General features: G+C 60.6%; 216 protein-coding genes, 3 tRNA genes and 6 pseudogenes (2 of these 225 running past the window's edge). 121 read left to right on the forward strand and 104 right to left on the reverse strand.

The genetic code is table 11. The features are described 5' to 3' along the window. Window positions 1-4 carry the final stretch of a transcriptional regulator FeaR gene (feaR, locus tag AC515T_RS13495; RefSeq protein WP_496532888.1) on the forward strand. Its footprint begins 959 nt before the window's first position, so the window shows 4 of its 963 coding nt (coding positions 960-963); its start codon lies off the left edge, out of view; the stop codon is at window positions 2-4. A 162-nt stretch (window positions 5-166) separates the two neighbouring features. Here the strand turns inward: feaR and AC515T_RS13500 are convergent, their stop codons facing one another. The 6 genes and pseudogenes from AC515T_RS13500 to AC515T_RS13525 form a co-directional block, all read right to left on the reverse strand. After that, complete coding sequence (locus AC515T_RS13500) at window positions 167-934, reverse strand: SDR family oxidoreductase (protein ID WP_496532889.1); 768 nt, start codon at window positions 932-934, stop codon at window positions 167-169. Beyond that, window positions 927-1727: an SDR family NAD(P)-dependent oxidoreductase gene (locus tag AC515T_RS13505; RefSeq protein WP_496532890.1), complete on the reverse strand. Its 801-nt coding sequence runs from the start codon at window positions 1725-1727 to the stop codon at window positions 927-929. Before AC515T_RS13505 ends, AC515T_RS13500 begins: the two co-directional genes overlap by 8 nt. After that, window positions 1720-2541, reverse strand: a complete 822-nt coding sequence (locus AC515T_RS13510; RefSeq protein WP_496532891.1) for a molybdenum cofactor biosynthesis F family protein — start codon at window positions 2539-2541, stop codon at window positions 1720-1722. The genes AC515T_RS13505 and AC515T_RS13510 overlap by 8 nt, the downstream gene beginning before the upstream one ends. 79 nt (window positions 2542-2620) lie before the next feature. Next, a complete protein-coding gene (locus AC515T_RS13515; RefSeq protein ID WP_496532892.1) occupies window positions 2621-3280 on the reverse strand; it encodes a helix-turn-helix transcriptional regulator in 660 nt (219 codons plus the stop codon). A 51-nt stretch (window positions 3281-3331) separates the two neighbouring features. Next, the gene (locus tag AC515T_RS13520; protein ID WP_053122428.1) at window positions 3332-3697 is read right to left on the reverse strand and encodes a cupin domain-containing protein; all 366 of its coding nucleotides are present in this window, start codon (window positions 3695-3697) and stop codon (window positions 3332-3334) included. 195 nt (window positions 3698-3892) lie between these two features. Further along, a pseudogene (locus AC515T_RS13525) lies at window positions 3893-5191 on the reverse strand (NAD(P)/FAD-dependent oxidoreductase). Window positions 5192-5502: 311 nt separating this feature from the next. Here AC515T_RS13525 and AC515T_RS13530 point away from each other — a divergent pair. From AC515T_RS13530 to hpaR (AC515T_RS13540), 3 genes are all read left to right on the forward strand, one after another. Further along, on the forward strand, window positions 5503-6672 hold the full coding sequence (locus AC515T_RS13530) for a p-hydroxyphenylacetate 3-hydroxylase oxygenase component (RefSeq protein WP_496532893.1): 1170 nt from the start codon (window positions 5503-5505) through the stop codon (window positions 6670-6672). A gap of 65 nt (window positions 6673-6737) precedes the next feature. Continuing rightward, window positions 6738-7679 (forward strand): p-hydroxyphenylacetate 3-hydroxylase reductase component, encoded by a 942-nt coding sequence (locus AC515T_RS13535; RefSeq protein WP_496532894.1) that lies wholly within the window; start codon window positions 6738-6740, stop codon window positions 7677-7679. 303 nt (window positions 7680-7982) lie between these two features. Continuing rightward, window positions 7983-8405, forward strand: a complete 423-nt coding sequence (gene hpaR / locus AC515T_RS13540; protein ID WP_496532895.1) for a homoprotocatechuate degradation operon regulator HpaR — start codon at window positions 7983-7985, stop codon at window positions 8403-8405. Between the two features lie 156 nt (window positions 8406-8561). On the opposite strand, the gene hpaI is transcribed toward hpaR (AC515T_RS13540), so the two are convergent. From hpaI to AC515T_RS13580, 8 genes are all read right to left on the reverse strand, one after another. Then, complete coding sequence (gene hpaI / locus AC515T_RS13545) at window positions 8562-9359, reverse strand: 4-hydroxy-2-oxoheptanedioate aldolase (protein WP_496532896.1); 798 nt, start codon at window positions 9357-9359, stop codon at window positions 8562-8564. Window positions 9360-9373: 14 nt separating this feature from the next. Beyond that, window positions 9374-10177, reverse strand: coding sequence for a 2-oxo-hept-4-ene-1,7-dioate hydratase (gene hpaH, locus AC515T_RS13550; RefSeq protein WP_496532897.1), 804 nt, complete (start codon window positions 10175-10177; stop codon window positions 9374-9376). A 12-nt stretch (window positions 10178-10189) separates the two neighbouring features. Beyond that, window positions 10190-11494, reverse strand: a complete 1305-nt coding sequence (locus AC515T_RS13555) for an MFS transporter (protein WP_496532898.1) — start codon at window positions 11492-11494, stop codon at window positions 10190-10192. Window positions 11495-11546: 52 nt separating this feature from the next. After that, the gene (locus tag AC515T_RS13560; RefSeq protein ID WP_496532899.1) at window positions 11547-11939 is read right to left on the reverse strand and encodes a 5-carboxymethyl-2-hydroxymuconate Delta-isomerase; all 393 of its coding nucleotides are present in this window, start codon (window positions 11937-11939) and stop codon (window positions 11547-11549) included. Between the two features lie 59 nt (window positions 11940-11998). Further along, window positions 11999-12856: a 3,4-dihydroxyphenylacetate 2,3-dioxygenase gene (hpaD, locus tag AC515T_RS13565; RefSeq protein WP_496532900.1), complete on the reverse strand. Its 858-nt coding sequence runs from the start codon at window positions 12854-12856 to the stop codon at window positions 11999-12001. Window positions 12857-13095: 239 nt separating this feature from the next. Beyond that, window positions 13096-14556 (reverse strand): 5-carboxymethyl-2-hydroxymuconate semialdehyde dehydrogenase, encoded by a 1461-nt coding sequence (gene hpaE / locus AC515T_RS13570; RefSeq protein WP_496532901.1) that lies wholly within the window; start codon window positions 14554-14556, stop codon window positions 13096-13098. A 5-nt stretch (window positions 14557-14561) separates the two neighbouring features. Next, window positions 14562-15332: a fumarylacetoacetate hydrolase family protein gene (locus AC515T_RS13575; RefSeq protein WP_496532902.1), complete on the reverse strand. Its 771-nt coding sequence runs from the start codon at window positions 15330-15332 to the stop codon at window positions 14562-14564. Beyond that, a complete protein-coding gene (locus AC515T_RS13580) occupies window positions 15329-16006 on the reverse strand; it encodes a fumarylacetoacetate hydrolase family protein (RefSeq protein WP_496532903.1) in 678 nt (225 codons plus the stop codon). The genes AC515T_RS13575 and AC515T_RS13580 overlap by 4 nt, the downstream gene beginning before the upstream one ends. Before the next feature lie 186 nt (window positions 16007-16192). Here AC515T_RS13580 and hpaA point away from each other — a divergent pair, with 186 nt between their 5' ends. Both hpaA and hpaR (AC515T_RS13590) read left to right on the forward strand, forming a co-directional pair. Next, window positions 16193-17098 (forward strand): 4-hydroxyphenylacetate catabolism regulatory protein HpaA, encoded by a 906-nt coding sequence (gene hpaA, locus AC515T_RS13585; RefSeq protein ID WP_496532904.1) that lies wholly within the window; start codon window positions 16193-16195, stop codon window positions 17096-17098. Between the two features lie 124 nt (window positions 17099-17222). Continuing rightward, the gene (gene hpaR, locus AC515T_RS13590) at window positions 17223-17645 is read left to right on the forward strand and encodes a homoprotocatechuate degradation operon regulator HpaR (RefSeq protein WP_060742174.1); all 423 of its coding nucleotides are present in this window, start codon (window positions 17223-17225) and stop codon (window positions 17643-17645) included. Window positions 17646-17801: 156 nt separating this feature from the next. Here hpaR (AC515T_RS13590) and AC515T_RS13595 read toward each other — a convergent pair whose 3' ends face one another. The 6 genes from AC515T_RS13595 to wecB form a co-directional block, all read right to left on the reverse strand. After that, window positions 17802-18011 carry a phage infection protein gene (locus tag AC515T_RS13595; RefSeq protein WP_496532905.1) on the reverse strand — a complete coding sequence of 70 codons (210 nt, stop codon included), beginning with the start codon at window positions 18009-18011 and terminating at the stop codon, window positions 17802-17804. 190 nt (window positions 18012-18201) lie between these two features. Further along, a complete protein-coding gene (locus tag AC515T_RS13600) occupies window positions 18202-18987 on the reverse strand; it encodes an alpha-amylase family protein (protein WP_496533134.1) in 786 nt (261 codons plus the stop codon). Between the two features lie 175 nt (window positions 18988-19162). After that, window positions 19163-21166, reverse strand: coding sequence for a bacteriophage N4 adsorption protein A (locus AC515T_RS13605; protein WP_496532906.1), 2004 nt, complete (start codon window positions 21164-21166; stop codon window positions 19163-19165). Continuing rightward, window positions 21163-23277 (reverse strand): glycosyl transferase family protein, encoded by a 2115-nt coding sequence (locus AC515T_RS13610; protein WP_496532907.1) that lies wholly within the window; start codon window positions 23275-23277, stop codon window positions 21163-21165. Before AC515T_RS13610 ends, AC515T_RS13605 begins: the two co-directional genes overlap by 4 nt. A gap of 12 nt (window positions 23278-23289) precedes the next feature. Further along, window positions 23290-25503 carry a hypothetical protein gene (locus AC515T_RS13615; RefSeq protein ID WP_496532908.1) on the reverse strand — a complete coding sequence of 738 codons (2214 nt, stop codon included), beginning with the start codon at window positions 25501-25503 and terminating at the stop codon, window positions 23290-23292. Window positions 25504-25542: 39 nt separating this feature from the next. Further along, on the reverse strand, window positions 25543-26772 hold the full coding sequence (gene wecB / locus AC515T_RS13620; protein WP_496533135.1) for a non-hydrolyzing UDP-N-acetylglucosamine 2-epimerase: 1230 nt from the start codon (window positions 26770-26772) through the stop codon (window positions 25543-25545). 921 nt (window positions 26773-27693) lie between these two features. Here wecB and AC515T_RS13625 point away from each other — a divergent pair. The 3 genes from AC515T_RS13625 to AC515T_RS13635 are packed head-to-tail and all read left to right on the forward strand — an operon-like array spanning window position 27694 to window position 30586. Beyond that, on the forward strand, window positions 27694-28239 hold the full coding sequence (locus AC515T_RS13625) for a TRAP transporter small permease (protein WP_496532909.1): 546 nt from the start codon (window positions 27694-27696) through the stop codon (window positions 28237-28239). After that, complete coding sequence (locus tag AC515T_RS13630; protein ID WP_496532910.1) at window positions 28236-29516, forward strand: TRAP transporter large permease subunit; 1281 nt, start codon at window positions 28236-28238, stop codon at window positions 29514-29516. Before AC515T_RS13625 ends, AC515T_RS13630 begins: the two co-directional genes overlap by 4 nt. A 50-nt stretch (window positions 29517-29566) precedes the next feature. Further along, window positions 29567-30586: a TRAP transporter substrate-binding protein gene (locus AC515T_RS13635; RefSeq protein ID WP_496532911.1), complete on the forward strand. Its 1020-nt coding sequence runs from the start codon at window positions 29567-29569 to the stop codon at window positions 30584-30586. A gap of 148 nt (window positions 30587-30734) precedes the next feature. On the opposite strand, the gene AC515T_RS13640 is transcribed toward AC515T_RS13635, so the two are convergent. The 4 genes and pseudogenes from AC515T_RS13640 to AC515T_RS13655 form a co-directional block, all read right to left on the reverse strand. Beyond that, window positions 30735-31526, reverse strand: coding sequence for a transporter substrate-binding domain-containing protein (locus AC515T_RS13640; protein WP_496532912.1), 792 nt, complete (start codon window positions 31524-31526; stop codon window positions 30735-30737). 92 nt (window positions 31527-31618) lie between these two features. Then, window positions 31619-31759, reverse strand: a pseudogene (locus AC515T_RS13645) (TetR/AcrR family transcriptional regulator); the annotation flags it as partial. A 70-nt stretch (window positions 31760-31829) separates the two neighbouring features. Next, window positions 31830-32462, reverse strand: a complete 633-nt coding sequence (locus AC515T_RS13650; RefSeq protein WP_496532913.1) for a response regulator — start codon at window positions 32460-32462, stop codon at window positions 31830-31832. A gap of 31 nt (window positions 32463-32493) precedes the next feature. Further along, window positions 32494-33855, reverse strand: coding sequence for a cache domain-containing protein (locus AC515T_RS13655; protein WP_496532914.1), 1362 nt, complete (start codon window positions 33853-33855; stop codon window positions 32494-32496). A gap of 314 nt (window positions 33856-34169) precedes the next feature. On the opposite strand from AC515T_RS13655, the gene AC515T_RS13660 reads away from it, so the two are divergent. Beyond that, complete coding sequence (locus AC515T_RS13660) at window positions 34170-36230, forward strand: carbon starvation CstA family protein (RefSeq protein ID WP_045156376.1); 2061 nt, start codon at window positions 34170-34172, stop codon at window positions 36228-36230. Window positions 36231-36245: 15 nt separating this feature from the next. Then, the gene (locus AC515T_RS13665; protein WP_053187442.1) at window positions 36246-36443 is read left to right on the forward strand and encodes a YbdD/YjiX family protein; all 198 of its coding nucleotides are present in this window, start codon (window positions 36246-36248) and stop codon (window positions 36441-36443) included. A 308-nt stretch (window positions 36444-36751) separates the two neighbouring features. Here the strand turns inward: AC515T_RS13665 and AC515T_RS13670 are convergent, their stop codons facing one another. Beyond that, the gene (locus AC515T_RS13670; RefSeq protein ID WP_496532915.1) at window positions 36752-38548 is read right to left on the reverse strand and encodes a methyl-accepting chemotaxis protein; all 1797 of its coding nucleotides are present in this window, start codon (window positions 38546-38548) and stop codon (window positions 36752-36754) included. A 247-nt stretch (window positions 38549-38795) separates the two neighbouring features. Between AC515T_RS13670 and AC515T_RS13675 the strand changes: the two genes are divergently transcribed. From AC515T_RS13675 to AC515T_RS13685, 3 genes are all read left to right on the forward strand, one after another. Beyond that, a complete protein-coding gene (locus tag AC515T_RS13675; protein WP_496532916.1) occupies window positions 38796-39062 on the forward strand; it encodes a DUF4212 domain-containing protein in 267 nt (88 codons plus the stop codon). Window positions 39063-39073: 11 nt separating this feature from the next. Then, a complete protein-coding gene (locus AC515T_RS13680) occupies window positions 39074-40843 on the forward strand; it encodes a sodium:solute symporter family protein (protein WP_496532917.1) in 1770 nt (589 codons plus the stop codon). Between the two features lie 240 nt (window positions 40844-41083). Next, window positions 41084-43132, forward strand: coding sequence for a TonB-dependent siderophore receptor (locus tag AC515T_RS13685; RefSeq protein ID WP_496532918.1), 2049 nt, complete (start codon window positions 41084-41086; stop codon window positions 43130-43132). Between the two features lie 68 nt (window positions 43133-43200). On the opposite strand, the gene AC515T_RS13690 is transcribed toward AC515T_RS13685, so the two are convergent. The 8 genes from AC515T_RS13690 to ribBA all read right to left on the reverse strand — a co-directional run bounded on the left by AC515T_RS13690 (window position 43201) and on the right by ribBA (window position 51358). After that, a complete protein-coding gene (locus AC515T_RS13690; RefSeq protein ID WP_496532919.1) occupies window positions 43201-44208 on the reverse strand; it encodes an acyltransferase family protein in 1008 nt (335 codons plus the stop codon). Between the two features lie 166 nt (window positions 44209-44374). Then, window positions 44375-45418, reverse strand: a complete 1044-nt coding sequence (locus AC515T_RS13695; RefSeq protein ID WP_496532920.1) for an LLM class flavin-dependent oxidoreductase — start codon at window positions 45416-45418, stop codon at window positions 44375-44377. Window positions 45419-45448: 30 nt separating this feature from the next. Continuing rightward, window positions 45449-45934, reverse strand: coding sequence for a flavin reductase family protein (locus tag AC515T_RS13700; protein ID WP_496532921.1), 486 nt, complete (start codon window positions 45932-45934; stop codon window positions 45449-45451). A 44-nt stretch (window positions 45935-45978) separates the two neighbouring features. Next, entirely contained in the window at window positions 45979-47130 is a 1152-nt protein-coding gene (locus AC515T_RS13705) for an ABC transporter ATP-binding protein (protein WP_496532922.1), read from the reverse strand. A gap of 17 nt (window positions 47131-47147) precedes the next feature. Further along, window positions 47148-47957 carry an ABC transporter permease gene (locus tag AC515T_RS13710; RefSeq protein ID WP_496532923.1) on the reverse strand — a complete coding sequence of 270 codons (810 nt, stop codon included), beginning with the start codon at window positions 47955-47957 and terminating at the stop codon, window positions 47148-47150. Between the two features lie 6 nt (window positions 47958-47963). Beyond that, entirely contained in the window at window positions 47964-48893 is a 930-nt protein-coding gene (locus AC515T_RS13715) for an ABC transporter permease (RefSeq protein ID WP_496532924.1), read from the reverse strand. Beyond that, window positions 48890-49915 (reverse strand): ABC transporter substrate-binding protein, encoded by a 1026-nt coding sequence (locus AC515T_RS13720; RefSeq protein ID WP_496532925.1) that lies wholly within the window; start codon window positions 49913-49915, stop codon window positions 48890-48892. The genes AC515T_RS13715 and AC515T_RS13720 overlap by 4 nt, the downstream gene beginning before the upstream one ends. 333 nt (window positions 49916-50248) lie before the next feature. Continuing rightward, a complete protein-coding gene (ribBA, locus tag AC515T_RS13725) occupies window positions 50249-51358 on the reverse strand; it encodes a bifunctional 3,4-dihydroxy-2-butanone-4-phosphate synthase/GTP cyclohydrolase II (protein WP_496532926.1) in 1110 nt (369 codons plus the stop codon). 82 nt (window positions 51359-51440) lie between these two features. On the opposite strand from ribBA, the gene AC515T_RS13730 reads away from it, so the two are divergent. Next, window positions 51441-51734 (forward strand): DUF1330 domain-containing protein, encoded by a 294-nt coding sequence (locus tag AC515T_RS13730; RefSeq protein ID WP_496532927.1) that lies wholly within the window; start codon window positions 51441-51443, stop codon window positions 51732-51734. Between the two features lie 6 nt (window positions 51735-51740). On the opposite strand, the gene AC515T_RS13735 is transcribed toward AC515T_RS13730, so the two are convergent. From AC515T_RS13735 to AC515T_RS13765, 7 genes are all read right to left on the reverse strand, one after another. Then, on the reverse strand, window positions 51741-52304 hold the full coding sequence (locus tag AC515T_RS13735; protein ID WP_496532928.1) for an NUDIX hydrolase: 564 nt from the start codon (window positions 52302-52304) through the stop codon (window positions 51741-51743). Window positions 52305-52306: 2 nt separating this feature from the next. Then, window positions 52307-53059: a GntR family transcriptional regulator gene (locus tag AC515T_RS13740; protein WP_103309674.1), complete on the reverse strand. Its 753-nt coding sequence runs from the start codon at window positions 53057-53059 to the stop codon at window positions 52307-52309. Window positions 53060-53119: 60 nt separating this feature from the next. Beyond that, a complete protein-coding gene (locus AC515T_RS13745) occupies window positions 53120-53524 on the reverse strand; it encodes a carboxymuconolactone decarboxylase family protein (RefSeq protein WP_283553254.1) in 405 nt (134 codons plus the stop codon). Window positions 53525-53657: 133 nt separating this feature from the next. Next, window positions 53658-54143, reverse strand: a complete 486-nt coding sequence (locus AC515T_RS13750) for a flavin reductase family protein (RefSeq protein ID WP_496532929.1) — start codon at window positions 54141-54143, stop codon at window positions 53658-53660. Window positions 54144-54155: 12 nt separating this feature from the next. Further along, window positions 54156-55637, reverse strand: coding sequence for an aldehyde dehydrogenase (locus AC515T_RS13755; RefSeq protein WP_496532930.1), 1482 nt, complete (start codon window positions 55635-55637; stop codon window positions 54156-54158). Further along, a complete protein-coding gene (locus AC515T_RS13760) occupies window positions 55634-56467 on the reverse strand; it encodes an alpha/beta fold hydrolase (protein WP_496532931.1) in 834 nt (277 codons plus the stop codon). Before AC515T_RS13760 ends, AC515T_RS13755 begins: the two co-directional genes overlap by 4 nt. A gap of 45 nt (window positions 56468-56512) precedes the next feature. Continuing rightward, window positions 56513-57103, reverse strand: a complete 591-nt coding sequence (locus tag AC515T_RS13765; protein ID WP_496532932.1) for an amino acid synthesis family protein — start codon at window positions 57101-57103, stop codon at window positions 56513-56515. Between the two features lie 594 nt (window positions 57104-57697). Between AC515T_RS13765 and AC515T_RS13770 the strand changes: the two genes are divergently transcribed. The 14 genes from AC515T_RS13770 (at window position 57698) to AC515T_RS13835 (ending at window position 72583) form a co-directional block, all read left to right on the forward strand. Continuing rightward, window positions 57698-59107, forward strand: coding sequence for a circularly permuted type 2 ATP-grasp protein (locus AC515T_RS13770; protein ID WP_072347172.1), 1410 nt, complete (start codon window positions 57698-57700; stop codon window positions 59105-59107). Window positions 59108-59110: 3 nt separating this feature from the next. Beyond that, window positions 59111-60061, forward strand: coding sequence for an alpha-E domain-containing protein (locus AC515T_RS13775; protein ID WP_003201699.1), 951 nt, complete (start codon window positions 59111-59113; stop codon window positions 60059-60061). Continuing rightward, window positions 60058-60855, forward strand: a complete 798-nt coding sequence (locus tag AC515T_RS13780) for a transglutaminase family protein (RefSeq protein WP_496532933.1) — start codon at window positions 60058-60060, stop codon at window positions 60853-60855. Before AC515T_RS13775 ends, AC515T_RS13780 begins: the two co-directional genes overlap by 4 nt. Window positions 60856-61545: 690 nt before the next feature. After that, the gene (locus tag AC515T_RS13785; protein WP_053125533.1) at window positions 61546-62148 is read left to right on the forward strand and encodes a transposase; all 603 of its coding nucleotides are present in this window, start codon (window positions 61546-61548) and stop codon (window positions 62146-62148) included. A gap of 68 nt (window positions 62149-62216) precedes the next feature. Further along, on the forward strand, window positions 62217-63779 hold the full coding sequence (locus tag AC515T_RS13790) for a ShlB/FhaC/HecB family hemolysin secretion/activation protein (RefSeq protein ID WP_496533136.1): 1563 nt from the start codon (window positions 62217-62219) through the stop codon (window positions 63777-63779). A gap of 17 nt (window positions 63780-63796) precedes the next feature. Further along, window positions 63797-65596 (forward strand): DUF2341 domain-containing protein, encoded by a 1800-nt coding sequence (locus AC515T_RS13795; RefSeq protein WP_496532934.1) that lies wholly within the window; start codon window positions 63797-63799, stop codon window positions 65594-65596. 10 nt (window positions 65597-65606) lie between these two features. Continuing rightward, entirely contained in the window at window positions 65607-66032 is a 426-nt protein-coding gene (locus tag AC515T_RS13800; RefSeq protein WP_003201710.1) for an ExbD/TolR family protein, read from the forward strand. A gap of 2 nt (window positions 66033-66034) precedes the next feature. After that, on the forward strand, window positions 66035-66739 hold the full coding sequence (locus AC515T_RS13805) for an energy transducer TonB family protein (RefSeq protein ID WP_063321357.1): 705 nt from the start codon (window positions 66035-66037) through the stop codon (window positions 66737-66739). 38 nt (window positions 66740-66777) lie between these two features. Beyond that, window positions 66778-68469 carry a putative porin gene (locus tag AC515T_RS13810; RefSeq protein ID WP_496532935.1) on the forward strand — a complete coding sequence of 564 codons (1692 nt, stop codon included), beginning with the start codon at window positions 66778-66780 and terminating at the stop codon, window positions 68467-68469. Between the two features lie 15 nt (window positions 68470-68484). Continuing rightward, complete coding sequence (locus AC515T_RS13815) at window positions 68485-69132, forward strand: DNA repair protein (protein WP_496532936.1); 648 nt, start codon at window positions 68485-68487, stop codon at window positions 69130-69132. Between the two features lie 22 nt (window positions 69133-69154). After that, window positions 69155-69634, forward strand: coding sequence for a YbjN domain-containing protein (locus AC515T_RS13820; protein WP_496532937.1), 480 nt, complete (start codon window positions 69155-69157; stop codon window positions 69632-69634). Then, complete coding sequence (locus AC515T_RS13825) at window positions 69631-70575, forward strand: peptidylprolyl isomerase (protein WP_496532938.1); 945 nt, start codon at window positions 69631-69633, stop codon at window positions 70573-70575. The genes AC515T_RS13820 and AC515T_RS13825 overlap by 4 nt, the downstream gene beginning before the upstream one ends. 243 nt (window positions 70576-70818) lie before the next feature. Further along, window positions 70819-71799, forward strand: coding sequence for a LysR substrate-binding domain-containing protein (locus tag AC515T_RS13830; RefSeq protein ID WP_496532939.1), 981 nt, complete (start codon window positions 70819-70821; stop codon window positions 71797-71799). A 286-nt stretch (window positions 71800-72085) separates the two neighbouring features. Continuing rightward, window positions 72086-72583 carry a GNAT family N-acetyltransferase gene (locus tag AC515T_RS13835; RefSeq protein ID WP_496532940.1) on the forward strand — a complete coding sequence of 166 codons (498 nt, stop codon included), beginning with the start codon at window positions 72086-72088 and terminating at the stop codon, window positions 72581-72583. Between the two features lie 21 nt (window positions 72584-72604). On the opposite strand, the gene AC515T_RS13840 is transcribed toward AC515T_RS13835, so the two are convergent. The 3 genes from AC515T_RS13840 to AC515T_RS13850 form a co-directional block, all read right to left on the reverse strand. After that, window positions 72605-73600, reverse strand: coding sequence for a halovibrin HvnC (locus tag AC515T_RS13840; RefSeq protein WP_496532941.1), 996 nt, complete (start codon window positions 73598-73600; stop codon window positions 72605-72607). Beyond that, window positions 73597-74520 (reverse strand): halovibrin HvnC, encoded by a 924-nt coding sequence (locus tag AC515T_RS13845; protein ID WP_496532942.1) that lies wholly within the window; start codon window positions 74518-74520, stop codon window positions 73597-73599. Before AC515T_RS13845 ends, AC515T_RS13840 begins: the two co-directional genes overlap by 4 nt. 71 nt (window positions 74521-74591) lie before the next feature. After that, entirely contained in the window at window positions 74592-75977 is a 1386-nt protein-coding gene (locus AC515T_RS13850; RefSeq protein WP_496532943.1) for a hypothetical protein, read from the reverse strand. Between the two features lie 264 nt (window positions 75978-76241). Here AC515T_RS13850 and AC515T_RS13855 point away from each other — a divergent pair, with 264 nt between their 5' ends. The 8 genes from AC515T_RS13855 (at window position 76242) to nudC (ending at window position 88759) form a co-directional block, all read left to right on the forward strand. Then, window positions 76242-76913 carry a DUF3313 domain-containing protein gene (locus tag AC515T_RS13855; RefSeq protein WP_496532944.1) on the forward strand — a complete coding sequence of 224 codons (672 nt, stop codon included), beginning with the start codon at window positions 76242-76244 and terminating at the stop codon, window positions 76911-76913. A 121-nt stretch (window positions 76914-77034) separates the two neighbouring features. Further along, entirely contained in the window at window positions 77035-77535 is a 501-nt protein-coding gene (gene tpx / locus AC515T_RS13860; protein WP_018602018.1) for a thiol peroxidase, read from the forward strand. Window positions 77536-77726: 191 nt separating this feature from the next. Then, window positions 77727-79043: an MdtA/MuxA family multidrug efflux RND transporter periplasmic adaptor subunit gene (locus AC515T_RS13865; RefSeq protein WP_496532945.1), complete on the forward strand. Its 1317-nt coding sequence runs from the start codon at window positions 77727-77729 to the stop codon at window positions 79041-79043. Beyond that, entirely contained in the window at window positions 79040-82135 is a 3096-nt protein-coding gene (locus AC515T_RS13870; protein WP_496532946.1) for an MdtB/MuxB family multidrug efflux RND transporter permease subunit, read from the forward strand. Before AC515T_RS13865 ends, AC515T_RS13870 begins: the two co-directional genes overlap by 4 nt. Before the next feature lie 178 nt (window positions 82136-82313). Beyond that, a complete protein-coding gene (locus AC515T_RS13875; RefSeq protein ID WP_496532947.1) occupies window positions 82314-85418 on the forward strand; it encodes an efflux RND transporter permease subunit in 3105 nt (1034 codons plus the stop codon). Then, on the forward strand, window positions 85415-86890 hold the full coding sequence (locus AC515T_RS13880) for an efflux transporter outer membrane subunit (RefSeq protein ID WP_496532948.1): 1476 nt from the start codon (window positions 85415-85417) through the stop codon (window positions 86888-86890). The genes AC515T_RS13875 and AC515T_RS13880 overlap by 4 nt, the downstream gene beginning before the upstream one ends. Window positions 86891-87109: 219 nt before the next feature. Then, window positions 87110-87922 (forward strand): crotonase/enoyl-CoA hydratase family protein, encoded by an 813-nt coding sequence (locus AC515T_RS13885; protein ID WP_496532949.1) that lies wholly within the window; start codon window positions 87110-87112, stop codon window positions 87920-87922. Window positions 87923-87928: 6 nt separating this feature from the next. Continuing rightward, complete coding sequence (gene nudC, locus AC515T_RS13890) at window positions 87929-88759, forward strand: NAD(+) diphosphatase (protein ID WP_496532950.1); 831 nt, start codon at window positions 87929-87931, stop codon at window positions 88757-88759. Here the strand turns inward: nudC and AC515T_RS13895 are convergent. The 3 genes from AC515T_RS13895 to AC515T_RS13905 all read right to left on the reverse strand — a co-directional run bounded on the left by AC515T_RS13895 (window position 88727) and on the right by AC515T_RS13905 (window position 91726). Further along, the gene (locus tag AC515T_RS13895; RefSeq protein WP_496532951.1) at window positions 88727-89506 is read right to left on the reverse strand and encodes a TSUP family transporter; all 780 of its coding nucleotides are present in this window, start codon (window positions 89504-89506) and stop codon (window positions 88727-88729) included. The genes nudC and AC515T_RS13895 overlap by 33 nt on opposite strands. A 226-nt stretch (window positions 89507-89732) precedes the next feature. Further along, window positions 89733-90905: a zinc-dependent alcohol dehydrogenase gene (locus AC515T_RS13900; RefSeq protein ID WP_496532952.1), complete on the reverse strand. Its 1173-nt coding sequence runs from the start codon at window positions 90903-90905 to the stop codon at window positions 89733-89735. After that, window positions 90905-91726, reverse strand: coding sequence for an SRPBCC family protein (locus AC515T_RS13905; protein ID WP_496532953.1), 822 nt, complete (start codon window positions 91724-91726; stop codon window positions 90905-90907). The genes AC515T_RS13900 and AC515T_RS13905 overlap by 1 nt, the downstream gene beginning before the upstream one ends. 364 nt (window positions 91727-92090) lie before the next feature. On the opposite strand from AC515T_RS13905, the gene AC515T_RS13910 reads away from it, so the two are divergent. The 3 genes from AC515T_RS13910 (at window position 92091) to AC515T_RS13920 (ending at window position 93685) form a co-directional block, all read left to right on the forward strand. Beyond that, window positions 92091-92164 (forward strand) — tRNA-Cys (locus AC515T_RS13910). 224 nt (window positions 92165-92388) lie between these two features. Then, window positions 92389-92646, forward strand: a complete 258-nt coding sequence (locus AC515T_RS13915) for a hypothetical protein (RefSeq protein ID WP_496532954.1) — start codon at window positions 92389-92391, stop codon at window positions 92644-92646. Then, window positions 92636-93685, forward strand: a complete 1050-nt coding sequence (locus AC515T_RS13920; RefSeq protein ID WP_496532955.1) for an LPO_1073/Vpar_1526 family protein — start codon at window positions 92636-92638, stop codon at window positions 93683-93685. The genes AC515T_RS13915 and AC515T_RS13920 overlap by 11 nt, the downstream gene beginning before the upstream one ends. A 21-nt stretch (window positions 93686-93706) precedes the next feature. Here the strand turns inward: AC515T_RS13920 and AC515T_RS13925 are convergent, their stop codons facing one another. The 11 genes from AC515T_RS13925 to AC515T_RS13975 all read right to left on the reverse strand — a co-directional run bounded on the left by AC515T_RS13925 (window position 93707) and on the right by AC515T_RS13975 (window position 99633). Continuing rightward, entirely contained in the window at window positions 93707-94774 is a 1068-nt protein-coding gene (locus tag AC515T_RS13925; protein ID WP_496532956.1) for a tyrosine-type recombinase/integrase, read from the reverse strand. Window positions 94775-94776: 2 nt separating this feature from the next. Continuing rightward, complete coding sequence (locus tag AC515T_RS13930) at window positions 94777-95013, reverse strand: DUF4224 domain-containing protein (protein ID WP_042956657.1); 237 nt, start codon at window positions 95011-95013, stop codon at window positions 94777-94779. 48 nt (window positions 95014-95061) lie between these two features. Continuing rightward, the gene (locus AC515T_RS13935; protein ID WP_496532957.1) at window positions 95062-95877 is read right to left on the reverse strand and encodes a DUF2786 domain-containing protein; all 816 of its coding nucleotides are present in this window, start codon (window positions 95875-95877) and stop codon (window positions 95062-95064) included. Continuing rightward, on the reverse strand, window positions 95874-96419 hold the full coding sequence (locus AC515T_RS13940; RefSeq protein WP_496532958.1) for a phosphohydrolase: 546 nt from the start codon (window positions 96417-96419) through the stop codon (window positions 95874-95876). Before AC515T_RS13940 ends, AC515T_RS13935 begins: the two co-directional genes overlap by 4 nt. Next, the gene (locus AC515T_RS13945) at window positions 96416-96835 is read right to left on the reverse strand and encodes a hypothetical protein (protein ID WP_496532959.1); all 420 of its coding nucleotides are present in this window, start codon (window positions 96833-96835) and stop codon (window positions 96416-96418) included. Before AC515T_RS13945 ends, AC515T_RS13940 begins: the two co-directional genes overlap by 4 nt. Before the next feature lie 77 nt (window positions 96836-96912). Beyond that, entirely contained in the window at window positions 96913-97047 is a 135-nt protein-coding gene (locus AC515T_RS13950) for a hypothetical protein (RefSeq protein ID WP_496532960.1), read from the reverse strand. Between the two features lie 57 nt (window positions 97048-97104). Further along, window positions 97105-97347 carry a pyocin activator PrtN family protein gene (locus AC515T_RS13955; RefSeq protein WP_432780490.1) on the reverse strand — a complete coding sequence of 81 codons (243 nt, stop codon included), beginning with the start codon at window positions 97345-97347 and terminating at the stop codon, window positions 97105-97107. Then, a complete protein-coding gene (locus tag AC515T_RS13960; RefSeq protein ID WP_496532961.1) occupies window positions 97344-97718 on the reverse strand; it encodes a hypothetical protein in 375 nt (124 codons plus the stop codon). The genes AC515T_RS13955 and AC515T_RS13960 overlap by 4 nt, the downstream gene beginning before the upstream one ends. Next, window positions 97715-97990, reverse strand: a complete 276-nt coding sequence (locus AC515T_RS13965; RefSeq protein WP_496532962.1) for a hypothetical protein — start codon at window positions 97988-97990, stop codon at window positions 97715-97717. The genes AC515T_RS13960 and AC515T_RS13965 overlap by 4 nt, the downstream gene beginning before the upstream one ends. Before the next feature lie 10 nt (window positions 97991-98000). After that, window positions 98001-98570: a deoxynucleotide monophosphate kinase family protein gene (locus AC515T_RS13970; RefSeq protein WP_496532963.1), complete on the reverse strand. Its 570-nt coding sequence runs from the start codon at window positions 98568-98570 to the stop codon at window positions 98001-98003. 337 nt (window positions 98571-98907) lie between these two features. Continuing rightward, complete coding sequence (locus AC515T_RS13975; protein WP_496532964.1) at window positions 98908-99633, reverse strand: S24 family peptidase; 726 nt, start codon at window positions 99631-99633, stop codon at window positions 98908-98910. Window positions 99634-99769: 136 nt separating this feature from the next. On the opposite strand from AC515T_RS13975, the gene AC515T_RS13980 reads away from it, so the two are divergent. From AC515T_RS13980 to AC515T_RS14145, 34 genes are all read left to right on the forward strand, one after another. After that, window positions 99770-100018, forward strand: coding sequence for a YdaS family helix-turn-helix protein (locus tag AC515T_RS13980; protein ID WP_217861813.1), 249 nt, complete (start codon window positions 99770-99772; stop codon window positions 100016-100018). Between the two features lie 141 nt (window positions 100019-100159). Next, the gene (locus AC515T_RS13985; RefSeq protein ID WP_042956599.1) at window positions 100160-100648 is read left to right on the forward strand and encodes a phage regulatory CII family protein; all 489 of its coding nucleotides are present in this window, start codon (window positions 100160-100162) and stop codon (window positions 100646-100648) included. Next, window positions 100641-100847 carry a TraR/DksA family transcriptional regulator gene (locus AC515T_RS13990; protein WP_496532965.1) on the forward strand — a complete coding sequence of 69 codons (207 nt, stop codon included), beginning with the start codon at window positions 100641-100643 and terminating at the stop codon, window positions 100845-100847. Before AC515T_RS13985 ends, AC515T_RS13990 begins: the two co-directional genes overlap by 8 nt. After that, on the forward strand, window positions 100844-103543 hold the full coding sequence (locus AC515T_RS13995) for a bifunctional DNA primase/polymerase (RefSeq protein WP_496532966.1): 2700 nt from the start codon (window positions 100844-100846) through the stop codon (window positions 103541-103543). The genes AC515T_RS13990 and AC515T_RS13995 overlap by 4 nt, the downstream gene beginning before the upstream one ends. Window positions 103544-103871: 328 nt before the next feature. Further along, window positions 103872-104339 carry a hypothetical protein gene (locus AC515T_RS14000; RefSeq protein ID WP_496532967.1) on the forward strand — a complete coding sequence of 156 codons (468 nt, stop codon included), beginning with the start codon at window positions 103872-103874 and terminating at the stop codon, window positions 104337-104339. Window positions 104340-104543: 204 nt separating this feature from the next. Beyond that, window positions 104544-104897: a putative holin gene (locus AC515T_RS14005; RefSeq protein WP_496532968.1), complete on the forward strand. Its 354-nt coding sequence runs from the start codon at window positions 104544-104546 to the stop codon at window positions 104895-104897. Then, window positions 104890-105180: a phage holin family protein gene (locus tag AC515T_RS14010; protein WP_432780497.1), complete on the forward strand. Its 291-nt coding sequence runs from the start codon at window positions 104890-104892 to the stop codon at window positions 105178-105180. The genes AC515T_RS14005 and AC515T_RS14010 overlap by 8 nt, the downstream gene beginning before the upstream one ends. Before the next feature lie 783 nt (window positions 105181-105963). After that, entirely contained in the window at window positions 105964-106497 is a 534-nt protein-coding gene (locus AC515T_RS14015; protein ID WP_496532969.1) for a phage terminase small subunit P27 family, read from the forward strand. Next, window positions 106460-108283 (forward strand): terminase large subunit, encoded by a 1824-nt coding sequence (locus tag AC515T_RS14020; RefSeq protein ID WP_496532970.1) that lies wholly within the window; start codon window positions 106460-106462, stop codon window positions 108281-108283. The genes AC515T_RS14015 and AC515T_RS14020 overlap by 38 nt, the downstream gene beginning before the upstream one ends. Continuing rightward, window positions 108280-108459 carry a hypothetical protein gene (locus AC515T_RS14025; RefSeq protein ID WP_496532971.1) on the forward strand — a complete coding sequence of 60 codons (180 nt, stop codon included), beginning with the start codon at window positions 108280-108282 and terminating at the stop codon, window positions 108457-108459. The genes AC515T_RS14020 and AC515T_RS14025 overlap by 4 nt, the downstream gene beginning before the upstream one ends. A gap of 2 nt (window positions 108460-108461) precedes the next feature. Then, the gene (locus AC515T_RS14030) at window positions 108462-109730 is read left to right on the forward strand and encodes a phage portal protein (protein WP_496532972.1); all 1269 of its coding nucleotides are present in this window, start codon (window positions 108462-108464) and stop codon (window positions 109728-109730) included. Beyond that, window positions 109727-110671: a S49 family peptidase gene (locus tag AC515T_RS14035; protein ID WP_496532973.1), complete on the forward strand. Its 945-nt coding sequence runs from the start codon at window positions 109727-109729 to the stop codon at window positions 110669-110671. The genes AC515T_RS14030 and AC515T_RS14035 overlap by 4 nt, the downstream gene beginning before the upstream one ends. 61 nt (window positions 110672-110732) lie before the next feature. Further along, a complete protein-coding gene (locus AC515T_RS14040) occupies window positions 110733-112043 on the forward strand; it encodes a phage major capsid protein (RefSeq protein WP_496532974.1) in 1311 nt (436 codons plus the stop codon). Window positions 112044-112091: 48 nt separating this feature from the next. Next, the gene (locus AC515T_RS14045; RefSeq protein WP_496532975.1) at window positions 112092-112424 is read left to right on the forward strand and encodes a hypothetical protein; all 333 of its coding nucleotides are present in this window, start codon (window positions 112092-112094) and stop codon (window positions 112422-112424) included. A 3-nt stretch (window positions 112425-112427) separates the two neighbouring features. Next, window positions 112428-112979, forward strand: coding sequence for a hypothetical protein (locus tag AC515T_RS14050; protein WP_496532976.1), 552 nt, complete (start codon window positions 112428-112430; stop codon window positions 112977-112979). Window positions 112980-112981: 2 nt separating this feature from the next. Further along, complete coding sequence (locus AC515T_RS14055; protein WP_496532977.1) at window positions 112982-113362, forward strand: phage head closure protein; 381 nt, start codon at window positions 112982-112984, stop codon at window positions 113360-113362. Beyond that, the gene (locus AC515T_RS14060; RefSeq protein ID WP_496532978.1) at window positions 113355-113876 is read left to right on the forward strand and encodes a hypothetical protein; all 522 of its coding nucleotides are present in this window, start codon (window positions 113355-113357) and stop codon (window positions 113874-113876) included. The genes AC515T_RS14055 and AC515T_RS14060 overlap by 8 nt, the downstream gene beginning before the upstream one ends. Window positions 113877-113929: 53 nt before the next feature. Further along, a complete protein-coding gene (locus AC515T_RS14065) occupies window positions 113930-114325 on the forward strand; it encodes a hypothetical protein (RefSeq protein WP_496532979.1) in 396 nt (131 codons plus the stop codon). Between the two features lie 54 nt (window positions 114326-114379). Then, window positions 114380-114970, forward strand: a complete 591-nt coding sequence (locus AC515T_RS14070) for a phage tail terminator protein (protein ID WP_496532980.1) — start codon at window positions 114380-114382, stop codon at window positions 114968-114970. Further along, a complete protein-coding gene (locus AC515T_RS14075) occupies window positions 114967-115173 on the forward strand; it encodes a DUF2635 domain-containing protein (RefSeq protein ID WP_496532981.1) in 207 nt (68 codons plus the stop codon). Before AC515T_RS14070 ends, AC515T_RS14075 begins: the two co-directional genes overlap by 4 nt. Next, window positions 115173-116669, forward strand: coding sequence for a phage tail sheath subtilisin-like domain-containing protein (locus AC515T_RS14080; protein ID WP_496532982.1), 1497 nt, complete (start codon window positions 115173-115175; stop codon window positions 116667-116669). Before AC515T_RS14075 ends, AC515T_RS14080 begins: the two co-directional genes overlap by 1 nt. Window positions 116670-116729: 60 nt before the next feature. Then, entirely contained in the window at window positions 116730-117077 is a 348-nt protein-coding gene (locus AC515T_RS14085) for a phage tail tube protein (RefSeq protein WP_434626194.1), read from the forward strand. After that, on the forward strand, window positions 117074-117370 hold the full coding sequence (locus AC515T_RS14090; RefSeq protein ID WP_496532983.1) for a phage tail assembly protein: 297 nt from the start codon (window positions 117074-117076) through the stop codon (window positions 117368-117370). Before AC515T_RS14085 ends, AC515T_RS14090 begins: the two co-directional genes overlap by 4 nt. Window positions 117371-117500: 130 nt before the next feature. Continuing rightward, entirely contained in the window at window positions 117501-119516 is a 2016-nt protein-coding gene (locus AC515T_RS14095) for a phage tail tape measure protein (RefSeq protein WP_496532984.1), read from the forward strand. A 3-nt stretch (window positions 119517-119519) separates the two neighbouring features. Beyond that, the gene (locus tag AC515T_RS14100; RefSeq protein WP_496532985.1) at window positions 119520-120776 is read left to right on the forward strand and encodes a DNA circularization protein; all 1257 of its coding nucleotides are present in this window, start codon (window positions 119520-119522) and stop codon (window positions 120774-120776) included. 3 nt (window positions 120777-120779) lie between these two features. Further along, complete coding sequence (locus AC515T_RS14105) at window positions 120780-121895, forward strand: phage baseplate assembly protein (protein WP_496532986.1); 1116 nt, start codon at window positions 120780-120782, stop codon at window positions 121893-121895. Then, window positions 121892-122398 (forward strand): phage baseplate assembly protein V, encoded by a 507-nt coding sequence (locus AC515T_RS14110; RefSeq protein ID WP_496532987.1) that lies wholly within the window; start codon window positions 121892-121894, stop codon window positions 122396-122398. The genes AC515T_RS14105 and AC515T_RS14110 overlap by 4 nt, the downstream gene beginning before the upstream one ends. Continuing rightward, a complete protein-coding gene (locus AC515T_RS14115; RefSeq protein ID WP_496533137.1) occupies window positions 122398-122796 on the forward strand; it encodes a phage GP46 family protein in 399 nt (132 codons plus the stop codon). The genes AC515T_RS14110 and AC515T_RS14115 overlap by 1 nt, the downstream gene beginning before the upstream one ends. Further along, window positions 122786-123823 carry a baseplate J/gp47 family protein gene (locus AC515T_RS14120; protein WP_496532988.1) on the forward strand — a complete coding sequence of 346 codons (1038 nt, stop codon included), beginning with the start codon at window positions 122786-122788 and terminating at the stop codon, window positions 123821-123823. The genes AC515T_RS14115 and AC515T_RS14120 overlap by 11 nt, the downstream gene beginning before the upstream one ends. After that, a complete protein-coding gene (locus AC515T_RS14125; RefSeq protein WP_496532989.1) occupies window positions 123814-124413 on the forward strand; it encodes a YmfQ family protein in 600 nt (199 codons plus the stop codon). Before AC515T_RS14120 ends, AC515T_RS14125 begins: the two co-directional genes overlap by 10 nt. 11 nt (window positions 124414-124424) lie before the next feature. Further along, window positions 124425-125708 carry a hypothetical protein gene (locus tag AC515T_RS14130; protein WP_496532990.1) on the forward strand — a complete coding sequence of 428 codons (1284 nt, stop codon included), beginning with the start codon at window positions 124425-124427 and terminating at the stop codon, window positions 125706-125708. After that, complete coding sequence (locus AC515T_RS14135) at window positions 125705-126085, forward strand: tail fiber assembly protein (RefSeq protein ID WP_496532991.1); 381 nt, start codon at window positions 125705-125707, stop codon at window positions 126083-126085. The genes AC515T_RS14130 and AC515T_RS14135 overlap by 4 nt, the downstream gene beginning before the upstream one ends. Window positions 126086-126152: 67 nt before the next feature. After that, window positions 126153-126686 (forward strand): glycoside hydrolase family 19 protein, encoded by a 534-nt coding sequence (locus tag AC515T_RS14140; RefSeq protein WP_496532992.1) that lies wholly within the window; start codon window positions 126153-126155, stop codon window positions 126684-126686. Continuing rightward, window positions 126683-127192, forward strand: a complete 510-nt coding sequence (locus AC515T_RS14145) for a lysis system spanin subunit (RefSeq protein WP_496532993.1) — start codon at window positions 126683-126685, stop codon at window positions 127190-127192. The genes AC515T_RS14140 and AC515T_RS14145 overlap by 4 nt, the downstream gene beginning before the upstream one ends. Here AC515T_RS14145 and AC515T_RS14150 read toward each other — a convergent pair. Both AC515T_RS14150 and AC515T_RS14155 read right to left on the reverse strand, forming a co-directional pair. Continuing rightward, on the reverse strand, window positions 127173-127631 hold the full coding sequence (locus tag AC515T_RS14150; protein WP_496532994.1) for a hypothetical protein: 459 nt from the start codon (window positions 127629-127631) through the stop codon (window positions 127173-127175). The genes AC515T_RS14145 and AC515T_RS14150 overlap by 20 nt on opposite strands. Beyond that, window positions 127609-128394, reverse strand: coding sequence for a hypothetical protein (locus tag AC515T_RS14155; RefSeq protein WP_496532995.1), 786 nt, complete (start codon window positions 128392-128394; stop codon window positions 127609-127611). Before AC515T_RS14155 ends, AC515T_RS14150 begins: the two co-directional genes overlap by 23 nt. 354 nt (window positions 128395-128748) lie before the next feature. Here AC515T_RS14155 and AC515T_RS14160 point away from each other — a divergent pair, with 354 nt between their 5' ends. After that, window positions 128749-130662: an ATP-binding protein gene (locus AC515T_RS14160; protein ID WP_496532996.1), complete on the forward strand. Its 1914-nt coding sequence runs from the start codon at window positions 128749-128751 to the stop codon at window positions 130660-130662. A gap of 457 nt (window positions 130663-131119) precedes the next feature. Here the strand turns inward: AC515T_RS14160 and AC515T_RS14165 are convergent, their stop codons facing one another. After that, entirely contained in the window at window positions 131120-132214 is a 1095-nt protein-coding gene (locus tag AC515T_RS14165; protein ID WP_496532997.1) for an acyltransferase family protein, read from the reverse strand. Between the two features lie 649 nt (window positions 132215-132863). Here AC515T_RS14165 and AC515T_RS14170 point away from each other — a divergent pair. Beyond that, window positions 132864-132950, forward strand: a tRNA-Leu gene (locus tag AC515T_RS14170). 315 nt (window positions 132951-133265) lie between these two features. Here the strand turns inward: AC515T_RS14170 and AC515T_RS14175 are convergent. From AC515T_RS14175 to AC515T_RS14190, 4 genes are all read right to left on the reverse strand, one after another. Further along, entirely contained in the window at window positions 133266-134378 is a 1113-nt protein-coding gene (locus AC515T_RS14175; RefSeq protein WP_496532998.1) for an alkene reductase, read from the reverse strand. 170 nt (window positions 134379-134548) lie between these two features. Then, window positions 134549-136783: a xanthine dehydrogenase family protein molybdopterin-binding subunit gene (locus tag AC515T_RS14180; protein ID WP_496532999.1), complete on the reverse strand. Its 2235-nt coding sequence runs from the start codon at window positions 136781-136783 to the stop codon at window positions 134549-134551. Further along, entirely contained in the window at window positions 136780-137253 is a 474-nt protein-coding gene (locus tag AC515T_RS14185) for a (2Fe-2S)-binding protein (RefSeq protein WP_496533000.1), read from the reverse strand. Before AC515T_RS14185 ends, AC515T_RS14180 begins: the two co-directional genes overlap by 4 nt. Next, window positions 137250-138530: a cytochrome c gene (locus tag AC515T_RS14190; protein WP_496533001.1), complete on the reverse strand. Its 1281-nt coding sequence runs from the start codon at window positions 138528-138530 to the stop codon at window positions 137250-137252. Before AC515T_RS14190 ends, AC515T_RS14185 begins: the two co-directional genes overlap by 4 nt. 295 nt (window positions 138531-138825) lie before the next feature. Between AC515T_RS14190 and AC515T_RS14195 the strand changes: the two genes are divergently transcribed. Beyond that, a complete protein-coding gene (locus tag AC515T_RS14195; RefSeq protein WP_496533002.1) occupies window positions 138826-140025 on the forward strand; it encodes an MFS transporter in 1200 nt (399 codons plus the stop codon). A 94-nt stretch (window positions 140026-140119) separates the two neighbouring features. Next, window positions 140120-141034, forward strand: a complete 915-nt coding sequence (locus AC515T_RS14200; protein WP_496533003.1) for a LysR family transcriptional regulator — start codon at window positions 140120-140122, stop codon at window positions 141032-141034. Window positions 141035-141167: 133 nt separating this feature from the next. On the opposite strand, the gene AC515T_RS14205 is transcribed toward AC515T_RS14200, so the two are convergent. Then, complete coding sequence (locus AC515T_RS14205) at window positions 141168-141530, reverse strand: NUDIX hydrolase (RefSeq protein WP_496533004.1); 363 nt, start codon at window positions 141528-141530, stop codon at window positions 141168-141170. 125 nt (window positions 141531-141655) lie between these two features. On the opposite strand from AC515T_RS14205, the gene AC515T_RS14210 reads away from it, so the two are divergent. Both AC515T_RS14210 and AC515T_RS14215 read left to right on the forward strand, forming a co-directional pair. Continuing rightward, complete coding sequence (locus AC515T_RS14210) at window positions 141656-142000, forward strand: hypothetical protein (protein ID WP_496533005.1); 345 nt, start codon at window positions 141656-141658, stop codon at window positions 141998-142000. Between the two features lie 86 nt (window positions 142001-142086). Next, window positions 142087-142314 carry a PLD nuclease N-terminal domain-containing protein gene (locus AC515T_RS14215; protein ID WP_014338117.1) on the forward strand — a complete coding sequence of 76 codons (228 nt, stop codon included), beginning with the start codon at window positions 142087-142089 and terminating at the stop codon, window positions 142312-142314. Window positions 142315-142347: 33 nt separating this feature from the next. Here the strand turns inward: AC515T_RS14215 and AC515T_RS14220 are convergent, their stop codons facing one another. From AC515T_RS14220 to AC515T_RS14230, 3 genes are all read right to left on the reverse strand, one after another. After that, window positions 142348-142773, reverse strand: a complete 426-nt coding sequence (locus AC515T_RS14220) for a hypothetical protein (RefSeq protein ID WP_496533006.1) — start codon at window positions 142771-142773, stop codon at window positions 142348-142350. Window positions 142774-142894: 121 nt separating this feature from the next. Next, entirely contained in the window at window positions 142895-143125 is a 231-nt protein-coding gene (locus AC515T_RS14225; protein ID WP_063321315.1) for a hypothetical protein, read from the reverse strand. A 152-nt stretch (window positions 143126-143277) separates the two neighbouring features. Then, complete coding sequence (locus AC515T_RS14230; protein ID WP_496533007.1) at window positions 143278-143532, reverse strand: DUF6555 family protein; 255 nt, start codon at window positions 143530-143532, stop codon at window positions 143278-143280. Window positions 143533-143772: 240 nt separating this feature from the next. Here AC515T_RS14230 and AC515T_RS14235 point away from each other — a divergent pair, with 240 nt between their 5' ends. Further along, window positions 143773-144672 (forward strand): polysaccharide deacetylase family protein, encoded by a 900-nt coding sequence (locus AC515T_RS14235; RefSeq protein ID WP_496533008.1) that lies wholly within the window; start codon window positions 143773-143775, stop codon window positions 144670-144672. A gap of 101 nt (window positions 144673-144773) precedes the next feature. After that, on the forward strand, window positions 144774-144965 hold the full coding sequence (locus AC515T_RS14240) for a DUF2188 domain-containing protein (protein WP_122564624.1): 192 nt from the start codon (window positions 144774-144776) through the stop codon (window positions 144963-144965). A gap of 140 nt (window positions 144966-145105) precedes the next feature. Here the strand turns inward: AC515T_RS14240 and AC515T_RS14245 are convergent, their stop codons facing one another. From AC515T_RS14245 to AC515T_RS14255, 3 genes are all read right to left on the reverse strand, one after another. Then, a complete protein-coding gene (locus tag AC515T_RS14245) occupies window positions 145106-146902 on the reverse strand; it encodes a DAHL domain-containing sensor histidine kinase (protein WP_496533009.1) in 1797 nt (598 codons plus the stop codon). Window positions 146903-147166: 264 nt separating this feature from the next. After that, window positions 147167-148021: an SPFH domain-containing protein gene (locus AC515T_RS14250; protein WP_496533010.1), complete on the reverse strand. Its 855-nt coding sequence runs from the start codon at window positions 148019-148021 to the stop codon at window positions 147167-147169. A 124-nt stretch (window positions 148022-148145) separates the two neighbouring features. Then, window positions 148146-148233: transfer RNA gene (locus AC515T_RS14255), tRNA-Ser, on the reverse strand. Window positions 148234-148357: 124 nt separating this feature from the next. Between AC515T_RS14255 and AC515T_RS14260 the strand changes: the two genes are divergently transcribed. After that, complete coding sequence (locus AC515T_RS14260; RefSeq protein WP_122564621.1) at window positions 148358-149029, forward strand: Bax inhibitor-1/YccA family protein; 672 nt, start codon at window positions 148358-148360, stop codon at window positions 149027-149029. Window positions 149030-149421: 392 nt separating this feature from the next. On the opposite strand, the pseudogene AC515T_RS14265 reads toward AC515T_RS14260, so the two are convergent. Beyond that, window positions 149422-153566, reverse strand: a pseudogene (locus AC515T_RS14265) (CheR family methyltransferase). Window positions 153567-153704: 138 nt separating this feature from the next. Beyond that, window positions 153705-154316 (reverse strand): Yip1 family protein, encoded by a 612-nt coding sequence (locus tag AC515T_RS14270; protein ID WP_496533011.1) that lies wholly within the window; start codon window positions 154314-154316, stop codon window positions 153705-153707. A gap of 181 nt (window positions 154317-154497) precedes the next feature. Between AC515T_RS14270 and AC515T_RS14275 the strand changes: the two genes are divergently transcribed. Genes AC515T_RS14275 through AC515T_RS14285 form a run of 3 tightly spaced genes read left to right on the forward strand, consistent with a single transcriptional unit; the run spans window position 154498 to window position 155978 of the window. Then, window positions 154498-154998, forward strand: coding sequence for a CinA family protein (locus AC515T_RS14275; protein ID WP_496533012.1), 501 nt, complete (start codon window positions 154498-154500; stop codon window positions 154996-154998). Between the two features lie 10 nt (window positions 154999-155008). After that, window positions 155009-155527 (forward strand): hypothetical protein, encoded by a 519-nt coding sequence (locus AC515T_RS14280; protein WP_496533013.1) that lies wholly within the window; start codon window positions 155009-155011, stop codon window positions 155525-155527. A 7-nt stretch (window positions 155528-155534) separates the two neighbouring features. Further along, complete coding sequence (locus AC515T_RS14285; RefSeq protein WP_496533014.1) at window positions 155535-155978, forward strand: DUF421 domain-containing protein; 444 nt, start codon at window positions 155535-155537, stop codon at window positions 155976-155978. Between the two features lie 76 nt (window positions 155979-156054). Here the strand turns inward: AC515T_RS14285 and AC515T_RS14290 are convergent, their stop codons facing one another. Then, complete coding sequence (locus AC515T_RS14290; RefSeq protein ID WP_496533015.1) at window positions 156055-156912, reverse strand: SDR family oxidoreductase; 858 nt, start codon at window positions 156910-156912, stop codon at window positions 156055-156057. Window positions 156913-157104: 192 nt separating this feature from the next. Between AC515T_RS14290 and AC515T_RS14295 the strand changes: the two genes are divergently transcribed. Continuing rightward, window positions 157105-157509, forward strand: coding sequence for a VOC family protein (locus tag AC515T_RS14295; protein WP_496533016.1), 405 nt, complete (start codon window positions 157105-157107; stop codon window positions 157507-157509). A 171-nt stretch (window positions 157510-157680) separates the two neighbouring features. Here AC515T_RS14295 and AC515T_RS14300 read toward each other — a convergent pair whose 3' ends face one another. After that, a complete protein-coding gene (locus AC515T_RS14300) occupies window positions 157681-158829 on the reverse strand; it encodes a MalY/PatB family protein (RefSeq protein WP_496533017.1) in 1149 nt (382 codons plus the stop codon). A 181-nt stretch (window positions 158830-159010) separates the two neighbouring features. Between AC515T_RS14300 and AC515T_RS14305 the strand changes: the two genes are divergently transcribed. After that, complete coding sequence (locus tag AC515T_RS14305) at window positions 159011-160522, forward strand: methyl-accepting chemotaxis protein (RefSeq protein ID WP_496533018.1); 1512 nt, start codon at window positions 159011-159013, stop codon at window positions 160520-160522. A gap of 87 nt (window positions 160523-160609) precedes the next feature. Here AC515T_RS14305 and AC515T_RS14310 read toward each other — a convergent pair whose 3' ends face one another. Together AC515T_RS14310 and AC515T_RS14315 are read right to left on the reverse strand one after the other, a co-directional pair. Beyond that, window positions 160610-161209, reverse strand: a complete 600-nt coding sequence (locus AC515T_RS14310; RefSeq protein WP_496533019.1) for a hypothetical protein — start codon at window positions 161207-161209, stop codon at window positions 160610-160612. Between the two features lie 47 nt (window positions 161210-161256). Continuing rightward, complete coding sequence (locus AC515T_RS14315) at window positions 161257-161433, reverse strand: hypothetical protein (RefSeq protein WP_496533020.1); 177 nt, start codon at window positions 161431-161433, stop codon at window positions 161257-161259. A 109-nt stretch (window positions 161434-161542) separates the two neighbouring features. Between AC515T_RS14315 and AC515T_RS14320 the strand changes: the two genes are divergently transcribed. The 3 genes from AC515T_RS14320 to AC515T_RS14330 all read left to right on the forward strand — a co-directional run bounded on the left by AC515T_RS14320 (window position 161543) and on the right by AC515T_RS14330 (window position 164738). Then, window positions 161543-162610, forward strand: coding sequence for an alpha/beta fold hydrolase (locus AC515T_RS14320; protein WP_496533021.1), 1068 nt, complete (start codon window positions 161543-161545; stop codon window positions 162608-162610). A gap of 228 nt (window positions 162611-162838) precedes the next feature. Next, a complete protein-coding gene (locus AC515T_RS14325) occupies window positions 162839-163585 on the forward strand; it encodes a YkgJ family cysteine cluster protein (protein WP_496533022.1) in 747 nt (248 codons plus the stop codon). A gap of 244 nt (window positions 163586-163829) precedes the next feature. After that, window positions 163830-164738, forward strand: a complete 909-nt coding sequence (locus AC515T_RS14330) for an AraC family transcriptional regulator (RefSeq protein WP_496533023.1) — start codon at window positions 163830-163832, stop codon at window positions 164736-164738. A 46-nt stretch (window positions 164739-164784) separates the two neighbouring features. Here AC515T_RS14330 and AC515T_RS14335 read toward each other — a convergent pair whose 3' ends face one another. The 10 genes from AC515T_RS14335 to AC515T_RS14380 all read right to left on the reverse strand — a co-directional run bounded on the left by AC515T_RS14335 (window position 164785) and on the right by AC515T_RS14380 (window position 176108). Continuing rightward, window positions 164785-167025: a xanthine dehydrogenase family protein molybdopterin-binding subunit gene (locus AC515T_RS14335; RefSeq protein WP_496533024.1), complete on the reverse strand. Its 2241-nt coding sequence runs from the start codon at window positions 167023-167025 to the stop codon at window positions 164785-164787. 12 nt (window positions 167026-167037) lie between these two features. Continuing rightward, the gene (locus AC515T_RS14340; RefSeq protein ID WP_122566892.1) at window positions 167038-167511 is read right to left on the reverse strand and encodes a (2Fe-2S)-binding protein; all 474 of its coding nucleotides are present in this window, start codon (window positions 167509-167511) and stop codon (window positions 167038-167040) included. A 200-nt stretch (window positions 167512-167711) separates the two neighbouring features. Continuing rightward, window positions 167712-169031 (reverse strand): OprD family porin, encoded by a 1320-nt coding sequence (locus AC515T_RS14345; protein ID WP_496533025.1) that lies wholly within the window; start codon window positions 169029-169031, stop codon window positions 167712-167714. Window positions 169032-169209: 178 nt separating this feature from the next. Further along, window positions 169210-170040: a phosphodiesterase gene (locus AC515T_RS14350; protein WP_496533026.1), complete on the reverse strand. Its 831-nt coding sequence runs from the start codon at window positions 170038-170040 to the stop codon at window positions 169210-169212. 25 nt (window positions 170041-170065) lie between these two features. Then, window positions 170066-171097, reverse strand: coding sequence for an ABC transporter ATP-binding protein (locus tag AC515T_RS14355; protein ID WP_496533027.1), 1032 nt, complete (start codon window positions 171095-171097; stop codon window positions 170066-170068). Beyond that, a complete protein-coding gene (locus AC515T_RS14360) occupies window positions 171094-171888 on the reverse strand; it encodes an ABC transporter permease (RefSeq protein ID WP_122566889.1) in 795 nt (264 codons plus the stop codon). Before AC515T_RS14360 ends, AC515T_RS14355 begins: the two co-directional genes overlap by 4 nt. Then, entirely contained in the window at window positions 171885-172703 is an 819-nt protein-coding gene (locus AC515T_RS14365; protein ID WP_496533138.1) for an ABC transporter permease, read from the reverse strand. Before AC515T_RS14365 ends, AC515T_RS14360 begins: the two co-directional genes overlap by 4 nt. 51 nt (window positions 172704-172754) lie before the next feature. After that, complete coding sequence (locus AC515T_RS14370; RefSeq protein WP_496533028.1) at window positions 172755-173759, reverse strand: ABC transporter substrate-binding protein; 1005 nt, start codon at window positions 173757-173759, stop codon at window positions 172755-172757. Next, on the reverse strand, window positions 173743-174762 hold the full coding sequence (locus tag AC515T_RS14375) for a LacI family DNA-binding transcriptional regulator (RefSeq protein ID WP_496533029.1): 1020 nt from the start codon (window positions 174760-174762) through the stop codon (window positions 173743-173745). Before AC515T_RS14375 ends, AC515T_RS14370 begins: the two co-directional genes overlap by 17 nt. A 137-nt stretch (window positions 174763-174899) precedes the next feature. Next, window positions 174900-176108, reverse strand: a complete 1209-nt coding sequence (locus AC515T_RS14380; RefSeq protein WP_496533030.1) for an MFS transporter — start codon at window positions 176106-176108, stop codon at window positions 174900-174902. A 153-nt stretch (window positions 176109-176261) separates the two neighbouring features. Between AC515T_RS14380 and AC515T_RS14385 the strand changes: the two genes are divergently transcribed. Beyond that, window positions 176262-177143 (forward strand): LysR family transcriptional regulator, encoded by an 882-nt coding sequence (locus AC515T_RS14385; protein ID WP_496533031.1) that lies wholly within the window; start codon window positions 176262-176264, stop codon window positions 177141-177143. A 205-nt stretch (window positions 177144-177348) separates the two neighbouring features. Here the strand turns inward: AC515T_RS14385 and AC515T_RS14390 are convergent, their stop codons facing one another. From AC515T_RS14390 to AC515T_RS14430, 9 genes are all read right to left on the reverse strand, one after another. Beyond that, complete coding sequence (locus tag AC515T_RS14390) at window positions 177349-178263, reverse strand: alcohol dehydrogenase catalytic domain-containing protein (RefSeq protein ID WP_496533032.1); 915 nt, start codon at window positions 178261-178263, stop codon at window positions 177349-177351. 179 nt (window positions 178264-178442) lie between these two features. Then, window positions 178443-179222: an SDR family NAD(P)-dependent oxidoreductase gene (locus tag AC515T_RS14395; protein ID WP_496533033.1), complete on the reverse strand. Its 780-nt coding sequence runs from the start codon at window positions 179220-179222 to the stop codon at window positions 178443-178445. A 59-nt stretch (window positions 179223-179281) separates the two neighbouring features. Next, window positions 179282-180538 carry a TIGR02270 family protein gene (locus AC515T_RS14400; protein ID WP_496533034.1) on the reverse strand — a complete coding sequence of 419 codons (1257 nt, stop codon included), beginning with the start codon at window positions 180536-180538 and terminating at the stop codon, window positions 179282-179284. Window positions 180539-180584: 46 nt separating this feature from the next. Beyond that, window positions 180585-181481 carry a WD40/YVTN/BNR-like repeat-containing protein gene (locus AC515T_RS14405; RefSeq protein WP_496533035.1) on the reverse strand — a complete coding sequence of 299 codons (897 nt, stop codon included), beginning with the start codon at window positions 181479-181481 and terminating at the stop codon, window positions 180585-180587. A 24-nt stretch (window positions 181482-181505) separates the two neighbouring features. After that, the gene (locus AC515T_RS14410) at window positions 181506-182585 is read right to left on the reverse strand and encodes an HNH/endonuclease VII fold toxin-2 domain-containing protein (protein ID WP_496533036.1); all 1080 of its coding nucleotides are present in this window, start codon (window positions 182583-182585) and stop codon (window positions 181506-181508) included. Continuing rightward, complete coding sequence (locus AC515T_RS14415) at window positions 182585-183622, reverse strand: hypothetical protein (RefSeq protein ID WP_496533037.1); 1038 nt, start codon at window positions 183620-183622, stop codon at window positions 182585-182587. Before AC515T_RS14415 ends, AC515T_RS14410 begins: the two co-directional genes overlap by 1 nt. Continuing rightward, complete coding sequence (locus AC515T_RS14420; protein ID WP_496533038.1) at window positions 183619-184734, reverse strand: DUF2169 family type VI secretion system accessory protein; 1116 nt, start codon at window positions 184732-184734, stop codon at window positions 183619-183621. The genes AC515T_RS14415 and AC515T_RS14420 overlap by 4 nt, the downstream gene beginning before the upstream one ends. Window positions 184735-184749: 15 nt before the next feature. Next, window positions 184750-185208, reverse strand: a complete 459-nt coding sequence (locus tag AC515T_RS14425; RefSeq protein WP_496533039.1) for a DUF6484 domain-containing protein — start codon at window positions 185206-185208, stop codon at window positions 184750-184752. 16 nt (window positions 185209-185224) lie between these two features. Then, on the reverse strand, window positions 185225-187450 hold the full coding sequence (locus AC515T_RS14430; RefSeq protein WP_496533040.1) for a type VI secretion system Vgr family protein: 2226 nt from the start codon (window positions 187448-187450) through the stop codon (window positions 185225-185227). A 519-nt stretch (window positions 187451-187969) separates the two neighbouring features. Here AC515T_RS14430 and AC515T_RS14435 point away from each other — a divergent pair. After that, window positions 187970-188242: a CopG family ribbon-helix-helix protein gene (locus AC515T_RS14435; protein WP_496533041.1), complete on the forward strand. Its 273-nt coding sequence runs from the start codon at window positions 187970-187972 to the stop codon at window positions 188240-188242. Beyond that, a complete protein-coding gene (locus tag AC515T_RS14440; protein ID WP_496533042.1) occupies window positions 188230-188523 on the forward strand; it encodes a type II toxin-antitoxin system RelE/ParE family toxin in 294 nt (97 codons plus the stop codon). The genes AC515T_RS14435 and AC515T_RS14440 overlap by 13 nt, the downstream gene beginning before the upstream one ends. Here AC515T_RS14440 and AC515T_RS14445 read toward each other — a convergent pair. Then, window positions 188517-189032, reverse strand: a pseudogene (locus AC515T_RS14445) (dihydroxy-acid dehydratase domain-containing protein). The gene AC515T_RS14440 and the pseudogene AC515T_RS14445 sit on opposite strands and share 7 nt — an antisense overlap. 107 nt (window positions 189033-189139) lie before the next feature. On the opposite strand from AC515T_RS14445, the gene AC515T_RS14450 reads away from it, so the two are divergent. From AC515T_RS14450 to AC515T_RS14475, 6 genes are all read left to right on the forward strand, one after another. Then, window positions 189140-189844 carry a heavy metal response regulator transcription factor gene (locus AC515T_RS14450; RefSeq protein ID WP_496533043.1) on the forward strand — a complete coding sequence of 235 codons (705 nt, stop codon included), beginning with the start codon at window positions 189140-189142 and terminating at the stop codon, window positions 189842-189844. Continuing rightward, on the forward strand, window positions 189844-191217 hold the full coding sequence (locus AC515T_RS14455; RefSeq protein WP_496533044.1) for a heavy metal sensor histidine kinase: 1374 nt from the start codon (window positions 189844-189846) through the stop codon (window positions 191215-191217). Before AC515T_RS14450 ends, AC515T_RS14455 begins: the two co-directional genes overlap by 1 nt. Window positions 191218-191347: 130 nt before the next feature. Then, window positions 191348-191608, forward strand: a complete 261-nt coding sequence (locus AC515T_RS14460) for a DUF2790 domain-containing protein (protein ID WP_496533045.1) — start codon at window positions 191348-191350, stop codon at window positions 191606-191608. A gap of 45 nt (window positions 191609-191653) precedes the next feature. Continuing rightward, window positions 191654-192709, forward strand: coding sequence for an oxidoreductase (locus tag AC515T_RS14465; RefSeq protein ID WP_496533046.1), 1056 nt, complete (start codon window positions 191654-191656; stop codon window positions 192707-192709). A gap of 69 nt (window positions 192710-192778) precedes the next feature. Continuing rightward, complete coding sequence (locus AC515T_RS14470; protein WP_496533047.1) at window positions 192779-194167, forward strand: NTP/NDP exchange transporter; 1389 nt, start codon at window positions 192779-192781, stop codon at window positions 194165-194167. 5 nt (window positions 194168-194172) lie between these two features. After that, window positions 194173-194673: a lipocalin-like domain-containing protein gene (locus AC515T_RS14475; RefSeq protein ID WP_496533048.1), complete on the forward strand. Its 501-nt coding sequence runs from the start codon at window positions 194173-194175 to the stop codon at window positions 194671-194673. Between the two features lie 78 nt (window positions 194674-194751). Here AC515T_RS14475 and AC515T_RS14480 read toward each other — a convergent pair whose 3' ends face one another. The 3 genes and pseudogenes from AC515T_RS14480 to AC515T_RS14490 all read right to left on the reverse strand — a co-directional run bounded on the left by AC515T_RS14480 (window position 194752) and on the right by AC515T_RS14490 (window position 197913). Beyond that, window positions 194752-196233 carry an aldehyde dehydrogenase family protein gene (locus tag AC515T_RS14480; protein WP_496533049.1) on the reverse strand — a complete coding sequence of 494 codons (1482 nt, stop codon included), beginning with the start codon at window positions 196231-196233 and terminating at the stop codon, window positions 194752-194754. A 156-nt stretch (window positions 196234-196389) separates the two neighbouring features. Next, window positions 196390-196788, reverse strand: a complete 399-nt coding sequence (locus AC515T_RS14485; RefSeq protein WP_496533050.1) for a RidA family protein — start codon at window positions 196786-196788, stop codon at window positions 196390-196392. Further along, window positions 196778-197913, reverse strand: a pseudogene (locus AC515T_RS14490) (DSD1 family PLP-dependent enzyme). Before AC515T_RS14490 ends, AC515T_RS14485 begins: the two are co-directional and overlap by 11 nt. A gap of 96 nt (window positions 197914-198009) precedes the next feature. On the opposite strand from AC515T_RS14490, the gene AC515T_RS14495 reads away from it, so the two are divergent. The 11 genes from AC515T_RS14495 to AC515T_RS14545 all read left to right on the forward strand — a co-directional run bounded on the left by AC515T_RS14495 (window position 198010) and on the right by AC515T_RS14545 (window position 213182). Further along, entirely contained in the window at window positions 198010-198894 is an 885-nt protein-coding gene (locus AC515T_RS14495) for a LysR family transcriptional regulator (RefSeq protein ID WP_496533051.1), read from the forward strand. Between the two features lie 1166 nt (window positions 198895-200060). Next, window positions 200061-201386, forward strand: coding sequence for an NAD(P)/FAD-dependent oxidoreductase (locus AC515T_RS14500; RefSeq protein ID WP_496533052.1), 1326 nt, complete (start codon window positions 200061-200063; stop codon window positions 201384-201386). A gap of 357 nt (window positions 201387-201743) precedes the next feature. Continuing rightward, a complete protein-coding gene (locus tag AC515T_RS14505) occupies window positions 201744-202412 on the forward strand; it encodes a haloacid dehalogenase type II (protein WP_496533053.1) in 669 nt (222 codons plus the stop codon). Between the two features lie 36 nt (window positions 202413-202448). Beyond that, window positions 202449-203723, forward strand: a complete 1275-nt coding sequence (locus AC515T_RS14510) for an NAD(P)/FAD-dependent oxidoreductase (protein ID WP_496533054.1) — start codon at window positions 202449-202451, stop codon at window positions 203721-203723. 84 nt (window positions 203724-203807) lie between these two features. Next, window positions 203808-205454 carry an ABC transporter substrate-binding protein gene (locus AC515T_RS14515; protein ID WP_496533055.1) on the forward strand — a complete coding sequence of 549 codons (1647 nt, stop codon included), beginning with the start codon at window positions 203808-203810 and terminating at the stop codon, window positions 205452-205454. Window positions 205455-205494: 40 nt separating this feature from the next. Next, window positions 205495-206451 carry an ABC transporter permease gene (locus tag AC515T_RS14520; protein ID WP_053121373.1) on the forward strand — a complete coding sequence of 319 codons (957 nt, stop codon included), beginning with the start codon at window positions 205495-205497 and terminating at the stop codon, window positions 206449-206451. After that, the gene (locus AC515T_RS14525) at window positions 206448-207323 is read left to right on the forward strand and encodes an ABC transporter permease (protein WP_053121195.1); all 876 of its coding nucleotides are present in this window, start codon (window positions 206448-206450) and stop codon (window positions 207321-207323) included. The genes AC515T_RS14520 and AC515T_RS14525 overlap by 4 nt, the downstream gene beginning before the upstream one ends. 1 nt (window position 207324) lies before the next feature. Further along, on the forward strand, window positions 207325-209166 hold the full coding sequence (locus tag AC515T_RS14530; protein ID WP_496533056.1) for an ABC transporter ATP-binding protein: 1842 nt from the start codon (window positions 207325-207327) through the stop codon (window positions 209164-209166). Between the two features lie 70 nt (window positions 209167-209236). Continuing rightward, window positions 209237-210394, forward strand: coding sequence for an acetylornithine deacetylase (argE, locus tag AC515T_RS14535; protein WP_496533057.1), 1158 nt, complete (start codon window positions 209237-209239; stop codon window positions 210392-210394). A gap of 216 nt (window positions 210395-210610) precedes the next feature. Continuing rightward, complete coding sequence (locus AC515T_RS14540; RefSeq protein WP_496533058.1) at window positions 210611-212068, forward strand: NAD-dependent succinate-semialdehyde dehydrogenase; 1458 nt, start codon at window positions 210611-210613, stop codon at window positions 212066-212068. Between the two features lie 34 nt (window positions 212069-212102). Continuing rightward, window positions 212103-213182, forward strand: a complete 1080-nt coding sequence (locus AC515T_RS14545; RefSeq protein ID WP_496528856.1) for a tartrate dehydrogenase — start codon at window positions 212103-212105, stop codon at window positions 213180-213182. An 892-nt stretch (window positions 213183-214074) separates the two neighbouring features. Here AC515T_RS14545 and AC515T_RS14550 read toward each other — a convergent pair. From AC515T_RS14550 to AC515T_RS14565, 4 genes and pseudogenes are all read right to left on the reverse strand, one after another. Further along, window positions 214075-214143: pseudogene (locus tag AC515T_RS14550) on the reverse strand (nucleoid-structuring protein H-NS); the annotation flags it as partial. Between the two features lie 189 nt (window positions 214144-214332). Continuing rightward, complete coding sequence (locus AC515T_RS14555; RefSeq protein ID WP_496528857.1) at window positions 214333-215040, reverse strand: cupin domain-containing protein; 708 nt, start codon at window positions 215038-215040, stop codon at window positions 214333-214335. 35 nt (window positions 215041-215075) lie between these two features. Further along, entirely contained in the window at window positions 215076-215933 is an 858-nt protein-coding gene (locus tag AC515T_RS14560; RefSeq protein WP_496528858.1) for a GNAT family N-acetyltransferase, read from the reverse strand. Window positions 215934-216157: 224 nt separating this feature from the next. Next, the gene (locus tag AC515T_RS14565) at window positions 216158-217084 is read right to left on the reverse strand and encodes a 2-hydroxyacid dehydrogenase (RefSeq protein WP_496528859.1); all 927 of its coding nucleotides are present in this window, start codon (window positions 217082-217084) and stop codon (window positions 216158-216160) included. A 287-nt stretch (window positions 217085-217371) separates the two neighbouring features. Here AC515T_RS14565 and gabT point away from each other — a divergent pair, with 287 nt between their 5' ends. From gabT to AC515T_RS14615, 10 genes are all read left to right on the forward strand, one after another. Beyond that, complete coding sequence (gene gabT / locus AC515T_RS14570) at window positions 217372-218664, forward strand: 4-aminobutyrate--2-oxoglutarate transaminase (RefSeq protein WP_496528860.1); 1293 nt, start codon at window positions 217372-217374, stop codon at window positions 218662-218664. A 92-nt stretch (window positions 218665-218756) separates the two neighbouring features. Beyond that, entirely contained in the window at window positions 218757-219413 is a 657-nt protein-coding gene (locus AC515T_RS14575; protein WP_496528861.1) for an HAD family hydrolase, read from the forward strand. A 45-nt stretch (window positions 219414-219458) separates the two neighbouring features. Further along, entirely contained in the window at window positions 219459-219947 is a 489-nt protein-coding gene (locus tag AC515T_RS14580) for an Lrp/AsnC family transcriptional regulator (RefSeq protein WP_008146530.1), read from the forward strand. Window positions 219948-220201: 254 nt separating this feature from the next. Further along, window positions 220202-221506: an ABC transporter substrate-binding protein gene (locus tag AC515T_RS14585; protein ID WP_496528862.1), complete on the forward strand. Its 1305-nt coding sequence runs from the start codon at window positions 220202-220204 to the stop codon at window positions 221504-221506. A gap of 187 nt (window positions 221507-221693) precedes the next feature. Then, a complete protein-coding gene (pstS, locus tag AC515T_RS14590; RefSeq protein ID WP_496528863.1) occupies window positions 221694-222725 on the forward strand; it encodes a phosphate ABC transporter substrate-binding protein PstS in 1032 nt (343 codons plus the stop codon). A gap of 71 nt (window positions 222726-222796) precedes the next feature. Then, window positions 222797-223762 (forward strand): phosphate ABC transporter permease subunit PstC, encoded by a 966-nt coding sequence (pstC, locus tag AC515T_RS14595; protein WP_053121235.1) that lies wholly within the window; start codon window positions 222797-222799, stop codon window positions 223760-223762. Then, window positions 223762-224673, forward strand: coding sequence for a phosphate ABC transporter permease PstA (pstA, locus tag AC515T_RS14600; protein WP_053121236.1), 912 nt, complete (start codon window positions 223762-223764; stop codon window positions 224671-224673). Before pstC ends, pstA begins: the two co-directional genes overlap by 1 nt. Before the next feature lie 75 nt (window positions 224674-224748). Further along, window positions 224749-225510, forward strand: a complete 762-nt coding sequence (gene pstB, locus AC515T_RS14605; protein WP_025214260.1) for a phosphate ABC transporter ATP-binding protein PstB — start codon at window positions 224749-224751, stop codon at window positions 225508-225510. Window positions 225511-225602: 92 nt separating this feature from the next. Next, the gene (locus tag AC515T_RS14610; RefSeq protein ID WP_496528864.1) at window positions 225603-226301 is read left to right on the forward strand and encodes a hypothetical protein; all 699 of its coding nucleotides are present in this window, start codon (window positions 225603-225605) and stop codon (window positions 226299-226301) included. Further along, window positions 226301-226610 carry the 5' end (the start) of a hypothetical protein gene (locus tag AC515T_RS14615; protein ID WP_496528865.1) on the forward strand. It continues 317 nt past the right edge of the window, so only the first 310 of its 627 coding nucleotides appear in the window; the start codon lies at window positions 226301-226303; the stop codon falls past the right edge of the window. The genes AC515T_RS14610 and AC515T_RS14615 overlap by 1 nt, the downstream gene beginning before the upstream one ends.

Consider the following 226610-nt stretch of genomic DNA (forward strand, 5'->3'; position numbering starts at 1 on the left):
TTGAGGGAGGACTTGTCCGAGATCATCGCAGGTTGAACCACCGTCATCGCGAGCAGGCTCGCTCCCACAGGGGCCTTAGGTAAGCAGGATAAATGTGGGAGCGAGCCTGCTCGCGATGGCGTCGGTACATTCACCACCATCGCGAACTGACCGGCTGCTCCCCTTGTTACACCTCCGGCAAGGTCGCCCCCCCATCGACCACCAACGTCTGCCCGGTCACATAATTGGCCAGGCTCGACGCCAGGAACAGCATGGCGCCGGCGATGTCGCTCGGTTGGCCCAATCGACCCAGCGGCACCCGGCGGGCGATGTCCTGATTGACTTCATCGTCGCCCAGGTTGGCCATGGCCGGTGTCGCGATCATGCCCGGTTCGACCCCGTTGACGCGGACATTCTCGGCTGCCAGTTCCAGCGCGGCGTTGCGAATGAAGCCATTGACCCCAGCCTTGGAGGCCGCGTAGTGGCTGAGCCCCGGATACGCCACCCGCGGGCCGGTGACCGAGGAGGTCACCAGCACGCAGCCTCGGCCCTGGCGCCGGAACATCGGCAACGCCGCCTGGGTCAGCCAGAACAGCGCTGACAGGTTCACCGCCAGCGTTCGTTCAAGTATCGCCGGGGTGATCTCGGCGAACGGCGTCAGCGGAAAATACCCGGCGTTGTGCACCAGGATATCCAGTCTCCCCAAGCGTTGCTCCAGCGCGGTCATCGTGTCGAAAATCGCCGTCGCGTCGGCCAGGTCAACCCCCACGGCTTGCACCTGACAGCCCACGGCGGCCAATTCGTCGGCCACTGCCTCGGCCCGGGTCAGGCTCAGGTCGGCGATGACCACCTGGGCCCCGCGCAGGGCAAACGCTTCGACGATGCCCCGACCAATACCTTGTGCACCACCCGTGACCAGCACGGTCTGGCCGCTGAAGTCCAGATCGTCAGACATCGCTGGCCTCCATCCGGCTGAAGGCCAATGTCGGCACGTCGACGATGCTGGAGCCTCCATCGGCCACCAGCGTCGCCCCAGTGATGATCGACGCTTCAGGCGAGGCCAGGAAACGGCAGACGTTGGCGATTTCCGCCGCACTGGCCGGTCTGCGCAATGGCACGTCGGCGCAGACCCGGTCATACGCCTGTTGCAACGTTTCGCCATGGAGCTGCATCAACACCTGCATCTCTTCATCGGCCATGGGCGTGCGAACCCAACCTGGGCAGACCGCATTGACCCGCACGCCGTGAGGGCCGTAATCCCTGGCCAGGGAGCGGTTGAGGCCCAGCAGCGCATGTTTGGCGGTGGTGTAGCCGCACACGTGAGGGCCCGCCGCCAATGACGCGATGGAGGCGATCAACACAATGTTGCCGGCGCTTTCCCGCAGCAGGGGCAGGCACGCCCGGGCGCTGTAGAAGGCGCTGTCGAGATTGCTGCGCAGGGCCGCTTCCCAGGCCGACGGCTGAGTTTCGGTGGCACTGCCCATCCCCAAGCCACCGGCACAGGCCAGCAGCACGTCGAGTCGGCCATAGCGCGTACGAATCTGCTCGACGAAGCCGTTCCAGGTGTTGGGGCAGGCCGCATCGCCCACCAGCACCAGGCCGCCGATGTCCTCGGCGAGTGTTTCCAGGGGCTCGCGGCGCCGGCCGATCAGCACCAGGTTGGCGCCTTCGGCGGCATACAGGCGGGCGCAGGCCGCACCGATGCCGGTGCCGGCACCGGTGATCACCACGGTGCGTGATTCAGGCATCGGGGTACTCCGTCTGATTGAGCACCTGGCAGTAGGAACTGACCGGGAAGTTGGAAAACTCATCGAAGGATTCACCGACGTAGCCGAAGATCTTGCCGTCGCTGCGGTGCTGTTGCAGGTCGATCAGCACCAGGCCCAGGGTCGGGATGATCTTTTCCCGCCACACGAACAGGTACAACTGATCGGCGATCTTGTAGGTGTCGCAGCGATCGGTGTCGCACAGGCCTTGCTCAACGCCCTTGAGGCACTGCCACGAGTAGAACTGGTCGTTGAGGTAAATGTGTTCGTAGACTTCGCTCGGGCTGTAGCGATACAGGTTGCGCAGCCCCACCAGCTCGGTGGTCGGTGCGTGCGGGCACAGGCCAGGCTGCCAGGGACGGTCGAGACTACCGTGCAGGAACTGCGCTTGAACCGAGGTCAGGGGCTTGCCGGCCAATGCGCGGTGGTAGAGGCCTTCGCCGGTTTCCTGCTGGCTTGGCATGCGGCCGATCACCGCGGTGAAGGCGGCGCTGGCGGTATCGAGCACCAGGCTGATCGACGAGGTCAGCTCGCCTTCGCGCTTGATGAAGTCCACCAGGTACAGGCCTGGGCGCACGGATGTGGCCCGGTAGGTTGCGGTGCCGCTGGAATGCCCATCGGCGGCGTTCCAGGTCAGCGTTTCCTGTTCGAAACGATGCTCGATCTGCCAGCCGTTGGCGAAATGCAGGGTGAAGGTCTTGCCGTCCAGGTCGGCCAGGTTGGGCAGGATGAAAGCTTCGGGGGCAAAGCCATCGGCCAGGGCGCCGACGGTGATCCAGTCTGTAGAGGTGCTCATTTGCAAGGCTCCGGTGGTTGAATTAGCCACTCGGATCATGGGGGGCCGGACCACAGCGGCCTATCAACCGAATGGTTGATCAGAGAAACAGTGCGCTGACCAATTCGGTGCGACTGCTCACACCGACTTTGCGGAACAGGTGGATCAGGTGAGTCTTGATGGTCGGCAGGCCCACGTCCAGTTCCCGGGCCAATTCCTTGTTGCTGACGCCTTGGCGTAGCAGCCAGGCAATCTGGCGCTCCTTGGGTGTCAGGTCGGCCAGTGCATCTTCATGGGCTGGCAAATGGGCCACGGCCAGTTGCAGCAAAGCCTGCAACGCATTGAGTTGGCTCAACTGCTGAGGGGTGAAGGCGCCTTGCTCGGCGGTGCGCAGCAACGAAATCGCGGCTTGGGGCTGACCGTCGCGATGGGCGAAGACTTCCACCACGTCCACCACGCCGTAGCGTTGCAGGAAGTCACGATAACGATGGTTGTCACGCAGCGGTTGGCGGGCCATCGCCAGGCCCAACGGCACCACGGCCAGCTCGCTGGACGCGCAGCGGCGCGGGTGCAGCGGGTCGAATTGGCGGTAGTTGTCCAGGTAGTCGCGGTGCATCTCGCCGCTCATCCCATGGAGGCTGAAGTCGTGGACTTGCAGGTGCCGATCCACGCAGTAGAACGCCGCCCGGCTGACGGGAACCAGTTGGGTGAAGGCGTGCAGGCACTGGCCGGCGATGTCCTGGGTCGGGATGGCGTTCATGGTCGCAACCTTCGCAAGCGGGCCGCCGGTGGTGCCGGCAGCCCTGTGCGGTCAGACTACCGCGAAGTAGTGTTTGACGAAACTTTCGCTGACCACTTCCCACAGCACCGGGGTGCCCTTGGTCACGAACCAGCTGTCGCCGGCCTTGTAGCGGGTGCTCTGGCCGGTGGCCTCGTCGGTGAGGACCACTTCGCCGGTGACCACGGTGGCTTGTTCGGCGAAGGGGTAGACCATCCGGAACTTGCCTTGGGTGGTGCCGAAGTAGGCGCTGCTGACCGGGTCGGTGGGGGCGCCGAAGGTCATCTTGCCGAAGGCTTTGACTTCGCCTTCGAGAATCTGCGAGCCGAGATCGGCGACGGTGCCCCAGGCGTCCAGGTCGGACAGCTGGATGTCTTTTTCGAGTGTGATGAGGGGCATGGCAGTGACTCCTGGTGATTGAAAAAACAAAGGTGAGGTGTGTCCAGTGCCAGTCCGTTAAACCTCGGCCCCTGTGGGAGCGAGCTTGCTCGCGATAGCGGTGGGTCAGGCAGTATTGAGGTTGACTGTTGCGCCTTCTTCGCGAGCAAGCTCGCTCCCACAGGGGTTTCGCTTATTTGACTGGCATCATGACCATCAGCGGCGGCCGTTCCAGTAGCCCGACAGTTGGTGCCAGGACTTGCCGGCAGTCAGCAGCAATGGGCGAATGGCGTCTTTGCCGATGATGGTCGGGCGGTGGATCGAGCTGACCAGGTCGTAGCGCGCCGAGCCTTCGCTCATGCCTTCGGCCAGTACCTTGCAGATGATGTGGCTCGGGGTGACGCCAAAGCCTGAGTAACCCTGGACGAAAAACGCGTTGCTGCGGCCGGGCAGGGTGCCGATCTGCGGGAACAGGTTCGGGCTACAGGCCATCGGGCCGCCCCAGGCCAGGTCGATCTTCACGTCCTTGAGGTACGGGAAGATCTTCAGCATCAGGCGCCGGTTCCAGGCCTTGAGATCCTGGGGGATGTGCTCCACCAACGGCGTAGCGGCGCCGAACAGCAGGCGATTTTCGTTGGTGACGCGGTAGTAGTCGATCACTGGGCGAATATCGCTGTAGGCACCGCGAATCGGGCTGATGCGCTGGATCAGTTCGTCCGACAACGGCTCGGTCATCATCTGGAAGGCGTAGGTGTTGATGGTCGAGCGGTGCAGTTCCGGCTCCAGCTTGTTGAGGAAACTGTCGCAGGCCCAGAGCAGCTTGCTGGCCCTGACCGAGCCGCGTCCGGTGCGCACGGTGATACGCTCGCCATAGCTGACTTCCAGGGCCGGGCTGTTCTCGAAAATCCGCACGCCGTGGCTGACCACCGCCTTGGCTTCACCCAGCAGCAGGTTCAGCGAGTGCACATGCCCGCCGCCCATGTGCAGCAATGCGCTGCCGTAGGCCTTGGAACCGATGATCTGCTGCACGTCGGCGCCGCCGAGAAAGCGGATCTCGTGCTTGCTGTTGATCGACTTGAAGTCTTTTTCCCAGGCCCGCAGGGTCTTTTCCTGGCGGGCGTTGAAACCCATGTAGCCGTAACCGTGGCAGAAATCGGCATCGATCGCGTACTTGGCGATACGGTCCTTGATGATGTCGGCGCCTAGGTCGCTGATCTCGAAGACCTGGCGCAGGCCATCTTAACCCACGTCCTTCTTGATCTTTTCCAGGTCATGACCGATGCCAGCCATGATTTGCCCGCCATTGCGCCCGGTGCCGCCAAACCCAAGATAACGCGCCTCCAGCACCACGATGTTGGTGATGCCTTTTTCGGCGAGCTCCAGCGCGGTATTGATGCCGGAGAAACCACCGCCAATGACCACGACGTCGGCGTCCACGTCCTGTTCCAGCGTAGGGAAGCTGAGGTTGTATTTCTTGGTGGCCGTGTAATAGGTGGGCGTTTCGATATTGATCATGACGCAACCTGACAAAGTGAAAGGAAACTCCGTTGCCACGCCTACGCAAGGCGTTGCAGGGAATGGCCCTATTAAGAGCCCTGGCAGGGCGCTTGTCTTGATCATCCGTGCCGGGGTACTTGACCGAGCGCGCCATGGGGCCGAAACCTGCCCCATGAAAAGTACAATCTTGGATCTGGAAGGTGCATTTTTCACTTGCCCGCGATTGCCCATACTGGACCGGCCTTAATCACTGATCCCGCCGTTTGTGCAACCTCAGGTTGCTGGGCAAAGGCGGGATCGGCAGATGCCAATAATAAAAGAGCCCGTCCATGAAAAAGCCAAACCCGCTGCTCGAAGACCTCAAGCCCCTCCTGCCGTCCATTGCCGCCAACGCCTTCCAGGCGGAGAAAGACCGTAGCGTGCCCGCCGAGAATATCGCCTTGCTCAAAAGCATCGGCATGCACCGGGCCTTCCAGCCGAAACCGTATGGTGGCCTGGAGATTTCCCTGCCGCAGTTCGCCGATTGCATCGCGCTGCTGGCCGGTGCCTGTGCCAGCACGGCCTGGGCCATGAGCCTGTTGTGCACCCACAGCCATCAGTTGGCGATGTTTCCGGCCAAGACCCAGCAGGAAATCTGGGGCGATGACCCGGATGCCACCGCCAGCAGCAGCATCGCCCCGTTTGGCCGCACCGAGGAGGTCGACGGTGGTGTGATGTTCAGCGGTGAAATGGGCTGGAGCAGTGGCTGCGATCATGCCGAATGGGCGATCGTGGGGTTTCGCCGGAAAAACGCCGAAGGCACCCAGGACTATTGCTTTGCGGTGCTGCCGCGCAGCGACTATCAGATTCGCGATGACTGGTTCGCGGTGGGCATGCGTGGCAGTGGCAGCAAGACCTTGATTATCGACAACGCGTTCGTGCCGGAACACCGGATCCAGAAAGCCAAGGACATGATGGAAGGCAAGTCCGGTGGATTCGGCCTGTATTCTGATAGCAAGATTTTCTACTCGCCGTACCGGCCGTACTTCGCCAGTGGTTTCTCCACGGTCAGCCTGGGCGTGGCCGAGCGCATGCTGGAGGTCTTTCGCGAGAAAACCCGCAACCGCGTGCGGGCCTACACCGGCGCGGCTGTCGGTGCCGCCACCCCGGCGTTGATGCGCCTGGCCGAGTCGACCCATCAGGTGGCGGCGGCCCGTGCCTTCCTCGAGAAAACCTGGCAGGAGCACGCCGAACACGGCGAGCGTCACGAGTACCCCAGCCGCGAAACCCTGGCGTTCTGGCGGACCAACCAGGGTTACGCCACCAAGATGTGCATCCAGGCCGTCGACCGCTTGATGGAGGCAGCCGGCGGCGGCGCGTGGTTCGAGAACAACGAGTTGCAACGGCTGTTCCGCGACGCCCACTTGACCGGCGCCCATGCCTACACCGACTACGACGTCTGCGCGCAGATCCTCGGTCGTGAACTGATGGGGCTCGAGCCCGATCCGTCCATGGTTTGACCGCCTGTTCGCTGAACCCTAGAACAATAATCGAGGCCGTCCCTTGAGGCGGCCGGGAGTCTTGCATGTCCAGTCTTTGTGATACCGCTTTCGACACCCGCGCGTTCCGCCGGGCCCTGGGCAACTTCGCCACCGGCGTGACCGTGGTCACTGCCGCCACTGAAGATGGCCGCAAGGTCGGTGTGACGGCCAACAGTTTCAACTCGGTGTCCCTGGACCCGCCGCTGATTTTGTGGAGCATCGACAAGCGCTCCAGCAGCCACGAAGTGTTCGAAGCCGCCAGCCATTTCGCGGTGAACGTGCTGGCCGCCGACCAGATCGACCTGTCGAACAACTTCGCCCGACCCAAGGAAGATCGCTTCGCACAAATCCAGTTCGAGACCGGCGAGGGTGGCGCCCCGGTGTTTGTCGATTGCTCGGCGCGTTTTCATTGTGAAAAATTCCAGCAGGTAGACGGTGGCGATCACTGGATCATGATCGGCAAGGTCGTGGCCTTTGACGATTTCGGGCGCTCGCCCTTGCTCTATCACCAGGGCGCCTACTCGATGGTGCTGCCCCACACTCGCATGACCAAACGGGAAGAGGGCCAATCCCCCAGCAGTCACTTCCAGGGACGCTTGAGCCACAACCTGTATTACCTGATGACCCAGGCGCTGCGGGCCTACCAGGCCAGCTACCAGCCGCGCCAGTTGTCCACTGGGTTGCGTACCAGCGAAGCGCGGATGTTGATGGTGCTGGAGAACGACGCCGGGCTGAACCTGTGCGACCTGCAACGGGAAGTGGCGATGCCGGTGCGCGAGATCGAAGAAGCCGTGGCCAACCTCAAGCGCAAGGGCCTGGTGAGCGATGAGGGCGAGCGGGTACGCCTGACCGTCAAGGGCATTGATGAGACCGAAGCGCTCTGGGCGATTGCCAAGGAGCAGCAGGACAAGGTCTTCGGCCAGTTCAGCGAGGAACAGGTCGAGCATTTCAAGCAAGTGCTCAAGGGGGTGATCAAGGGCGCTTGAGCGATATGACTGGCATCCGCCCCTGGTCAGGCTGGTGCATTCCTGTGGGAGCGAGCTTGCGCGCGATGGCGGTGGGCCAGTCGATGTTGATGTTGACTGACAGGGCCCTATCGCGAGCAAGCTCGCTCCCACAGGGTTATGGCGGCTGACCCAGGGGCTGCTGCGCAGCCCAGCGGGAGCAGGCTCCCTCGCCACAGGGGAACAGCGCCTGGTCCGGATTCTGTGGATGGATAGTCCGGCATGGGTTGGAAGCTGTTAAGATTTAGTTAACTCATTAACTAAATCTCTCTCGCGAACATACTCATGCCCAAGCCGCGCCCATCCTTGACCCTGACCCTGCTACAGGCCCGCGAAGCGGCCATGGGGTTTTTCCGGCCTTCTCTCAATCAACACGGCTTGACCGAGCAGCAATGGCGGGTCATCCGTATCCTTAGCCAGCACGACGAGCTGGAGATCAATCGCCTGGCCGAACTGGCCTGCATCCTCAAGCCCAGCATGACCGGCGTGTTGGTGCGCATGGAAGCGGCGGGCATGGTGGTGCGGCGCAAGGCCGAACAGGACCAGCGGCGGGTGCTGGTGCGCCTGGCGCCGCAAGGGCAGGCGAGCTTCGATTCGATGAGCCAGAGCATGGAAGAGAATTACCAGCGTTTGCAGGACAAGTTGGGGCAGGAAAAGCTGCAGACGTTGTTGGGGTTGCTCAATGACCTGAAGGCGATCAGGCGCTGAAGTCCGCGGCAGGCATAGGGCTTTTGTGGCGAGGGAGCTTGCTCCCGCTGGGTCGCGAAGCGACCCCTGGATGCACGAGTGAACTCAAGATTTTTTGGGTCTGCTGCGCAGCCCAGCGGGAGCAAGCTCCCTCGCCACAGAGAAGTGTGGTGTCGTTCAGTACACGCCGCCAGCCGCAGGCTTCGGTGTGTCTTTGAATGTCGCCGCCAGTGTCTGCAAGCCTCGCATCAACACCGTCGTATCCACACCCACGGCGACAAACGCCGCGCCGAGTTCGATGTAACGGCGGGCCAGTTTCTCATCGGCGCTGAGGATCCCGGCGGCCTTGCCGGCCTGGCGGATGCGGGCGATGGCGTCTTCGATGGCCGCTTGCACCTGTGGGTGGCCGGGGTTGCCGCGAAAACCCATGGACGCGCTCAGGTCCGCCGGGCCGACAAAGACTCCGTCCACGCCTTCCACCGCGGCAATGGCATCCAGGTTGGCCAGGCCTTCGCGGCTCTCGATCTGCACCAACAGGCACATCTGCTCGTCGGCCTTGTCGAGGTAACCGGGGATGCTGTTCCAGCGTGACGCCCGGGCCAGTGCACTGCCGACACCGCGGACCCCGTGGGGTGGGTAGTGGATGGCGCGCACCAGCTCGCGCGCCTGATCGGCACTTTCCACCATCGGCACCAGCAAGGTTTGCACGCCGATATCGAGCACTTGCTTGATCAGCGCCGTGTCGCCGATCACCGGGCGTATCACCGGTTGGCTGGGGTAGGGCGCCACGGCCTGGAGCTGGCCGAGCAGGGTGCGCAAATCGTTGGGCGCGTGTTCACCGTCGATCAGCAGCCAGTCGAAGCCGGCATTGGCCGCCAGTTCCGCACAGTAGGCATCGGCCAAACCCAGCCACAGGCCGATCTGCGCTTCGCCGCTGCGCAGGCGTTGCTTGAAAGTATTGATGGGCATGTCCATGAGGCGGTCTCCGATCAGACGAAACGGCAGGCGATGGAACCAAGCATGTCGTAATCGACATGGAAGGTATCGCCGGGGTTGGCGGCCACGGGGCGGGTGAAGGAACCACCGAGGATGATCTGTCCCGGTTGCAGGGTGACGTCATAGGCTGCCAGCTTGTTCGCCAGCCAGGCCACGCCTTTGGCCGGGTGATTGAGCACCGCCGCCGAGACGCCGGACTCTTCGATCACGCCGTTGCGGTAGAGCACCGCCGGTACCTTGCGCAGGTCGATCTCGGTCGGGCGTACGGCGCGACCGCCCATGACCACCCCAGCGTTGGCCGCGTTGTCGGAAATGGTGTCGAATACCTTGCGGGTCGCCTTGGTCTGCGGGTCGATCTGCTGGATGCGCGCGTCGATGATTTCCAGCGCCGGGATCACCCATTCGGTGGCGTCGAGCACGTCGAACACGGTCACGTTCGGGCCTTTCAACGGCTTGCCGAGAATGAACGCCAGCTCCACTTCCACCCGTGGCACGATAAAGCGTTCGAACGGGATGTCGGTGCCTTCATCGAAAAACATGTCGTCCAGCAGCGCGCCGTAGTCCGGCTCGGTGATGTTCGACGACACCTGCATGGCCCGGGAGGTCAGGCCGATCTTGTGGCCGACCAGCTTGCGCCCGTCCTTGATCTTTTGCGCGACCCAGGCACGCTGGATGGCGTAGGCATCTTCAATAGTGATGTCCGGGTGGTCGAGGGAAAACTGCCGCACCTGCTCGCGGGAGCGTTCGGCCTGGTCGAGGCGGGCGGCGGCTTGCTGGATGAAGGTCTGGTCAAGCATGGCAAGGGTCTCTTATTGAGGATTGACGATGGCAGCCCGGGTGCGCAGCACCAGCAAGCCGCCAAGGGCGATGAGCAGGGCCAGTACATACAGGGCGAGGCTGGCGCTCTGGGTGGTGTCGCGCATCCAGCCGATCAGGTAGGGCGCGAAGAATGAGGCGATGCTGCCGAAGGAGCTGATCAGCGCGATGCCGGCGGCCTGGGTACCGTTGGACAGGAAGGCCGGCGGCAATTGCCAGAACATCGGCAGCGCCGCACTGGCGCCCATGCCGGCGACGATCAGGCCACTCAGCACCAGGGTCGAGTTGCCAGGTGAGAGCCCGGCAATCGCAATGCCCAGTGCCGCCATCAACAGCGGCACGCACAGGTGCCAGCGGCGTTCGCGATGGCGATCGGACGAGCGCCCGCAACCGATCATGAAAAAGCAGCCGGCCAGGTAGGGTACCGCGCTGAGCAGCCCGACCTTGCCGTCGCTGCCGATGCCGGCGCCGTGGATCAGGGTCGGCATCCAGAAGGCCAGGGTGTTCACCGCCAGCATCACGGCGAAGTACACCGCCACCAACAACCAGACTTGTGGGTTGTTGAGGATCGCCGAGAACGAGGTGATGGATTTGCGCTGTTCTTCAAGGCTCAGTTGTTCACGCAGTTGTTGCTTGGCGTGCGGCGTGAGCCACTTGACCGTCTCGAAACTGTCCGGCAGGCACTTGAGCACCACGAGGCCGAGCAGGATCACCGGCAGCCCTTCGATGACGAACATCCACTGCCAGCCGCGCAGGCCGCCCAGGTCATGGAAATGCTCGAGAATGCCGCCGGACAATGGCCCGCCAATCACCCCGGCCATCGGCACGGCGATGGCAAACAAGGCGGTCACCTGGGCTCGGCGACGGGCCGGATACCAGCGGTTGAGAAAGACCAGGATCCCGGGGAAGAAACCCGCCTCGGCCACGCCAAGCAAAAAGCGCAACACGTAGAAACCGGCGGCGCTTTCGATGAGGAACATGCCAGTGGACAAGGCGCCCCAGACCACCATCAGCGTGGCGATCCAGCGCCGCGGGCCGACCCGGTCCAGGGCCATGTTGCTGGGCACGCCAAACAGCGCATAGGCGATGAAGAACAGGCCGGCGCCGAAGCCGTAGACCGTGTCGCTGAACTGCAGGTCGGCGCTCATCTGCATCTTCGCGAAACCGATGTTGATGCGATCCAGGTGGGCGAACAGGTAACAGACCAGCAACAGCGGCATCAGCCGCCAGGTGATGGTGGCATGGGTGCGGTCGTGGGCGATGGTGCCGGCAGTGTCGGCGGTATTGGCTGTGCTCATGATCTTGTACTTTTTGTCAGAGAGGCCGATGGGGAGTGCGGGGCAGGCGATTTCAGGTGGTCTGGGCGCTGAGAAAGGCGTGGACGTTGTTGGCCTTGAAGTTGAGTTGCTCGTGCAGTTCGATCATCTCGAAGGACAGGGCCAGCAGGCGTTGGGCCTGGAGTTCGGCGAAGTGCGCGGTGATCACCTCGAAGAGTTTTTCCGCGACGTTCTGGCGGGTGGCCAGGTCGCGACCATGGCCGACTTTCAAGGTCATGTGCACGAAGGCGTAGTCGTGCTTGCCGTCGGCCATGCGCCAGGTGTCCAGGCGTACGCCACGGCTGCGGATGCCGCCCAGGGGGAACACGCCACTGTCGCCCAGCCAGGCGTGGACCTTTTCAAACAGGCCGGGCAGGTCGGCTTGTTGTTCGATGTTGTCGGTGTATTCAGCGATGAAATGCGGCATGGGGCCTCCTGCGTCGGCAGTTGCCAGCTACAAGCGCTCGACTTGCAGCTGGTAGCTCATCAAATGGGGAAAATGGCATTGATCTGTCCGGTGCCGGAGCTGCCGAAAGGCTCGGTGATGATTTCGGCGGGCTTGTCGTAGTCCGGCCCGCCGAGCAACCCCAGCAGCATCGCCGTGTCATGCATCTTGCCTTCGCCGAAGCAGTGTTCGGCATAGTCCGGGAGCATGGCGCAGAACTCTTTCCAGCGGCCCTGGCGCCACATTTCGACGACGTGCAAGTCGACCTGCTTGTCGAATTCCCGCGTCCAGTTGTGGATGTTGGCTTCGGCGTTGCGATCATCGGAAAAGCGGTGGGACAACGAGCCGGACGCCAGCACCAATACCTTGCGATCACTTTTCTCGATGGCCCGGCGCACGGCGGCGCCGAAGGCGAAGCTGTCTTGCAGGCGATGCCAGGCGCACCAGGCGGCAATCGACACGACGTTGAATTTCTGGTCCTGCGGGACGTCCATGTGCATGTAGCGCATAGGCACCAGCGTGCCGTATTCCAGTTCAAGGCTAGGGATGTTGTGGGCCAGGGTGCGCACATCGACGGCATTGGCCTCGGCGGCGATCAGTTCGCCCAGTTCCGGGGCACCCGCGTATTCGTACTCCATGTTCTTGATGAAGTGCGGCAGCTCGTTGCTGGTGTAGATGCCCTTGAAGTGCGCGCCGCTGTTGACGTGGTAGGCGCTGTTGACCAGCCAGTGCACGTCGAACACCACGGCGGTATCGGCCCCCAGCTCACGGGCGCGACGACCGATTTCCTTGTGGCCGGCAATCGCGGCGGCGCGGCAACCGTGGTGCTTGCCGGGCAGCTCCGACAGGTACATCGAGGGAACGTGGCAGATTTTCGCAGCCAGGACGACTTCGCCCATGATGTTTCTCCTGAAAAATTGTTCTTGTTGAGTCTCGGGACAGCGGGTGAATCAAGTCTTGATGCTTTGGATGGATCACCGCTCTTGTGGCGAGGGAGCTTGCTCCCGCTCGATTGCGCAGCAATCGCCAGGAAAAGCCGGGGCCGCTTCGCAGCCCAGCGGGAGCAAGCTCCCTCGCCACAGGGTGTTTCACTTGCCACAGATGCGTGAGCTGCCACAGGGGTATCACTCGGCCTGGGTCATACCCCCCAACGCGGTATGTGATGACTGCCCATGGAGATGCAAACGTTCTTGATCTCGGCAAACACTTCAAAGCTGTACTGTCCGCCTTCGCGGCCGGTTCCGGAACCCTTTACGCCGCCGAAAGGCTGGCGCAGGTCGCGTACGTTCTGGCTGTTGATGAACACCATGCCGGCCTCGATGCCATGGGCCAGTCGATGAGCCTTGCCGATGTCCTGGGTCCAGATGTAGGAAGCCAGGCCGTATTCGGTGTCGTTGGCCAGTTGCAAGGCTTGGGCTTCATCCTTGAACGGGATCAGGCACACCACCGGACCGAAGATTTCTTCCTGGGCGATGCGCATCTTGTTGTTGACGTCGGCGAACACTGTCGGCTGGATGAACTGGCCGCGGCTCAAGTGCGCCGGCAGGTTGGCCGGGCGTTCCAGGCCACCGGCCAGGAGGGTGGCGCCTTCTTCGAGGCCGATCTTGATGTAGCCGGTGACCTTGTCGTAGTGGGCCTGAGTGATCATCGAACCGACCTGGGTTTTCGGGTCCTGCGGATCACCGACGATCAGGCGTTTGGCGCGGGCGGCGAATTCGGCGACGAATTGTGGGTAGACGCTCTCCTGAATGAAGATCCGGCTGCCGGCGGTGCAGCGTTCGCCATTGAGGGAAAAAATGGTGAACAACGCGGCATCGAGGGCCCGCTCGAGGTCGGCGTCTTCGAAAATCAGCACCGGCGACTTGCCGCCCAGTTCCATCGAGTATTTCTTCAACCCGGCGGTCTGCATGATTTTCTTGCCGGTGGCGGTGCCGCCGGTGAAGGAGATCGCCCGCACATCCGGGTGGCGCACCAATGCATCGCCAGCGGTGGCGCCATAACCCTGGATCACGTTCAACACGCCGTTGGGAATGCCGGCTTCGACCGCCAGGCGACCCAGCTCGTTGGCGGTCAGCGGCGACAGCTCGGACATCTTCAGTACGGCCGTGTTGCCCAGCGCCAGGCACGGCGCGGTCTTCCAGGTCGCGGTCATGAACGGCACGTTCCAGGGCGAGACCAGCGCGCAGACACCCACCGGTTGGTACAGGGTGTAGTTAAGCATCTGGTCGTCGACCGGGTAGGTGTGGCCGTCCATCCGCGTGCAGACTTCAGCAAAGAAATCGAAGTTGTGGGAGGCGCGCGGGATCAGCACGTTCTTGGTCTGGTGGATCGGCAAACCGGTGTCGAGGGTTTCCAGTTCGGCCAGCTTCGGCACGTTCTGCTCGATCAGTTCACCGAGCTTGCGCATCAGCCGGGCGCGTTCCTTGGCCGGGGTGTTGGCCCATTTCGGAAACGCTTCCTTGGCCGCTGCAACCGCTTGGGCCACTTCCTCGGTGCCGCCGCTGGCGACTTCGCCGATGGCCTCCCCGGTGGCCGGGTTGTAGTTGACGAAGACGTCTTTGCTTTCGACCTCACGGCCATCGATCCAGTGTTTGATCATGCTGCTCACGCCTCTTTACGGGATGCGAAGAACTCGGCTTCGCTGACAATTTGGTTGACCAGGCGACCGACGCCTTCCACTTCCACCACCACTTCATCACCGGGCACCACGTCCGCCAGGCCTTCCGGCGTACCGGTGGCGATCATGTCGCCGGGTTGCAGGGTCATGAAGCTGGACAGGTATTCGATCAGGTAGGGGATGTCGAAAATCATGTCCTTGGTGCTGCCTTCCTGGCGCAGCTCGCCGTTGATCCAGGTGCGCAGTTTCAGGTCGCTGGGGTCTGGCACATCGGCCGCATCGACGATCCATGGGCCGACGGGCGTCGTCGCGTCACGGTTCTTCACCCGCAGGTTGGGGCGGTAGTAGTTTTCCAGGAAGTCGCGGATCGCGTAGTCGTTGCACACGGTGTAGCCGGCCAGGTAGTCCAGTGCATCCTCGCGCTTGACGTTGCGTGCGGCTTTGCCGATGACCGCCACCAGCTCGCACTCGTAATGCATGTAGGCGACGTTGTCGGGACGCCAGGTTGTCTGGTTGTGGCCGGTGTAGGTGCCGGGCGATTTGATGAACGCCAGGGGTTCGGTCGGTGGCTTGAACGCCAGTTCGGCGGCGTGATCGGCGTAGTTCAGGCCCAGGGCGAACATGCTGCCGGTGGCCGGTGGCAGCCACTGGACCTGGTCCTCGGCCAGCAGGCGACCGTCGGCCAGGCGTACGGCGTTGTGGGCTTCGACGGTGACGGCGTGATCCTGGCCTTCAAAACGAATGCGCGCGTGCTTCATGAACCTGCTCCTGTTTCCTCGGCCACGATGGTGTTGACGAGACGACCCACACCGCTGATGTCCACTTCGACGAGATCGCCGGGGAGCACATCGACCCGACCCTCAGGCGTGCCAGTGATCAGCACGTCGCCGGCGTGCAGGGTCATGAATTCGCTGATCTCGGCGATCAGTTGGGGGACGTTGCGAACGAAGTTGGCCGTGCTGTTTTGCTGGCGAACCGCGCCGTTGACGTACAGCGTGATCGCCAGGCTGTGGGGGTCGGCCACCTGGGCGCTCGGCACCAGTTCCGGGCCGATGGCGCAGAAGCCGTCCCGGCACTTGGCCTTGACGGCGGGGCGGTAATAGCTGTCTTCCGGCAGGCTGAATTCATTGACGACGGTGAAGCCGGCCACGTAGTCCAGGGCTTCGGCGGCGCTGACGCGGCTGGCCGACTTGCCCATCACCACGCCAAGGGCCGGGCCTGGTTGCAGCCGTTCGCCGTGACCGGGATGAACCACGTCGGCGTCGTGCCGGTTGCGGGTATTGGGCGTCTTGATGAACAGCACGGGCTTGAGCGGCGGCTTCTGGTAGGGCGGTTGCTCGAACTCGGCGAGGCGCTGTTTCAGCAGCCCCTGGTAGTTCAGCGCGACCCCGAACAGGGTGCCGGTCGCGACGTCATGCAGGGCACGGCTCATGCTTGTCTCCTGGCGATGGCAGAGTGATGAGGGCTCTGCGGTTATTGTTAATGTGTTAACAGTTATAATTAAGATGTTAACTATCGTCAAGCGTGACAGAATGATCGGCACTGGTTGCCTTGCCGGATTCGGCGCAGGATGAGAGCGGCAGGTGCCTGAATCAGAATAAAAACGAGCAATCGCGTGATGACCGACCGCCAACCGATCCCGAACATCAACATTGGTCAGGTGTATGACCAGCGCTACAGCGACGCCGAAGTGCATTACGACCGGCTCGCCAACCTGGCGGGTTTTTTCGGCCGCAACATGCCGGTGCACCGCCACGACCGGTTCTTCCAGGTGCACTACGTCAAGAGCGGCACCGTGCGCGTGTACCTCGATGATCAGCAGTACGTCGAATCCGGCCCGATGTTCTTCCTCACCCCGCCGACCATTCCCCATGCCTTCGTGACCGAAGCCGACAGTGACGGGCATGTGCTGACGGTGCGCCAGCAATTGGTGTGGCAGCTGATCGATGCCGACCCGAGCCTGGCGCCGGCCGGCGTGCAAATGCCGGCCGCCTGCGTGGCCTTGGCGCAATTGGGGCCTGGGCAGGCGGGGGAGGCGCGGCGGCTGGAATTCTTGTTCGAGGAATTGAGCGAGGAGGTGGCGGCGGGGCATCCGGGGCGCAGTGCGGCGCTGGATGGGTTGACGCGGTTGATCATGATCAGTCTGTTACGGCTGTGCTCCAACTCCCTGGAAGCCAGGCCTGCGCGGCATGAAGACCTGAAGATATTCCACCGCTTCAACGAGCTGATCGAGGCCCACTACCTGCAACATTGGCCGCTGTCGCGCTACGCCGAGGGCATCGGCGTGACCGAGGCGCGCCTCAACGATGTGTGCCGACGTATCGCAGACCTGCCGTCCAAGCGCCTGATCATGGAGCGGCTGATGCAGGAGGCCAAGCGACTGCTGTTGTTCACCGGCAGCTCGGCCAATGAAATCTGCTACCAGCTCGGCTTCAAGGACCCGGCGTATTTCAGCCGGTTTTTCCAGCGTTACGCCCAACTCACGCCGGGGGAGTATCGCCAGCGGCAATCGGGGCTGCGCTGAAACAACGCAGCCGTACCTTATGCAGAGGGCTCCCTCGCCACAGAAGCGGTGGCACCGTCATGCTTCTTGCAGCCGCCTGGCGACGACACTAAGCTGCCGACTCGCCTATTCATACAGTTCGAACATGGCCAACCCCAGACCTTCTTTGACCCTGACGCTGTTGCAAGCCCGCGAAGCCGCTATGGCTTTTTTCCGCCCGGCGCTGAACCAGCATGACCTCACGGAACAGCAGTGGCGAGTGATCCGCATCCTCCATCAGCAAGGTGAGTTGGAAAGCCACCAGCTCGCCCATCAGGCCTGCATTCTCAAGCCGAGCATGACCGGCGTGCTCAGTCGCCTGGAGCGTGACGGCTTGGTGCGCCGGCAGAAGTCCAGCCAGGACCAGCGGCGGGTCTTCGTGGGCCTGACCGAGCGCGGCCAGCAGTGTTTCGTGTCTATGAGCGAGGGCATGGAAGGCAACTACCGGCGGATCGAAGAACAGTTCGGCGAGGAAAAGATGCAGCAACTGCTCGCCTTGCTCAATGAGCTGAAGAACATCAAGCCTTGAAGCTTGAAGCTTGAAGCTTGAAGCTTGAAGCCTGAGCCCTGAGCCCTGAGCCCTGAGCTTTTGTGGCGAGGGAGCTTGCTCCCGCTGGGCTGCGCAGCAGCCCCCCTGAACCCTCCATGCGGTCGAGCGAGAGCAATCCCAGGCCAAAAAATCGCTTCAAACCGCGCTGCGTTCACGCAACTCCTGCAACCGATCGGCCCCGCCTTCGGCCACGCGATTCTCGATCAAGCGATCAGACCCGCCTTCAGCCAGTTGATGCGCAGCCTGGGCCGGGGCGTTTTTTGCCGAGGCAGCGTTCGCCAGGCCGACGCCGCCAACCAGTGTCAGGGCGATTGCCAAGGACGAGAGTTTCGAGAAGTTGAACATGGTGATTCTCCTTGCGTTTAGTTGAGTAGGCCGGGTGCTGCTATCCGGTGATCACAGTTAAACGCGCGGATGTATCGACGATGTGTGCCAGGAGGGGGCGAAATCCGGCATTTCGTATCAGTCCGCATTTTATATACAGACCGATACAAACTCAGTCAGCGCGGGCGGGCGGATAGCTTCAAGTGCCTGGTCAGGGCTGGGCGAGTGCTTGCTTCAGCTGGTCCACCAATGCCGGGGACATGTAGTGCGGCCCATCGAACAGGTAGAGCGGGTAGCCTGCATAGGCCGCCAGTTGTGGCTTGAGCTCGGCGACGGTGGCGGAGCGGAAACCACCGCCGTATTGGGGGCGGAAGGCTTCGACGATGATCCGCACGCGATCCTTGCCAAGCCGATCGCGCAGGGCATCGGCGTAGTTTCGGGCCACCGGGGCGGTGCGGGCGTAGACGCCGACGCCGTCCTGGAAAAACACCCCGATGTCGTTCGGCAGCCATTGCTTGAGCCAGTCTGCGGTGGCAGCGGGGCCGATGTTGGCGCCGTCGTAGACACTGATCCACAGCGGTCGCGGCAGCTTGGCGAGCAAGGCCGGCAACTCCGTGGCGCGAGACCAACTGGGGTCGACTTCAGCCGGAAAATACCAACCGGTGACATGCAATGGCGTCGGCAAACCGGCGACGCGCTCCGACAGCGCCGCCAGTTGCTCGATATTGTCCCGAGAGCGGTTTTCGCTGAAATAACCGGCCAGCCCGAGGATGACATCCTGGGCCCAGGGCGCCTTGGCGATGCGCGCCCAATCCGGCAGTACCGGTACGCTGGTCAGGCCGGTGCCGGGCACGAAAGCCTGGTCGTCCACCACCGTCCATTGCACCAACAGCTCGTGCACCCCCAGTTTTTCCCAATGGCCGCTGATGCCGACGGTCTGGTTGTCCGGCTGCCAGACGATGCCGACGATGTTCGGTGCAGCAGTGATCGTGCTCATGTAGTACGTCCCTGTACCTGCGCCGAGGAGCGCGGCCAGCAACAGCGCCGCGACGGTCTTGCGATGGACGAACGTTGTGAAGCTTTTCAAACAAGTTCCTTCTGGATGCAGTGTAGTCGCGGCTCGACAAGGCGAGTCGCTTTGTGCCGGCGGAGCGACTGCCACACCCACCGGCTCAATAGGAGTAGGTCAGGCGTGCGAACACGCCTTTGGCGCGATCCTCGCCGAATACCCTGGCTCGATATTGCAGGGAAAAATCCACATAGGAGCGTGGCGCGTTGTAGGCGTCTTCCCGGAACCAATAACGTACGTTGTTTCCTATCCCGATACCCCCGGCGTCGCCGGAAGAAAAGTCGCCACCGGCTTCGCTCTTCATCTTGGAATCGTAGTCGATCGCCGCGACGACATGGGGGAAGGTCACCCAGCGCGAGCCGGTCCCGCCGATGGCGTAGCTGCGGCCCACTTGCCACTCGCTGTTGAAGTAATTGCGCGAGGCGTTGAGGTAATGACCGACCTCGGCATACAGCTGCGAGGTCCACCAGCTCGGCACATCGACCCGCAGGTCGGTACCGATGCTCGAACCGTAGCCCAGCCGCACCAGCCAGTCGCCGTCGGCATTGGAAGAACCGAGCGGGAAGGTCCGTTCAAAGGCGGCCATGATGTTGACCGAACTGAAGGGCTTGACCCGCACCCCGAGCGCGCCTTGCAAGGCATCGGCGCCGGTGTCCGAATCGCTGTTCTTGCTCCACAGGGTGTCGGTGATGCGCCCGTAGAGTTCGACGAAGCGCCCATTGCGATAGCCCAGCGGACGCCACGACAGCTCGGTGCTGTTTTGCAGCAGGTCATTGCTTTCGCTGCCGCTGCTGCTGGCGCCCGGGGCGGCGCTCAGGCCACTGGAACTGCTGCCACGATAGCTGGTGGTGCTGGTCAGGCCGAGTCTGCGCGATACATCGCCCACGGTGCGACGGGTATCGAACAGCTGTTGCGCGGACAGGGGCGACTCAGCGGTTTTTTGCCCATCGATGACACGCTTGAAGTACGCCACGGCTTCGTCGTCTTCATGGACTCGCATGGCGTTGTAGGCGGCGTCCTGGGCGGGTGCCGGTGCCAGTGGAGCGGTGGCGTCCGCCTTGCGGAACGCGGCATGGGCGGCTTCGTCGTCGCCGGCCCGAATCCGATTGTAAGCAAGCTGCAGATCACTCACCTGCGCCTGCTCGCCGGTGTTACCCGGCGAGATGGCGCAGGTCAGACCGTAGGTGCTTTCCTGACACAGCAGCACAGGTGGTGAGGATTGGGCCTGGGCGGAGCGGATGTCACGGGCTTCCCTCGCCGACAGGCCCGCAAGGCTCTGGGCCTGGTTCAGATCGTCCTGGGCCGCCTGCGACTGGCCCTGGCGGTTACGGGCATAGCTGCGCAAGACCCAAGGGGCGGTTTGACGGTCGTCCACCGCCAGTGCGGCAGACGCGGCCTGTTCGGCTGCGGGGTAATCCTTCGCCGCGAGCAGGGCACTGATGAGCAGTTGCTGGTTGGCGACAATCTCTGGAGCCCAGGCCACGGCTTTGCGCGCCTGGTCCACGGCTCGGGTTGTGTTGCCTTGCTCCAGGGCGCGATAGCCCTGGGTCGCAAGCGGTACGGCCAGTTGGCGGCGAATGGCTTTGCGGCGCAGCAACAACGTGTTGTCGTTGGCAAAGACGCCAAGGGCCTCGGTGGTGGCCCGGTCGGCGTCTTCCAGGTGTTGTTGGCGTTGCAGCGAATCGATCAGCAACAGGCGATATTCGCGGCGCCGGGGTGCCTGGCTGATGGCTTTGCGAGCCGATTGCTCGGCCAGGCCGAATTGTTCGCGGTCATAGGCCTTGAACCCCTGGGACGCCGCGACGAAACCCGGTGCAGCTGGCGCCGCGCGCGAAGATGCAGCGGTCCGAGGTTGGTCGCGCAGCTTTTTGTCCCGTTCGGCCAATTCAATCAACGTGTTCAGGCGCGTCACATCGGCACGCAGGCGCAGGGCCTCGCGTGCCTTGGCGATGGCCAGGTCGTAGTCCTTGCGCTCGTAGGCGCTGTAGGCTTCGTTGGCGGCGGTATAGGCCGGGCCGGTCAGTGGCAGTGGCAACGTTTCGGCGGGTGCAAGCACCGGGATCAAGCTCAGCCCCGTGGCCAAGAGCGTCAAGAAGGGGCGGTTCATGCCGGAAGCTCCATTGGGTAAAGGCTGTGCTGGCGTGCCACCACTTGTTCGATAGTCGCCCGGGGCAGCACGCCGCTGTCCACCAGGTAATCGCCGATCCGGCCGTGGTGCTGCGGCCGATATTGCAACATGGCACGGCTGAACTGATCACGGTCGAGCAGGCCCATTTCGATCAGCAAGTCACCCAGCAGCGGGGCGCTGGCATTCGGTACGGCGTGGCCGTTGCGTTCGGGCAACTGGCGCAACAGTGCGAGAATTTCACTTTCCCTGGCGATCAGTTGCACCGGTTCGCTGCCCAATTCGGCGCTGACCTGTTGCAAGCCTTCGTCGGAAAGCGGGTTGGCGACGGCGATCTGCTCCCGGCCTTCGCCATTGGGCCCTAGGGGAATGGTCCGCCAGCGCAACGCAAACTCGCTGGTCAGTGACGAGGTCGAGGCCGCGGTTTTTTCGGCCACGTCGAAGACCCGGGGCAGGTCATTCTGGAACGCGATGGCTTCGGCCAGGGTTTCATCGTCCAGCCAGCCGTTATTCAGCAAAATCCGTCCTAGCGGTACATTGCGCGACTGTTGTTCATCCAGGGCGCTTTGCAGGTGGGTGTCGGTAATAGCCTGCCAGGACAACAGCACGCTGCCCAAGCGGCGCGGCGCAATGGCGACCAGGTCGGTGGAAGGGAAGTCATGCATGGTCTTGTCCCAGACCAGCTTGCGGTTCATCACCTTGCCCACCAGGAACATGCGCCAGGCCCGGGCGGCGGCCATGAAGTTGACGAAGTTGCCCACCAACATGCGTGGGATCGACAGCAAGCCGTGCTGCCAGCCGTACAACACCGTGGTGAAGTAGTAGCGGTGCAGGATTCGCCAGGCCAGGGCAACGCCGTTGGCCAGCAACAGGTATTTGATCACGCTGCTGGTTTCAAAAGGCGTTGGGAAACTGACGTCCCACAAACCGCTGTTGCGCAGGATGATCAGGCCCAGCAGTTGCACCAGGATTGCGTAGGCAATGATGCTGATGAACGCTGTCACTACCCCCTTGCGGTCGCGAAACAGCAGGTATCGGTTGGCCAGCGAACCATTCCAGCCCATCTGCTCCCAGCCTTGCAAACCAATGCCCAGGGTCCAGCGGGCCTTTTGCCGGAAAGCGGTGCGGAACGTGTCCGGGAAAAATTCGCGCACGCACAGCGGCATCGTCAGGGTCGATTCGTAGGGTTTGCGGAACCAGGATTTGCGCAGCACCCGGAACTGCACCGGGAAACGCACGAAGATCGCATTCATGCCCACCTTGGCCAAGCGCGCGCCGACGTCGTAGTCCTCGGTGAGGCTGTCGGTGTTGAACGGTTGGTTTTCGGTTTCACCGGCCAGCACTCGCAGGGCGCGATGGGAAAAACAGGTGCCGACGCCGGCGGAGGGCACGGTGTCGGTCATGCTTTCCCGCACCACCAGGTCCTTGCCGTGCCATTCGGCGAACTCGTCCATGTAGACGCCCGCCACCCATTCGTACCAGTTGCGTTCCAGCGAGACCACTGGCAACTGGATCATGTCCTTGCGCGGCAACAGATAATTGAACAAACGTAATTCAAGCGGATGCAGCACGTCCTCGCTGTCGTGCAGGACGACGCCGGCGAAGGTCATGCCATGGGTTTTCTCATGGAGGAAAATCGCCTGGATCACCCAGTTCAAGCAGTCGGCCTTGCAGGTCGGCCCGGCATGGGGCACTTCCACGCGGTGCAGTTGTTTGTAACGCCGGCGCATCCGCTCGACTTCGTCGATGGTGCGCTGGTCGTTGATGTACGTACCAACGAAGACCACGTAGTTCTGGTAGTCGAGTGTCGACACCATGTTCTCGATCATCGGTGCGATGACGTCGTATTCCAGCCAGGCCGGGACCATGATCGCCAGGGACTGTTCGTCCCGGGCCAACAATTGCTCGACGGTCAGCGGCCGGTAGCGGCGGTCCACGGTGAACTTGCGGTACAGGCGACGAGACCAGTACCACAGGTCAATGATCAGATCGTCCAGGCTGGAGATCAGGATCAGTACCGCGACCACGATGGTCGCGGCCTCCAGGTAGTTGTAGTAATGGGCCAGCCAATAGGGCCAATAAAGCGACGTCATCGAAGGGTACCGTTACTGGCGATTGCGACGGGCGCTACGGCCTGCCAGCAACAAGAGGAGGAACAGGATAATGGCGCCTGGAATCAGCCAGAGCAGCGACGGTTTGCGCCAGGCGTCCAGCCCCTTGGGTTCTTCGCGACCGATCAACAGGCTACCGCTTGGGTCCTGGGTGTCGAAGACCGCAACGGTGCCGTTGTCGCCGAGAATCGCCACGTCGCCACGGGTCAGCACGATCGGCGTGGCCAGGCTCGGCGGCTGGTTGCCCAGGGCCCGGTAGACCAGGCCATGCTGGCCCGCGGTCTGCACCACTTGCAGCGAGGCCAATTGGTTGAGGGGGTGTACGTCCAGCAGCACTTGGTCCTTGTGGTTGATGCGCAGGCGACCCTGCTCGTCGACCTGGACCGATTCCTGGCTGTCCTTGAGCGGCAACTCGAAGGCCAGGAAGGCTTTGTCCGGGCTGACGACGGCTTTAGGATCAGCGCTCACCTTGAGCTGCGCTCGCAGCGGCGATACACCGCTGGCATCGGCCACCGCAATGACCCGCGCCAGGCTGCTGGCCGGTTGGTCGAGGTAGGCCTGGGGCACCAGGATCTGGGTGTCGGCGGCGAAGCGTGCGGCCAGGCCGGAGAAATCGTCGTCCAGCGAGGTTTTTTCCACGACGATATGGCTGGTCGGCAGGACCGACACCGGGAAGGCTTGCGGCGTTTCCAGGCAGCGGTCGCTGACCGGCTGGCGCTGGAACGAGACGCGCAAGACGTTTTTCGAACCCAGGGCGTAGCGAGGGATATGGGCCTGGATGCGCTGCGACTCACCGTTGGTGGTCAGTTGCTGTGCACCGATCAGGAAATCATTGAAAAACAGCGAGGCCACCGGTGCTGTCGCGGAGGCCCCCGGGGCGGTGGAGACGTCCACCACGGCCGTGACGGGCAGGCGACCGTCGTAAGCGACACTGCCCAGGGGGAACGAAGTGCTCCAGTCGAAGCGCGAGGCCACGTCGAAATGGCCGGGAGCGCCGCCCAGTCGCGACAGGGCCACGCGGCCGTCCTCGCTCAACGGCGTTTGCGCTTCGCTCACGGTCAATTGGCGACTTCGCGCCAGTTTGCTCCAGGCCGTACCAAGCAGCGACAAGGCTTTGCCGGTGGATTCTGGGGCGATCATCAGCACCGGGCGAGTGCCCAGCAGGGCCAGGCGTACGTTGTCGGTGCCAGCACCCGCCAGTGCGGCATTGACGTGCTGTTCGCGCCAGAGGGTCAGTGCGCTGGCGGCCGTCGCGTCGAGGCCCTGGACCTGGCTTTGCAGGGCGTCCAGGGATTGGTTGATGGCCTTGAGCAACTCCGGGTCGTTGATCGCTAGGTCAGCCTGGACGTTCGGGGTCTGGCCCAACACCAGCAGTGCGCCGATTTCGGCCGGGTTGGCCAAGGTGTGCGGGCCTATGCCGTTGAGGCTGGCGAAGGCCGGAATGCTCAAGAGCTCGGCAGGGATGCGCAGGCTGCCCAGGTCCACGCTGTCTTGCACGGCGGGGAAGGGCAGGATGCGACTGTGTTTGCCGATGCGCTCCAGTGCCACGCCCAGGCGCCAGGCCGAATCGTAGCTGACGGCGGACAACGAACCCGGTGCGACGAGGATGCCGGGCTCGCCGGGCAGGGCGGCCCAGGCCGCACCGACGTCGCGCAACTGGCTGGCGTCGTAGCTGTAGTTCAGGCGCGTTTCAGGTTGGATGCGCAGCACATTACCAATGACCCGATCGTCTTCGCACAGTGGCCTCGACACTATCGAGGACCAGGCAATGCCCAGGCGCACCAGGCCGTTGTTACGTGCGGCCTTGTCGACGCCGAGCGTCGCGCTGGCATCGCCTTGGGCCTCGCTGAGCCCTTCGGCACGCACCGGGTAGCCGTCGAGGGACAGCAGCAGGGTGTTGCGGCCGCCTTCGCCATTGAGGTAGCTGGCATCCAGTTGCAGCGTCGCGTCTTCGAGGGTAACGCCGGCGGGGACCGGCAGGTAAAGCTCGCGGCGGGCGTCGCTGGCGCTCAAGAGGATCGGCGCCGTGATGCCCAGGTCGCTCAAGCGGACCTCACGTGTCTGGCGGGTATCAGCGTTGAGTCGATGAATAGCCTGGGTCAGCGGGCTGTCCGCGGCCAGGGCAAAGGTCGGCATGAGCGCGAGCAGGCTCAAGCCACAGGCAAGGGCGCTGAGCGCACCCGTAGGGATGGCAACGGAAGGCTTCATTCAGGCAAGTCTCGATCTGATAAGGGGAATAGCAGTTGTTCAGTTGAAATCGGCGAGCAGCTCGCGTGGCTCGGACAGCGACCGATAGACGGGCTGCCGTTGTGCAGGCAGCGGGGCCACGACGAAGTCGTCGACCGGGCGGCCCATCAAGGTATCGACGATGCGTTGGCTGGCCTTGCCGTCGCCATAAGGATTGGCCGCTTGTGAGGCGCGGCGCCATGACGCGTCATCGTCGAACAGCGCATCCACGCCGGCGATGATCGATGCCGGCGAGGTGCCGACCAGGCGCACCGTGCCCGCCGCCACTGCTTCCGGGCGTTCGGTGACGTCGCGCATCACCAGCACCGGTTTGCCCAGGGACGGCGCTTCTTCCTGCACGCCACCGGAGTCGGTGAGGATGACATGGGCGTGTTGCATCAGGCGCACGAACGTCAGGTAGTCCAGCGGCTTGATCAAATGCACATTGAGCAACTCGCCCAGTTGTTCGGTCACCGGGCCCAGTACGTTGGGATTGAGGTGCACCGGATAGACGATCTGGATATCCGGGCGCTGGGCCAGGTGGCGCAGGGCCTTGCAGATGTCCAGGAAGCCCTCGCCGAAGTTTTCCCGGCGGTGGCCGGTCACCAGCAGCAGTTTGCGTCCGGTCTGTAGGAACGGGAATTGTTGGTCCAGTTCGCTACGCAACCGGGCATCGTCGTTGATGCGCCGGGCCGTCAGTTGCAGCGCGTCGATCACGGTATTGCCGGTCACCAGGCAACGGCCTTGCAGGCGTTCACCCAGCAAGTTATCGCGGGACTGTCCGGTGGGGGCGAATAGCAGATCGGCGCCGAGGTCGATGCACCGTCGGTTCATTTCTTCCGGCCAAGGGCTGTAGATGTCTCCGGTGCGCAGGCCGGCTTCCACGTGGCCGACGGGGATACGTCGATGGAAGGCGGCCATCGAAGCCACCATGGCCGAAGTGGTGTCGCCGTGAACCAGCACCCGATCCGGCCGGGTCTGTTCCAGCACCGGGTCGATGGCCGCATACAACGCGGCGGTCAGGGAGTTGAGTGTCTGGTGCGGGGTCATCACGTCGAGGGTGAAATCGGCCTTGAGGTCGAACAGGTCCAGTACCTGCTTGAGCATGCTCTGATGCTGGCCGGTGACGCAGATCAGCGACTCGATGCCCGGTTCGGCGGCGAGGGCCTTGACCAAGGGCGCCATCTTGATGGCTTCCGGACGGGTACCGAAGATCGAGAGGATCCTGATGCGTGGATGATGAGTTGCGATGACGCCCTTCCTCGCGCAGTTTGCTGCGCCGCACAACAGCCCGCCCGGACGCGATGGGGGCGTTCGAGCAAACAAGCGATTTAAGTTAAGTTAGCCCGGTGTCAGACAGCGGCTTGACGTGCACAGGAAGTGACGTAGTGGCATCTTGAAGTTCGGGGCGGAGAATTAATAGCACCAAAGATCGTGAGCGCAAAGGTTTATATGAATAAGTTGATTAATAATTTTTTAGAGGAGTTTTAGTGGTGGGGCGAAGGGGAGCCTTCGAAGATCTTTTAACTTCAATTAGTAGTTGATATTAAAGGTCTTTTTTGTCTTTTTGTGCCTGCTTAATACTCGATCTACACTAAAGAGCGGGGTGCCGTGATTTTTTTGGCGCCTTATTTTACGCTGGTCCAAGATAAGGCGTGCCATTGGAATGGCGCCTGTAAATCGTCGTAATAGCGGCTTTAAGAATTAATGAATTGAGCGCGAACTTTGTTCTTTGTAGAAAGTTCAATTTATTTTGAGTTTTTATATTAAATAACGTGGATCCATTGCAATTGCAAAATCCCACTAGGCACCGTCGTTACTTGCAATAAGGAAGTTACGTCGATTCGATTGCTCCTAAGCCAGGTACCCGTTAGTCGTCGAAGCATCCCGACCGATAATCGCACGCTTTGTGTGGTGCGCCTGCTTGGGTTATTGACCAAACTAACCGGGTGGTACATTTTAGCGGCATCTGTCTTGCCCACCGTGGCAAAGACCATAATAAAAATAGAGGAAACCCCATGCCCATCCGAGCGCCCTACGCTTTCTCCTTGATCCATCCTTCTAACGCATTTTCCAGCCTTCCAGGTTCGATCCGATAGCGGCCCAGTGCTGTTGTGGTCTTTATCGCGCCATTGGGATGTGGGCGCTCGACAAGCCTCGGAGGTCTTCAAAATGACAAAAGTCGTGGATCTGTATTTCAAGCTGCTCAAGCTGCTGATTGTGTTGTGCATGGTTGCGATGATCGTGCTGGTGTTCGGCAATGTGGTGCTGCGCTATGCCTTCAACTCGGGCATCAGTGTGTCGGAGGAGCTGTCGCGCTGGTTCTTCGTCTGGATGATTTTTCTCGGCGCCCTGGTGGCGCTCAAGGACCGTGCCCACCTGGGCATGGACAGCCTGGTCAAGCGCTTGCCACCGGCAGGCAAGCGCATCTGCCTGGTCATTGGCCATCTGCTGATGCTGTACATCTGCTGGCTGATCTTCAGTGGCAGTTGGCAACAGGCGGCGATCAACCTGAATGTAGTCGCCCCGGCGTCAGGGTTGTCCATGGCGCTGTTCTATGGAGCCGGCCTGGTGTTCGGCGCCAGTGCCGCACCGATCCTGCTCTACGAGCTCTACCTGGCGCTGTTCGGCAAGCTGGGGGATGACGAGCTGGTGATGGTCAAGGATAGCGACGCCGAGGTGATCACACATAACGCCACCAAGAGTACCCACCCATGACACTGGTTATTTTCCTCGGGTCCTTGATGGGCAGCATGGCGTTGGGCATGCCCATCGCGTTTGCCTTGCTGGTTGTCAGCGTGGCGTTGATGGTTTACCTGGATCTGTTCGATGCGCAAATCATTGCCCAGAACCTGCTCAACGGCGCGGACAGTTTTCCGCTGATGGCGGTACCGTTCTTCATGTTGGCCGGCGAAATCATGAACGTCGGTGGCCTGTCCAAACGCATCGTCAACATTGCCATGGCGCTGGTAGGGCACAAGCGCGGTGGCCTCGGTTACGTGGCCATCATTGCTTCCTGCCTGTTGGCGTCGCTGTCTGGTTCGGCCGTGGCCGACGCGGCGGCCCTGGCGGCGTTGCTGGTGCCGATGATGGTGTTGGCCGGGCATAACCGCGGGCGCTCGGCCGGCCTGATCGCCGCCGGCAGCATCATCGCGCCGGTCATTCCGCCGAGCATTGGCTTCATCGTTTTTGGCGTGGCATCCGGGGTATCGATTTCCAAGCTGTTCCTGGCCGGTATCGTGCCGGGGCTGATGCTTGGGGCTTCACTGGCCGTGGCCTGGTGGTACATCTCTCGCAGCGAGAACGTCGAGACACCGCCCAAGCGTTCCCGTGCCGAAGTGCTGCGCACGTTGCTCGACGGCAGTTGGGCCATGGGCCTGCCCTTGATCATCATCCTGGGCCTCAAATTCGGCATCTTCACACCCACGGAAGCAGCGGTGGTCGCGGCGGTTTATTCGCTGTTCGTGTCCCTGGTGATCTACCGCGAAATGAAAGTCAGCCAGTTGTACGAAGTGATCCTGTCTTCGGCCAAGACCACCTCGGTGGTGATGCTGCTGGTGGCGGCGGCCATGGTTTCATCGTGGCTGGTGACCATTGCCGACCTGCCGGGCCAACTGGCGGAGCTGCTGGCGCCGTTCATGGACAACCAGACCTTTCTGCTGCTGGTAATGATGGTGTTGATCATCCTGGTGGGCACGGTGATGGACATGACTCCGACCATCCTCATCCTCACCCCGGTGCTGATGCCAGCCGTCATCCAGGCGGGGATCGATCCGGTGTACTTCGGCGTGCTGTTCCTGATCAACACGGCCATCGGCCTGATCACGCCGCCGGTGGGCACTGTGCTCAATGTGGTTTGCGGGGTGGCCAAGCTGGATTTCGAGGAGATCGTGCGTGGGGTGTGGCCGTTCATGCTTGCGCAGTTTGTCGTGTTGTTCCTGTTGGTCCTGTTCCCGCAGTTGGTCCTGGGGCCATTGAAATTTTTTACCGGATAACACCGGTGCTGTTAGCTCGACCTTAAAAACAATAACGATCGGAGAGTGACATGGGAAAACTGATGAAAACCCTGCTGGCCGGGGCGTGCGCGACGGGCTTGCTGTTAACCGGCGCGGCCAGCCACGCGGACGAGATCCGCGAACGAACCTTGCGATTCGCCTTCCAGAACGTCAAGGAACACCCCCAGGGCCAGGGCGCGCAGAAGTTCGCCGACCTGCTCAGCGAAAAGAGCGGCGGCAAGATCAAGGTCCGCCTGTTCCCAGGTGGTACGTTGGGCGGTGATGTGCAAACGGTGTCGGCGTTGCAGGGCGGCACACTGGACATCACGGTGCTCAACTCCGGCATCCTGGCCGCCCAGGCACCAGATTACGCCATGCTCGATTTTCCGTTCCTGTTCAATAATGTCGAGGAGGCCCATGCGGTCATCGATGGGCCGGTCGGGCAGAAACTGGCGGCGCAACTGGACAGCAAAGGGCTGGTCGGACTGGGTTATTGGGACCTGGGTTTTCGCAACCTGACCAACAGCAAGCACCCGGTGACCAAGCTTGAAGACATGCAGGGCCTGAAGATTCGCGTCATCCAGTCGCCGATCTACCTGGAGACCTTCTCCGCACTGGGCGCCAACCCCGTGCCGATGGCGTTCCCGGAGGTCTACACGGGCCTGGAGCAACACACCATCGACGGCCAGGAAAACCCTTTCACGGTGATCGAGGGCAACAAGTTCTACGAGGTGCAGAAGTATCTTTCCGTCACGGGGCATATCTTCAACCCGCAGTCGTTGATCATCAGCCAGAAAACCTGGAACCGCCTCAACGACGATGAAAAGGCGATGATTCGCGCGGCCGCGGCCGAGGCGCAAACCTTTCAGCGTGAAGTCACGGCGGCGAGCATGGACAAGGCCAAGGCCACGTTGGCCGCTGCGATGACCGTCAATGAAATCAGCCCAGCCGAGAAAGATCGCCTGCGTGAGCGGGTGAAACCGGTGGTCGACAAGTTCGCCAAATCCCTGGATGGCGACCTGGTGAAGACGATGTACGAGGAAATCGCCAAGGTGCGGGCGGCGCAGTGAGGTGAGTGGGCCTGTCCGGAACAGACCCTGACCTGTGGGAGCGAGCTTGCTCGCGATAGCGGTGTGTCAGCCAACATCAATGCTGCTGACCTGACGCCATCGCGAGCGAGCTCGCTCCCACAGGGTTTTGTGATTTTCTTGCGAACGGTTATTGGGCGGCTGGAACGGCCAGCCATTGCCCAATCACCTTCTGGTAGCTGCCATTGGCCTTGCTCAGGTGCAGCCATTGATCGACGTACATCTTCCAGGTGTTGTCATCCCGTGGCAGCAGGTAGGCCTTCTCGCCATATTGCAGGTAGCGGGTCGGGTTGACGGCGCACAGGCCGGGTTTGAGCTTTTGCTGGTAGAGCGCTTCCGACGCGTCGGTAATCATCACGTCGGCTTTTTTGTCCAGCAGTTGCTGGAAGATGGTCACGTTGTCGTGGAAGCTGAGCTGGCCGTTGGGCAGGAACGCGCGGACGAAGGCTTCGTTGGTGCCGCCCGCCGGCTCGACAAGGCGTACCGAAGGCTGGTTCATCTGCTCGAGAGTCTGGTAACGCTCCTTGTCTTCGCAACGCACCAGCGGGATCTTGCCATCCACGTCCAGGGTGGTACTGAAATAGGCTTTCTTCTGGCGCTCCAGCGTCACCGAAATCCCACCCATGCCAATGTCGCATTTGCCTGCAACCATATCCGGCATCAGGGTTTTCCAAGTGGTCTGCACCCATTGCACCTTGACGCCCAGGCTGGCGGCCAGGGAGCGCGCCATGTCGATATCGATGCCTTCGTATTCGCCTGCTTCGGTTTTAAAGGTGTAGGGCTTGTAGTCGCCGGTGGTGCACACCTTCAGTTCGCCGCGTTGCAGGACCTGGTCCAGCAGCGAGGGGGCCGGCTCGGCCAGGGCGCTGCAGGAGAGCGCCAACAGGCCACAGAACGTCATCGAGCTTGTTATGGTTTTCATAGGGATTGGACGTCTCGTAGCGGAGGGAAACAAGATCGGGGAGTGTAGTAAAAGTGTCGGCAGGCTGTCACTGGCACATTGCTGACGAACCGTCAGCAGAGAGCGGTCTCGAAGGGGCGTCGATGCAAGCTTTCCAAGTAGGCGCAGAACATATCGGCCATGGCGTCGCTATAGGTGGCAACGTCCACGGGCGAGCGGGGCGCCGATGAAAAGCGCTTGCCCACGGCACTGAGCGCAGGATGACCAGAGAAGTGGTCCAGGTCTGTTCGCTGATCTTGAGCAGCCTGGCTATGACACAAGGGCCTAGTGGGAAATGATCCCGTGGTCGATCGCGTATTTCACCAGGGCCGCGGGTTTGTCGATGTTCAGCTTGCGGCGGATGCTCAGGCGATGGGTTTCGACGGTGCGTACGCTGATGTCCAGTTCACGGGCCATTTCCTTGTTGTTCAGGCCCTGGACCATTTTCGCCAGCACTTGGCTCTCCCGTGGCGTCAGCTCGTTGTCGGTATGCGGGTCGGTGGCGAGCCGCTGGGCGATCTCGGCACTGTAGAAGGTGCCGCCGCTGATGATCGCTTCGATGGCCGCGATGATTTCCCGCGATGGCGCGTTCTTGAGCACGTAGCCGCTGGCGCCGGAGCGCACGGATTCGCTGACGTACTCATAATTGTCGTACATGCTGAGGATCAGGATCTTGAGGCTGGGGTATTGTTTGCCCAGCAGCCGGGTCAACTCGAGCCCGTTCTTGTCCTTGAGGCCGATGTCCATCAGCAGCAGGTCCGGTTGGCAGCGACCGACCATTTCGATCGCCTGCGCGCCGTTCTCGGCTTCGCCCACTACGTCCAGTTGCGGCATTACCGAGAGCAGGGCCCTGATGCCGTCGCGGACCAGGGAGTGGTCATCGACCAGTGCGACGCGAATCACGGGGGGCAGGTTCATCGACGAGTGCTCCTGTTGGCGTGGGCGTGCATCAGCTTTCCGTGATCGAGAGGTTCATGGGCAGCAGGATGTCCAGTTCGCTGCGGCCCGGCGCCGACGTCACTTCCAGGTGTCCGCCGAAATGCTCGACCCGCTCGCGGATGTTACGCAGGCCGATGCCGGCATGACCGCGTTCCACTTGCGGGACGTTGAACCCCATCCCGTCGTCGACCACCGTCAGGCGCAAGGACTGGCTGGAGCCGAACAGGGTGATGCCGACACTTTTCGCCCCGGCATGGCGCTCGATATTGGTCAGGGCTTCCTGGGCAATGCGAAACAGCGAGACAGGGGCGCCATTTTCCAGGCGGCAATCGAATTCGTTGCTTCGGTAGGACACTTCCAGCCCGCTGCGCTGTTGGAATTCGGTGGCGAGCTGGCCGATGGCGGCGGGCAGGCCCAAGGTGTCGAGCAGGGACGAGCGCAAGTCGTGGGAGATATTGCGGATCTCGCCGATGGCTTCGCCCAACCGGTCGGTGGCGTTCTTCAGGATGCCCAGTCCGTTTTCCTGGCCATTCTCCAGCACGTGGCTGGCCAGTTCGAACTGGAATTTTATCGACACCAGCAGTTGGCTGATGCCGTCATGCAGCTCGCGCGAAACCCGCGAGCGTTCTTCTTCCTGCAAACTGACGATGCGCTGATTCAAGCGCTGCAGTTTTTTGTCGGCCAGTCGATGTTCGCTGACATTGAGGGTCATGCCGCCGGCAAACACCAGCAGGACCGCCACCAACGCGATCGCGGCGATGGCTTGCATGGTGGTGTGGATGCCATGGGCGACTTCATCACGGGCCTGCTGGGTGGCGCGTTCGACATCCTCCAGGTAGATCCCGGTGCCAAGCGTCCAGCCCCATTTGTCGAGCCTCACGACATAGGCCAGCTTGTCGGTCACCTGGCCGGAGGAGGGCTTGTTCCAGGCGTAGCGCTGGAAACCATCGCCTGACTCGGCGCTTCTGATCAGCGCCTGGATGACCGGCAGGCCGTGGGGGTCCTTCATGTCCCAGAGGTACTGCCCCACCAGTTCCGACTGACGGGCATGCATGAGGCTGCGGCCCTGGTGGTCGTACACGAAGAAGTAGCCGTTGATGCCGAAGCTGAGCTTGCGCAGTTCTTCCAGGACCTGCTGTTGCGCCCGCGCGTCTCCCTGGCCGTTGTCATACAGCGGGGCGATCAGGCTCTGCGCCATCTCGACATAGTTCTTCAACTCGGCGCGCTTGCTCGCCAGGATGCTGTCTTCGATCAGTTGCGCCTGTTGATCGCCCAACTGGCGGTTGAGCGAGATCACCAGGGCGCAGATGACCGCGATGGCCAGGACCAGCGGCAAGATCCCGAGGGCGACGATTTTGTGTTTGAGCAGCATCTGTACTCCTGTCCGGGCTCGGCGGGGAGGCGAATGGCGGCATCATATGCCAAACCCATGGACGAGGCATAAAACCTGTGGCGCAAGACATGTGGGAGCAAAGCTTGCTCGCGATGCAGGCGCCGCCTTGTATGAAAGACCGTATTGACTCTATCGCGGGCAAGCCTTGCTCCCACAGGGGGAATTGGGGTTCTACGTAGTACTACGGATTTATTTATTGACCACTTGCAGGGATATTGGGCCGGCTCCGAATAGCCGGGGCACACTATAAAAACAATCGCCGCAATCCACTGGATATCGGCAGGAGACACGCAATGACAACCCGTCTGGTTAAACACCTCGCCTGGTTTGCCGTGGCTGTTCTGGGAGCTTGTGCGTTGAGTGTCGTGGCCTTGCGCCGCGGCGAACCCATCAACGCCCTCTGGATCGTCGTCGCCGCCGTGGCCATCTACCTGGTCGCCTACCGCTACTACAGCCTCTTCATCGCCAACAACGTGATGCAACTCGATGCGCGCCGGGCCACCCCCGCCGTGCTCAACAACGATGGCCTGGACTACGTCCCGACCAACAAACACATTCTCTTCGGCCACCACTTCGCGGCCATTGCCGGCGCGGGGCCGCTGGTCGGACCGGTGCTGGCGGCGCAGATGGGCTATTTGCCCGGCACGCTCTGGCTGATCGCCGGCGTGGTGCTGGCCGGTGCGGTGCAGGACTTCATGGTCCTGTTCCTCTCCACTCGTCGCAACGGTCGCTCCCTGGGCGACATGGTGCGCGAGGAAATGGGCCGCATCCCCGGTACCATCGCGCTGTTCGGCTGCTTCCTGATCATGATCATCATCCTCGCGGTGCTGGCGCTGATCGTGGTCAAGGCCCTGGCCGAGAGCCCGTGGGGCATCTTCACGGTGATGGCGACCATCCCGATCGCGATGTTCATGGGCATCTACATGCGCTACATCCGCCCGGGCCGCATCGGTGAAATCTCGATCATCGGCGTGCTGTTGCTGCTGGGCTCGATCTGGCTGGGCGGGCAAATCGCCGCCGACCCGGTCTGGGCCAAGGCTTTCACCTTCACCGGGATCCAGATCACCTGGATGCTGATCGGCTACGGTTTCGTCGCGGCGGTACTGCCGGTGTGGCTGATCCTGGCGCCTCGGGACTACCTGTCCACATTCCTCAAGATCGGCACCATCGTCGCCCTGGCGATCGGCATCCTGGTGACCATGCCCGAGCTGAAAATGCCGGCACTGACCCAGTTCACCGACGGCACCGGGCCGGTGTGGAAGGGCGGGCTGTTCCCGTTCCTGTTCATCACCATCGCCTGCGGCGCGGTCTCGGGTTTCCATGCGCTGATTTCCTCGGGCACCACGCCCAAGCTGCTGGATAACGAAACCAACGCTCGCTACATCGGTTATGGCGGCATGCTGATGGAGTCCTTCGTGGCGATCATGGCCATGGTGGCTGCTTCGGTGATCGAGCCGGGCGTGTACTTCGCCATGAACAGCCCGGCGGCGATCGTCGGGACTGACGTGGTGGCCGTGGCCCAGACCGTCAGCAGCTGGGGTTTTGCAATCACCCCCGACGCGCTGCAAGCGGTGGCCAAGGACATCGGCGAGACCACCATCCTGGCCCGTGCCGGCGGTGCGCCGACCCTGGCGGTCGGTATCGCGCAGATCCTGCACTCGGTGCTGCCGGGTGAGAACACCATGGCGTTCTGGTACCACTTCGCGATCCTGTTTGAAGCGCTGTTCATCCTCACGGCTGTGGACGCCGGCACCCGCGCCGGGCGGTTCATGCTCCAGGATCTGCTCGGCTCGTTCGTGCCAGCCCTCAAGCGCACCGAATCCTGGACCGCCAACCTGATCGCCACCGCCGGCTGCGTGGCGCTGTGGGGTTACCTGCTGTACCAGGGCGTGATCGATCCGCTGGGCGGCATCAACACCTTGTGGCCGCTGTTCGGCATCTCCAACCAGATGCTGGCCGGTATCGCCCTGATGCTCGCCACCGTGGTGCTGATCAAGATGAAGCGCCAGCGCTACGTCTGGGTCACGCTGCTGCCGGCGAGCTGGCTACTGATCTGCACCACCACGGCGGGCCTGATCAAGCTGTTCGACGCCAACCCGGCGATCGGCTTCTTGGCCCTGGCGCGCAAATACAACGATGCCCTGGCCGCCGGCCAGATCCTGGCCCCGGCCAAGAGCATCGAGCAGATGCAGCACGTGGTGTTCAACGCCTACACCAACGCGACGCTGACGGTGTTGTTCCTGTTCGTGGTCTTCAGCATCCTGTTCTACGCGCTCAAGGTCGGCATCGCCGCCTGGGGCACGAAAGAACGCACGGACAAAGAAGCGCCATTCCAGGCCCTGCCGGACGCTTGATAGAGGATTGCAACGATGTTCAATGACTTGAGTCGCCTGGGTAAATACCTCGGTCAGGCCGCCCGCCTGATGGTCGGCATGCCCGACTACGACAACTACGTCGAGCACATGCAAACCCAGCACCCGGACAAACCGATGATGGACTACGAGGCGTTCTTTCGCGAACGCCAGGAGGCCCGTTACGGTGGCAAGGGTGGGCCCAAGTGCTGTTGAGTTGAGTTAAACCCAACCCCATGTGGGAGCGGGCTTGCTCGCGAAGGCGTCGTGTCAGTTAACAGATAATGTGGCTGACACACCGCTTTCGCGAGCAAGCCCGCTCCCACAGTTGTTTTGGGTTGGTTTCAGCATTTGCATACGCCACAAATTCTTTGTGGCGAGGGAGCTTGCTCCCGCTGGCGTGCGAAGCAGGCCCCGGGGTTCTTCAGGCCGACCGCATCAGCCGGCTTTGCGACTGCTGCGCAGCCGAGCGGGAGCAAGCTCCCTCGCCACAGGGTAGTTGTCTGGCTTGATTCCGGTGTTGATCACTCCGCCAACAACACCGCCGCATCGAAGCCCACCCGTAAGTTGCCCCAGTGGCGGCCGCCGAAGAAGAACGGTACGTCGATCTCGGTCATGATTTCCCCGGTATCGCGCAGGTAGGTCTGCAGCAGGAAACGCTGGACGTTGCCCGCCGCGCGCAGGCCGATCGGGTCGTTGAAGATTCGCTTGTTGCGGCACACCGGCAGATCCACCGCCCGGTCGCCGGTTGGCGGCTTGGAGACCCAGCTGTTGTTCACCGGGCAGTAACCTTTGCTGTCGACAATGAACGAAACCTTGCCACCCGGCGTGCTGCGGGTGAGTTTGTCGCATTCTTCCTGGCAGACCTGGGCAAAGCGTTCGGTATAGCTGGCCATGTATTGCTGGGGATCGGTGCCGGGAATCAGTTGGTAATTCTGATCGAACAGGTTCAGGCCTTCGCGTTGCAGCGCCTCCAGGCGGACCTGGAGCGTGTCGCGGCACTCGCTGGCGCGGGTGATGGCGGCATCCAGCTTGCCGTGGCCGAGCACGAAACGACCGAGCAGCGCCTGGACCTTTTCGGCCACGCCGGACAGGTCGCGGGTGGCCGTTGCCGAATGCTGCATGCGCTGGTCGATCAACTGGCTGTCGGCATGGATCTGGGTGACCCGGTCGTTGATCCCGGTGTTGCTGTCGGCGAACTCTTGGATATGGGTCGCGATGTCCGCCAGCTTGCCGTTGGTGGATTCGAAATCGCCGATCATGCTTTCGAAATGGCCGGAGGCGCGTTCCACCACTTTCTGGGTTTCCCGGGCGCTGTGGCTGATCTGCGTAGTCTGCTCGTGGGTGGAGCTGACTTCCTCGAGCATGGCGTCGATGTTGCGCGAGATATCGTCGGTGGCCCGGCTGACGTTCTGGGCCAAGGTGCGCACTTCATCGGCCACCACCGCGAAGCCGCGGCCGCTTTCGCCGGCCCGGGCGGCTTCGATGGCGGCATTGAGGGCCAGCAGGTTGGTCTGGGCAGAGATCTGCTGGATCAACCCGACAATCGACTTGATGCTTGAGGACCGCTGGTTCAAGGCGCTCACCAGGGTGGCGAATTCACCGAGGCTGTTGGAGATTTCACTGATGTTGCCGGTCACTTCCAGCAGCTCGGCGTAGGAGTCGCGGGCCATGCTCAGGTTCTGGGCGGTGGTGCTGGAGATGCCCTGGGTTTGGCGCGAGACTTCTTCGATGCGGCCCACGGCGGTGTTGCTCTGGTCCATCACTTCCTTGGCGAATCGGGCCTGGTGGGTGGCGCTGTCGCTGGAGTCGCTGATGTTCTTCAGCGAGCGTGCCGACTCGACGGCGATGTGTACGGTCAGCGCCTGGACGTTGCTGATGATTTCCCGCTGCTTGGCCAGGAAACGGTTGCAAGTGCCGGCCAGCACACGGATCTCGTCGTGGGTCACCAGCGGCAGGTCCTTGGACAGGTCGCCTTCGCCGTTGGCGATCTCTTCCAGGGCCTTGGTCATGGCGGTGACCGGGCGCACGATGAGGTGGCGGAAATACCAGACCATGAAGCTGATCATGCCCAGCGTCAGCACCGCGCCGAAGAGCAGGGCATGGGTCAGGCTATCGAGCCGGTCTTCAATCTGCCCCAACAAGGCGCCGTCCAGTTGCGCGTTGCGCAATAGCAGCAGGATCTCGGCGCGGGCGCTGAGGGCAACCCAATAGAGCAAGCCACTGACCAGCACCAACAGGAAAAGGCTCGAGAGCTTTTTGGTGAGAGTATCGAAAAACTGCATTTCGATAGACTCGTACAAGGCCTTTAACGTCTGCATGCCGCTGCTCCTGGGCAAAAAAATCTCTTAATGGAATACATTCGACCGCGAGCGCCAAAGCTTTAGGGCGGGAGGGCGATTTGATATCACTCCGGCATTTAGATGCTGTTTAACGCTCCCGATGGTGATTAGGCAGGGATGTCAATACTTACTGGCGCGAATTAGACGAAAGTCGTACTAGCGTCATGCCCAGTGACTGCTACGGTTTGAAGTGCAAAACAATAAAAACAAACGGGAGGGCACCTCCATGTCCACTGAAAAGCAACAGGCTGCGCGCGCCTACTGGAAGGAAAACCTACGCTGGATGGTGATATTGCTGGCCATCTGGTTTCTGGTGTCCTTCGGCTTCGGTATTTTGCTGGCTGATGCACTCAACACCGTCAGTTTCTTCGGTACACCCTTGGGGTTCTGGTTTGCCCAGCAGGGTTCCATCTACGTCTTTGTGCTCGAGATCTTCTTCTATGTCTGGAAGATGAATCAGCTCGATCGCAAATATGACGTCCACGAAGACTGAGGGCGGCGCACATGGACACAAAAACCCTGATCTATCTGATCGTAGGCGCCTCCTTCGCCTTGTACATCGCGATTGCAATCTGGACGCGTGCCGGTTCCACCAGCGAATACTACGTCGCCAGCAAGGGCGTGCATCCGGTACTCAACGGCATGGCCACCGGCGCGGACTGGATGTCAGCGGCGTCGTTCATCTCCATGGCCGGGATCATTGCCTTCGCCGGTTACGACGGTTCGGTCTACCTGATGGGCTGGACCGGTGGCTACGTGCTGTTGGCAATGTGCCTGGCGCCGTACCTGCGAAAATTCGGCAAGTTCACCGTACCCGAGTTCGTCGGGGCACGTTATTACTCGCAGACGGCGCGGGTGGTGGCGGTGATCTGCGTGATCTTCATCTCCTTTACCTATGTGGCAGGGCAGATGCGCGGCGTTGGGATCGTCTTTTCCCGTTACCTGGAAGTGGATATCAACGTCGGTGTCATGATCGGCATGGCCATCGTGTTCTTTTATTCGGTATTGGGCGGCATGAAGGGCATCACCTACACCCAAGTGGCGCAGTATTGCGTGATGATCTTTGCCTACATGGTGCCGGCGATTTTCATCTCGATCATGATCACCGGCAACCCGATACCGCAGTTGGGCTTTATCAGCGAGGCCGCCGGCTCGGGGCAGAGCGTGATCGAGCGGCTCAACGGTTTGGGCGCTGAATTGGGCTTCACCGCCTATACCAACGGCACCAAGTCGACCATGGACGTGTTTTTCATCACCATGGCGCTGATGGTCGGCACCGCGGGCCTGCCCCACGTGATCGTGCGGTTCTTTACCACCCCCACCGTTCGGGATGCACGCAAGTCGGCAGGCTACGCATTGCTGTTCATCGCCATCCTTTACACCACCGCGCCGGCCGTGGCGGCATTCGCGCGGACCAATCTGCTGACCTCCATCCCTAATGTCAGTTATGCCACCGCGCCGGCCTGGTTCAAGGCCTGGGAAAACTCCGGGCTGATTGCGTGGGCGGACAAGAACAACGACGGCATCATCCAATACAGCCCGGGTGCGGCCCTGGTCGGAGCGCCGAGTTTTACCGGTGAGCGTGGGGCGCATGAGCAACGATTGCTCACGAACCAGCTCTCGCCGGTGCCCAATGAACTCTATGTCGACAACGACATCATGGTGCTGGCCAACCCCGAGATCGCCGGCCTGCCGGGGTGGGTGATCGCGTTGATCGCGGCGGGTGGCCTGGCGGCGGCGCTTTCGACGGCAGCGGGGCTGTTGCTGGTGATCTCCACCTCGATTTCCCATGACCTGCTCAAAAGCAACATCATGCCCAGGATCAACGAAAAGCAGGAGTTGCTCGCGGCACGTATTGCCGCCGGTGCGGCGGTGCTGATCGCCGGATTGTTCGGCATCTATCCTCCCGCATTCGTCGCCCAGGTGGTTGCGTTCGCCTTCGGCTTGGCGGCGTCTTCGTTCTTCCCGGTGATTGTCATGGGGATCTTCTCCAAGCGCATGAACCGCGAAGGTGCGATCGCGGGGATGATCGTCGGGCTGACCTTCACGTTCACTTACATCGTCTACTTCAAGTTCATCAACCCGACGATGAACACGGCTGAACATTGGTGGCTGGGGGTTTCCCCTGAAGGCATCGGCACGTTGGGCATGCTCTTCAACTTCTTGGCCGCTGTGGTGGTGTCACGTTTTACCGCGCCGCCACCGGAGCACATCCAGCACTTGGTCGAAGACATCCGCGTACCAAGAGGAGCCGGGGCCGCCATCGATCATTGACCGTAGCCCGCCCGAGACTGGGGAGGGAAGCATCAAGGCGCCGGACTCATCATCCGGCGTCCTTTTTTTGGGGCAGAGTCAAGCAGGGAGATGTTAGAAAGATTTACTGGGAATCATTCTCAAAGTATATTCGCTCTCATTCCTATCCCTCTGTGAGTGCGCGTCTTGAATCGTTCCACCCCTCTCGCTTACCGTAATGCTCTCGTCAAATGTGTTTTACCCGCGCTGTCCTGCTGCTTCATGGCAAGCCCCCTGAGGGCACAAGACACTCTGGAGCTGCCCACCACCAACGTGCAGGGCAGTCGGATCATCCAGGACGAAGGCTACACGACGTCGCAAGCCAGTACGGCGAGCAAGAGCGATGTACCGATCAAGGAAGAAGCGCAGTCGATCAACGTGGTGACCCAGCAGACCCTGGCCGACTATCAGGTGCGCTCGCTGAACGACGCGATGAAGTTCGTCAGCGGCGTCAGCCAGGGCAACACGCTGGGCGGCTCGCGGGACTCGCTGGTCAAGCGCGGGTTTGGTACCAACGACGACGGCTCGATCCTGCGCGACGGCGTGCGCTCGAACCTGGGCCACAACTTCAGCGCCACGACTGAGCGCGTCGAAGTGCTCAAGGGCCCGGCCTCGATGCTGTACGGCGCGCTGGAGCCCGGCGGCCTGATCAACGTCATCAGCAAGAAACCGGAATACACCCAAAGCACCACGCTGAGCGGCTCGGCCTACAGCGAAGGCGGCGGCACCATGGCCCTGGACACCACCGGGCCGTTGGGCGATACCGGCCTGGCCTATCGACTGATCGCCGAGCGGGGTCACGAGGATTACTGGCGCAACTACGGGGTCAACGAGAGCACGCTGGTGGCGCCGTCGCTGGCCTGGACGGGTGAGCGGGCTTCGTTGAACCTGAGTTATGAGTACAACGAATATTCCAATCCGTTTGATCGGGGGACGGTGTTCAGGGATGGGCATCCGGCCGATATCGATTATGACAAGCGTCTGGATGAGCCTTGGGCCAAGAGCGTGGGTATTCGCGAAACGGCCACGGCGCGGTTCGAGTATGAGTTGAGCGAGGCGTGGAAGACTCGCGTGACTTATGGTTGGAACAATGATCGGTACAGTCTTTCGATTGCGCAGCCTTTCGAATTGAACGGAAATACGCTGCGTCGGGCTGCCAACGGCGCTCATTATGACGACGAAACGCGCTACGCCAGTTGGGATTTCATGGGTAAGCAGGAGCTGTTCGGCCAACGTCATGACTTGCTGATTGGCGTCGATAATCAGGTGTCTGATCAGTATCGCGGGAAAACCTACCGAGGGATTCAACAAAACGGCTTCGACATCACCGCGCCGGTCTATGGTGGCTTGGCAGAGCCAGGTAGGCTGAATGCTGCGCAAAGCAACTTGAGCAACAAACTGACTTCCAGCTCGGTCTATCTGAAGGATAACTGGCACCTGGATGATCGCTGGATCCTGGTCTTCGGTGGTCGCTACCAGCACTACGATCAGTTCGCCAAGCAAGGGGCGGTCACCAGGGTACCGGTCCGCGACGACAACGGCGATGCCTTCGTCCCGTTCCTGGGCCTGGTCTATAAAGCCACCGAGGAGCTGTCGCTGTATGGCAACTACAGTCGTTCGTTCAAGCCTAACGACACCGTGGACGACAACCTCAGCACCTTCAAGCCGGAGGAGGGCCGTAGCTACGAAATTGGCGCCAAGTACGATCCGCTGCCGGGCCTGAACATTAACCTTGCGCTGTTCGATATCGAGAAGAAAAACGTCGTGACCTCCTCTACAGTCAACGGCGTAACGCTGGCAGAAGCTGCGGGCAAGGTTGGCTCCCAAGGCCTCGAACTCGACATCACCGGCCGCCTGGCGGAACGTTGGGACTTGATCGGGACTTATGCCTATACCCACACTGAAATTCTCGATGACCCGAAAAACGAAGGCCATCGCCTGGCCGATGCCCCCAAGCACACCGCCAGCCTCTACTTGAGCCACCACCTGAACGTGCCTGCCGAATTCGGTGCCTGGCACGCCGGCGCCGGCGCTCGCTACGTCGGTGAGCGCGCCGCCAACAACGCCAATGATTTCTGGCTGAGCAGCTACACCGTCGCCGACGCCTTCCTGCGTTGGGAGTCGCCGGTGTTCGGGCACAAGACCTCGTTGCAACTGAACGTCGACAACCTGTTCGACAAGCAGTACTACCCGTCCTCCACCGGCAGCCAGTTGCAAGTCAACGTCGGCGAGCCGCGTACCGCCAAACTGAGCGCCAGCGTGACGTTCTGATTCTGTTGCGCAGAAACACAAAATGCCCGGGACCTGCGTCCCGGGCATTTTTGTACGGCAGTCGGAGGCTAAGCCACGGTGCTGCCAACGGGAGCCTGCGTAGCAGCGGATTTAACGCTCGCCCTGAGAGCATGACGAAGCTTCAGCGCCGGTCGCTCGACCCCGTAATACGAAACGCCGCTCAGCGCGAACGACAGCACCAGCACCGCCGTGATGATCAGGGCGCTGTATTGCACCGGCCAGAACGCCCGCAACACATACATCACCACAAAGTGGTTGAGGAACACGCCGTAGCTGATATTGCCCAGGAATTCATCGAGCCGGTGGTGCTTTAGTTTTCCGAGCAGAAATACCGCCGGCAGGCCGAGGGCGATGCCCAGAGTCACCTCGGCGTTGAAAGGTCGACGGGGAATGATCCCCACGACAATGGCCAGGAACATCAAGGCGGCAACGAGAAGGGTAAGGAAGACGATCCACAGCCCCTTGGTCTGGGCCCGATACAGGTAGCTGCCGCCGAGGAAAATAAACAAAACACCGGGCAGCAGGCGGTAGCTGTAGATGTCGGTGTCGAGGTAGCCCAGCGAGGCGACCATGAACACCGTCACGGACACCGCAAAGGCCACACCCCGCCTCTTGTAGAGGATCAGGAACGGGATCAACAGGTAAAAACACATTTCCAGTCCCAAGGACCAACCGGGTGGCAGTATCTCGGGCACAGTGATGCCGAACATGTAGAAACCCAACGGCAGGATCGGCAGGCTGGTGGTGATGTTTTCGAAGGTCAGCGCTGCAGCCTGGGGCGTTCCTGGCAGGAGGAAGTGGATCACCCCGCAGGACATGACGAAGTACACCAGGAACTGCGGGTACAGCCTCAACAGTCGATCGGTGTAGAACAGGCCGATTTGGCCTGGGGTGTTGTAGGTCCTTTCGATCAGTGAGGTCATCACGAAACCGCTGATGATCAGGAAGGACACCACGGCAACGACGCCGGGGTTCAACCCCATGAACGTCACGCCCATATGAGAAACCGCCACCAACATGGCCAACAGCAACCGATAAAACCCCACGCGCATCATCCTTAATCAGAGTTGAACCGTCTGCGCGGTACGTTATGTGGCTTCGCGGGCCGTTAACAGTGGTTTGCGGGACGGCGGCGGGGTAGTGGGGGTAATTGTCACTTTTGACACATATGTTTCAGTTGGATGGCCATCGCGAGCCGGCTCGCGATGGCCATGCAGCTGATCACCGAAACGCCGGCACCACCTGCTGGATGAACAACTCCAGGGATTTCTTCTTCTCGGCATGGGGCAGGCTGTTGTCGCACCAGAAGCTGAATTCATCCACCCCCAGCTCCTGGTAATACTTGATCCGCTCGATGATCTGCTGCGGGGTGCCGATCATGGTGTTCTTGCGGATGTTTTCCAGCTGGAATTCCGGGCGCTCGGCGAACTTTTCTTCCGGGCTTGGCGCCAGGAAGCCGTTGACCGGCACTTGCTTGTTGCCGAACCAGGCATCGAAGGTGCGATAGAACTTCGAGATCGCCTGGGCGCCGACCTTCCAGCCTTCGGGGTCATTCACCCCATGGACGTGAGTGTGGCGCAGGACCATCAATTGCGGGCGTGGCACGTCGGGGTTGTTGTCCAAGGCGGCCTGGAACTTGTTCTTCAGGTCCAGGACTTCCTCGTCGCCCTTCATCAACGGCGTGACCATCACGTTGCAGCCATTGGCGACGGCGAAGTTGTGGGAGTCCGGGTCGCGGGCGGCGATCCACATCGGCGGGTGAGGCTTGCGGATTGGTTTGGGTACGCAGGTGGAGGTGGGAAACTTCCAGATCTCGCCATCATGTGCGTAGTCGCCTTGCCACAGGGCGCGCACCACCGGGACCATTTCCCGCAAGGCCTGGCCGCCGGAGGAAGCCGGCATGCCGCCAGCCATGCGGTCGAACTCCACCTGATAGGCGCCCCGGGCCAGGCCGACTTCCATGCGGCCATTGCTGATCACGTCCAGCAGCGCGCATTCGCCGGCCACCCGCAGCGGGTGCCAGAACGGCGCGATGATGGTACCGGCGCCCAGGTGGATGGTGGTGGTCTTGCCGGCCAGGTACGCCAGCAGCGGCATCGGGCTTGGCGAAATGGTGTATTCCATGGCGTGGTGTTCGCCGATCCACACGGTGCTGAAACCGCCGGCCTCGGCCAGCAGGGTGAGCTCGCTCAGGTCTTCGAACAACTGGCGATGGCTGACGCTTTCGTCCCAGCGCTCCATGTGTACGAACAGGGAAAATTTCATGGCGCTTTCTCTTTATTGTTGACGATCGGTTCAGGCGAGGACGGGCAGGGCGCCCATCTTGCCGTGGCAATAAACCAGCGGCCCCGGTGTGTGCTGCGGCACGATCAGGTTCTTCACGGCGCCGACCATGATGGCGTGGTCGCCGCCCTCGTATTCGCGCCACAGTTCGCACTCGATGATGGCGGTGGCATTGTTCAGCAACGGGTTGCCCAATTCGCTCAGGGTCCACTCGATGCCCTGGGCCTTGTCCTTGCCTTTGCGGGCAAAGGCGTAGGCTTCGTTCTGCTGGCCGCCGGAGAGCACGTGGATGGCGAAGCGCTTGTTCTTGATCAGCACCGGGTAGGAGTCGGAGCTGTAGTTGGGACAGAACAGCACCAGCGCCGGGTCCATCGACAAGGAGCTGAAGGCGCTGGCGGTGAGGCCGACGACCTGGCCGTCGTCATCGAGGGTGGTGATCACCGTCACCCCGGACGGGAACGAGCCCATGACTTGTTTGTAGACGCTGGCATCGATCATCGGACGATCCTCGAGTTTTATCGGTTGTGGGCGCTCCATGTTCATCAATGGGCACCCGCGGCCTTGTTCAGGTCGCTCTCGGCCCATTGGGTGTAGACGCAGGCGTCGGCAGTGGCCCAACGCACGCGCACCGGGTCGCCGGCCTTGAGCGGCATGCCGGCGGCGGACAACGCCTTGACGGTCATGGCCGTGCCGCCGGACGTGACGACGCTGCAGGTCTGGCTTTCACCGAGGAACAGCACTTCGACGACCTTGGCCGACACCTCATTCCAACCGGCCGCCAAGGGTTGCTGGGCGGCTTGCTCGACGCTCAGGGCGAGGGCTTTTTCCGGGCGCACCATCAGCAGCACGTCCTGGTCGGTTTGCAGGCCGGCGGTCAGGCGGATCGACAGCGACTGGGCTTCGAAGCTCGCCACGGCGTTGCCCTGGGCCTTGAGCTTGAGGAAGTTGGAGTTGCCCAGGAACGAGGCGACGAAAGCGTTCGGCGGATTCTGGTACAGGTCATAACCGCTGCCCAAACCGACGATCTTGCCGTGGCTGAAAATCGCGATGCGCTGGGACAGGCGCATGGCTTCTTCCTGGTCATGGGTGACGTAGACGATGGTGATGCCCAGCCGGCGGTGCAACTGGCGCAATTCATCCTGCAAGTCTTCACGGAGTTTTTTATCCAGGGCCCCGAGGGGTTCGTCCATCAGCAGGATGCGCGGTTCATAGACCAGCGCCCGAGCAATCGCCACGCGCTGCTGCTGGCCGCCGGACAGTTGCGAAGGGCGGCGATGGGCGAACTCTCCCAGTTGCACCAGCTTGAGCATCGCGTCGACCCGGCGTTCGCGCTCGGCGCTGGCCAGTTTGCGAATCGCCAGGGGAAAGGCGATGTTGTCGCGAACCGACAGGTGCGGGAACAGGGAGTAGCGCTGGAACACCATGCCGATGTCGCGTTTGTGCGGCGGTACGTTGACCAGGGATTTACCGCCCACCAGGATCTCGCCGCTGCTGGGGGTTTCGAACCCGGCCAGCATCGACAGCGTGGTGCTCTTGCCCGAGCCGCTGGAGCCGAGGAAGGTCAGGAATTCGCCATCCTGGATCTCCAGGGAAATATCGTCCACGGCGGCAAAGTCACCGTAGTGCTTGTTCAGGTTGCGCAGGCTGACCAGGGTCTTGTCGTTCTGTTGTGCGGGGTCTTTGACAGCACTCATCGTGTTCTCCTAGGCGCTCAGGCGCTGATTTCATTGCGCCGGCGCAGGGCGGCGGCGATCACCATCACCAGGACCGAGAGGCCGATCAGCAGCGTCGAAGCGACGGCGATCACAGGCGTCAGGTCCTGGCGCAGGGTGGTCCACATCTTGACGGGCAAGGTTTGCAGGGTGGGACTTGCCATCATCACGCTCAGCACCACCTCGTCCCACGACACCAGGAACGCGAACAGGGCACCGGCGACCATGCCCGGGCGAATGGCCGGGAAGGTCACCTTGAACACCGCTTGCAGACGTGAGGCACCGCAGATCACTGCGGCATCCTCGATGGATTGGTCGAACAGCTTGAGCGAGTTGATGATCGAGATGATGGTGAAGGGCAGCGCGACGATGACGTGGCTGACCACAAACGCAAACATCGTCCCGGTGTAGCCGAGCTTGAGGAACAGCGCATACACCGCCACGGCGATGATCACCAGCGGCACGATCATCGGCAGGGTGAACAGGCCGTAGAGCATTTCCCGGCCCGGGAAGCGCCCGCGCACCAGGGCAAACGCTGTCGGCAGGCCCAGCGCCACGGCGCAGACGGTGGTCAGTACCGCGACCTTGAGGCTGGTCAGTGCCGCGTTCATCCAGTCAGGATTGGAAAAGAACTGGCCGTACCATTTGAGCGTCCAGCCCGGCGGCGGGAAGACCAGCCATTGGGACGAGCCGAACGATAGCAGCACGATGAATGCGATGGGCAACAGCAGGAACAGCGCGATCAGGCCGGTGGTGAAATACAGGCCGAAGCGCATGCGCCGGCTCATGGCATTGGGAGTCAGGAGCATGGCGGCTTACCTCGCGTTGCTGGCGCCCACCGGGGATTCCGGCTGGAGCTTCAGGTAGAAGTAGAACAACACCAGGGTGATCGCCACCAACAAGGCGGCGCCGGCACTGGCCAGGCCCCAGTTGAGGAACGACTGCACCTGCTGGATGATGAATTCCGGCAGCATCATGTTCTGCGCGCCGCCCAGCAGTGCCGGGGTCACGTAGTAACCGAGGGACATCACGAACACCATCAGCCCGCCAGAGAACAGCCCCGGCCGGCACAGCGGCAGGAATACCCGGAAGAAGTTGGTCCAGGGACTGGCGCCGCAAATCGAGCCGGCCTGCAGGATCATCGGGTCGATGGCCTGCATGGTCGCCTGCAACGGCAGGACGATGAACGGGATCATGATGTAGCTCATGCCGATCACCACGCCGGTGAGGTTGTGCACCATCTCCAGCGGCTGGTCGATGATGCCCAGCGCCATCAACGCCTTGTTCACCACCCCGGAGGCTTGCAGCAGTACCAGCCAGGAGTAGGTGCGGGCCAGCAGGCTGGTCCACATCGACAGCAGCACGATGTTCAGCATCCAGCGGCCCCAGCCACGGGGCACCAGGGTAATGGCCCAGGCCAGGGGGAAACCCAGCAGCAGACTGAACAGCGTCACCAGCCCGGCCACCGAAAAGGTGTTGAACAGCACTCGGGCATAGGCCGAGTTGGCGAACAATTGCTCGTAGTTGCCTAACCCGGGCACCGGCTCGAGCACGCCGCGCAGCAGCAGGCCGATCAACGGCGCCAGGAAGAACAGGCCGAGGAACAGCAGGGCGGGGAGCAGGTTGCCGGTCCCGCGCCAGCGCTGTGCCAGCGACGGGGTTCGCGTCGCCGCCTTGGTCTGTACCGCACCGGCAGCGCCAATGGCGCTCCCAGTGCGAGGGGTTGTCGTTGCCGACATTTTCATTTGACCAGCCATTCGTTCCACCGTGTCGCGATGTCCTGACCGTTCTTGGCCCAGTACGCGAAATCAAGCGTGATCTGATCCTTGGCGTAGGCAGTCGGCAGGTTGGGGGCGAGCACCGAATCCAGGCGTGCAACGCTGTCGACGTTGACCGGGGCATAGGCGGTCAGGTTGGAAAAGTCGGCCTGGCCCTTGGCGCTGCTGGCGTTGGCCAGGAACTTCATGGCGGCGGCCTTGTTTTTCGAGCCCTTTGGGATGACCAGGATGTCGGCCATGACCAGGTTCTGCTTCCAGCTTACGCCGACCGGAGCGCCGTCCTGTTGCAAGGCGTAGATACGACCGTTCCAGAACTGCCCGATACTGGCTTCGCCGGACGCGAGCAACTGCTGGGACTGAGCGCCGCCGCCCCACCAGACGATGTCTTTCTTGATGGTGTCGAGCTTCTTGAAGGCGCGGTCCAGGTCCAGCGGATAGAGCTTGTCTGCCGCGACGCCGTCGGCCAGCAGCGCCAGCTCGAGCACGCCGGGGCTTGGCCATTTGTACAGGGCGCGTTTGCCGGGGTAGGTCTTGGTGTCGAACAGCGCGGACCAGTCTGTCGGTTTGCCCGCACCGAGCTTGCCTTCGTTGTAGCCGAGCACGAAGGAGAAGTAGAACGAGCCGACGCCATGGTCGGAGACGAAGCGCGGGTCGATCTTGTCGCGTTGGATGACTGAGAAGTCGAGGGGTTCGAGCAGGCCTTCGGCAGCGGCACGTAGGGCAAAGTCCGCCTCGACGTCGACCACGTCCCACTGCACGTTGCCGCTTTCAACCATGGCCTTGAGCTTGCCGTAGTCGGTGGGGCCATCCTGGACCACGGTGATGCCGCTGGCCTTGCTGAACGGGTCGGCCCAGGCCTGTTTCTGCGCGTCCTGGGTGCTGCCGCCCCAACTGACGAAGTTGACGCTTTCAGCGGCCATCGTCGCCTGGCTGGTGACACTCAGCAGGCCGGCAAAAAGCATTGCGGCTGCACTTTTCTTCAACACCATTTTCACGCCCTCATTGTTGTGTTTATTGAGCGGGCTTTTGTCGCCCGCCTATCGGGAGCAGTAGGTCCATCTGGCCTTAAAGACGACCGTGCCAAGGGCTATTGTTTGTGCTGTCCCTGTCGGGGGGCACCTGGCTGAAGCGTTCGGTCTATGGAATATCATATTATGGTATTCCAAACTTTCTGCAAGCATTTTGCCGTACCGGCTATCTGTCCGGGGTAGATTTCCCCTGCCATTCCAGGGACGAGCCCTTTGGGAGCGAGCCTGCTCGCGATAGCGGTGTATCAGAGGTCGATTGCTATCGCGAGCAAGCTCGCTCCCACAGGGGGGCTGTTATCCGGTGAAGGGAATACTCTCCACCACCTCCAAGTCATACCCCGTCAGCCCCGCGTACTTGAGCGGTGGTCCCAGGTGCCGCAATTTACCGACGCCCAGGTCCTGGAGAATCTGCGCACCGGTGCCCACTTCAGAATAGATGCGCGATTGGGAGCGGCTGAATTGTCGTGGCGGCTGGGTCAGTTGCGGTACGCGCTCAAGCAGCGCCTGGGAGGATTCGTGGTTGGCCAGCACGACCACCACGCCGCGACCTTCTTCGGCCACCCGCTGCAGGGCCGCCCACAGTGTCCAGTTGGACGGGCCGTGGTATTCGGCACCCACCAGGTCCCGCAGCGGGTCGATCACATGCACCCGCACCAGGGTCGGTTCTTCCCGTCGAATGTCACCCATCACCATCGCCATGTGCACGCCGCCTTCGATGCGGTCTTCGAAAGTGAACAGGCGGAAGGTGCCGTGTACCGTGGGCAGTTCCCGTTCGCCGATGCGTACCACGGTGTGCTCGGTGCTCAGGCGGTAGTGGATCAGGTCGGCGATGGTGCCGATCTTGATCCCGTGCTTGCGGGCGAAAATCTCCAGGTCCGGTCGGCGGGCCATGGTGCCGTCATCGTTCATCACTTCGACGATCACCGACGCCGGCGTGAAACCTGCCAGGCGTGCCAGGTCGCAACCGGCTTCGGTGTGCCCGGCGCGGGTCAGTACACCGCCTTCCTTGGCCCGCAGCGGGAAGATATGCCCCGGCTGCACAATGTCGTTGGGCCCCGCGTCGGTGGCCACGGCGGCGGCGACGGTACGCGCCCGATCGGCGGCGGAAATACCGGTGGTCACGCCGATGGCGGCCTCGATGGACACCGTGAACGCCGTGCTGAACACGCTGCCGTTGCTCGGCACCATTTGCTCAAGCCCCAGGCGCTGGCAATGTTCGTCAGTCAAGGTCAGGCAGATCAGCCCACGGGCTTCGCGAGCCATGAAGCTGATGGCCTGAGCGTCGCAGCAGTCGGCGGCCAGCAGCAGGTCGCCTTCGTTTTCCCGGTCTTCGTCATCCACCAGCAACACCATCTTGCCCAGGCGGTAGTCTTCGATGATTTCCTGAATGCTGTTAAAGGCCATGTCGGGCTCTCTGTGTTTTGATGAGGGCTTGCTGGAGATATATTGTGGTATACCATAATACAAAATAAACCGAGAGGTCACTATGAAGGCGTACTGGATTGCTCATGTGGATGTCACCGACCCCGATCAATACAGCCAATACACCCAACGGGCGCCGGCGGCGTTTGCCTTGTATGGCGGTCGGATGCTGGCCCGGGGCGGGCGTAGCGAAGCGATGGAGGGCAGGGTCACGCCGCAGCGCAGCGTGGTGATCGAGTTCGACTCTTACGAACAGGCGCTGGCCTGCTATCACTCGGCGCAGTATCAGGAGGCCAAGCATCATCGCGAAGGCGTGGCCCGGGCCGAGGTGATCATTGTCGAGGGCGTGGCGCCCTGAGATCCGTCAGCGGATGAAGTGAATCTTGCCGTTGTCGTCGTTGCCGATGTAGATGCCATAGACCCCGGCCTGGCGTTCCTCGATATAACGTTCGAGGATCTGCCGGATGGCCGGGTAATAGATGCTGTCCCAGGGAATGTCTTCGGGGGCGAAGAACTGGCAGGCGAGGGTTTCCGGGCCGAACTGGCCGGTGATCTCCACCGCGGTGGCGCGGAAGATGATGTACACCTCGCTGATCGTCGGCACGCTGAAGATCGAGTAGGGCGAGACGATTTCAGCGCGTACGCCGGTTTCTTCCCAGACTTCGCGCAGCGCCGCCTGTTCGGTGGTCTCACCGCCTTCCATGAAGCCGGCCGGCAGTGTCCAGGTGCCCGGGCGCGGCGGGATGGCGCGCTGGCACAGCAGGTACTTGCCGTCCTGCTCGATGATGCAGCCGGCAATGATCTTCGGGTTGACGTAGTGGATGTAGCCGCAACCGCCACACATCAGTCGCCTATGGGTATCGCCCGCTGGCAGGCGGTGATCGAGGTCACTGCCGCCGCACTTTGGACAAAAGCTCGGGCTGAACATGGCTAGCGACCTATACGCGGTTCTTTGAGGGCGATGGGCGGGATGATCTCGGGGATTTCTCCGGTCTCTTCCTGTTTGCGCTTGAGGTATTCCAGGGCGACCTTGGCAGCGGCGCGCACGTGGTCGACGCAGGCCTGGTGGGCCGCCAGGGGATCGCCGCTCTTGATCGCCTCGACCATGCGTTCCATCTCCTGGTTGCTGTCGCCGCGACGGTTTTCCTGGGACACCGAGGTCGCCCGCAAATAGCTGATGCGTGCCTGCAACTGGCGCAGTTGGGTGGCGGCGACATGGTTGCCGGAGCCTTCGAGCAACACATCGTAGAAGCCTTGCACCGAATCGATGACTTGTTGCAGTTCGCCTTCCTTGAGGGCCTTGCGGTTTTCCGCGAGGGCTTTTTCCAGGGCCTTGATGTCCTTGGCCTTGGCGCGCAGGGTGAACAGCTGGACGATCAGGCCTTCGAGCACGCAACGCAGCTCATAGATGTCGACAGCGTCGGCCAACGTGATAATGGCGACCCGCGGCCCCTTGGCGTCGGCAAACTCCACCAGGCCTTCGGATTCCAGGTGGCGCAGCGCTTCGCGTACCGATGTACGGCTCACACCCAGGCGATCGCACAGATCGCGTTCGACCAGGCGATCGCCCGGCAGAAGCTGGAAGTTCATGATGGCGCTTCGCAGTTTATCCAGCACGATCTCGCGCAGGGTAACGGGGTTGCGATTGACCTTGAAGCTGTCGTCGAGTGGCAGGCGTTTCATGGGGTCCGCTCTGTAATATGGCTGTCCATGCCAAACGGGCAACATCCGTGCACGTTCAGATCAAACAGCCGAAGGTTGACTGGGGGCCTCGGCATCGGCTTCGGCGAAGGCTTCACGGGCAAGCCGGAAACTGTCCACGGCAGCGGGAACGCCGCAATAGATACCGACCTGAAGCAGAATTTCGCGTATTTGCTCACGACTCAAGCCGTTACGCAAGGCGCCACGCACATGCAGCTTGAGTTCATGCGGGCGATTGAGCGCCGAGATCATGGCCAGGTTGATCATGCTGCGCTCCTTGAGCGACAAGCCCTCGCGACCCCAGACATGGCCCCAGCAATACTCGGTGACCATTTCCTGCAGTGGTCGGGTGAAATCGTCGGCGTTCTCGATGGAGCGCTGCACATACGCCTCGCCCAGCACCTGGGTACGGATCTTCAGGCCTTGTTCGTATTTGTCGTTGCTCATGCGAGCTCCCTGAAAAAGTGATGAACCTGTGGGAGCGAGCTTGCTCGCGATAGCAGTGTGTCAGTCACCGTAATGTTGGATGTGCTGCCGCCATCGCGAGCAAGCTCGCTCCCACAGGAGAGGGGGATGGCCATCAAGCCAGCGCGGGCAGTGGGCCCAACTTGCCCTTGTGGTAGATCATCGGCGTCACCGGTTGCTCGGGCAGAATCAGGTTTTTCACTGCGCCGACGATGATCGCGTGGTCGCCGCCATCGTATTCGCGCCACAGTTCGCATTCGATGATCGCGGTGGCTTTGCCCAGCAATGGATTGCCCCGTTCGCTCAGGTGCCAGTCGATGCCCTTGGCCTTGTCCTTGCCTTTACCGGCAAAGGCATAGGCTTCGGCGGTCTGGTCGGCGGACAGCAGGTGGATCGCGAACTGCTTGCTGTCGCGCAGGATCGGGTAGGTGTCAGAGCCGTAGTTGGGGCAGAACAGCACCAGCGCCGGGTCGATCGACAGCGCGCTGAACGCACTGGCGGTGATGCCGACGATATTGCCGTCCGGGTCCAGGGTGGTGACCACCGTGACGCCGGACGGGAAGGAGCTCATGACTTCTTTGTAGATGCCGGGTTCGATCATTTCTCAGGACTCCTAGCGCATCACGAACGGATCAGGCATGGGCGCCTGGGACAAGTTGATCCACACCGTTTTCAGTTCGGTGTAGGCCAGTACCGAATCGATGCCGCTCTCGCGTCCATAACCGCTGTTCTTGAAACCACCGATGGGCGCCATGGCCGACACCGCACGGTAAGTGTTGACCCAGATGATCCCGGAGCGCACATCCCGGGCCAGGCGATGGGCACGGCCCAGGTCGCGGGTCCAGATGCCGGCGGCGAGGCCGAACTGCGAGTCGTTGGCGATCGCCAGGGCCTCGGCTTCGTCCTTGAAACGAATCACCGACGCCACCGGACCGAAGACTTCTTCCTGCATGATCTTCATCGAGTTGCGGTCGCATTCGAACAGTGTGGGCTCATAGAACCAACCTTCGCCCAGGTTCTGCGGACGCTTGCCGCCCAGGCGCAGGCGCGCGCCTTCGGCGATGGCGTCGGCCACCAGGCCTTCGACCACGGCCAGTTGCTGCGCGGTGGCCATGGGGCCCATTTCGCTGGCGTCTTCCTGGGGGTTGCCGATGCGGATGCGCTGGGCCCGTTCGACCAGGCGCGAGACGAACTCGTCATAGATTTCGTCCTGCACCAGCAAGCGTGAACCGGACACGCAGCTTTGGCCGGATGCCGCATAAATCCCGGCGATCGCACCATTGATCGCACTGTCGAGATCGGCGTCGGCAAAGATGATGTTCGGCGATTTGCCGCCCAGTTCCAGCGACAGCTTGGCGAAGTTCTCGGCGCTGCTGCGCACCACATGGCGGGCCGTGGCGGCGCCCCCTGTGAAGGCGATCTTGCGCACCAGCGGATGGCGTGTGAGGGCCGCGCCGGTGCTGGGGCCATAACCGGTAACGACGTTGACCACCCCCGGTGGAATGCCGGCTTCCAAGGCCAGGCGAGCCAGCTCCAGGACCGTGGCCGAGGCGTGCTCGGACGGTTTGATCACGATGGTGTTGCCGGCCGCCAGCGCCGGGGCAAGCTTGATCGCGGTCAGGTACAGCGGGCTGTTCCAGGGGATGATCGCCGCGACCACGCCCATGGCCTCGTGCACGGTATAGGCGAACAGGTCCGGCTTATCGAGGGGCAGGGTACCGCCTTCGAGCTTGTCGGCCAGGCCTGCGGTGTAGTGGAAGAACTCTGGCAGGTAGCCGACTTGGCCACGGGTTTCGCGAATCAGCTTGCCATTGTCGCGGCTTTCCAACTGGGCCAGTTGTTCTTTGTTCTCGGCGATCAGGTCACCGAGGCGGCGCAACAACTTGCCCCGTGCGGTGGCGGTCAAGCCGCGCCAGGCCGGGCTGTCGAACGCGCTCTGTGCCGCCTGGACGGCGCGCTCGACATCGGCTTCGTCGGCGTCGGGCAACTCGGCCCAGGGTTGGGCCAGGGCCGGGTTCAGGCTTTCGAACGTCTTGCCGGCGAGGGCATCGACCCATTCACCGCCGATGCACATCGAAAAGCGTGCGAGTGTCATGCAACGATCCCCTTTATTTGGTTTTGTCGGGCGTTTGCCGTGTCGAGAAATTCCAGCAACAGCTGGTTGACCAGGCGCGGCGACTCTACCGGCATCATATGCCGCTGTTCGGCGAGTACGGCAACGCTGGCGCCGGGAATGCGCTCAGCCAGTTGCCGGGCCATTTCCGGTGTCGAGCCGGGGTCCAGTTCGCCGGTGGCGATCAGTGTCGGCACCTGGATATTGCCCAGGTCGCCGGCGCGGTACATGTCCTGGGTGGCGAACAATTCATAGGTGGTGAGGTAGCCCTGGGGATCATTCTGCGCCAGGGTCTGGCGCAATGCGGCAATCTGCGCCGGGTTGGCTGCCTGGTATTCACGGCTGAACCAGCGCGACAACGCCGCCTCGGCATTGGCGTCCGGCCCATGCTCGGCGGCCTGGGCGGTGCGGGCGATGACTCCGGCGCGCTGTTCGGCGCTGCGGTTGAATACACTGTTGAGCACCACCAGGCCTTGCAGGCGCTGCGGGTAATGCAAGGCAAACGCACGGGCCACCAGGCCACCCATGGAAAAGCCGATCACCGTCGCCTGGGGCAATTGCAAATGGTCGAGCAGCTCCAGCAACTGGTCGGCGTAGCCCAGCAACGCGGTACCGCTTTGCGGACGGGGGCTGGCGCCATGGCCGAGCATGTCGTAGGCAATCACCCGATATTGCGTGGCCAGGCCAACGACCTGGCCGCCCCACATTTCTTTGTTCAGGCCCACGCCATGGATCAGGACCACGGGTTGGCCTTGGCCGGTTGCCAGGTAGCTGGTGCCGGCCGGGGTGAGTTCAGCGGTGAGCCGAATCATGGAGCGCTCCTGCATGCCTTTTTTATTGTGGTTGCCCAGGCTGGATCACTGCGCATTCTCGGCGGCCAGTTCTTCCAGGTCGATGTAGCGGTTGCCAATGCGCGGGTGCAGGCGGCCGCCATCGGCGCAGCCCAGCACCACGACGATTTCGTCGGCGCGGGGGGCGTCTTCAATCTGCATTTCCAGGGTGATGTAGTGCGAACGCAGGCCTTCGTCGTCCTTGTGCATCATCGGGATCTGGATCGACGTGCCAGGGCCACCGCGCTTGTTGGTGAAGCTCAGGTAGCTCTTGGCCTTGACCGCTTCACGGTAGTGGTTGCCAAAACGCAGGGTGTGGATCACGGCGGAGGCGTGTTCGATTTCGCCGTCGGCACCGACCACCGCGGCCTTGCCGTAGGCTTGGATCTTCTCGGCACCGCCGATGATGCTCACCAGGCGCTCGACCATCAGTGCGCCGAGGTCAGAGCAATTAGCGCGGATTTCCGGTTTCAGGTCTTCGACGAAACCGCGGCCCAGCCAGGGATTTTTCATCACGACCGCCAGCCCGACCATGGTCACCGGTTTGTCGGTGGCCTTGCCGCCTTCGATGAAGGTTTCTTCGACATAGCTGACGATCTTGCGAATTTCGAAACTCATGAGCTGCTCCCTGGGGTGGGTGGATAGGTCTTTGCGTATGATGGTATACCATAATACTGTGGGTGCAAGGGGTGCTATTGAGTTTGTGCGAAGAGAGGCGACGGAAGGCTCGTTTCCCCCGAAGTCCGACGGGTCAGCTATCGTTGAGCTAAGCCCGGCGTTTGCGTTGGGTATAAATTTCCCCTTTTCAGGGCATTCCACGCCGGCTTCCCGCCTGCGTGCACCGATTCGACCCGTTTGTGGCATTGATGCCGGAAATTGAAATAAACGTTTCAGCCTTCAAATAGCTTTTCGTCGCAAAATCGAAAATAAATTTCGCTTTTCTGTCGTTCTGCGACGGTTTTTCCAGCATTGGTTCGATGCACCGCACTTAGGCACAGCCCTTGCTACGACACCAACACCAGAGAACCAGCCAGAGGTATTCGATACGTAGATAAACAGGGGGGCGCACGTCAACCGGACGCAAAGGCCTGATCAGAGACCCATGCCGAAGAGGTATTCAAGAGAACCAGGGCTCATAAAAAGGCAAGGCCGTACTGAGTGGAATGACGACGTAATAAGAAATGCCGTGTACGACACGGCTGGGAGTTGGCTATGCCCCACGCTTTTTTTAACGAAATGTATGACGCCCAGGGTGACTGCCGCCCGCATTACCAAGCCTTCTCGCGCTGGCTGGCGGACACACCGCTTGAACTGCTTGAACAACGACGCCGCGAAGCCGACCTGCTGTTCCATCGCGCCGGTATCACCTTCACCCTTTATGGGGACGAGCAGGGCACTGAACGGTTGATTCCGTTCGACATCATCCCGCGCAGCATCAAGGCCAGTGAATGGCAGATGGTCGAGCGTGGTTGTATCCAGCGGGTCCAGGCCCTGAACATGTTCCTGGCCGACATCTACCATGGGCAGCACATCCTCAAGGAAGGCATCATCCCGCCTGAACAGGTGCTCGCCAACGAGGGCTACCAGATTGCGATGCAGGGCCTGAACCTGCACCGGGGCATCTACGCCCATATCGCCGGTGTCGACCTGGTGCGCGACGGTGACGGCAGTTACTACGTGCTGGAAGACAACCTGCGCACCCCCAGCGGTGTGAGCTACATGCTCGAAGACCGCAAGATGATGATGCGCCTGTTCCCCGAACTCTTCGCCGCCCAGCGCGTGGCCCCCATCGATCATTACCCGAACCTGCTGCTCGACACCCTCAAGAGCTCCAGCCCCCTGGAAAACCCCACCGCCGTGGTGCTGACCCCGGGACGCTTCAACAGTGCCTATTTCGAACACGCGTTCCTGGCCCGTGAAATGGGCGTGGAGCTGGTGGAGGGGGCCGATCTGTTCGTGCGCGACGACCATGTGTACATGCGCACCACCGCTGGCCCCCGGCAGGTGGACGTGATTTACCGTCGTCTTGACGATGCCTACCTCGACCCACTGTCGTTCAACCCCGATTCGATGCTGGGCGTGCCCGGGCTGATCGCTGTGTACCGGGCGGGCAACGTGGTGCTGGCGAACGCGGTCGGCACGGGCGTGGCCGATGACAAGTCGATCTACCCCTACGTCGATGAAATGATCCGCTTCTACCTCACCGAAGAGCCAATCCTGAAGAACGTGCCCACCTGGCAGTGCCGCAAGCCCCAGGATCTGTCCCATGTGCTGGCCAACCTGCCGGATTTGGTGGTCAAGGAAACCCAAGGCTCCGGCGGCTACGGCATGCTGGTCGGGCCGGCCGCCAGCGCGGCGGAGATCGAAGATTTCCGCGCACGCCTCAAGGCCCGTCCCGAAGCCTATATCGCCCAGCCGACCTTGAGCCTGTCCACGTGCCCGACCTTTGTCGAGAGCGGCATCGCCCCGCGTCACATCGACCTGCGTCCGTTCGTGCTGTCGGGCAAGGAAACGCGCCTGGTGCCCGGCGGGCTGACCCGCGTAGCGCTGCGCGAAGGCTCGCTGGTGGTGAACTCGTCCCAGGGCGGCGGCACCAAAGACACTTGGGTAGTGGAGGACTAAGACATGCTTTCAAGAACTGCTTCGGACCTCTATTGGATGTCCCGCTACCTGGAGCGCGCCGAGAACCTGGCCCGCATGCTCGAAGTCAGCTACTCACTGTCGCTGATGCCCCAGGCCGGACGCAGCGACGGCCATGCCGAACTGGCGATGTCGCTGCTGGCGGCCGGTACGCTGGACGACTACAACGCCCGTTATGACGCGCTCAACACCGAGCGCATGCTGCATTTCTTTGCCCTGGACGAAACCAACCCCGGCAGTATCTACAGCTGCCTGCGAGCCGCGCGGACCAACGCCCATGCCGTGCGCGGGCGCATCACCGCCGACATGTGGGAAAACATCAACGCCACCTGGCTGGAAATGCGCAACATCGCCAGTAACGGCCTGGGGCGCTACGGCATCAGCCATTTTTGCGAGTGGGTCAAGGAGCGCTCGCACCTGTTCCGTGGCGCGACGTCGGGCACCATCATGCGCAACGATGCCTACTGTTTCATTCGCCTGGGGACCTTTATCGAACGGGCCGACAACACCCTGCGCCTGCTGGACGCCCGCTACGAGATGTTCGGCGAGGAGTCGGAGGAGGTCAGCGACAATTCGGCCCGCGGCTATTACCAGTGGAGCGCCTTGTTGCGCGCGCTGTCTTCGTTCGAGGCGTTCAACGAGATCTACCGCAACGCGCCCAATGCCGAGCAGGTCTCCGAGATGTTGCTGCTGCGGGCCGACGTCCCGCGTTCGCTGCATGCCTGTATCGAGGAACTGGACCATATTCTCGCCAGCTTGCCGGGCAACAACGGCCGGCCGGCGCAACGTCTGGCCGCCGAGCTGAATGCACGCCTGCGCTATTCCGGAATCGACGAGATCCTGGCGTCGGGCCTGCACCAATGGCTGACCGACCTGATCGGTCAGATCCGTCACTTGGGCCAGACCGTCCATGAATCTTATCTGGAGGTCGTATGAAACTGTCCATACGCCACGACACCACCTACAGCTACGCCGACGAAGTCTGCACCAGCATCCAGTTCTTGCGTCTGACCCCCAAGGACAGCCAGCGCCAACGCATCCTTGAGTGGCACTTGGAGCTGCCGCGGTTGGTGCGCAGCCAGATCGACCCTTATGGCAACATCCTGCACGTGATGACCATGGACGAACCCCACGGCGCCTTGGTGCTGACGGCTTATGGTCAGGTGGAGATCGATCGGACGGTAGAGATGGAGGGGGACAGCCAATCGCCGTTGCCGTTCCTGCGTACCAGCCGTCTGACCCAGGCGGATGACGTGCTCAGTGCCTTCGCCGTGGAGCAATGCGGAGCCCGGCGTGATCGAGCGGCGCTGACCGACTTGATGAATGGTCTGGCCGCCCGCATGCCCTACAGCCCGGGCACGACGGCTGTCAGCAGCACCGCCGCCGAGGCGTTTGCCGGGGGGAGCGGGGTGTGCCAGGACCACACCCATGCGTTCCTGGCCTGTGCACGCAGCCTGGGGATTCCGGCCCGCTACGTCTCCGGTTACCTGTGCACCGAAGATGAAAGCCACCTGGCGAGCCACGCCTGGGCCGAAGCCTGGCTGGATGATGGCTGGTACAGCTTCGACGTGACCAACCGCCTGACCCGCCCTGACCGACACCTGAAACTGGCGATCGGCCTGGACTACCTCGACGCCTGCCCGGTCCGCGGCATGCGTCGGGGTGGTGGGGCGGAACAGATGCAGGCGCGGGTGCAGGTGAGCTCGATGGTGCAGGTGCAGCACCAATAACAGCACAGGCCTCATCGCCAACACCCGATCCCCTGGGGGAGCGAGCTTGCTCGCGATGAGGCTGGCCCCTTCAGCATTAATGCAACCCGACCCACCGCCATCGCGAGCAGGCTCGCTCCCACACTTGGAATGGGTGCTGGACACAAATCTTGTATCCACCCGAGAACCCTTGTGGGAGCGAGCCTGCTCGCGAAGACGGCAGCCCATTCGACATCCCCGCCAACTGACCCACCGCCATCGCGAGCAGGCTCGCTCCCACACTTGGAATGGGTGCTGGACACAAATCTTGTATTCCACCCGAGAACCCTTGTGGGAGCGAGCTTGCTCGCGAAGACGGCAGTCCATCCAACATCCCCGCCAACTGACCCACCGCCATCGCGAGCAAGCTCGCTCCCACACTGGAATGGGGGTGGACACAAATCTTGTATCCACCCGAGAACCCCTGTGGGAGCGAGCCTGCTCGCGAAGACGGCAGCCCATTCGACATCCCCGCCAACTGACCCACCGCCATCGCGAGCAAGCTCGCTCCCACAAAACCCTCACGCCCTCTACACCCTCAAAAATGAAGCTTTCATGACAAAAGTTCGGTAGCACATCGCCATTCCCGTCATGCCTGTGTGACGTGTTCGAGGGGACCTTTCAGGTCGTTTGGAGCCGGGGCGCGAAGCCGGGAGTGAGGCGATGGGGACTATGGAACGCTATTCGAAAGTGGGCATGCAGGAGCTTGACCAGCGGCTGTCGAAGATCGTCGAGGCGGCGCGCAAGCAGCCGGTCTCGGTGTATCGCTACGGCGCGCCGTGGGTCTGGATCGTTTCCCAGGATGACTGGCAGGGCGCGCTCAAGGAAGTGTCCAGCTACATTCCCCAAGGCCATTCACTGGTCTTGCTGCGTCCGCAGATCGACGATCTGCTGGATGACCATCGCGATGTGCTGCAGGGCCTCAACGCCGGTGCCCAGATGCTGATCGCACCGCAAACCGCCATGCACATCCTCCTGCTGCAACTGCTCTATTCGGTGCCCAGCGAGCAGCAACTCTACGAACAACTCAATTACAACCTGCTGTTCCGCTGGTTTGTCGGCCTGGACCTGAACCAGAAGGTCTGGAGTTTCAACGTCCTGAGCAAAGACCTCGCCACGCTGCTGGGCGATGCACGGGCGGTGCGGCTCATCCAGAAAATCATCGGTGAAGTGTTCTGTGGCGCCTTGCTGCAAATGCCGGAGTTCTCCTTGAACTTCGCGCTGCTGCACACCTGGCTGGCCCGGCACGCCACGACATCGACCATAAGCAATTGAGCCGTACTTTGAATTCAGGGGGTGGTGTGGAGCATTTCTTCAAATCGCGGCCGGCGCTGTGGGGCTGGCTGTTGCTGGCGGTCGGGGGGCCGTCGGCCTTTGCCGCCGAAGGAGGGCAGGAGGCCGAAGCGGCGCCGACGCGCCTGGTGGACGTGAACGAGTATTTCGTGCGTGGCAACACCGTGCTCGATGCCCGGGCCATCGAGGAAGCGGTGTACCCGTTCCTCGGTCCGCAAAAGGCCTTGAGCGACATCGAGGGTGCCCGGGAAGCCTTGCAAAAAGCCTATCAGACCCGTGGTTATCAATCGGTGTTCGTCGAACTGCCGGAGCAGAAAGTCGAAGACGGCATCGTCTACCTGCAAGTCAGCGAGACCAAGATCGGTCGGGTGCGCGTGGTAGGGGCCAAACACTATTCGCCCGTTGAAATCCGTGATGATGTGCCAGCGCTGAAGGAAGGCGAAGTACCGGATTTCGCCCGGGTCCAGGCAGAGCTGGCGCTGTTGAACAAGACCCCGGGACGCCAGGTCATGCCGCTGGTGCGCGAAGGCCAGCGCCCCGGGACGATGGACGTGGACTTGCAGGTCGAAGACCAGAACCCCTGGCAAGCCAGCCTGGGGCTGAACAACGACTATAGTGCCGACACCGAAAAGCTGCGCACGGTCGCCAGCCTCGGCTACAACAACCTCTGGCAACTGGGCCACAGCGTTTCGCTGACCTTCTTCACTGCGCCCCAGGACACCGAAAACGCCAAGGTCTGGTCGGGTTCCTACACCGCGCCGCTGAGCGAACGCTGGAGTGTGCAATTCTCGGGTTACCAATCCGACAGCAACGTAGCCACCGTCGGCGGCAGCAACGTGTTGGGCAAAGGGCATTCCTACGGGGTGTCGGCGATCTACAGCCTGCCGTCCACCGGGGCATGGGCCAACAGCTTTTCGGTCGGGGTGGATTTCAAGGACTTCGAGGAAGAGCTGAACCTGGGCGGTGCCAGCGACAAGGCACCGCTCAAGTACGCGCCGTTCACCTTCGCCTACAACGGCTTTCGCTACACCGAACACAGCCAGTTGGGCCTCGGCCTGAGCCTGGTGGCGGGCACCCGGAGCCTGCTGGGTTATGGCAGCTCCGACGAAGAGTTCGACTACAAGCGCTATCGCGCCAGCCCCAGTTTCGCGGTGCTCAAGGGCGACGGCAATTACACCTTTACCTTCGGCAATGACTGGCAGACCGCTTCCAAGGCGGCCTTCCAACTGGCCTCCGGGCCGCTGGTTTCCAACGAGCAGTTCTCCGCCGGTGGCGCCACCTCGGTGCGCGGTTATCTGGCCGCTGAGCGCACCGGCGATGACGGTTACCTGCTGTCCCAGGAACTGCGTACCCCGTCCCTGGCCAAGTTCCTCGGCAGTTATGTCCAGGAGTGGCGCTTCTATGCCTTCGCCGAAGGCGCGCAGCTGTATTTGCGTGACGAACTGCCCGACCAGGAAGCCGACTACAGCCTCGCCAGCGTCGGCCTCGGCACCCGCGCGAGCCTGAGCAAATGGCTGTCCGGCAGCCTCGATTGGGGCTATCCGCTGCTCGAAGGGCCGAACACCTCGAAACAGGAATCGCGCCTGCACTTCAACCTGCAAGCGACGTTTTGAACCCAGGAGTCATGTCCATGCAACGCTTATTGTTATCCCTGTTTATCTGCCTGGGGCTGGTGCTTCCGGCGACCGCCAACGCCTGGTGGCAGGACGACTGGCATTATCGCAAACAGATTTCGGTGGACACCACGCCCCAGGGCGCCGCCATCGCCCAGGCCTTGGGCCGCACCGCGTTGCTGGTGCGCCTGCACACCGGCAACTTCACCTTCGACGGCGTCAAGGACGACGGCTCGGACCTGCGTTTCGTCAGTGCCGACGACAAGACCGTGCTCAATCACCAGATCGAAAGCTTCGACCCGTTGATGGGCATGGCGCTGATCTGGGTCGACGTGCCCAGCGTTGAGGGCGGCCAACGTCAGGACCTGTGGATGTATTACGGCAACCAGAAGGCGCCGGCCACGAGCAGCGGCCAGTTGAGCTTCGACCCGGACTACACCGCGCTGTACCACTTCGACGCTGCCACCGGCGTGCCGCCCAAGGACACCACCGCCTACGGCAACAATGCCCAGGGTGCAGCCGGCGTGAGCATCGACGGCGTGATCGGGCGGGCTTTGCAGTTCAACGGCCAGCCGCTGTTGCTGCCCGCCAGCCCGTCGTTGCAACACAGTGCCGGCGCGGCGTTCACCTTCAGCACCTGGCTGCGCCAGGACCAGGCCAGTGGCGAACAAATCATCCTGGCCCGTCGCGAAGCCGCCACCAGCCTGTTGGTCGGGGTCAACCAAGGTGTGCCGTTCGTAGCGATCAACGACCAGCGCGCGGTCTCGACCCAGCCGCTGAACCCCGGCCAGTGGCAGCACCTGGCGTTGACCGCCTCGGGCGACCGGGTCGTGCTGTACGTCAACGGACGTGAAACCGCGAGCCTCGCCGTGGCGATGCCGGCGTTCAATTCGCCGATCGCCTTGGGCGCTGACGTTGCCGCCGGTGCCTTCGCGCCCTTAAGCGGCGCCATGGACGAAGCGCGCCTGTCCAAGGTCGCCCGCCCGGCGCCGTTGCTGTTGGCCGACGCCAATGCCCAGGGCGCCGAATCGAAACTGGTGGCCTATGGCGTCGATGAAGAGCAGTCCGGTTTCGGTTTCGGCAGCCTGGGTTTCCTGCTCAACGCCGTACCGCTCGACGCCTGGGTGATCATTGGGGTGCTGGTGCTGATGATGTTCCAGTCGTGGATCATCATGATCCGCAAGAACCGCATGGTCAGCCGCCTCAGCGCCGCCAACGAAGCCTTCCGCGAGCAGTTCGCCAGGATCGGCACACGCCTGGAAATGTTCGCCGACGACCAGGACCTCGCCCAGCGCCTGCAACACTCGTCGCTGTGGCGCTTGTACCTGGTGGCCGTCAAGGAAATCCGCACCCGCCGCGAGCAGGGCGCTGACACCTCGTCGGTGTCAGCGGCCACCATCGAGGCGATCCGCTGTTCCATGGACGGCGTGCGCACCCGTGAGAACCAAGCACTGAGTTCGAAGCTCTCGACCTTGTCCAACGCCATCGCCGGCGGTCCGTACATCGGCCTGCTCGGCACTGTGCTGGGGATCATGGTGGTGTTCCTCGGCACGGCCATGGCCGGTGATGTGAACATCAACGCCATCGCCCCGGGGATGGCGGCAGCATTGCTTGCCACGGCCATGGGCCTGTTCGTCGCCATCCCGGCGCTGTTTGGCTACAACCGCCTGATCACCCGCAACAAGGAAGTCAGCGCCGACATGCGGGTCTTTGTCGACGAGTTCATCACCCGCCTGGCGGAGATGCACGGCGAAGGCCAGTCCGGTGAAGCGGCGCATCGCCGTAATCATCACGCCCAATCGTCCGTACCGGCCTGAGGAAATCGCCATGGCTAGCGTAAACGCTTCACACGATGACGACGATGACGCGGCGGTCGACAGCATCAACATCACGCCGCTGGTGGATGTGCTCATGGTGGTGCTGGTGATGTTCATCCTCACCGCCACGGCCCAGGTGTCGGGTATCCAGATCAACTTGCCCAAGGCCAGCGCTTCGGTGTCGTTGTCCGAGGCCAAGACCAAGGCGATTTCGGTGAATGACGGTGGACAAGTGTTCCTCGACGCCTACCCGGTGACCCTGGCCGAGCTGGAAGAGCGCCTGCGCATCGAAAAGGCCCAGAGCCCGGACTTCCCGGTGATCGTGCGAGGCGACGCGACGGTGCAGTACCAGAAAGTCATTGAAGTGCTGGACCTGTTGCGGCGCCTGGAACTGTCCCAGGTCGGTCTCGTGACCGGCAAACCGAGCCAGGGCTGATCATGACCGCCAGACTTCCCATTGATCCGCCCCCGGTGAAGACGTCGCCGCTGCGCCTGCTCAAGTGGGCCGCTGGCCTGCTGCTGGGCGCCGTGGCGGCCTGGCTGCTGTGGCAGTGGGCCAACGACATGAGTGGTGTACGGCGAGAGGCGCCAAAAGTGCCGACCATCATCCCGCTGCCGCCTCCGCCCCCACCGCCGCCAGAGAAACCCAAGGAACCTGAGCCCCAGGTCGAGGAAAAGGTGGTCGAGCCAGAGCCGACCCCGGAACCCGAAGAGGTCAAGCCCGAAGAAGAGGCGCCGCCGTCGCCGGTGGATGACCTGGCGAACCCGATGCAAATGGACGGCGATGCCCAGTCCGGCAACGACGCTTTCAACATCGGTGCCGGCAAGGGCGGCGGCATGGCCGGGGCAGGGGGCGGGCGCTTGGGCAATGGCACCTACAGCCAGTTCCTGGCGTTCACCTTCCAGCGCTTGCTGCGGGAAAACCCCGACTTGCGCAGCCTGGCGTTCTCGCTGCAGGCCGATGTCTGGCTCAGTGCCGTGGGCGAAATCACCCGGGTCGAGCTGGTCAAGTCCAGCGGTAACCCGCAAGTGGACGAGCAAGTGATTTCCGCCCTGCGTGCCGCGCCCCATTTGAGTGAACGGCCACCGGCCTCCCTGACCTTGCCCGTGCGCCTGTCCTTGCAGGGACGGCGACCGGGTTAACCGACTATTTGAAGTTTGCCAACAGGAGTTGTGTGCAGATGATTTCCAATGTGAATCGATTGTCGTGGGCGATCGGCCTGGTGGTCCTGAGCCTGGCCGGACACGCGGCCGCGGCCCCGGCGCCTTCGGAAAACGCCACGATCAATCTGATCCGCCTGCTGGTGCAGCAGGGCGTGTTGAAGCAGGACCAGGCCGACGGCCTGATCGCCCAGGCCGAGCGCGAAGCGGTGCAGGCCCGCCAGGCCGCCACGGCGGTTGCCGCAGCGCCGACCGGTGCGCCGGGGGACGTGCGGGTGCAATACGTGCCGAACATCGTGCGCGAGCAGATTCGAGATCAGGTCAAGGCTGAGGTCATGGCCACCGCCAAGCAGGAAAACTGGGCCCAGCCCAACACCTTCCCGGATTGGGTCTCGCGCATCAGTTTCGATGGCGACATTCGCTTGCGGGATGAGTCGCGCTATTACTCGGGTACCAATAGCAACGAGATCGTCGACTTTGCCCGGCTCAACGACAAGGGGCCCTACGACGTCAACCCCAACAGCAGTTCCAGCCTGCCGCCGTTGCTCAATACCCGCGAAGACCGGGAAAACCTGTTCCGCCTGCGCGCCCGCCTGGGCATGAAGGCCGTGATCGCCCCGCAATGGACGGCGGGCATCCGCATAGGCACCGGCTCGGACAACAACCCGGTATCCACCACCCAGACCCTCGGTGGCGGCTTTGGCAAAAAGGACATCTGGCTCGACCAGGGCTACCTGACCTGGAAGCCCTCGGACGAATTGACCCTGACCGGCGGGCGCTTCGCCAATCCGTTTTTCTCCACCGACCTGTTGTATTCCGGCGACCTGAATTTCGACGGCGTGGCGGCGAATTTCAACCACAAGCTCAATCAGGACTGGGGCGTCTTCGGTACTGTCGGTGCATTCCCGGTGGAGTACACCAACGACACCAGCACCAGCAACGGCAGTGACAAGGAAGAGAGCGACAACAAGTGGCTGTACGGTGCGCAACTGGGGGCCAACTGGGCCATCAACGACAGCAACCGGATCAAGGGCGCGTTGGCCTATTACCGCTTCGACGACATCGAAGGCCAGCGTTCTTCGCCGTGTCAGCCCTGGGCCGGTGATCCAGGCTGCGACAGCGATGGTTCGCGGGTAGCGTTCATGCAGAAGGGCAACACCGTGTTCCTGCTGCGCGACATCACGCCCAACCCCCTCAACCCGTCCACCACGCCGCAGCCGCAATACGTCGGCCTGGCCTCGGAATTCAACCTGCTGGACCTGAATTTCGCGTGGGACACCGATCTGCCCGAAGACCTGAAATTGCGCAGCCAGGCCCACTATGTCCACAACCTGGGGTACGACGAAGGCGAGATGCGCAAACGCTCCGCAGGGCAGTTCGCCAACAACCTGGACAGCGATGGCGAGGTGGAAAGCGGCGCCAACGCCTGGATGCTCCAGTTCACCCTTGGCAACTCCCTGGAGCTCAAGCGCGAGGGCGACTGGAACCTGTTCGCCGGCTACAAGTACATCCAGCCGGACGCCTTGCCGGACGGCTTCAACGATTCGTCATTCCATCTGGGTGGCACCAACGCCAAGGGGTATTTCCTGGGCGGCAACTATGGCCTGGCGAGCAACGTCTTCGCCACCGGTCGCTGGTTGAGTTCCGAAGCGGTGTACGGCGCGCCGTACGACATCGATGTCTTGCAGCTTGAAATCAACACGCGCTTCTAAGCGCAGGGAGGCCTCATGAAAAGGCGAGCCAAAAACCAATGCCCGGCCGCGTTGCTGGTACTGGGCCTGCTGCTCAGCGGCATGGCTCACGGCGAAGGGCTGGAGGAGCGACTACGGGCACAACTGCGCAGCACCACCGCGCAGTTGCAGGCCCTGCAAAGCGAGCAGGCCCAAGCCAGCGCCGCTCGTCAGGCTGCGGAGAGTCAGGCCAAGGACGCCCAGGCGCAGATCAAGCAATTGACTGCGCAATTGAGCAAGGCCCAGGCCCTGAACGAGCAACTGGCCGGGCATCAGCAAAACCTGCAAAGCCAGGCCCAGGCCCAGGTGGCGTCCAGCAACGAGCAGGTCGGCAAATTCAAGAAAGCCTACGAGGAATTGTTGACCCTGGCCCGTGGCAAAGAGACCGAGCGGGCGCGTTTGGAAGCGCAATTGAGCGAGCGTGACACACAAGTGCAGCAATGTTCGGTCAAGAATCAGCAGATGTACGAAGTCGCCAAGACACTGCTGCATGCCTACGAAACCATCGATGTGACCGACATCATGAAGATCCGCCAGCCGTTCGCGGCCAAGGCCCGGGTGCGTTTCGAAGAGCTGGCCCAAGGGTTTGGCGATGATCTCTACAAGAACCGTTTCGATGTGCCCCAGGCCTCGATCACTCACTGAACAGAACAAGGAAGAATCGAACATGACCTCAATGATTGAAAACGTCGGTGCAAAATCCCTGACCGAGTTGTTGCAGGCCGCGGGCTATCGGGTCAACGAAACCGAGCAGAACGGCATCGTGCAACTGCTCAGTGCCAGCCAGGGCATCGGTTTCGCCGTGCGTTTCGGCAATCCTGCGGCGACGGCGGGGGAATACCTGGACTTCACCTTCAGCTGTGCCTTGCGGGTGCAGGGCGAGTTGCCGGCCGGGTTGGCGGAACTGTGGAATGCCTCGCGGCGCTTTGCCCGGTTGTCGCTGCAAGGCGAGTTCCTGGTGATGGAAATGGATGTGGTGGTCGCGGCGGGCGTGAGTGCCGATCATCTGCGCAGCAACCTGGAGCTGTGGGACCGCCTGTTGCAGGAGTTCATTGTCTATCTGCGTGAGTACAGCCAGAACGCGGCGCGGGTGCAAACCCCAGCCGAGTCCGTCGAGGCGCCCTTGGTGGAGGCCGTCGCATCGTGAAAAAACCGACCTTCGTCATCAGCGCCGCGGCGCTGGGCCTGGTCGCCGTGGCGCTGGTGCTGGGCCTGCGGCCGGGCAGCGATCCGGTCGCCGCGGTGCAGACAGCCAGTGCTGTTTCGGCCGACGCACCGAGTTTGGCCCGCTTGGGCAACCAGCAGGTCAGCCCCGAAGAACTCAAGAGTTTGCTGGCCGCCCTGGCCCCCGAGGTTCGCCAGCAAATGCGTGGCAATCGGGCTGCGCTGGAGGGCTGGATCCGTGCCCGCCTGGCGGAAAAAGCCGTGTTGGAACAAGCCGATGCCCAGGGTTGGCGTCAGCGGCCCGAGGTGGAGCGGCAGACACGAGCGGCGGCTGAGCAGATTGTTTTTCGTGATTACTTGCAGTCGGTCAGCCAGGTGCCGGCCGGGTATCCCAGTGAAGACGAATTGAAACAGGCTTACGACGCCGGGAAAGCCAACTGGACCGCGCCGGCGTTGTACCGGGTCAGTCAGATTTTCCTCGCCGCCACCGAGCCGCAAACCGTGGAGGCGGTGCGCCGGCAAGCGCTGGAGTTGAGCAAGAAAGCCCAGGCCTCACCCGCTGAGTTCGGCGCCCTGGCCGGTCGTTTTTCCCAGGATCGCAGCAGTGCCGAGCGTGGCGGTGACAATGGTTACCAGCCGTTGCAGCAACTGCTGCCGCCGGTGCGCGAGGCGGTGGCACGCTTGAAGGTCGGCGCGGTATCGGACCCGGTGCAGAGCCCGGCAGGGTTTCATGTCATCAAGCTTACCGAACAACAACCGGCCCGAGAGGCGACCCTGGACGAAGTCCGCGAGCGCCTGACCCAGGCCCTGCGTGCCCAGCGTCAGGAACAGATCGCCAAGGCGTACCTGGACGGTATGCTCGACACCGCGACGTTGAGCATCGATGGCGCGCAGTTGAGCAAGGTGCTGGAGGAGGGGCTTTAACCGCGGCATTTTTCAGATGTGAACATCTTTGTGAGCTGAACACCTTTTGTGGCGAGGGGATTTATTTGTGGGAGCAAAGCTTGCTCGCGAAGCAAACGCCTCGGTTCCCGGAGAGACCGCGTCATCTTCATCGCGGGCAAGCCTTGCTCCCACAGATAAATCCCCTCGCCACAGGGAGCCGCGCTGAATCTGGAACGCCCACGCAGTTCCCGCTTATGCGTACCAACCGACAGGGAGTCACCCATGACCTTCATCGAGCCCGCAGGACGCCAGGCTGTCACCGCATACCGCACCCCGTTGCGTGCCCACGACCCGTGGCTGGCCATGGCCGGTGGTATAGAGCCGCAGGTGGCGCAGTGTTTCCTGGTCAGTGCCCGTTGCGGCTGTTTCATGCAAGCGGCCCGCAGCCTCAACGTCAAGGCGACCTGGCTGCGCAAGCAGTTGGCGCAGTTGGAGGCGCGGCTGCAACGTTCGCTGTTCAGCTTCCAGGGCAGCGCCTTGACCCTCAGCCGCGAAGGCCGGCAATTGCAGGCGCGCTTGATCAGCCTGGCCCACGAAAGCGCGCCGCCCTTGAACGATCAACCCTTGATTCGCCTGGCCGTGGCCGAGTCGATTCTGCATGACATCCTCGGGCGCGACCTGATTTCGTTATTGCGACGTAACGCCAGCGTGCGACTGCAGATCATCACGCTGGACAGTGAACTGGCATTGCAAGCCGTCAGCGCCGACCTGGTGCTGTGGTTGAGCGATGCCCACGCGTCGGTGCCGGGGCCGAGTTTCGCCACGTTGCCTGCGGAGCGGCTGGCGCGGCTGGACTATGTGCCGCACATCGCCAAGCGCTACTCACGCCCGGCCACGCGCCCGGACTGCCTGGACGACCTGAACGACTACATGCTGGTGCAATGGCAGGCGGACCGACACGTGGACGGCTTCGCACCGTGGAACGCCCTGATAGAACAACGCCGGGCCGGTGTGGTGCAGGTGCAATCCTACGAACTGATGCTGGAAATGATTCGCTGCAGTGCCTGCATCGGTCTCTTGCCGCACTACATGAGCCGCTTTGATCGAGGCCTGGTGGCGTTGCCGCAAGTGTTCGGCCTGTCGATGCAGCGACACTTGTGGATGGCCGTCAATGCCCAGGCCGAAGGCTCGCCAGAGGTGCAGATGCTGCGTGAGCTGATCCATCACACGCTGAATGAGCGCCGGGATTGGTTCCAGACCTGACCGAAAATAGACAGTAACCCGCTGTGGGAGCGAGCTTGCCCGCGATAGCGGCCGTTCATTCAACATCAATGCCGGCTGAAAGGGCTTCATCGCGAGCAAGCTCGCTCCCACCCTGGATCTTCAGTGGAGATAAATCATGTGTTCATACATTACTCATTGTGGGAGCGAGCTTGCTCGCGATGAGGCCGGCACATCCGCTACCACAGCCACCGCCCCACAGGTTTCCCCCGCAGCCTGACGCGGCTTATAGTGATCGGCCTTGTCGCGCCTCCAGGAAGGAGCCCCCATGTCCGAGTCTTCGATCACCCTCGCACGCTTCACTGAAGCCCACATCGCCGGTGTCACCGCGCTCTACAACGACCCGGCGGTGACTCGCCAGGTGCTGCAAATGCCTTTCCAGTCCACCGAAACCTGGCGCAAGCGCCTGGCGGCGGATGACGAGCGTTTGTTGAAACTGGTGGCCCTGCACGCGGGTGAAGTCATCGGCAACCTGGGGCTGGAGCAGTTTTCGCGGGTGCGTCGGGCCCATTGCGGCAGCCTCGGCATGGGCGTGGCTGTCGCCTGGCAGGGCAAAGGCGTGGGGTCGAGGCTGCTGGCCGCCGCGCTGGACGTCGCCGACAACTGGATGAACCTGCGCCGGGTCGAACTGACGGTGTACGCCGACAATGAAGCGGCCATCGGGCTGTACCGCAAGTTCGGCTTCGAAAGCGAAGGCCTGATGCGCGACTATGCCGTGCGTGACGGTCGCTGGGTGGACACGCTGGCGATGGCGCGGTTGCGTTGAGTCGTCCTAAGGGCAAACAAGTCAATGAGTCACTGCCTGCTCCGCTGCAACGTAGGTGAAAGAGGCCGTGCCGTTGAGGCTGGTGGCCGGTGTCAGGCGAATGATCGGTACGACGATATTCGGCTTGGTTGAGTTGTAGAAGTCGCGCTGGTTGTATTGGGCATCGGCCAGTCCCCAGGGGTATCCCGCAACGTAGAAGAACGCCAGGATTGGAAGGGTGTTGGGCTGTCCCGGCGCCCAGGTTTTGATAATGATTTCGTTATGCTCGTTGAAGACCTGAGCTGCATAGTTGGGATGGGTCGCCGCCAACAGGGCTCTGGCCCGCAACGATTCATGGAACGCTGGCGCGGCTAACGTATTGCGCTCATCGGAGACGTCGAATCCGCACTGCTGGCGATGAAGTTCGGCATTCGGGTTCGGGTATGTCCATACGTAGACCCATTGCTCCGCGATGGTCACGTTATGGTATTGGCACAAATTGCTGTGGTAGGGGTAATCAGCATGAGGGCCGCAAACCTGAGTTCTGCTTTGGGTATATCCATCCATTGGGTACGAACACATATAAAACAGATGTGCCTTGTCCACCGGGGCCTCCAGAAACGGATAGATGATATAGCCGTTTTGATAATTTCCACCAAAGGCATTGAAGTTGGTATCCGCCCGCAGGTAGGAAAAGGACACCCCTCCGTTGATTATCGAGATGGGGCTAGGATCCCAGACTTTATAGATGTTAGCGGGGTCTTTTACTGTGAGTCGGTGGGTCACGCCCGAACAAAGGAACGCGGGTTGAGAGTCGGTTCGATTGCAGTTAGGGAAATTGCGATGGTAGAGGGTGGTCAGATAGGCGGCGGTGCCTGGTCCATCGAGTATTTCCACGCCGTTGATGCGGGTGATTTCGGGCGGTTTTGTCGCAATCTGCGTGCAACTGACCAGCAAGCTGATCAACAGTAGGCCCATTGATCCATGGATCAGTTGCCGCAGTGTTTTGCCCATGCGCAGAGATAACGAAAGCTTCATTGAGTCACTGCCTGATCGGATGCGACGTAGCTGAAGGTGGCGCTTGCGGCAGCGCTATTGGCGGGCGTCAGGCGAATGATCGGCACCACAATCCTTGGATTGGTGGAGTTGTAGAAGTCCCGTTGGTTGTATCGAGCATCAGCCAAGCCCGCGTTGTCGCCTCCCGCAACGAAGAAAAACGCCATGATCGGAAAAGTGTTCGGCCGCCCCGGTGTCCAGGTCTTGATGATGATTTCGTTGTGCTCGTTGAAGCCTCTCGTTCCTAACAGGCCTTTGGCCAGAACAGATTGGTAAAACGCGGGCCCGGCCAGGTAATTGCGGTCATCCTGGACATCGAATCCGCATTGGCGCAGGTATTCATTGCCCCCCGGCAGCGTCCATACGCCCAGCCATTGTGCCGCGGTGGTCACGCCGGCCACATGACAGGGGCGGCTGTAATTGGGATAGTCCGCGGAGACACCACAAGGGGTGGTTCGATTCCAGGTCCAGCCATCCATCGGGAATGAGCACAGATAGTCCAGGTCAATCTTGTCAGGCGGTGCGCCGAAGATGGGATAGAGGATAAAACCATTGCCGTGCCCCCATGCCAGCCTTCCGAAATTGGCGTCGGCCCGTAGAAAAGAGAAGGACACTCCGCCACTGGTTATTGAGGTCGGACTGGGGTCCCAGACTTTGTATTTTTCTTCGGGGTCTTTCGCCGTTACCCTCAGGGTGATACCCGAGCAGAGGAATGAGGGCTGGGAGTCGGAAGTGTTGCAGTTGGGAAATCTGCGATTGTAAAGCGTGGTCAGGAAAGTGGCGGTTTCCGGTCCATTGAGCACCTGAACCCCGTTGACATTGACGACATCAGGCGGTGTCGTGGTGACCTGTGAGCAACCGACCATCAACGCGATTAACAGCAGACCTATTAATTTACGCACGGTACGTTCTCCCGCAGTGAAAAAGCAGCGTCAGGTATTGATCGAGACGGTGGTTGAGTTGAAAGCTCGAATCAGGCGATCAATCTCAGAAACCATGAAAAGATAATCCGCGTGTCGGTGCCGGTTTCCTTGAGTGTCCAGTTGACCATGATGGGTCTTCCGCGGTTTTCTGCTATCCAGGCAGGGGGCACGGCCAGGTCGGTTTGGCTGGTACCGGCTGTTATCCGAATTTCGTCACCGTAGCGAGCCGTCACGCCAAACAGCGCCATCCGGGCGGTATGCGGCGTGGACAGGACTGGATGGTAGGCCCTGAGATTGGTTTTGCTGCCGTCCAACGTTGGTTCGCGTAACGCGTGTTTTTGTGGCGTGACCGTAATGTCCAGGTCTGTGGATGGAATATCCGTATCCGTGCCAGGCAGCCTGACGGTATAGCGAACCTCCGCACCGGTGCCGATGCAATCCACCACTTCGTTCCTGGGCACCTGGAAGTTCAAGGTCTGTCCGGCAAAAGCGACAGTCTGGATCTCGCTACCGTAGGTCGAGTTACGCCCAATCCAAAACACTTTTACCGTCTGCCCGGGCGCTGACCCGATGTAGTTCACTTCGACGTTGGCGAATTCCGCATAGTAGAAGTCTCTTTCGAAGTTCAGGCGCTCGCCGTTGAGTTCCATGGCCTCCAAGACCATGGGTTTTGTCAGGTCGAGTGACGGTTGGCGAATATGCACATCGATGTAAGTGGTTCTCGACCATATCGCTTGCGGGCCACTGGAATTGCCCAACTGATCCGTGACCCGGAACCGCAAGGCGAACCTGGGATTGTCTTGCCAGAAGTCGGCGGTTCTCAGAATGATGTCGACTTTGCCGGCAGCGGCCTCGTTGGCATTGACGGTGTACGACATTTCCTGGCTGTCACGATCCAGTGTGATGACATCCCTATCCCTCATGTAGGGGTAGCCGAGGGTCACGATCACCCCTTGGGCGGCCCTTGCCGCATCCACGCCCTTGGTGATGACATCGGCTGGCAGGGCCAGGGACAGGTTCGGGTTGTCGCCGGGAGTCGTGACCTCGCCCCCCGGCTGTGGCCGGTGGAACAGTACGTTCAAAGGCCGCGATGTTTCGGGCTGTGTATGGCCCAAACGGAGTACGCTCAAGCGCATTTTGTTAATACCGTTGCTCAGCAGGGCACCCGGCAGGTTCAGCGTGAAATCCCGATTTTTTTCGCCCGGCATAATGGTTTTGTTCAAGACCGGGGTATCGGAATCGCCCAGCAATAGGCGGGCGTCGTCATGTTCCTCCTGCTCGATCCAGGGCCGCACCAGCAGCGGTAGCTCCCCATTGAGCAGTAAACGAAGCGGGACACCGCCGTCTGGGTTCGCTGGGTGTACAACCGACACCATCCCTACGATGATGGCGGGGTCAATTGCCAGGATCTCTTTATCTTCGTTCTGGTTGGTCATTTCGCCTGCTCCTGCTTGCCAAGCATCATCAGGTTTATCGTCTTGGCGGTTGCTCTATCAAACCTCCAGTACGTGGCTTTGACTACTGTCAACTCTGACAGGTGAGCTGAAAAAAACCGGCAAAAAAGTCTCACCCTTCAGGGCCATCCCCTGAGGTCGCGCTCTGTGCCAAAAGACTTTCTGATTTCCAGGCAGGCAAAAGCATGCTCATTGGCTATACCTGTAGTTCCGGCCCCGCCTCGTGTGGCTTACAGGAGTGACAGCATGAAGTTTTCGTCGATGATCGGCACTGTTTGCATTGTCTCGCTCGCCTTGGCGGGTTGTTCGAGCAAAGTTACCCAGCCGGATGAGTATTCCGGGTTCCTGGGCGATTACAGCCGCCTCAAGGAAGAGAAGTCGCCGTCGGGGGCCGAGGTCATGCGTTGGGTCGATCCGAAGATTGACCTGGACAAATACACCAGCCTCTATGTCGAGCCGACGCAGCTTTATCCCAAGCCGCAGGCGACCGTGAAGATCCCCCAGGCCACGCTGTCGGGCATCACCGCGTATTACGATCAGGCCCTCATGCGGGAAGCGGGGAAATCCTTGCCCCTGGCGACCGCTCCAGGGCCGGGTGTATTGGTGATACGGGCGGCGATCACTGCCGTCAGTAGCAAGACCGAAGGCTTGAAACCTTATGAGGTGGTTCCGATTGCGCTGGTGGCGGCCGCTGTCAGCACTGCCAGCGGTATTCGCGACCAGGAAACCACCCTGGGCACCGAAGCGGTTTTTCTCGACGGAGGCAACAACGCGGTGGTCGCCCAGGTCGTGCGCAAGGGCACGGGCAAGCCATTGTCCAACGAGTCCCAGGTCATGAAGCCCGATGACGTCAAAGGGGTCATCGATGGCTGGGCGTCGGATCTGCATCAGTCGTTTCTGCAGCTCAAGGCCAAATAGCCGCCGTGGCTTAGGGGGGAGGTCGACGTCATGACTTTTTATGTCCGGCCATAGGTCGCGCGAGCATTTCGTGGTTAACTCCGGCCTCACCATTTTCAAACCTGTCAGAAGGAATCCGTTCATGGCTCAAGTCACCCTCAAAGGCAACCCGGTCCAAGTCAACGGCCAGTTGCCACAAGCCGGTTCCAAGGCGCCAGCCTTTTCTCTGGTTGCCGGCAATCTGTCGGACGTTTCGCTGAAGGACTTCGCCGGCAAGCGCAAAGTGCTGAACATTTTCCCGAGCGTCGACACACCGACCTGCGCCACCTCCGTGCGCAAGTTCAATGCCCAGGCCAACGAACTGAACAACACCGTGGTGCTGTGCATCTCCGCCGACCTGCCATTTGCCCAGGCGCGTTTCTGCGGCGCCGAAGGCCTGGAAAATGTCCAGAACCTGTCCACCCTGCGCGGTGCCGAGTTCATCCAGGACTACGGCGTGGCGATTGCCGACGGCCCACTCAAAGGCTTGACCGCCCGTGCCGTGGTCGTGCTGGACGAAAACGACACCGTGCTGCACAGCGAGCTGGTCAAGGAAATCGCTGAAGAGCCGAACTACGACGCGGCCCTGGCTGTTCTGAAATAAGTGGCATGAAATAAGGTATTTATTACAATTGTTAACGGCCTGGCCCTGTCCAGGCCGTTTTCTTTTTTGCTTCAAGGCCTTAGCCGACGATTCGAAAGGTAAGCCCAACGTAAATTGCCGGTAAAGGCGCTTTGCTAAATACCCGCCAGTGCTTATCGTTCAGCCTCCCGTAAAAGAAGTCCACGCGCCCAATGGTTGATCACCCCATGCAATCCTCTGTTTCCCGCAATTCCCGTCGCTGGCTGCTCGGCCTGTTCGTCCTGCTGGTCGTCGCGGCGTTGGCCTGGAAGTTCTGGCCCGGTGGCTCGGCCCAGAAGCCGGGGGCAGGGGACAAGGCCGCGGCGGGGCACGTGGGCCGCTCCGGTGGCATGCGGCCAGGGTTCGGTGGGGCGATGGGGCCGATCCCGGTGCGGGTGGCGCCGGCGGTGACCGGGGATTTCCCGCTGTACTTCAAGGCGCTGGGTACGGTCACGGCCCTCAACACCATCAACGTGCGCAGCCGCGTGGGTGGCGAGCTGGTCAAGATCGCGTTCGAAGAGGGGCAAATGGTCAAGGCTGGGGACTTGCTGGCCGAGATCGACCCACGCCCGTACCAGAACGCCTTGCTCCAGGCCGAAGGCACGCTGTTGCAGAATCAGGCCCAGCTGAAAAATGCCCAGGTCGACCTTGAGCGGTATCGCGGCCTGTACGCCGAAGACAGTATCGCCAAGCAGACCCTCGACACCGCTGCGGCGCTGGTGGGCCAGTACCAGGGCACGGTCAAGACCAATCAGGCGGTGGTCAACGACGCCAAGCTCAACCTGGAATTCACCAAGATCCGCGCACCGATCACCGGCCGCGTAGGCTTGCGGCAACTGGACATCGGCAACCTGGTAGCGGCCAACGACACCACGGCCCTGGCGGTCATCACCCAGACCCAACCCATCAGCGTCGTGTTCACCTTGCCGGAGAACAACCTCGACACGGTGCTCGCCCGTTATCGCAGCGGGGCGAAGTTGCCCGTCGAAGCCTGGGACCGGGGCGACGTGAAGCGCCAGGCCAGTGGCGTGTTGCAAAGCCTGGACAACCAGATCGATGTCACCACCGGCACCTTGAAGTTCAAGGCGCGCTACGAGAACCGTGACCAGTCGCTGTTCCCCAACCAGTTCGTCAACGTCCACCTGCTGGCCGACACCCTCAAAGGCGTGGTCCTGGCGCCGACGGCGGCCATCCAGTTCGGCACCAACGGCACCTTCGTCTACGCCCTGGAGGGCGACAAGAAGGTCACCATCAAGAAGCTGAAGATCGGCGCCAGCGACGGCACGAACACCGTGGTCACCGAAGGCCTGGCCGCGGGCGACCGGGTGGTGCTCGAAGGCACCGATCGCCTGAAGGAAGGCAGCGAAGTGGAAGTGGTCAATGACAGCCAGGACGTGCCCACCACGCCGACCGAGCACCTGCAGGGCAAGTCCGCGGCGGCGCCTGCTGAGTCGGCCGCGGCCGACAAGGCGAACAAGGGCGGCGCATGAATCTCTCGCGGCTGTTCATCCTGCGCCCGGTCGCCACCACCCTGAGCATGCTGGCGATCATCCTCGCCGGCCTGATCGCCTATCGGTTGCTGCCGGTGTCGGCATTGCCCCAGGTCGACTACCCGACCATCCGCGTGATGACCCTGTACCCGGGCGCCAGTCCCGATGTGATGACCAGTGCGGTCACCGCGCCTCTGGAGCGGCAGTTCGGGCAGATGCCGGGCCTGACGCAAATGGCCTCCACCAGTTCCGGCGGCGCGTCGGTGATTACCCTGCGCTTCAACCTCGACATCAACATGGACGTCGCCGAGCAGCAGGTGCAGGCCGCGATCAATGCGGCCACCAATTTGCTGCCCAAGGACCTGCCGGCGCCGCCGGTGTACAACAAGGTCAACCCGGCGGACACCCCGGTGCTGACCCTGGCGATTACCTCCAAGACCATGCTGTTGCCCAAGCTCAATGACTTGGTGGACACCCGCATGGCGCAGAAAATCGCCCAGATCAGCGGCGTCGGCATGGTCACCATCGCCGGTGGCCAGCGTCAGGCCGTGCGAATCAAAGTCAACCCCGAGGCCCTGGCGGCCAACGGCTTGAACCTGGCGGATGTGCGCACACTGATCGGTGCGTCCAACGTCAACCAGCCCAAGGGCAACTTCGACGGCCCGACCCGGGTCTCGATGCTCGACGCCAACGACCAGTTGACCTCGCCCAAGGACTACGCCGAGCTGATCCTGGCCTACGCCAATGGCGCGCCGTTGCGGCTCAAGGACGTGGCGCAGATCGTCGACGGGGCCGAAAACGAACGCCTTGCCGCCTGGGCCAACGAAAACCAGGCCGTGCTGCTGAACATCCAGCGCCAGCCGGGGGCCAACGTCATCGAAGTGGTGGACCGGATCAAGGCTCTGCTGCCGAGCATCACCGACAACCTCCCGGCCGGCCTGGACGTCACCGTGCTCACCGACCGCACCCAGACCATCCGCGCCTCGGTCACCGACGTGCAGCACGAGTTGCTGATCGCCATCGCCCTGGTGGTCATGGTGACGTTCCTGTTCCTGCGTCGCGTCAGTGCCACGATCATCCCGTCGGTGGCCGTGCCGTTGTCGCTGATCGGCACCTTCGGCGTGATGTACCTGGCCGGTTTCTCCATCAATAACCTGACCCTGATGGCCCTGACCATCGCCACCGGTTTCGTGGTGGACGATGCCATCGTCATGCTGGAGAACATCGCCCGTTACATCGAGGAGGGCGATAGCCCGTTGCAGGCCGCGCTCAAGGGAGCCAAGCAGATCGGTTTCACGCTGATCTCCCTGACGCTGTCGCTGATTGCGGTGCTGATCCCATTGTTGTTCATGGCCGACGTGGTCGGGCGCTTGTTCCGCGAATTCGCCATCACGCTTGCGGTGGCGATCCTGATTTCCCTGGTGGTGTCCCTGACCCTGACGCCGATGATGTGCGCCCGGCTGCTCAAGCGCGAACCCAAGGAAGCAGAGCAGGGCCGTTTCTATCGCGCCAGCGGCGCCTGGATCGATTGGTTGATCGCCGCCTACGGGCGCAAGTTGCAGTGGGTGCTCAAGCATCAGCCGCTGACTCTGCTGGTGGCGGTGGGCAGCTTGGTGCTGACGGTGGTGCTGTACCTGGCCGTGCCCAAGGGCTTTTTTCCGGTGCAGGACACTGGGGTGATCCAGGGCATTTCCGAGGCGCCGCAATCGATCTCCTTTGCCGCCATGAGCGAGCGCCAGCAACAACTGGCCAAGGTGATCCTCGCCGACCCGGCAGTGCAGAGCCTGTCCTCCTACATCGGCGTGGACGGCGACAACGCCACGCTCAACAGCGGTCGCCTGCTGATCAACCTCAAGCCCCACAGCGAACGGGATGACAGCGCCACCGAAATCATTGCCCGCTTGCAGCCACAGCTGGATCGGCTGGTGGGCATTCGCTTGTTCATGCAGCCGGTGCAAGACCTGACCATCGAAGACCGGGTCAGCCGTACCCAATACCAGTTCAGCCTGTCATCGCCGGACGCCGAGTTGCTCAGCCTCTGGAGCGGGCGCCTGGTCGAGGCCCTGGGCCGCCAGCCGGAACTGACCGACGTGGCCAGCGACCTGCAGGACAAGGGCTTGCAAGTCTACCTGGTGATCGACCGCGACGCGGCTTCGCGCCTGGGCGTCTCGGTGTCGAACATCACCGATGCGCTGTATGACGCTTTCGGCCAGCGGCAGATTTCCACCATCTACACCCAGGCCAGCCAGTACCGCGTGGTGTTGCAGGCCCAGGCCGGGGAACGGCTCGGGCCGCAGGCGCTGGACCAGATCCACGTCAAGACCACCGATGGCGGGCAGGTACGGTTGTCGAGCCTGGCCCGGGTCGAAGAGCGCCAGGCGCAATTGGCGATCGCTCATATCGGCCAATTTCCAGCGGTGATGATGTCGTTCAACCTCGCGCCGGGCGTGGCCCTGGGGCATGCGGTGGAGGTGATCGAAAAGGTCCAGCAGGACATCGGCATGCCGGTGGGAGTGCAGACCGAATTCCAGGGCGCGGCCCAGGCGTTCCAGGCGTCGTTGTCGAGTACCTTGCTGCTGATCCTGGCGGCGGTGGTGACCATGTACATCGTCCTGGGCGTGCTGTACGAGAGCTACATCCACCCGATCACCATCCTTTCCACCTTGCCCTCGGCGGCCATCGGCGCCTTGCTGGCGTTGATCCTCAGCGGCAATGACCTGGGCATGATCGCGATCATCGGCATCATCCTGCTGATCGGCATCGTCAAGAAGAACGCGATCATGATGATCGACTTCGCCCTCGACGCCGAGCGTAACCAGGGCATGGATCCGCAGACGGCGATCTACCAGGCGGCGTTGCTGCGCTTCCGGCCGATCCTGATGACCACCCTGGCGGCGTTGTTCGGTGCCATACCGCTGATGTTCGCCACCGGTTCCGGCGCCGAGTTGCGCCAGCCCCTGGGCTTGGTGATGGTGGGCGGGTTGTTGGTGAGCCAGGTCTTGACGTTGTTCACCACGCCGGTGATCTACCTGTACTTCGACCGACTGGGGCGCCGGTTCGCCAGGCCGGATGCGAAAGAGGTGCGGGTATGACGGCAGCATCCGGCGTCCCGGAGCTTGAGCGCTTTCTGTGGCGAGGGGATTTATCCCCGTTGGGCTGCGTAGCAGCCCCTTTGGTGAGTGCTGCGCACTCAAGCGGGGATAAATCCCCTCGCCACAACAGCCTAGCCATCCCTTGTATCCAGCGGCTTGAAGCCTGGAGCGATGGCCGATGAACTTGTCCGGCCCATTCATCAAGCGTCCGGTGGCGACCATGCTCCTGAGCTTCGCCATCATGCTCCTCGGTGGTGTGTGTTTCGGCCTGCTGCCGGTTTCGCCGCTGCCGCAAATGGATTTCCCGGTGATTGTGGTCCAGGCCAACTTGCCAGGGGCCAGCCCCGAGGTGATGGCTTCAACGGTGGCAACGCCCCTGGAGCGTTCCTTCGGCGCCATCGCCGGGGTCAATACCATGAGCAGCCGTTCCAGCCAGGGTTCTACGCGGGTCATCCTGCAATTCGACCTGGACCGCGACATCAACGGCGCCGCCCGGGAAGTGCAAGCGGCCATCAATGCGTCGCGCAACCTGTTGCCCAGCGGCATGCGCAGCATGCCCACCTACAAGAAAGTCAACCCGTCCCAGGCGCCGATCATGGTGCTGTCGCTGACCTCGGACGTGTTGGAAAAAGGCCAGCTCTACGACCTGGCGTCCACCATCCTGTCCCAGAGCCTGTCTCAGGTGTCGGGCGTCGGCGAAGTGCAGATCGGCGGCAGCTCGTTGCCGGCGGTGCGCATCGAGCTGGAGCCCCAGTTGCTCAATCAGTACGGCGTGGCCCTGGACGATGTGCGCACCGCCATCGCCGACAGCAACGTGCGCCGGCCCAAGGGCTCGGTGGAGGACGACCAGCGCATGTGGCAGGTCCAGGCCAATGACCAGTTGGAGAAGGCCAAGGACTACGAAACGCTGGTCATCCGCTACCAGGACGGCTCGGTGCTGCGGCTCAAGGACGTGGCGAAAGTCACCGACAGCGTCGAGGATCGCTACAACAGCGGTTTTTTCAACGACGATGCCGCCGTGTTGCTGGTGATCAACCGCCAGGCCGGGGCCAACATCATCGAGACAGTCAACGAGATCAAGGCGCAACTGCCCGCGTTGCAGGCGGTGCTGCCGGCCAGTGTCAAGCTGAACCTGGCGATGGACCGTTCGCCGGTGATCAAGGCCACCCTGCATGAAGCGGAAATGACCTTGCTGATCGCCGTGGCCCTGGTGGTGCTGGTGGTGTTCCTGTTCCTCGGCAACTTCCGCGCCTCGCTGATCCCGACCCTGGCGGTGCCGGTGTCGCTGGTGGGCACGTTTGCGGTGATGTACCTGTACGGTTTCTCCCTGAACAATCTGTCGCTGATGGCGCTGATCCTGGCGACCGGGCTGGTGGTGGACGACGCTATCGTGGTGCTGGAGAACATTTCCCGGCACATCGACGAAGGTGTGCCACCGATGGAGGCGGCGTACCGGGGGGCCGAGGAGGTAGGCTTTACCCTGCTGTCGATGAACGTCTCGCTGGTGGCGGTGTTCCTGTCGATCCTGTTCATGGGCGGCATCGTCGAGAGCCTGTTCCGCGAATTCTCCATCACCCTGGCGGCGTCCATCGTGGTTTCGCTGGTGGTCTCGTTGACCCTCACGCCGATGCTCTGCGCCCGCTGGCTCAAGCCTCACGTACCGGGGCAGGAAAACCGCCTGCAGCGCTGGAGCCAGCGGCTCAATGAGCGGATGCTCCGGAGTTACGCCACCAGCCTGGACTGGGTACTGCGCCATCGGCGCCTGACCTTGCTGAGCCTGCTGGTGACCATCGGCGTGAACGTCGCGTTGTATGTGGTGGTGCCGAAGACCTTCATGCCGCAGCAGGACACCGGCCAATTGATCGGTTTTGTGCGTGGCGACGATGGGCTGTCGTTCAACGTGATGCAGCCGAAGATGGAGATCTTCCGTCGTGCCGTGCTCAAGGACGAGGCGGTGCAGAGCGTCGCCGGTTTCATCGGTGGCAACAACGGTACCAACAACGCCTTCATGCTGGTGCGTCTCAAGCCGATCAAGGAACGTAATATTTCTGCACAAAAGGTCATCGAGCGCCTTCGTAAAGAAATGCCCAAGGTCCCCGGTGCTCAGTTGATGTTGATGGCCGACCAGGACCTGCAGTTCGGTGGCGGTCGCGAGCAGACCACTTCGCAGTATTCCTACATCCTGCAAAGCGCCGACCTGGCGTCGCTGCGCACCTGGTACCCCAAGGTCGTGGCGGCCTTCCGGGCCTTGCCGGAGCTGACGGCCATCGACGCCCGCGACGGTGGCGGGGCGCAGCAGGTAACGCTGGTGGTGGATCGCGACCAGGCCAAGCGCCTGGGCATCGACATGGACATGGTCACCGCCGTGCTCAACAACGCCTACAGCCAGCGGCAGATTTCCACCATCTACGACAGCCTCAACCAGTACCAGGTGGTGATGGAGGTCAATCCAAAGTATGCCCAGGACCCGAGCACCCTCGAACAGGTCCAGGTGATCACCGCCGATGGCGCGCGGGTGCCGCTGTCGGCCATTGCCCATTACGAGAACAGCCTGGAGGACGATCGGGTCAGCCATGAAGGCCAGTTTGCTTCCGAGGGCATTTCCTTCGACATGGCCGAAGGCGTCACGGTGGAGCAGGGCACCGCGGCCATCGAGCGGGCGATTACCAAGCTCGGCATGCCCGAGGATGTCATCGCGAAAATGGCCGGCACCGCCGACGCGTTCGCCGCCACCCAGAAGAGCCAGCCGTTCATGATTCTAGGCGCGTTGCTGGCGGTGTACCTGGTGCTGGGGGTGCTGTATGAAAGCTACATTCATCCGCTGACCATCCTGTCCACCTTGCCATCGGCCGGGGTCGGCGCCTTGCTGTCGATCTATGCATTGGGCAGCGAGTTCAGCCTGATCTCGCTGTTGGGGCTGTTCCTGTTGATCGGCGTGGTGAAGAAAAACGCCATCCTGATGATCGATCTGGCGCTGCAACTGGAGCGTGCCGGGCAGACACCGCTGGAATCGATCCGTAGCGCCTGCCTGCTGCGGTTGCGGCCGATTTTGATGACCACCCTGGCGGCGATCCTTGGCGCCTTGCCGTTATTGCTCGGCGCCGCCGAAGGCTCGGAAATGCGCCAGCCATTGGGCCTGACCATCATCGGTGGGCTGGTGTTCAGCCAGGTGTTGACGCTCTACACCACGCCGGTGGTTTACCTTTATCTCGACAAGCTGCGCCATCGCTTCAACCGCTGGCGTGGCGTGCGCACTGATGCTGCCCTGGAAACCCCGCTATGACCGACCGTTCGCCTTTCAATCTTGCCACCACGCTGGCGACTGCCCGTGGCTCGCGGGTGCTGAGCCTGGTGCTGTGCGTGGCGATGCTCAGCGCCTGCGCCGTCGGCCCGGATTACCAGCGCCCCGCGGCCGCCGCCCCAGTGCAGTACAAGGAGGCCCAGGGCTGGCGCCAGGCCAACCCCAGCGATGCAATGGCCCGGGGCGCCTGGTGGGAGCTTTACGGCGATACGCAACTCAACGGCCTGGTGGACAAGCTCAACGCGTCCAACCAGACCGTGGCCCAGGCCGAAGCCCAGTACCGGCAGGCCCGGGCACTGGTGCGCAATGCCCGTGGCGCGTTTTTCCCCACCGTGGACCTGACCGTTGGCAAGACGCGCTCAAGCCAGGGCACCGGTAGCAGCAGTTCGAGCCTGAGCAGTTCGTCCAGCGGCATTCGCGACACCTACAGCGCCCAGGCCGGCGTCAGCTGGGAGGCGGACGTATGGGGCAAGTTGCGCCGCACCCTGGAAGCCGACGAGGCGAGCGCGCAAGCCAGTTTCGCCGACCTGGCGGCGATGCGCCTGAGCCAGCAATCGGAACTGGTGCAGAACTACTTGCAGTTGCGGGTGATCGATGAACAGAAGCGCCTGTTGCAGACCACCGTCGACAACTACCAGCGTTCGCTGAAAATGACCGAAAACCAGTACCGCGCCGGGGTCTCCGGCAAGGACGCGGTGGCCCAGGCGCAGAACCAGCTCAAGACCACCCAGGGTGACCTGATCGACCTGATCTGGCAGCGAGCCCAGTTCGAAAACGCCATCGCCGTGCTGATCGGCCTGCCGCCGGCCGAATTCAACCTGGCCGAGATCCAGGACATCCCGACACTGCCGCAGATCCCGGTGGCGCTGCCCTCGCAACTGCTCGAGCGCCGACCGGACATCGCCTCGGCAGAGCGCTCGGTGATGGCCGCCAATGCCAACATCGGCGTCGCCAAGGCCGCGTATTACCCGGACCTGACCCTGAGCCTCAGCGGCGGCTACAGCAGCAGTACCTACGACAACTGGGTGAGCGTGCCGAACCGCTTCTGGTCGGTCGGGCCGCAACTGGCGATGACGCTGTTCGATGGCGGCCAGCGCTCGGCGGAAGTCGACCGCACCGTCGCGGCGTATGACCAGACCGTCGCCACCTATCGCCAGACCGTGCTCGACGGCTTGCGCGAGGTAGAAAACTACATGATCCAGCTCAAGGTGCTGGAAGACGAAGCCCGCGTGCGCCAGGAAGCCCTGGACGCCGCCCGGGAATCCCTGCGCCTGACACAGAACCAGTACAGGGCCGGATTGATTGCCTACCTCGACGTGGTCACCGTCCAGGCCACCGCGCTGAGCAACGAACGCAGCATGCTGAGCCTGCAACAGAGCCGCTTGATTGCCAGCGTCCAGTTGATTGCGGCGCTGGGTGGGGGGTGGGATGGGCAGTTGCAGGCAACTGAATAACGGCTGAACGCTGTGATTCCTGTGGGAGCGAGCTTGCTCGCGATGGCGGCGGCACAATCGACATCACTGCAAACTGAACCACCGCTATCGCGAGCAAGCTCGCTCCCACAATGGCTTGCGGTGAGGTCAGTCCCGCTTTTGGCCGATGCACTGCCTACGTCCTGTCGCCATGGCTTGTTATAGTTCAAGCCTCTTTTCAGCCGGTAAAGGATCACTGCCATGTCGCAATACCAAGCGTTCAACGTCGAACTTGCAGACAACATCGCCCATGTGCAGATCAATCGCCCGGAAAAGATCAATGCGATGAACGCCGCGTTCTGGCGCGAGATCATCGAGATCTTCCAATGGATCGACGACACCGATGAGGCGCGGGTGGTGGTACTCAGCGGTGCCGGCAAGCATTTTTCCTCAGGGATCGACCTGATGATGCTGGCGGGCGTGGCCAATGAGCTGGGCAAGGACGTGGGGCGCAATGCGCGGCTGTTGCGGCGCAAGATCCTGCAACTGCAAGCTTCGTTCAACGCCGTGGACAATTGCCGCAAGCCGGTGCTCGCGGCCATCCAAGGCTATTGCCTGGGCGGTGCCATTGACCTGATCGCCGCGTGCGACATGCGTTATGCCGCCGAGGACGCGCAGTTCTCCATCAAGGAAATCGATATCGGCATGGCCGCCGATGTTGGCACATTGCAACGCTTGCCCCGGATCATCGGGGACGGCATGCTGCGTGAACTCGCTTATACGGGGCGCACGTTTGGTGTCGACGAAGCGCGCAGCATCGGCCTGGTCAATCGTGTCTACAGCGACACCGCCAGCCTGCTCGACGGCGTGATGGGCATTGCCCGGGAAATCGCCGCCAAGTCGCCGATTGCCGTGACCGGCACCAAGGCAATGATCAGCTACATGCGCGACCATAGCATCGACGACGGCCTGGAATACGTAGCCACCTGGAATGCCGCCATGCTGCAATCGACCGACCTGCGCGTGGCCATGGCCGCCCATATGAGCAAACAGAAACCCGAATTTCTGGATTGACTGACCATGATTTCACGCTGGACCACCGCAGTACTCGCTACCGATCTTCCTGGCGGCTGGGCCGTGGCCCGTAGCCCGGAAGGTTTTCTGTTCGATGACAACGGCGCGTTATTCCCCCGCGACTGGCTCAAGCGCCAAGACCTGTCGATCCTCGCCGAGCACGGCATCGGTCACCTGGATGGCGAGCCGGTCTATCTATTGGAATTGCACAGCCCGCTGGACATTCCCGGCTGCAATTGGAAAGGCCTGCGGGCGTTCATGCTCGAGGACGACCACACGCTGTACAAGGTGTTGGGCTATGCGGCGCAGATCGGCACCTGGGCCCGGGAGCATCGCTTCTGTGGCAGTTGCGGCAAGCGCATGAGCCAGATTCCGTTGGAGCGGGCCATGTATTGCGATGCCTGCGACCTGCGCCACTACCCGCGGATTTCACCGAGCATGATCGTGTTGATCACTCGCGGCGATGAAGTCCTGCTAGCCCGTTCGCCGCGTTTCGTCACGGGCGTCTACAGCACTCTGGCTGGGTTTGCCGAGCCCGGCGAGTCGGCCGAGGATTGCCTGGTGCGCGAGGTACGTGAAGAGGTCAGTATCGAAGTGAAGAACATCCAGTACGTGGGCAGCCAGTGCTGGCCGTTTCCCCATTCGATGATGCTCGGGTTTCACGCTGAATATGCCAGCGGCGACATCGTGCCCCAGGAAGATGAAATCGAGGACGCTCAATGGTTCAACGTCCACGACCTGCCACCGTTGCCGGCCTCGCGCTCGATCGCCCGCTATCTGATCGACCTTTATGTGGCGCGGCGCCTAGGCCACGCTGAACCAGTGCTGCCAGGCTAGGCGTACGGTCAAGCCCAGCACCACGGTGATGAACACCGGTCGGATGAACTTCGCGCCGCCGCTGATGGCGGTGCGAGCCCCGAAGAACGCACCGACCATCACCGACAGGCCCATGCTCAGGCCGATGACCCAGTCCACTTGTCCGGAAAAGATGAACACCGACAGCGCCGCGATGTTGCTGACGAAATTCATGCTGCGCGCCACGCCACTGGCCTTGACCAGGTCGATGGGGTAGAGCAGCAGGCTGCTGACCGTCCAGAACGCACCGGTACCCGGCCCGGCCACACCGTCATAGAAACCCAGGCTGAAGCCCTGGGGCGACTGCCATGTCTTCTTGATCGGTGCATCGCTGTCCAACGGTGCCTTGGGCGTGCCGCCAAACAATAGATACAGGCCGCAGGCGAAGACGATCACCGGCAGCATCTTGTTCAGCCACTCGGCAGGCAGGTAATGGGCGACGATGGCGCCGGTCAGGGCCCCGACCAGTGTGCCGACGAGGGCGTGGGTCCACTGCTTCGGGTGGAACAGCTTGCGCTTGTAGAAGGTGAAGCTGGCCGTCGCCGAGCCAAAGGTCGAACTGAGTTTGTTGGTGCCCAGGACCAGGTGGGGCGGCAAGCCCGCGGTCAGCAGCGCCGGCGTGGTCAGCAGGCCACCGCCACCGGCGATGGCATCGATGAAACCGGCAATGAAGGCGACAACGGCAAGGATAGCGAGGGTAGTGAGGTCAACGCTGAGTTCGAAAGGCATGGAATGGGCTTATTTGGCAGGTCGCAGAAGGGCTGCGGGGAAGGCCGGTATGTTACCCATAATGGTGCAGGGCTGCGACTGCCTCTAAGGCTTGTGACATTTCCGTGGCGAGGGCGCTTGCTCCCGCTGGGTTGCGTAGCAACCCCAAATTCCCCTCAGTGCCCCGCACCGAGCCGCTTGCTCAGGGCTGTTTCGCAGCCAGCGGGAGCAAGCGCCCTCGCCACAATCACTCCGGCCGGAACACCGCCCGTAAACAGTTCTGTGTCTTTTCCTTGAACATCGCATAGCCTTCCACCGACTGCTCCAGCCCCATCGGGTGGGTCAGCAGATAAGAAGGGTCCAGTTCACCTTTCTGGATGTGCTCGAACAAGCGTCCCACGTAACGCTGTCCTGGCTGTTGGCCAGAGCGCAAGGTCAAGGATTTGTTGACGATGGCCCCCATGGGAAACTTATCCAATAGACCGCCATACACGCCGACCACCGACACGGTACCGCCTTTGCGACAGGCTCGGATCGACTGGCGCAGCACCGTCCCGCGTTCGGTGTGCAGGCGCAGCATTTGCTTGGTCTTGTCGTAGAAATAATCGATCTCTGTGCCATGGGCTTCCATCCCCACGCAGTCGATGCAGCGATCCGGCCCCCGGCCGCCAGTGAGCTCCAACAAGGCGGCATGCACGTCGGTGGTTTCATAGTTGAGGGCGATGGCGCCGGCCTTTTCTTCGGCCAGTTGCAAGCGATCAGGCAGGCGATCGATTGCAATCACCCGTTCGGCCCCTAGCAGGTAGGCGCTGGCAATCGCCATCAACCCGACCCCGCCGCACCCCCATACCGCGACGGTATCGCCTCGTTGGATATCGGCGTTATCGGCGGCGAAGTAGCCGGTGGGCACTGCATCGGAGACGAATACCGCTTGTTCGTCGCGGAGGCCTTCGGGAATTTTGAACAGGTTGACGTCAGCAAACGGCACGCGGATATAGGTCGCATGGCTGCCGGCATATCCGCCAAACGCATGGCTGTAACCGATGATGCCGCACGCCGGCTGGCCGTAGGCGATGTCTGTCGCGCTGGGATTGGGATTGGAGTTGTCGCAGCAGGAAAAATCCGCGCGCTTGCAATGTTCGCACTCGCCGCAACCCAGGATCGAAACGGTGACAACCCGGTCGCCTTTGCGTAATGAACCGACGGCTGAACCGATCTCCACGACTTCCCCCATGAATTCATGGCCAATGATATCGCCGGCCTGCATGGTCGGTACGTAGCCACCCAGCAGATGCAGGTCCGATCCGCACACCGACGACATCTTCACCCGGACGATAGCGTCGCGGGGATTGAGGATGGACGGGTCATCAACCGTTTCAACTTGCAGCTTGTTCGGGCCTTGCCAAGTCAGTGCGCGCATCAGGCGTTACCTCCAGTGGACGGCGGGTGGGGCGGTGTTTGCGAGGTATCTGTGGCCGGGTGGATGAACAGGAAGTCCTTCGTAGCAGGGGTGTGCATGCGATTGGTGGTTACCTCGCCGGTTTCCAGTTGTTGCTTGATGCTGCGCAGCAGATGCAACAAGGCTTTGTCCGAGAACCGGGAAATGGCGGCGGCCAGGGCATATCCCGCGGCACCCAAGGGCGCCTGACAGGCGACGATGACCTTGAGCTGCGTGCCTCGGCCGGCCGGTGCATCGCTGAAGTGCATCCGGATGTCATGCTTGAATCGTGTGTCCGGGCCGGCGGTCCAATGCAACTTGCGGTCGCCCTTGGGCTCGTCCTGTTCGATGTCACATTGCAGCGGCTTGTCTGTCGGGCCGTGCGCGACCCAGCGGTAGGTGCGCTCACCGGTCTGTTCGATCGCATCGACCCAAGGCACCAGGGCACCGAGGTTGCCCGGGTTACGGCAGAACGCGAAGACCTCTTCCCTGGGCTTGCCCACCGTAATGCTGCGGGAGATCACCTTGCTGCCGTTCCAGTCCCGATCCTGTTCAAAAGCTTGTTCGAACGGACTATGGGTCAGCGCGCGCCTGATCCTGCACGTGCCTGAGTAACCGCGCCAGGCGGCACAGGCACCCAAGAGCACCTGTGGCCACCCCTGCAGCCCGCCCTGGCGCAACCCATTGGCGATCAGCAGCGTGCCGGCCAGCAACGACACCGCACGCTCCGGTGTGCCGAGATTGGGATGCGCCGGGGTTGGCACCGCTGCCCGGCTGGCAACCAGGTTGGGTCGTTCAGACATGATGGTTTCCTCATTCTCCAGGGGCGATATAAGGAATGAGCCGAGGGGAGGTGCGGTTGTTCCGTCAACCTGCGGGCTTTCCGATGAGGCGAATCACGGTGCTGCGGTTCAGCGCTTGCCGGAGCGCGGTCCGGGATTCGTCGGCAGGTTTGGCCGGGGAAGGGCAAAGCTGACCGTTCGGCGATTTTTTTTTGAAATCAAGGGGTTGTCAGCCTAGGCAAATGAGTACATAATTGCGCCCATCGAACGCACTGAGACATAAAAAATCTCAATGTTTTCAAGGAGATAGCGCTGAGTAAGTGGCTTTTTTCCTGATCAGGTTTGTATCGCGGTTGATGTGGTTGCATTGCATCAAACGTATTGAGGCCGAATAGCAAAATGGTTATGCAGTGGATTGCAAATCCACCTACGCCGGTTCGATTCCGACTTCGGCCTCCACTATTAAAAACCCCGTAGCTCAATGAGTTACGGGGTTTTTTTATGCCTGTCGTTAGGTGATGTGTTCCGCATTTTTTGGTTAGTGTTCCGCAAATCTCCATTATTTGACGTGCACCATGACTCCGTTGTGGCATTGCGCTAGCATTGCAGCACCCGCGATTCCTTCACGTATTCGCCAAGCTAGGCGGCGCCAATGGAATCTTTAAAACGATCAAGGAGTGGATATGTTCTTCATAAAGCTGTTAACCGCGGTCGCTTTCGTAGCTAGTATTGCTTGGTTTTGGTTCGACCCTGACTACGAGCCAGGTATTGCTGCCGTGACCTCGCTCGCTGGGCTGATAGGTCTTTGGCTTGGTGAGCGCCAGTCTCGTAACAAGGCATGCCAGTCTCAGACAGTGAGCGATGGTGGCGTCGCTGTGCAGGCCGGTGGAGACGCTAACCTGGGCAACATACAAGCTGGGGGCAAAAATAATGCTCAATAAAGAACAGAGTCAGGATGTTGGCGCTGGGGGTGTCGCGATACAAGCAGGAGGCAACGTAACTTATGGAATATCGGTGGCGGACGCCCGAGCAATTGCCTTAGATGTAGCAAAGGCGACGTTTTACGAACTGTCAGGTGTCGCTAGAGACACCATGAGCTATCGAGTGGAAGAGATTACCGAACAAGTTATATCAAAGCTGGAGCGTGAATACCCTGAAGGGCTGGATAAAGCTGTCGATCCGGATTTTCAGCATGCCCTATATACAGTTCAGAAGCAATATGGCAGGACTGGCGACCGCGATTTGGGTGATTTGCTGGTAGATCTTCTAGTAGACAGAAGTAAACAGGATCAGAGAGACATACTACAGATAGTTTTGAACGAGTCGCTTGATGTTGCGCCTAAATTAACTAGCAAGCATGTAGCGAATCTTTCCTTGATTTTTATAACTCGTCATGCAGTTCATAATGGCCTGTCAAATATGGCTGATTTTTGTAACTATCTAGACGAACATCTTCAGCCGCTGGTGGATGAGCTAGCTGCAAATGGCGCCGCGTTTCAACATCTTCAGTTTACTGGCTGTGGTGCAGTTCAAATGGGAGAAATAAGTTTCGGAGATCTGCTTCTAAAGAACTATTCGGTTTTTTTTTCCATTGGCGTTGAAGAAGCTCAAATAGTTGAGGCGGCGCTGCCTCAGGAAATTATTAATTCGTTTATCATGCGTTGTCTTAATGATCCAGATAAATACCAGATAGCAGCTGCTAATCAAGAAAAATTGGACGAAATGTTATCGGTTCATAATGTTGATGAGGCAACAGCACAAAAAATTAGAGGTTTTTATCACTCTTCCTTGATGACCACCGGGCAAGTTCAGTCTAAATGCGTAGAGTTGCGTCCGTATATGGCGCAAGTGTTTTCTGTTTGGAATGGCTCCAACATGAAAATGTTTACTTTGACTAGCGTTGGCATGGCCATAGGTCACGCCAATTTGAAGCGCATCATAAAAACTGAATTTGCCGATCTCTCTATCTGGGTTAATTAAATGGATATGTAGTAGATTTGGTTATTTTGTAGGTTTGACAATTTCACCAACGCGGCGATAAATTCTCTTAGTTGTCTCTTCTTTTGAATGCCCGAGCAAGCGGCTGGCGTCGGTTAGGTCTGCAATCTCGCTAGCAGCCTTCGGTCGAATGTCCCTGAACTGGAACTGACGTATGGTAGCGGCGAGCGTGGTGTCTCCATCAGTTGCTGCTTTCACTGCCGCTTTTTCCCGGGTTTCATCCCATCGGTTACGCAACATGGCATAGCTCATACGTAACCCATCCTTGTTGGTTATGAGAGTGGAGGTTCGAATGCCCGCCATCGTCCGGCGGTCGATTAGCTCGTCCAGGAAGGTGCTGAGGTTGGACGCGTCTGTGCCGTTGTGGAGCTGGATGCGCAAACGCTTCTGAGTCTTGCCCTGGCCAACCAGCAGGAACCCGTTGTTGATGTCCGCAGCGGAGGCCTTTAACACGTCGGCGGGGCGCTGTCCTGTGAGGTAGGCAAGGTCCATAGCGTCTTTCAACTCTGCCGGCGCTTGGGCGTACACGGCATCCCACACAATGTTCCCGGCGTAGAAATCACGAGGTGTCTCCTTGTTCCGTCGTAAACGTGAACAGGGGTTAGCCTTGTCAGTCAGGCCCCATTCCCTGGCGTGGGTGAAGATCGTCGACAGTAGAGCAATTTCCCGGTTCGCTCTAACCTTGGCGGACCTAGTGTCACGATACTGGGCGATAACTTGGGGTGTCATTGCATCCACTGGGGCCAGCTCGAACGACTTGCGTAACTGCCTAAGTCCCTTCTGATAATCGTCTTGGGTGCCTTTTGTCAGCCCTGGCATGACCTGACATTCATATCTATCGAACACGCTCCCCATTAGGTGAGACGGCTTTGGGACCGCCTTGCGGTCAAGGCGAGCCCACTCAACCTTTGCTTCGTCCAGGTCGTTGCCAAGCGGGATCTCTTTCCGCTTTCCGTCGGCAGTCCTGCCGTCGTAGTAGTAGCTCACCCAAACGTAGCCGCTTTTTCGTTTCCGCTCGCGGCGGATCATCCGGGGCGGCAAGTCCCGGTTTGCTGTTTTTCTCGGGCGCATCGCTATCCCACACGCGATAAGTCGAGGGTCCACGTTTCGGCCACGGCGTTGGTAGCAGTAGGTTTGACTCCGGCCAGTTTGAGGCGGGCATATACACGCCCGACGACGGGACGCTGGGCGCCCGTCAAAACGAATTGCCATGCATTACGCGTGAGCCATTGCCGCTGGCAGGACGGGGTCTTGTAGCCGGTGATGGCCGCCAGTTCGTCGTCGGTTAGGGTTTCACTCAGGAATTCCATGGTATGGGCTCCGACTGGGCTGATCGCTGCGGTGGTGGCTGTAGTCATTTATCGGTCCGCCAGTTGCGACGTGGAGGGCGTCTGTGAAACGCTGGTGGTAAGCCCAAGAAGATCTTCTCCGGCGCGTGTGAGCCCCACGTGCAGCTCAACATTGCGCCCGGCGCGCATTCCGGCGATCTGGGCGTTCAGATCCAGCTCGACGCCCTTGCTTTTCCGCGACTCTTTGATGTCCTGGGTAGCGAGGTACTCACTGATCAATGCCTTGTCCTGCGCCTGAGTCGCGACGAGGTCTTGGCTGCTGGCGCGCTGGACGAGCCGATCGTCATCGTCTTGAGGGATAAGCGCTTTCAGCTTCGACTGGACTTCCCAAACCCACGCCAGCGCGAAGTGATCGCCGGCGGTTTCGGCGGAGTAGTCACTACGGTGAATTCCAGACCTGACCGATGAGCAGTATTCCTTGCGCGCTTGTGTGAGCTTGGTGTGCAGGGCCTCATATGCATACAGGGCAATGTTCTGGGCCGGAGAAACGCCGATGAATATTGCGCGCTCGATGACCTGGCCTTTTTCCGAACCCCACTTCCGACGCCGCAGGGTCGTGCAGCTGAATGCTTCCGCTACGGCGAGGCTCAGTTGTTGATCCCAAGCCGGGCGACGTTTGGCACGGAAGAGGGCCGACTCGACTTCCCCGACGTCGCTCAACTTTACATCCACTTCGGTCAGCCGATACTCGCGCATTAATGCCTGTGCCTGCCGCAGCGCCGTGGCGGCTTCGTTCTCGTTGGCGCTTTGGGCCAGCGCCAGGCAGTGCTTGATCTTGCGGATCGCTCGTTCGAGCTTCTTTTCGTCGATCTGGTCGCCGGTCATGCGTGCGCCCTCCGATGGTCCGCTCGCTGCATCAGCTTCACCAGTTGCCCGAAGAATTGGCGGTTCGCTTCCTCGGCGGGCATTGGCTTGATGGGTTCGGACATGGGGGAAATCGAGTTAAGGCATTCCCACTCGCCGGGGTGGGAGATCATAAGGTCGCGGCGCTCTGTGGCCAGGGCAACGAGATCGGCGCGTTTGACGCTGCAAGGCAGGTCGGGCCGCATGGCGAAGCGTTCACAAACAGCCAGCCAAATTCCCTGCTCAATTACCTGGTACTCGGGCATAAGCGCTTTGAGCGGGCGCGTCATGTCGCCGATGTAGGCTTCGGTCGCGTCATGAAGCAGCGCCACCAGCTGGTGGGCGTCGGGAACTAGGCTGGCAACAATCAGGCTGTGTTGCGCAACGCTGTAGTGCTGGTGGGTGTGACCGTTGAAGCGGCACAGCCGGGCTAGCGCGTGGGCTATGTCTACCGGCTTGACCATGGCGGGGGTAGGGCGCAGTAGGTCGAATTGCTGGCCGCTATACGTCAGGATCCACGTCATGCCGCATCCTCCACGGCTGGATGGCCCGGGTAGGCAGAAACCCATATTTTTGCGGTGAAAGAGATGAGCTCCCGCTGCTGTTGGTCCGCTTTTTTAACCATGCTTTCGGCGCCTGGGAATGCTTGCCATGTTTCCCCGGCGAGCCGAAGCGTCAGCCCGACGTTGGTCAGCATCTCATGATCCGCAAGCGTGCAGGCAGGCTGATACCGAGTACGGTCAGCCTTGCGGAGTGCGATTTGGCGGTGGAGGTCTTGTCTTAAGCCCTGGACCTCTTGGGTGTGGAGTTCGCTCGCGCCGGCCAGGCCCTTTGCGATTCCGCGTGCGTGGGCTTTTTTAGCGGCCTTTACCAGAAAGAAAGCAGTTGAGATCCAGCCGGCCAGTAACCCTATGGCAATTATGGTGGTTTCGATTTGCATGTGCTGTATGCCTCAGTAGAGCCCGCCGCCGGGATTCTTTGGTGAGAGGCCGGCGACGGGGTGTTGCAGGGAGTTAGTTAGAACGTGGCTTGATACAGCGGCACGTCGTTGATGGCGTCGATCAGGCTGTGCTGGGTCTCGGTGAGTTCGTCCAGCAGGCCGCCGGCTTCGATGTCCCGCAGCGTGTCGATGAAAGGGCGTGCTTTGCTCATGTGCTGTGCCTCATTGGGTTGGTCTGTTGCCCCTGGTCGGCAGGGGTACCGTTTGAATCAGGCCGCTTGCTTCGTTGCTTGCGCGTCGAGGTAGGCGGCTAGGTCGTGCAGGTAAACGACAGGCTTGGCGCGGGCCGAGCAGTGCAGGCGCTTGACCACAAGCTTGATCCTGCCGGCCTTGATTTCACTCAGCAGATAGCGGTCGGTGCGGATGTGCGTGAAGTACTGCTCGCGCACAGCGGTCAGGCTCGGGCATGGCGTGGCGAACTGGCGCCGGAGTTGTTCCAAGGTGGTGCTCACGCGCTTCCTCCCCCGTGCCCCTCCATTTGGGGCACCAGCTTGAGGCGGATCAGTTCGGCGAGGCCTTCTTTGCTCTTGCCCTTTGCCGCCGCCAAGACGTTGCCCTTGGCGTCCGAGACGACGGCGCCATAGGGGTATTCCGGGCAGTTGACCGGGGTCACGTACGCAACATGTCCGTCACCGATCACTGCATCTACGCAGCGGAACACTTCCGCTAGTTCAACCGAGACGCAGGGCAAGGCTTCCAGCAGTTGAACGGCTTCGGCAGAGGCGCCAATAAGCGTGGCGCGACTGATCACCGTCGGGTGGTTCAGAAACATGGGCACCAGCTTTAGGGCGCCTACAGCGGAGTTGATTGCGTTGGGCTTCATGCTGCGGCGTCCTTGTGAGTGATCGTCATTCCCAGCTTTTTCGCCAGGTACTGCACTCCGGTTTCAGTCACCATCACCACGGCGTAATGCTTGGGGCACTTGGATTTGCCGACCAGCACGGTGCGCGGGTCGGAAAACAAGTTGCCGCCGTCACGGTGATGGCTCGCAAGATCGCCGGAGCTATTCAGGATCCGCAGGTCGCGGAGCTTGGCGCGGAACACGCGGGGTTTGAAGCCGAGAACGGCAGCAGTTTGATCGAGGGTGCGATTCATGGCGGAAACCTCACGCGGGCCGTACGGTGCCGGTGCGAACGAGATGAACGCATTCGTCGATCTGGAGCCGCAGGGCTTCCTGAGTGCCCGTGTTGAAGACGGTCAGGTCTCCGGGTTGGCCCTGGATACCGGCCTCGCTGATGTGCGGGTTAACTGCTGGTGCGTCCGGTCGATGGATGTGAATGATCGTGCCGCCGCGGCGGCGGATGAACGTAGCTTCGTTCTCGAAGCGCACGTCGCTGATTACGAACCCGATCACATCGTTGAGGGCGTTCTCCATGTAGTTCAGGTTCTGTTCGGCGATTTTTACCCAGATGTCCGGATGCACCGTCTGGCGTGCCCACTCAGTGCCCATGGACTGCATAAGGGCGCGTGGTGATTTGCCAAGCCAGTCGATTTGCTGTTCCTTTCGGTCACCCTCGAAGTCATCGGCGTCCAGGTTGAATATTTCCATCAAGCCGGTGCGCAACGGATCCGCGAATGCGTAATGCTCAAGCATGTGATTGCGCATCAGGTGGCCGGCAGCTGTGGATTTGCCCGTTCGGGCCCGGCCAGTGAGGCCAATAAGGATGGGCTTCATGCTGCGTCACCTCCCCACGGTCCCGCGTCATCTGCCGAAACAGAGCGAGGGGGGAGGGTAGGCGCGGTGCGGCCAGTGTTGACGATGACCAGCAGTCCAGTGCGATTTTGGATTGCCTCAACGGCCTTCGGGCTGGTGCAAGCTGCCGGGTGCAGATAGACCGGGCAGCGGGTGGGGCTGTGCTGTGTTGTCTGCATGTCTCGTACTCTTTGGTGAGAGGGGTACGAAACAACAATACGCGTTTATTTGTAATTAGGTCAACGCTGTTTTTTGTTAAATTTGTTGAGATCGAAAAAAAGCCCGCGTTGGCGGGCTTAATTTGCAGGGGCTAGAGAAATTATCGGATGACTGAGTACCAGAAGATCCGCCCCAAAATTTCGATCTGCTCGTCGCGGATTTGATCTGCCGGGTATTCTTCATCTGGGTGTTCCTCCCGGTTGAAGCTCCGCATGCGAAGCCCGCCGCGCGGCATCCTATAAAGCATCTTGACCCTTAGCTGACCGTTGTGAAGAAGCGCAAACATATCACCATCCTTCACATTGGCGCGCCCGCGATCAACGCCAGCTTTGCCACCATCAGGGATGACGGGTTCCATGCTATTACCTGAAACCTCAATGCAAACTACATCCTCAATCTGGATGCCCATATCTTCCAGGGATTTTTTGGTAACCCCAAGCTTGAATGTGCCTTGTGCTCTAACTGTTGTGTGCCCTGAACCATCGTCCAGTTCTATTTCCTTGAGCAAGGGAACCTCTACTTCATCGTGGAGTGGAGATTCCTCATCACATAGCTGTACCTGAGCGGCAATTATCTTTCCGTCGGGCGCTGTACCACTTCTCAGCACCGGCATCTTCCAATTTTCGTCCAAGTCGCCAAGGGGGATGTCCAGCACCTGCGCGATGGTGAGGGCATGTTTGGTCGTTTGGGTCTTGCCTTTTTCAAACGCAGCATAAACCTGCTGCGTGAGCTTTTTTGGCGGGGACAGACGGGCGCTGACCCTGCTGGCGATATCCTCTTGAGTGAGGTTTAGCTCTTCGCGACGGGTCTTGAATATGGTGGCCATGCGGCTTGGCTTGGGGGTCGATTCGCTCATTGACGAAGGCTACAAAAAGATTTGTATTTGATCCAACATAAAAACATGTTGTCGCTTAACAAATTTAGTTGTATTTTTGCCTCGTACTTCAGATCCAGAGGTTGAGATGGGCATTTCGAATTCCAAGCGAGAGGCGCTAGCAGAGGCCATCAGCCTTGCCGGTGGTCAGGCCGCGTTCGCGGTGCTGGTGTCGACCGAAGATCGACCGGTTTCGCAGCAGCTCGTTTCCTATTGGTTTAGGAAGGGGGAGTTGCCCGCTGAGCTCGTGCTACGAGTTGAGTTAAAGACGGGTATAGCGCGCGATGCGCTCCGCCCTGATGTTTTTTTGCTACCTGCTGACCTGCGGGCAGCTTGAAAGAGACGCCGAGCTGGGGCCTCTCACCAAAGAATCCCCCAGCCCGGCTACGACGACACACAGCACATGCATATCGGTCGTGGTCGTAGGATAGGGCGTGCCCGTTCCTCTGGCTAGGCCGTAAATGGGGAATTTACGGTTATGAGCACTTCAAACCATTCACCGGCCTTCGGGCCGGTTCTTTCGCTTCGCAAAGCGTTGTACCGGGCCGGCCACGATTACAAAGGTGGCGTCACGGCCCTGGCTCTGGACATGGTGATCGACTACGACACCCTGCAGAAGAAGCTCAAGCACGATGAAGAACGCCGTTGGCTTGATCCCGATGAACTGGAGGAGGTCATTCGGCTGACCGGCAATCCGCAGTTGTTGGATGCTCTTATGCGGCCTGCGGGAATGGTCTGGTACAAGCCCGAGCCGGCGGCGCCGACCAAAGAGGCGTTGAAGTCAGTCGGCCGCCTGCTGCACGAAACCGGCGAGTTCGTATCAAGCATGCATGAAGGTGCTGCCGACAACGTGTGGGAGCCGCACGAAGTGGCGCTGCTGGAGAAGCACGGCGTCGACGTGATCCGTGCGGTGCTGGGCATCATGGCTGGTGCCCGCCAGGCCATGGAGGAACGCGAAAATGGCTGATGACATCGATCGCGCCAACGACCAGGCCCAGTACCTTCTCGACGTAGCTTTGCATCGGAATCGACACGTACCCAGGTCCCGCATCAGTGCGCAATTTTGCGAGGATTGCGACGAGCCCATCCCGTTACTTCGTCAGCAGACTATCGAGGGTTGCGAAACCTGTGTCAGTTGTCAGGGGTTGCGGGAGCGGCGTAGATGAGTGAATCGGCAAACAGCGTGCCCACAGAAGCGTGGGCGCGGCGATACATCGGGACCTTTGGCCTAGCCCTCGTTTCGATTGAACCAGGTGAAAAAGCTCCAAAGGGAAAGGGGTGGAACAAACCGGGCGGGTACTTCACTTCGGCGGACACCGCTGAAGCTTTTTGGAAGGCTCACCCCAATCATAATCTCGGCGTCGTTCTGGGTCCGAGCCGCGTTTGCTCGCTGGATGTAGATGACGTGCAATGGACCAGGCATGTCCTGTACGAGCTGTTGGGCCTGGATCTGGATGCGATGGCGCTGGTTTTCCCAACTGTCGTCGGTAATCCGGCGCGCTTCCGTATCCTGTTCCAAGTGCCTGAAGGCGTTGAGCTGAACAGACATTCGCTCGCTTGGCCGAACGAAAACGACCCAGACGGGACGATTTACAAGGCATTGACGGCGAAGGCCCGGGCCGCGAAAGCGGCCGGTGACGTCGAAGGGGAGGCGGCCGCCAAGCTTGAATCGGAGCAGTACAAGCGCTTCACCGTGCTGGAGCTCCGTGCGGGTCTGGTGCAGGATGTCCTGCCGCCGTCGATCCATCCCGGTACCGGAAAGCCCTACGTCTGGCGGACGCCTCCGAGCGCAACGGAAGGGCTGCCAGTGTTGCCTGCCGATCTGCTGGCTATCTGGCAAAACTGGGACATCTTTAAGCGCGACGCCGAGTCCGCTTGCCCATGGGCGCCCAAGCCGAAGCGTCCGCCGGCGAAAGTGATAAAACGACCCGCGCCGGCAGCCGGCAAACCACCTTCAGTTATCGACGAGTTCAACCGAGGCCACAACGTTGAAGAGCTGTTGCGCGCTCACGGCTATATCAAGCGCGGCAGCAAGTGGTTGTACCCTCAAAGCAGCACAGGCCTGCCGGGTGTTACGGTCAGTGACGACGGCAAGGTGTACTCCCATCATGCCGCTGACCCGCTGGCGAACGGTCATCAGAACGATGCGTTCGAGGTGTTCTGTTTGCTGGAGCACGACGGGGATCAATCGAAGGCAGTAAAGGACGCGGCGCGAATGCTGGGCATGCAGCATTCGCCACGCCCAGATGTGCGAGATCTTCCCCCGGCCCCATCGAACGGAGGCCCCGAGCCGAACCCTAGCGCAGCCCCTAGCGAGGGCGCTCCGGCTGTGGATGGGGGTGCGGGGGGATCGTTGACCATTGAGCAGGTCCTGCGGCGTTTCGCGCTAGTGGAGGGCACGACTCACGTATGGGACTTCGACCAGTCGCGGGTGATGAAGAAATCCGCGTTCGAGGCGAGGGTTGGTAAGCCGATTGCGAAACAGTGGTTGGAGGATACCGAGCAGCGAAAGCTCATCTCGGACGAACATGTTCGCGACATCGAGCAGTCGCGGCGGATGGCTGGCAAGAAAGGCGGCGCGTTCGGTATGTCGCCCACTGACCGGTACGTGTACATCGACGGCACGAAGGATGTCTGGGATCGGGAGAAGAAGCGGCGCGTTCCTGAAGGTGCCGTGAAGATGGCGTTGGGTGACTCGTATGCGCTGTGGTTGAACAGTAGCGCCCGGCGTGTCGTAGACGTTGATCACATCGTGTTTGACCCAACGATGACGAAAGACCCAAGCGTTTACATCAACACGTTCGACGGTCTGCCCCTGGAGCCGGTCCGCGATGACGAGGCGTGCGCGAACCTGCGCTGGTTGATCTCGTTCCTTTGCAATCACGACGAGAAAGCCTGTAGCTGGCTGACGCGTTGGCTCGCCTATCCGCTTCAACACCTGGGCGCGAAGATGGATACCGCCGTGCTCATGCATTCGATCATGGAGGGATCGGGCAAGAGCCTGCTGTTCGCCGATGCCTTGGGGATGCTCTACGGGCAGTATGCAGCTACGGTCGGGCAAACCCAGCTGGAGAGCAATTTCAATGCCTGGCAAAGCCGCAAGTTGTGGTCGGTATTCGAGGAAGTTGTAAGCCGCGATCAACGGTACAACCAGGTGGGCAAGATCAAGCACCTGGTCACCGGCAAGACGGTGCGCATGGAGTCGAAGTTCATCAACGGTTGGGAAGAGGCCAACCACATGAACGCCGTGTTCCTGAGCAACGAGATACTGCCGTGGCCCATCAGCGAGAGCGATCGGCGGATGCTGGTGATGTGGCCGCAAGAGACGTTGCCGGTGGAACGGCAGAAGGCGATCGGCAAGGAGTTGCAAGCGGGCGGCGTGGCGGCTCTGTATGGGTGGCTGCTGTCGATAGATCTCGGTGACTTCGACCAACGCACGCGTCCGCCGTCTACAGATGCGCGTGAACGGTTGGTGGCGCTGAGTCGCGCCGGCTGGCAAACGTTCCTGCACCTTTGGAAATATGGCGAACTCGGACATGGTCTGTGGGGCCCGTGCTTGTCGACAGACCTCTACTCACTGTTCCTCGAATGGTGCCAGCGCAACAAAGAACACGTGATGAGTCAGACGAAGTTCTCGCTCTTCGTCAGTTCCGAGGTGGACAAGACCCGGGCGATACCCTGGACCGATGGCAACAATCGGCGATTCGGTGCGTTCTTTTTTCCGTTGGATCCTGATGCTTCCCCGACCCCATCACTCAAGGCGGCCCAACTGGGCAAGCAGGTGGTGGAATGGCGCGCCCGGGCGAAGTTGGCCGGCTGGAACGTCGAAAACTGGGACCATATCAAGGCGGCTGCGGCATGAATACGTCAACAAGTGTGTTGGGTGTGTCGGGTGTGTGTTGGGTTGGTTTCGAGTACCCACCACAGTTTAAGGGCCGGAACCACGCGGCTTTGCGGGCTCTGTGTGGGGTGTGTTGGGTTTGCCTTCGCGTGCGCGCATGTGCGCGACATTTACACGTCAGAACAATGACCGAAAAAACTATCCATGCGAGGACGAATAAACCCAACACACTCAACACACATTACACATATTTACTAAGGTCTATGATTTTTAAGGGGTTTTGTTGTGTTGGGGTTGTGTTGGGTAAGGCGTTTTTTGTGTCGGGTTCGGTTTTTCGGGGAGAAGGGTGATGATTCCTGAGATTGAAGAGCTGTTGAAGCACTGGGCGGCCCAATGGCGGCAGAACGGCTCGACCGGCAGCATGGGGAGTCCGATGGGGTCAATCATGGAATGGGGCGGCTGTGCACCGCGTGGAACTCCGGGGCCTAGGATTATCATGGGCGGTGGAGCTGGGCCGGATGGGGTCGCGCAGGAAATTGAGGCGGCCCTTGCTGATGTTGAGCGGCAAGATGCGAAGGGCGAGCGCTTGGCGCGCTTGGCTGTGCTGAGGTATGGGGGTGATCCTGCACCCACAATCGCTATGCAGATGCATTTGCTCGATCTGAGCCCAGGGGCAAAGCAGACTTACTATGACCATGTGCAAGCGCTTCACCTTCGGTTGTTGCAGGCACTTACCGAGCGGGCCCGGAAGCGAACACAGCTGACCGCTCGTCGTGGCTCTTTCCTTCAAACCTACCTCAAAGTTGCGTCAAAGTAGCGTCGAACGGTTGGACCGAAAATAGCCCCTTTTCGTTTCCGTACTCCAAGGGTAAAAAGTCCCCAAGATATGGAATTTGCGCCTCGGCGCTTACCTCGCACGTGCTGTGCAGCTTCACCCGGCCACCCTGGGCCGGTCACTTAACCCCGCTTCGGCGGGGTTTTTATTTTCGGCCCCTTGGGTGTCTGCGACGGAGTAATCAGCATGAGTGAGCCGGCAACTGTTGTCGTGGCCGGTGGTGTAGGACTGGCTGCAACTGGCCTGATGGCGGGTGTCGATATGCTCGCCGTGATTGGTGCATTGGCTGGCTCGCTGGTGTTCTTCACCACTACGGAGGAGTTGCCAGTCTGGAAGCGTGTTCTGTTCCTGCTGGTGTCTTTCGTGATGGGTTACATGTTCGCCCCTGGTATGGCTGAAGTTGAGCTGTTCGGCACCAGGCCATTCAAGTACACCGGGCCGGCGGCATTTGGTGCGTCGGTTGTGGTGGTTACTGTCGCGCTGGCCGTCATCAAGCGGCGCGGCCTCGTTGCTGATCAGCAAGGGAGGCAGGATGGATAGTCCTCTGGTACCGCAAATCATGACGCAGGCTACGTTCTGGCTGTGCGTTGCGTTGTTCGTTCGGTTGTTCACGTTCCGTCGGCGCGGTGCTCGATTCCGCAGGGACATGAGCTGTCTGGCCTGGCTGGTGATGGTCGCCGCTGGGTCTGCCGTGGTGTACATCGGCAAGGGGCTGCTCGTGATGCCTGCCAACTCTTGGCCATTGGTGCTGTTGCTCGCGGTGTTTGTCGGTTCGGTCTGCCAGAGTGCGGGTAACTTGGCGCGTGTTTGGAAGATGGGCTGATGGGTACGGTATCGGATGGGCGAAGAGGCAGCAGCGCGGCGCGTGGTTACGGGTACCGCTGGCAGAAGGCTCGCGACGGGTACTTGAGTCAGTTCCCGTATTGCACGATGTGTTCAACGGATCGTCGGCCTGTCGCCGCTACCGTCGTTGACCACAAGACCGCGCCCAAGCTGAAGGACGCCAAGGACAGTGGGGACCCGGGCCGCATCAAGGCGGCGTGGAAGTTGTTCTGGGATCCCAGCAACTGGTCCGGCCTCTGTAAGTTCTGTCACGACTCGACCAAGCAACGGATTGAGAAGAGCGGGCGCCTCCCTGGTTGCAACGCACAAGGTCTGCCGCTGGACCCGGGTCACCACTGGAATAGGAAATCATCATGAATCTTAGTGGCGTTGAGTTCCGCGCACCGAAAAACCCAGACCCGGATGATGTTATCGGGTACAGCGAAGAGCAGAGAGCGGCAATGAAGCTGCTTGAACCCTTGCTCCAATCAGGGTTTCTGGCACTGCATCCAGATCGCTGGCGTGGTAATCAGTTGTGCTTTTTGCCTCCGCGAATCGCCAAGCGTCAAGGCTGGACGAGACATGATCCTCAACCGGACTAATCCTTGGGTCAGTTCGCGCTGGGAGAGAAGGCCCGCCCAGGCCTTGCACCAAAAAATGGCACCCTTGGGGCAGGGGGGGTGAAAAACTTCTTTCCCGACTTTCTCCTAGACCGCTCGCCCCCCTCTTTACGCAAAGTCGGGAAAAATGAGGGAGGGGGGGTATCAACAAGTTAGAGGTATTTATGGCCGGAAACGGAAACTCAGGTCGCCCTGGAACGCCGGCGGCGCTGAAATTGCTGCAAGGCAATCGAGGTCGTGAAAACGTCAGCGATCTTCTGGCGCAGGTAGCGGCGCCACCGGTACCGGTTGGCGCACCGCCGATGCCGGACGTGCTTTCGGCTGATGCAGTCGCGGAGTGGGAGCAGTTGGTACCGGCGCTGATTTCCCTGGGCATTGTTTCTGAATTGGATTCGATGGCCTTGGCGACCTACTGCCAGGCGACCGCTGATTGGCGTCGGTACCAGCGGCTTATCACGAAGCGCAACGCCGCCTCCGATGATGCCCTGGGCGGCGACATCCAGACCTTCAAAACCGGCGCGCAGCAAATGCACGTCCTTCGCCAGCTCGCGAACGACGCCGAGAAGCGCGCCAACGCCGCCGGCGCCCAGTTCGGCTTGTCGCCTATGTCCCGGCGCAATCTGAAAACGTCGGCGGCGCCGCAAGGTGAGCTATTCCCCAATGAGCAACGAGACGCCGCAGACAAGTACTTCAACTGATGACCGAGTCAGCGCGTTCGCCCTGGCGGTGTTGGCTGGCGATATCGTCGCTGGTCCTGATGTCCGAAACGCCTGCAAGCGGCATCTTCAGGATCTGAAACTCGGCCCGTCTCGCGGCTTGATCTGGGACCTGGCTAAGGCCAACCGCGCCATTGGTTTTTTCGAGGAGGTGCTCTGCCTCAACGGTGGCGACTACGAAGGGATGTCCTTCCTGCTGGCCCCGTGGCAGGCATTTGTCATCGGCAGTCTATTCGGCTGGATGACAGTGGATGGGTTCCGCCGTTTTCGATTGGGCTACATCGAAACCGGTAAAGGCTCAGGAAAGAGCCCGCTGGTGGCCGGCATCGGCTTGTATGGGCTGGTATCCGACGGAGAACAGCGCGCCGAGATCTATGCCGCCGCAACCAAACGCGATCAGGCGATGATCCTGTTTCGCGACGCCGTGTCGATGGTAGACATGTCGAAGAAACTTCGTTCGCGGCTGGTGCAGTCGGGGCGCGACGAAAAGGTGTGGAACCTTTTCTATCCCAACACCAATTCGTTCTTCCGGCCAATCAGTGCCGACGAAGGCAAGTCAGGCCCGCGGCCTCACATCGGTTTGCTTGATGAGGTGCACGAACACAAAACCGCTGCCACCGTGAACATGATGCGCGCCGGTACCAAGAACCGCCGCAAGGCCATGGTGGTGATGATCACCAACAGCGGCTCTGACAAGAAAACGGTGTGCGGTCAGTATCACGACCTGGGCGTGCGGATCTGCGCCGGCATTGAGGATGACGACAGCTTCTTTGCATTCATCTGCTCCCTCGACGAAGGCGACGATCCGTTCAAGGATGAAAGCTGCTGGGCGAAGGTCAACCCGTCGCTCGACCACATCGCCAAAGGCCAGGCCGATGGCATCCCGGGTCGCAAATACTTGCGCGAGCAGGTGAAGGCCGCCCGAGGGTTGCCGGCCCAAGAGTCGGTAGTGCGGCGCCTGAATTTCTGCGAGTGGACTCAGGCCGACGCCCCGTGGATTTCGTGGGCGGTTTGGAAGCAGGCGGAAGAGCGAGTACCGATGCGGATGTTGCGTAATCGGCGCTGCGTCGGCGGGCTGGATTTGGCGAGCACCACGGACTTAACGGCGTTCGTTCTGTTGTTCTGGCCGGCGCCGCACGATCCACACTGGCGCGTGCTGCCGTACTTCTGGATCCCGGACGACGATCTGCAAGGCCGTGAGGATCGCGACAAGGTGCCGTATGCAATGTGGATCAAGGACGGGCACCTTGAAACGACTCCTGGCCGCGCAATTAGTAAGCTCCATGTGCTGCGGCGCCTGGTAAAAATCACGGCCTACTTTGGCGTGGAGCGCATCGCCTACGACCGCTGGCGAATAGAGGATCTGCTGCAATTGATGTCGGAATACGACATCACTCTGCCGGAAATGGTGGGTTTCGGCCAAGGCTTCAAGGACATGGGGCCCGCCGTTGATGAGTTTGAGCGGCGCCTGCTGGGCCTGCCTGCCCAGGCCGAGGGCGGCGAAGTAATAGACCTGGACCCCAGTGAGTGGGAGCTGCTCGAAAGCGAGACAGTCGAAACCCTGCGGCATGACGGCAACCCAGTAATGACCTGGAATGCGGGCAACGCGGTAATCGTTTCTGACCCAGCCAGCAACCGCAAGGCCGACAAGGCTAAGGCCACCGGCCGCATCGACGGCATTGTTGCCGCAATCATGGCTACCGGTATCAGCGGCAAGGCCGCGGTGGGCGGTGGCACATCTGTCTATGACGAAGGGGTTGGCATATGAAGTTGGTCATCCTGTCCTGGTTGGCAGGGCTGTTGGGGTTCGGTTTGTTGATAACCGGCGTGGCGATGGTCCACATTCCAGCCGCCTGCATCGTGGCCGGCTGCAGCCTTATCTTTTGGGCAAAGCTCGCTGACCGGGCGGCCGCCGCGATGCACTCCAAGCCAAAAGGAGGTTGAGCATGTTTTTTTCAAACCTGCTCGGCGAGCGCGGAAACCTGACGGATGTGGGGAGCGGGTTGTGGCGGAGCTTGATCGGAAGTGGCCGCAACAGCTCCGGGGTGAGGGTTACCCCTGAATCGGCCCTGGGCCTTCCGATCCTGCAGAACTGCGTGACACTCCTGGCGGAAACCATGGGACAGTTGCCCTGTGAACTCTATCGGCGAATGGACAAAGGCCAGCGGGAAGCCGCCGTCAGTCACCCCGCGTATGACGTGCTGCGCTATCAGCCCAACGGCTTTCAAACGCCCTATGAGTATCGAGAGTGCATGCAAGGGGCGGCAGGGCTAAGGGGCAACGGCTACAGCTTCATTGATCGTCGGGAGGATGGAAACATCACCGCTCTTTGGCCGCTCTGTAACGACAAGGTGCAAGTGCTGAAGGGCGGCGACATGCTCCCGTACTACCGGATTGGTGGGGGCGAAGCGTTGCCGATGCGGATGATCCATCACGTGCGCTGGTTCAGCACGAACCACTATGTCGGGCTGTCGCCCATTGAAGTGCATGCCGAGTCGCTGGGGTTGGCCCAAGCGGTCAGGCAGTACACGGGCAAAAGCTTCGCCAACGGGGTTTCAGTATCCGGTGTCATCGAGCGCCCACGTGAGGCGCCTGCGATCAAGGATCAGAGCAGCATCGACAAGATTGTCGATCAGTGGGGCCAGAAATTCGGCGGGATGGACAACGCCAAAAAGGTCGCCTTGCTGCAAGAGGGCATGACTTTCAAGCCCGTCTCCATGAACAACGTCGACGCCGAAGTGCTGGGGATACTGAAAACCACCGGTACCGATATTGCCCGGATCTACAAGATCCCGTTACCCATGGTCAACGACCTGGAGAAGTCCAACTACAACACCCTTGAGCAGTTGATGATTCAGTTCGTGGTGTTCGCGTTGCTGCCGTGGGTCAAACGTCACGAACAGTCGATGATGCGCGACTTTCTCTTGCCTGCGGATCGCCGCAATTACTTCATCGAATTCAATCTCTCGGGCCTGTTACGTGGCGATCAGAAGAGCCGCTATGAAGCCTACGCGATTGGTCGGCAATGGGGATGGCTGAGCGTCAACGACATCCGTCGGCTGGAGAACATGCCGCCGGTACCTGGCGGCGACATCTACCTGCAACCACTGAACATGGTGGACGCGGGCAAAAGCAAGGCTGACCTTACCAACCCCAACGTGCGGGCGCAGCTTGAGCTGCAACACGCCGAAATCGAGAGGATTCTCGCTCAATGAAAAATTACTTGCGAGCCTCCAGCCTGCTGTTCAATCAGCCGCTGCTGGTAACGCCTGACATGCTGGACCTCGGTGTGCGCTGGGCCAACCAGGCGATGAGTTTGAACATCGTGAACATCGGTAGCGGGGGAAACCCAGCGCTGTGGGGCGATGACGGAATAGACCGTATCGCCCAGCAGCAAGAAGAGCGCCGCACCGCCATCGCCCGGACGGGTATTGAAGTGATCCAGGTCAGCGGTGTCCTGGTGAGCCGCGGCAGCCATATAGGCATGTGCGAAACGATGACCAGCTACGAGTCACTTCGGGCACAACTTCGCAACGCGGTAGCTGACCCGATGGTTGAGCGTATCGTACTGGACATCGACAGCCCGGGCGGATCGGCGGTAGGCGCGTTTGAGCTGGCGGCAGATATCCGTGCCATGACCCAGCAAAAGCCCATCACCGGCGTCGTCAACTTCATGGCCTACAGCGGTGGCTACTTACTCGGTTCGGCATGCACCGAACTGGTCGTAAGCCAGACCAGTGGTATCGGTTCGATCGGCGTGATCGCCAGTCACATGGACCGTTCAAAAATGGAAGAGGGAATGGGCGTCAAGGTGACGACGGTTTTTGCAGGCGCTCACAAAAACGACCTCACCCCTCATGAACCATTGAGCGACCAATCACTGCAATACCTCAACGACGTCGTGCAGGAAAGCTATCAGCTCTTTGTCAACGCGGTGGCTGATTATCGGGGGCTCCCGGTGCAACAGGTCATCGCTACTGAGGCGGGTCTTTACCGAGGGCAGGCCGGCATCAACGCCGGTTTGGCCGACCGCCTTCAAAGCCCGCAACAAGCCGTTGACGACTTGTCCCAGGCGGTCGCCGTAAGTCGGGCGACCCGCCAGCCAGGCCGCATCGCTGTCCGTGCGTCCGCACTCCATTTGCAAACCCTGATCTGACCGCGTTCGCGGCAGTCGTCGAACCCGCCATGTGCGGGTTTTTTAATGCCCAGGAGGCACCATGTCCCTTGTACTTCAAATGCGTAGCGAACGCGCCCAGCTGGTTGCCCAGGTCCAGGCATTGGCCCAGGTCGAGGCTGGTGGCGCCAGCCTCACCGTCGAGCAGCTCGCGCAGTTTGCGCAGCTGGAAACTCAGATCAACGAAATGACAGCAAAGATCACTCGCGCCGAAAGCGCCGAGCGTCTTGCGGCTGCTACTGCGGTGCCTGTTGAGGAGAGCGCGCAAGGCAACAAGGGTTCTCCTACGCACGTATCCGTGCATAGCGAACCCACCAAACCTGGTGTTGCGATGGCGCAGATGGTGCGTCTGATGGTCCAGGCAGGCGGCAATCAACACGTCGCTGCTGAGATGGCCAAGACGGGTGGCTACGGCGCCGACGTGCACATGGCGCTATCTACCGTTACCCCGGGTTCCGGCGGAGTGCTGGTACCAGAGAATTTCAGCACCAGCGTTATCGAATCGCTTCGGCCCAAGTCCGTGGTGCGCAAGATGGGCGCGATCAGCCTGCCGCTGAATAACGGCAACCTGACTATGCCCCGCGTGCTGGGGAATACCCAGGTGACATACCTGGGCACCGAGGAAGACATTGCGATCACTGATATGCAGTTCGGTGACCTCAAGCTCTCGGCCAAGAAGGCTGCCGCGATCGTGCCTATTTCCAACGATCTGTTGGCGTATGCAGGCGTCAACCCTCGCATCGACTCTCAGGTCAGCAGTGATCTGGCGGTCAGCATGGGCTTGTCGGAAGACCTTCACTTCATTCGTGGTGCTGGTACTGGGTCGCTGCCGAAGGGCCTGCGCTACTGGGCGCTGCCTGGCAATGTTATGGGAGCGCCTGCGGGTGCAACGCTCGCCATCGTTGACCTGTACCTGGGCGGCATGATGTTGCGCCTGGAAGGCGCCAACGTCGACCTTGCTGGCTGTGGCTGGATCATGGCTCCACGAACCATTCGCTGGTTGCAGTCGCTCCGCGACGGCAACGGCAACAAGGCATATCCGGAAATCGACAGCGGCATGTTAAAGGGCTATCCGGCGGCATTGACGACTCAAGTGCCGGTCAACCTGGGTGTTGGCGGTAACGAGTCGGAGATCTACTTCGTGAACTTCGCCGATTGCTACATCGGTGAAGACACTACATTGGCGATTGCGATCAGTACCGAGGCGTCTTACAAGGACGGCGCCGGTAATACCGTGAGCGCGTTCCAGCGCGACCAGACTTTGATCCGCGTGATCAGCAAGCACGACTTTGGCCCGCGTCACGTCGAGTCGATTTCAGTGGGTACCGGCATCACTTGGGGCGCCGGAATGTAATCCCTGGGCCCCGCCGCGTGGTGGGGCCACCTTCATACAGGTAGCATCATGACCGATACGAAGATTGTGACCTTCAAAAAGGAATGGCGTGGTTACGCCATTGGTGAAATCGCTGGCTTCGACAGGGATGCCGCCGCTTCGCTGATCAAGTCTGGGCGCGCAACGGCTTATGTAGCCGCTGCGGCTCCTGAAAAGGCGCCTACTGGTGCCGGCGCAAAGAAATCGGCTGGTAAGAAAGGGGCGAAAGGGACTGAGTCGAAAAACCCGATGGAACCAGCCGATCCTATCGATCCGGTTGATCCGGTTGATCCAGTGGACCCCGCGGACTCCATCGACCCCGTCGATCCGGTCGACCCGGAAGAACCCGACGAGAAACCCTAAGCCATGGCCCGTCGAATCGAGTACGTCGGCGATCCAGTCCTGACCCTTGCCCAAGTTGCTTATCAGTGCCGAATGGAGCCGGAAGATTTGCAGCCCGAGCTGATCGAGCAAATAGTGATCCCGGGTGTGACAGGTCAATGCGAATCAAAAACTGGTGCCGCAATCCGCGGGGCGATCTACGAAGAAGAATGGCCGGGGCACTTTGGATCTGGTCGGCCTTTGGATGTGGGCCAAGCGAACGAAATCGTCTCCATTGCAGCGCAGCAACCGGACGGAAGCTGGGTGGAGCAGGTCGTGGCGTTTGAGCTCCGGCAGGGCCCAAGGGAGAGTTTCCTATATTTTCCGAACGGGCGTCCTTCAGGGCTACTGCGGCTCCGATACAAGGCAGGGGCTGATCTTGAGGCTTACCCCAGCGTGCGCAACTGGCTGCTTATGGCAGCCGCTACCGCTGTCCGCCACGCCGAGGTGTTCGTCATCGGGCAGGCGCTCGTTGAGCTTCCCTCACATTTCCTGGACCACTTGGTGGCCGATATCACTGTTCCGCCGAGGTTCTGATCATGGTGATGCGTGAGCAAGGGACAGTCAGGGAGCCTAGCGCGGCGGAGCTGAACCGGCGGATCACTATCAGGCTTAGGCAGGATGCGCCGGCTAGCGACATGGGGCTCGACCCAATTTTCAAGGATGAGAAGCGGCGATGGGCTCGTATCCAGCCCGTAGGGACAGTGGTTTATAGCGCTGGCTTGCAAATCGATTCGAAGATTACGCATCGAGTCACGTTCTATTACCTCAACGGCATTAGCGATGCCCATGAAGTACTCCACGGCACGACGCTGTACAGGGTACGACGTGTGACGGATATGAACGGAAATCGTCGGTTCACGGTTCTTGAAGTGGAAGAGCTGGGGCCGGTGAAGGCGGAGGGGGGCATCTATGTCTAACTCCGCCTCGCTTGAGGGCTACCTGCACTTCGAAGGTTTTGACAAGTTCGAGCGTGACGCCTTCGACAAACGAAAGATTCGGGCCGGCATGCGTAAGGTGGGCCAGCTCATCACCCAGCGAGCCCAGATGAACCTGGTACTGGGCAAGGGCCAGGATGGTTACCCGAGGAACAGAACCGGCGCCACTGTCGAATCGGTAACCTTCAAGGTTTCCCGCTCGGGCTTTCTGGTGCGCATCTCTCCAACCAAAACCTCGGCCATGGAAGAATTCTATCCGGCTTACCTCCACTACGGCGTCAAGCAAGGGCGCAGGCCCGGCAAGCTCGCGCCGGGGAAAGGGAAGGGTAGGAAAAACAGGCGCGCTGCAGGAGCTCGGGCTCGCTTGGTAGCGGAGCGCGCCGCCGGGGAATGGCGCATCAAGCCCCGCGACAACTACATGGCCGATGCGCTGCAAGACTCGGCTTCGCAAGTTAAATCGATCCTCTCGGCTGCGTTCGCCGCTGCCCTTGGATGACCGAATAGATTACTTTCGGCTAGGCTCGCCTATTCAAATACATGGAGTTACCTATGAAAGCATCCATATCGCTGGTCTCGATAGCGTTTGCGGCTGTGTCGTTAGCCTGTAGGGCTGCTGAGCCTGTAGGCGAGGCACCTTCTTCCGCGCTTGATCGCCTCACGCTTGTTTACCTGGACCATAAGATCTATCCAAATGGCGCTGTTGTATGCGAATCCGAGGTCATGGGAGCGCGCTCTATGGTTGGCTGCTGGAACGTCTCGTTAGCTGGTAAGAGCGCGCCTGATGTATGGCTTTATGAGGGCGGTAAATTCAAACCCATCAACGGCAAAGCGCGACAGTTGACGGAGGGGGAATTCGCTACTGAGACAGACATCGGCACCATGCCCCTGCCTTTACCGTCGGATATCGATATTGAATCAGCGTTGGACAGATTTAGTAAGAGCTGAAACCCCTTCAGAAACCTCGCAAATGCGGGGTTTTTTTACGCCTGGAATTCACGCATGAAAGTGACCCCCATCGTTGCCCATCTGCGGCAGACGTGCCCAACCTTTGCCGAACGAGTCACAGGCGGTATTGACTGGGACGCCGTCGTCGAGAGCGCCAAGCTGCCTTTGCCGGCTGCCTACGTGATCGCCTCGGCAGATGCAGCCACGCCGAGCAAAGCGCAGAACATGGTTCTTCAAAGCATCACCGACCAGTTCACTGTTGTGATAGTCCTGGCCACATCCGACGAGCGCGGCCAAGAGGACAACGACCTGTTACACGACGTTCGTGCCGAGTTGTGGCGGTCTCTGGTCGGCTGGGCGCCTGGCCCAGAGTACACGCGCATCGAATACGGTAAGGGCGAACTGCTTCACATCAGCCGCGCCCGGGTCGTTTATCAGTTCACCTTCTTCTCGGAATTCCAGCTTGGCCGAAACCGGCCGACTGACCCGCCAGAGACGTGGCAGGAGTACGAACTGGACGGCCTGCCGGGCTTCACCGGTGCGCACATCAACATGGACTGCATCGACCCCGCAGACCCGAACCTCAAACGACCCGGCCCGGACGGGCGCATCGAAGCACAATTCACTGGAGACGTAACACCATGACCAATCGCATCACTGTGGTGCCGGCCTTCGGCCGCTCTGTGCCCGACCCGGAGGCCGGCGACCTGTTGCCGAAGGAAGGCCGAGAGGTGCCGGACAACGCTTGGTGGCGCCGCCGCCAGGCGGATGGCGACGTGACGCTCAAAGCCGACAAGGCCCCAACCACCAAAGCCGGCCCGCTGGCGAAATCTGAGGAAGCGCAATAATGGCTATCGGATTCAGCAACATCCCTGCCGACATCCGTGTGCCGCTGTTCTACGCGGAGATGGATAACTCGGCGGCCAACAGCGCGTCGTCGGCCATGCGCCGGTTGATCGTCGCCCAGGTCAATGACAACGCAACCAGTGAAAGCATCGGCCAACTGGTTCTGGTATCGAGCGTGGCGTTGGCGAAGGAAATCGGCGGCCTGGGGTCGATGCTCGCCGCGATGTATGAAACCTGGCGCAAGGCTGACCCCATTGGGGAAATCTGGTGCCTGCCATTGCAGAACGAAACCGGCGCCCTGGCGACGGCTACCGTTACTATCACGGGCGCCGCGACCGAGGCCGGCCTGCTGAACCTGTACGTCGGTGGTACCCGGGTTCAGTCCGTCGTGCCTTCGGCGGCTACTCCGACCGTGGCGGCTGCGGCCCTGGCGGTGAAGATCAATGCCACACCGGACTTGCCGGTGACCGCGGCTGCGGTAGCTGGCGTGGTGACCCTGACCAGCAAGTGGACCGGCGAAAGCGGCAACGACATTTCCGTGTCCATGAACCGTCTGGGCAAGTCCAACGGCGAGACGACCCCGGCGGGCCTGACTGTGGTCACCACGGCCATGGCTGGCGGCGTCGGTGTGCCAGACCAAGTAGACGCGGCGGCGGCGCTGGGTGATGAGCCGTTCGAATTCATCTGCATGCCGTGGTCGGACACGACCAGCTTGAACGTCTGGAAGGACACGATGGACGACAACACCGGCCGTTGGTCTTGGGCCAAGCAGTTGTTCGGCCATGTCTACAGCGCCAAGCGCGGCACCATCGGCACCCTGGTGGCGGCCGGCCAGGCGCGCAACGATCAGCACGTCACCCTCCAGGCCGTCGAGCCTGGTGTACCTCAACCGGTTTGGGTGCAGGCGGCGGCCCTGGCGGCGCGCACAGCGGTGTTCATCTCGGCGGATGCCAGCCGGCCCACTCAAAGCGGCAGCCTGCCGGGCCTGGATCCGGCGCCGGCCAGCGATCGCTTCACGCTGACCGAGCGTCAATCCCTGCTGACCTACGGCATCGCGACGGCATACTACGAGGGCGGGTACGTGCGCATTCAGCGCTCGATCACCACTTACCAGAAGAACCCCTACGGCCAGGCGGACAACTCCTACCTGGACAGCGAGACCATGCACCAGTCGGCGTTCATCATCCGCCGGATGCGTAGCGTGATCACCAGCAAGTACGGCCGCCACAAGCTGGCAAGCGACGGCACCGCGTTCGGCGCCGGCCAGCCGATCGTGACGCCGGCGGTGATCCGTGGCGAGCTGATCGCGCAGTACGCCAAGCTCGAGCTGGAAGGGCATGTGGAAAATGCCGAGCTGTTCGCGCAACACCTGGTAGTGGAGCGCGACACTCAGGACCCGAGCCGAATCAACGTGCTGTTCCCGCCCGACTACATCAACGGCCTGCGCGTCTTCGCGCTGCTCAACCAGTTCCGCCTGCAATACGACGAAGCGGCGTAACCCCGACCCACGACACCCAGCCCGCCCAGCGCGGGCTTTTTCATTCTGGAGACACAGACCATGGGTCAAAAAGTAGCGGGCACCGTTTACGTAAAGGTGGACGGCGAACAGCTGACTATCACCGGTGGCGCGGAAGCGCCGCTGATGGATAAGAAGCGCGAAACAATCTACCCAGGATTTTTCAAGGAGGAAGAGCTGGCGGCGTACCTGAAGATGACGGCGATCCACACGCCGAACTTTCCGATCAAGGCCCTCACAACCGGTCGAGACATGACCATCACCTGCGAGTTCAGCAACGGCACGGTCTACGTCTTGGCCGGTGCCTATCTCGTGGACGAGCCCACCTCGAAAGGGGACGACGGCACCATTGAACTGCAATTCGACGGCATCAAAGGGAGCTGGCAATGAGTCATGTTCAAAAACTTCAAGTCGCGATCGAGGCTCACGGTGAGACGTTGAGCGAGCTCACTCTGCGCCGGCCCACTGTGCAGGAAGTGCGGGCAATCAAGGCGCTGCCGTACAAGATCGACAAGAACGAGGAAGTCAGCCTGGACATGGACGTCGCCGCGAAATACATCGCGGTCTGCGCCGGCATTCCTCCGTCGTCGGTGAATCAGTTGGACCTGTCCGACCTGAATGCCCTGAGTTGGGCGGTCGCCGGTTTTTTCATGAGTGCGGCGTCGCAGCCATCGGCGACCTGATTGCAGCCGCCTATGACCTGGCTTGGTTCTGGAAGGTTGACCCCGAACAGATGATGGCCAGGCCACTGGATGTGCTCCGCGAATCCCTGGAGCACGCCCAACGAATTAACGCAGCCCAGCAGGTGCAGTGATGGCGGATAAGTTCCAGCTCAAGGCGTTGATCACCGGCGTCGACAAGCTGTCGCCGACGCTGGCGGGCATTCGCAAAAACGTTGCGGGTTTCCGCAAGCAGATGAACAGCTCGGGCCTGGGCAATATCGGGTTTAAGGATCTTGTCCAGGGCGGGGCGTTTGCCGCTCCGTTCATCGCCGGCGCGCGAGCGGCGATGGAATTCGAGACGGCCATGGCTGATGTCCGAAAAGTCGTCACCTTCGAAACGCCAAAGCAGTTCGAGCAGATGGGCCAGGATGTCCTGGACATGTCTGAGCGGCTGCCGATGGCGGCGACCGGGATTGCGGCTATCGTTGCCGCCGGCGGGCAGGCCGGCTTCGCCGCGGGGGAGCTGAAGCAGTTCGCCGAAGACGCCGTGAAGATGGGTATTGCGTTCGACCAGACCGCCGAACAGTCCGGCGACATGATGGCGAAGTGGCGGACGTCCTTCAAACTGACGCAGCCAGAAGTGGTCAAGCTGGCTGACCAGATCAACTACTTGAGCAACGTGGGCCCATCCTCGGCCGCGCAGATCTCCGACATCGTGACCCGCATCGGGCCGCTCGGTGCCATTGCGGGCCTGGCCTCGGGCCAGATCGCAGCGATGGGCGCAACCCTGGCCGGTGTGGGCGTGCCCAGCGAAGTCGCCGCAACTGGCATGAAGAACTTTATGCTGGCGCTCACCAAAGGGGGCTCGGCCACGAAGCAACAGGCCAAGGCCTTCAAGTCGCTGCGCCTGGATGTGAAGCAAGTTGCCAGGAGCATGCAAAAGGACGCCCAAGGCACGATTGAGGATGTGCTTGAGCGCATCGCCAAGGTGGACCCCGCCAAGCAGGCAGGCCTGTTGACTGAGTTGTTCGGCACTGAGTCGGTGTCTGCTATCGCTCCGTTGCTGACCAACCTGGATCTGCTGAAGAAAAGCTTCGCCGCGGTCGGCGCCGGTGGAAAGTTCGCCGGTTCCATGGAGGCGGAATTCGCCGCACGGTCCAAGACCACTGCCAACGCCATGCAACTGCTGACCAACAAGGTCAATCGGCTTGGTGTAGAGGTGGGCAGCGCTTTGCTGCCGCCGTTCAACGACTTCATGACACTGGTGGGGCCGCTGGTTTCCAATCTCGCCTCACTTGCTTCGCAGCACCCTGGCTTGATCAAGGGGGTGCTTGGCGCGGCGGTGGCCTATGGCGTGTTGCGCGTTGCGGTTACGGCGGCAATCTTCGCCATGAAGCTGCTGGACGGGACTATGAAAAGGTCCGTCGTGGGCCTGGCTGTTATGGGCATCGCGCTGGCAGCCGGGGTTCTCATTGCCAACTGGTCCATCGTGGCGCCGTACTTCGAGCGTGTTTGGCAGCTCATTCAGGGCCCGGTGCTTGCCGTTTGGGATTTCTTCAAGGCCTTCGCCAATTGGGGACCTATTGCCCTGATCAGGAAAAACTGGGAGCCGCTGACCGAGCTGTTCGCCGCCACCTGGAATCTAGTGATGGCGCTTTCGACGCCGGTAATGGAGCACCTCAAGACTATGTTCGACTGGTCGCCACTGGGGATGATCATCAACAACTGGGGGCCGATCACGGCCTGGTTCCAGCAGTTGTGGGAAAAGCTGCGGCCCATCATCGAGCCGATCATGAAGTGGTTCGGCGGCGGGGATGGCGGCGAAGGCATCATCCAGAACGCCACCGACAAAGTGAACGCTTTCACCGAAGCCCAGCAGAAACGCAACGCGGGTGCCGGCGGCGGTACGGGGGAGCTGTTGCTGGCAGATGCTACCCAGTCCGCTGCAGCACGCCAGGCGATGAACAACCAGGCGTTTGGCATCAGCAACAACCAGCTTTTACAGCAGACCGCTGCTACCAACGGCCAAAAGCTCAACGGCGAACTCAACATCAACCTGAACGGCGCACCGCCGGGCACGACGATAGAGCAACCGAAAACCAACCAACCAGGGCTGAACATCAAGCCCAACGTCGGTACGCGTACCGTGGGCGTCATGAGGGGGTAGAGCATGGCAAGTGATTGGCGCAAGCAACTGTTGCCGGCGTCGTTTCGTGGGATCAGTTTCTTGATCCCGCAGGCGTCGGTACCGGTCGGCCAGAAGGGGCAGCTCCACGAATACCCGCAGCGGGACGAGCCATTCTTCGAACAGCTCGGCAAGCAGGCCCAGGTCCACACCATGACGGCGTGGGTGATCGGCGACGATTGTTTCGAGCGGCGGGACAAGTTGCTGGAGGCTTTGCAAACGCCCGGGCCGGGCGAGCTTGTTCATCCCTGGCTGGGCCGCATGCAGGTGAAGGTCGGCGATTGTGATTTGTCTCACCAGCTGACCGCCGGCGGTATGGTCAGCTTCGATCTGACGTTCTACCCAGATAAGCCGTTGACCTTTCCAACTGCCAAGGTCAATAGCCAGCAGCAGGTGGTGAAAGCCTCTGACAGCCTTTTGGATTCAGCCCTGGCTCGCTACAAGGCCGCCATGTCAAAAGTCGACCAGGCGCGCCTTGGCTTCATCAGGTTGCGCAACAGCCTGTCGAACGTCTACACGGTCATTCAGCAGCAGTTCGCCCCGTTCGTTGGAGTGTTTACCAATTTGTCGGGGTTCGTGCAGTCGTTGATGAACGCGCCGGACTCGCTGTCGTCGCTGTTCTCCAGCTACTTCAAAGACTTTTCGATCCAGGACAGTGCCTTCTCGGACACCAGTTCGAGCTATCGCACCGCGGTGGCCACCACCACCCAACAGGCCGAGGCGGTGGCCAGCATCAATACCGTGAGCCAAGTGGGCGGTGTCGATGCGGTGGCAGCGTCCCAAGCCACGGCCAACCTGGTTCAGGACGCGCTGCTGGTGCAGATCGCGCTCATCGTGAGCGAGATGCCGATCGCATCGCAGCCGGTGGCAACTGTCTCAACACCGTCGGTCGAACAGCAAGCGGTCCTGCCGCTGGTTCGCCCCGAAGTGCCAGTGGCTGACGATGTGATCGAGCTGCGCGACGGGCTCAACGAGGCAATTTACGAAGCATCGCTCAAGGCCGACTCGGCGCATTACGTGGTGTTGAACACGTTGCGCCAGGCCCTGGTCAAGCACCTGACCGCCGTCGCTGAATCCGGCGTTCGCCTGGTGGATATAACTCCGCCTGAAACTACATCCGCTCTGGTGCTCGCGTATCGCCGTTTCGGCGATGCGACCCGGTCCGGTGAGGTGGTGCAGCGCAACCGAATCCGGCACCCGGGTTTCATTCCGGCGGCGCCGATCAAAATCGCCCAGAGGTAACCCATGGCCGAAGATCAAAACACCGTCAGCCTTATGGTTGACGGTCTGGATTATTCCGGCTGGAAATCGGTGGAAATCACCGCCGGCCTGGAAGATCAGGCCCGGTCTTTCTCCCTGAGCATCACCTGGAAGTGGCCGGGGCAGGATGTCGCGGTGCCGATCCGGCAGGGCGCGAAATGCCAGGTGCGTATCGGCGATGACCTGGTGCTGACCGGCTGGGTGTTTTCCACACCGATTGACTACGACCATCAGAAGATCACGACCACGATCAGCGGCCGCTCGCTGACGGCGGATCTGGTTGACTGCGCCGCGGTGAACAAGCCAGGGCAGTGGAACAACCAAAGTGTGCTGACCATCGTAAAGGCGCTCGCGGCGCCTTATGGCATATCCGTGCGCAGCGAGATCCCCGAGGGGGCTAAGCTTTCCGACCACACCATCGAGCCGGGCGAGACCGCCTTCGAATCCATTGACCGCTTGCTGACGCTGTTCAGGGTGTTCTGCACCGATGACGCGCGGGGGATGGCGGTGCTGGCCAGGCCTGGCAGTGAGGGGCGGGCCTTTGATCATCTGGAGGTCGGCAAGAACATTCTCACCGGCGGCGCGCCGCTGGACTTCTCCGGTGTGTTTTCCGAATACCAGGTGCTCGGCCAGCGCTCGGGCACAGACGATGAGTTTGGGGAGGCAGCTGCCGAAGTGTCGGCGGTTCTGACGGATGACCGAACCACCCGCAAGCGGGTGCTGATCATTCAGGAGTCGGGCCAGATGACCAACGAGCTTGCCCAGGCCCGGGCTAATTGGGAGCGCGGCACGCGCATGGGCAAGGCGCTGGCCACCACCTACACCGTGCAAGGCTGGCGGCAAACCAACGGTGCGCTCTGGAAGCACAACACGCTGGTTCGCGTGATCGATCCCATCATCGGCTTTGACCGGTGGATGCTGATTGCCCGTTTGACCTACACGCTCACCGAGGCCGGCATGATCACGAAGATGGAAGTCGGCCCGCCGGACAGCTTCGAGCCGGAACCGCATGACCCGCATAAGAACCGCAAATTGAAGAAGGGCGGCAAGGCCGACAACTTCGAATATCTGATCCCCGCGGACTACGAGCCCAAACAATGACCGTGAAAAACATGCTGGCCCGCGGCACCGTGGTGCTCGTCGACGCCCTCAAGAAAATGCAATCCCTTCAACTACGGCTCACCGCTGGCGAACTCAAGGACAATGTCGAGCACTTCGAACCCTATGGCTTCACCAGCAATCCGCTGGCTGGCGCCGAAGTGCTCACGGCGTTCATTGGTGGCGATCGCTCGCACGCGGTGGTGTTGGTTGCTTCCGATCGCCGGTACCGCATTCAGGAACTGGAGCCAGGCGAGGTGGCGATTTACACCGACGAGGGCGACAAGATTCACCTCAAGCGTGGCCGGATCATCGACATCGAAACTGAAACGCTGAACATCAAGGCCAGCGGTTCGGTGAACTTCGACACCCCGACCATCACCCAGTCGGGCCAGATCGTGTCGCAGGGCGACCAGGTGGCCGGTGGGATCAGCCAAATCGACCACGTCCACACCAGCACCCAGCCGGGTAGCGGGCAGAGCGGTGCACCCGCGCCGGGGGCATGATGATTATTCCGAGCACTGTCGAAGCAGCGCTGATTCGCGCGGTGGTGATCAGCCTGTACACCTGGCGCCGGGCCGAGCCTGACGACCCGGTGGACGACGATGAGTTGTACGGCTGGTGGGGCGACAGTTACCCCGTGTCTGCCGACGACCGCATCGGCTCCCGCCTGTGGCTGCTGCGCCGCGTGAAGCTCACGGACGCTACCCAGCGAGACGCCGAGTTCTACGCCGCCGAGGCCCTGCGCTGGCTCATAGACGATGGTCAGGTCCTGGATATCGGTATCAGCAGCGCCCGGGCCGACATCGACCGCTTGAACCTCAGCGTCGTCTTGACGGTGCCCAGCGGCGCCAAGCTTGAAATCCAACCCACCCCTTCCTGGCAGGTGATCTATGCCGTTTGAAACGCCGTCATTGCCGGTGCTGGTGGATCGCACCCAAAGCGACCTGACCAGCGAATCGCTGCGCCGATCCGATGCTCAGGTGCTGGCCCGCACGCTGGCGGGCACTGCCTATGGCCTGTACGGCTATCTCGACTGGATTGTCGAGCAGATCCTTCCGGACCGCGCCGATGAAGACACCCTGGAGCGCATCGCGCAGATGCGCCTGGCGCAGCCTCGCAAGCCCGCTCAATCCGCCGAAGGCTTGGTCAGCTTCCAGGCGGCTGCGGGTGCGGTGCTTGACGCTGACGTAGTACTTCAGGCCGGTGACGGCCGGAGCTATCGCATCACTACCGGCGTGACCACTGTCGCCGGGAACAACACCGCCGCGGTCGAAGCGGTGGATGCTGGGACGCTGGGCAACGCAGACACCGGTCTGTCGCTGACTCTGGTGCAGCCTGTGGCGGGCGTTACCAACGCCTTCACTGTGCTGGCGCCAGGCCTGATTGGCGGCATCGCTGAAGAAAGCGTCGAGGCGCTACGCGCGCGCGTGGTCAGGTCCTATCGAATCATTCCGCATGGCGGCTCGGCGGATGACTACGAAACCTGGGCGCTTGAGGTCCCAGGCGTGACCCGAGCATGGTGCCGTGGCAACTACCTGGGCCCCGGCACCGTCGGTTTATTTGTGATGCGTGACGAAGACTTGGACCCGGTACCCACCCCCGCGCAGCTGGCCGAGGTGAAAGCCTACATTGAGCCACTGCGGCCCGTGACAGCAGAACTGTACGTCCTGGCTCCAGTACGTGTGCCGTTGGCGTACAGCATTCACCCGGTGCCCGATACCACGGCCGTACGCGCCGCGATCACGGCCAACCTGATCGACCTGCATGACCGTGAGGCGGGGTTGGGCTCAACCCTGCTGATCAGCCACATCCGCGAGGCGATCAGTGGTGCTGCAGGTGAAACCGACCACACCCTGACTCTGCCATCCGCCAACGTCACCGCAGCGGCCAATCAGTTGCTGACCTTTGGGGGCATCACATGGCTGTAGCGCGAACCGCCGAGCAGTACCGCCGACAGTTGCGGGGGCTGTTGCCGTCAGGCCCGGCCTGGGATCCGGAGCTGGTACCGGAAATTGACCTGGTGCTGTCCGGGGTGTCCGTCGAGTTCTCGCGCCTCGATGCCCGGGCGGTCGATTTGCTCAACGAGATGGATCCGGCCGGCGTCAGCGAACTGGTTCCGGACTGGGAAGCCATCATGGGCCTGCCGGACCCGTGCCTTGGGCCGAACCCTGCTTTCGAAGATCGCCGTCTTGCTGTCCGCCGGCGCCTGGTCGAGGTGGGCGGGCAGAGCCGGGCGTATTTCATCGAGATCGCCGTGAGCCAGGGCTACCCGAACGCCACGATTACCGAACATCGAGCACCGCGCTTTGGTCGCGCGCGCTTTGGCTCCGCGCACTTTGGCACATGGCTCGCGCAGTTTATGTGGACGCTCAACACTGGCGGTCGGCAGCGGCAGGGACGGCGATTCGGTGTGAGCTACTGGGGTGAGCGCTTCGGGGTGAACCCTGGAAATCCGCTCGAATGCACCATCCGGCGCCCAGCGCCGGCACATACCGTTGTGCACATCAATTACGACTGAGGAGTAATAGCGTGGATTTTCCGAAAAGTGTTCCCAGCGTCGGGCTGGTAAATGGCCAGTTTGTCGATGAAGACCCGTTGCTCGGGACGCCCGGGTCGTTGATCCCCTCCGCATGGGGCAACGCCATCACCCACGAGGTCTTGAACGTTATTCTCACTGCCGGGCTTGTTCCCGACGAAGGGGTCGATACTCAGCTGCGGGAGGCTATTTACAAAATCGAGCAAGCGGCGCTCAGCACTTTTGGAGACGACACGGGAACCGCAAACACCTATACCGCAGCTTACGTCCCAGTTATTACCAGTGTGTTCAACGGAATGGTGCTTCGCTTCAAAGCCAAGAACAACAACACAGGTGACAGCACCTTTCGACAAGCTGGTGGCGTCGCCAAGCAAATCCTTGGACTGGGGTTGCAGCCTTTGCAGGGCGGAGAGATCGTTGCAAATGGTAACTGCACGGTGGTGCTATCGGCCGTGTTGGATAAGTGGATTCTGATCAGTAGCACTGGTGGCGCGCTGCAAGTGCCGTCGGCGACTAGCAGTCAGCATGCGGTTCGGTTCGGGCAAGTGGCTGGCGTGGTCGGGCAGTGCAGAAATCTTAAAGCGTTCATAAATGCGGCTTCCTCCTCCGCAGCTTTCACGGCCGACGAGCTAGTTTTGGAGACCGCGCTGGGTGGCTTACGCTACTGTATCTCAGGGCTCAACCAGACCATTAACCTGGCAAACATTGGCCCCAATGGCATGGATACGGGTACTGCGCCCATAAACGGCTTCGTGGCAATTTATGCTATTTGCACGCCAGCTGGGACTGTCCGGCTTTTGGGGGTAAATGCTACTTCAGCCGCAGCACCGCAAATTTATGGCGGTGCCAATCTGCCTTCGGGGTATATCGCATCAGCCCTGATCAGTGTTCTGGCAACGAATGGAACAAGCCAGTTAAAGCCGTTCTCGCAAACGGGGCGTAGCATCAGCATAAATCCGGTTCAGGTATTTTCCGGCAGCACTGGCGGTCTGGTTTTTTCGCCGATTCCCTTGGCTGGTGCAGCACCATTGAATGCTGTAAGCGTTTCAGGCGGCCTAACCAATTCATCGACAACAACGTCTGCCTGTGGCATTACCGTGACCGCCTCAAACACTTCAATCGGAGCACAGAATATTTCAGGCACAGTAACTGGTGGTGGCGCATTAAATGGTAACTACGCTATCGATATTGCCGTGCCGCAAACGCTTTATATCTCCACCAGCAACTCCGCCGGCACCCCTACATATACAGCTACCATCGGGAGGTATTCAATATGACCGCTGAGACTAATAAGATTTATGTTCAGCTTTCAGACGAGACGCTGCCCCGTATCATCGCGGTTTTATTTGCTCCACCAGATCACGAGTCTTGGCCCGGTATCGTTGAAATGCAAGATGATGATCCACGTTATCAGGCTTATTTACATCCAGAGCTACAGCCAGAGGCAATCCTGAAGGCAAAGCAAAATAAAAAGGCTTCGCTTTTGGCCGGTGCGTCGCAATCCATGACGCCAGTTTTATTGTCTTTGCAGTTAGGCAATGCGACAGACGAAGAAACTGTTTATGCGATGGAGTGGCAGACATATTATCGAGCGCTTCTGCAAGTAGATATCACTGTTGAGGCTCCGGAATGGCCGGAGCCGCCAGCGCCATAATTATCCTTTAGCAGGTGTAATCAGAGAACCCGCCATTGAGTGGGTGTTTTTTTGCCTGGAGAAAGCCATGCCTGTTACCGCACAGCAGTTGCTGTTGATACTCCCTAACGCCGGCTCGAAAGCCGGCGTTTTTGCACCCGCCCTGAACACAGCCATGGGCCGGTACCAGATTATTGGCGTGGCGCGCGTCGCTGCCTTCATTGCTCAGATCGGTCATGAGTCCGGCCAGTTGCTCTACGTCCGTGAAATTTGGGGTCCAACGCCCACCCAGGCCCTTTATGAGGGCAGGGCAGACCTCGGCAACACCACACAAGGCGACGGCTTCAAATTCCGTGGGCGGGGACTGATCCAAATCACGGGCCGGGCGAACTACGCAGCGTGCGGCGAAGCCCTGGGTCTTGACCTGATCAGTCACCCAGAACTGCTGGAACAGCCAGAGTGGGCCGCGAAGTCCGCCGCGTGGTTCTGGTCCACTCACGGGTTAAACACCCTGGCAGATGCCGGCGAGTTCGAGAGGATCACTCGCCGAATAAATGGAGGGCTCAATGGGTTGGCTGACCGGCTGGCCCTCTGGGAAAAGGCGCAGGCGGTGCTGGCATGACGCCCGGCTCGTTGAAGCTGCTCATCGCCGGCATGGCCGTGGCGTTGATCCTGGCGATCAGCGCGACATGGAAGGTGCAGGACTGGCGGTATAGCGGGCAGCTTGCGAAGCAGGCCGGCCTGCATAAGGACGACCTGGCAAAGATCAGTAGCGCCGCCGCGGGCCAGGTTCAAGCAGAGCAGGGCAAGCGCCTGGCGCTGGAAAAGCAACTATCCGTCAGCGAGCAAAAACACTATCAGGAACTGACCAATGCCCAACGTGATCAAGATCGCCTGCGTGATCGCCTTGCTACTGCTGATGTCCGGTTGTCAGTCCTCCTCGAGGACTCAGCCAGTTGCAACGCAGTGTCTGCCACCGCCGGCGCCGGCGGCGTGGTTCATGGAAGAACAAGAGCCCACCTTGACCCAGCGCATGCTCAAAGAATTATCGCCATCACCGATGACGGCGACCGGGGGTTGATCGCGCTGCAGGCGTGCCAGGCATATGTTAGGGCATTGAGTCAGTGATAGGGCCGGGGAGCCGGCCTATCATCGGCCACCGGTCATGTATCCAGGCGAACTCTGTGGGAGGGGAGGTGGTGACCACATACACACGCCGGTTTTCCTCCTCGCCCAGCACTAGGCACTCCAGCCCGTAGCCTTCGTTCATATCGAACCAATGGGATACACGCTCGCCGTCCTTCTCCATGTATCGCTGCACCAGGCCCAGGGCCCGCTGTGGGTGATACTTCTCCCATTCGCCGCGCTCGACTGTCTCCAGCTTCGCCCATCCCCCTGATGGGCCTGTGCCTTTCTCCTCACGGCGCCGGCCCCATCTCACCCACCCAAGGTCGGTCCCGTCTTCAAGCACCACGGGAAACGCTGCCTTGGGGTTCGGGAAATACACCTTGACCCGTTCGTACGCTCGATTCTTGTCAGCTGCTTCAACTCCGCCGCACATGTTCATCACCTGGTTCGCTGGCCATGTTCGGTTGACCGTGGCTTAGCGCGGGAAGTTTGCCCGGGCAACGCCGTTTTTCGACAAACCCCAAACCGTCGCACTGCCCGCAGTCCTCGCGCTCGCCGAACCGGTCCAGGCACGACGAGCATTGAACAAACCCTGCCAGTTCCGCGAACGGCCGGAGCTTTTTCATCAGCGGCAGGTTTCGGTTCTCGCGTGCGATTTGCACAGCATCGGTAAGCCAGCGATAGATATCAGGATCCTCGATGGCGGGGTAAACAATTCCGTTGATCATCCTGGACGTTTCGACCAGGTCGAATTGGCGCCCGTCATTCAGGGTGAGCACGAGCCCTTCAATTACGCCGTTTGGTGAGCCACGGCAGACCAGCTCCAATTTCTCGCCCTGTCGGTAGACCTTCCCATCGTAGGCGTGAATGCGGTGGCTCTCGGTTCTCTCTGTGAATGTTGACTGGTGAATCGTGCCCAAACTGGGCGAGCCGTCTCGTGAAACAAGAACGTAGTGGGACGCGCCGTGATAGAGAACTTGCGTCGATTGCAGCTCTTCCACGGCGTGCCAGTACGCGGCGTTCGCCATCTCGTCCATCTCGAACTGTTGCATTCGATCAATCAGCCGTTCCTCAGCTAACCGGGCGCTTGCTTCAAGCAGGCAGGACCGGTGCGCCTCTGGGTTCTGCATTCTGAAGTCGTGATCATCAAGGGTGTCGCGCCATCGCTGGATCCTCAGCGCCTTGGCCTGTTCAAAGTTCATGATTGGGGTTCGCTGGCTAAGTGCTGTTTGGATGTACAGTAATCTAGGCGAGGTAGCTCAGGCGAGGGCGAGGCGACGAGCTGTATGGCTTAGATTGGTGTACGGTCCGCAAGACGCAGTAGAGAGGCCGCTGCGTCCACAACCGTCTCCAACTTGATTGGTTTCATTCGTCGAAAGACGTTTATCCGTACTGAGGTTGGCAGCAGAAGCTACAGCCATAGACGTACCTGTCCACAGCTCGCCGCTGCGGATACGCCGGCGATACTATTAAATTAGAAATTCAAACCGTTGATTTAGCCTATAGTATTAAAGTATAACGAAATACTAAAAATTCACTTGTGGCGGCCATTTATTATGTTAGTGATCAGGGGTGGAGAAGTATATAAAGGCTTTTTGCTCGTTGGTGATTTTCCCATTGATGAGCCTGTTACTGTTTTAACTGGGACGAATGGCTCCGGTAAAACGCGGTTTTTCGAAAGCATCTCAAATGGTTGTAGTGAGGCTTGGTCGGGTGGCGGTTTAGTACCTCGCGCCTGTATAAGATATATTGAGAGCTTGCATCTAGTGCCTGGGATTGAACAAGATTTTTCTTCAGGGCTGTACGATAAGCAAGCGTTAGCGACAGCTCGTGGTTTTGTTAAGGAAAAGGATATATATGTTGGAGAGTGGGATAATTTTCTAGATCAATATGCTGGGGTGGGGCTTCATGAGTATCAAGCTTTATCTCGTCAAAAAATATACAAACTTGCTCGCTCTATCGCTAAGAAGTTAGATGTCAGTGTTGCCGATTTGACTGAGAAACAGTTCGAGCTTAATTTTGAGTCGGCGTCAGATGATTTGTTCGGCTTTGCAGGTGTTTCAGCCGTTGTGAATAAGTATTTATGGCGGAAACAGAAGCGAGATTATGAGGCTTATCTCGCTGTCCGAAAAGCCGAAGAGCCGCATGCGCTTGCTGATGGTGTTCTTGAGAATGATGTGCCACCTTGGGTGTTGTTAAACGAAATTTTTGGGAAGGTGTTTGCTGGTAAGTTTCAATTCAACCTTCCTGAAGGTTTGGAACCAAACTATAAGGCGGAGTTGGTAGAGACTGCGACAGGTTCAATAGTGCCTGTTGAGTCTTTGTCCTCCGGCGAAAAAGTGTTGTTTCGTCTTGCTGCTACCTTATTTAATGTTGAAGAGCGGGGCAAAGACGTAATCAATGCGCCAGATCTATTGCTGATCGACGAGCCAGATGCGTTTTTACATCCGTCAATGGTCATGCAGTTATTTGAGGTTCTAAACAGCGTTGCCATTGAATTCAATACGAAAATTATGATTACAACTCACTCACCGACAACCGTTGCTCTTGCAGGCGAGCGGGCTGTATGTATGGTGGATGGAGGCGTGATAAGAAAGATCGCCCAGGACGAAGCTATCGCTAAATTATTAAATGGTGTTTCGCAAATATCAATAAGTCCGAATAATCGCAGGCAGGTATATGTCGAAAGTCATTACGATGCGGCGGTATATGCTGCGTTGGATCTAGGTTTGCAATGTTGTTCGGCGGATCCGAAAGTTAGCCTGACCTTTGCTGCGACGGGGGTCAAGCTTCCGGGTGACTTAGTTAAAAATACATTTGATTTCGTTTTTAAGAATCAAGAAATAGATGCGGAGCAAAGAGAGAAATTTATTAGGTCATTAAATGGGGTTGGATGTAGTACGTTGGTTAAAGGCGTGATCAGTGATCTCCATAATAACGGCGCTACAACTGTCAGGGGGGTAGTGGATAGGGATGCGCCTGATAGGAAAAATGAAGCTGCCGATGGTCTCGTGGTAATTGGTGACGGAATATGCTACTCAATAGAGAACTTAGTTTATGATCCTGTCTGTGTTATGTGGTACGTGTTCCTGAACGATCCAAAGAACTTTAATATGGAAAAAATTTGCGGAAAACACTTGGCTGTGAGCCAGTGGATTGCAGATCCAGAGCTATTACAGCTCAGCGTTGATCGATATATAGAAGGTTTTTTTGGGGGGAGTAACGCCCGAAATTACAAAATGGAGTACATAGGTGGGGCTTCCGTGATGACGGATTTGCGCTATCTGAATCATCACGGACATGATTTGGCTCGCAAAATCATGCTCACATACAAGTGTTTAACTCCCATCGGCAGAGGGGGCAATGAGAATTTGGTCACGCAGGAGCTCGCTCATTTCATGGTGCGTGGAACGGAAGGAAAATTCATTCCTAAACTCTTTTTGCGCGCTTTTGATGCCCTTCGCCGCTAATGGGGTTGACGTTTTTCCCTGCCAAACCAGTGAGCATGCCCGAAGCCCGGCTTGCACAGGGCGTGGTTCACCCGGAATTCCTCCGGAGCTAACCAGCCCTGATTTTCCGCAGAAGTAGTTCCGCAACCTCCGCCGTACTGCGCGCGTGCCGTGGCTTTGCCGGATTCAAAATTCACTCGCTTGCGGAACGGTTTATGTGCTAACCTATTGATCTACAAAGCTTTGTGAAGTGGATTGCAAATCCACCTACGCCGGTTCGATTCCGACTTCGGCCTCCACTATTAAAAGCCCCGTAGCTCAATGAGTTACGGGGTTTTTTTGTGCCTTCCGAAAAGTAATGTGTTCCGCAACATGTCGCTTCGGAGCCCCGGCAGTCCCTGGCAGCGCCAGGGAATTCGTTCGCCATAGTGCTAGTACCGCATTCGACAAGGAAGGCAGAAGAGGAGATTTCGTAAGGTCACGCAGGCGTAGTGGGTACCGGCTCCGGTGCCAGAGCTGGCGATGCGAAGCCATCTGTGGTGGGGGGCTGCTGGAACTCGCGGTGACGACCATCTGACACCATCCGGATCACTTTCCGCGCGGGCTCTTCAATTCCGTGATAGAGGAGCATCGAGAATGCCATGATGATGGGAATCTCAAACTTCAGATCCATCATGCCGAACAGCTTTCGTTCAACGAACAGCACCATGATGTGGCACATGTAGAGGCTGAAACTGATTTTTCCGAGGTAGACCGACACTGGGTTGGAGTATCCCCAAATCGGCCCTGCCCGGAACAGACTTGCAATAAAAACGATCAAGAGGAAGGGAAAAAGGGTGTCGAAGTAGTACTGGATGCTGGTTGTCCAGAACATCAGCAGAATCAGTGGGGCCATTGCCAATGCGGTGATTCGCCAGAGTCTGGAGTCCGGCAGGTCATGGCATACCTGATAGGTGCAGTAGCCGGCTGCAAAGTAGACGATGCATTTGATGGTCCACACGCCATTAGCAAGCAAATTCGGTTGCAGGAAGGGTGCATAGAGCGCCAGACCGAGCAACAGGAGTGAGAAGGAGATCTTTCCCCACCTCCTTGTGAAAAAGGCGAGGAACGGAAAGATCAGATACGCCGCCCACTCGCAACTGATCGACCATGAAGGCTGATTGAATGTCAGATCGGGGGTTACGCCCCATGCATGCACCAGAAACAGGTTCGCGTAGAACGTGTAGGCAGTATCGACGGGTGACCATTCATACAAGCGATGCATCGGCAGAATGAACGCTGTAATGACCAGCATAAACAAGTGCACCGGGTAGATCCGTGCAAGCCTGGCTACCCAGAACTGGATAACGCCCTTCGGACGAATACCATCTGCAAAGTCTTTCCCATGGACATAAGCCAGAATGAAACCCGACAGGATGAAAAATATATCGACCCCCAGACCTCTCGTCTGAAAGAGGATCGCCAAGGCGCCGTAGGCGTTGGCCAGATCGCCGTATCGTATGTGAAGGAGCACGACTGACAAGGCGGCGAATCCCCGTAGCCCGGTCAGGTTCTGTATGTGTGCAGCGCGCATTACAGCACTCCATGCTAGGTATTTACAGGTCTGCCCTGCCGCAAAGGCGGCGATTACATCACAGCCCTGATACAAAGGATATGCAGAATGATCTCGATGAAGGCATTTCGCTACTTTCGCCGATGGGAGTTGTAAGGCTTAAGGCACATGGCCCGCCACTGAGCGGGTATCTTTTTTGCTCGGGGAAAGCCATGCCTGTCAGTGCGAGCAGTCGCTGCAGATCCTCCCGAACGCCCTGAACACAGCCATAGGGCGGGTCTCCCAGGACAAACCAGCCCTGGTTTTGCACAGAAATAGTTCAGCAACCTCCGATGCCGTGGCGCGCAGGACGTGGCGTTGATGACCTTAAAAATCAGTAGCTTGCGCAATGCCGCAAGTGCTAACCTATTGAAATACAGAGAGAAGTGGTTGGATTGTAAATCCACATGCGCCGGATTGATTCCGACTTCGGCGCCCACTTTTAAAAAGCTCTGTAGATCTATGATCTACAGAGCTTTTTATTTTCGAAGCGTTGAAAATTTTTGTCTTGAAAAGGGCATAAGCTGCCTTGCTTCACAAGGGAGGGATGTATATATTCCCCCTCTTGCTGCACCAGCCAGGACTTCGGCCATTGGATTTTGCCGACGTCCCCATGGCTAACCGCGCTACCGCCCGAATGGCGAAACTGGTAGACGCATGGGACTTAAAATCCCCCGCTCGTAAGGGCGTGCCGGTTCGATTCCGGCTTCGGGCACCATGAATATCAAGGGCTTGCATGACATACCTCATGCAGGCCCTTATTTTTTCCGCAATCAAAACCCTTTCCACAATTCGCGACCGTCAGTTACTTCGTAGGGGTACCTTCAAGCCCTTTCGCATTTGGATGTACTGCTCTGTCATCCCAACGGTTGCATGTCACGACCGGTCCCGAGCTTCGCGCTGGGATGGTCTGACTTCAACGATTGCGGGGTCATGGCGGCTCTCCAGGTCGTTAGGGAGTTCTGTCCGCCGCCGAGATTTAAAGTCCTTAAGCACGCCTTGAAAGTTATTAACCCGTACCGGCATGTTCTTGTCAGGCATGAAATGGATAGTCAATGTAGCCATGCTGATCGCCCCCAAAAAAGCTGCTCGGGTCCGCCGTGTTGAGTTTCAGGCCATCATGAAGCCGACGCGGCAGATCAGGGTTTGCCAGGAATGGTCTGCCGAACGCAATGATGTCAGCGCGGCCCGAGGTCAGCGCTTGTTCGGCGGAGTCGGCATCATATCCGCCCGCAAGTATCAACACGCCGTTCCAGGTGTGGCGCAGTTGGGCGATGATCGCGTCCCAGCGCGGGTCGAAATGTTCGTCCTTGACTGTGCCGACCATCGCTGGCTCGACCAAGTGGAGGTACGCCAGATCCCATTGGTTGAGCGCTTCGACAAGGTGGCCGAACGTCGCCTCTGGGGTGTCATCGCCCATGCCCATGAAGCGCCCCATCGGCGTCAGGCGTACGCCAACGCGCTCGGCACCGACTTCTTCAGCAACTGCCGCAACCACTTCCAGCAGAAAACGCGCGCGATTCTCCACGCTGCCGCCATAGGCATCGTCACGCTGGTTGCTGTTGCTGTTGAGAAACTGGTCGAGCAGGTAGCCATTACCGGCATGAATTTCCACGCCGTCCATGCCCGCATTCAGCGCGTTGCGCGCGGCCAGGCGGTAGTTCTCGACGATGTCTGCGATTTCCGCCGTTTCCAGAGCGCGCGGCACGGGTACATCACCCCAGACGCCGTTGCCGTTTTCATCGACGATAAAAGTCTTGCCGGGCACCGGCAGAGCGCTAGGTGCTACGGGCAGGCCGGCGTCGGGTTGAAAGCTGGGATGGGAAACACGACCGACGTGCCACAGTTGCATGAAGATTAACCCGCCGGCCTCGTGCACCGCGGTGCTGACTTCTCGCCACCCCTGGACTTGTCCCGGGGTGTAGATGCCCGGCGTCCACGCGTAACCCTGAGCCTGGCGAGAGATTTGTGTGGCTTCGGTGATGATCAGCGCCGCGCTGGCACGTTGGCGGTAGTACTCGGCGTTCATGGCCGTCGGCACATCGCCCGGTTGGCCGGCGCGTGAGCGAGTCAATGGCGCCATGGCGACGCGATGGGCAAGGGTGTAAGGACCAAGTGCGATGGGTTGGAACAAACGACGGGTCATGGGTAGCTCCAGATTTTAATGAGTGGGATTCAAACGCAGCAGCAGGGGTGCGAATCAGTGCAGATAAATTAACCGGGGGCCGCGAGGGTGATAATCCGTGACCGACGCCACGCTGTTTTGCGCATGACGCAATGGCGCCCATGCTCATCACCGATGAACACGGGCGTGGCTCAGGCTGGTTGTGTCGAGCGGGTCAGCGGCAGGTTCAGCCAGCGGCGCCCGGTCGCATTGGCGACGGCATTGCCAAGGGCGGCGGCCATCGGGCCCTGCACGATTTCAGCGGCACCGAGGAAGGGTTGTCCGGGCTGGTCGAGCAAATGCACATCGACTTGTTTTGGCAGTTGGGTGAAACGCAGAATCGGATAATCGCTCCAGTCGTAGCTGTGAATGCCCCCTGCGTCGTAAGCGACTTTTTCGTATAGGGTCCAGCTGGCAGACTGCACGATTCCGCCCTCGATCTGATTGCGCAGGCCATCGGGAGTGACGATCTGGCCGACGTCCACCGCCGTGACCACATGATCGATGCGGATCTCGCCGCTCTGCGGATGCACCCGCAGCTTCACCGCGATAGCGCAGTAACCCATGATGTTTTTATAGCGGGCAAAGGCGAAACCGATGCCTGCGCCGGGCTCGCTGCTTTTTTGCGGCCAGCCGATAGCATCACGTACACGTTCCACGACCGCGCGGGCACGTGGGTCGCTCAGATGGGTCAGACGCAAAGCGACCGGGTCGATTCCGGCCTTGATCGCCAACTCGTCAATACTCGCCTCGATGGCGAATATATTGATATGCGCACCGAGCGAACGCATGGCCGAGGTGCGAAAGGGCATTTCGGTGACAAAGTTCATGTTGATGCGCGTCGAGTTCAGGTCGTACAGCGGCACCGCGTTGCGATCACCATCCCCTTCGGGCTGGGCGATCGGCACCGACGGCGCAGAGGTGTAGGGCTGCGCCAGCAGGCGTGCCGGCAACAGGCGTCCGGCGTTGACGATGCGTTCGTTGTGCGGAGTGGTCCATAGCTCGTAGGCCCAGTCCTGCAAGCGGCCCTGCGTGAGGCCGGCGTCGACCTCAGTGACCATTGCCGAGCTATAGGGCTCCCAAAGATTTTCCTGTTCGCGCATCCATTGCACGCGCACCGGCGTACCGGGCACGCGCATGGCAATCAATGCGGCATCGGCGGCGGCATCATCGGCACCGTTGTGCCCGTAACACCCTGAGCCCTCGGTATGAATGCAGCGCACCCGCGCAGAGGGCAGGCGCAGCATTTCGGCAATGCCGGCGCGCAGCGGGTAAACGCCTTGGGTGTGGGTCCAGACGGTGAGATCACCGTCCTTGAACCAGGCCACCGCACACGATGGGCCTATCGAACCATGCATCAGATATTGCTTGGTTACCCGCGCCTGGAAACGCGTGCCGGCCTCGCCGCTTGGCGTGCCGTTGTTACTGATTGGATAGCGCCGCGAGGGCAGGCGTTTGAGCAGGCCATGAATCTCCACCGCCTCTGGAATCGCCTCGCCGCCGCTCCATTGCGCAACTTCGCTGGCACTGCGCATGGCTTTGATCGCTTGCCACTCATCACGGGCGACCACCGCCAGATAATTTCCGTCGCGGATCACCTTGACCACGCCAGCCAGCGCCTCGATGGACGCTTCATCGAATGCTTGCAGCATGCAGCCCGGACGCGGAGGGCGGATCACCCGCGCATGCAGCATGCCCGGCAGGCGCATGTCCTGGACGAATGCCGCGCCGCCGCTGACTTTCGCCGGGATGTCGAGGCGCGGCAACGAATGCCCGATCAGTTTGAAGTCGGCGGTGGCCATCGCCGGTGACTGAGCCTTGGCGTATTGGTGCAAATCGACATGCTTGACCGCCTCGGCGTAACTCATCCGCTGACCGGCTGGACCTTCGATCGTACCGTTGCGGGTGCTCAGCAGCGCCCCATCGACATGCCAACTGCGCGCAGCGGCATCGACGAGCATTTCTCGCACCTGCGCGGCAGCGTTATACAACGCGGTACCGCTATCGAAAATGCTGTGGCTGCCGGCGGTGTAGCCTTCGTTGGGCGTCAGCTCAGTGTCGGCGGTGAGCAAGTCGATAGATGTTGCCGGCACCTGCAAACGCTCGGCGGCAATTTGCAGCAGTGCGGTTTTCACCCCGGTGCCCAATTCGACCTTACCGGTGTAGACGGTAATGCCGTCGGCGCCAATGCGGATCCAGGCGTCGAGATAGGGGTTGGTGCGCAGGCTTCCGGGGAGGTCGGGGGCGAGTACCACGGTGCCGAGCGTATCGACTTCCGTATCAGCCAAAACGCGCCGCGCCACCGGCATCAGGGTGAACGCCATCAGCAACGCACCGCCGCGCAGGAAGGCGCGCCGACTCGGGTTCAAACCATTCGACTCACTCATGTCAGGCTCCCGTTTTGCCCGGCCACCTGTTTGATCGCCTCGATGATCCGCAAGTGCGTACCGCAGCGGCACAGGTTGCCGGCCATGTGTTCGCGAATGGTGGTCTCGTCCGGGTGTCGATTGCGTTCAAGCAACGCTTGCGCGCGCATCAGCATGCCCGCAATGCAGTAGCCGCATTGCGCGGCCTGTTTCTCGATGAACGCCGCTTGCAGAGGGCCAGGTTTTTCCGCGCTGCCGAGGCTTTCCACGGTGCGGATTCTTTTGCCATCGAGGCCGGCGCAGGGCGTCAGGCAGGCGAACACCGGCTGATCATCGACGATCACCGTGCAGGCGCCGCATTGACCGAGACCGCAACCGTACTTGGCGCCGTTGAGGTTCAAGTGATTGCGCAGCGCATACAGCAGTGGCATGTCCGGCTCCAGCTCAAGCGGTTGGACGGCTCCGTTGACGTTGAGAATGATCTGGCTCATTTCGTCTCCTGACGTAACGCTTCAATAGTGGAAGAGAGTTCGGCCCAAGGCTGATCGGGTCTGGCTTGCTGGCGCAGATACGCGGCGAGGGCGCCGAGTTGCGCGTTGTCTAGGCTGGCGGCGAACGCAGGCATCACCGGGCCGGGCGATCCGGGCGTGGCGGACAAGCCTTCGAGCACGGTTTTGAGGAAGTTGCGTGGACTGGCCGCTTGCAGCGCCGAGGTGCTTTGCAGTCCCGGGCGACCATCGATTACGCGCATCGGCGCCGCCGGGCCATGGCACCCGGCGCAGGCGGCGCTGAAGAGCAGGGCGCCGGTCGCATGGCCTGCCGGTTCACTGGCGGGCGTCTTCGACGGCGTCTGCGTCGCTGTGTGCGGACTCTCCAGGCTGAGCAGGAATTCGGCAATCGCTTCGGCTTCACTGGCTGGCAAGCGTGCCAGACTCAAGCTGACCGGACGCATCGGGCCGGCGGGCGTACCGTGGCCATCGACTATGTCTGCGCGCAGATAGCCAACCAGTTGCTCGCGACTCCACGGGTTGTCGCGTTGGCCCAGACCGACCAGCGCTGGTGCTTGCCAGCCGTCAACGCTGCCGCCCTGCAAATATTCCGATGATTTTTCCGCGCCGATCAGGTTCAGCGGCGAATGACAGCCGGCGCAATGGCCCGGGCCGTCGACCAGATAACGCCCGCGATTCCACGCCTCGTTGCGCTGTGCTACCGGCGTCAGTGGCTCTCCGTGCAGGTACAGCAAGTTCCAGAACGACACCAGTGGGCGAATGTTCATCGGAAAATTCATCTGGTTTTGCTTGGCCGGCGCGTGCACGGCGGGACCGCTCATCAAGTAGGCATAGGCGTCGGCGATGTCTGCTTCGCTCATGCGCCGGTAGTGTACGTAGGGGAACGCCGGATAGAGGAAGTGGCCATCGCGAGCAATGCCCTGACGCATCGCCCGTTCGAACGCCGGCATTGACCACAGGCCAATACCGGTCTGCGCATCCGGGGTGATGTTGGTGCTGAACAGGGTGCCGAACGGCGTCACCAGCGGCAGCCCACCGGCCAGATATTCACCGCCGGGGCGGGTATGGCAGACCGCACAATCACCTGCCTCGACCACCCGCGCCCCCCGTTGCAACTGCGCGGCATCGAATGTCGTCGGGCGTTCGATGGGCGCAATCGGCGGGCGCCACATCAGCAAAACGGCGCCGATCAGGCCGAGCACGGCGACCAGCGCCACGCAGATCCATAGCGTTTTGGATTTCAGGTAGTGGCTGTTCATGGGACGGAGAAAAACGCGGCAGGCAATAGCAGAACGGATGGGATACGGGTCATGAAAACGCTCCTTGTGACGGCCGGGGAAGGGCGCCGACCTGGACGACTGCGCCAAGGGCCAAAGCGTAGAGAAACCACCAGCACTGGAGAATAAGCGGCGCACGCAACAGCGTGTTGCGTCAGAAGCAATGCCTGTGACGTTGCGCGGGACGCATCACTGCGTTGCCTGCCACATGGATTCTGCGCATCGACACATGGCCGTAGCCTTGGCACCACTTTCTTGAACTTAATGAGGTGTCATCATGCTCCCGGGCAACCCGGCCGTTGCGACCAACGCCGAACAGTCGGCGTCACTTTCCGGCCTGATGGTCGCGTTCCTGGCGTTCTGCTGTGGTGCGGTCGTGGCCAATCTCTATTACGCTCAGCCGATCGTTGAGCTGATTGCACCGCAGATCGGGCTGTCCAGCACCAATGCCAGCCTGATCGTTTCGCTTACGCAGTTTGGCTACGCGCTGGGCCTGTTGCTGCTGGTGCCGCTGGCCGACCTGATGGAAAACCGCCGTTTGGTGGTCGGCTTCACCCTCGCGGCGAGTGTCACGTTGTTGTGCGCCGGCCTGACCCATTCGCCGTCGATGTTCCTGGTGCTGTCTTTGCTGATCGGCCTGACGTCGGTGGCCGTGCAAATCCTTGTACCGCTGGCGGCGCACTTGGCGCCCGAGGCCAGCCGTGGCCGCGTCGTCGGCAATATCATGAGCGGTCTGCTGTTGGGAATTCTGTTGTCGCGGCCACTGTCGAGCCTGTTGGTCGAAGTGTTCGGCTGGCGCGGGGTGTTTTACAGCGCTGCGGCCCTGATGGCGGTCATCGCTCTGATTACCGCAGTGGCACTGCCGCGTCGGCTGCCAACTCATAAAGCCACATATGCTGCGTTGATCGGTTCGGTGTTTGCCTTGGCCCGGCGTTATCCGGTGTTGCGTCAGCGCTCGCTGTATCAAGGGCTGCTATTTGCCAGTTTCAGCCTGTTCTGGACCCTCGCACCGATTGAACTGATGCGTCACCACGGCTTCACTCAGTCACAAGTGGCGATCTTCGCGTTGGTCGGTGCGGTGGGGGCCATTGCGGCGCCGATTGCCGGGCGTCTGGCCGATGCCGGACATGGTCGCCGTGGCACGTTGGTCGCGTTGTGGCTGGCGCCGGTGTCGCTGTTGATCGCCGCGCTACCGGGCAGTGGCTATATCTGGCTGGTGGTGTGTGCGGTGCTGCTGGATTTCGCCGTGCAATTGAACATGGTGCTCGGCCAGCGTGAGGTGTACGCCCTCGATCCACACAGCCGTGCGCGCCTTAACGCGGTGTACATGACCAGCATTTTCGTCGGCGGCGCGGTGGGGTCTCTGGTCGCGAGCCCGCTGTACGAGCATTTCGGCTGGAACCTGTCCGCCGTCGCGGTGGCTCTACTGCCAGCGCTCGCGCTCGGGCTGTTCCTGAGCCGCAAGGCCGATGTCTGAAAAACCGGCGGGTGCGTTCAAGCACGGCGGTACAAGACGACGGGCGAGCAGTGATGCACAATCATCCGCGTTCCCTTTCGACCGGACCCCGCTTATGGACAAGTTGCTGGCACTGAAGATGTTTGTTGAAACCGTGCGCTGCGGGGGCTATTCCTCGGCAGCGCGCAAACTCGGGATTTCAACGTCGTCAGTGACACGGCAAGTGGCTGGGCTGGAACACGAGCTTGGCGCGAGCCTGCTCAATCGCACCACGCGTAACACCAGCGTGACCGTTGCCGGCCAGACCTATTTCGAAAAAGCCGTGGCAATTCTCGAAGCTATCGATGAAGCCGATGCCGTAGTCGCTGATCGTGGCAGCGAAGCGCAGGGCCGCCTGCGCATCAGCGTGCCGGTGGAGTTCGGTCGACGTCTTATCGCGCCGCACCTGAGTCGCTTGCTCGAGCGGCATCCGGGTCTTGAGATCAGTCTGTCGCTGAGCGATCAGGTCAGTGACCTGCTCAGCGAGCAGATCGATGTTTCGGTCCGGTTGGGATCGTCCGTGGTCAGTGAAGACATTGTCAGCAAACGCGTGGGACATTTCGAACGGTGGGTGGTGGCCAGTCCGGATTATCTGGGCCGGAGTGGGGCGCTGTGTCACCCACGGGATTTGCTTGAGCATCAATGCCTGCGTTTCGACTACGGGGGCACACACCAGCACTGGACCTTTCAAAATGAAGAAGCGCCCATTCAGCTCAGCGTCCACGGGCGCCTGCAAAGCAACAATGCCGACATCCTGCGCGAAGCTGCCATCGGCGGAGGCGGGGTGGCGTTGCTGGCTGACTGGCTGGTGCGCGATGATGTGGCAGCCGGCCGGCTGACCCGGTTACTTGAGCATTACGAGGTCAATCCCGGCAGTGCCAGCACTTGCATCAACGCGTTGTATTTACCCAATCACCGTGGGTCCAGCCGGATCAATGTATTTATCGATTTTCTCAAGGAAATCCTCAGTCTCAATCCCTGTACCACGTAAACTGAGTAGCCGTTTCCAGCTAACTTGTCCACAGTCCTCGGTGCTTTATGCAAGCCTTGGCCGCCCGGCGAAGCCTGGTTGCTGACTTGATGGGTGTCCTGGCGTCGCCACGGCGTCTATCACGGAAAGTGAGTTACAACCGCCGCCGAAACGCCTCGAGAATTTCCCGGGTGCCTTTTTTCATCTGCAATTGCGCAATGGCCTCCAGTGGGTGCCAAAGGCAATCGCTGATTTCATTCTGTGGCCGGGCCGCCGTCGAGTCGCTGACTGACGCTTCGAATACGTGATGCTCGGTTTGCCCGTCACTGATTCGCATCAGGTAGAGCAGGTTCTCGACGTCCAGGCCCGTTTCCTCTGCCAATTCCCGGATGGCTGCCCCGGAATGGGTCTCGCCAGGTTCGACGGTACCGCCGGGTAGCGCCCAACGGCTGTTGGCTTTGCGAACCAGCAGGACGTGGCGATTATCTTCGCAGATGACGGTCGCTCGAATTTTCATGAGGGTGCTTAATCCGTGACTGTCATTGAACTGAAATATAACTGCAATATTCGAGCCTGGCATCAGTTGCTGGTTCAAATATCGCTTTTTCAGTGTCCTATCCGTATGACCACGACGGGGCGGGAATGGCTGAGTTCATTTTGAGGCTGTCATCATTCCAGTCGGTCTTCCCTACCGTCAGCACCAGGCTTTCGACCGGCTATCGCCTCAAAGGGAATCAGCTTCGAAAAAATGAATCCATGTTGGGTGCAATGGCTGGCCCCGGTAGGGGAAAGGACAGACAAATGACCACCGTTGAAGACTTCAAGATCAAATCCCACGAACTCCTGGTGGAGCTCGATGCGGCAACAGCGGAAATGATGAAGCTCATATGTGTCCATCAGATGAGCGGATCGACTTGGGATGAGGCGGTCAAGCGTCAACATGAAGCCTATGAGCAATGGGTTGCTTATCTGAATGAGCGGGGGTAGCTGCCATCCAAGCGCTATGGGTGAAAATCTTTGAACGGCGCCTGAACGGCTGTGCCTAATCCTTGGACCAACAAGAGGATTAGACCATGTCTGAATTAGCCAGTTACTTCTGGATCGCTGTTGCGGTGCTTTTGCTGCTCGTGGATCTGTGGGCGATTGTCAGTGTCTTTCGAAGCGACAAGTCAGCCGGGACCAAGGCCGGCTGGGCGCTACTGCTGATCATCCTGCCGGTGTTGGGCCTGGTCATCTGGGGCGTAGCCGGGCCTCGTGGCGTCAAAGAGGGGCCGTCGTCACCGGAGCACAGCAAGGGCTAGCAATGAACAAGCTGCGCTGCACGCGCCGGCCCGTCACTGGTTTTTCCACTCGCCGCCGGTGCTCTCGCAATCTTGCTGGGCCTGTTGCAGATGCTCGACACCGTAGTAGTACCACGTCACTTTTGCATTGTCGGGAAGGTTGGCCGATCCACCGTGCTTGTCTTTGCTGGTTGAGCGCGGGTTGGCCAACGCTTCCTGGGTCAGTCTGGCCTGGCAGGTCGCCACATGTCCCTCGGCACAACGCTCGACTTTACGCTTTTGGGTACTGAGCGTTCCCTTGCTTTCGTTGCTGCAAGACCAATCCAGGGTTTCGGCGGGCACGCCTTTGTATTCGTAGCAGCTATGGCTTTCGATCACCGGAACCGACTGGCTCTGGGACTGGGTGATGACGTCGCAGCCTTGGGCCATGACAGCGGCGGGGCTCGCACAAGCGATCAATAGCAGGATTCTGGCATTCATGTGGTTCTCCCTTTGCGGCTTTTGCACCGGTGCCTATCCATTTCGAGGCGCAAAAAATGTCCGCGTTCCATCAGTTTTCCAACCGGTAGAACTCAATGGGAAACACCTCTGACGTAGCGTGTCAGCGGAACTTGGGCAGCGGCGGCTCAGCGGGCTTGAGTGACATCAACGCGCTCTGGATCGACGGGGCGTCCTTGTCGATGTCGTTGAGTCGGTCGCGGATACGCACTGCGGTAGGGTGCCCGCCTTGGTGGTCGACCCAATCGGCGATTTCCTTGCAGGCTGCCGTGAGCCTGGCCTGGCGGGATTCCAGCAGGGTGAGCAGGGTGGTGATGGACTCTTTTTCAGACATGTCACACCTCCATTCAGGGTTGATGAGGCAGCACAAAACCCGCCAGGGGGCGGGTCGTGCTGTGGTTTAAGCGTAGTTGAGTTATTTCGGATTTGTCGAAGAATCCGGCGCCCGGCCTGACAACCGGCGCGCCGGAAACGGTACACGTTATTTCAGCCGGACTCCTTGACCCAGGTCGGCGCGACACTCGCCCGCCAGCGTACATCGGTAATGCCGTATTTTTCCGCAAGGGGCTTGGAAACCCGCTTGACCTTCTCCCTGCCGAATTTCGGTATGCGCCCGACCCCCGCGTCGCAACTGGCCCAATGCCAAGCCTCGGAATTATTCATCACTTCTGCGCGAATAATGAATGACTTGGGCTCGCCATGGAGCATGTAGTCAATGATGTAAAGCGATGGCCCGCCCATAAATCCTCCCTAATATAGTCCTATACGGATGGATACAAAGGCATTCGGAAAATTCCATCGAATTTCCAGACGGTCAAATTAAAACCGCCAAGCTCAAGTGCGGGGGGGCAACAGTAAATGTTGCGACAACCATTATTTACAGCAAGGAACCAAACCCGGTTACCCTTCTCCAAGGTGGGCTTCAACACTGTCGGCCAGGGATCAAAGGCGAAACAACGCGGCACCAACTAAAGGCAAAACATGAAAAAAATCGCCGGGGTCCTGTTCATCGCAGCCCTCGCCATCGGTTTGTCGGGCTGCATTGGCGCCCCCATCGAACTGACACCGCAAACCGAACAACGCTTGCACGAACAACCTCCGATCCGTTTCCTGCTGACATTCGATGATGGTCCCAGCGCCTCGTCTATCTGGAACCCTAGCCTGGAGGTGCTGGACGCACTCGCAGACAACCCGGTACAGCCCGGCATCAAGGCCGTGTTTTTTCTACAGACACGTGGGCCGCGGGCTGGCGGCAGTGATATCGGCCGCTCGGTGATGCGTCGTCAGCAGCAGGAAGGTCATGTGCTGGGTTTTCATACGGCGACCTACTGGCACACCAATCATCGGTTCCTGAGCCCTGATGAGCTGGAACAATCGCTCACCCACGGTGGGAGTGATATTGCCGCCATGACCGGTGCGGCACCGTCGCTGGTCAGGCCACCCTTCTGGAGTTTCGACAGGCGCACCGCAGCGGCCTACCGGCAACATGGCCTGCATATCCTGTTGACCGACCTGAGCGCCAATGACGGTAAGGTCTGGGGCATCACGATGAGCCCTCGGCGACGGATCAACCTGACCCGACAACTCTCCGAGGTGCGCGAGCGCATCGCCGCCGGGCAACTGCCAGCGGTGGACGGGGTCATCCCGGTGGTGGTGACCTTCCACGACATCAATCGTTATACCGCCCGACATGCCCGCGAATACCTGCAGATCCTGCTCGACAGCGCCAAGGCGACCGGCATGAGGACCGCCGCCAGGCCGTTCTATGATGACCACCAGGCCTTGGAGCGAGCGGCCTTGGCCCGGACGGTCGATCACAGCGCTGAGCCCGTCCATTTGCCGGGGCTGTGGGACTGGTTGTGGGATTCGGATTCCCACTGAGGGCGGCCACGGGGCCGCAGGCGTCGCGACGTCCGGTCGGCACCCGTGGGTCATCAGCGTGTATGGTAGGCGATGCACCCTTGTTGAACTCGGAGGTGATCATGAGTACTGCGATGATGACGAAAATGCACATCAACGGTTATGACGTGCTCAGCGTGAACAGCGGCCCATGGAGAGTCTGTACCCAGGCTGACCGGTTGGGCTCTTTTGCTTCTCGCGAGGAAGCGTTGGCCTACGCGGCTGCGTTGCCGACCCGGAGAAGCCGTAGCGGCCGGCCTGTAAACACCAAATAGGTGGATGTTCGCCAATACTGTTTAGTCGACAAACCCGTGGCGAGGGAGCTTGCTCCCGCTTGAGTGCGAAGCGCTCACAAAAGGGGCTGCTGCGCAGCCCAGCGGGAGCAAGCTCCCTCGCCACAGGGGCTGCGACACAGTCAGGCGTGCGCCAGCTCCAGCGGGATCTCCAGGGTAAACAGGGCACCTTGCCCCGGTCCATCGCTATGGACATGGAGGCGGCCATTCATTTCAACCGCCGCGAGGGCGCAGCTGTGCAGGCCGAAGCCATGGCCGTCCTTGCGGGTGGTGAAACCATGGTTGAAGATGCGCGCCAGGTTCTCAGGGGAAATGCCTTCGCCGCGATCCTTGACGCTCAGGCACAGCGTGGTTTCATCCAGAATACGGATCCCCAGGGTCATTTCCCGCGGATGCTCGCTGATGTGCGACATCGCGAATTTGGCGTTGCTGATCAAGTTGATCAGGATCAGCAATAACCGATGCTTGTCCCCCATGATCGCGGGAACGTTCTGGTAATCCTTGATGACGGTGACGTGGTGCCGGCTCAGGGCGCCCGAGTTCATGCGTAGCGCATCTTCGAACAGGTCGCTGATATTGAGCGGTTCGATCAGCCTGGCGGCCCCTGCGTAAGTCTGTTGGGTCGTGACGATTTCCTTGATGTGATCGATGCTCTTGGTCAACTGTGCCAATTCATCGATAAGCAGTCTCTGTTCGGCGGCAATGGAGTCGACCAACTCGTTGAAGTAACGCGGCAGCAACCGGCCTTTTTCATCGAAGGTCATGAACCGGCCAAGATCTTCGGCGTGTTCATTCATCATATTGACCGCTTTCGTGAGTCCGAGCGTTTTGCTGCTCCTCAGTTTGCGGGTCACCAACTCGGCAGAAATATTGACGCTGTTGAGCACATTGCCGACGTTGTGCAACACATTCGTCGCGATTTCGGCCATGCCCGCCATTCGCGCCGCATCCACCAGTTCGCGTTCGGCTTCCATCAACTCACGGGTACGCTCCTGCACGCGCTCTTCCAGGCGTTCGTTGGACGATTGCAACGCTTGGTTGAACTGATTGATCACGGCATAGCTGCGAACCAGCCGCACCGCCAGGTAGATCATCAACAGGGCCATCAGGCTGGCGCACACCGCCAGGTAGATGTGGTATTGACGGTCGGTTGCGGCGGTCCTGCGCTGGGTCTCGTTCAGCAGCTCATTGATGCTGTCCAGTTCCTGGGCAACCGGAATGACACTGATGCGGTCAAGCAGGTCATTGACCATCGGTTGCTCCTGGACAATGGTCTTGACGTGCTGGGTCAGGGTCATGAACGGCGCCTGATAGGTCGCGGGCAACTGGCGAATGTACGGCTCCAACTCAGTTAACTTGCCTTGCACTTCCTGGGCTTTGTCCGTCGTGACATAAAGCGCGAATTCCAGTGTTGTCAGGGTCAACTCAAGCACATTGGACGCCACGGTCAGACGCTCCATGGGGCTCTCGACAGGCATGTCCATGAGCAGCGTTTGAATCTGGTCTTCGACCTGCGGCAGCGTATCCAGGGACGTGCGCAGCTGGGCGTTGTGTTGTTCGAATTGCTCCACCAGCAAGGTCTTGTTCTTGACGGCATTCACATAACCCTTGCGCCGGGACGCCCAAAGCACCGCCAAGGGGCCGGAGTTATTGAGCCGCTCCAACTGCTGCCAGCGACTGTCGGCCTCCGGTGGTGGGGTCAGTGACAGGTTGTTGTTGATGCCGATCTTTTTCCTCAGGATCTTGACGTTCCAGTTCGCGTCGGATTGTTTGAGTTGACGAATGAAGTCGCGGGATTCGAAGTAGGTCGACGAGTCGTACGTGTATGACTTGATTAAAAAGAATATCAGTGCGGAAAACACAATAAGCGCGACGGCCAACAGGGCGGGCCATTTATATTTTTTGATCAGAGTGGTCACGCTACTCTCCTGTTAAGGGGGCTTATCGAAGGAGTTGGTGAATTCGCGAGGAGAGGGAGGTGCTCAAGGCATGAGCCGAAGGGGAGGCAGGGTAATCGTCGTACCGTGGTTCGTATCGGTCTGCTTTTGCCTGGGTACACGTTGAGCTCCCTGCTAACGATGAACGTCGGGTTCATTGCCGAGTGTAGCGTTACGAGAGGGGCGATGCTTGCGAGGGCGCTCCGCGATGGAGCAGGCGCGGCCGGGCAGGCCGCGCCCGTGGCGTTACTTGATGTCGATGAAGGGCAGGGCGCTGTTCGGCAGCACGGTGGTGGGCAGCACGCCATTCCAGCGTTCGGCCTTGGTCAGTTCCACCAGGTTCTGGTTGCTGGCCAGGGCCTGGGCCCGCGCCTTGATGGCCTCGGCTTCGGCTTTGCCGCGCAGTTCGGTAGCCAGCGCGTCTGCCTTGGCCTGGGCCACTTGCGAATCAGCTTCCGCCTGGGCCTGGGTCACGCGGATCTGCGCCTGGACCTGCTCGGTGGCGAGCTGTTGTTCGCGGGTCTTGACCTGGACTTCCGCAGCCATGCGCGCTTCGATGGCTTTTTCGTAGGCGTCACTGAAATCGATGTTTTCGACCTGGACGCTGTCGATGATCACGGGCCCGGTAATGGTGGCCTTGATGGCCGTGGAAATATCGTTGACCAGTTGGACGCGGTTCTGCACGGCAGCCACGGCGTTGAACTTGCCAAAGACGTTTTCCACCTGGGTCGGCACCTGGCGGCTGATCATCCGGTCGCGGATGCCTTCAAGGTCCTTGAACTGGGTGTAGACCTTCGCCACATCGGAAGGGGCGATATGCCAGGACACGGACACCTTGAGTTGGGCGGACTGTTGATCCTTGCTGTAGGCCTGCAGGTCTTCGTAAGCGGTGACCTGGCTCTGGACGCTGATCATGCGGACGGATTCGATGAAGGGTGTCTTGAAGGACAGTCCCGGTTCAACCACCCCGACCAGCGCCCCGTTGCGCAGCAGCACACCTCGCTCGGTCTCGTCGACTGTGTACCAACTGCCGAACAATACACACAACAGGACGATGCCCAGGATTGCAGCAACGATGGAGCCGATGGTTTTGCTGGTCACTTTTCTTTCCTTGAGTGGCGGGGTGGGGTTTGCCATAGCGATCTCCAATGCTGAAGCTGCAATAGGTATTCCGAATGCCGGACACGAAAAAGCCCTGAATAATCAGGGCTTTGACGTTAGAAGATGGCGGAGGCGATGGGATTCGAACTCATGGACCTGTTACAGTCGACGGTTTTCAAGACCGTTGCCTTAAACCACTCGGCCACACCTCCGTATTGCGTTGCGGGCGCCATAATACCCGAATGAAACACACTGTCAAACTCTCTACGTAGCTTGTTACAGAGCGTCTGTTATGATCCTTGCCACTGAATGTTTCAAAACCGGAGGAGTGTCGCCATGCGCGAACAGGATTACGCAGTGAACAACAGCGTGCAGGCTGAGCAGCTAGAGGTTAGCCGCGTCCTGCGCAACACTTATGGCCTGCTGGCACTCACACTCGCTTTCAGCGGTGTGATGGCCTACGTCGCACAACAGATGCGGGTGGGTTACCCGAATATCTTCGTCGTGCTGATCGGTTTCTATGGCCTTTTCTTTCTTACCAACAAACTCCGTGATTCGGCCTGGGGCCTGGTGTCGACTTTCGCCCTGACCGGCTTCATGGGCTTCCTGCTCGGCCCGATCCTCAATCGCTACCTGCAAATGCAGGGCGGCGCCGAAGTGGTCAGCTCGGCCTTTGCAATGACCGCCCTGGTATTTGGTGGCTTGTCGGCCTATGTGCTGATTTCCCGCAAGGACATGAGTTTCCTCGGCGGTTTCATCACCGCGGGTTTCTTTGTCCTGATGGGGGCCGTGCTGGCCAGCTTCTTCTTCCAGATCAGCGGCCTGCAACTGGCGATCAGCGCCGGCTTCGTGCTGTTCTCGTCGGTCTGCATCCTGTATCAGACCAGCGCCATCATCCACGGCGGTGAGCGTAACTACATCATGGCGACTGTCAGCCTGTATGTATCGATCTACAACCTGTTCGTCAGCTTGCTGCAGCTGTTTGGCCTGATGGGTCGTGACGACTGATTGCCTTTGTGATGGGTGAAGAGCCGCTTCGGCGGTGAGGCTGTTCACATAGAAGAAACGGCGTTTTTCAGAAATGAAAGGCGCCGTTTTTTTTGGAGAGGAGGCGCATGCCGACATTTATGTGGCTGAGCCACCGCCATCGCGAGCAGGCTCGCTCCCACAGGGGAACGCGGTCTCACCAAGAGCCAGCGCGGCGGGCCCACGGAGCAATGCCTTCGTTCAGGCATGCCGAGCCTAGGCGAGGCACCAAGTGGTGGGGCAGAAGCGTTTTGCTCACTTTTGACTGGGCCGGCTTCCGGGCTTTTCAAAAGTGAGCCGCTGTAAGAGCGGAACCGCCAGTGGCCGTGACCGCAGCAACGGATATACTCACAAAACCAACACACAAACCCAGCTCAGTAAACCTGCGAACGCAACAACTGCTCGATCGTGTCAATCAGCTCGTCATAGGCCACCGGCTTGCCAATGTGCTGATCGAACCCCGACTGCCGGGACTTCTGCATATCCACAGACGCCCCATACCCCGTCAACGCAATGGCCGGGATGTGTTTGGCATGGGGCAACTGACGCAACGCCTGCATCAACTCGTGCCCGTTCATCACCGGCATGCCCAGGTCGGAAATCACCACATCGAAACGGGCATCCCGGGCACTTTGCAGCGCTTCTTGCGGCAGGTCGAAGGCGAGGACCTGGGCGTCTTCCATCTCCAACAGCAGCTTGAGGGTCTCCAGCACCTCAGGGGAATCGTCCACCAACAGGATGGTCAGGCCGCTCAGTCGACCGGAGTGCTCACCGCCGGAGGCTTGCTTGGCGAGTGATTCTTCAACCTTGCTCAAGGGCAGGCGGAGGGTAAACGTGCTGCCCTTGCCCAACCCGGCGGACTTGACCTCGACGCTGCCACCATGAGCCTCTGCCAGTTGTCGCACCAAGGACAGGCCGATGCCCAGCCCTTCGCGTTGATGGGTCGCATGCTGCGTCTCGGCCTGGCCGAACAGGTCGAACACTTCGTTCAAGTGCTCGGCTTCGATGCCCACGCCGGAGTCCTTGACGTCCAGTTGCGCCATGCTGCCGTCCTGGCTGGCGATCAATTGCACGCGCCCACCGTTGGGTGTGAATTTCAGGGCATTGTTCACCAAATTCCAGATGACCTGCTCCAACCGGGTCGGGTCGGCGTTGATGATCAGCTCGCCGCCAGGGCCTTCGGGCAGTTCCAGGGTCACCTTGTTCGGGTGGTTGTCATTGATCACCACCCTATAGATGTCCTGGAGCACCCGAGCCAGGTCCACGGCCTGGCGCTTGAGCTTGAGCTTGCCGGTGCGTACCCGCGCCACGTCCAGTAAGTCATCGATGATGCGCGCCTGGCTGGCCACGGCGTCGCAGATGGTGTTGACGGCCTTGGCCGCCGCGCTGACGGTCTTGGTCGCGGGCAAGCGCCGTAACAACTCGGCGTTGAGCTGGATCAGGTTCAGCGGGTGCTTGAGTTCGTGGGACATCACCGCAAAAAACTCGTCCTTCAGATGGCTGGAGTTCTGGGTTTCCATCAGCTGTTGGGTCTGTTCTTCGTGCAGGCGCTTGTGGCCGGTCAGGTCGCGGGAGATTTTCACGTAGCCGTGCAGATGCTCGCCTTGCAGCAGGGTGACCTCGCCGCTGCAAAAGAAACGGCTGCCGTCCTTGCGCGGGTGCCAGCGCTCGTCTTCGCTGCGCCCAATGGTCCGGGCCGTCCTCAGTTCGCTTTCCGGCACGCCGTCGGTACGGTCCTGGGGCGAGAAGATGAAGTCGTAATACGTGCCCTCGGCTTCGGTCTTGGAATGGCCGAAGATCAATTCGGCACCGGTGTTCCAGTGGGTGATCACGCCATGCTCATCCAGCAGGATGATCGCGTAGTCCCGGGTGCTTTCGGCCACCAGTCGCATGCGTTCTTCTCCCAGGCGCAACTCTTCTTCGGCCTCCCGGCGCTTGCTGATGTCGATGAAGGTCAATACGGTGCCGTCGATATGATCCTCGCTGGAGCGGTACGGCAGCAGGCGGGCGATATACCAGCGGCCATCGTTGCTGCTGACTTCCCGTTCGATCATGTTCAAGGATTCGAACACTTGGGTGGCGTCCGAGGCCATGTCCGCGTAGTCCAGGCGATGGGTGATGTCCAGCAGTGAGCGCCCGGTGTCCACGGGCAGCATGCTGAAGATTTCCGTCGCCCTTGGTGTGAACCACTTGATGCGCACGCTGCGGTCGATGAACACCGTGGCGATGTCGGTGGAAGCGATCAGATTGGTGAGGTAGTCATTGATCTTGTCGGTTTCTTCGACCTTGGTCTTGAGTTCGTAATTGACCGTCAGCAGTTCTTCATTGATCGATTGAAGCTCTTCCTTGCTGGTCTCCAACTCTTCGGTGATCGAGCGTAGCTCTTCGTTGATCGCTTGCATTTCCTCATTGGAGGCCTTGAGTTCCTCGCTGGAGACTTCGGCCTGCTCGATGGTGTCTTGCAAATGCAATTTGGTGCGTTGCAGTTCTCGCTCGAGGTTGGAAAGGACCTGGTTTTCGCTCTGGCTGGCGTTGAATTCCGGTTGTTCGGTCGCGTCGATTTCCACTTCTTCGAACACCACCAGCACGAACTCGGCGTCGGATTGTTCGTCGCGATAGGGCTGGGCCAGCAGACCCACCAGGAATCGATGTCCGTCCCGCTCGAGGTTGACCTGGCGGGACTTGACCGTCTGGCCGCTCTGATTCACCTGGAACAGCGTGGTGCGGATTTCCAGGCGCAGTTGCGGATTGATCAGGGTCAACAAGTTGCGCGACAGCTCACCGCCGACATGACGCAAGAACCGCCCGGCACTTTCGGACATGTGCAGGATATCGGCATTGGCATCGACGATCATGCTCGGCGGCGCGCAGCGCTCGATGGCGCGCAGGTGGATGTCGGCAAACGATACTCTGCGCGCAGGGGGCACCAGGGGGGCGGCTGGCAAGGACGTCGTGCGTACATAACCGCCGCGGGGCATGGTGGGGGGCGGCGGCTGGCGGTGCCATATTTGCTACGGAAGATCCGGTTGCGTTTGTCCACCGGGCTGAACAGCTCCTGGCAGGCTTCGGCCGACTCCGACGAGCCGAGGAACAGATAGCCCCCCGGTCGCAGGGCGAAATGGAACATCTGCAGAATCTCCCGCTGCACCTCACGGTCGAGGTAGATCAGCAGGTTGCGGCACACAATCAGGTCGATCTGGGAAAAAGGTGGGTCCGACAGCAGGTTGTGCTTGGCGAACAACACCCGTTCGCGGATTTCCTTACGCACGCGGTAACTGTGGCCGTCCTTGACGAAATATTGGCGCAGCCGGCTCGGTGGCACGTCGGTAATGATCGCCTCCGGGTAGGCACCGCTGCGGCCCATGGCAATGGCGCGCTCGTCGATGTCGGTGGCGAACACTTGCAGCCTGGTGGGGCAGGCATCGTGCACCAGTTGATCGCTGACCAGCATCGCCAGGGTGTAGGCCTCTTCGCCCGTGGAGCAACCCGCCGACCACACACGAACCTCCTCTGGAGGCAAGTTGCCCGGCTCGATGGGCTTGAGCAAGCTGGGCAGCACGTCCCGCTCCAGGGCCTCGAATGCCTCACGGTCACGGAAGAAGTTGGTCACGCCGATCAGCAGATCAGCGAGCAAGGCCTTGGTTTCTTCCGGGTGGTTTTGCAGGTAGGCGTAGTAAGACGGTAAATCCGATTGGGCGGTGACCTGCATGCGCCGCTCGATGCGTCGCAGCACCGTGGCGCGCTTGTAATGCTTGAAGTCGTGGCCGGTACCGGTACGCAGTTGCACCAGGATGTCTTGAAGCGATCGCTCTGCGGCGGCTGTCTCGCGCTCGGTGGGTGGCGGCTGGGTATGGATCGGCGGGTCGTTGGCGGTTGGAAGGCGAATGCCCTGTGAGTTGCTCCACAGTTCCAGCAGTTTCTGCGGCATTTCCGCCACCGGTAGCACCAGATCGACCCTCTGGGTGTCGATGGCGGCCAGGGGCATGCCATCGAACTCGGCATCTGCCGGGGACTGGGCGATCGTCACGCCGCCTTGCTCCTTGATCCTCGACAGGCCCACGGCGCCGTCCGACCCGGTGCCCGACAGCACCAGGCAAAAAGCCCTTTCCCGGTGGACGTCCGCCAAGTCACGAAAAAACAGATCGATGGCCACCTGCGTGCCCTGGCGTGGTTCGGCCGGGGTGACGTGCAGATAACCATCATTCATGTGCAGGCTTTGGGCGGGGGAGATCACGTAGACGCGGTTCTTATGGATCGGCACTGCTTCGGTGACTTGCAGCACCGGCATCTGGGTGGTTTCCTGGATGATCTTGCCGACCAGGCTTTGATGATCGGGCGCCAAGTGCATCACGATGACAAACGCCATGCCGTTGTCCCTGGGCATGTGCTCGAAAAACCGCTTGATGGCCTGCAAACCGCCCGCCGAAGCGCCGATTCCCACCACAGGGAAGTTCAGGTCACTGGGGCTCAGCTCTCGTCGCTGGGGCACGTTGGGAGTGCCTTCGCTTGGCGATGACATAATGCTTGGCCTTGAAAGGGGGGGCAATTCACTCCCGCATCGAATTCAAGGAGCAAAGATAGTCCTGTTTCGCGAAGATTGCGAAAGCCGAGCACTGCCAGGCCGCCGTCACCGGCAGGTGCGCCCCCCAAAGCACGCTCAGCCCACCGGAACACGCAAATACTCCGGCTGCAGGTAGTTGAACCAAAGCAGGATCATTTCTACCAGGATCGTTACCAGGACCAGCAAACCAACGCCCCAGACACTCGCCGAGTACAGTAGGCCCTGTTCTTTCTTGAGGCCCATGAACTTGGGCAATCCGACGAACAGCAGGAAGGTCGAGTAGGCCGACGCCAGCAACAAGACTGCCACCGCCAACCAGCGACTCGGATAGAGCCCGAAGATCCCGGCCAGGAAATACGGTGTGGCGGTGTAGGCGGCGAAACCGATGCATTGGTTAACCGTCGGGCGTGCCTCGAAGGTACGGGACATCCAACGAATGAACAGCCCCATCAACGTGACGCCGACCACGATGGTCAGGTACAGCAGCACGCACAGTTGAAGCGCGCTGGCGCGGCTGAGCCGTACCGTTTCGTTTTCGGCCAGGCTCCAACCGGTCCAAGTGGTGCCGATGAACAGACACACCACAGGAATCAGCGCGAGCAACAGCAAATGAGCCAGGTAATGGCGCGGATGCGCCTGTTCCTGCTCACGGATATCGGCCCAGGCGAATTCGGGGTGCGTGAACAGTTTGACGAAAGGTGCAGACATGACGACCTCCTGATCAGGACGGCCCCGCATGAGGCCCATGTAGGTTTGAGGTACAGCAAGAGACGGGGGTTTCATTTATTTGCCGTCCCTTTATTGGCTGGCCCGGCACCGCGGCGCGATAAAAGGAATGAAACACAACGGCAGGGGTCAACCCATCAGCATCCCTGAAGGACCGCCTGCCATGACTGTTGCCCAAATCCTGGTTGAATATTTAAGTGAACATGACCTGCGCCTGACCACGGCCGAATCCTGCACCGCCGGACAGATCGTCACGTTGCTGGCCGAGGTGCCCGGCAGCGGTTCACTGATCGAAAGCGGCTATGTGGTGTATTCCCCTGAAGCCAAGCAGCGCTTGCTTGGTGTCAGTCCACGCACCATCGAGACCTTCAATCTCACCAGCCGCGAAGTCGCCGAGGAAATGGCCCTCGGCGCCTTGCGCGATGCCAATGCCAACGTGGCGGTGGCCACCACCGGCCTGCTCGGGCCCGACGACAAGGATGGAATACCCGCCGGCACCGTCTGTTTTGCCTGGGCGTTCGAGGTGAACGGCCAGCGAGCATTGTTCAGCCGCTGCGAACGTTTTTTTGGAAGTCGCGGCCAAGTACAAATGTGGGCCGCCGAATACGCGTTGCAGCAATTGCCCAGCCTTCACCAGCGCGCCGTGGCCGGTGAACGGCGATAGGGGATGGACCATGAGCGATCCATACGACCAGGACGACCACCGTAGCCGCCAGTTTCCGGTACGCGAAGACATGGCGTTCCAGCATAAAGTCTGGCATTTCGAGCGAGTGGGCTGGTACGTGCTGGTGCTGCTAGTGATCCTGACCTTGCTGGGGCTGTTTTCCCGTGGCCCGTTGAGCAGCCGGGAGCTGCACAGCAGCGACGGCACCCTGAGTGTCGAGTACGAGGCCTTCCACCGCAATGGCTCCAGCAACGCCATGGTCATCCGTCTCAAGGGCCAACCCAGCGCCAAGCTGGAAGTCGAGTTGGGGGGCGACTGGCTGGAAGGTTTCCAGGTGCAGGCGTTGCAACCTCCACCGCTGCGCTCGGCGGGGGCCGGGCAGGGCATGACGCTCTGGGTCCAAGCGGATAAGCAAGGGCAGGCCAGCCTGCATCTATCATTGCTTGGCGAAGGGTTCGGGACCTATCACAGCCGCATCGCAACCTCTGGCGGTGCCGCACTCAGTTTCAACCAGTTCATTTTTCCTTAGGTGACCTATGGATTCGGTGCTGCGCGCTGCGGCGATGTATGCCGCATTGATGGTGTTGTTCAAGATCGCCGGGCGACGTTCGCTGGCAGAACTCACCACCTTTGATTTCGTGTTGCTGATGATCATCGGCGAGGCCACGCAACAGGCGCTGTTGGGGGATGATTTCTCGATGACCAACGCGCTGATGGTGATCGTGACGCTGATTGCCATCGATGTCGGCTTCTCGTTGCTCAAACTGCGCTCCCAATGGGTGTCGCGGCTGATCGACGGTGGCCCGACCATCATCGTCGAGGATGGACGAATCCTCCGCGGCCGCATGCGTCATGCGCGGTTGGTGGAGGCGGACATCATGGAAGCGGCGCGATCGAGCCAGGGCATCGAGACCCTGGAACAGATCAAGTTTGCGATCATCGAGCGTAACGGGAAGATTTCGGTGATTGCCAAGGAGTAACCCCGAGTGCTGGCGAACTTCATTGTGGCGAGGGGATAAATCCCCTCGCCACAAAAAACAGTCTCAGCCGCCTTGCTTAAAGCATCGGCTTGCCTCCGGTAACCCCATAACGGGCCCCGGAAATGTAGCTGCCTTCGTCCGAGGCCAACAGCACATAGATCGGTGCCACCTCAACCGGTTGGCCAGGGCGGCCAAGGGGTGTCTGGGAACCGAAATTCTGCACTTCTTCCTCGGGCATGGTCGCCACGATCAGCGGCGTCCAGATCGGTCCCGGCGCCACGCTGTTCACGCGGATGCCTTTGGGCCCGAGCATCTGCGCCAGGCCACCGGTGAAGTTGGCGATGGCGCCCTTGGTGGTGGCATAGGCTAGCAGCGTCGGCTTGGGCATGTCGGAGTTGACCGAGCTGGTGTTGATGATCGAGCCTCCCGGCTTCATGTGCGGCACGGCGGCCTGGCAGATCCTGAACATCGCCGTGATATTGATATCGAAGGTGCGCACCCATTCTTCGTCGGGAATGTCCTCGAGGTTTTCGTGAGTCATCTGGAACGCGGCATTGTTGACCAGGATGTCGATATGCCCGAAGCGGGCGACGGTTTCATCGACGATCTTGCGGCACAGACCTTTATCCGCCAGATCACCGGGCAACAACAAGCATTGGCGTCCGGCCTGCTCGACCCAGCGCGCGGTTTCCTTGGCGTCTTCATGCTCGTCCAGGTAGGCAATCGCCACGTCCGCGCCTTCACGGGCGAAGGCAATGGCGACGGCGCGACCGATGCCGCTGTCGGCACCAGTGATCAGGGCGATCTTGTTCGCCAGTCGTCCGGAGCCGGTGTAGCTCTGTTCGCCGCAATCCGGGTAAGGGTCCATGTTGCGCTGAGTGCCGGGAACCGGCTGGCTTTGTTTCGGGAAAGGTGGGAAAGGGTAGTCGACCATCGTCATTCTCCAGGCTGGATGTGGTTGTGATGGAGGGTGGACTTTGGGTTTTCGGGCAGAGTTCGGTCGGATTGCCCTGCCAGTCGATGAGCGTCACGGCAGGTCGTTTCGTCGGTGAATCGTCGGCTGTGGCGAACATGGGCGAGCCGGTATTCTCCAACGTCAGTACGGGTGTCGATAAGGAGCAGGGCAATGTTCAGCCACATACAGATCGGCGCGCGCGACCTGCCGAAAATGGTCGCTTTTTATGACGCCGTCCTCGGCTGCCTGGGGCTGGAGCGTATCGAGGGTGAAAACGATTCGGGCCCGCCGGGGGAAGGCTGGCGTCTACCCGGCAAGCATTGGCCGCAGGTGTTTGTCCAACTGCCGTTCAACGGCCTGCCCGCGACCTGGGGCAATGGCATGCAAGTGAGCTTCGCCGCCGACTCCCCGCAAACCGTCCGCGCCGCCTGGGAGCAGGCGATGGCCATGGGCGGTACCGACGAAGGCCCACCCGGCCCGAGGCCGCAGTATTGCGAAGGTTATTTCGGGGCGTATTGCCGCGATCCAGAGGGGAACAAGTTGTGTTTTGTCCATGCGCCGGATATGCATGAGTAAAGCACCGATCATCGTGGCGAGAGCGCCTGTGTGTGGCGAGGGAGCTTGCTCCCGCTGGGCTGCGAAGCAGCCCCAGTTCTCACCAACACCGAGTTGTCTGCCCATTGAGGGCCGCTTCGCGCCCCAGCGGGAGCAAGCTCCCTCGCCACAGAGGATTTTCGTCTGGGGGGATCAGCCCCTGGCTTTCAGGCTGCGCTCCATCCGCGTGATGCCTTCCTCCAGCAACGCCCGCGGGCAGCCGAAGTTCAAGCGCACGAACTGCCCGGCATCATCACCAAAATCCAGCCCGGCACTCAGTCCGACCTTGGCTTCTTTCAAGAAGAACCCTTGCGGATCGTCCAGCCCCAACCCGGCGCAATCCAGCCAGGCCAGGTAAGTGCCCTGGGGCACGGTCATGGTGATGCCCGGCAGACGGGTGTTCACCGCCTCGACCAGGTAATCGCGGTTGGCTTGCAGATAAGCTTTCAAGGCCTCCAGCCATGGGCCGGCTTCGCTGTAGGCCGCACGGGTCGCTTCCAGGCCCAGGGCATTGACGCTGTCGACCATGCCGGCCCGGGCGCTGTTGACCCGTTCGCGCAGCTTGGCGTTCTGGATAATGGCGAATGAAGTTTTCAGCCCGGCGATGTTGTAGGCCTTGCTGGCGGACATCAGGGTGATGGTGCGCTCGGCAATCTCCGGGCTGAGGGAGGCGGTCGGAATGTGCACGCGGCCGTCGAAACACAGTTCGGCATGAATTTCATCGGAGATGATCCAGGCGTCCTGCGCCAGGCAAATGTCGGCCACGGCCTTGAGTTCTTCGCGCTCAAACACTTTGCCCAGCGGGTTATGGGGATTGCTCAGCAACAGCGCGCCGCCACCCTGCAACGCCTCGCGCAATGCCGCCAACGGCGTATGGAACTCACCGTTGACCGGGGTGAACGGCAATTCCACTTTATTCAACTGCCAGTGATCGGGGGCGTGACGCAGCGGCGGGTAGTTGGGCACTTGCACCACGACATTCTGCTGGGGCTCCACCAGGGCATGCAGCGCCATGTTGAAACCCGGCTCGACGCCAGGCAGGAACACGATCTGCTGGGGTTCGACGCGCCAGGCGTACTTGCTCCCCAGGTCAGCCACGATGGCCGCGCGCAGAGTGTCCTGGGCGATGCTGTAGCCCAGCATCGGATGTGCGAGGCGCTTGTGCAGCGCGTCGATGACCACCGGCGGGGCGGGGAAGTCCATGTCGGCCACCCACATCGGCAACACATCGGCCGGGTAGCGGCTCCATTTGGTACTGCCGGTGCCGTGGCGCTCCAATACGGTGTCGAAATCGAAAGTCATGGGGGTTCCATCAGTCATTCATGAGATGGCGGACATCATAAAGCAAAGGCCGCAGAGAAAAGCTTGGTGGCGTAATGCTACTAATTGATGGTAATCAGTTAAAGTTCTCCCTCGAAACGCCGCTAAGCCGTTAACGGCATCTGGTAACGGACCTACAAGTCTTTGAAAAGGACGCCCCCCCATGACATTGCCCGTGCGCTTTAACGATCACCACCGTAAAGCCGACCGCATCATGCTGGGGCTGCTTTGGCTCACGTTGCTGTATTCCCTGAGCCTGGCATTCCTCCACTCGACGTTCACCCAGGCGCTGCTGGTGGGGGCGACAACCTGTGTGGCGAGCACCGCGCTTTATCGCGTCCTGGCCGGCACCCGGGCCATGCGCTGTGTCATCGCGGTGGCGCTGATGGTCATGGCGGCATTGCACATCAACCAGACCCACGGCGTGATCGAATTCCACTTCGGGATCTTCGTGCTGCTGGCCGTGCTGACGTTCTACCGTGACTGGCTGCCGATTGTCGTCGCCGCCGCCACCATCGCGGTTCATCACCTGGGGTTTCACTGGCTTCAACACCAGGGTTATCCAGTGTTCGTCATGGGTAGCCACGGTGGCTGGTCGATGGTCTTCCTCCACGCGTTCTACGTGGTGGTGGAAAGCGTGATCCTGATTTACCTGGCGAACCAGAGCCTGGCCGACGCCACGGAAAACCAGGAGGTGCTCGACAAGGTGCTGGCGGCGGCCGCCCAACTGAGCAATGACACCGGCAGGCCACGCAGCGACGGCGTCAAGGTCTCTTCGAGTGAGCGTTTCGATCATTTCCTCCAGCAGGTCACCCAACTGGTGGACGGCGTGGTGCGCGACACCCGCAACCTCTCGGACCTGGGCCAGGACCTGTCCCAGGTTGGCCAGACCCTGGAAACCGGCGCCCGTCACCAACTTGATGAAGTGGCACAGATGAGCGGTGCGATCAGCCATCTGGTCCAAGCCATGGAAAATATTGCCGGCCATGTCGACCAGACCCTGCAGCGTGCCGGCCAGGCCAACGAGCAGGTCACCCGCGGGCGCAGCACGGTTGACCAGACCCGGGAAGAGATTGTCGAACTGGCAGGGCGCATCAACCTGACCAACGAAACCGTGCAGGTCCTGGCCGAGCAGGCCCAGCAGATCGGTCAGGTACTGGATGTGATCAACGGCATTGCCGAGCAGACCAACCTATTGGCCCTCAACGCCGCCATCGAGGCCGCTCGGGCTGGCGAGCAGGGCCGCGGGTTCGCGGTGGTGGCCGATGAGGTTCGCACCCTGTCACAAAAGACCTCGGCGTCCACCACCGAGATCCAGCAGATCATCGCCAAACTGCAGCAAGGCAGCCGCCAGGCCGCCGTCGCGATGCAAGACAGCCGCGACGGGGTGGAGCGTTGTGTGTCCGCCAGCCAACTGGCTTCGCAACTGTTGCATGCCGTCGTCGAAGACATCGCCGTGATCAATCATTTCAACGACCTGATCGCCAATACCACCCAGGAACAATCCAAGGCGTCGATGGGCATTAACCAGCGCCTGCAAAGCGTGCAGGCCGTGGCTGAGCGCAACGCCGACAACATCGGCATCCTGACCCGCAGCAGTCAGTGCTTGCCGCCGTTGGCGGAGCGGTTGGCGGTGTTGGGGCAGGCGTTTCATGGAAAGGGCGGGGCGGCCTGAAAAGGCCTATACATCTTTGAAAGCAGTCCGAAGGGAAATCGTGCCCACTACGACATCACCCCGTGAAGTTTCAATGCGCTATACCAGTTAGAGTTGCTTCAGCACGATAAAAACGAGCGAAGCGGTAATAACCCCATAGACGACGGAAATCACAGTCGGATTGTTCGTGCATGTCATCAACGGAGTCGGTGCACTGCGTCTGACTAAAAAGTTAATCGCACCTATCCCGGCAATCATCATGACGGCCGTTGCCGTGAATACGAGCAGCGGAAGGTAATCGGAGGATTTGAGCTTTACGATCGTGGCGACCAGAAGGAAGGAGGACGACAAGGTGATGATGGCGCCCAATGTCCATAACGAAAGATCGCCCGCCAGCCGGCGGATTGCTCCTGCGAAACAGCCACCCATGAAGGCTTTATATCCAGGAGTTTTTACGCTCGCCTCCAAGTCCTTGAACATAAGCGCTGGCAGGCAGAGCAGGATCGACACGCTGCCCACGCTATTCACCAACCGACCCAGTGAGTTACCCATTCGGTCCAGGTAATCCAAAGGCTGAATGTTCAGTGTATGGATTGCAAAATAGGCCGCAATCCCCGAGATGACCAACCAGACCAGCGCCCTGAAAACAAGATCACGTACGAGGTTTTTCTTGAGGTAGTCATCAAACAGGTTTTTATCGGTTGACATGAAAATCCCTTTTTAGACCGATCATATTGAATGCAGGCGTAATGATATCAATCGCTAAGCATAAATAGCTCGGAAATTTCCATGTTCGCCGTCATGCCTCGCAACTGCAGCTCGTTGCGCGTCGAGCGCTCACCCAGCAAAAAATACTGCCCATATCCTGTGCCCTGGCATTGAGACATGTATTTCTGTGTATCAAATGTCATCATCGATACGAACGATTGCATTCAAGCCCGTCCCCGACACATCCGCGATACCTGGCCAACGTCAAATGGGGCCCATCGAGACAGCCCAAGCTGTCTCACCGGCACACCCCACGTTCGCAAGGAGCTTCACATGGACATAAACCCTACCCCCGCACCCCGGCATCGCCGCTTGCTCGCGCCAACCCTTCTGGCGTTGGCAATGATGCAGCTGGGCGCCTTGGGCTTGACCCCGTCCCAGGCAAGCGCGGCCGATGTGCCGGCGAGCACCGTCGGCGCGATCACCCCCGGCAGCCACACCTCGTTCGGCCCGCTCAAGCACGTCAAGGCCGGCCTACTGGACGTTGCCTATGCCGAGGTCGGTCCCGCCGATGGGCCGGTGGTGATCCTGTTGCACGGTTGGCCTTATGACATCCACAGCTATGCCGATGTGGCGCCAGCGTTGGCGGAGAAGGGCTATCGCGTATTGATTCCCTATGCCCGCGGTTATGGCGATACGCGCTTCCTGTCTGCCAAGACCTTGCGCAACGGCCAGCCTTCTGCACTGGCGAGCGATCTCATCGATTTCATGGACGCACTGAACATCAAGCAGGCCGTGCTGGGCGGTTATGATTGGGGCGCACGCACCGCCGACATTGTCGCGGCCCTTTGGCCGGAGCGGGTGAAGGCGCTGGTGGCGGTGAGTGGCTACCTGATCGGCAGCCAGGAGGCCGGCAAGGCGCCGTTGCCGCCGGCCGCGGAGTTGCAGTGGTGGTACCAGTTCTACTTTGCGACAGAACGTGGCCGCCTCGGTTACGAGAAAAACACCCACGACTTCGCCAAGCTGATCTGGAAGCTGGCGTCGCCGAAGTGGAACTTCGATGACGCGACGTATGACCGAAGCGCCGCCGCGTTGCAGAACCCCGATCATGTCGCCGTCTCAATCTTCAACTATCGCTGGCGCCTGGGTCTGGTCAAGGGCGAGGCCAAGTACGACAAGCTGGAGAAGAAACTCGCGACCTTTCCGTCCATCAGCGTGCCGACCATCACCCTTGAGGGCGATGCCAACGGTGCCCCGCATCCACCGGCCGAGGCCTATGCCAAGCGCTTCACCGGCAAATATGAGCATCGTCTGATCGATGGAGGCATCGGCCACAACCTGCCGCAAGAGGCGCCGCAGGCGTTCGCCCAGGCTGTGATCGACGCCGATCACCTTCAATGATGCCGCGTTCCCAGCGTCCGAAGTGAAGAGTTGCCTGAAACAACGGTTTTTCCTGCCAAGGGCTGACCCCTGAAATCACCTTGGATCAGGCAATTATGTCGGCGGATCCGGCAAGCGGATTGGCGTTTCGCTCCACATACTCTCGCGGCCCTGAGGCCCTGCCATGGATGTCTCCGAGTGGTAGGGCCTTTCTGTAGGCGGTCGAAAACATGTGTGCGAGTGCTTGATATGGAAAACAACACTGTCCGTTTTGCCTGCAACGGCTGCGGGATTTGTTGCAAAGGTCGGCTGATTCCGCTGACGTTGGACGAGGCGAGGCAATGGTTGCAACGCGGACATGAGGTGGCGATCGTGCTGGAGGCGTTCGATGAGTCGACCTGGCCTTCGGAGCCGCGACAATTTGCCCACAGCGCCCAAAGAGCCGTGGAGGTTACCAGTGGCGAGGCCCGGATCCGAGTCGTTGCGGTGTTGGCCGGCAATGCGTTGACCCAGTGCCGCAATCTCGGCGACGACGGTCGTTGCGGCATTTATGAAGAGCGGCCGTTGGTCTGTCGAATCTACCCGATGGAAATCAATCCGCTCATTGCCTTGCGTCCAGCCGACAAGATCTGTCCTCCCGAAGTTTGGGAGACGGGCGAGGTCTTGTTTACCGACCGCGTCGTCGATCCGATCCTGGCCGATCAGATCGAGCGTTCCCGCCAGGCCGACCGGGACGATGCCGAGGCCAAGATTGCGCTGTGTGAAGCGATGGGCATGAACGTCGCCGCTTGGAAGGGCAACGCGTTGGCGGTGTACTTGCCTGATCGGGAGCAGTTGGCTGAAGCGATCATTCGCTACGACCGCTCGCCAGTGGCACCGGCAGGTCTGGATTGGAAAGTGCGGGTCGAAACGCCGGCCCTGGCCCAACGACTTCGGCAAGTGGGTGTCGCGTTGGATGAACAACGCTCAACCGGCTACATCTTCCAGGGTCTTTAGCTTTCGAGCCAAGCCATCACTTTGTGCATTTTCAGTGCCCCGAAACATCTTGTAATACATGGATTTGGATGGCTTTTACTGGTTACGGCTCGTTGAATCGTGCAATAAATTGCGCCAATCAGGCAATCGGCTCGAACCGCCGACCCAGCATACTGCGTCCATATTGATCAACGACTTGCGGTGATGCCGAACAGTGTTCGGCATCACCGCAAGTCGTGGGCCCTATGTTTCCAAGGAGTGAACTGTGCACACCGATTTAAAAAGCGAGCAGAGCGTCAGCGACCTCAATCGCCTGGCCGGTTCGGTCAGCCGGCTTGTGCCCGGCGATGGTGACCAGATGACCGCCATTGCCGGCTTGAGCCTGCATCGGCGCAAAGCGGTCACCGCGCCCATGCACTGCCTCTACGGCCTGGGCATCGGCGTGACGCTGCAAGGCCGCAAGCAAGCCATGATCGGGGACGAGATACTGACTTATGCCCCTGGCCAGTCCATGGTGACGTGTGTGGATCTGCCGGTCATTTCCCATGTCTCCCAAGCCAGCGTCGCCAAGCCGTTCCTGGGCATGATGCTGCGATTCGACAGCACGATGGTGATGCAAGTGGCCGAGCGCATGCAGCTGTCACAACGCATGAGAGACGACGCGTTTCGACCGATTACCGTACAGGCGCTGGATGCCGGGGTGCTGGATGCCCTGAGGCGTTTGATAGACCTGCTGGACGAGCCTCAACTGCTTGAGAGCGTGGCCCCGCTGATCAAGGAAGAGATTGTCGCTCGCCTGTTGATCGGTGCCCATGCGCCGCAGTTGCTGCATGTCATCGCCGCCGGTTCACCCAGCCAACACATTGCCAAGACGGTCGCCTGGCTGAAACTGAATTTTCGCCAGGCGTTGCGCATGGACGACCTGGCGGCGCAAGCGCACATGAGTCCTTCCACTTTCCGCCAGCATTTTCGGACCGTGACCGGAATGAGCCCGTTGCAATACCAGAAGCAGCTGCGGCTGCAAGCTGCTCGGCAATTGATGTTGAGCCAGAAGGTCGACGCGAGCAGTGCAGGGGGGCTGGTTGGCTACGAAAGCGCCTCGCAGTTCAGTCGTGAATACAGCCGCCTGTTTGGAGAGCCGCCGCAGCGGGATATCAAGCGGATTCGCTTGTGATCGCGAGGCTTGCCTGGCATTGCGGCCAGACAGCCTCACACCCCGGTCACGCCAACTTGAACGGCAACTCACGCAACGGTTTACCCGTCAGGCTCGCCACCGCGTTCGCAAACGCTGGGGCCAGCGCTGGCAGGCCGGGTTCACCCATCCCCGTGGGCGGTTCGGCGCTGGGCACGATGTGGACGGCGAATTCCGGCATGTCGGTAATGCGCGGCACGCTGAAGTCAGCAAAATTGCTCTGCTGCACCACACCGTCTTTGAGGGTGATGGCGCCACCGGGCAGGCACATCGACAAGCCCATCAGCGCGGCGCCTTGGACCTGGGCCTCGACGCTGCGTGGGTTGACCACCAAGTTGCAGTGCACGCCAGCGGTCACGTTGTGCAGCACCGGCCGGCCATCCTGCACCGAGGCTTCGACCACATACGCCACCACCGAACTGAACGACTCGTGGACCGCCACGCCCCAGGCGCGGCCCGCCGCTAGCTGACGCTTGCCGTATTCGCTCTTGTCCACGGCCAATTGCAGCGCCGCGCGATGCCGTGGGCTCTGGTCGCCAAACAACTTCATCCGGTACGCCACCGGATCCTGTTTGGTGGTGCGGGCGATCTCGTCGATCAGTGTTTCCATCACGAACGCCGTATGGGTGGAGCCGACGCTGCGCCACCACAATACGGGGACGTTGAGTTTGGGGTGATGAACCGTCAGCCGCATGGGCAGCGGATACGGATCGCGCAGGCCCTCGGTGGCGGTCGGGTCGATGCCATTTTTTACCCGCCCGCCAAACACGGTGCCGGTGATGATCGATTGGCCCACCAGGGCGTGGTCCCAGGCGAGGACCTTGCCGGTGTCATCAAAGCCGATGCGCGCGCGGTGCAGGTGCATCGGGCGGTAATAGCCGCCCTTGATGTCGTCTTCCCGGCTCCAGAGGGTGCGGATCGGGGCGTTGACCCCGGCAGTGCGGGCGGCCTTGGCGACTTCGCAGGCCAGTACGACGAAATCGTTGGTGGGCACGCCACGCCGGCCAAAGCCACCGCCAGCGGTCTGCACGTTCACCTGGATCTGCTCGGGCTTGAGGTTAAGCACCGTGGCCGCGGCCGCACCATCGCCGCCGGGGAACTGTGTGCCGACCCACAGTTGAGCGCTGTCCTGGGCAAGTTGCACTGTGCAGTTCAGGGGCTCCATCGGGGCGTGGGCGAGGTAGGGGAACACAAACTCGGCGTCCAATTGATGCGGCGCGGTGGCAAGCGGCGTCATGTCGGCATCAAAGTGCAACGGGCCGGGCTGGCCGGCCAGTTCCCGGTATTGAGCCAATTGTTTTTCACTGTCCACTTTTTCCACGGTGGAGGCGTTCCATTCCACCTTCAGCGCATCGCGTGCCAACTTCGCCTGCCAGTAACTGTCGGCGACTACCGCGACACCTTCGGCGCCGCCATCCAGTGGTACGCGCAACACGGCTTTTACGCCTTTCGTCGCTCGCGCCGCGCTGTCGTCCAGAGAAGCGATTTTGGCGCCGAACACGGGCGGCCTGGCGACGACCGCCGTGAGTTGCCCCGGCAGGTGCATGTCGATGCCGAAATCCTGCTGGCCGCTGCTCTTGGCCTTGGCATCGATGCGTGTAGTGGCCTGGCCGATGATGCGGAAATCCTTGGGATCCTTGAGGGTGATCTGCTCGGGCACGGGCATCGCCATCGCGGCTTGCGCCAGTTCGCCGTAGCTCGCTTTACGGCCCGCCGGGCCGAGCACCATGCCGGCCTGAGTGCTCAGGCTCGCCACGTCGACGTTCCAGCGCGCGGCGGCGGCACTGAGCAGCATGGCGCGCGCACGGGCGCCGAGTTCGCGGTACTGGGTGTAGCTGTTCTTGATCGTGTTGGAACCGCCGGTGAGGTGGATGCCGAAGGCCGGGTCCATGTAGGCGGCGTCGTTGCTGCCGTTGCGACTGCGCACCAGGCTCCAGTCGGCATCGAGTTCTTCGGCGAGAATCATGGGCAGGGCAGTTTGTACTCCCTGGCCGAACTCCAACCGGTTAATGGTCACCGTGACCTCGCCACTGGGCGCGATCTGCACGAATGCGGAGGGTTGCTGAGTCGGTTTGAGCGGCGCTGCGGCGGCGCCATTGGCCTCCTGCGCCAAAGCCAGGTGCGGGAACGCGCCCAAAGCCAGCCCGCCGATGCCGACGATTTTCAGAAAGCTGCGCCGGGGCAGGGCGACGGGGCCGTCAGCCTCGCTGCGTTCAAGCAGGTGTTGCAAGGCGCGGGGAAGCTCGTTCGGAAAAATCTCGTTCAACATGGTCGGCTCCGATCAGGCAAGGGCTTTGGCGGCATCAGCCACCGCGGCACGGATTCGGGCATAGGTGCCGCAACGGCAGATATTGCCGGCCATGGCCGAGTCGATCTCGGCCGCCGTCGGCTGTTTGCCTTTGGGCTGAGCCTTGAGAAAAGCCGTTGCGCTCATGATCTGGCCACTCTGGCAGTAGCCGCATTGCGCCACGTCGTGTTTGACCCACGCCTCGTGCACGGCGCTGCCAACCGGGTCGCTGCCATCGGTTGCCGCTTCGATGGTGGTGATTTTCTTGCCTTCGGCGGCGGCGATGGGCGTCACACAGGAGCGAATGGCTTGTCCATCCAAGTGCACGGTGCAGGCGCCACACAGCGCAGCGCCGCAACCGAATTTGGTGCCGGTCATGCCCAGCGTGTCACGCAGGGTCCAGAGAATAGGGGTGCCAGGGTCAACGTCGACCGTGTATTCACGGCCGTTTATGTTCAGGGCGCTCATAAGGGGACCAGCTCCAGATGGTTTGGCTCTGGTTAACTATAGAAAGGAATGGTTGGGGTGGATTGCACGATCCGGGCTGATTATTGCCTGATCATGCGAATCAGCGTGCCCCGCGAAGGTGCACGCTGTTGTGCCAGCACAACGGGGCGGGAGGAAAGGAGCCGCGGTGGGAGTGCTTCCGGCCCCTTCCTTCTGCACGCTTACATCAACGGAATGCTGTAGCTCACAAACAGGCGATTCTGATCCTGGTCGCGGGCAATATCGCTGCGGGACATCCCGTTGCGCCAGCCGAAACCGACGTTCTTCAACGCGCCGCTCTGGATCACATAATCCAGGGAGATATCACGTTCCCACTCACTGGCGTCCTTTCCGCTGGCGGTCTGGATGTTGTCGCCCTTGAGGTACATCACCGAGGCCTTCAAGCCTGGTACGCCAAGTGCTGCGAAGTCATAGGCATATTGCGCGAATGCCGTGCGCTCACCGGCCTGGATGAACGTCTGGATGGTGCGGTCGGTGTAGAGGTAAAGACTTGCGCCGCCTTCGCCTTTGCCCACCAGGCCGCCCTGGTTCAGTTGCGTAAAGTTGCTGTCTTCGGAGACACGCTGATAACCGGCGGTAATGGCATGGCCGCCCAACGAATAAATGAACGCCGCGCTCCAGGTGTCGTTGTCGATCTCGCCATTGCCATCCTTGGTATAACCGCTGAGTTTGTAACCACTGGCGCGACCGGCAGCGCTGCTGTTCTTGCCATCGGACGTGGTTTTGAAGTAACGCAGGTCGGTTTTCAACGAACCGTATTCACCCAACGGTAATACATGCAGCAAACCGGCGAAGTGCTGTTGATAGTAGTCTTCAAGATTGGCGTAGTAATACTGCGCGGTCAGATCCTTGGTCAGTTTGTAATCGCCACCGGCAAAGGTGAATTTATTGCTTTCCTGGGTACCGCCGGCAACGGCCAGGCCGGCACTGTCGCTGGACGCACGCCCTGTGGCGTGCTCCAACTGGCCAGCGGTGAACGTCAGGTTGTCGATTTCATTGCTGGTGACTTGCCCGCCCTCGAAGGTTTGCGGCAGCAGGCGGCCATCGTTGGAGACCAGGATCGGCAACTTCGGCTGCAAAGTGCCGTAACGCAGCTCGGTCTTGGAGACACGCATCTTGGCCGTGGCACCGAGACGAGCCCATTGGTCCGCCGCCTTGTCGCCATCGTTGGGAAACATCGAGCCACCGATATGACGGCCGGCGCCACTGTCGAGCTTCAGGCCCAGCAAGCCGATGGCATCCAGGCCAAACCCGACGGTGCCGTCGGTAAACCCCGACTGATAATTGAGCATGAAGGCCTGGCCCCATTCTTCGGTCTTCGAAGGCGCGGCGGCTCCGTCACGGTTGTCGTTGTTGAAGTAGAAGTTGCGCAAGTTCAAGTTGGCTTTGCTGTCGTTGATAAAATCAGCCGACGCCAATGGGCTGAGGACAAGCGTCACAGCACCCGTTAAAACACTCAGTACGTTAAATAGGACTTTCATCAGGGCGAACTCCACCGCGGAATCTCTGTTCCGGGCATGTTGAAAAGACAGCAGGGAGCGCTCGGCCGATCAGATGATTGGCCGAGGCGTTAAATAACTCGTTGGAAAAACTTCAGTGCATTGAGTGGGTAGGGGATAAATCTCCAAAGAACGGCATCAGTGAAAGTCCCTGGGGTTATCAGTCGATCAGTCCATGAGCGTCATAAAACGGATACGGCCCGGGATATTCGCCAAACACACCGTTATGGGTCACCAAACCCTGGTCATGCCAGTGATGCAGCAGGTATCCGGGTGGTTCCAGGTTGAAATGCGCGGGCGCGCTTGGCTGTAGATCCAGGACGATTTGATGTGAGGTGCCGGGGCACACACAACTCAGGCTGCCGCCGAAGCGCCGCTGCATCGGTCGATGCAAATGCCCGCAGAGCAAACGCTCCACCTGTGGATGGCGGGCGATGATCTGTTCCAGTGCCGAGGCGTTGATGAACGGCTCGCGGTCCATGTGGCCAATGCCGCTGATAAACGGCGGATGGTGCAGGACCAGCAGCGTTGGCACCTCGGGACGACGGGCCAACTGTTCATCGAGCCAGCGCAATTGGCTATCCAGCAACTGACCGCCATGACCGCCGGGAATGGTGCTGTCCAGGCCGATCAGGCGCAGCGGATACTCTTCGACCACCCAGTCCAGGGGGGCACCGGCCAAGCTTGGCAGGTAATGGTGGTCGGCAAATGCCGCCCGCAAATGTTCGCGGTCGTCGTGGTTACCGGGCACCAGGTAGCAAGGCATGTGCAGGCGCGCCAGTTCGGGGTGCAACACGGCGTATTCATCAGGGCGACCGAAGTCGACCAGGTCGCCACTGACCACCACGATGTCGGGGCGTGGCACCCGGTTATTCAGATGATCGACGGCACGACGCAACGCGGCGAGGGTATCAACGACGCCATAGGTCAGTTTTTCCCCGGCCTTGAGATGCAGGTCACTGATCTGCGCAATGAGAAACGGATGATTCAAAATAAGCCCTCTGAAAACACGAAGATCACGATGACAGGGTGAACAGCACTTGCGGCTCGACGGCCAAGGCAATCAGGGCGCCGGTGGCGTGGATGACGTTGTCGGTGCTGTCCACCAGCAATGGCTGGGTGGCGCCGACGTCCACCAACAGGCGGCTTTGGGCCCCTTGGAAAAACTGGCCCACCAGGCGTCCGCGCAGATGCCCCTCGCTGTCCATCACCCGCAAATGCTCGGGCCGGCAGTAGACGGTGGCAGGCAGTCCGCCACCCCGCCACGGCAACTCTCCGCCACTGACTTTCAAGCCCAGGGGCGTGTGGGCGAGCACTGGAAAAGCGTTGAGGTTGCCGACAAAACTGGCGACGAACGTGTTGGCCGGTTGTTGGTAGATGTCCCTTGGGCTGGCCAACTGTGCGACGCGACCGTGTTCCATGACCAGAATCCGGTTGCCCAAGGCCATGGCTTCGCCCTGGTCGTGGGTGACGAACACCGCCGTAATGCCCAGATGGCGTAGCAACTGATCCAACTCGCTGCGCAGGCGCTCGCGCAACTGCGCATCCAGCGCCGCCAACGGTTCGTCAAGCAGCAATACCCGAGGCTTGGGCGCCAGGGCGCGGGCGAGGGCGACCCGCTGGCGTTGACCGCCGGACAGCTCGTGGATGCTGCGCTTGCCATGGTCCTGAAGGCCCACCAGTTCCAGCAACTCCGAGCAGCGCTTGTTCCGTTCAGCCGGCGCCATGCCGCGAATCTTCAAGCCATAAACGATGTTGCCGGCCACATCCAGGTTGGGAAACAACGCATAGTTCTGGAACACCATGCCCACGTCGCGTCGTTCGATGGGCAGGCGGGTGACGTCGGAGTCGCCAAATAACACCTGCCCCACATCCGGACGCTCAAGGCCGGCGATCAGGCGCAAGGTCGTGGTTTTACCGCAACCGGACGGGCCGAGGATCGCCAGGGTTTCTCCGGCATTGATGGTCAGGTCCAGGTCATGGACGGCAACGGTGCCGTCGGAGAACGCCTTGCGGCAACCCGCCAGGCGAATGGTGGTTCCGGTCATCGTTTTTCTCCACGGGAAAGGCGCGCGCTGATGGCCTGCAACGCAATCAGCAGCGGCACGATCATCAACAGGAATATGAGGGTGTAGGCGCTGGCGACTTCCAGCCTGGCCGAGGCATAGCTGTCAGCCAGGCCTACCGGCAGCGTCTTGGTCATTGGGGTGTGAAGCATCCAGGTCAGGTTGAACTCGCCCAGCGACAGCGTGACGACCATCAAGACCCCAGCGAGGATCCCTGCCCGGCAGTTGGGTACCACCACACTGAAGAATCGTCGTAGCGGCCCGGCGCCAAGGCTGGCGGCTGCCTCTTCCAGCACCGGCAGTTGCTGACGTTGCATCACGGCCATCACCGGACGCACCAGGAACGGCAAGGTGAACAGCACATGGCCGACGAGGATGAATAACCAACTGCTGCGAAACCCACCGAACTGCCCATAGGTGAGCAGCAACGCCAGGGCGCTGGCCAGGCCTGGCATCGCCACCGGCAGCACCATCAGTTCCTCGAACGCACGGCTGAAGCGATTGTTCATCCGCACCAACGCGTAAGCCGCCGGAACACCCACCACGCAGACGCACAGTGCACAGGCCACGGCCAGTTGCAGCGATAGCCAGACCGTCGGCGAATAGGCCTGCCAGACTTGCACCAGCCAATCGAACGTCAGGCCACTGGAGACGCCCTGGAAATAATTGCGCGTCAGCCCGGCCAGCAGCGACATCAGCACGGGCACCAGCATGAATGCGCAAACCAGCAGGGTAAACACCAACTGGCCGATAAACAGCGTTGAGCGCTTCACAAGACGGTCCTCGAGTTTTTCGCCAACCGTCGGGCCAGCAGCAGTACCGCCCAAGTCAGCGCCCCCAAGACCACCGACAGCGCAGCGGCCACGGCGAAATTGGCGTAGTTGGTGAACACGTTGTAGATCGCCACCGGGGTCACGTTCAGACGAGTGCCGAGGGTGAAGGCCGTACCGAACGCGCCCATGGAGGTCGCAAAGCAGATCGCAGCGCACGAGACCAATGCCGGTGCCAGGCCGGGGACGATGACATCGCAGACCACTCGCCAGTGGCCGGCGCCCAGGGAGTGAGCGGCTTCTTCCAGGCTGCGATCCAGGCTTTCACAAGCGGCCATCACCGTGAGGATCACCCGTGGAATCGAGAAGTACAGATAACCAAGGCACAACCCCATCAGCGAGTAGGCGAAGATCCAGCGTTCACCCGCCAGTTCGAGGCCAAGGCTGGCGAACAAGCCTTGGCGCCCGGCCAGCAGAATCACCAGGAAGCCGACGACCACGCCGGGAAATGCCAACGGGAACGTCAACAAGGCGACCAGCAGTGAACGGCCGAAGAAGCGTTGGCGGCTGAGAAAAAAACCACTGATGCCACCCACCAGGAGCGCCGCCAGGGTCGTCGCCAAGGCCAGCAGGCAGGTCTGTGCCAGACTGCCCAGGTATTGCGCACTGCTCAGTACCTGCCAATAGCCGCTTTCGCCGCCGTCGCGATGTTGCCCACCCAGCACGATCAGGTGTGCCAGCGGCAACAGCCAGAAGGCGAACAGCACCGCAGCCGCAGGCACCAGGGCCCAGGCCGCGGTCAGCCGCAAACGCGGCACCGTGGCCTGGCCCGAAGGGACTCCCCGGGCTTTTATTACCGAGGCGGTCACTTACTTGACCTCTTTCAGATAACGTGCGGAGAAGGCTTCCTGTGCCGCCGCCATCTGCTGGTAGTCGACCACACCAGCCCGGGCGTAATCGCTGTCTGGCAGGAACTGCGCAGCGATGTCGGCAGGCATCTTCATCGCCCGCACCGGTCGCAGGTAGGCCTTGGCCCAGAGCGCCTGGCCCTGGTCGGACAGGACGAAATCCAGGACCTTCTCGGCATTGGCCCGATGTGGCGCGTTGCCGACGATGCTCATGACGTAAGGCACGCTGATGCTGCCTTCCTTGGGGATCACGAAAGCAACGTTGGCCTTGTCCTTGTAACGTGCCCGATAGGCGTTGAAGTCGTAATCCACCAGGATCGGCAACTCCCCGGACAACACCCGCGCATAAGCGGTCTGCTTGGGCACGATGGGCGAGTTTTTCGCCAGTTTCTGGAAGTAATCGATCGCCGGCGTGAAGTCATTGAGGCTGCCGCCCATGGCCTGGTTGATCGCTACCGCGGAAACGTAACCGACGAACGCGCTGGATGGATCAAGGTAGCCGACCATGCCTTTGTACTCAGGCTTGAGCAGATCGCCCCAGCTTTGCGGGACAGGCAAGCCGCCTAAGGCATCGACGTTGACCATGATGCCCAGGGTGCCGGAGTGGATTGCGAACCAGTGTCCCTGTGGATCTTTCAAGCCTGCCGGAATCTGTTCCCAGCCCTTGGGTTGATAGGTGCCGACCACCCCGGCTTTTTGCGCCTGCAAACCGAAGGTCACGCCGTAATACACCACGTCCGCCACGGGCGCGGCCTGCTCGGCGACCAGTTGCGCCAGTGCCTGCCCCGAGTTCTTGTTGTCCAGCGGGACCTGCACGCCAGTGGTATCGGCAATGGCCTTGAGCTGTGTGCCCCAGTCGGCCCATTCCGGTGGGCAGTTGTAGCAAATCGCCGTTTCGGCGGCCTGGGCCAGGCTGGCAACGCCGCAAATCAGCAACGTCGCCAGGGTTTTACGCAAGCGGATCATCAAGTGTCTCCTCGTAGGATTGAGTACTTTCGCCCGGCCGGATATGGCAGGGCAGGCAATGGGAAATCGGTGCGGCGCCGGCGATCTGCGCCAGCAATTGATCGATTACGGTGCAGGCCAGGGCCTCGATGGGCTGAACCACACTGCACAACGTCGGGTGCATTTGAGTGCCAAGGGCGATGCCATCGAATCCCATGACCGAGAGCTGCTGGGGCACCTGCCAGCCGTTGCGGCGCAACTCGGCAATCAGGCTGATGGCGAGCAAATCGTTGGAGCAAACCAGCGCACTGAGCCCCTGCGGGCCTTGCAGCAGCGGCTCGATGGCGGCGAAGTCGGCTTGGGTATGGGCCGGCATTTCAATCACCGGCAGGCTGTCGAGGCCGGCCTCGCGCATGGCGTCGCAATAGCCGGCGTAACGCAGGCGAGCGCGGTCCGACTGCAGGGCCGGGCCGGCAACCATGCCAATGCGCCAATGCCCGGCTTCCAGCAGATAACGAGTGGCCATAGCCATGCCGGCGCGGTTGTCCACCGACACGGCGCTGTAGTGCGGATTGCCCGGCTGGTGATAGGCCAGCACAAAAGGCGTGTCCTCGCTGTCCAGGCTTTGCAGCACGCGGTTGCTCTCGGCGTCGGTGACCGTGAGGACCAGGCCATCGACCCGCTGGCGCAACAACTCCTCGACCACCACGCTTTCGCGCTCGCTGCTGTAGTCGGTCGTCGCCAGGAGCAAGTTGTAGCCGCGTAAACGCGCAGCACGCTCCATGGCCTGGAATTGTTCGGCGAACACGGGATTGAGCAGGTTGGGGACCACCACGCCGATCAGCTTGGTCACTTGCAGGCGCAGTTGACGGCCCAGGCGATTGGGCCGAAAACCCAACTGCCGTGCGGCGGCGAACACCTGCTCGCGGGTGGCCGGACGCACCACTTCAGGGGAGGCAAAGGTGCGCGCCGCGGTTGCCCGCGAAACCCCGGCCAAACGGGCCACTTCTTTCAAATCAGTCATCGTCACTCGCTTGAGATCGATCTCATTGGCGAGGACAGTAGCCAGAAATCGTGGCATTTCGGCGACGCAGTGATGACGATTTGATGGCAGTGGCCGAGGTCTATCGTGGGATGACTACTCATTAAACGGATGCATATTCAACGCGTGCTTGCTGCAAACCCGTATTGCCTGGCCGACCACACCACCGCCAATGTCATGATCAGCAGAACGACCAGGACCGGCGCAAACGCCACGACCCCCAGGTGATCGAGCAGAAGGCCTCCGACGATTCCGCCGCCGGCAATGGCCAGGTTCCAGGCCGTGACCAACATCGACTGGGCGAGATCCGCTGCGTCTCCGGCAGTCTTGGCGATGGCCGTCTGGAACAGGGTCCCAGCCCCTCCGAAAGCGATTCCCCAAGCGGCCACGGCGATATACACCGCCGCTGGCCTGTCGCTCATTGCCCCTAGCATCATTGCCGAGAGGGCGAACAGCACCGTACCTGCCAGCGTCAACGCCCGGAGATGGTGATCGATCAGCACGCCGACGACCCAGATCCCCAGCAACGACGCAACGCCAAAGACCAGCAGGACCAGGTCCGTCCGCTCGCCCAGGCCCGCCGCCGTCAAAAACGGAGCGATATAGGTAAAGAGAATGTTGTGCGCCAGGACAAAAGCCAGCACCACGAACAACACCGAGCGAACGCCCGGCAGCGTGAAGACCTGGCCCAAGGCGAGGCGTTTATGGGTGGCTTGCCCAGAAAAGTCAGGCACCTTGAGGCGTACCCAGACCATCAAGGCCACGGCGAACAGGCTCATGATGGCGAAACTCATTCGCCAGCCGACCAGGTTGCCGAGCAGCGTGCCGGCCGGTACGCCCAGGGATAACGCCAAGGGCGCGCCCACCATGGCGATTGCAATCGCTCGACCTCTCTGGCTTTCGGGCACCATGCGCGCGGCATAACCGGCCAACAAGGCCCACAGTAGCCCGGCCGATACGCCACCCAGCAAGCGCGCGACCATCGTCAAAACATAATGGGTGGAAAGCGTCGTGACGGTATTGGCAACAGCGAAGCCCGCTATGGCGAGCAGTAAAAGGGATCTGCGTCGCATGCCTTGGGTCGCGGCGGTCAATGGAATGGCCGCCAGCAAGGAGCCGATCGCGTAGACCGTTACCAACTGGCCGGCGAGGGCTTCGGAGATGGCCAGCCCTTCGCTGATCTGTGAAAGAAGACCGGCGGGCAAGGCTTCGGTGAGGATGGTCACGAACGCCGCCAGTGCGAGGGCAAACAGTGATCCGATGGGGAGCGGCGCCGTGGCTTGATCAACCTCGGCCTCGGCGTCGATATGGGTGTTGGCAATCGTCATGTGTCACCTGCTTGGAGCGCTCCTGACCCGCCGGAACGACGCGGTCAATCGCAGATTGATAAGTGTCGACTACGGTAGGTGTCCCTCTTTGGCGAGACAAGAATGCTAGAGTGCACAACACATCGGAAAAAATGTCCGTAATGGGAGCGTGGCGTGGAATCACTGAGCGGGATCGATTTTTTTGTGCGCGCGGCCGAAACCCGCAGCTTTTCAGAGGCGGGCAGGGCGTTGGGTATTTCGTCGTCGGCGGTGGGCAAAAGCGTCGCCCGGCTCGAGGCGCGACTGGGTGTGCGGCTGTTTCATCGCAGCACGCGAAGTATCACGCTGACGGCGGAGGGGACGCTGTTCCTCGAGCGTTGCCGGCGCATTCTCTGCGAAGTCGAAGCGGCCGAGCTGGAACTGTCGGAAACCCGCAAGGCGCCACGGGGCAAACTGCGAGTGAGTTTGCCCCTCGTTGCGGATTTGGTCATGCCGACGCTGATCGCCTTCATGCGCCGCTACCCCAGTATCGAATTGGACCTGGATTTTTCCGACAGGCTGGTGGACATCATCGAGGAGGGTTTCGATGCGGTCATTCGGACCGGCGAGCCGCACGACTCCCGGCTGATGTCCCGTCCGTTGGGGCCGTTCAAGCTCGTTGTGGTCGGTTCGCCCCGGTACTTCGCCGAACACGGCACACCGCACGCACCGACGGACCTGCTGCGCCATGCCTGTCTGCTCTACAAGTTTCCCAGCACTGGCAGGATGCAAGTCTGGCCGGTTAACGGGGACGGGGAGCCAGAACTCAACCTGCCGGCGACCCTGGTCTGCAACACCACCGAGGCGTTGCTGCACGTGGTGCATGAGGCACTGGGGATTGCCTGTGTGCCGGATTTCACTGTGCGCGAGGCCATCGCCAGCGGTGAGCTGGTCACCGTCCTGGACGACTTCAATCGGCATCAGAGCACCTTCCGCATGCTCTGGCCCTCAAGCAAACACCTGGCGCCGAAACTGCGGGTGTTCATTGATTTCATGAGCAGTGAGTTGTTCAAGTGACTGAACCACCGCTATCGCGAGCAAGCTCGCTCCCACATTCGATCTTCAGCGAGCACAACATTCATGCCCATCCCAACTCCCCTGTGGGAGCGAGCTTGCTCGCGATAGCGGTGGTTCAGTTACAGGGATGTTGGATGGGTGGCCCTCATCGCGAGCAAGCTCGCTCCCACAGAGGAAATGGGTTGGCCATGGAGCAAGTCGGCTGCTAGCTGCAGTCTTTCTGTTTGCACGGGTGCGCTTCCCGGGAGCGCCACTCCTTGACCAACTGGTGCCTGGGACGGGCGTAGCGCTCCTCCAGGACACTCACCTCGACGATCCGGTCCGTTCGGAATAAACGATAGTCTCCGCGCAGTTCGCACCAGCCTGCGATGTACCGTTGCGACTCGACAAACCCGAGCATGATCGGCCAGAGGGTTCGTTGCGTCTGCTCCCCATTTTCGTCCTGGTAGATGATCTGCATTTTCCGCTGTTCCCGAAGCGCCAGCCGGACCTGCGCCAGATCCAACGCCGCCGAGGCGCCTTGATTGCGGCCGACGTAGATCGACCCCGTATCGACCCCCAGCTGCCGCGCCCGCTCCAGCGTCTCTTCACTGCAAGCACCAGTGATCGTGGCCCCCACCATGCGCGCTATTTGCACGCAGGCTTCACCGACCGCGCCACTGCAACCATTGATGAAGACACGCTGGCCCGCGCTCAGCCCGGCCTTGTCCCGCAAGCCGTTCCAGGCCGTCATGCCCGGTGTTCCGAGGCAGGCGGCTTGCTCGAAGGAAACACCATCGGATTTGCTGGCCAGCAGCGATTTCTTGGTGACCACGGCTTGAGCCAGTGCACCACTTTCCTTGAAGCGCGCGAGACCAAAGACGGCATCGCCCACTTTAAACCGCGTCACGTTGCAGCCCACGGCGGTGACGGTGCCCGAGAAATCCATGCCCATGGCCCGGGGGAAGGATCTGCCCGTGACGATCTTCATCTGGCCGCTGCGCAACTTCCAGTCGATAGGGTTGATGGCGGCGAATCTGATTTTCACAGCGACTTCGCCTTGGCCCGGTGAAGCCAACGTGAAGGCCTCGAGCTTCATCACCTGCGGCCCGCCGTAATTGTGATACTGGATACGCTTCATAGCCGACGCTTACTCTGGATGATTGATGAGATGGAAACAGGGCTGGGGCAGGGACGCTGTTTCCAGCGCATCGTTTCCTGCGGCCAACCGTTACACTCTAACCATCGACAGGGTCAGTTTCTGGCACCATTGTTTGGCCAGGCTCCAGGTGCGAGCGGCCGTTGGGGCGTATGTTCAGATCAAGGTGCCTTGTTCTCGACCAGGCAGTTTCCGCCATCCACCACGATGACTTCGCCCGTGAGGTAGCTCGCTTCCGAAGACGCAAGAAAAGCGACCAGTGCCGCCACCTCTTCGGGACGGCCCGCCCGGCCCATCGGCGTGTAACCTGCTGCCTGGGCTTCTTCGGCAGTGGTCGATCCTGTGGTGATCCAGCCAGGAGCGACGCTGTTCACCGTGATCCCTTGCTGGGCGACTTCCAGCGCCAGGCTCATGCTCATGCCGACCATCGCGGCCTTCGCGGCGCTGTAAGCCGCTTCACCGGGGTTACTGCAGCGGGTGCCGGTCGTGGAGCTGATGTTGACGATGCGCCCGTATCGACGCGCCCGCATGCCGGGCAGAACAGCCCGTGTAAGCAGAAAAGCCGTGGTCAGATTTCGCGCCAGTGTCAGGTTCCAGGTGTGCAGGTCCATGGTCGCCAAGTCGGAAAAAAACTCCGGACTGCCTTGCATGGCCATGCCTGCGTTGTTCACCAGAATATCGACCTGCCCCCAGAGGGACTCTGCCCACAGCATAAACTCACGTACCTGGTTTTCATCGGTAAGGTCGAGGGCCCGCCCTTCGACGTCGAACCCTTCGGCACGCAGTTCTGCGACGCGCTCAAGGATGCGGGCACTGCTGGCGGTGACGATCAATCGAGCTCCGGCCGCGCCCAGCCTGCGGGCGATCGCCATGCCGATTCCGATCTCACTGCCAACCCCACTGATGAGTGCCACGGGGTTCTGTCCAGTTGCGTTTGGCATGATGTCTCCAGAGGGGATAGGTGATTGCCAGGCGTCGAAGCGCTATATAAACATCCTGATCAACGCCCGAACACCGTTGTCATCCCCAACAAGCGCTTTTGCCGCCAGGCCGGTGCGCTGGTAGGGAAAAACACCTCGTCTGGCCGAAAGCGCGCGAGACCGCAGGCGGCGGCGATGCGCTGGCGTTGTTGACCGTGGACAAGGGCTTGCTGAAAACTGTGTTCGCTATGGGCCAAACCCAGCATATAATGCGTACCCACCTGGAATTGTCCGCCGTTGGCTTGCCACCATTTTTCGATTGCCTGCGGGTCGGGCCAGGGCAGGTTCTCATCGGGGTCCATCGCGACATTGGGATCTTCAGGGTTGTCGTTCGGGCCCGCATCGAAATCCGGCAGGGCCTGCAATTCCAGATCCAGCAACGCCAGGTCCGCGCCGGTGATCAGGCTGAAGGCTTCACCGGCGACGCGGGCAAAGGGCAGGTCACTCATCTGCTGGATCAACCAGGGCACGCAGACCGGATCGCCCAGCAGTCCAAGGGCCTGGATGCCGGTGCGCCGATCCCGAGGGTCCTGTACCCACTGGCGTATCCAGGCGATGCTGGGCTCGCGTTCCTGCCAGGCCAGCAGCACACAGAGCGCGCGGTATTGAAATTCGCCCGGTTGCTCGGCGAATGAGCGCAGAGGCTCCAAGGCCTGCTGATCGCCCATTTGGGTGGTGGCCCAGTTGGCCCAGAAGCGCGTGGCGGCGTCTTCATGCTGGCGGTGGGCACGAATCGCCGGCAGCAGGTCACGCCGACGCAGTTCGCCAGCCGTGCGTGCGGCCCTCGCCAGCACGCTGGGGTCGGCATCGGAAAGTCCGGCCAGCAGGCCGGGGCCTGGGTCGTGGCGATGCATGCCGCAGGCCGTGAGGCCGAGACGGCGGAACAGGGGCTCGGGGGAGGCGAGCAGGCGGTCGAGCCAGGGCTCGACCCGCGGCCACTCCAGCCAACCCAGGGCCGCAGCCATATAGCGCTCGCTGTCTACGTGGGCGCGCATATGTCCAGCCAGGGTGGCCATGGCTGCGACATGGCCGGTTTCGAACGCCAGCACCGTAGCGGCAAATACCTCCCCCTGCGCGGTGGGAGTCAGTTGTTGCAGCAGCACCTCCAGTCCGCGCAAACCTGCGATGTGCAGGCCATCCAGATGGGCTTCGATGCGATTGTCCAGGGTGGCCAGGTGGACGAGGTCGTAGTGGGGCGCCCGAACGGCGTAGTCGCGCAAGATCGCGAGGAAGGCTACCTCTTCGGCGTGTTGATCAATCACAATCGACGACATCATAAGGAGCCTATCGGGGAAGGCCCATCGCTCAACGCCAGACAATTGCTCAAACGATCCTCGTCCATGCAATTCCATCGAAAGACATAAGATCGAACTCACCATTCGACCACATGACGCCATCGCCGGCGCTCAACTGGTAACAGGACGCTGGAGGATCATCACCGAAGTTCACAGGCTCCAATTGCGATTGTTTCAACCGATAGACATTGGACAGGGTAGAGATGTAAAGAGCATCGATAAACCATTCCAAATCCCAGATATTATCGGAGACTACCATTTGATCGATGACGCTCCACATATCCTTGCGCCCTTGCAACAGCACACCGCGATGGCCCGCTATGTATACCGTTCCATCAGGTGCGCACATGACCGATGTGAGAGTCACCGATGTTGGCGATTCGCAAGGGTGCCAATGATGACCATCGAATAGCCATATCGCGCCATCCCGGCCAACTGCATAGATTTCTGTATTTGAGAAACCATGAATCGCCTGCGCATTGAAGGTTTCCGGTAAGCCATCATCGATCCGTATCCAGCGTTTGGGACCGTCAAAGCGGTACACCATACCTCTTAGGCCGACCGCAAAGGCTTGTCCGTTGATCGCCGCCACGCCGCGAATACCGCCCGTTCTTGGCGCTTGAGGAGCAGGTGTGCTGTCGTCGAATATGTCACCGGTGGTGGTACCGCTTGCCATGATGGCTGAGTAATAGCCGGCGCCAGAGATGGCAATGAGTCCGAGTTCAGGCTGAGAAACAACGGCTAACGAATGGGCATCATAGTTGGCCTCGCCTCTGATAAAAGTGCCGTCCTTGTATTTGAACGTGATGGCGTGTGGAATCTCATCGGCTTCTTTTTTAGGGTCTGCGGCATAGATATAACCAAGGCCCGGTAGGCGTACTACCGCAGTGCGCATGATGAGGCCTTTCAATGGTGTGTCAGGCATGTGGAGTCTCCTTGAAAATAGATGTCATAGGGTCGTCGTATCCGAGGGTTCTGGAACGCGTCCGGCCGTCGATGGACGGATTTGGTCCGTCGGACCAATATTCATCTGTTGATGACCTGCTCGCACTTGGCTTTGCGTGCAGGCCTTATCGCACTTGCTGCCACCTTTTTGGGCGGCCTGCGCTCCGACCGCTTCGGCTTCGGCAACACTCCAGCGAGCATTTGGGTCAATGGTCTTGCCGGTGACATGTGGCGCAACGGCCGGATGATTCACCGTGAGGAGGTTCGTCTCTTCATGAATGTCACCGTGGGTCCCGGTGGAGTGACTATGGCCATCTTCACAAATGCACGGTGCCTTGTCGGGGTCGTACTTATTGGCGCCTTGCGCATCGAGCAGGAGCGCCTGACCACCTTTTCCCCTCTCCTTGAATTGTGATTTAGGCACTACATGGTGGGGTGTTTTCCCGTCACAGCAGTTGGAGGGTGCATAGGGTGTAAGCACGCACTCCACTGCCTTTTTGCATTTTGGATCGCCGCACAATGCCGCTGATGCGCCGGCCCGATTGACCGCACCTGTCGAGTAGGTGTTTGCATCGACATGGCGCTGGCAATCGTTATCTTTCAATCCCTTTACTACGTTGTGACAGGGATGGGAGCTGTTGGACGCCGCCACCGTGTCAAGATAGGGCCAAGTTGGACTATTACCCGGCTGCGACGCATGGTTATGGGTCGTCAGGTCCATGTTCCTGACTACATTTTCTCCCTCGAACTTCACATCCATCGACCATGCAGTGAAGTACACCTTTCCCTTAATCTTGCTGGTAACTATCCCTTTCTTCGGTGCGTTTCCGGCTTCATCCCCTGTGCTGGTCTTGAAGTAGCTCTTGTTCTTGAGCATGACCTCCTTGCCACTGATTTTTACCGTCCGGGACCCATTGATGGTGTCCTTCGCCATGCCGGTATTGGGGTAGGGAATCGGCACCCCCAGAGGGGTGGGCGGGGCCTGGGGTGGGGTGAAACAGACATCCGGGAACGCAGCAATGGACTTGCCATCCGCCGCCTTGCAGGAGATCTCCATATTGTTGGCGAAGACTTCGTTGGCCATCAGGCGGCCCTCACGATCTGATAGCTGAGCAGTGCGGCGGCGCGTTCGCCAGCGTCGTTGCCGAGGTGGCAGAAGATATTCGGTCCTTCGCCATAGCCCTTGCGACTGGCAGCCAGGGCCACGGCGAGCATGGCCGGGCCGATGGCAGCGCCGACTTCGCCAATGCAGTCGGCCGGGTGCCAGAGATGGAAGAACTCCTTGCGCACGCGCAGGGTCCGGCTGAGGGCCAGGGAGGCTTCCTTGAAGTAGTACTGCTCGCCGGAGATGTCGGTGAGCCGATAATCCATGTGCTCCAACCCACAGCCGGCTTCGCTCAGGGCCGCCCGTACAGCTTGAGTCAGGCCTTCGGCGCGCAGGGGAATGTCTTCGGCCTCCACCGTGGCCTTCTCCATGCCGAACCCCAGGCCGACGCAGGCCAGTTGCGGCGTTGCGCTGGCAACCGGGGCGGCCAGTACCACGGCCGCGGCACCTTCGCCGGGAATAAAACCGTTGGAGTTCTCGCTGGTCAGCAGACGCTCGCGTTCTTCGAAGGCGGCCAGGGTGGGGCCGCACAGGAACGAATCGACGCCGGCGACCAGCACGTGGCGATGGCCGCCCTGGTAGATCAGCGTACGTGCATTAAGCAGGGCCACGGCGGCGCTGACCCGGCCGCGGGCGATGATGTTGGAATCCGGATGAAAGCGCAGGCCCAGTTCAGCTTCGATGTCCTGCACCAGTCTTTTATCGAGGCCATCCAGACGGCCGGGACGCTCGGCTTCGGCCACACCCAGCAGCAGCGGGGTCTTTTCCGGGTCGATCCCAGGGGTGCTCTGTAACGCCTCGGCGACGGCGCGGGCGGCCATCTTGATCAGCTTGATGCGGCCGCGCCAGGGCTGCTCCAGCGGTACGCTGGCGGCCATCAGCCATTCGCCACCTTGGTCGATGAAACGGGTTTCCTGGAAATTGTCGATGGCACAGCGGATCGCCGCGCAGCTCGCGGGTGCGCTGAGGCCAACGGCGCTGACCATGCCGGAGCCGATGATGCAAAGTGCGGTCATCCGTCCGTCTCCTCGGGGGCGCGCCTGGCTTTTACCAGGGAGGAGAGCGACGGGTAGTAATCCTTGCCCAGTTTGCGGGCGCGCCACCAGCCCGTGGACATGGTGCCGACCAGCACCTGAGCGATCTCGAACATATTGCGTCGTAGCGGACGGGAGACACGCCAGGTCAGCTGCACCTGGCGCGCGTCTGTGTCGATCAGCAGGGTGTCGATCAGCGCCTGCACAGTCTCATGACCGCCTTTTTTCAGAAAGAAGGTCACTGGCACGTCCATTGTGGGGATGCGAAAGCTCGCGTGCTCCCGTGGCGTGAGGTTGAGCAGCAGCACGTCCTCGCCGCCACGCGGGTAAGGAATCTGCTGATCGTCAGGGGCAGCCTGAAAGTAGCGGCGGTCGAAATCCTGCGGCAGAAACGGAAAGCAGTCGGCCAACCAGCCTTCGTCGTAGGTACCGGCGAAGCGAGCGCGTTGTGGCCAGCTACGCCCCAGGGGGCCGAGAGCCATGGGGCGGAAGTCGCCAGAGGGACTGTCGATCGGCTTGCCCAGTTCTTCCGTATTCGGCATTGGCTTGTAAGCGACTTCAGCACTGTCGATGCTGCCTGGGAACCAACCGCAACCGCTTGGATTGTCCGGGTAGCAATGACGCATATCCGGATTCCTGGCCATGGGATGGGAGCCCCCATAGGCCTGGGCATAGGAGATGTCCTGTTCGGTAAAGGGTTGCGGTAAACCGGGAGATACCCCCAATAGCCCCGGTTGCCATTGTCGGGGGCCGAGGACGGAAAAGGCTTTGCTCATCTTCCCGACACGAATGCCCGCGGCCAGCTGCGTCACGGGCCGCCCACCTGGGGCGTAGGCCTTGCCGCGTACCAGCACATCGCAGAACGGCTTGACCGGGGCGAAGTCCATTTCCTGCAGCGGGGCGCTGAGGCCAGGCTCGCCGAAGAAAGTATCAGCCATCAACAGTGGCTGCTGAGTGTCGGCGAGGGTTGCCGCACGGCCGTCCAGCGGTAAATCAAACGTGCCTTTGGCCACGATCACCAGGGATTCGCGGCCATCAGGCTCCATGCCCTGGGTGTAGGCAGCGAGCAGTTTGCTGGCGTTGAGCAGCTCCATGAGTCGACTACCTGTCTAGTTGATCTGCACCGAACCGCCCTTGATACGGTTCACGCCGGAGGACCGGTTCGAGAGATAGGTCCCTCGAATCAGCACCTTGCCCTCGCGGGTGAGGGTGATGCTCGCCTTGCCGCAGCGCAGGACGATTTCCCGCTCTGCCGTAAACTCCAGGCGTTCGCCGTCCAGATGGGCGACGGCTGGTGTTGTGGTTTGCGGCAGGCGCTGGATGCGACCGATCACCAGCGGTCGGCTCAGGTCGCCAGCCTCGAACATCAGCGCGACCTGGGCGCCGATGTCTTCACGGGCGAGTGGGGTAGTGGTGCGCGCGGCGAGGCCGGTTTCGCCGGGGCAGCCCGGGAAGGCCACCACAGGGGCATCCGCACTGGGCACATCCAGCAGCACCCCAATCACGACGCCATCCACGCGCGCGGACGTGGCGGAGGGGGAAGCGGGAAAATGATATTCAACGGTCATGGCGCCCACTCCGTGGCTAGTTCTGCAGGATTTTCTGGCCTTTGACGACAACGTTCTTGTTCGCCTTGATGTTGATGGCGCCGGAACCGTCGAGGGTAATGTTCTTGCCGCTGATCACGATGGTGCCGTCCTTCTTCATGGTGATGCTGGCCGCGCCCGTGGTCAGACTGATGAAGTCGCCGGCGTTGAGGGAGAAGTGCTTGCCCACGTCCAGGCTGTCGTTCTGCTTGATGCTCGTGCTGCGGTTCTGGGCGACATCGCGGGACTCGTTCTGGCCGATCTGGGTACTCTGGTTGCCGTTGATCTCGATCCCTTCGTTGCCCTGGACCGTTTCGTTACGGTTGCCGCTGATGCCGATGGTCTCGTTGCCGCCCACGTCCTCGGTCCGGTTGCTGGCGATGGTGATTTTTTCGTTCGCACCGACTTTTTCCGTGCGGTCGGCACCGATGGTGATGGTCTCGTTACTGCCCACGCTCTCGGTGCGATTGGCACCAATAGTGATTTTCTCGTTGCTGCCAACATCCTCGGTGCGGTTCACACCGATAGAGATGGTTTCGTTATTGCCGACCTTTTCCTTGCGATCCACACCAATGGTGATGGTTTCGTTGTTATCGACGGTTTCGGTACGGTCGTGTTTAACGTGTACGGTCTCGTCGTTGTCGATGGTCTTGCGCCGGTCGTGGCCAACCCAGTGGGTCTCGTCGTTCTCGACCTCGATGTCCTGGTTTTTCTCGGCGTGGATAAACAGCTGCTCGGCGCCTTTCTTGTCCTCCATACGGATTTCATTGAAATTGGCCGGTGAGCCGCCCTTGCTTGAACGGCTTTTCACCCCGCTCTGGGTGGCATTGGCGGGCAACCCGTAGGGCACGGTCTGTTCGGCGTTGTAGACGCGGCCGGTGATGATCGGCCGATCCGGATCGCCCTCGAGGAAACTGACGATCACTTCCTGACCGATCCGCGGGAGCTGCACGGATCCCCAGTTCTTGCCGGCCCAGGCCTGTGAGACCCGAATCCAGCAGGAGCTGTTTTCATTGGACTGGTCATGGCGATCCCAATGGAAATGCACTTTGACCCGGCCATATTGGTCGGTCCAGATCTCCTCGCCACTGGGCCCCACCACCACGGCGGTCTGCGGTCCACGGACGATGGGCATCGGCGTGAGGGGCAGAGGGCGGAAGGCCTGGTTGGCATCCATGCAGTCCAGCTCGCTGACGAACTGCTCGGCGACGTCCGACTGCCCGCTTTCATAGGCATCCTGACGAATCTGATAACGGGCGGCCACCACCAGATACTCGCGGTTCTGGTCCGCACGGTCGTATCCCGTCAGCGTGAACACATGACCGCAACCGATTCCGCGGGCGCGTCCGCGCAGCTGCACACGCTCGAACTGGCTGTGGATGGCTTCGATGCGGGTACGCGCGTAGTGATCGCCATCGTTGCTCTGGACGTATTCTCCGGGGTAGTCGTAGAGCGGGTAGTCGGCGTTGGTGTGGTTGCGCGGCACACTGGAGCGCACCTCAAGGCTGGCCCGCGGGCGCAGGAAGTCGTAGTCGTTCAGCGCCAGCGAGCCGGGTTGGACTTCCCGTGCCAGTTGCCAGTCGTAGAAATGATCGCGCTCGCGCATTTGCCGATCGGGCGGGTAGAAGGGCACCGAGGCATAGTCCGCCGCGGTGGAGTGGGCACCGTAGGCGTCGGCCATCACCAGCACGTGACGGGACTTTTCATGGCGAAAGTAGTAATAGATGCCTTCCTGCTCCATCAGCCGACTGACGAAGTCGAAGCTGGTTTCGCGGTACTGCACGCAATATTCCCACTCACGGTAGCTGCCGCTCAGGCTGTCTTCGAAATCGGAGAAGCCGAGGTCGCGGAACACCTGCTTGATGATGTCCGGCACCGTCTTGTTCTGGAAAATCCGGCAATCGGAGGTGCGGGTGAGCAGCCAGAACCAGGGGCGTAGACTGACACGGTAACCGGCGAACTGGCCGTGCCCGGTCAACTGCCGGCAACTGCAGACAATGCCGTGGAAATAGCGTTTGCCGCCGTCGTACAGCTCCAGGGTCAGGCCCATCGGCTTGCCCAGCAATTGGTCGAACGTGATCGCCCGGTCTTCGGAGGTCAGGTCCAATTCGTAGTGGAACAACCGCCCCAACTCTTCGCTGCCTTCCATGCTTTGCAGCAACAGGACATCGCCGCCGAGAGGACTGTCGACCTGCACCAAACGGGTGTTTTGCGTGATTGCCATGAGCGGCTTCCTTGGCTCGGGTTCGGGCGTCAGTTGGCCGTCATCAATAAGGTGGCGCCGTACGCAAGGTCGCCGCCAAAGGGTATGCGAAGGGAAACCGAGTCCAACGTTTGCTGCACATCCACCACAGAGGTGATCTCCTTATCGGTCTTGCGGTCTTCAATCAAAGTGGACGTATGAGCCGCTGGATCAACGTGTGTCCGGAGCCATTGGATGGCGTCCCTGATCCGTTGAATACGTTCCAGCATCCAGCCAGATTGGCAGACGCTGAGGTCAAGATAGGTGACAGAAAGGTCGTTTGCTTAGTTTCGTTGGCTATATGGATAATTCTGAAATCGAATAAATAATGAATGGGCTGAGCATAGGGATCCACGCTATGGCCGCTGTAAAACCTGCCTCCCCAAGTGTTCGCACACGTCTTGACGCCTCGCTTGCGCCGCGTCCCTCATTCGGATCAAGCGCGTTTAAGTTGTGCTATTGTATTCAAAGGTAATACCTATTGATACCAGAGAGGCCGATATGGCGACGTCGATCAAAATCGATGAGGACTTGAAGTACCGCATCCAGCAGTTGGCGAATGCGCGGCAGCGCTCGGCCCACTGGATCATGCGAGAAGCCCTTTCTCAGTATGTAGCACGAGAGGAAGCACGGGAAAGCTTCAAGCAGGAGGCGCTGGCTTCGTGGACGGCCTACCAGGAAACGGGCCTGCACCTGACAGGGGCTGAGACCCGAGATTGGCTTAAAACGTGGGGAACCGAGGAAGAGTCGGAGCTTCCTGAATGCCACGATTGATCGTTACTGCGGGGGCGGGTGAAGGTCTGGAGCGTTGCCGTCGTTTCCTGCTGGAAAAAGACGTACAGGTGACACGCAGGGCGGCTCAAGTCATTGAGCAGCAGTTGATGCGCCTGGAAGCCGACCCCCATATAGGTCGCCCCTTCGCCGAGTCACCCGAACTACGAGAATTGATCATTACTTTTGGTGACGCGGGCTACGTTGCGCTTTACCGTTTTGTCCCCGCGGAAGAAACCGTGTACGTATTGGCGTTCCGACACCAGAAGGAAGCGGGTTACTGATTGAAATTCTTCCAGGGTTTCAGTTCCTCGACCGGCAGCTTGCCGGTCACCACATGCATGGAACTGATAAACACGTCTTCGATATCGACATGCTTGCCGTTGTACTCACCGCTTGGCTGGTATCCGCAGACCACCACCAGGGGCGGGATATTCAGGCGGGCGGCAGCCATCAGTTGGCCGGGGACCGTTTAATCGCAAGAAGCCAGGCAGACCATGCCGTCGAGTTGAGCGCCTTCGACGGCGACTTCGATGTCGTTGGTGATGAGGTCGCGGGCGGCGAGCATGTAGGCGCCCCCGGCACCGGCGCCGGTGATGAAGTCGCTGGGCGCGGCGGTGCGGATTTCGAAGGGCAGGGCACCGGCCTCGCGTATCGACTGCTTGAGGACCTCCGCGATGCCATCCAGGTGACGGCGAATCGTTGGTTGCGTCAATCCTTCATCGAATTGCTCGCCGATTTCTCTCCTGCGGAAACGGTATCCATCTGAGCCGTGGTAATTTTGCGTCGGCACCGGTCATTGAGCCGTTTCTGACAGGAATGTCAGGAAGCCGTCAGCCTCCAGACACCTTCGCTGTCTAGACTCATTGGGTTGCCCCGTTGTTGCAGAGGAGTCACCTGATGCGTTTGCTCATTGTCGAGGATGAAGAAAAAACCTCCTCCTACGTCCATCGTGGCTTGACCGAGCTTGGCTACATTGTCGACGTTGCCGCCAATGGCATCGATGGCCTGCACTACGCATTGGAATGGGAATACGACGTGGTGATCCTGGATGTGATGCTGCCGGGCAAGGACGGTTACGACGTATTGCAAGGCCTGCGCCTGCACAAGAAAACCCCGGTCATCATGCTGTCGGCCAGGGGCACGGTGGATGACCGCATTCGAGGGCTGCGCGAGGGCGCCGATGATTACCTGGGCAAACCTTTTTCATTTGCCGAGCTCGTCGCGCGTGTCCAGGCCTTGATACGGCGTCGCGCCGGCGACACGGCTGACCTGACGCATTTGCGCATCGACGACCTGGAGGTCGATCTGCAAGCGCGCAAGGTGACCCGGGGTGGGCTGCGGCTGGACCTGACGGCCAAGGAGTTCTGTCTGTTGAGCCTGTTGGCACGGCACCAGGGCGAGATTCTTTCCAAGTTGATGATTGCCGAGCAGGTCTGGGACATGAATTTCGACAGTGACGCCAACGTGGTCGAGGTCGCGATCAAGCGTGTCCGCGCCAAGGTGGATGCCCCGTATCCGCGCAAGCTGCTGCATACCGTCCGCGGCATGGGGTATGTATTGGAAAGCCGAGAGGCCGATGGCAGGCAAAGTGGTACGCCTTGATGAAACGATCGATTGCCAAGCGACTCGCCCTGATGTTCGCCCTCGCTGTCCTGCTGATCATGTCGGTCAGCGCGACGCTGTTGCGCTGTTCCTTGAAGCAATCCCTCGATGAGCAGATGCAGAACGAGTTGATCCTGCGACACTCGGTACTTGACCCGGTGCTGGCGAAATACGATTCGCCGGCGTTCTGGGTCGGCTTGCGCCAGAAGCTCGACGACCTGACGCCCGCGGATGAACGGGTCCGCTATTGGATCCTGGTGGACAACCCGGCCTTCAGTTATGGCGGGGCGATGCCGGATGGCCAGGATTGGTCGAAGCGCTCCGATGGGCTGTTTACCCTCGACCTACCTGAGAAAGAGCGGCCCATGATGGCGTTGCTCAAGACCATCCCGGCCATGGGCAACCGTCCGGAACTGCGCTTTATCGTGGGGCTGGATTCAACGCCGTTCAGGAAGACCCTGGACCACTTCACCAAGATACTGATCCTGACCTCTGCGTTGGGTATCGGCCTGGTTGCGCTGCTCGGTTACTGGATCGCGCGTTTCGGCCTGGGGCCGGTGAGGCGTTTGAGCCATCAAGCCAATAGCCTGCCGCCGGGGGATTCGAAGCAGCGACTGGACACCGAGGCGCTACCAGGGGAATTGCAGGAACTGGCGGTGTCGTTCAACGGCGCCTTGGCGCGCCAGGAAGCGGCCTGGTGTCAGCTCGAAGGGTTCAACGCCAATGTGGCCCATGAGTTGCGAACGCCTCTGACCAACCTGATCGGACAGACCCAGGTGGCATTGGCCCACGGGCGTGAGGTGAGCGAGCTTCAGGACTTGCTGCAGTCGAACCTCGAAGAGCTGGAACGGATGGGCGCCATCGTCAATGACATGCTGTTCCTGGCCGGGGCCGAGAGCGGGCAACGGGCAACCGAGCTCAGTGATGTCTCGCTGTATGAAGAGGCGTCGAAGACGGTGGAGTATCTGGAGCCGGTGCTGCATGACAAACAACTGAGCGTGGTGATCCAGGGCGACATGCGCGTGTGCATCGACCGACGCCTTTTTCACCGCTCCCTGGCCAATCTGATACAGAACGCGGCGCGCTACGCGGTGCCGACCAGCACTATCACGGTGAGCCTGGTCAGCCACGGCATGCAGGTCGAGGTGAGCGTTTCCAATGCCGGCGAGCCCATCGATAACGTGCACCTGGAACGTTTGTTCGAGCGTTTCTACCGCGCCGACGCCGCCCGGGCGCGAAGCGATGCGCACCATGGCCTAGGGCTTTCCATCGTGCGTGCGGTAGCGTCCATGCACGGTGGGCGCGTGTTCGCCCACAGCGAGAATGGGCTCAATACCTTCGGCTTTTCCTTGATGAACCAGGCGGCGCTTTAGTCGTCGCCCCTGCGCATAAAGTCCACCCGCGTTTGACATCTTCCCGTCAGCCAGCAGTCACCTTGACGTCAGTCGCCCCCGCCTAGAGTGCTACGACCATCCCAACGAGGACAGTGTCGTGGAGCCCACTATGAACATTCGAAACCTGTCGATTGCCGGCCTGCTGGCAGTCATCTCCTTGAGCGGCTCGCCGCTGCTCGCCAAAGAACAAACGCAGTTTCCGGCCTACGAATATGGCATGCCGCTGGACATCGCCAGGGTCATTCATATCGAGGAGGCGACATCGCCGGTATGCGAGGTCGTGCAAGCCAAGATGACCTACTTGAACACCCAAGGAGTAAAGAAGCACGTCAGCTTTCTGCAGCTGGCTGAGGCGTGCTCGAAACAGTGACCGTCCGGCGATGCCGGTTCATTTCTTCAGACAGGGACCATCACCATGTGGAATAGCACAACAACACCCGCCATTGGCCGCATGATCGACATGAGCCGGCTTGCAAGACTGGCGAAAACCCTTGCCGCGGGCGTCGCGCTGCTCAGTGCGGTGAGTGTCGAAGCGTCCGCTCGCATTGCACCGAAACCAGACTGGTCGACCGGCGACATGCCGTCCCAGAAAGGTCGAATCGTCCTGATCACCGGTGGCACCAGTGGCATGGGCTACGAGGACGCGCTAGCCTTGGCGCGCGCCGGCGCCGAGGTCATCATCGCCGCGCGCAACCCGGAGCGCGGCGCGCAGGCCATCGCGCGTATCCGCGAGTCCGTGCCCGACGCCAAGGTGCAGTTCGAGGCCGTTGACCTGGCCGATCTTTCATCGGTGCGCGGCCTGGCCCAGCGTCTCAACCAGCGGCTGCCGCGCCTCGACGTGTTAATCAACAACGCCGCCGTCATGGCGCCTCCCGAACGGGGCACATCCGCTGATGGCTTTGAACTTCAGTTGGCCACCAACTACCTGGGGCACTTCGCGCTGACCGGCCTGTTGGTGCCGCTCTTGCGTCAAAGCCAGGATGCTCGCGTGGTAAGCCTGTCAAGCATTGCCGCGGCGCGCGGCGCGATGAACCTCGATGACCTTCAGAGCGAGCAGAAGTACGACCCCTACGCGGCCTACGCCCAATCGAAACTGGCCGTCCTGCACTGGGCCTTTGCCTTGCAGCGGCGCAGCGATGCTGAGAACTGGGGCATTCGCAGCATGGCGGCACACCCCGGCGTGGCGGTCACCGAGTTGGTCGCACGGGGGCCCGGCCTGGACAGCGAGTTCGGTCGGCGCTGGGCAAAGGACCGCGACGCGTACCACTCAGCGGCACAAGGAGCGTTACCCACGTTGTACGCCGCCACGGCTGAACATGCCGTGGGTGGGGCTTATTACGGCCCGACCGGTGACGATGAAAGACGCGGTCCGTTGGGGTTCGCCAAGACGCCGCCGGCCGCGAGCACGGAGGCGGATGCCGAACGGCTCTGGGCCGTCTCCGAGCGCCTGACTGGCGTGACCTATCGCTGATGCAACCCTGGGCGCGGGCATCCGTCCCGCGCTTGACCCTTGCCTTGTTGCCGTCTCCCCGGAGTCCCTATGAGTACGCCATCCTATTTGCAGCGGCTGAGTCTCGCCCTGAACGCCCGCGGCGGCGAGTTGCGTCCTGCGCTGTGCGGGTTCTTGCTGTTTCTGTGCCTCTTCACCGGTTACTTCATGCTGCGCCCGATCCGTGAGTCGATGGGTATCGCGGCGGGGGTGGAGAATTTGCAATGGCTGTTTACCGCGACCTTCCTGGTCATGCTGGCGGCCGTGCCGTTGTTCGCCTGGCTCAGTTCCCGAGTGCCGCGCCTGCGCCTGATCGACTGGGTGTACGGCTTCTTCGGCTTCAACCTGTTGATGTTCGTCGAGTTGTTCCAGTTCCAGCCGGACAGTGTCTGGCTGGCCCGGGTCTTTTACGTCTGGATATCGGTCTACAACCTGTTCGTCGTCTCCGTGGCCTGGAGCCTGATGGCGGATGTGTTCGACAGCGAGCAGGCCAAACGCCTGTTTGCCTTCATCGCTGCGGGCGCCAGCGTCGGTGGCCTATTGGGGCCGGCCTTGAGCGCGCTGCTCATTGGTCCCCTCGGCGCCTCGGGGTTGATGCTGCTGGCGGCCTTGTTGCTCGGTGCCACGCTGGTCTTGAAACGGGCGTTGATGCAATGGCGTGAAACGGGCGGGGCTGGCCGTCCCGGCGCCGCGCCGACGCAAAGCCCCCGGCAGCCACTGCGGGGCAACCCCTTCAGCGGTTTGACCGCCGTGCTTGCGTCACCTTACTTGTTGGGGATCGCCGGGTTCGTGGTCTTGTTGGCGACGGTGAGCACCTTTCTCTATTTCGAGCAGGCACGCCTGGTGGCCGAGCTCTATCCGGATCGCGAGGCGCAAGTGCGCATCTTCGGCACCATCGACATCATCGTGCAGGCCGGTGCGTTGCTGTCCCAGCTGTTCATCACTGGTCGCATCGCGCCGAAACTGGGGGTGCGTGCTTTGCTGGCCATCGTGCCGCTGCTCATGTGCATCGGCTTCCTGGGCCTGGCGTTGGCGCCAGGGTTCGCGTTGCTGGCGGCGGTGATGATTGTGCGACGAATCGGCGAATACGCGTTCGTCCGACCGGGCAGGGAGATGCTGTTCGCGCCGTTGGATGCCGAGAGCAAATACAAGGCCAAGAACTTCATCGACACCGTGGTTTATCGCGCGGGTGATGCCATGAGCGGCTGGGCCAAGAGTCTGCTCGACCTGCTCGGGCAGGGCGCCGGCCCGGCCGCGATGATGGGCGCCTGTTGCGCGCTGCTGTGGGGGTACTTGGGCTGGCAACTGGGGCGGCGGGCAGATAATGCCGCTTCGCGGGAGTTACGCTTGGCGGTCATCGTGGCCAGGGATGAAGGCCGTGCCGACGAGGATGAAACCCACTCTATTGTCCGTCGCGTTGTTGCGACGAGTGAAAGGTGATGCGGATGGGTCTGAAAAATAAAATACTGGCAGTCGGTGCGATCGTTGCCTTATCGGCGTGCTCCAGCGTGTTTACGGGCAAAGAAAACACCTTGGTCGGGACATGGCGCATGGTCAGTGCAACCGTTGAAAGCCAGGGCAGTGTATCGGATGCTTACGGCCCCGATCCTCATGGCTGGCTCGTCTTCACGCCAGAGCTGACGTTTGTCGAAGTGCTCACTGATCCGCGCGTGCCGGCGTTTCGTTCCAATGTGCGTGGCGAAGGCACCGATGAGGAAAATCGGGCAGCGCTGGCGGGGAGCATCGGTTTCTTCGGGCGATATACCGTCGACCAGAACGGTGAGTTCACAGGCAACACGGTCAAAGGGTCGACGTTCCCGAACTGGGTGGGCGCTGTGCGTACCCGGGACGACCTGCAGTTGAAGGTCGACGGCGACCGGATGGTGGAAGACTTTCGCCGCCCCGATGGGGCGAAGGTTCACATCGTCTGGGAGCGTGTAAGGTGATTCGATGCGTTGTGCAGGGTGTCATGACGCCTCCGGCACTCATGACACCCTCTCCCGTTCGATAGAGGGGCAGGGGAGCTATGAGGCAACGGCAGGCGATTCGACAAACCCGACGATCGCCTTGGTTTCCAGGTACTCCTCGAGGCCGAAGACGCCGTACTCACGGCCATTACCCGAGCGCTTGTAGCCCCCGAAGGGCGCCATGGGGTTCCAGGCCGGGTAATTCAGGAGCACTTGCCCGGCGCGGATACGGGAAGCCACTGCACGCGCCAGCTCAAGATCCTGTGACTGGACATGGGCGCCGAGCCCATAGATCGTGTCGTTGGCGATCGCGACCGCCTCGTCGATGGTTTCATAGGCAATGATGCACAGCACTGGCCCGAAGATTTCTTCCTGGGCGATCCGCATGGCGTTATCCACCTCGGAGAAAACCGTCGGGCGGGTGTAGAAACCTTTTTCAAACCCCGGCACGCGGCCCAACCCGCCGCACAGCAGTTTGGCACCCTCATGCAGGCCAGCCTGGATCATGGCTTGCACGCGATTGAACTGGGCTTCATTGGCGATGGGGCCGAGTACCGTCTCCGGTGATTGCGGATCGCCCACGATGATCGCGTTGGCGGTGGCGGCCGCCAGCGCTTCGACCTCCGCCAGGCGGTCCTTGGGCACAATCATCCGGGTGGGGGCGCTGCACGATTGCCCGACATTGCGGAACGCCGTCATCACGCCCAACGGGACGGCTTTGGCAAAGTCGGCGTCGGGCAGCAGAATGTTCGGGGATTTACCGCCCAATTCCTGCCCGACCCGCTTAGCCGTTGGAGCGGCCGCCTGGGCGACCAGCGCACCTGCGCGGTTTGAGCCAGTAATCGAAATCATGTCGATGTCAGGGTGTGCGGCCATTGCCGCGCCGACCACATGGCCGCTGCCGTTCACCAGGTTGAAGACGCCCGGTGGAAGGCCTGCGTCATGCACCACTTGCGCAAACAACAAGGCGCTCAGCGGCGACAGTTCGCTGGGCTTGAGCACCACCGTGCAGCCAGCCGCCAGCGCCGCGGCGACTTTTGCGGTGATCTGGTAAAGCGGCCAGTTCCATGGGGTGATGAGGCCGCAGACGCCGATAGGTTCGCGTTGGATCGCGGTCCCGTTCTCGACGGTCTGGAAACGATAAGTGGAGAGGAGGTCGCGGGCGACCCGGACGTGTTCGGCGGCCAGGGGCACTTGCATTGCCCGTGCGGAACCGATGGCCGCGCCCATTTCCAGTGAGATTGCCTGGGCAAACGCTTCTTTTCGCTCAAGGATAAGCGCATGGATCTTGCCCAGTACCAACGCGCGCGCCGCTGTGGAAGTGGCAGACCAATCGGCAAACGCGGCACGCGCCGCCGCGACCGCCCGATCGACATCCTCGGCAGACCCGCTGGCGACCTGGGCAACGACCGCTTCGGTTGCCGGATTGACCACCGGCAAACTGGCCGGGCGTACCGGAGCAGACCAACCGCCATCGATATAAAACAGGTGGGCGGTTTGCGGATCAACGCTGTAGCTGTTCGAAGATTGAGTAGTCATCCAAGGTGTTCCTTTCGAGCGGTATGTCGAGCCTGCTCAATAAGCTAACAAAGCAGCCCAGACAAAATATGCCGTTCTTCTAGGGCGCAAAGGAGAATCTGCCGTATCTGCCGGGCTAACTTGGCACTCCAGCGGGAGCGGGCTCCCTCACCATGATTAGCTGCGCGCTATCGCTTCAACTTCGATCAGGTAGCCATGATGCAAGGCCGGAACCGGCACCACCGCCCGCGCTGGCCGGTGTTCTCCCAGGTAACCGGCGTAGATTCGATCGAAGGCGGGCCAGTGTTCGATGCCTGCGACATAGACAGTGACCTTCAGCAGGTCGCTCGTGCTTCGGCCCGCGGCACTGAGGATCGCCACCAGGTTATCGAGCGCGATGGAGGCTTGGACCTCAAACGGTTGGTCGGCGCTGTGGACGCCATCGACGCGTATCGGCAGTTGCCCGGACACATACAGAACGCCTTGGTGCACGACTGCCTGGGCGTAATGTCCACCCGGCGCTGCGGCGTTGGCCGTGCAGATCAAATTGATCGAGCCTGTTTGATTACCAGCCATGCAGACGACTCCAGAGGTGCACGCCGCTCTCGGCGTCAAACGCGTGATAGTCCGGGAATTGCGCGCCTGTGGCACAGGCATGGTTGGGCAGGATGCGCAGCCGGCTACCGATGGGAAAGCACGCGGTGATATCGATACCTTCGACCGTTTCAAGCGAGATGATGCCGTGCTCCTGATTGGCTCCGGTGAGCAGCGCGCCCTTGATCCAATCGCCAGCTTCGGTGCAAACCTGACCATAACCAAAGTCCCGCTGTTGGCGCTGCGTGCCCCGGTCACGGCTCACGGCCATCCAACCGGCATCGGTGATGATCCAGCCTTTGCCTTGCTGATGACCGATGACGGTGGTCAGCACGCTCAACGCCAACTCGTCCGCTTGGCAGATACCGATGTTGTGCATCACCAGATCGAAGAACACATAGACCCCGGCGCGTACTTCAGTGACGCCTTCCAGATTCAGTGCCGACAATGCCGTAGGTGTCGAGCCGATGCTGACCTCCGGGCACGAGAAGCCGGCGTGGCGAATGCGTTGGGCCGCTTCGACGCAGAGATAGCGTTCCTGTTCGGCCAGGGCCTGCAGCGCTTCAGGGGTGTCGAGTTCGTAACTTGACCCGGCATGGGTCATCACACCGCGAAGCTGCATGCCACCGTCGCTGAGTATCCGGGCGACTTCTACGAGTGATCGTCTTCGACCTGCAGGCCAGATCGATGGCCGTCGCAGTCGATCTCGATCCAGACGTCGAAACGTTCGTGGTGTTGCTGGCCGAAGGCGACGATGGCCTGGGCGGCAGCGAGGCTGTCGGTAAGGATGCTCAACTGGCAGCCTTGGCGCCGCAGCAGAAGGGCTTGGGCCAGTTTGCCTGGCGCGATGGCGACGGCGTAGAAAACGTCACGGATGCCTTCAGCGAAACAATATTGGGCTTCCTTCAAGGTAGAAACCGTGACGCCGCTGGCGCCGGCGGCGAGCTGCGCCTGGATCACGGGCAGGCATTTGCTGGTTTTGATATGCGGGCGCAAACGCACTCCCAAGGCATCCATGCGTTGTTGCATGCGCTGGATATTGCGCTGCATGCGCGGCACATCGATGATCGCGACGGGGGTATCGAGGGTGGCAAGAGAGGCTGGCATGAGGAGGGCTCGAATGGCTGGGTACAGGGAGCACTCTACAAAACGGTCGTGAAGCTGTGCTTCAATGAGATGTCATCAATCATTAAGCACAATTGAATGATCTCCATCGAAGACCTGCGTCTGGCCGTGACGCTGGCGCGCGCCGAGTCGTTGAGCGCTGCCGCCAGAATCCTGAATGTCTCACCCCCTGCGCTGTCCATGCGTCTGCGCAAGTTGGAGACGTTGCTCGGCCTGACGTTGGCCAATCGTGATGCCCGGCGCCTGAGCCTCACCGCCGATGGCGAGCGTTTCGCCCGGGAAAGTGCGCGCTTGCTGGAGCAGCTGGAGGCGCTCCCTGAATCCTTCAAGCAACACGACGAACAACTGGTCGGCACGCTCAGGCTGGCGGCGCCGTTCGGCTATGGACGGCAACGCATCGCACCGCTGCTGGCCCGGTTCGCCAGGTTGCACCCTCAGCTGTGCCTGCACCTGGATTTACGCGAAACGCCCTGGCCTGATCGTCACGACAGCGACGCGGTGATTCACATCGGTCACCTCAATGACAGCCTGTGGGTGGCCAGACTCCTTACGTCAAATGACCGATGGTTATGCGCAAGCCCTGCCTATCTGGAGCAGCACGGGACGCCGTCGTCGCCCGAGCAACTCGCTGAGCACCGCTGCATTTGCATTCGTGAAAATGATGAAGATGTCACGCTGTGGCATCTGCGCAAGGGGCAGGGGCGTAAAACCTTGCGCATCGAGCCCGCGATGCTGAGCAACGATGGTAGCGTGGCCCGACGTTGGGCCGAGCAAGGCCTGGGGCTGGTGCTGCGTTCGCAATGGGATGTCAGTGACGCCATTGCCAACAGGCGTCTGGTTCGGGTGTTGGCGGATTGGCAATTCGACAGTGCGCCGATCAATCTGCTGGTGCCTGCACGAAAACTGCGTAGTCCGCGGGTGCAGGCTTTGGTGGTGTTTCTGGAAGAGGCGTTGAAAGCATGATTGGCAGATTTTGGTGTGTATATCCGTTATTTAGGTAACGGCGGCTTAGGGTTCCGCCCTTACGGCGGGTCACTTTTGAAGAGCGCAAAAGTAACCAAAACGCTTCTGCCCCACCACTCGGTGCCTCGCTTAGGCTCGGCATGCCTGAACGAAGGCATTGCTCCGTGGGCCGCCGCGAAGGGCCATCCATGGCCCAGCGCGGCTAACCCGGCATCCATGCCGGGTTGCCCACTCCACAACACCTTCGTTCAGCCAGCGTGGTTAATGGGGCGCCTGAGATCAACGTCCATCACGAGGCGGCCTGATAGCCGACCTGGTTCTTGATGGGACCGCGTTTCTCCTGTGGGATGAGTGTGGGAGCGAGCCTGCGCGCGATGGCGGTGGGTCAGTTTGCGGTGATGTTGGATGTGCCGGCGTCATCGCGAGCAAGCTCGCTCCCACAGGGGATCTTGGGTGTTCATAAGTCTTGTGTTCACCACAGGCCCATTGTGGGAGCGAGCTTGCTCGCGATAGCGGTGGTTCAGCCACATAGATGTTGGATGTGTCCCGCTCTTGCTTTGGCTCTTGCTTTGGCTCTTGCTTTGGCTCTTGCTCTGGCTCTTGCTCTGGCTCTTGATCTTGATCTGGACGCCCCGTTAAACCACGCTGGCCGAACGCAGGCATTGCGCAGTGGGCATCCCGGCATGGATGCCGGGATAGCCGCGCTGGGCCATGGATGGCCCTTCGCGGCGGGCCCACGGAGCAATGCCGGAGTGAGGGCACACCGAGCCTTAGCGAGGTGCCAAGTGGTGGGGCAAGAGCGTTTTGGTTACTTTTGCGCTCTTCAAAAGTGACCCGCCGTAAGGGCGGAACCCTAAGTGGCCGCTACCGTAGCAACGGATATACACCCAAAACTACATCTCACAGAACAAATACCGAACCCTCCCGCAAAGTCTGCTGAACACATCCCGCAAAACGGTGCTTTGTACCAGCCAACCTATACTTTTAACCGTTTATGCACGGTTTCATGGTGTTGTAATAACCCCATGATTCAGCGTGGCACCAAAGCTTCCAGAACGAAGCAGCGGCTTGCCCAGGTCGCAACCCTCAGTGCATGGCCAATGCACCCGCGACCACCTGAAGAAGACGTACCTTCAAATCCCCCGGCCTTCATGGACATCCCTAAAATGCCAGCACCGCTAATTTCCGTAGAGACGAATTCTGAACTTCCGACACACGCCGACGTTGTCGTGATCGGCGGCGGCATTATCGGAACCTTCACGGCCTATTACCTGGCCAAGCGCGGCATGAAGGTCGCGCTGGTGGAAAAAGGCCGCGTGGGGGCAGAGCAGTCGAGCCGAAACTGGGGCTGGTGCCGTCAGCAGAATCGAGACGCTCGCGAGCTGCCGTTGTCGACCAAGAGCCTGGATCTGTGGGAGCAGTTCGCGGCAGAGACCGGTGAGGACACAGGCTTTAGAAGGTGTGGCTTGCTCTATCTGAGCAACAATGAGAAAGAGCTGGCCGGTTGGGCAAAATGGGGGGAGTTTGCCCGTACCGTCAACGTGAAAACCCACATGCTGACGGCGGAGCAGGCCGCTGAACATGGCCGGGTGACCGGCAAGCCGTGGAAAGGCGGGGTCTTTTCACCTACCGACGGTACGGCAGATCCATCCCGTGCCGCCCCGGCGGTTGCACGGGCGATCATCAAGTTGGGGGGCACGGTGCACCAGGGCTGCGCCGCGCGTGGCCTCGAGACCGAGGGCGGTCGATTGTCTGCCGTCGTTACCGAGAAGGGCACCATTCGCACCAAGCTCGCGGTGCTCGCCGGTGGCGCATGGGCGTCCTCTTTCTGCCGTCAGTACGGCATCCGGTTTCCCCAGGCGTCCATTCGTCAAACGATACTGGCCGTTTCCAAGAACGCCCAAGAGATACCGGACGCGCTCCACACGGATGAAGTCTCCATGACCCGTCGCTCTGATGGCGGGATCACGGTGGCCATCAGTGGTAGAGGGCGTGTTGACCCGACCCTGCAACTGCTGCGTTTCGCCCCGCAGTTCCTGCCGATGTTCCAGCGCCGCTGGCGCAAGCTGGCACCCGGTGGCCTGGAGGGCTTCCAGTCAGGGCACGAAGGCTTGGGCCGCTGGCGGTTGGACCAGCCAACGCCGATGGAGCGCATGCGAATTCTGGATCCGAAGGCAGACGCCTCGACGGTTGAGTTGACGTACAAGCGCGCGGTAGACCTGATCCCGATGCTGAAGACGTCGTCGGTCACCGCAGCCTGGGCAGGTTATGTGGACAGCACGCCTGATGGTGTCCCGGGCATCGGCGAGATGGCGAGCCTGCCTGGCCTGGTGCTGGCGGCGGGGTTCAGTGGTCACGGCTTCGGCATCGGCCCGGGTGCGGGCCATTTGATCGCCGATATTGTCTGTGACATGCCCCCACTGGTTGATCCGCGCCCCTATCACCCGGACCGTTTCCAATCTTCGGCCTGGGGCAAGGTCGCGGAGTTCTGAAGGCACTGGAAACTCACCCGCCAAACAATGAACGGGCGCATCCTCATGAGATGCGCCCGTTTTCGTTTGCAGGGGTAGATTCTGCCGCGTGCAGGGTTTTCAGCGGTTTTTTACGCACCATAAATGTCCGCAAATGCCTTGAAAACGGCGCAAATGCCCGCGCTTGGCGCATCCCGCACAGTCTGCTGAGCAGGCCCCGAAAAACGGTGGTTTGTGCCAAGCGACCTATACTTTTAACCGTTTATGCACGGTCTCATGATGCTGTAATAAATCCGTGATGCAGCGTTGCACCCAACCTTCCAGAACGGCGCAACCGCTTGCCCCTCATGACCTCAACCATCACTCAGGACTGCACTCATGAGCTTCCTTCGCCCCAAGTTCATTACCTTTGACTGCTACGGCACGTTGACCAACTTTCAGATGGGAACCATGACGCGCGAACTGTTCGCCGATCGGGTTCCTGCCGAGCAGATGGACCAGTTCGTCAAGGATTTCTCGGCCTATCGCCTGGACCAGGTCATGGGTGACTGGCGGCCGTACGATGAGATTCTCAAGACCGCCCTGGCCCGGGTCTGCAAGCGTTGGGGTGTCGAATACAAAGGCGAAGGTCAGCTTTACTACGATGCCGTACCGACCTGGGGCCCACATGCCGACGTACCGGCCGGCCTGTCGAAAATCGCCGACAAGATTCCCCTGGTGATTTTCTCCAACGCGATGGACGAGCAGATCATGTCCAACGTCGACAAGCTCGGCGCGCCTTTCCATAAAGTCTTCACGGCCCAACAAGCCCAAGCCTACAAGCCGCGCCTGGCGGCGTTCGAGTTCATGCTCGATAACCTCGGCTGCGGGCCGGAGGATGTCCTGCACGTGTCCTCGAGCTTCCGTTATGACCTGATGTCTGCCCACGACATGAAGATCAAGCACAAAGCGTTCGTGGCCCGTGGTCATGAACTGCCCGGAAACGCTGGCTACAGCTACCACCAGATCGCGGACATCGGCGGATTGGCCGGTTTGGTCGGTCTCTGAGTCTCTGGGCACTCTTCAAGGCATAAGGGGTTAGACATGGGCAGTGAGTCCTATTGGCTCGATACCGCACCGGCATTTACCGGTGCCCAGCTCGGTGCGTTGCCCGGGCAGGTCGATGTGGCCATCGTCGGTGGTGGTTTCACTGGCCTGGCCGCGGCCCGGGCCCTGGCCTTGAAGGGGGCCAGTGTGGCGGTGCTGGAAGGCGGGCGGGTCATTGGCGAGGCGTCAGGACGCAATGGCGGCCAGTGCAATACCGGCGTTGCCCAGGACTACGCGGCACTGAGTGCCAGCCTCGGCGCCGATAAAGCGCGCGCCTATTACCAGGCCTATGAAAGCGCCGTGCAGAGCGTCGTCTCGCTGGTGGAACAGGAGCGGATTGCCTGCGACCTCAAGCGCAATGGCAAGCTCAAGCTGGCGGCCAAACCCTTGCATTACGAAGGTTTGGCGCGCACCTGCGAATTAATTCGGCGTGAGGTCGATGTCGAGGTCGAGTTGCTGTCTGCGCAGGAGACCCGCGCTGAAGTCAACTCGGACCAGTTCCACGGTGGCTTGCTGCAGCGCAACGGCGTGCAGATGCACGTCGGGCGCTTCGGGGTCGGGTTGGCCGAAGCCGCAGCCCGTCACGGCGCGTTGATTTTCCAGGGTATGTCCGTAACGGACTGGAAAACCAGTGCCGGGGGCTATCGGGTCAATACCACCAAGGGTTCGCTTCAGGCCAAGCAGATCCTGCTGGCCACCGGCACCTCTCAGCAGGGTGGGTTGGGCTGGTATCGGCGGCGGATCGTGCCGGTGGGCAGTTTCGTGATCGCCACCGAGGTGCTGCCGCAGGCGTTGATCGACAGTTTGCTGCCGGCACACCGCTCCTATGTCACCAGCCGCATGATCGGTAACTACTTCCGCCTGACCCCGGACAACCGTCTGCTGTTTGGCGGGCGTGCACGGTTTGCCATGTCTGACAGCGTGTCCGACGCCAAGAGCGGCAAAGTCTTGCACGCGGCGATGGTGCAGATGTTCCCGCAACTGGCCCAGGTGAAGATCGATTATTGCTGGGGTGGATTGGTGGACATGACCTCCGATCGGTTGCCCCGGGCCGGCCAGCATGGAGGGGTTTATCACTCCATGGGCTACAGCGGTCATGGTGTGCAGATGTCGGTGCACATGGGGCAAGTCATGGCCGACGTCATGGCGGGCAAAGTCGAGGCCAACCCTTGGCGGGAACTCGATTGGCCGGCCATCCCCGGACACTTTGGCAAGCCCTGGTTCTTGCCACTGGTGGGTGCGTATTACCGCCTTCAAGACTATTTGCACTGAGTTGCGGGGAGACGCTTCACGCTTCAACACATTGCGTTAATCGCGAGCAATAGAGCCCGATCATTTCCGAAAGGTAGAACTGACATGACTGACAAAAAAAACAGTATCGACACCCAGCTGATAACAGGTACGGAAAGTCTGCGCATCTTCGAAGGGCTCAATCGCGGCATGTCACGCCGCAATGCTTTGCAAATGCTGGGTTTGGCCGGAGTGGCCGTGGCGGGTGCCGGCAGCCTGTTCGGCACCGCCGGCAAGCTGTTCGCCGATGAGGAGGCCGCTGCCCCTGGCAAAGGCAAACCTGGCGGCCGCATTCGCGTCGCAGGCTCGACCAGTTCCACCGCCGACACCCTGGACCCGGCCAAGGGGTCATCGTCCACCGACTATGTGCGCCATTACATGTTCTATAACGGGCTGACGCGTTTCGACAGCCATATGGTGCCGCAACTGGAACTGGCCGAGCGCATCGAAACCACTGACGCCACGCTTTGGGTGATCAGCCTGCGCAAGGAAGTGACCTTCCACAACGGCAAGGCACTGACCGCCGCCGACGTGGTGTTTTCGCTGCTGCGGCACAAAGACCCGATCACCGGTTCCAAGGTCCTGCCGCTGGCGTCGCAGTTCGCCGAAGTCAAAGCCGTCGGCACCCACGAAGTGCAGATTCAGTTGAGCGGCCCCAACGCTGAGCTGCCGTCGATCCTGGCCGTCTCGCACATGTTGATCGTGCCCGAGGGCACCAGCGATTTCAGCCAGGGCATCGGTACCGGTCCGTTCAAGGTCAAGGAGTTCAAGCCCGGGGTGCGCTCCATTGGTGTGCGCAATACCAACTACTGGAAACCCGGCTTGCCGTACCTGGACGAGATCGAATTCATCGGCATTGCCGACGAATCGTCACGGATCAATGCGCTGCTGTCGGGGGACGTGCACATCGTCAACGAGGTCAACCCACGCTCGACGACCCGCATCAAGGCCAGCGCCAAGCACCAGGTCATTGACTCACCGTCGGGCAACTACACTGACCTGATCATCCGCCAGGACCAGATGCCGGGCAAAAGCCCGGAATTCACCCAGGCCATGAAGTTGCTGCTGGATCGGGAACAGATCAAGTCGGCGATCTTCCGAGGCTACGCCAGGGTCGGCAATGATCATCCGATCGCCCCCGGTGCCCGTTTCTACAACGCCGAATTGCCACAACGGGCTTACGATCCGGAACAAGCCAAATTCCTGCTCAAGAAGGCCGGCATGGAAAACATCACCATGCCGTTGATGTGCTCGCCAGCGGCGACCGGCTCGGTGGACGTCGCGGTGTTGCTGCAGCAGTCCGCCAAAGAGGCGGGGCTCAAACTCAACGTCAACCGCCTGCCGAGCGATGGCTACTGGTCCAACCACTGGGCCAAGCACCCGCTGAGCTTTGGCAACATCAACCCACGACCGAATGCCGACATGCTGTTCTCGCAGTTCTTCCAGTCGACGGCACCGTGGAATGAATCCGGTTGGAAAAACGAACAGTTCGACCAGCTGTTGATACAGGCCCGAGGAGAAACCGACGAGGCCAAGCGCGGCAAGATGTACGCCGACATGCAAGTGCTGGTGCACGAGCACAGCGGTATCGGCATACCGGTGTTTATCAGCAATATCGATGGCGCCGATCAGCGCGTCAAAGGCTATGGCGCCAACCCCCTGGGCGGTTTCATGGGCTACATGTTTGCCGAGCAAGTCTGGCTGGACGCCTGATGAGCGTCGGGTCTGGGCCATATTGCATGAGGGTCGGATGATGAATAGCAACACACTCTGGTTGATCGGCCGCCGCCTGGGGGCGGCGGTCGTGACCTTGTTGATTGTCTCCATGGTGGTGTTCGCCATCACGGCGGTGCTGCCGGGAGACGCGGCGCAACAGGCGCTGGGGCAGTTCGCCACGCCGGAACAAGTGGCGGCCCTGCGGATGAAAATGGGCTTGGACCAGCCCGGTGTGTTGCGCTACCTGCACTGGCTGACAAGCCTGCTCAGCGGTGACATGGGCATGTCGATGTCCAACGCCATGCCGGTCATCGATCTGATGGCCGGCCGGGTCCCCAACACGTTGATGCTGGCGGCTGCCACGGCGTTGGTGTCGGTGCCTGTGGCGTTGACCCTGGGTATCGGTTCGGCGATGGGCCGAGGCGGGCGCATCGACAGCTTCCTGAGCTTCTTCACCTTGACCATGGTGGCGGTGCCGGAATTCCTGGTCGCCACCTTGGCGGTGCTGATCTTCGCGGTGAACCTGGGCTGGTTGTCGGCGCTGTCCTACGCCAGTGACATCACCTCACCCTGGCAATTCATGCGCACCTACGCGTTGCCGGTGATGACGCTGTGCTGCGTGATTGTCGCGCAAATGTCGCGCATGACCCGGGCGGCGGTGATCGATCAACTCGACAGCCCTTACGTGGAAATGGCCCGGCTCAAGGGTGTAAGCAATATCCGGATCGTGCTTCGGCATGCCTTGCCCAATGCCATTGGTCCCATCGCCAATGCCATCGCCCTGAGCCTGTCCTACCTGTTGGGTGGGGTGGTGATCGTGGAAACGATCTTCAACTACCCCGGCATCGCCAGTCTGATGGTCGATGCCGTGACCAACCGCGACATGGCCCTGGTGCAAGCCTGCACCATGTTGTTTTGTACGGCGTACCTGGGGTTGGTGTTGATTGCCGACCTGTGCGCGATTCTTTCCAATCCGAGGCTGAGAAACCAATGAACAACCTCATTGTGAAGTCCCCGACGGCGGCCGTTGCGCTGGGGCTGGGCAAAGACGCCCACGCCAAGTCCTGGCTTGGCCTGGTCGGCGCCGCGATGTGTGTGATCTGGTTGCTGGTGGCCATCTTCGGCCCGTGGCTGGCGCCGCATCCGGTGGGGGAGGTGGTCTCTGACAACGTCTTCGACAGCCTCAGCGCGACGTACCCGTTCGGCACCGATTACCTGGGCCGCGACATGCTCAGCCGGATTCTTGTTGGCGCACGCTTTACCGTCGGCCTGGCGTTGGTGGCCGCGGTGCTGTCCAGCACCCTGGGAACCAGTCTTGCCCTGTTGTCGGTGGTGTCGCCAAAGTGGCTGGATGAGCTGATCAGTCGCCTGATGGATGCGTTCATTTCGATCCCCAGCAAGATGCTGGCGCTGATCATGGTCTCGGCCTTCGGCTCTTCGGTCACCTTGCTGATCTGCACGGCGGTGTTGAGCTACACCCCCGGCGCTTTCCGCATCGCCCGCAGCATGGCGGTGAACATCGAAGCGCTGGAGTACGTGCAAGTGGCCCGTACCCGTGGCGAGCGCCGGCTGTACATCGCTTGCGTGGAAATCCTGCCGAACATTCTCAACCCGGTACTGGCGGACCTGGGCCTGCGCTTTGGTTTTATCGTGCTGCTGCTCAGTGGCATGAGTTTCCTGGGGCTTGGCGTACAACCGCCGGATGCCGACCTGGGCTCGCTGGTGCGCGAGAACATTGGCGGCCTCAATCAGGGGGCGCCGGCCATTGTGATTCCGGCCTTGGCCATCGGCACCCTGACCATCGGCGTGAATCTGTTCATCGACCGGTTGTCGTCGCGACGTAGCCGACGTTCGGGAGGTCATTGAAATGAGTGAATTGATTCGAGTACAGGACCTGCGAGTGGTCGCCTGTGGCGAACGCGGTGAAGTGGACATCGTCAAGGGTGTCAGCTTCTCCCTGCAAAAAGGCGAAGTGTTGGCGTTGATCGGTGAGTCCGGCTCCGGCAAGACCACCATTGCCCTGGCGCTGCTCGGTTATGCCCGGCGCGGGTGTCGCCTGGCGGGCGGCGTCGTACAGATCGGCGAGCATGACATGCTGGCGTCGAGCGAAAGCCAGTTGCAGAAGTTGCGCGGTAATCGGGTGTCCTATATTGCCCAAAGCGCCGCAGCGGCGTTCAACCCGGCGAAAAAACTGATCGACCAAGTGGTGGAGGGCGCGTTGATTCATGGCCTGGGTAGCCGGGCGGTGCTTGAGGCCAAGGCCATCGAGTTGTTCCGCGACCTGGCCCTGCCAGACCCTGAACGCATTGGCCAGCGCTACCCCCACCAGGTATCCGGCGGGCAACTGCAACGGGTGATGGCGGCCATGGCGCTGATCAGCGATCCGTTGCTGGTGGTGCTCGATGAGCCGACCACGGCCCTCGATGTGACGACCCAGATCGATGTGCTGCGGGCCTTCAAGCGAGTGGTCCGTGAGCGTGGGGCCACGGCCGTCTATGTGTCCCATGACCTGGCTGTCGTGGCGCAGATGGCTGACCAGATCGTGGTGCTCAATGGCGGCGAAATCTTCGAACACAGCGCCACGGCACCGTTACTCAAGGGCCCGGCCCACGAATACACCCGCAGCTTGTTGGCGGCGGCGCGGCCGGATACGACGATCCGTCCGCCCAGCGACATCGCCCAAGAGACACCGTTGCTGACCATCCAGGGGCTGACCGCCGGCTACGGCAACAAAAATGCCCAGGGCATGCCAGCGATTCGCGTGCTGGAAGACATTGACCTGACGGTTCGCAGGGGCCAGGCCATCGGCATCATCGGTGAGTCGGGTTCTGGCAAATCGACCCTGGCACGGGTCGTGGCCGGATTGCTGGTGCCGGCCCTGGGCGGGTTGACCTTCGATGGTCAACCCCTGGGGGGCAGTCTGTCCTCGCGCACCAGTGAGCAGTTCCGACGCATTCAAATGGTCTTCCAGAATGCCGACACCGCGCTCAACCCGATGCACAGCGTCAGCACGATCCTCAGCCGTCCGCTGAAGATGTATTTCGGCCTCAAGGGCGCGGCCTTGCGCGAGCGTATCGGCGAATTGCTCGACCTGGTGCGTCTGCCACGCACGATGGCGGATAGGCGTCCGAACGAGCTGTCCGGCGGGCAGAAGCAACGGGTCAACCTGGCCCGGGCCTTGGCGGCCAAGCCGGACCTGATTCTCTGCGATGAAGTGACCTCGGCACTGGATACCGTGGTCGGCGCGGCGATTCTCGAACTGCTGCGCGATCTACGTCGGCAGTTGGGGGTGTCCTATCTGTTCATCAGCCACGACATCTCCACCGTGCGCGCCTTGTGTGACGACATCGTGGTGATGTACAGCGGCCACAAGATCCAGGCCGGTACCCGTCAATCCTATGCCGAGGCACCGTTCCATCCGTATACCGACCTGCTGATCCATTCTGTACCGGAACTGCGCCAGGGCTGGCTGGAAACCTGTGGGGCAACCACTTGCCAGACGCTGCCGCCCATTGGCCCGAAAGCCAACGTGCCCGGCCTGTGCACCTTCCTCAGTCGTTGCCCGGTGCGGGTCGACGGGTTGTGCAACTGTGTCGCGCCGGAGCGCCGGATGATTGTCGGCGGCAGTGAAATTCTCTGCCACCACGACAGTGCGGAATTGATGAAGGCCCAGCAGTCCAACAACGTGACCGTGGCGGCGTATGCATGAACAGGCGTTCCGTCAGGCTGGTCGACATCAAGCGCTTTTCCTCTTCAGTCGAGCAACGGAGCAAGGCCTCATGAAACCCCGTGTATTGGAGATTCTCAAACGGTTGATGGCTTTCGACACGGTCTCTTCAGAGTCGAACATGGCCTTGATCGAGTACGTGCGCGATCTGTTGCTGACCAAGGGTATCGAGTCACTGATCGTCAAGGACGAAAGCGGCCAGAAAGCCAATCTGTTTGCCAGCACCGGGCCACGGGATGTGCCGGGGATCCTGCTGTCCGGGCATACCGACGTGGTGCCGGCGGCGGGGCAGGCCTGGACCTTTCCGGCGTTTGAGGCGACGGTGCGGGACGGGCGGATTTATGGCCGTGGCAGTTGCGACATGAAGGGGTTTATCGCACTGGCTGTCGACGCCATGCTCGATGCCACCGAGCTGCCATTGAGCCGGCCATTGCAACTGGCACTGTCCCACGACGAAGAGATCGGCTGCGTGGGGGTGCGTCGTTTGCTCGATGTGCTGCACCTGGCACCGGTTCGGCCATTTCTGTGCGTCATCGGCGAGCCAACCAATATGCAGTTCGTGCTCGGGCACAAGGGCAAGGGTTCTTACCGTACGTATTGTCGCGGTCTGGAAGCGCATTCCTCCCTCGCACCGCGTTCGGTCAATGCGATTCACGTGGCCTGCGATTTCATCGCCGCGCTGCGCCTGAGCCAGCAGCAGCTGCAAGAGCAGGGCGCCCGGGATGCCGATTACGACGTGCCCTACAGCACCGTGCATGTTGGCCAGATTGTCGGCGGCAAGGCGCTGAACATCGTGCCCAACCTGTGCACCCTGGATTTCGAAGTACGTAACTTGCCGGCGGACGACCTGGACGGGTTCCTGGAACAGATGCGCGAGCGGGCCGAACTGATCGTGCGCGAAGCCAGGAAGCTCTCCAGCGTGGCCGATATCGAGATCGAGACCCTGAATGTCTATCCGGGCCTCGATACCCACCCGAGCGTCGAAGCGGTGCGGTTCCTGAAAAACTTTGCCGCCCCGGACACCGGCACAGCCAAAGTCTCGTTCGGCACCGAGGGCGGGTTGTTCAAGCAACGCCTGGATGTGCCGGTGGTGGTCTGCGGTCCAGGCTCGATAGAACAGGCGCACAAGCCTGACGAGTTCATCGAGATCAGCCAGATGGACGCTGGCGAGCGATTCCTGCAAGGGTTAGTGGGCTCAATGCACCGCTAGGGTTGCGTTTGCCTGATTGAACATGGCGTCCCCCATCTACAACCCCGTGCGTTTCATCGTCTGAGCGAGGCGCACGGCGATCCTTCCCCACCCGCAGTAGAGCATGCCGTCGAAGGCTGATTTTCAGCATTCACGGCTGTAGGGCCGGCGTTTTCAGCATCCTCGTCCAGGGCGAAACAATAGACTGAAGGCTGTCTCAAAACAGGACTCGACACCATGCTCAAGAATCGCCTGAAAGACCCCAGCCTGCTGGTAGAACGCGCTTACATCGACGGTCAGTGGGTCGGCGCCGACAATGCCGCGACCGTGGACGTGATCAACCCGGCCACCGGCGATGTGCTCGCCAGGGTGCCTGCGATACAAGGCAGTGAAACCCGGCGCGCCATCGAGGCCGCCGACCGTGCCTGGCCGGCCTGGCGCGCGCGTCCGGCGGCCGAGCGGGCGGCGCTGCTGGATCGCTGGTATCAGGCCATGCTCGACAACCTCGACGACCTGGCGCTGATCCTGACCTGCGAACAGGGCAAGCCGCTGGCCGAAGCCCAGGGCGAAATTCGCTACGGTGCCAGCTTCGTCAAATGGTTTGCCGAAGAAGCCCGACGGGTCTACGGCGAAACCATCCAGGCCCCCAGCGGTGATCGCCGCTTGCTGACCCTCAAGCAACCGGTCGGTGTTTGCGCCGCGATCACCCCGTGGAACTTCCCCAACGCGATGATCACCCGCAAGTGCGCGCCGGCCCTGGCCGCCGGGTGCACGATCGTGGTCAAACCGTCGGACCTGACCCCGCTGTCGGCGCTGGCCCTGGCCGTGTTGGCCGAACGGGTCGGCATTCCGGCCGGGGTGTTCAACGTCGTCACCGGCATGCCTGCTGGCATTGGTGAAGAACTGACCGGTAACCCGACGGTGCGCAAACTGTCCTTCACCGGGTCCACCGCGGTCGGTCGCCTGCTGATGCGCCAGAGCGCCGAACACATCAAGCGCTTGAGCCTGGAACTGGGTGGAAACGCCCCGTTCATCGTGTTCGACGACGCTGACCTTGAGCAGGCCGTGACCGGCATCATGCTCAGCAAATTCCGCAACGCCGGGCAGACCTGCGTCTGCGCCAACCGGATTCTGGTGCAGGACGGGATCTACGAGCGCTTCGCCCAGCGCCTGGTGGAGGAGGTGGGCAAGCTCAAGGTCGGCGATGGCCTGGAGGGAGGCGTAAACATAGGCCCGCTGATCAATGCGGCGGCGGTCAGCAAGGTCGCTCGACATATCGACGAAGCGTTGAGCCAGGGCGCTCGTCTACTCTGTGGAGAAATCCCCAAAGGTGACAGCCAGTTCGTCCAGCCGACAGTGCTTGGTGAAACCCATGCCGGAATGCTGCTGGCCAACGAAGAAACCTTCGGTCCGATCGCGCCACTGATGCGGTTCAGCACTGAAGAGGAGGCACTGGCCTCGGCCAACGCAACGCCCTATGGCTTGGCCGCTTATTTCTTCACCCAGGATTTGCGCCGCTCATGGCGGTTCGGCGAGGCGTTGGAGTTCGGCATGATCGGTCTCAATACCGGGCTCATTTCCATGGACGTCGCTCCCTTTGGCGGTATCAAGCAATCGGGCCTGGGGCGTGAAGGCAGCAAGTATGGCCTGGATGAATTCCTTGAAGTCAAAGCCTTCCACATGGGTGGGTTGTGATCCGGTCAGCGTTTGAAGAGAGGAGGCATGGTTGATGAGCAAACCATTCAGAATCGCCGCGATTGCCGGCGACGGTATCGGTAAGGAAGTCTTGCCGGAAGGTCTGCGGGTATTGGAGCAGGCCGCGAAGAAATGGCAATTGGATTTGAGCATCGAAGTGCTCGACTGGGCTCACTGCGATTACTACCTGGAACACGGGCAGATGATGCCCGACGACTGGTTCGCGCAGCTCAAGGACTTCGATGCGATTTATTTTGGCGCCGTGGGCTGGCCGGACAAGGTGCCGGATCACATTTCCCTGTGGGGTTCGCTGCTGAAGTTTCGTCGGGACTTCGACCAATACGTGAACATCCGTCCGGTGCGGCTGTTTCCCGGGGTGCCGTGCCCGTTGGCCGGGCGCGAGCCCGGAGACATCGATTTCGTGGTGATCCGCGAAAACACCGAGGGCGAGTATTCCTCGATTGGCGGCAAGATGTTCGAAGGCACCGAGCATGAGTTCGTGCTGCAGGAATCGGTGTTCACGCGCCGCGGCGTGGACCGGATTCTCAAGTTCGCCTTCGACCTGGCCCAGACCCGGCCGCGCAAACGCCTGACCGCGGCGACCAAGTCCAACGGCATCTCCATCAGCATGCCGTACTGGGACGAACGCACCGCGCTCATGGCGCAGCAGTACCCGGACGTCACCTGGGACAAGCAACACATCGACATCCTGTGCGCGCGCTTCGTGCTTCAGCCCGATCGTTTCGATGTGGTCGTGGCGTCGAATCTGTTCGGCGACATCCTGTCCGACCTGGGGCCTGCCTGCGCCGGCACCATCGGCATCGCCCCTTCGGCCAACCTCGACCCGGAGCGGCGCTTCCCCTCGCTGTTTGAACCGGTTCATGGCTCGGCGCCGGATATCTATGGGCGCAATATTGCCAATCCGATTGCGATGATCTGGTCTGGTGCTTTGATGTTGGACTTTTTGGGTAATGGCGATGAGCGTTATCGTGCGGCTCATGATGGGATTCTCAGGGCTATCGAGCGGGTGATTGCCGAAGGGCCGATTACGCCTGACCTGGGTGGGCAGGGGTCGACTCAGGATGTGGGTCGGGCTATTGCGATGGCGCTTTGATCGGAGTGGGGCACTCTGTGAGTTTTTTAACGGTGTGTATATCCGTTGCTGCGGTAACGGCGGCTTAGGGTTCCGCCCTTACGGCGGGTCACTTTTGGAAGAGCGCCAAAAGTAACCAAAAGCGCTTTGCCCCACCACTCGGTGCCTCGCTTAGGCTCGGCATGCCCGAACGAAGGCATTGCTCCGTGGGCCGCCGCGAAGGGCCATCCATGGCCCAGCGCGGCTAACCCGGCATCCATGCCGGGTTACCCACTCCACAATGCCTGCGTTCGGCCATCGTGGTTTAACGGGGCGTCCGAGATCAACGTCCACCGCGAGGCGGCCTGATAGCCGACCTGGCTCTGGGTGATCGCATTCCCCTGTGGGAGCGAGCCTGCTCGCGATGAGGCCAGCACATCCTGCATCTTCATCGGCTATGACACCGCCATCGCGAGCAAGCTCGCTCCCACACTGGATTTTCGGCAGACACATAACTCACATGCGCCCAGCCCCCCCCTGTGGGAGCGGGCTTGCTCGCGAAGAAGCCGGCACATTCAACATTTTCATTAACTGAGCCACCGCCATCGCGAGCAAGCTCGCTCCCACAATGGATCTGTGGTGAACACAAGACTTATGAGCACCCAAGATCCCCTGTGCGAGCGGGCTCGCTCGCGAAGAAGCCGGCACATTCAACATTTTCATTAACTGAGCCACCGCCATCGCGAGCAGGCTCGCTTCCACAATGGGTCTGTGGTGAACACAAGACTTATGAACACCCAAGATCCCCTGTGGGAGCGAGCTTGCTCGCGATGAGGCCGGCACATCCAACATGACCGCAAACTGAGCCGCCGCCATCGCGAGCAAGCTCGCTCCCACAGGAGAAACGCGGTCCCATCAAGAACCAAGTCGGCTATCAGGTCGCCTCGGAGAGGACGTTGATCTCGGGCGCCCCATTAACCACGCTGGCTGAACGAAGGTGTTGCGTAGCGGCGGGCCCACGGAGCAATGCCTTCGTTCAGGCATGCCGAGCCTAGGCGAGGCACCGAGTGGTGGGGCAGAAGAGCTTTGGTTACTTTCGCGCTTTTCGAAAGTGACCCGCCGTAAGGGCGGAACCCTAAGCAGCCGTTACCCAAATAACGGATATTCACACCCAAAAAAGCCCCACCAGACATCACTTACAAACGTAGACCTTGCGCACATAGACGCTGCTCTCCCAGGCACAAGGAGCCCCCTTAGGCACAAACACCGTATCGCCAGTATTCACCGCCAGACCCGTCCCATCCGCAAGCTGAAGAACGATGCTGCCCTCAAGCAAGTGCATCAGTTCATGCATCGTATGTGGCCGCGCCTTACGGATATAAGGTGTCGAATCCCAGATACCAATACGCAGATTGGTTGCGTCCTCGACAAACAGGTTGTTCGAGCGACATTGCGGTGTCGGGCTCAGCAGGAATTCCTCACTCGGTGGCGTCGAAGGGGAGAGCAGGGTATGCGCAGGGAGAGCGGTCAGCCCAATACTGCCGATTTCAGCAGGCTGGGTATCGGCACAAAATGCCCAGAGCGAGCCAGGTTGCGCCTCGATCCGAACCGGTGTGCCGCGGGCAATCACCGCGCTGTCACCCGGATTGAGTTCGAGCGAGTGATCCTGGCTCTGCAAGGTGACGTGTCCGGCGTGGACCACGATCGTTTCACTGTAGGGGTATTCATCGACGCTGAATTGCCCGCTCGCTTGGACGATGCCAGCAGCAATGTCATCGGTCCCGGCATAAGCAATCTGCCGGTCGAACGGATCGTTGACTCCCAATGAGCCGCTGGTGAATGCGGTTGTCGCGGGAGTGCCGTTGGCATGGGCCAACAGCACGGCAGTCGGTTCTAGCATGAGGGTGTTTCTCCAGGGGGGATGGTGTAGGGGAGTTAGCCGATGGCCTGGGTCACCAGCGCAAACTGGTGCACGCCGCCGCTGGCCTGGGGTGGGGTCCCACGCACCATTTGTGCGACGGTGTCGACCTGCTTCAGCCCGGCTTCTTCCAGCCAGGAACCCAGGTCGCTGTTGGGGGTTATATCCATGCGCACGAAAGCCTCCGGCACTTGCGCCAACAACACCGCGATCAGGTGCTTGGCCTGCTCTGGATTCTCTGCGACGACTGGACCGATGTAGCGACCACGACCAAATGAACGCAGGAGAGCGAACCCGCGCAGTTGACCCTCGCGCTCGATACCCACGACGTCTTCGACACTCTCGAACAGATCGTTGAGCACGGCATGCCGGTTCAGGCCGCTGCCGGCGTTGGCGAGCTCGATCACGTCGCTCCGATCGGCTTCGGTCAGGCGGCGCAAGCGCTCACTGGATGGCAGGTCCGTGGGGGCAGGGGGCAATGCGTTTCCTTGATGCTGTTGGATATGCCCAAAGTCAACGAAACCCTGGCTGACATAAAGGGGCGCTCCGGCCAGCGTCGCATTGAGCATGGCAGTCTGCGAGCCACACGCTTGGAGTGCCAGTTCCATCAATTTGCGACCGATGCCCTGGCCCTGGTACTCATCACTGACGATCACCAGGCCGATCGTGGCGTAATCACCCTGCGGGCAGGTGAACGCCGTACCGATCAGGCGGCCTTCATCCTCTGCGACAAAACCCTGCGAGACACGTTGCAGCATGGCCCAGTCTTCCAGGCGGTGGGGCCACTTCAACTGCACGGACAAGGCATGGGCCGCGGCCACATCGGCGGACGTCATGGGGCGATAGGCATAGGCAGGGCGTTGCGAGTTGGACATGACAGATCTCCGTAGCTAAGGGCGCGTGACCGGTGGATTTCTCCGCTGAAAGTGTTGGTATCTCACCTGCCGCCTGGCCTGACAAGAGGCGGACATTGATTCGGTAGATTGCATAAGTTGCGGCTTCACGCGCCGCAGTTATTGCTCAAATCGGGAGCAGGCTCAGCAGCAAATATCAGCGGATTTTTCGTCGGTGCTTTGCGTAGGCGCATGACAAGCGCAGGTCAATAACGGCGCTGGCGGTCAATCTGGCCGAGCATGGATTCGCCGCGTTGATGGCGACGGAGATTGTCCAGCAACACGCCAAAGGCACTTTCGGGTTGAGTCATCGCCGCGATATGCGGCGTCAGCAAGATTTGCGGATGCTGCCAGAACGGATGCTCCGGCGGTGCCGGTTCCTGTTGCAAGACGTCGAGCACCGCGGCACTGAGCTGGCCGCTGGCCAAGGCCTCGAGCAGATCCTCTTCTATCAGGTGCCCGCCGCGGCCCATGTTGACCAGGGCAGCCCCCTTGGGCAGATGGTGGAACAACTGGCGGTTGAGAATCCCTTTGGTCTGCTCGGTCAATGGCAAGACACAGATCACGATGTCGCATTGGCCAAGGAACGTCGGGAGCTGTTCGTCACCGGCAAAGCAATCCACTCCAACGATATTGTGTTCGCTGCGTGCCCAGCCCGATAAGGCGAAACCAAAGGTCTGCAAGGTAGCCAGGATCTGCTGGGCCTGCATGCCAAGCCCCATGACACCGACCCGACGCTGGGCTGCCGGTTTCAGCAAGTGCGCCTGCCAGCACCGAGCGATCTGCTGCTGGCGATAACGGAGCATGTCCCGGTGCAAGCTGAGCACTGCAAAACTCGCGTACTCGCACATGCCCCGGGTGATGCCCGGATCGAGTAAACGGACCACCGGCAGGGACATGGGCAGACGATCAAGGTCAAGTTGGTCGACCCCGGCCGACAAGGCGAACAGCACTTCCAGGTTTGGCAGCAGTGTTTCGAGGTCGTCCGGCGCCTGCCAGGCGGCGAGGTAGCGAATGTCCTTCGGGTCGCCGATGTCCGGCCAGGCACGCCATTCGATGTCCGACGCGTACTCGGCGAATAGACGCTTCCATTGTTCGCCGCGTACCGGGTCGGCTTTATAAAGCAGGGCCATGGGTCACTTCTCGTACTGGAATAGGGAACATCCAGCATGCCCGAGTGGCAAAGCAGGATGTATCAAAAGAGCCTGTGTAATCGCACATCGCTGCGTTGTAGGGGGCGTCTGCCGGCAGATTCCATGGGGCTGGAGCCGGCTGAAGGAATCTGCTGTTTGCCGGGGTGAAAACAGTCGATCCGAATTTCCCAGAGGCCAAGTTCGGCTTAGACAATTGCGTCGAACGCTTAACCTGTGGAACACATCGCAGCCGTTTCCCGGTTGCCTGGTTCACTGTGGGAGATGCCATGAACAGTAAAGTCGAAGAAACCCCAAGCTTGCTCCGTCAACGCGATCAATTCGTGCCACGGGGGTTGGTCACCGCACATCCGCTGGTCATCGACCGGGCCCAGGGGGCTGAAGTGTGGGACGTGGACGGGGCGCGCTATCTGGACTTCGTCGGTGGCATTGGCGTCTTGAACATCGGCCACAATCACCCGAAGGTGATCGCGGCGGTGCAGGCCCAACTGCAAAAGGTCAGCCATGCTTGCTTCCAGGTGGTGGCCTACAAACCCTATCTCGATCTGGTCAAGCGCCTGTGCGAGTTGGTGGGCGGTCAGCAAGCCTACAAGGCGGCGCTGTTCACATCCGGCGCCGAGGCGGTAGAGAACGCGGTGAAGATCGCCCGCGCCCATACCAACCGTCCCGCCGTCATTTCCTTTCGTGGCGGTTTCCATGGGCGTACCTTGCTGGGTACGACGCTGACGGGCATGAGCCAACCTTACAAGCAGAATTTCGGGCCCTTCGCGCCTGAGGTCTTCCATACCCCCTACCCGAATGCCTATCGCGGTTTCAGCAGCGAGATGGCGTTGCAGGCCCTGAATGAATTGCTGGCGACCCAAGTCGCTCCGGATCGAGTCGCGGCGATCATCATCGAGCCGGTGCAGGGTGACGGCGGCTTCCTTTCCGCGCCACCGGAATTTCTCCAGGCGTTGCGGACCCTGACCGAGCAACACGGCATCGTGCTCATCCTCGATGAAATCCAGACCGGCTTCGGCCGTACCGGCAAATGGTTCGGTTTCCAGCACGCCGGCATTCAGCCGGACCTGGTCACCGTCGCCAAGAGCCTGGCGGGTGGTTTGCCCATTTCGGGCGTGGTGGGGCGTGCGCACATCATGGACGCGCCATTGCCCGGTGGTCTCGGTGGCACCTACGGCGGTAACGCCTTGTCGTGTGCAGCCGCGCTGGCGGTGATCGAAGCGTACGAACAGGAGCAGTTGCTCGAGCGTGGCCAGGTATTGGGCGAGCGGCTGCGTCAGGGCCTGCTGCGCTTGCAGGCACGTCACCCGCGTATCGGTGACGTACGCGGCACCGGCTTCATGTTGGCCATCGAATTGATCAAGGACGATGAGGCCCGCAGCCCCGATGCCGAACTCACCCAACAACTGATCGACCAGGCCAGGGTAGGCGGGCTGTTGGTGATCAAATGCGGGGTGTATCGAAATGTCTTGCGCTTCCTTGCGCCTCTGGTCACCGAAGAAAGTCAGATCGACGAAGCGCTGACCATTCTTGAAGCAGCATTGCAACGCGTGTTGGATTAATCTCAGGTCTCGGTCGGCACACTGTAGCGATGTGCCGACCGAGGGCATTTAGAGCATATGGATCGATGAATGCATCATGGGAGGCGACACACATGCACCTGACTGACTATCGTGCGCTGCTGATCGATTGCGACGAAGTCCTGGTCGATCGGGATTCCGGTGTCTGGATGGCCCTGCAACCTGTGCTCGACAACCACCCGGGCATGCCAGACAGGGAAGCGGTACTGGCTGAGTTCGACGAGGCGGTACGCGGGCTCTATCCGCGTTTTTCCGAACTGGGCTTCAGTGGTTTGTTGTGCTTTGCCCATCGTCAACTGGCAGAGCGTCTGGGGCTCAAGGTCAGTTGGGAGGAGGGCATGAGCTTCGCCCGTTCGGCGTGCAACTGGTCGCTGTTCGAGGACGCGCCCGGTGCCATGTTGTACCTGCGTAAATTCTACCGGCTGCTGGTGTACTGCGATCGTGATGCCGAGGATCGTGACCAACTCTGCGAGCGCTTGGGAATTGCACCCGAGGACCTGCATTCCCGAGCCAGCAACCCATTGGAGGATGAAGCATGGCTGCAGGCGAACAAGCTCAAGCCTGAAAACATCATGCAAGTGTCCAGGCCGCCCGCACACCCCCCAAAGTCGGCGGGTTTGTGTCTGATCCGTCGTGGCCATGAGCCTGATAATCAAGAACATTCCGCCGATTTCTACATCACCAGCATGGCCGACCTCGTCGCTCAGCATCAGCTATCTTTGCGACGTTGAATTTGCTAAAACCACTGTCAACTGAAGACAATCGAGGGGTACCCGATGGAAGGTTTAATAAAACTAGACCGAATTGATATCAGTATCCTTGTTGAACTTCAAAAGGACGGTCGAATGACCAACGTCAGCCTCGCCGACGCCGTGGGGCTGTCATCCAGCCCATGTCTGCAGCGAGTCAAGCGGCTTGAGTCGGCGGGTTACATTTCCGGCTACAGGGCTCATCTCAATCTGGCCAAGATCACTGATTCGGTCACGGTCTTCACTGAAATCACCCTCAGCGACCACAAGCGGGAAGACTTCGCCAAGTTCGAGTCCAACATTCGCTTGGTCGATGAAGTCCTGGAGTGCCATTTGATCAGCGGCGGTTACGATTACCTGGTGCGCTTCATGACCTGCAGCATCCAGCATTATCAGGAGGTGATCGAAGGGTTGCTGGACAAGAATATCGGCATTTCCAAGTACTTCAGTTACATCGTGATCAAATCCCCCGTGCTCAAGGATGGGGTTCCGCTGCGTAGGCTGTTGCGTCATTGATGCGGCTTGCCGGCATGCCGTCCATGGCGGCACGCTCCTCAAACGTCGCCGTCAGCGTACTTCTCTGGCATTGCGCGAATACTAAAACCCTCTCGAACACTCCGTAAGTCTCGGGTAAGGCATCTCTCCGTAAGGTGGCGTCTCGTCACGAACGCGGGTGTCGCGTGTGCGCCACTTACCGATCAACCCCCTATTTCTCTGCCTTCGGTGTTGATCGGCCGGGCGTGTCAGGCCTTAATGTCGAGAGAAAAATCATGGTCAAACTGCTGTTGTGGTTTCCACTTGTTCTGGGTGTAGCGGGTTGCGCGAGCATCCCAAGAAGCGAGATGCCGGAATCCAGGTTCGCTTCGCTGGATTGCGCGGCGATCGCCAACCAGTTGGATCAAGCGCGTTCTACGCGTGAGCATGCCGCCCAGGCGAAGCGCGGCTCCTGGAAGGTCATCATCCCCATTGCCATTGGTGTTCGCTACTTCAATGCCGCGAGTGTGGAGACCGAGGCGGAGGAAAGGGAAGCCCATCTTCTACGGGAGCAACAGGAAAAGAGCTGTCCCCCGGCTTCCCGTTTGAACAAGCGCGCACAGCCTGCCGGCGACCGGAAAATGACACCGGTATCGGTTGTGTCGTTTCCGTCTCCTCATGATTGGCCCATCTGGGTCGCGCAAGAAAAGGGCTATTTCGAACGCAACGGCCTATCTGTTTCGCTGACGCCAACGCCGGATTCCAAGTTTCAACTGACCGGACTCATCGAGGGCAGCTTCGACATCGCAATGACCGGCATCGACAATGTCATCGCCTATACAGAAGGGCAAGGTGAAGCACGGACCCAGGCGAAAGCGGACATATTCGCCTTCATGGGCGCCAGCAACAAAGGTTTCCTCCGGCTGGTGACTTCGCCTGAGGTGAAAAGCTACACCGATCTCAAGGGCAAGCAGCTCTCCGTCGATGCTCAGACAACAGGCTACGCATTCGTCCTGCGCAAGCTTTTGAAGGAGGGCGGCCTGGAGGCCTCGGATGTCGAGTTTGTCAGCGTTGGCGGATTGCGGCAGCGCTTCGACGCGTTAATCAAGAACAAGCAGGCCGGCACCCTCCTTATTTCGCCATTACACGCGACCGCTCAACATAAGGGCTTCAATGTCCTTGCCAATGTGGAAGATGTACTTGGTCATTATCAGGCTTCGGTGGGTGCTGCGCGTCGAGACTGGGCAAAGCACAATCAGGCCGAGTTGGTCGGCTATATCCGCGCGTACACGGACGCTATCAAATGGCTCCGGGATCCAGCAAACAAGGCACAAGCCATTGCGATCCTGAGCAAAAACATGCCGAACCTGACGGAGCCGATGGCCAGCCAGACTTACGAAATACTGTTGGTGCAAAAGGATGGCCTTGATCCTCGCGCAGAACTGGATATCGCCGGCATAGAGACTGTGCTTGCCCTGCGCAGTGAATATGGCAAGCCGCAGAAGGTTTTGGGCGACGCCGGGAAGTACTACGATCTGCATTTTCATGGGCAAGCGATTGGGGCCGTGGAACCTCCAGGGAACGGGTCCGGCCGTCGGTGATCGACACCCCATCGAATTTGGCCACGGCACTCTGTTGTCTATCAATTCGTTACAAATAATCGCAGCTGCGCACCTCGGTGTGGCGGCACAGGGAGGCATTTGTTCGCACTTGCAATTCGATCTTCATAAAAACGTAACACGACTGTTGCAGAGTTCCCCAGCCCGTCATCACAAGGAATTTCTTTCAATGAAAAGTTTGATGAAATCTGCTGCGCTCGCCGTTACGTTTTCTCTTTGTGCCACTTCGGCGACATTCGCTGCAGAAAGCGTCCGTCTGACGGGTTCTGGCGCGAGTTTTCCGGCGCCGATCTACCTGACCTGGTTCAAGGATTTCAGCAAGAAATCCGAAGGTGTCACTGTGGATTATCAATCCAAGGGCAGTGGCGCGGGTGTACAGGACTTTCTGAATAAAACCGTTGATTTCGCCGCCAGTGACTCGGCGATGAAAGACGAAGATATCGCCAAGGTTGCCGAAGGCGTGCAGTTGCTGCCGATGACCGCTGGGGAAATCGTGCTGGCCTATAACCTGCCAGGCAACCCTAAAGGTTTGAAATTGCCACGGGATGTGTACTCGAACATTTTCCTGGGCAAAATCACCCGCTGGAACGATCCGCAGATCGTCGCCGCCAACCCGGACCTGAAACTGTCCGATACGCCGATCACGGTTGTGGTGCGTGCGGATTCCAGCGGTACGACCGCCGTGTTCACCAAGCACTTGGCGACCATCAATCCGGAGTTCAAGCAGGCGCTGGGGGAGGGCAACACTGTCAATTGGCCGGCCAGTGACAAGTTCATCAAGTCGCCGAAGAACGATGGTGTGACCGCTACCGTGCGCCAGACGCCGGGCGCGATTGGCTACATCGAATACGGCTTCGCCAAGCTGGCCAAGGTTGACTTTGCCCAGTTGCAGAACAAGGCCGGCCAATACGTAGTGCCGAACGCCGAAAGTGGTGCCGAGGCCCTGGCTGCAGTGAAAATGCCGGAAAACCTGGTGTCCTGGTTGCCTGATCCGGACGGCGCCAAGTCCTACCCGATCACGTCCTACACCTGGATGATCTTCCGCAAGGACAACGGCAATCCGGCCAAGGCCAAAGCCATGCGTGAAATGGTCGAATACAGCCTGGTCGAAGGGCAGAAAATTGCCGATTCGATGGGGTATATCCCGTTGCCGCAGTCGGTTGTCGAGCAGGTTCGCAAAGCGTCCGCCAACATTCAGTAACGCCTGAGGCCTCTCTCGGTGTGCGCTGTCAGCATGCCGGGAGACTTTCCCCCCTGTTCCGGACTTAGCCAATGAACAAACCCTTTGTCGTACCGGTTAATCCAGATTCTGCCTGCCAACCACCGTCCGCGAAGGACTTCCTGGTTGATCGCACCTTTCGTGCGCTTGCGCGTATTGGGGTGGTTCTGGTTCTGGCGTTGGTATTTGCCCTCGTGTTCGAGGTGGGGCGCAAGGCGCTTCCTGGCATGGAAAAGCACGGCTTTGATGTGCTTCTCGGCACTGTCTGGGACGTTAACCAGGGTAAATACGGCATCCTGCCGGCTATCTGGGGCACGCTCTACAGCGCTCTGATTGCGTTGTTGATTGCGGGCTTTTTCGGCGTCAGCATGGCGATTTTCCTGACCCAGGACTTCCTGCCTCCCAAGCTCGCCGCCATTTTTCGAACCATTGTCGAATTACTCGCGGCCATCCCCAGCGTCGTCTACGGCCTGTGGGGGATCTACGTGGTGATCCCGGCGATTCGGCCGCTGACCACCTGGTTGAACAGCGAACTCGGCTGGGTGCCATTTTTCGGCACATCCTTGAGCGGGCCGGGGCTGCTTCCTGCGGCGCTGGTGCTTGCCATCATGATTCTTCCGACCATTGCCGCTGTTTCGCAGGATGCGCTCACGGGCGTACCGATGAAAACCAAGCAGGCCGCCTACGGCATGGGGACCACCCACTGGGAAGCGATCCTCAAGGTGATGGTGCCGTCGGCCGCCACGGGTATTTTCGGCTCCTTGGTCCTTGGCTTGGGGCGTGCGTTGGGTGAGACGATGGCCCTGGCCATGCTGGTAGGCAACGCGAATAACATTTCCCTTTCGCTGTTCGCACCGGCCAACACCCTGGCGGCCTTGCTGGCGCTGAACTTCCCCGAAGCCGGGCCGAACGAGATCGAAGTGTTGATGTATGCCGCACTGGTGCTGATGTTGATCACGTTGATCGTGAACGTCTTCGGCTCCTTGATCATGATGTACGCCCAGCGGGGTAACAAGTGATGACTGATCTGACTGCTGCAACAGACTTGACGTCTCCAGCAGGCGCGATGCCCAGCCTGCAGCGCAAGTTCGAGGGCCGCGCCCTGCGCAGCCTGATCTTGACCACCCTGGTCTGGGGCGGGGCGCTGCTGGCCAGCGTGCCGTTGGTTTCCGTGCTCTACATGCTGATCACCCGCGGCGGCGCTCGCCTGAACCTGGAAGTCTTCACCGAACTGCCGCCGACTGGCTTCGAGATGGGCGGGGGCTTCGGCAACGCAATGGCAGGTACCTTTGTGATGGTGGGTATCGCGGCGGCAATCGCGGTGCCGGTTGGCATCATGGCGGCGATCTTCCTGGCGGAACTGGGGCCGGACAGTAAGCTGGCGAACGCTGCGCGTTTTGCGGCCAAGATGCTCACGGGGCTGCCTTCGATTCTGGCCGGGGTGTTTGCTTACGCCCTGGTGGTGATGACCACCGGCACTTATTCGGCACCGGCCGGTGGCGTCGCGCTGGCAGTCCTGATGCTGCCTATCGTCGTGCTGACAGCGGAAGAGTCGATGCGGATGGTGCCCAAGATCATGAAGGATGCCGCCTATGGCATGGGCTGCACCCGCTCGCAGGTGATCTGGAAAATCGTCCTTCCCACCGGCATGCCGGCGATCCTGACCGGCGTCATGCTGGCCGTGGCGCGTGCCGCGGGCGAAACCGCGCCGCTGTTGTTTACCGCGCTGTTCAGTAACTACTGGATCTACCACCAAGGCAGCCTCGAGGTCATGAACCCGACGGCATCGCTTGCAGTGCTGATCTACAACTTCTCCGGCATGCCTTTCGACAACCAGCTCGAGCTCGCATGGGCGGCCTCACTGGTGCTGGTGATGATCGTGCTGGTCGTGAATATCATCAGCCGTATCTTCGGCAAGCCCAAGTATTAAGAACGGGAGCATCTGATCTTGAACGTATCCACTGCGCAAATAGCCGCTCCGTTTGTCACCCAGGCGCCTGTAGTCATGGACTGCAAACTGGACAAGATTTTCTACGGCAACTTCATGGCGGTACGTGACAGCCATGTGCCGATCGAGAAAAACAAGATCACCGGTTTCATCGGGCCTTCCGGCTGCGGCAAAAGCACCGTGCTGCGCAGCCTCAACCGAATGAACGACCTGGTGAAAGGTTTCCGTTTCGAAGGCCACGTGCATTTCCTTGGGCAAGACGTCTACGGCAAGGGCGTTGATCCGGTGGTCGTGCGCCGCTACATCGGCATGGTGTTTCAACAGCCGAACCCGTTCTCGATGAGCATCTTCGACAACGTCGCGTTTGGCCTGCGCCTCAACCGCTACAAAGGCGATATAGGCGATCGGGTCAAGCACGCGCTGCAAGGCGCCGCCCTGTGGGATGAGGTCAAGGACAAGCTCAAGGTCAGCGGCCTGTCGCTCTCCGGCGGCCAGCAACAACGACTGTGTATCGCCCGCGCCATCGCCACCGAGCCGGAAGTCCTGCTGCTGGATGAGCCGTGTTCGGCACTCGACCCGATCGCTACCCGGCGGGTCGAGGAATTGATGGTCGAGTTGAAGAAGGACTACACCATCGCGCTGGTTACCCACAACATGCAGCAAGCCATCCGTGTCGCTGACACAACGGCGTTCTTCTCGGTGGATATTTCCCAGGGCACGCGCACCGGCTATCTGGTTGAGATGGGCCCAACGACGCAGATCTTCGACAACCCACGTGAACAGATGACCGGCGATTACATCAGCGGCAAGTTCAGCTAACACACCTCCGGTCAAGGCCGCATACCTGCAGAAGCCAAATGGATTTGGCGGGCATCCGGTAGACATTTACCAAGCGTTTCCAAGGAGCACCAATGCCTGCTACGCATCGCCTTGATTTGCCTGCGATTGAACGTGCACTGCGTGAAGTGCAAAACCGCTTCACCGAGCTCAGCCGGCACTTCACGGAGCCGCGCGATCCCTTGACTGACGAAGTGCTGCAAAATGTACTTGAAGGCTACGCGTTGATTGACGACTATGTTGCCCGCGGCGTTGATCTGTTTGACCTTCAGCAACTGAACCTGATGCTCGAGATCAACGCCACGGTGCTTTGTGGCCGAGACCCGGCGCGCCGCTTGGAATACGCCCAGCACCTGGCCGCGACCGAGGCGCATTTCTTCAACAACGTTGAGGGAGGCATCAAGGACTTGTTCAATTGGTATTGCGCGTATCGCAGCGAATCCGTCTGGAAGCGTGCGGCTGGCGTTTATGTGCGCATTCTCAGCAAGCCGCAGTTGTTCATTGAAGGGAACAACCGCAGTGGGTCGCTCATCGTCAGCTACCTGTTGATGCGGGCGGGGTTGCCTCCTTTTGTGTTGACACTGGAAAATGCCGAGGGCTACTTCAACCCGTCATCGGTTATACGCAACTCTGCCAAACATGGAGTCAAGGCGTTGTACGAATTGCCCAAGATCAAGAAAAAATACGCAGCTTTTCTAGAAGAACAAGCGCCTGACCCGATGAAGTTCTTTCTCAAAGGCAAGTCTTTGCCCCTCTCTCAAGGTGGCCATTGATGAGCGGGAATTCAGCGTTCGCCAAATGTAAAACCTTCGGCAGCCGGGCAGGGCAGGCCATCCGCTGCGCCATCCCGATGCAGATGTCCAGGCGACAGCGCATACGCATTTCGTTTGATATCGATGACACGCTCGCCTGCCAACTCCACCACTGCGAAGTCGAGCAAAGCCGATTGCCGGCCCGTGTTCATCGTTGGCTGGGTGAGCCGTTGCGCAGGGGAACACGTTCCCTGATCCGAGAGCTGCGCCGCCAGGATTGCAGCATCTGGGTCTATACGTCGTCCGGTCGCACGCCATCCTACATCCGGC

This window comes from Pseudomonas sp. FSO-7 (assembly GCF_059579345.1).

Bases quoted from the DNA above. Each gene is read 5' to 3' on its own strand.
- AC515T_RS13500 (WP_496532889.1), bottom strand. From the start codon at position 934: ATGTCTGACGATCTGGACTTCAGCGGCCAGACCGTGCTGGTCACGGGT.
- AC515T_RS13505 (WP_496532890.1), bottom strand. From the start codon at position 1,727: ATGCCTGAATCACGCACCGTGGTGATCACCGGTGCCGGCACCGGCATC.
- AC515T_RS13510 (WP_496532891.1), bottom strand. From the start codon at position 2,541: ATGAGCACCTCTACAGACTGGATCACCGTCGGCGCCCTGGCCGATGGC.
- AC515T_RS13515 (WP_496532892.1), bottom strand. From the start codon at position 3,280: ATGAACGCCATCCCGACCCAGGACATCGCCGGCCAGTGCCTGCACGCC.
- AC515T_RS13520 (WP_053122428.1), bottom strand. From the start codon at position 3,697: ATGCCCCTCATCACACTCGAAAAAGACATCCAGCTGTCCGACCTGGAC.
- AC515T_RS13530 (WP_496532893.1), top strand. From the start codon at position 5,503: ATGAAAAAGCCAAACCCGCTGCTCGAAGACCTCAAGCCCCTCCTGCCG.
- AC515T_RS13535 (WP_496532894.1), top strand. From the start codon at position 6,738: ATGTCCAGTCTTTGTGATACCGCTTTCGACACCCGCGCGTTCCGCCGG.
- hpaR (WP_496532895.1), top strand. From the start codon at position 7,983: ATGCCCAAGCCGCGCCCATCCTTGACCCTGACCCTGCTACAGGCCCGC.
- hpaI (WP_496532896.1), bottom strand. From the start codon at position 9,359: ATGGACATGCCCATCAATACTTTCAAGCAACGCCTGCGCAGCGGCGAA.
- hpaH (WP_496532897.1), bottom strand. From the start codon at position 10,177: ATGCTTGACCAGACCTTCATCCAGCAAGCCGCCGCCCGCCTCGACCAG.
- AC515T_RS13555 (WP_496532898.1), bottom strand. From the start codon at position 11,494: ATGAGCACAGCCAATACCGCCGACACTGCCGGCACCATCGCCCACGAC.
- AC515T_RS13560 (WP_496532899.1), bottom strand. From the start codon at position 11,939: ATGCCGCATTTCATCGCTGAATACACCGACAACATCGAACAACAAGCC.
- hpaD (WP_496532900.1), bottom strand. From the start codon at position 12,856: ATGGGCGAAGTCGTCCTGGCTGCGAAAATCTGCCACGTTCCCTCGATG.
- hpaE (WP_496532901.1), bottom strand. From the start codon at position 14,556: ATGATCAAACACTGGATCGATGGCCGTGAGGTCGAAAGCAAAGACGTC.
- AC515T_RS13575 (WP_496532902.1), bottom strand. From the start codon at position 15,332: ATGAAGCACGCGCGCATTCGTTTTGAAGGCCAGGATCACGCCGTCACC.
- AC515T_RS13580 (WP_496532903.1), bottom strand. From the start codon at position 16,006: ATGAGCCGTGCCCTGCATGACGTCGCGACCGGCACCCTGTTCGGGGTC.
- hpaA (WP_496532904.1), top strand. From the start codon at position 16,193: ATGACCGACCGCCAACCGATCCCGAACATCAACATTGGTCAGGTGTAT.
- hpaR (WP_060742174.1), top strand. From the start codon at position 17,223: ATGGCCAACCCCAGACCTTCTTTGACCCTGACGCTGTTGCAAGCCCGC.
- AC515T_RS13595 (WP_496532905.1), bottom strand. From the start codon at position 18,011: ATGTTCAACTTCTCGAAACTCTCGTCCTTGGCAATCGCCCTGACACTG.
- AC515T_RS13600 (WP_496533134.1), bottom strand. From the start codon at position 18,987: ATGAGCACGATCACTGCTGCACCGAACATCGTCGGCATCGTCTGGCAG.
- AC515T_RS13605 (WP_496532906.1), bottom strand. From the start codon at position 21,166: ATGAACCGCCCCTTCTTGACGCTCTTGGCCACGGGGCTGAGCTTGATC.
- AC515T_RS13610 (WP_496532907.1), bottom strand. From the start codon at position 23,277: ATGACGTCGCTTTATTGGCCCTATTGGCTGGCCCATTACTACAACTAC.
- AC515T_RS13615 (WP_496532908.1), bottom strand. From the start codon at position 25,503: ATGAAGCCTTCCGTTGCCATCCCTACGGGTGCGCTCAGCGCCCTTGCC.
- AC515T_RS13625 (WP_496532909.1), top strand. From the start codon at position 27,694: ATGACAAAAGTCGTGGATCTGTATTTCAAGCTGCTCAAGCTGCTGATT.
- AC515T_RS13630 (WP_496532910.1), top strand. From the start codon at position 28,236: ATGACACTGGTTATTTTCCTCGGGTCCTTGATGGGCAGCATGGCGTTG.
- AC515T_RS13635 (WP_496532911.1), top strand. From the start codon at position 29,567: ATGGGAAAACTGATGAAAACCCTGCTGGCCGGGGCGTGCGCGACGGGC.
- AC515T_RS13640 (WP_496532912.1), bottom strand. From the start codon at position 31,526: ATGAAAACCATAACAAGCTCGATGACGTTCTGTGGCCTGTTGGCGCTC.
- AC515T_RS13650 (WP_496532913.1), bottom strand. From the start codon at position 32,462: ATGAACCTGCCCCCCGTGATTCGCGTCGCACTGGTCGATGACCACTCC.
- AC515T_RS13655 (WP_496532914.1), bottom strand. From the start codon at position 33,855: ATGCTGCTCAAACACAAAATCGTCGCCCTCGGGATCTTGCCGCTGGTC.
- AC515T_RS13660 (WP_045156376.1), top strand. From the start codon at position 34,170: ATGACAACCCGTCTGGTTAAACACCTCGCCTGGTTTGCCGTGGCTGTT.
- AC515T_RS13665 (WP_053187442.1), top strand. From the start codon at position 36,246: ATGTTCAATGACTTGAGTCGCCTGGGTAAATACCTCGGTCAGGCCGCC.
- AC515T_RS13670 (WP_496532915.1), bottom strand. From the start codon at position 38,548: ATGCAGACGTTAAAGGCCTTGTACGAGTCTATCGAAATGCAGTTTTTC.
- AC515T_RS13675 (WP_496532916.1), top strand. From the start codon at position 38,796: ATGTCCACTGAAAAGCAACAGGCTGCGCGCGCCTACTGGAAGGAAAAC.
- AC515T_RS13680 (WP_496532917.1), top strand. From the start codon at position 39,074: ATGGACACAAAAACCCTGATCTATCTGATCGTAGGCGCCTCCTTCGCC.
- AC515T_RS13685 (WP_496532918.1), top strand. From the start codon at position 41,084: ATGGCAAGCCCCCTGAGGGCACAAGACACTCTGGAGCTGCCCACCACC.
- AC515T_RS13690 (WP_496532919.1), bottom strand. From the start codon at position 44,208: ATGATGCGCGTGGGGTTTTATCGGTTGCTGTTGGCCATGTTGGTGGCG.
- AC515T_RS13695 (WP_496532920.1), bottom strand. From the start codon at position 45,418: ATGAAATTTTCCCTGTTCGTACACATGGAGCGCTGGGACGAAAGCGTC.
- AC515T_RS13700 (WP_496532921.1), bottom strand. From the start codon at position 45,934: ATGATCGATGCCAGCGTCTACAAACAAGTCATGGGCTCGTTCCCGTCC.
- AC515T_RS13705 (WP_496532922.1), bottom strand. From the start codon at position 47,130: ATGAGTGCTGTCAAAGACCCCGCACAACAGAACGACAAGACCCTGGTC.
- AC515T_RS13710 (WP_496532923.1), bottom strand. From the start codon at position 47,957: ATGCTCCTGACTCCCAATGCCATGAGCCGGCGCATGCGCTTCGGCCTG.
- AC515T_RS13715 (WP_496532924.1), bottom strand. From the start codon at position 48,893: ATGAAAATGTCGGCAACGACAACCCCTCGCACTGGGAGCGCCATTGGC.
- AC515T_RS13720 (WP_496532925.1), bottom strand. From the start codon at position 49,915: ATGGTGTTGAAGAAAAGTGCAGCCGCAATGCTTTTTGCCGGCCTGCTG.
- ribBA (WP_496532926.1), bottom strand. From the start codon at position 51,358: ATGGCCTTTAACAGCATTCAGGAAATCATCGAAGACTACCGCCTGGGC.
- AC515T_RS13730 (WP_496532927.1), top strand. From the start codon at position 51,441: ATGAAGGCGTACTGGATTGCTCATGTGGATGTCACCGACCCCGATCAA.
- AC515T_RS13735 (WP_496532928.1), bottom strand. From the start codon at position 52,304: ATGTTCAGCCCGAGCTTTTGTCCAAAGTGCGGCGGCAGTGACCTCGAT.
- AC515T_RS13740 (WP_103309674.1), bottom strand. From the start codon at position 53,059: ATGAAACGCCTGCCACTCGACGACAGCTTCAAGGTCAATCGCAACCCC.
- AC515T_RS13745 (WP_283553254.1), bottom strand. From the start codon at position 53,524: ATGAGCAACGACAAATACGAACAAGGCCTGAAGATCCGTACCCAGGTG.
- AC515T_RS13750 (WP_496532929.1), bottom strand. From the start codon at position 54,143: ATGATCGAACCCGGCATCTACAAAGAAGTCATGAGCTCCTTCCCGTCC.
- AC515T_RS13755 (WP_496532930.1), bottom strand. From the start codon at position 55,637: ATGACACTCGCACGCTTTTCGATGTGCATCGGCGGTGAATGGGTCGAT.
- AC515T_RS13760 (WP_496532931.1), bottom strand. From the start codon at position 56,467: ATGATTCGGCTCACCGCTGAACTCACCCCGGCCGGCACCAGCTACCTG.
- AC515T_RS13765 (WP_496532932.1), bottom strand. From the start codon at position 57,103: ATGAGTTTCGAAATTCGCAAGATCGTCAGCTATGTCGAAGAAACCTTC.
- AC515T_RS13770 (WP_072347172.1), top strand. From the start codon at position 57,698: ATGCCCCACGCTTTTTTTAACGAAATGTATGACGCCCAGGGTGACTGC.
- AC515T_RS13775 (WP_003201699.1), top strand. From the start codon at position 59,111: ATGCTTTCAAGAACTGCTTCGGACCTCTATTGGATGTCCCGCTACCTG.
- AC515T_RS13780 (WP_496532933.1), top strand. From the start codon at position 60,058: ATGAAACTGTCCATACGCCACGACACCACCTACAGCTACGCCGACGAA.
- AC515T_RS13785 (WP_053125533.1), top strand. From the start codon at position 61,546: ATGGAACGCTATTCGAAAGTGGGCATGCAGGAGCTTGACCAGCGGCTG.
- AC515T_RS13795 (WP_496532934.1), top strand. From the start codon at position 63,797: ATGCAACGCTTATTGTTATCCCTGTTTATCTGCCTGGGGCTGGTGCTT.
- AC515T_RS13800 (WP_003201710.1), top strand. From the start codon at position 65,607: ATGGCTAGCGTAAACGCTTCACACGATGACGACGATGACGCGGCGGTC.
- AC515T_RS13805 (WP_063321357.1), top strand. From the start codon at position 66,035: ATGACCGCCAGACTTCCCATTGATCCGCCCCCGGTGAAGACGTCGCCG.
- AC515T_RS13810 (WP_496532935.1), top strand. From the start codon at position 66,778: ATGATTTCCAATGTGAATCGATTGTCGTGGGCGATCGGCCTGGTGGTC.
- AC515T_RS13815 (WP_496532936.1), top strand. From the start codon at position 68,485: ATGAAAAGGCGAGCCAAAAACCAATGCCCGGCCGCGTTGCTGGTACTG.
- AC515T_RS13820 (WP_496532937.1), top strand. From the start codon at position 69,155: ATGACCTCAATGATTGAAAACGTCGGTGCAAAATCCCTGACCGAGTTG.
- AC515T_RS13830 (WP_496532939.1), top strand. From the start codon at position 70,819: ATGACCTTCATCGAGCCCGCAGGACGCCAGGCTGTCACCGCATACCGC.
- AC515T_RS13835 (WP_496532940.1), top strand. From the start codon at position 72,086: ATGTCCGAGTCTTCGATCACCCTCGCACGCTTCACTGAAGCCCACATC.
- AC515T_RS13840 (WP_496532941.1), bottom strand. From the start codon at position 73,600: ATGAAGCTTTCGTTATCTCTGCGCATGGGCAAAACACTGCGGCAACTG.
- AC515T_RS13850 (WP_496532943.1), bottom strand. From the start codon at position 75,977: ATGACCAACCAGAACGAAGATAAAGAGATCCTGGCAATTGACCCCGCC.
- AC515T_RS13855 (WP_496532944.1), top strand. From the start codon at position 76,242: ATGAAGTTTTCGTCGATGATCGGCACTGTTTGCATTGTCTCGCTCGCC.
- tpx (WP_018602018.1), top strand. From the start codon at position 77,035: ATGGCTCAAGTCACCCTCAAAGGCAACCCGGTCCAAGTCAACGGCCAG.
- AC515T_RS13865 (WP_496532945.1), top strand. From the start codon at position 77,727: ATGGTTGATCACCCCATGCAATCCTCTGTTTCCCGCAATTCCCGTCGC.
- AC515T_RS13870 (WP_496532946.1), top strand. From the start codon at position 79,040: ATGAATCTCTCGCGGCTGTTCATCCTGCGCCCGGTCGCCACCACCCTG.
- AC515T_RS13875 (WP_496532947.1), top strand. From the start codon at position 82,314: ATGAACTTGTCCGGCCCATTCATCAAGCGTCCGGTGGCGACCATGCTC.
- AC515T_RS13880 (WP_496532948.1), top strand. From the start codon at position 85,415: ATGACCGACCGTTCGCCTTTCAATCTTGCCACCACGCTGGCGACTGCC.
- AC515T_RS13885 (WP_496532949.1), top strand. From the start codon at position 87,110: ATGTCGCAATACCAAGCGTTCAACGTCGAACTTGCAGACAACATCGCC.
- nudC (WP_496532950.1), top strand. From the start codon at position 87,929: ATGATTTCACGCTGGACCACCGCAGTACTCGCTACCGATCTTCCTGGC.
- AC515T_RS13895 (WP_496532951.1), bottom strand. From the start codon at position 89,506: ATGCCTTTCGAACTCAGCGTTGACCTCACTACCCTCGCTATCCTTGCC.
- AC515T_RS13900 (WP_496532952.1), bottom strand. From the start codon at position 90,905: ATGCGCGCACTGACTTGGCAAGGCCCGAACAAGCTGCAAGTTGAAACG.
- AC515T_RS13905 (WP_496532953.1), bottom strand. From the start codon at position 91,726: ATGTCTGAACGACCCAACCTGGTTGCCAGCCGGGCAGCGGTGCCAACC.
- AC515T_RS13915 (WP_496532954.1), top strand. From the start codon at position 92,389: ATGTTCTTCATAAAGCTGTTAACCGCGGTCGCTTTCGTAGCTAGTATT.
- AC515T_RS13920 (WP_496532955.1), top strand. From the start codon at position 92,636: ATGCTCAATAAAGAACAGAGTCAGGATGTTGGCGCTGGGGGTGTCGCG.
- AC515T_RS13925 (WP_496532956.1), bottom strand. From the start codon at position 94,774: ATGCGCCCGAGAAAAACAGCAAACCGGGACTTGCCGCCCCGGATGATC.
- AC515T_RS13930 (WP_042956657.1), bottom strand. From the start codon at position 95,013: ATGGAATTCCTGAGTGAAACCCTAACCGACGACGAACTGGCGGCCATC.
- AC515T_RS13935 (WP_496532957.1), bottom strand. From the start codon at position 95,877: ATGACCGGCGACCAGATCGACGAAAAGAAGCTCGAACGAGCGATCCGC.
- AC515T_RS13940 (WP_496532958.1), bottom strand. From the start codon at position 96,419: ATGACGTGGATCCTGACGTATAGCGGCCAGCAATTCGACCTACTGCGC.
- AC515T_RS13945 (WP_496532959.1), bottom strand. From the start codon at position 96,835: ATGCAAATCGAAACCACCATAATTGCCATAGGGTTACTGGCCGGCTGG.
- AC515T_RS13950 (WP_496532960.1), bottom strand. From the start codon at position 97,047: ATGAGCAAAGCACGCCCTTTCATCGACACGCTGCGGGACATCGAAGCC.
- AC515T_RS13960 (WP_496532961.1), bottom strand. From the start codon at position 97,718: ATGAAGCCCAACGCAATCAACTCCGCTGTAGGCGCCCTAAAGCTGGTG.
- AC515T_RS13965 (WP_496532962.1), bottom strand. From the start codon at position 97,990: ATGAATCGCACCCTCGATCAAACTGCTGCCGTTCTCGGCTTCAAACCC.
- AC515T_RS13970 (WP_496532963.1), bottom strand. From the start codon at position 98,570: ATGAAGCCCATCCTTATTGGCCTCACTGGCCGGGCCCGAACGGGCAAA.
- AC515T_RS13975 (WP_496532964.1), bottom strand. From the start codon at position 99,633: ATGGCCACCATATTCAAGACCCGTCGCGAAGAGCTAAACCTCACTCAA.
- AC515T_RS13980 (WP_217861813.1), top strand. From the start codon at position 99,770: ATGGGCATTTCGAATTCCAAGCGAGAGGCGCTAGCAGAGGCCATCAGC.
- AC515T_RS13985 (WP_042956599.1), top strand. From the start codon at position 100,160: ATGAGCACTTCAAACCATTCACCGGCCTTCGGGCCGGTTCTTTCGCTT.
- AC515T_RS13990 (WP_496532965.1), top strand. From the start codon at position 100,641: ATGGCTGATGACATCGATCGCGCCAACGACCAGGCCCAGTACCTTCTC.
- AC515T_RS13995 (WP_496532966.1), top strand. From the start codon at position 100,844: ATGAGTGAATCGGCAAACAGCGTGCCCACAGAAGCGTGGGCGCGGCGA.
- AC515T_RS14000 (WP_496532967.1), top strand. From the start codon at position 103,872: ATGATTCCTGAGATTGAAGAGCTGTTGAAGCACTGGGCGGCCCAATGG.
- AC515T_RS14005 (WP_496532968.1), top strand. From the start codon at position 104,544: ATGAGTGAGCCGGCAACTGTTGTCGTGGCCGGTGGTGTAGGACTGGCT.
- AC515T_RS14010 (WP_432780497.1), top strand. From the start codon at position 104,890: ATGGATAGTCCTCTGGTACCGCAAATCATGACGCAGGCTACGTTCTGG.
- AC515T_RS14015 (WP_496532969.1), top strand. From the start codon at position 105,964: ATGGCCGGAAACGGAAACTCAGGTCGCCCTGGAACGCCGGCGGCGCTG.
- AC515T_RS14020 (WP_496532970.1), top strand. From the start codon at position 106,460: ATGAGCAACGAGACGCCGCAGACAAGTACTTCAACTGATGACCGAGTC.
- AC515T_RS14025 (WP_496532971.1), top strand. From the start codon at position 108,280: ATGAAGTTGGTCATCCTGTCCTGGTTGGCAGGGCTGTTGGGGTTCGGT.
- AC515T_RS14030 (WP_496532972.1), top strand. From the start codon at position 108,462: ATGTTTTTTTCAAACCTGCTCGGCGAGCGCGGAAACCTGACGGATGTG.
- AC515T_RS14035 (WP_496532973.1), top strand. From the start codon at position 109,727: ATGAAAAATTACTTGCGAGCCTCCAGCCTGCTGTTCAATCAGCCGCTG.
- AC515T_RS14040 (WP_496532974.1), top strand. From the start codon at position 110,733: ATGTCCCTTGTACTTCAAATGCGTAGCGAACGCGCCCAGCTGGTTGCC.
- AC515T_RS14045 (WP_496532975.1), top strand. From the start codon at position 112,092: ATGACCGATACGAAGATTGTGACCTTCAAAAAGGAATGGCGTGGTTAC.
- AC515T_RS14050 (WP_496532976.1), top strand. From the start codon at position 112,428: ATGGCCCGTCGAATCGAGTACGTCGGCGATCCAGTCCTGACCCTTGCC.
- AC515T_RS14055 (WP_496532977.1), top strand. From the start codon at position 112,982: ATGGTGATGCGTGAGCAAGGGACAGTCAGGGAGCCTAGCGCGGCGGAG.
- AC515T_RS14060 (WP_496532978.1), top strand. From the start codon at position 113,355: ATGTCTAACTCCGCCTCGCTTGAGGGCTACCTGCACTTCGAAGGTTTT.
- AC515T_RS14065 (WP_496532979.1), top strand. From the start codon at position 113,930: ATGAAAGCATCCATATCGCTGGTCTCGATAGCGTTTGCGGCTGTGTCG.
- AC515T_RS14070 (WP_496532980.1), top strand. From the start codon at position 114,380: ATGAAAGTGACCCCCATCGTTGCCCATCTGCGGCAGACGTGCCCAACC.
- AC515T_RS14075 (WP_496532981.1), top strand. From the start codon at position 114,967: ATGACCAATCGCATCACTGTGGTGCCGGCCTTCGGCCGCTCTGTGCCC.
- AC515T_RS14080 (WP_496532982.1), top strand. From the start codon at position 115,173: ATGGCTATCGGATTCAGCAACATCCCTGCCGACATCCGTGTGCCGCTG.
- AC515T_RS14085 (WP_434626194.1), top strand. From the start codon at position 116,730: ATGGGTCAAAAAGTAGCGGGCACCGTTTACGTAAAGGTGGACGGCGAA.
- AC515T_RS14090 (WP_496532983.1), top strand. From the start codon at position 117,074: ATGAGTCATGTTCAAAAACTTCAAGTCGCGATCGAGGCTCACGGTGAG.
- AC515T_RS14095 (WP_496532984.1), top strand. From the start codon at position 117,501: ATGGCGGATAAGTTCCAGCTCAAGGCGTTGATCACCGGCGTCGACAAG.
- AC515T_RS14100 (WP_496532985.1), top strand. From the start codon at position 119,520: ATGGCAAGTGATTGGCGCAAGCAACTGTTGCCGGCGTCGTTTCGTGGG.
- AC515T_RS14105 (WP_496532986.1), top strand. From the start codon at position 120,780: ATGGCCGAAGATCAAAACACCGTCAGCCTTATGGTTGACGGTCTGGAT.
- AC515T_RS14110 (WP_496532987.1), top strand. From the start codon at position 121,892: ATGACCGTGAAAAACATGCTGGCCCGCGGCACCGTGGTGCTCGTCGAC.
- AC515T_RS14115 (WP_496533137.1), top strand. From the start codon at position 122,398: ATGATTATTCCGAGCACTGTCGAAGCAGCGCTGATTCGCGCGGTGGTG.
- AC515T_RS14120 (WP_496532988.1), top strand. From the start codon at position 122,786: ATGCCGTTTGAAACGCCGTCATTGCCGGTGCTGGTGGATCGCACCCAA.
- AC515T_RS14125 (WP_496532989.1), top strand. From the start codon at position 123,814: ATGGCTGTAGCGCGAACCGCCGAGCAGTACCGCCGACAGTTGCGGGGG.
- AC515T_RS14135 (WP_496532991.1), top strand. From the start codon at position 125,705: ATGACCGCTGAGACTAATAAGATTTATGTTCAGCTTTCAGACGAGACG.
- AC515T_RS14140 (WP_496532992.1), top strand. From the start codon at position 126,153: ATGCCTGTTACCGCACAGCAGTTGCTGTTGATACTCCCTAACGCCGGC.
- AC515T_RS14145 (WP_496532993.1), top strand. From the start codon at position 126,683: ATGACGCCCGGCTCGTTGAAGCTGCTCATCGCCGGCATGGCCGTGGCG.
- AC515T_RS14150 (WP_496532994.1), bottom strand. From the start codon at position 127,631: ATGAACATGTGCGGCGGAGTTGAAGCAGCTGACAAGAATCGAGCGTAC.
- AC515T_RS14155 (WP_496532995.1), bottom strand. From the start codon at position 128,394: ATGAACTTTGAACAGGCCAAGGCGCTGAGGATCCAGCGATGGCGCGAC.
- AC515T_RS14160 (WP_496532996.1), top strand. From the start codon at position 128,749: ATGTTAGTGATCAGGGGTGGAGAAGTATATAAAGGCTTTTTGCTCGTT.
- AC515T_RS14165 (WP_496532997.1), bottom strand. From the start codon at position 132,214: ATGCGCGCTGCACACATACAGAACCTGACCGGGCTACGGGGATTCGCC.
- AC515T_RS14175 (WP_496532998.1), bottom strand. From the start codon at position 134,378: ATGACCCGTCGTTTGTTCCAACCCATCGCACTTGGTCCTTACACCCTT.
- AC515T_RS14180 (WP_496532999.1), bottom strand. From the start codon at position 136,783: ATGAGTGAGTCGAATGGTTTGAACCCGAGTCGGCGCGCCTTCCTGCGC.
- AC515T_RS14185 (WP_496533000.1), bottom strand. From the start codon at position 137,253: ATGAGCCAGATCATTCTCAACGTCAACGGAGCCGTCCAACCGCTTGAG.
- AC515T_RS14190 (WP_496533001.1), bottom strand. From the start codon at position 138,530: ATGAACAGCCACTACCTGAAATCCAAAACGCTATGGATCTGCGTGGCG.
- AC515T_RS14195 (WP_496533002.1), top strand. From the start codon at position 138,826: ATGCTCCCGGGCAACCCGGCCGTTGCGACCAACGCCGAACAGTCGGCG.
- AC515T_RS14200 (WP_496533003.1), top strand. From the start codon at position 140,120: ATGGACAAGTTGCTGGCACTGAAGATGTTTGTTGAAACCGTGCGCTGC.
- AC515T_RS14205 (WP_496533004.1), bottom strand. From the start codon at position 141,530: ATGAAAATTCGAGCGACCGTCATCTGCGAAGATAATCGCCACGTCCTG.
- AC515T_RS14210 (WP_496533005.1), top strand. From the start codon at position 141,656: ATGGCTGAGTTCATTTTGAGGCTGTCATCATTCCAGTCGGTCTTCCCT.
- AC515T_RS14215 (WP_014338117.1), top strand. From the start codon at position 142,087: ATGTCTGAATTAGCCAGTTACTTCTGGATCGCTGTTGCGGTGCTTTTG.
- AC515T_RS14220 (WP_496533006.1), bottom strand. From the start codon at position 142,773: ATGAATGCCAGAATCCTGCTATTGATCGCTTGTGCGAGCCCCGCCGCT.
- AC515T_RS14225 (WP_063321315.1), bottom strand. From the start codon at position 143,125: ATGTCTGAAAAAGAGTCCATCACCACCCTGCTCACCCTGCTGGAATCC.
- AC515T_RS14230 (WP_496533007.1), bottom strand. From the start codon at position 143,532: ATGGGCGGGCCATCGCTTTACATCATTGACTACATGCTCCATGGCGAG.
- AC515T_RS14235 (WP_496533008.1), top strand. From the start codon at position 143,773: ATGAAAAAAATCGCCGGGGTCCTGTTCATCGCAGCCCTCGCCATCGGT.
- AC515T_RS14240 (WP_122564624.1), top strand. From the start codon at position 144,774: ATGAGTACTGCGATGATGACGAAAATGCACATCAACGGTTATGACGTG.
- AC515T_RS14260 (WP_122564621.1), top strand. From the start codon at position 148,358: ATGCGCGAACAGGATTACGCAGTGAACAACAGCGTGCAGGCTGAGCAG.
- AC515T_RS14270 (WP_496533011.1), bottom strand. From the start codon at position 154,316: ATGTCTGCACCTTTCGTCAAACTGTTCACGCACCCCGAATTCGCCTGG.
- AC515T_RS14275 (WP_496533012.1), top strand. From the start codon at position 154,498: ATGACTGTTGCCCAAATCCTGGTTGAATATTTAAGTGAACATGACCTG.
- AC515T_RS14280 (WP_496533013.1), top strand. From the start codon at position 155,009: ATGAGCGATCCATACGACCAGGACGACCACCGTAGCCGCCAGTTTCCG.
- AC515T_RS14285 (WP_496533014.1), top strand. From the start codon at position 155,535: ATGGATTCGGTGCTGCGCGCTGCGGCGATGTATGCCGCATTGATGGTG.
- AC515T_RS14290 (WP_496533015.1), bottom strand. From the start codon at position 156,912: ATGGTCGACTACCCTTTCCCACCTTTCCCGAAACAAAGCCAGCCGGTT.
- AC515T_RS14295 (WP_496533016.1), top strand. From the start codon at position 157,105: ATGTTCAGCCACATACAGATCGGCGCGCGCGACCTGCCGAAAATGGTC.
- AC515T_RS14300 (WP_496533017.1), bottom strand. From the start codon at position 158,829: ATGACTTTCGATTTCGACACCGTATTGGAGCGCCACGGCACCGGCAGT.
- AC515T_RS14305 (WP_496533018.1), top strand. From the start codon at position 159,011: ATGACATTGCCCGTGCGCTTTAACGATCACCACCGTAAAGCCGACCGC.
- AC515T_RS14310 (WP_496533019.1), bottom strand. From the start codon at position 161,209: ATGTCAACCGATAAAAACCTGTTTGATGACTACCTCAAGAAAAACCTC.
- AC515T_RS14315 (WP_496533020.1), bottom strand. From the start codon at position 161,433: ATGCAATCGTTCGTATCGATGATGACATTTGATACACAGAAATACATG.
- AC515T_RS14320 (WP_496533021.1), top strand. From the start codon at position 161,543: ATGGACATAAACCCTACCCCCGCACCCCGGCATCGCCGCTTGCTCGCG.
- AC515T_RS14325 (WP_496533022.1), top strand. From the start codon at position 162,839: ATGGAAAACAACACTGTCCGTTTTGCCTGCAACGGCTGCGGGATTTGT.
- AC515T_RS14335 (WP_496533024.1), bottom strand. From the start codon at position 167,025: ATGTTGAACGAGATTTTTCCGAACGAGCTTCCCCGCGCCTTGCAACAC.
- AC515T_RS14340 (WP_122566892.1), bottom strand. From the start codon at position 167,511: ATGAGCGCCCTGAACATAAACGGCCGTGAATACACGGTCGACGTTGAC.
- AC515T_RS14345 (WP_496533025.1), bottom strand. From the start codon at position 169,031: ATGAAAGTCCTATTTAACGTACTGAGTGTTTTAACGGGTGCTGTGACG.
- AC515T_RS14355 (WP_496533027.1), bottom strand. From the start codon at position 171,097: ATGACCGGAACCACCATTCGCCTGGCGGGTTGCCGCAAGGCGTTCTCC.
- AC515T_RS14370 (WP_496533028.1), bottom strand. From the start codon at position 173,759: ATGATCCGCTTGCGTAAAACCCTGGCGACGTTGCTGATTTGCGGCGTT.
- AC515T_RS14375 (WP_496533029.1), bottom strand. From the start codon at position 174,762: ATGACTGATTTGAAAGAAGTGGCCCGTTTGGCCGGGGTTTCGCGGGCA.
- AC515T_RS14380 (WP_496533030.1), bottom strand. From the start codon at position 176,108: ATGACGATTGCCAACACCCATATCGACGCCGAGGCCGAGGTTGATCAA.
- AC515T_RS14390 (WP_496533032.1), bottom strand. From the start codon at position 178,263: ATGAAGCGTATCCAGTATCACAATTACGGCGGGCCGCAGGTGATGAAG.
- AC515T_RS14395 (WP_496533033.1), bottom strand. From the start codon at position 179,222: ATGCCAAACGCAACTGGACAGAACCCCGTGGCACTCATCAGTGGGGTT.
- AC515T_RS14400 (WP_496533034.1), bottom strand. From the start codon at position 180,538: ATGATGTCGTCGATTGTGATTGATCAACACGCCGAAGAGGTAGCCTTC.
- AC515T_RS14405 (WP_496533035.1), bottom strand. From the start codon at position 181,481: ATGCCTGACACACCATTGAAAGGCCTCATCATGCGCACTGCGGTAGTA.
- AC515T_RS14410 (WP_496533036.1), bottom strand. From the start codon at position 182,585: ATGGCCAACGAAGTCTTCGCCAACAATATGGAGATCTCCTGCAAGGCG.
- AC515T_RS14415 (WP_496533037.1), bottom strand. From the start codon at position 183,622: ATGACCGCACTTTGCATCATCGGCTCCGGCATGGTCAGCGCCGTTGGC.
- AC515T_RS14420 (WP_496533038.1), bottom strand. From the start codon at position 184,734: ATGGAGCTGCTCAACGCCAGCAAACTGCTCGCTGCCTACACCCAGGGC.
- AC515T_RS14425 (WP_496533039.1), bottom strand. From the start codon at position 185,208: ATGACCGTTGAATATCATTTTCCCGCTTCCCCCTCCGCCACGTCCGCG.
- AC515T_RS14430 (WP_496533040.1), bottom strand. From the start codon at position 187,450: ATGGCAATCACGCAAAACACCCGTTTGGTGCAGGTCGACAGTCCTCTC.
- AC515T_RS14435 (WP_496533041.1), top strand. From the start codon at position 187,970: ATGGCGACGTCGATCAAAATCGATGAGGACTTGAAGTACCGCATCCAG.
- AC515T_RS14440 (WP_496533042.1), top strand. From the start codon at position 188,230: ATGCCACGATTGATCGTTACTGCGGGGGCGGGTGAAGGTCTGGAGCGT.
- AC515T_RS14450 (WP_496533043.1), top strand. From the start codon at position 189,140: ATGCGTTTGCTCATTGTCGAGGATGAAGAAAAAACCTCCTCCTACGTC.
- AC515T_RS14455 (WP_496533044.1), top strand. From the start codon at position 189,844: ATGAAACGATCGATTGCCAAGCGACTCGCCCTGATGTTCGCCCTCGCT.
- AC515T_RS14460 (WP_496533045.1), top strand. From the start codon at position 191,348: ATGAACATTCGAAACCTGTCGATTGCCGGCCTGCTGGCAGTCATCTCC.
- AC515T_RS14465 (WP_496533046.1), top strand. From the start codon at position 191,654: ATGTGGAATAGCACAACAACACCCGCCATTGGCCGCATGATCGACATG.
- AC515T_RS14470 (WP_496533047.1), top strand. From the start codon at position 192,779: ATGAGTACGCCATCCTATTTGCAGCGGCTGAGTCTCGCCCTGAACGCC.
- AC515T_RS14475 (WP_496533048.1), top strand. From the start codon at position 194,173: ATGGGTCTGAAAAATAAAATACTGGCAGTCGGTGCGATCGTTGCCTTA.
- AC515T_RS14480 (WP_496533049.1), bottom strand. From the start codon at position 196,233: ATGACTACTCAATCTTCGAACAGCTACAGCGTTGATCCGCAAACCGCC.
- AC515T_RS14485 (WP_496533050.1), bottom strand. From the start codon at position 196,788: ATGGCTGGTAATCAAACAGGCTCGATCAATTTGATCTGCACGGCCAAC.
- AC515T_RS14495 (WP_496533051.1), top strand. From the start codon at position 198,010: ATGATCTCCATCGAAGACCTGCGTCTGGCCGTGACGCTGGCGCGCGCC.
- AC515T_RS14500 (WP_496533052.1), top strand. From the start codon at position 200,061: ATGCCAGCACCGCTAATTTCCGTAGAGACGAATTCTGAACTTCCGACA.
- AC515T_RS14505 (WP_496533053.1), top strand. From the start codon at position 201,744: ATGAGCTTCCTTCGCCCCAAGTTCATTACCTTTGACTGCTACGGCACG.
- AC515T_RS14510 (WP_496533054.1), top strand. From the start codon at position 202,449: ATGGGCAGTGAGTCCTATTGGCTCGATACCGCACCGGCATTTACCGGT.
- AC515T_RS14515 (WP_496533055.1), top strand. From the start codon at position 203,808: ATGACTGACAAAAAAAACAGTATCGACACCCAGCTGATAACAGGTACG.
- AC515T_RS14520 (WP_053121373.1), top strand. From the start codon at position 205,495: ATGAATAGCAACACACTCTGGTTGATCGGCCGCCGCCTGGGGGCGGCG.
- AC515T_RS14525 (WP_053121195.1), top strand. From the start codon at position 206,448: ATGAACAACCTCATTGTGAAGTCCCCGACGGCGGCCGTTGCGCTGGGG.
- AC515T_RS14530 (WP_496533056.1), top strand. From the start codon at position 207,325: ATGAGTGAATTGATTCGAGTACAGGACCTGCGAGTGGTCGCCTGTGGC.
- argE (WP_496533057.1), top strand. From the start codon at position 209,237: ATGAAACCCCGTGTATTGGAGATTCTCAAACGGTTGATGGCTTTCGAC.
- AC515T_RS14540 (WP_496533058.1), top strand. From the start codon at position 210,611: ATGCTCAAGAATCGCCTGAAAGACCCCAGCCTGCTGGTAGAACGCGCT.
- AC515T_RS14545 (WP_496528856.1), top strand. From the start codon at position 212,103: ATGAGCAAACCATTCAGAATCGCCGCGATTGCCGGCGACGGTATCGGT.
- AC515T_RS14555 (WP_496528857.1), bottom strand. From the start codon at position 215,040: ATGCTAGAACCGACTGCCGTGCTGTTGGCCCATGCCAACGGCACTCCC.
- AC515T_RS14560 (WP_496528858.1), bottom strand. From the start codon at position 215,933: ATGTCCAACTCGCAACGCCCTGCCTATGCCTATCGCCCCATGACGTCC.
- AC515T_RS14565 (WP_496528859.1), bottom strand. From the start codon at position 217,084: ATGGCCCTGCTTTATAAAGCCGACCCGGTACGCGGCGAACAATGGAAG.
- gabT (WP_496528860.1), top strand. From the start codon at position 217,372: ATGAACAGTAAAGTCGAAGAAACCCCAAGCTTGCTCCGTCAACGCGAT.
- AC515T_RS14575 (WP_496528861.1), top strand. From the start codon at position 218,757: ATGCACCTGACTGACTATCGTGCGCTGCTGATCGATTGCGACGAAGTC.
- AC515T_RS14580 (WP_008146530.1), top strand. From the start codon at position 219,459: ATGGAAGGTTTAATAAAACTAGACCGAATTGATATCAGTATCCTTGTT.
- AC515T_RS14585 (WP_496528862.1), top strand. From the start codon at position 220,202: ATGGTCAAACTGCTGTTGTGGTTTCCACTTGTTCTGGGTGTAGCGGGT.
- pstS (WP_496528863.1), top strand. From the start codon at position 221,694: ATGAAAAGTTTGATGAAATCTGCTGCGCTCGCCGTTACGTTTTCTCTT.
- pstC (WP_053121235.1), top strand. From the start codon at position 222,797: ATGAACAAACCCTTTGTCGTACCGGTTAATCCAGATTCTGCCTGCCAA.
- pstA (WP_053121236.1), top strand. From the start codon at position 223,762: ATGACTGATCTGACTGCTGCAACAGACTTGACGTCTCCAGCAGGCGCG.
- pstB (WP_025214260.1), top strand. From the start codon at position 224,749: ATGGACTGCAAACTGGACAAGATTTTCTACGGCAACTTCATGGCGGTA.
- AC515T_RS14610 (WP_496528864.1), top strand. From the start codon at position 225,603: ATGCCTGCTACGCATCGCCTTGATTTGCCTGCGATTGAACGTGCACTG.